Genomic DNA, 230,686 nt, shown 5'->3' with positions numbered 1-230,686 from the left:
TAGCTTAGAGCGAGTTGGGCAGCAGTGGCGCCAGTCAGGTCAAAATACAGTCCTCGCCATCAAGCCGGATGTTCAGTTTTCCCATTGGCAACGGGCAAGGCTTGAGCCGGCCACTGACGTACCCGAAGCGATTACCAACGTACAGCCTTACATCGTCGTAGTATGGCTCGCAGGCAATAATAACGGCAATGTTTACGCCATCTATCCGAATACATCACCTGTTGTGATCAAATTTGAAAATAATTGGTACACATTAACCAACACCGAACTTGATAATCTTTTACCTTGGATACTGTAAATGCCTGAACTACCAGAAGTTGAAGTAAGCCGTTTGGGCGTTTCTCCACACCTTATTGGCAATACCATTACGCAGGTGGTGGTGCGTGAGCGAAGAATGCGCTGGCCCATTCCACAAGAGGTAGCGAACGTTGAAGGGCAGAGCGTTATTGCTGTAAAACGCCGCGCTAAATATCTACTTATTGAAACAGCCAAAGGCACGTTAATTTTGCATTTAGGCATGTCGGGTAAATTACGCGTTATCGATGCGTCGACACCAATTATTAAGCATGACCACGTAGACATTGTTTTAAACACCGGTAAGTGCTTGCGTTTTAACGACCCAAGGCGCTTTGGTGCAGTGTTATTTCAGGCCCCTGATATGCAAATAGCCATGCTTGATAACTTGGGCCCAGAGCCGCTTACAGACGACTTTGACGATAAGCGCTTATTTAAACTATCGCGCAATAGAAAAGGCCCCGTTAAAAACTTCATTATGGATAACGCCATTGTGGTAGGTGTAGGAAACATCTACGCGAACGAAGCACTGTTTTTAGCTGGTATAGACCCGCGAAGAGCCGCAGGAAACATTAGCGCTGCTCGCTATCAGTCGCTAACTGCAACCATTAAGCAAGTATTGGCCAAAGCCATTGAACAAGGCGGCACAACATTAAAAGACTTTGCGCAAACCGACGGTAAGCCTGGGTATTTTGCACAGCACTTGAATGTGTATGGGAGAAAAGGCGAGCCTTGTGAAGTGTGTGGAAAAGCCATCGAAAGTAAGGTTATTGGGCAGCGAAATACCTTTTTCTGTACTCACTGCCAACGCTAATACACTTACTATTGGTGCTTAATCTTTCTTGCTCAGCCGGTCTTTTAAAGCTTTCTCAACTACTGGGTGGCAAAAGCCACTCACTGCACCCCGGTGAAGAGCGACTTCTTTTACTAGGGTGGACGAGATAAATGAATTCTCCTCAGCTGGAGTAAGAAAGACACTTTCTAGCTTGGGGTTTAAACGGCGATTCATATTTGCGAGTTGAAACTCGTATTCGAAATCAGAAACTGCGCGTAAACCACGAATGAGAATTGTGGCATTTTGTTCGTCAGCAAAATCAGCCAATAAACCAGTAAACCCCACTACTTCAACATTTGGTAAGTCAGCAGTGACTTTTTTTATCATTTCTACGCGCTCTTCTAACGTAAACAGTGGCTTTTTACTTGGGTTAGAAGCAATCGCTACAATCACATGAGAAAATAACTGAGATGCGCGTTCAATAAGGTCGGCATGACCGTTAGTGATCGGGTCGAAAGTACCAGGGTAAAGTGCTCTAGTGTGCATAAAGTCGAATCTTTTCGTTGTAGAGGGTTTATGTGTTCAACGTGGCTAATGTAACACATTATTAGCTTATACCAATCCGCTTACCACATGTGCTTTTATTACTTCACTGCCTCGCGGTAACCATTCATACACGCTGACCAGTCGCTCTCTTGCCAGTGAAAGACAGGGTTCTTCGCTTTCTCTTTATGTAAAGAACGCAGCAGACGGTCTAAATTACCTTGTTTCCAGCTGTTACCTTGACGCTGCTCGCAGCGATCGAAATCAATAAGCCATATTTGCTTATCGCTATCAATCATGATGTTTCGAACGTTGGCATCATGATGGTACACCTGACAATTGTGCATAGCTGCCAGCGCTCGGCCAACCTCATACCACTCACCTTTATCCAGTGGTTTATCGCACAGTGCGTGGTGTAAATCTTTGCTATTTGGAATACTTAAAGTAATTAAATCGCCGCGGTAAATCAGGCCTCGGCGGTGTATACGCGCCGCAACAGGAACAGGCACAAGAAGACCTTGTGCTCGCATATATTCGAGCAGCCTGAACTCTTCAAACGGGCGAGAACGCTCAACACCAATAAACAGATATTGGTCGCTCAGCACTTTGCCCACCAAGCCACCACGTTTGAAATGGCGTAAAACCCAGCGCTGACCCTCATGCTCAATGAAAATGGTTGTACCACGTCCCTTGGCTTGACCTGTTATTTTGTCTTGAAGCTGCCAAAAGTCGGGGGTAAACATCTCCGCATTGGGGTGACTGACTAAAGTGTCGTCGAAAATAAAGTGGTGCCCAGCACCTATGTCTCGTCGTATTGTCGCCATGTCGCCCACAACTTATGGTAAATTCTTTATTCTAATGATTTATTTTGGTTTTTCAGCAACGACTGCGCGTCTGAGATAAAAAAGATGGTTTTATTTACTCTTCATTCTAAGAGGTTTATATAAATTGTTGAATTTATGAGCCTAAATCAAGCACTGATCCTTGAAAGCCTAAGTTGTTACACTCATACGCGCGTATCGCTGACAATATCCAAAAGAAATATATATGCATGGTAGATTGCGGCGACCCGGGATGGTTCGATGTGAAAAAATGCGCGTATAAACAGCGCTAAAAGCCAATACCTGGGCGAATATACACAGCGTAATGCATGCTAAAACAGGCGAACTTCTGGAGAAATCACCGTTGATAGACAAAAACACTATCTCAAGCAATTTGTCGCTTAATTTACTTAATTGTAAGGTAAAACTATCAACTATTATCTACACTTAGCGTTGCGAAGTGTTCCTTTGAAATAACAGGGAGTCGTTACTGAATGAAAAAGCCCGCTTTGCGATGGCTGTCTACTGTTCTTGCTCATACTCGAATTAGAATTGTGCTACTGCTAAACGTTGCACTTCTTTCGGGTGTGCCTGCGGCACACGCAGCAGAACTAAACGTCATGGTAAATGAGAGTGTGACGGTTTCTAAATTAAACCGCTCTGAGCTTCGCCAAATTTTCACTGGCCATCGACAGTATTGGAGTGATGGCACCAAAATCACGGTCTTTGTATTGAACGATAACCACGAACTACATAAGCAATTCTGCCGTGAAGTACTCCATATGTTTCCTTATCAATTGTCTCGCTTATGGGACCAAATTACTTATTCAGGGCAGGGCGTTACGCCGGTCAGAGTGACCTCGTATCAAGCATTGATTGAAGCACTAGAAAGCACATCGGGTTCTATTGGTTATGTAGAACACACCGAAATTGTGAAGCTACGACGCGTGGAGGTAGGTATAGAATGAATAAGCACATCGTTCTTGCGTTAGGACTACTTAGCCTGCCGACATTCGCTTCACAAAGCGACTTTTCTTGGCACGGTTATGTCTCTCAGGGGCTTACTCAATCGAAGGGGAGTAGGGCGATTACCGATAATGACTCAATTACAGGAGAACTTACTGAAATTGGCTTGAACGGTTATTACCAAATCGCAGAAAACATCTCTATCGCTGGGCAAGTTAACTATTTAGACGGTGGAAATCGCTTTGAGCAGGGCGCACGTTTAGACTATTTATTTGTCGACTGGAAACTACCTGACCTACCTGGTGATTGGCAAGGGCAAATTCACGCCGGACGCTTTAAAAACCGACATTGGTTGTATTCTGTTGCCAGGGACGTACCCCACACACGATATACTTCAGTGCTTCCTCAGTCTGTGTACTTTGATGGCTTTCGTGATGCTGCATTGGGAAGTAACGGAATTCAGACTAGCTTTTCACATTTTAGTGCAAACAATATATGGGAATTAAACTGGAGCTACGGTCGTTCTAATATCAATGACTCCCAGCGAGACTTTCTGCTAGGCGATGAAGCTAACGGTATTATTAAACAAGACTTTGTTCATCAGGCGAGCGTATTCTGGCAACCGGCTACCATGACGTGGAAACTAGGTGCCAGTTGGTTAAACTCTGATTTCAGATACACCCCATCGCAGGATGATAATAGGGTTGCGGGTAAAGCAAATATTGAGCGATTTGTGGTTTCTGGCCAATATTTTGCGGAAAATTGGGAAGTGTCAGCAGAGATAATTCGCGAGTTTCAAGATAGCAAGGGTCTGTTTTTTCCAGATTTCGAAACCAAAAGAAGGGGCGAAGGTGGCTTTGTCCAATTCAGGTATTTGTTCAATAACGAGGTAAGCGGCCTGTTAGGTTACGATACCTATGTTAATAATGCGTCTGACAGAGATGGAAAAAAATTGGAAGCTATGTCAGATGGCGTTATTCCTGCCTACTTTGGTTACCAAGACACCTATACCGTAGGTTTGCGCTGGGACATTGCGCCAAAGTGGCGGCTTCAGGGAGAATATCACTGGGTTGAAGGCGCTACACGGGTAGTCAGTTTGCTGAACCTTGATGTGGCATCTCATGCAGATAAACATTGGGAAATGTGGTCAGTGCAATTGATGTATTGGTTTTAAGGGTATTAGATGAAGGTTCAGGTATCTTTCACCACTAAAACCATCATTATTTTACTGGCAATGGTTCTAACTGTTGCTGTTGTTATATCTACAGTGCTAATTCAGGAATCTGACGCACGTATTTTGCTGCAACAGCGAGAAAACCAGGTAAGTAATCAACGACGGGTCCAGCTTTTCGAAGATGTTCTTCACCGCAGAATGTTCACGCTCATCGATATCATTAGCCTTAAAAGTGGAGGTAATGCGGACAGTCTCGAGTCGCTCCAGCAAACTCTTAGTGGGTTGAGTGAGTATTTGAATCTTAATTTTCAAGTTGAATCGCTGTACTTGTTTGACGAAAACGGAGTTGTAGGTAAACCGTCACAACCGGTAAATAAAACGGTAGAAAGACTAGTAAATACAACTCGGGCCTCGTTGGAAAGCCGCTCTTTACTGTCGTGTGAAGATGTCTGTACGCATTACATCTCAATACCCATCATGGCAAATAGTGAAGAGCTACCGGTCATCGTTGTGTCTACATCAATGAGAGAGCTTTTATACTTATTCAGCCGCGCTACCGACGTGCACAAAGTGGCGGTGGTGCAGCATAAAGAAACTTCATCTGAGCGCTCAGAATTAAGAGTGGCAAGCCAATTGTCAGCGGCTAACAGACAGTATTTCCAATCGCTATTCGAAGCACTGCCGAAAAACTGGCGCATTGACGACTTAGTCATCAGAGGTACCAATGTTTCGCTAGAAAATAAGCAGTTGTTGGTTAGCTTATTGCCGTTTAACCACGCTTCGGGAGACCATCCTTACTTGATTATCGTACAAGACGTGTCAGCGATGGTGCGTCAAAACGAACAATATCAGTACATTGTTATATCTAGCGCCGTGGCTTTGTTCTTTCTTTTTTCTTCACTGCTATATCTGTTTCTAAACCAATACAGAATACGCTTATTAGACATAAGCGAACGTTTGCCTATGCTGGCCGAACACAAGTTTAGCGAGTTTTACACCATTGCAGCTAAACGAAGGAAGTCGCCTATTTTCAAATTCACAGATGAATTGGACGTAGTTGAAGACGCGGCAAATAATCTGGCGCGCCAGCTAGAAAGCTTTGACGGACAAATGGCTATTAACACAGCGAAGCTTGAAAAAATGGCGATGTTCGATGTGTTAACCGGACTTCCCAACCGTAATATGCTGACGTTTCAAATAGAAAAGCAGCTAGCTAGTTCAATTCGCGACGATAGGTTAGTGGCACTGATGTTCATGGACCTTGATGACTTTAAAAAGGTTAACGACAGTCACGGTCATGACGTCGGCGATAAACTTTTAAAAGCTGCTGCTATGCGTATCTCTAAGCCGATCAGAGAGTCGGATATTGCATCTCGATTTGGCGGTGATGAGTTTGTTATTTTACTTTCAAATATCGAAAGCAAAAAGCACGTAGATACGGTAGCCAAAAAGCTGATAGAAGAGTTTAAAGAGCCAATCATTGTAGATGGCGTAACCTTTTACGTTTCTATCAGTATCGGTATTGCTATTACCAACCACTCTCGCGCCACGCCAGTAGAACTGCTAAGGCATGCTGATATTGCGATGTACGAAGCCAAAGCCAAAAAAGGGGCGGAGTATCGCGTGTATGACGCCACCATGAACCTTAAAGTAATGCAGAAGGTTGAGCTGGAGTCAGAGGCGCGTGAAGCCCTTAGAGACAACCAGTTTAGCTTAGCGCTTCAGCCCCAAATTGAGATGCACACGGGAAGGCTGGTGGGCTTTGAAGCGCTATTGCGTTGGCATCACCCTAAAAAGGGTAATATTTCCCCGGCCGATTTTATACCGCTTCTTGAAAACACGTCATTCATGCTTGAGCTTGATTACTGGGTAATTACGCGCTCAACTTATTTAATCAGAGAGCTTAAAAATAGCGGCTACTCCGACGTGAAGATGGCGATTAATTTGTCAGCGGGTCAGTTCTTAGACCCGAGTTTGCCTGAATTCTTGCAGCAGCAAATTATCAAAAATGACATAGCGCCCGACCAAGTTTGCTTAGAGTTAACCGAAACGGTATTGGTATCAGATATCAAGCGTGCAACCACCATCATGCAAAATATTCGCGACATGGGGTGCATGCTGGCTATCGACGATTTCGGCACGGGCTATTCGTCGTTGAGTTATCTTAAATCGTTACCCGCCGACTACATCAAAATTGACCGCTCGTTTGTGGCAAATATCGCCAGCAGTGCTGATGATAGAAATATTGTTCACTCTACGATTTCTATGGTGCGCAACATGGGAATGCAAGTGGTGGCAGAAGGAATTGAAACCAGTGAACAGTACGAGTTGCTGTGTCATTTCGACTGCAACCTAGGTCAAGGCTACCTTATCAGCAGACCTATTCCTGAGGTTAACATTTGGGACGTGTTAAGCGACAAAGTAGAGTTTGGTTTTTGGAAAGAATCCGCCTAGGGCGACTTTACCGTTTCAAAAGGGGCACGCTTCATCAATGTAGTGTGCTGAATAATTTACAAACTTAGTCGACAAACCCATTAAATACAGCGCAAGGGTGTGTACCCTTTACCGCGCTTTCATTAAACTAACGGTTTTAATATACCTACACTCGGAGAATGGCATGTCTGCGGCATTTATTTCTCATTTGCAATCGCAAATTGAAGCCACGAAAGAAGATGGTTTGTACAAAAAAGAGCGTGTTATCACGTCGCAACAACAAGCGGATATTGGTGTTGCTAACGGCGAGCACGTTATTAACTTTTGTGCCAACAACTACCTTGGTCTTGCAAACAATGAAAGCTTGATTGAAGCAGCAAAGAAAGGCCTGGATAGCCATGGTTTTGGTGTAGCATCTGTACGATTCATTTGCGGTACACAAGATATTCACAAGCAGCTGGAAGCCTCTATCAGCGACTTCCTCGGTACAGAAGACACCATTTTGTACCCATCGTGCTTCGACGCGAACGGCGGTTTATTTGAAACGCTATTAGGCCCTGAAGATGCCATTATTTCTGATGCGTTAAACCACGCCAGTATCATTGACGGTGTGCGCCTGTGTAAAGCTAAGCGTTATCGCTACGCCAATAACGATATGGCTGCATTAGAAGAGCAGTTGAAGCAAGCTGATGCCGATGGCGCACGTTTCAAAATTATTGCCACCGACGGTGTGTTTTCAATGGACGGCGTGATTGCCGACTTAGCCTCTATTTGCGACCTGGCCGACAAGTATGACGCCATGGTAATGGTAGACGATTGTCACGCAACGGGCTTCCTAGGCGAAAACGGTAAAGGCAGCCATGAGTATTGTGGCGTTATGGGTCGTGTAGACATCATCACCGGTACTCTAGGTAAAGCACTAGGCGGCGCGTCTGGCGGTTACACCTCGGGCAAAAAAGAAGTCGTAGAGTGGTTGCGTCAACGCTCGCGTCCTTATCTTTTCTCAAACTCGGTTGCGCCACCTATCGTTTCAGCATCGCTCAAAGTGTTTGAAATGATGAAAGAAGGCGACGAGCTTCGCGCTAATCTATGGCGCAACGCCAATCACTTCCGTACGCGTATGGAAGAAGCGGGCTTCACATTAGCTGGTAAAGATCACGCTATTATTCCTGTTATGCTAGGCGATGCTCGTTTAGCTAGCGAAATGGCGGACAAGATGCTTGAGAAAGGCATCTATGTTATCGGTTTCTCTTACCCTGTTGTGCCGAAAGGTCAGGCCCGTATTCGTACGCAAATGTCAGCAGGTCATAGCCTTGAACACGTTGATAAAGCGGTAGATGCATTTATTGAAGTTGGCCGTGAATTGGGAGTAATTTCATGAAGTCGCTAGTTAAAGCGAAAGCAGAAAAAGGCATTTGGCTACAAGACACGCCAGAGCCTGAAGTAGGACACAATGACCTACTGATTAAAATTCGCAAAACCGCCATTTGCGGCACCGACATGCACATTTACAACTGGGACGAATGGTCACAGAAAACCATTCCGGTACCTATGGTTGTAGGCCACGAGTATGTGGGTGAAGTCGTTGGTATGGGCCAAGAAGTGAAAGGGTTTAAGGTTGGCGACCGTGTTTCGGGCGAAGGCCATATTACCTGTGGCCATTGCCGTAACTGTCGTGCAGGTCGTGTACATTTGTGTCGCAACACTGAAGGTGTAGGCGTAAACCGCCCGGGCGCTTTTGCTGAATACTTGGTAATTCCTGCATTTAACGCGTTTAAAATTCCAGACAACATTAGCGACGACCTTGCGTCTATCTTTGACCCGTTTGGCAACGCTGTTCACACTGCACTAAGTTTCGACTTAGTGGGTGAAGACGTGCTAATAACAGGTGCCGGCCCAATAGGTATTATGGCTGCTGCAGTTGCAAAGCATGTAGGTGCTCGTCATGTCGTGGTTACCGATATTAATCCTTACCGTCTTGAGCTTGCTAAAAAAATGGGTGCAACCCGCGCCGTTGACGTAAGCAAGGAAGACTTGAAAGACGTTATGAACGAACTTGGTATGACAGAGGGCTTCGATGTGGGTCTGGAAATGTCTGGCGTGCCGGTGGCTTTCAGAGACATGCTGAACAAAATGAACCATGGCGGCAAAATTGCCATGCTGGGAATACCTCCACAAGATGTTGCCATCGATTGGAACCAGGTTATTTTCAAAGGCTTGGTGATAAAAGGTATCTACGGCCGTGAAATGTTCGAAACATGGTACAAAATGGCGAGCTTGCTGCAGAGTGGCTTAGATCTATCGCCTATCATCACGCACACCTTTTCTATTGATGACTTTCAGAAAGGGTTTGATACCATGGGGTCTGGACACTCAGGTAAAGTTATTCTGGACTGGCAATAATGACAACATTCTCACACATTAGCGTAAACGACGTTGCAAACTTTCAAGGTGACGTAACCATTGTGGATATTCGCGATCCTCAATCGTTTGCTAATGGACACATGCCTAACGCAGCGCAGCTGAACAACGACAACTTTGCAGCGTTTATCGACCAAACGCCCAAAGATATCCCAGTGGTTGTAGTGTGCTACCACGGCGTAAGCAGCCAGCAGGCGGCCCAAGTGATTGCACAGCAAGGCTTTGAAACCGTTTATAGTATGGACGGTGGCTTCGAAGCATGGCGACTGGCAAATCCGGTAGTCACGGCATAGCGATTTAATAAAGGTGCACAATGTGCACCTTTACTTTTTGCAGCTACTGCAGTATTTCAGTATAAAGAGGTTATATACCGCGCCCTTGGTATATGTCATATCGCATTCATATTCTTCTGCTTCGGGGTAACAACTAGCTTATGGCTCATCCTTTAATTGCGTTCAATCAGCAAAGTCCTGCACATCTTCTCGCCAATTATTTAACCAGTCAGCACATTCAGGCCGCTGTAGTACAGCACGATAAAGAGTTCGTGGTGGTATTAGATAATCACGACCATCTCGACCGCGCAAAAATTATTGCGGATGGCTTTTTGGCAAACCCTACCGATCCGAAGTACCAGCAAGCCGCATGGGATAATGGCAAGAACGTACGGCTGGCGCCTTCGGGTAATGGCTTTTCCATGGGTAATATCATTGCCGATGCCGTGAAAGCGCCTTTTACCTCGGTGGTATTTATTCTGTGTGTTGCGGTTTATTTACTGTCGTTGTTTGGGCTGTTTGCCCCTATCGCACAGCATTTATTGATGCAGCCATTTTCCATTTTGTCGCAAAATCACGAATGGTGGCGATTACTAGGCCCTGCATTCATTCATTTTTCGGCGCTGCACATTATATTTAACCTACTGTGGTGGGGCATGCTGGGAGCTAAAATTGAACGCACCCTTGGCATGAGCATGCTGCTTATTGTGTTCTTAGTGTCGGCCACTATTTCGAACGCCGCACAAGCGCTATTTAGTGACCCTGTGCAAGGCAACCTGTTCTTGTTTGGCGGCTTGTCTGGTGTGGTGTATGCCGTAATGGGCTTTGTGTGGTGGCTAGGCTGGTTGCGACCAAGTTGGGGCTTGTCGCTGCCAAATTCAATTGTGGGCTTTATGTTGGTGTGGTTGGTACTAGGTTATGCCGATATTTTGTGGGTAAACATGGCGAATGCTGCACATACAGCGGGGCTTATTTCTGGATGTTTGCTCGCCGGGGCCTTAAGTCTTGGGTCGGGTAAACGCTAGTGGCGTTTTATGTAGCTAAAAGGCGTACGTTAGCCTTTTAGCCCGTTATCTACTTTTAACCGCCTTGGTATAAGTATTTGGTGAAGATAACGTTCTTCACCACTTCGCCGCCTGTCTCTTGCTTCATGTGCTCTTGCAACGCTTTAAGAATAGCGCGGCGAATATCTTCACGACCAGTTAGTGATTTAACTTTCTCTGCCGGTTGCTGGCCGAATATTTCAATGGCAGTAGAGCGAAGTAACGGCATATGGTGTTCAGCAATTTCAAGCTGATTAACATCGTGGATCATCAATTCAACTGACACGCGTACATAGCCAAGCTTTTGTGCGCTATCGCTAATGTAGTTGGTAACAATCTCTGGCTCTAAGCCCAAATAAGCATAGTTGGCCTTGTCTTGCGCCACTGCTGCGTTACAACCAAGAACGAAAAAACTAACCGCAAATACGCGTAAAACTAAAGACTTAAGCATAGTGAAGTCCGAAACACCAAAGTAATAAATTCACTTGGTAGTGTAGCAAAACTCTGATTAAACACACTACTGCAAAAGTTTAACCGAGTGAAAATAATTGAACATGACGTGTTATCATACTAACAGATTCATTATTCGGGCTTTTCGTGTGAGTTTTAATGCCACTTTTCCAGTGGGTTTGGCGGTTGACTGGCAAGCACCTTCTGGCATCACAATTCCTAATGCACAGCTAAAAAACTGGCTGTTAGACACTGGGTCATTAACCGAGCGAGTACAGTCTTTAAGCAACCACTTTTCTCTAGAGCTTATTGGCCAGCACGAGCAGATTCCTCACGACAATGAACTGTCATTGTTACTCGACAACGGTGAAACCCATTATCAAGCGAGAGAAATTCTCCTATGTGGCGATCATAAGCCGTGGGTGTTTGCACGTTCTATCATCCCTCAAGCCTTTGTTGACAGCGAGCTTTCAGATCTTGGCCGAGAGCCTTTAGGAAAACGCTTGTTTAACGATAAGCGCTTTACACGCTCAGCGTTTCAACTGTGTACAGTGCCAGCTTCGCAGTTTGGTATTAGCAGTAATCAAACCTTGTGGGGCAGGCGCTCGTTGTTTACGTTAGGCAACTACAGCATGATAGTAGCAGAGGTATTTCTTCCTTCCTCACCGGCCTATAGCCGCTCTGCTAAAAACGAAAAGGAAAGCGAAAAACAGTTATGAAGCACAATTGGAACGCCTATGCGCGACTTATGCGCCTTGATAAACCAGTCGGTATTTATTTGCTGCTGTGGCCTACGCTGTGGGCGCTTCTTATGGCTGCACAAGGTTTACCGCCTTTAGGCATTACGCTCATTTTTGTGGCTGGCGTCGTTGTCATGCGCTCAGCCGGGTGTGTGATTAACGACTATGCAGATAGGAAAGTAGACGGTAGCGTAAAGCGCACTGCCCAGCGTCCTCTTGCAACCGGAGAAGTGTCGGCTAAACAAGCGCTACAACTTTTTGGTGCGCTTATCGCTTTAGCATTTGTCTTAGTGTTATTCCTCAATTGGCAAACCATTGCGTTGTCGGTGGTAGCCTTACTTCTAGCAGCAAGCTACCCCTTCATGAAGCGTTACACCAATTTACCGCAGGTGGTATTGGGTGCCGCGTTTGGTTGGGCCATTCCTATGGCATTTATGGCTGTGATAGAAACAGTACCAGCGTACGGCTGGTGGTTGTTTATTGCTAACTTACTATGGACGGTAGCTTACGACACCATGTACGCCATGGTAGACCGCGATGACGACTTACAAATAGGCATCAAGTCTACGGCCATATTGTTCGGCAAAAACGACGTGCTCATAGTCATGCTGCTACAGGCCGCTGCCCTTGCCATTCTGTGGTGTATAGGCTGTGCTATTAACGCAACCTGGCCTTACTACTTAGCCGTGCTGTTTTCGGCTCTGCTATGCGTGCGCCAGTATCAGCTTATTAAACGCCGTCAGCGTGAAGGTTGCTTCACCGCGTTTATTGAAAATCACTATATTGGTTTAGCCATCACGCTAGGAACGGCACTGCATTTTTATTTGGTGTAACAGTAAAAGTAACTAGCCCAATACAAACCATTGTTAATGGTATTCAGCCACAAAAAAAGCGCCATAAAGGCGCTTTTTGAGTTTCTGTAAGCTTTGAGCGCCTACTTTTCCGCCAGCTTCGCTTCAAGCTCAGCAATGCGGCTTTCCATAGCGTCTAGCTTTTCACGAGTGCGAATAAGCACTTGGCTTTGAATATCGAACTCTTCGCGAGTCACTAAATCAAGCTTAGACAGCTGCGACTGCAATACCGCCTTTACTCGACCTTCGGCTTCTTCAGCCATGTTTTTAACGCCAGGTGGAACGGCATCAGCAATTTGTTTCGCTAAATCTTCGAGTTTCTTCGGATCCAACATGGAATTCCCTTATAATGCGCAGCTCAAATTATGAAAGCTATTCTATCGGTATCGACACGACATGCAATGAAAACTGTGTCGCGCCAAAAATGTACGTTGTTCTAGGTATTAAATGAAACTAAATGAAGCTCAAGAGTCTGCCGTAACCTTTGTGTCTGGCCCATGTTTGGTGCTGGCTGGTGCGGGTAGTGGTAAAACGCGCGTAATTACCAATAAGATTGCTCATTTAGTTAGAAACTGCGATATGCCAGCTCGGTATATTGCAGCGGTAACCTTTACCAACAAAGCAGCACGTGAAATGAAAGAACGTGTAGCGCAGACCTTGGGCAAGCCGGAGGCGCGCGGGCTAAAAGTGTCGACCTTCCACACCATGGGCTTAACCATTATTAAAGCGCATGTGAAAGATCTTGGCTTAAAGCCAGGTTTCTCGTTATTCGACGATAAAGACTCGTTCGCGTTGCTTAACGACCTAACGTCCGACACCCTCGATGGTGATAAAGATCAGCTTCAGCTTTTACAAAGCTGCATCTCGAACTGGAAAAACGACCTTATCTTGCCTGATGCTTTATTAAAATCAGCAACCAGCACGGGCGAGAGAGAGTTTGCAGAAGCCTACAAGCGTTACCAAGACAATCTTAAGGCATATAACGCGCTAGACTTCGACGACCTAATTTTATTACCTACATTGCTTTTAAAAAGTAGCGAAGCAATAAGAGCCAAATGGCAGAGCAAGATTCGCTACTTGCTGGTGGATGAGTACCAAGATACCAATACCAGTCAGTACGAGTTGGTAAAGCTATTAGTAGGTGAGCGTGCGCGCTTTACCGTGGTGGGCGACGATGACCAGTCTATCTATTCATGGCGTGGCGCTAAGCCACAGAATTTGCACCTATTACAGCAAGACTTTCCGCGCTTAAACGTCATTAAGCTACAACAAAATTACCGCTCGTCAGGTCGTATTCTGCATTGCGCGAATATTCTTATTCAGAACAATCCGCATTTGTTCGATAAAACCCTGTTCTCAGAGCTGCAGTACGGCGAGCCGCTAAAAGTAATAGAGGCGAAGAACGAAGAGCATGAGGGTGAGCGCGTGGTGGCCGAACTGCTGGCGCATAAGTTCATGAACCGCACCCAGTTTAAAGACTACGCCATTTTGTATCGCGGGAATCACCAAAGTCGTATTTTTGAAAAGCTGTTAATGAGTAACCGCATTCCGTACAAAATCAGCGGCGGTATGTCGTTCTTTGGTCGTGCTGAAGTGAAAGACATCATGGCGTATTTAAGGTTGTTGGTGAACCAGGACGACGATAACGCTTTGCTTCGCATTATTAACACGCCTGGGCGCGGTATAGGCCGCGCTACGCTGGAAAAACTGGGTAACTTTGCAAATAGCTTGGGCGTGTCTATGTTCGAAGCGGCGACGCACCCTAACTTAAATAGCGTGCTGCCCGATAAAGCCTTTCATTCGGTTTCTACCTTTGCCCGCTGGATAGTAGCGCTATCGGACAACGCGGAGCGTGGCAACACCGCTGACGCAGTGCGCACCATGATCCGCACCATGGGTTATGAAGAATGGCTATATGAAACCAGCGCCAGCCCCAAAGCCGCCGAAATGGCCATGGCCAACGTAAGTACTTTATTCGGCTGGGTTAACGATATGCTGGAAGGTAATGACCTAGACCAACCCATGACCTTAACAGAAGTGGTGAACCGCTTAATTCTGCGTGACATGATGGAGCGCGGCGAAGACGACGGGGAAGGGGACCAAGTACAGTTAATGACGCTGCATGCCTCAAAAGGTTTGGAATTTCCTATTGTATTCTTAGTGGGCATGGAAGAAGGCCTATTGCCACACCAAAGCAGCATTGATGAAGACAACGTAGAAGAAGAGCGCCGACTTGCTTATGTGGGAATTACTCGCGCCCAGCGCGAGCTTATATTCAGCCTTGCTAAAGAGCGTCGACAGTTTGGTGAAGTGATCAACCCAGAGCCAAGCCGCTTTCTGTTCGAACTGCCGCCTGACGATGTACAGTGGGAAAATCAGAAACCGAAGGCAACAAAAGAAGAACGCCAGCAAAAGGCACAGGTGGGAATTGCTAACCTAAGAGATATCTTAGGTAAAAAATAACCTACTTTTATAGTGGGGCGCCAATAGTAAGTGAGTATTTACTTCTAGCTTGCTAGCGATGTCATATCCAGCACTTTTGCGTGCTTCAATACTTTGCCTTGGCCATAAATGCATTCAATTTCGTTAAGCGCATCTAACTGTGCCTGAGAGTCTACGCCTTCAGCAATAACCTGAAACTTCAAATGTTCAGAAATAAGCATGACAGACTGGATAAGCTTTAAGTTTCGTTGAGAGCGAGGCAGTGACTTAACAAAGCGATGATCAATTTTGATGAAGTCGAAAGGGTAGGCAAACAAATAACTCAATGAAGCTAATCCGCTTCCAAAGTTATCCAGCACCAAAGTTACGCCCGCACGTTTTAACTTCTTAATAGCAGGAAGAATGAACTGAGAACGGCGATTTAAGTCGTTTTCATCAAACTCAAATACCAACTGACTGGGCGTTATGCCAGATGTTTCAATCACATTAATCATCTGGTTTACCATAGAAGCCTGTAGCAGATGATTAATCGAAACGTTAACCGCTATTTTATTTATCGGATCGTCGGTGCTTTTATAATGGTTTAACAGCTCGCAGGCTTTGGTTAGCTGGAACAGGTCTAAATCTAGCGTAAGGCCACTATGTTCTGCCACTTGTCTAAACTGCTCTCTGGCAATCTTGCCGTAGGCAGGGTGCGACCAGCGAATGTACATCTCTTTATACAGCGTGCTGTCGTCATTAAGCTTTATAACGGGCTGTAGGAAGTAATCGAACTCTTCTTCACGCAGTGCACGTCTGAATTCATTTTCAAGCTCAAGCTCTTCAATAAGCCTGTCGCGCATGCTCTTGTCGAACATAACAAAGCGTCCGCGGCCTAGCGTTTTCGCTTGATACATAGCGGCATCAGCATCACGAAGCACTTCATCTGCGGCGCGATAGTAGGTTTCTAAGTGCGCAATACCAATACTTGCACCAGAATACATCTCTCGACCATCAAGCAAGAACGGTTCGGAAATAGATGAAATTATACGGCTAGCCACTTCTTCTACGTCTGCTTCATCTTCAAAGTTATCAAGCAGTACAACAAACTCATCGCCGCCTAAGCGCGCTAACAGGTCGTGACCACGAATACATAGCGCAATACGTCTAGCTACTTCAATTAAGAACTCATCGCCGGCGTGATGACCTAGGGTATCGTTAATAACTTTGAAGCGGTCTAGGTCGATAAACAGCACCGCAAACATGTTTTCGCTGTAACGCTGCTTACTGGCTATAGCCAGCTCTAGGCGACTAGTGAACATTGCGCGGTTAGGTAAATCAGTTAACGAGTCGTGATGCGCGTCGTGAATAAGCTTAAGCTCAATCTCTTTACGCTCTTCAATTTGTTGCTTTAAGAACTTGTTAGCACGATTTAGCTCGGCTGTGCGTTCTTTGACGCGCTCTTCTAGCTCAACGTTATAGCGCTGCATCGACTCGGTATTGCGCTTACGCTCAATGGCTACCGCGATATGATGTGATACAAAGCGCAAAAGCTCTTGGTCGCGAGAATTGTATTTAGCGTGTTTACCGTAGGTTTGTACAGCAATAACACCTGCTATTTCTCCATCTACAACAAGCGGCGAACCTAACCACGAGTTCGCACTGTTTAGCATGGTTTGCGCAACCGACACATCCAAATCGCCAGACTCTGCAAGCTCCAATACTCTGGGTGGGTTAACCAGCTCAGCTTGCCCCGTTCGCAATACGAATTCAGTTAGACCAAGCCCCAAAGGCCTTGAACTTATGTTTTTTTCTTGTGCGTCACTAAAATACGGGAATGCGAGTAGCTCTTTTTCCTTATCAAGAATGGCAATGTAACAGTTAGGTGCGCTAATTAGCCTGGCTAAAATTTCGTGCAGACTGGAGTAAAACACATCCATATCGCCTTCAAGGTTAGCCGCCAGCTCAGATATCTCGAATAAAGCCTGCTGTAGCGACTCTACTTTTTGGCGCTCTAATATTTCTTCTTGAAGGTCGTCATTAATTTTTCGCAGTTGGCGGGTGCGTTCGCGGATGGTGCGTTCAGTGAGCTCACGGTTTTTTACTCTATCAACTGTGGTAACAATGTGTTGAGAAACGAACAGCAGTACTTCTAAATCTTCTTGCGTATAGTGCACACCTTCATCATAAGTTTGCACTACCATGGCACCTATGACTTGGCTTCCTCGTTTAAGGGGCACGCCCAGCAGCTCAAACGGCTGCGAGCCAACTAGCTTTATATCATGCTGAGAGGCAAAGTTTTCTTCGTCGTCACGTTTGTAAAATAGATGATCGCCGGTTTTTAGAATGTAACCGGTCATGCCGTCCATTAACGATTCAGCGGGGAGCTGGCGAACGGTTTGTTCGTCGAATTCGTCAATGAAGTAAGCGAAATCGACAACGTTACTATCGGGTTCGTAAAAGGCGACAAAGAAGTTATCGGCATTCATAAAATCGGCAATGATTTCATGAATAGCGGAATAAAGGCGATTAAGGTGACTTACAGAACTGGCAAGTTCAGAAATGTCGAAAAGCGCCTTCTGAACACGTTCAGCGCGCTTGTACTTGTCAGTGAGTTGCTGAAGCTGCGGTATAAGTTCGCGCAGTTCTTCTTCCGTCAACTCATGTTGCGTCGAATCTTGTGACATTCCGCTCGCCAGTAAAAAAGTAACGTTTCCCCAAAGAGTTAAATTACCCGATTAGAGGGTAAAACGCTACTTTTTCCATCAAGTTGTTACGATTTAGCGGGTATTAGATACCTTCAATCATATACTCGATTGCAGCTTTAATTTCGTCATCAGAACAGTTACCGCATGTACCACGAGGAGGCATAGCGTTAATACCGTTCAATGCGTTTTGCCATACGCCATCAAGACCGCGCTCATCTAGACGTGGTTGCCAGTCTGCTGCAACGTGAACTTTAGGAGCTCCTAAAACGCCTGCTGAGTGACATGCAACACATGCAGAGTTGTAAACGTCTTCACCAGACTTTGCACCGCCAGCTGCGCCAGCACTTCCTTCAGCTGCTGCGCCTGCAACGTGTACCTGACCTACCGGCTTAATGCGATCGGCAATTTCATCGTTACTCATTTCTTGTGCTTGTGCTGCAAAAACAGTTAGCGCAGTAGCAGCAACAGTTAACCAAGTCTTTAATTTCACATCTGTCTCCAGGCAATGATGAATTTGTTTAAAATATAACTGGCCAGATTATAACGGTTAATTGGGGTTGAACAACTATTTGAAGCCAATTACCCATAAAAAGTAAGGATTTTTAACACTTGTTCCAAGCCACCTAAAGAGATTTTAATAAATGAGTTGAAGCCAACCCACCGCGTAAGTATTATTACGCCCCGTTTGCAGCGTACATTTAACTGCGTATTTTTCCTTTGCGAACGTACATGGTTATTACAAACGTAGCACGATCCGCCCTTAGCTCAGCTGGATAGAGCGCGGCCCTCCGGAGGCCGAGGTCAGAGGTTCGAATCCTCTAGGGCGGGCCATTTCCTTTTTTAGTGATCTATGAAGGAATAATCCCCTTCAGCCTTTCTATATCAGAATCGGGCACGCCTACCTTAGACGTGGCTGCAACTCTAACGTCCAATCCAATGCAACATCAAAGTCATTCCAACGCATAGCAAAGTCGTTATACTGTTTTTCACTAGTTCATTTTAAAGCGTATCAACGTGCCTATAATGTCGCCGCAGTCTATTCAACGCCCAAGCTTTACTCAGTCACTACTTTGTTTTGGTGTTATTGTCGCACTGATAGCAGGCGGATTGTTTGGCCTGGGCATTAGCCTGCATGCATTACTATTTCTGTGTTTGCTATGGGCTGGTATCAATGCCTTTAGCTTGGGGTACAAGTACCTGCAAATCCGCGATTTAATGACCAGCGCATTAACCCGGGCCATGCCAGCAATCTATATTTTTATCCTCATTGGTATGGTTATCGCCAGCTTTATGCAAAGTGGCACTATCTCAACGCTAATTTATTACGGTTTAAGTTGGCTAAACCCCAGCATATTTCTTGCGGTGGGATTAATTTTGTGTGCGGTAATGTCGGTGGCTACAGGCACATCGTGGGGGACGGTGGGCACTATGGGTGTAGTGCTGATGGGTATTGGCGCTGCTATGAACATACCACTGCCCATTGTGGCAGGCATGGTGGTATGTGGTGCGACGTTTGGCGATAAAATGTCCCCGGTGTCTGATACCACCAATCTCGCATCCATGAGCGCGGGTACCAACCTGTATCGGCATATGTACGCCATGCTGCTAACTACACTGCCTAGCTTTCTTCTAACCTTTGTAATTTTCTTGGTAATAGGCTTTAGCTACGCAAACCAAAACTTAAATGTTGACGAAATAATTGAAATAAAAGCAGCACTCGCCAGTCACTATAACCTTGCACCCTATATAACACTGTTACCGCTGGTGTTGCTTACGGTAATGAGCATCAAGAAAGTGCCGGCTGAAGTAACCATGTCGTGCAGTGTTTTGCTGGCCGTCATCATCGCCATTTTCTATCAAGATACTAATACCATTAGCGTGCTTAACGCACTGTGGGAAAACACCCCTCAAAATACGGGTATCGCAAATTTAGATGCCTTACTAGGACGAGGCGGCATTAGTAGCATGAGCTGGACGTTGCTCCTCGCCTTAATGGCAATCGCATTGGGCGGCATACTGCATGGTGCAGGCTTTCTAGCTGCGTTACTGATAGGCATTATTGAACGGGTAAAACGCACGGCAACCCTAATAGCCGTAACCATTGCGTCTGGTTTTCTAGGCAATGTGGCCATGGGCGAGGCCTATATCTCTATCATTTTGAATTGCCAGTTGTTTAAACCGAAATATGAACAGCAGAACCTTGACCCCGCTGTGCTATCTCGGTCGGTAGAAGAAGGTGCCACTATGACCACAGGCCTTATTCCGTGGACAACGGCTGGTGCGTTTTACTCTGCCACCCTGGGCGTTAACGTGCTCGATTACGTGCCCTATGCGTTCTTCAACTATCTAAACGGCGTTGTTGCGGTAACCATGGCCGCATTGGGCATGGGCATGCTAACAACCAAAGCACGAATGAATAAACGCACATCGATTTGAAGCAGCCCAATAGCTAACACAATTCTGATAAACTGTTTTTTAAGATCGCCCGTTTAAAGCCAAACGTATAAGGCATCTATAAAAACAAAACAAAGGATCGTGTATGAGTAGTAATACCCGAGATGCGGCCTCCTCCAAGGCCATTATTAAACAGGAAGGCGCGTTTAGCGTAATCGACAAGCCCACTTTTTTTGGCTCCCTAATTCTTCTTCTCTCTGTCACCATTCCCCTAATTATTTGGCCGGACCAAGGCGCACAGTGGGTGGCAGCCGCAAAAGACTTCGTAACCAGTAAACTTGGTGTTTTATATCTCTTGCTTGGTGTTGGCGCTGGTGGGTTCATGGTTTACATCATGTTCAGCGACATTGGACAAATAAAACTAGGCGACCCGGAAGAGAAACCCGAGTTCTCGCCAGTATCATGGGCTGCCATGCTGTTTTGTGCAGGCATAGGCGCGTCTATTTTGTATTGGTCCATGATTGAATGGGTGTACTATTACCAAGCGCCACCGTTTCACATAGAAGGTGAAACCCCCGAAGCCGCAAAATGGGCTGCAGCCTACGGTATTTTCCACTGGGGCCCGCTTGCCTGGGCTATTTACCTCATTCCCGCCGTACCTATTGCGTACTTCTACTATGTGCGCAATCACAGCGTACTTAAAATCTCTGAAGCACTCATGCCGGTTATTGGCGAGAAAATGGCTCACGGCTGGCTGGGTAAAATTATCGACATCAGCTTTATCTTCGGAATGTTAGGCGGCGGGGCGACCACGTTAGGTTTGGCTGCGCCTATGATCAACGAAGGGGTGCACGAACTATTCGGCGTACCTAAATCGCTTACTACCCAAGTTCTGGTGCTTGTAACCTGTACAGCTATCTTTGGCTACAGCGCGTATGTAGGTTTAAAGAAGGGCATTAAGCTGCTGTCAGACATTAACTTTTGGCTGGCCATAGGGTTGCTACTATTTATATTTGTTGTGGGACCTACGTTGTTTATGGCCAATACCGGCCTAGATGCTTTGGGCCGAGTACTTAGCAACATCATTAAAATGGCTACCTGGCTAGAGCCTTTTGCTGAATTTAATGGCTTTCAAAACACGCATTTCCCTCAAGACTGGACCATATTCTACTGGGCATGGTGGTTGGTATTTGCACCAAGCGTAGGGCTATTCATTGCGCGTATTTCAAGGGGGCGAACTATTCGCACTATGGTCGCGGGCTCCATGTTCTTCGGCACCATGGGTTGCTTTTTATTCTTCATGGTAATGGGGAATTATGGCTTGTATTTGCAGCTTTCGGGTGAACTAGACGTGGTGAGTATTCTTAACCAAGAAAGCCCTACGGCCGCGATTTTCGCCATGTTACACACGCTGCCATTGGACTACATAGTCATTTTTGTATTCACCTTGTTAGCGCTAATATTTACCGCAACTACCTTCGACTCCATTTCTTACATTCTGGCAGCTGTAGTGCAAAAAGAAGTAGACGAAGAGCCATTGCGCTGGAACCGTTTGTTCTGGGCATTCGCGTTATCGTTTATGCCTATAGTGCTTATGTTTGTTGGTGGGTTAGAAACGCTTCAAACGGCGTCGATAATAGGGGGCGTTCCGCTATTAGCTGTGGCCTTAATGTTATGTATTGCCATAGTGCGGGCGGCCAATTACGACATGCGTTACCAGCCCGACTACTCGGTAAAAGAAATTAATATAGGGGAATTCCCCGACGACGACCCGTGGAGCGAAGAAGGTACATGGGATATTGATGAAGAGGGCGAAGAGAGTGATGGCGAAACGCCTATTGCCGCAAAGCCTAAACAAAGACCGCCAAAAGGCCACGTAGAGGGCGACCCGCACAGCAGGCCGTCGCGGTTGTAGCTTTTATCGTATCTGAATGAAACAAACGCCGCACACGGGCGGCGTTTGTATTAGCTGAGCACAATTAGCGTACCCTAAAAAAGCGACTGTGGTACCTTAATAATCGTTTGCACCCTTTCAACTTTACGTATGTAGCAGAATGTCAGTTAAGAATTATCAGAAATTCTATCAGCCACTAAACGCGGTACATTCGGCTGATTTTAATTGCTGCATTTACTGCGGCTGCGAAGCTGCACGGCAAGACTTTATTCCACCCATAAAATTCATTCACGACTGGCAAGACGGACATCTACAGGCCGACTTTATTTCCGTGCCTGCATGCAACGAATGCACTGATCTTTTAAAAAATGAAAACAACGCCACGCTAGAACCCAGAATAACCGTGTTAAAAAAGCGGTTGGCGGAAAAGTACAAAAAGGCCATTCGGGTGTTTAACCACTGGAGTATGGAAGAAATTGAAGAAATGGACGCGGCATTTCAAATAAGTCTAAAAGGCGGCTTGCGATTAGGCAAAGAAACCCTTTCCCGTCTTCAATTTGCAGGGTTCGATTATGAAGTGAATGGGAGTATTACGCGGGTGGCAAAACCTCAGCGCGAGGTGTTTAAAGTGTTCGACGAAGAGTTTAGCAGCTTTAGAGAAGCGCTAGCCTTTGCCAGCGCTACCTACAAAATCAAGAAAAGCCGACTAAGTCAGCTTTATTTCGATAATGACGAAAGCTTTGATAGGGCGATTGAGGCTTTTCATGGGCTAGTTGAGGGTAACCCATAAAGCGCTGATTGGTGGCTTTGCACTCCGAAGTCAGAGGTTCGAACCCTGTCGAGCCCTCCATTTTTAAGACTTGGCCGTTAATCCCCAAAAGCAAAGTAGTTCAAAGGCCTAGTATGTGTTGAAAGGGCGCAACCATCATTCTTGCCCGTTTTTTAAAAAATACAAATCAGAAAACCCCATTTTTGCAAATTCGGTATCTCTGAAGTTTCTTACGGTCTTTTTATCTTTACTGATAGCGGCAAGTTGCTGTTCAGTTTGCAGGAACTGGGAAAGGTCTATTCCCTCAGCTTCGGCCACGGCTTCATGCATATTTTGATGGCGGCTGTAAGAAAAATTTATCTCTTTTGCCACACCTTTAAACTTATAACGTACTTTATGGGCCATTTTCTACTCAAGTTGGTCGATGTGATTCAAAAACTGTTTAACCGGTATTATAAACTCAATTAGCGCCAATGATTAGCGTGTTAAAAAAGTGGGTGGCAAAATCGCAGTGTGAGGTGTTTGAAGAAATCGAAGGAGAGTTAAATAGCTTTAGAGAAACAATAGCCTTTGCCTGAGCTATCTATAAATAAAGAAAAGCTGACTAAGCCAGCTTTATTTCGGTAATGATGAAAGCTTTGATTAGCAGTCTGAGGGTAAGCCATAAAGCGCTGATTGGTGGCTTTGCACTCCGGAGGCAAAGGTCGCGCGTTCTGGCAGCTTTAGACAACTGTTTAGAGGTCACTATTAGATTTAGCAATATTACAGTCTTCACATAATACCTGTAAGTTACTTTTATCTAGTGCAAGTTCTGGGTATAGGCTACGTGGTTTAATATGATCGACATGTAAGATCGCACCTCTTTCCGAAGTAATGCCACAGATCTTACAACTACAATTCGACTTTAGCAAAATAGAGAGTCTCAGCTCTCGCCATGCTTTTGTTCTATAAAAATTCGTCTGTGTACTTTGCTTCAAAACAGGTAATTCATGCTTACTTCTATATACAACTGGTTGTTCCCCCGGTTGGTAAACCAGCGCCATTCCTTTATTGCCACTAAACCATCTTTCAATAGCACTGGTAGCGCGAGCGAGAGTTTTGTATTCACGCCTCGAGCTCTTGCCTTCTTTTTGTAAAGTAACTCTTATAGTCATTGTTTGAATTGATGTTCGCGGTGGTAAGCTAAATAGTCTTGATGTTGATCGGCCAACATAATCTTCATATTGGAATGTATGCCTAGTATTTGGCATTCTTCCAAATGATCAGAAATTAAAATCTGGCCATTTTCATTAAAGCTGATGAATCCCAAATCAAATGCTTTATCAATATTGGCTAGAAGTAACAAGCCGTTAAATGGGTCAAGGCGTTCGTCGTTCTCAGATTTTGACCATGGTTTAATATGAGACGCTATAAGGAATGAGTAATTTTGATACTTGGTAACAGCGCAACCTTTCCAATGACTGATCAGGTCATCTCTAAATCTGCCTTGGCCTATACGCGTATTAACCATGACGGCTTTTTGTGTCTCAGAGATAGAGCTATCTAGAATAATATTATCTATATCTTGTTTTGCACTTACTTGTGTAATGTCTGACAAAAATGCTCTGTAACTATTAATTGCAGAGCTGTACATTCCCTTACCTTGCTTATCTTTTGCTACAAATTCTCTTAGCTCGAAGGTTTTATTTACAATAGTTTCATACTCATAATAAGAGCTTATGCTTAATAGACTTTGCTTTGAAACTCCTGCATCATTTAACCAATTCGGTATAGAGTATTTCAACGCGCCAACATAATTTTTTATAGTTTTTTCAGACTTTCCTATAGATTTAGCCCAGCGACAGTATTGATCTTCTAAAGTGTCAAGGTTGGCTGTTAGTGCATTTCTAAGAATAGGGGCAGTACTTGGACTCTTGAGGTATACGAATAGTTGTTCATCAAGATATGCATAATCCACTAGACTAAGAATTTTCGTATCAGTAGCCGATCTCATTGAGTCAAATGCAGCTGTATTCTGTTTTGAAACTTTTAAGTGCCAGAGCCCAGAAGACTTCAAGTGGTAAAACGGTAGGAAAGGACTGTCAGTATCATTGCTTTGCTTTAATCGCATAAAATGCCAGCTAAAGCGTTTCTTTAAAGCATCATCATAATAAATTTTATTATCTTGGATATGTCCTTGTTCAATGAGTTCCATGACAGCAAACATCATGCAAACTTTATGAGGTTTGGCTCTACCTGAAGACCTATCAGGTCGCAGGCTTTGTAATCTGTTGACGTAATAAGTGAGTCTCATCCAGTCAGCCTCAAAATCAAAGTAAGAAAGAGAAACAGAGCTCTCTTTATCCATTTACAAGTCGGTGCAATGCCTAAACAAAAGGGCTTAATCTAGCTCTAAGCGAAAAGGCTTTCAAAGATGAGGTCTAATGATTACTTTATCGTCATGATAAAGTCGAAAGTATGTCCATCCCATTTAGACGCTTCACCGAAGCACTATCATCCCTGGTTTCAGTTTAATATATCAGAATTATTTCATTAAATTACATTTAAAATCATTTGGTTACTTTTGAATTTTAAATGTCACGCCATAAGTTACTTAGTAAAGCCTGCTATTGTTCTTACATTGAACTAAGCTCTCGAATCTTTCTCATGTTGTGTGAGTAAAACCGTTTGCCATTGAACGTCAGCGCGGCCTAGCTCATCGTTTGACTTTTCAGGAGTAAGCAGTCGATAGGAAAGCCCAAATTGGCTTGCAAACTTAGCCAGTTCATCTGCTGAAACAGGGTACATAGTGCGTTCGTCAGCGCAACTGCCATGGCGTAAAGATATAACTAGTTTACCGCTGGGTTTCAGTAAAGAGGATAGCTTTCTAAAAGAGCGCTCTCGCTCCGACGGCGTGATATGCATCCAAACTGCACTTAGCAGGATCAGGTCAAACTTTGTTTGTAAGCGAAAAACTTCGGTCAGTTCAGGTAATGAATCGGATAGCCAGTGAATAGGGTTTGCAACAGTATATTCTTGTGCAATTTCTCGAATACCTACAGCTGGTTCCACAGCAACTACACTAAGGCCTTTCGCAGCTAGACAGCGAGCATCCCGACCGGAGCCTGCACCCACATCAAGTACCATTCCTTCTTTAGGTATAGCCTTTAGCCAGTCTTTGTGAACAGTCTCAAAAGGAACACTGTCGTATTGTTTCACCAATGCTGATGCATTGGCCGAGTAGTACCTTATATTAGTCGTCAAACCTTTAACTTATTCGCAAGTCCATTAAGAACCTCTACTTCTAATTCATTTGTATAGCAAACACAAGCTAACCTTTTCAGCTCAAGTGTATTGGAAAGACGACCTTTACCATTTTGTAAAATCTTTTTTTAGAAACTCAAATAGCAATAATTATCATTTAAATTAGCTTTAATTTATCTTATACTCCCCCGCCGTAAAGTTCTTAACCCTTCATAACCAAATAACAGAGAAAACCATGAAACTAAGCAGTTTATTTGCACTAACGCCTATCGCGTTTGCTTTGTCGGTAAATGCGCAAACAACTCAAAGCGATACAGTAGAAGTTAAAGAAGCAGACGTAGAAAAAATTCGTATTGTAGGTGTTCGCCAAAACCGTGTTAGCCGCGGTGCAACTGGCTTAACCATGGAAATCAGTGAAACGCCTCAGTCTATCAGTATTCTTTCTGAAGACCTTATGCAGTCGTTCGGTGCGTTCAACATTAACGACGCACTAAAGCTAGCACCAGGTATTAACGTAGAAGAGTGGGAAACTAACCGTACTAACTACACCGCACGTGGTTTTGAAATTAAAAACACCCAAATTGATGGTGTAGGCCTGCCTAACGACTGGGGTATTGTTACCGGTTCGGTTGAAGCTTACGGCTACGAAGAAATTGAAGTTATTCGTGGTGCGAACGGCCTGCTTACTGGTGTAGGTAACGCGTCAGGCACCATCAACTATGTGCGCAAGCGTCCTACTAACGAAGAAGGCGGCGAAGTGGGTGCAAGCATTGGCTCTTACAACTTCAAGCGCGTTCAAGGCGATTACTCTATGCTGCTTACAGAAGACGGCAGCTGGGCGGCGCGTGTAGTAGGTAGCTTTGAAGATAAAGAGTCTCACCTAGATGGTTTAGAAAACGATCGCGGCTTTGTATACGGCGTTATTGACGGTCAGCTAACTGATAACGCAACGATAACCTTCGGTTTGTCATACCAAGACGCCAATACCGACGGCAACACGTGGGGCGGGCTAGTATTTAACTATACCGACGGTACGCAAGCTGAGTGGGATATTAATGACACCACTACGCAAGAATGGACTAAGTGGGATACTGAAACCACTAACGCCTTTGTTGAACTAGACTATGAGTTCGACAACGATTGGCAATTGCTACTTAGCTATAACTTCCGTGGCTACGAAGATGAAAGTAAGCTGTTTTATGCTTACGGTGACATTGATAAAGAGACTGGCCTTGGCTTAGTTGGCTGGCCAGGTCGTTACGATTCTGAAATTGACTCTCACCTGTTAGAAGGCCGTGTATTCGGTGATTTCGAGCTGTTTGGTCGCAGCCATGAAGTTAACTTTGGTGTAAGTCACGCTACTAGCGACGACGTGTCTTTTGTTCATGCGTTTGACTACGCTACTACTCCTGCATACGGCCCAACACCTGCATTCCCGTACGGTTTGGATGCGATTGCTGAGCCAGAGTGGTTAGGTGTGTCTGAGTACTCAAATATTGAGCAAACACTAACGCGCTACTTCGGCTCTGCTCGATTCAGCGTAACAGACGAAATGCACATCATTGCTGGTTTTAACGCGATCGACTTCGAGCGTACTGGCCAAAACGCAGGCGCGGTTATCGATAACTCAGAAAGTGAAGCCAGCCCTTATGTTGGTGCGACTTACGCGGTAACAGAAGATGTTAATGCTTACGTGAGCTACTCTGACGTGTACCAGCCACAAGAACAGTATGATGTAAACGGCCAATACCTTGACCCAACTAAGGGTAAGAACTTTGAAGCGGGCTTCAAGGCACAGTGGTTCGACGACAGACTACTAACAACTTTCGCTTACTTCACCGCTGAACAAGATAACTTGGCAGCATATGCAGGTACTAACCCTGAAACTCTTCAGTACTACTACAAAGGCGTATCGGTAGAGTCTGACGGTTTTGAGATTGAGCTAGCGGGTCAGTTAACTGATGATCTACGCATTAACGCGTCTTACACCAACATTGATGTAGAAGACGAGCAAGGTAACGACGCTAACCTATGGGCACCACGTGATGTAGTGACGTTCCAACTAGGTTACACCGTACCGCAAGCGCCAGAAATTGAAGTAGGTTTTGGCGGTAGATGGCAGTCTGAAATTAGCAACGTTGACTACAATGTTAAGCAGGGCGCTTACTTCTTAGGCAACGTTTATGCTTCACATGCGTTTACAGAAGATTTCACCGTTCGCATGAACATCAACAATATCTTCGACAAGAAGTACATTAACAGCCTACATACGGTTGGTTACTACGGTGCGGGAATCAACGCTCAGTTGAGTGCATCATATACGTTCTAATATGAACCAAAACATGAATAATAAAAATGCGGCTTAGGCCGCATTTTTTGTTTTTGCGATATATCTATTATGTGTGGCTAAGAGGTTAGTGAAGAGAAGCCGCCAACGTTTATCAATTGATTAAAATTAAACCACTTGCTACTGTTACTAAACACTAAGAAGACGGAGTTTCAAGTGACTAAGCATTTAAGCTGTGCGTTTAACCAAACCCTCCAGTTCGCGCTTTTCGCTGCGAGCCTTGGTTGGTGCTGCCAACTGTCGGCTCATACCAGTCAACCTAGTTATAACACTGCAGAATCGCTAAACCAGAAATCTATACCCCAGCTAAAGCATGCGTTTGATAAACAACGTTTTGCGTTTTTATCGCTTTTTAAAAGCATAAGCGAAACCGCAAAGTCCGACATGATCTGCAGATATCACAAGCCTGTTGGTAGTCAGGTTGCCAGTAAGAATTGCGAGCCCCGTTATGTGAGCGATTTTAGGTCTATGCTTGAGCAAAAGCCTTCTCAAAGTGGCATTGATACAAACCGGTTACCCAGCGATGAACATTTGCGTTTGTTGACTCAAGATACAAGAGAAGAGGCTTTTGAGCATGTTGCTGCATTAATTGCTACTCATCCGGAACTATATCAGAGTTTTACAAGACTAGATGACATTCATCAGCGCATGCAGCAGCAAGCAGTATCTGAAGAAAACTGATTTAGTCAGTGTTGTCGTTGCTAGGAAATGAGAAGTGGTGAAAGGGCTAAGCATCTCGACTTAAGTTAAAGCGATAAAAATCAGGCAATAAAAATGCGGCATTATGAATTGACCTCATAACGCCGCATTTTTCTTTTCAATTATGACTACTGATATTTCTTAAGCTCTAGTCGTGAAACCATGCCTTTATGCACTTCGTCAGGGCCATCAGCTAAGCGAAGGGCTCTTGCACCAGCGGCAAATCGCGCCAGTGGGAAGTCGCTACACATACCCGCACCGCCGTGAATTTGTAGTGCCATATCCACCACGTTTTGTAGCATATTCGGCACCACCACTTTAATGGCTGATATTTCGGTCATAGCGTGCTTTACGCCTAAGTTGTCAATTTTCCAAGCGGCGTGGAGCGTGAGTAAACGCGCTTGCTCAATAGCCATGCGAGCATCGGCTACGCGTTCTAAGTTGCCACCTAAGCGTATGATTGGTTTACCAAACGCAACTCGTTCGTGACCGCGTTTAAGTGCAAGCTCTAGCGCTTTTTCTGCCATGCCGATAGCGCGCATGCAATGGTGAATACGGCCCGGGCCCAAGCGCCCTTGTGCAATAGCAAAGCCTTTGCCTAACCCCATAATTAGGTTGTCTTTGCTCACACGCACATTATCGAAATGCATCTCCCCGTGGCCGTAAGGGGCATCAAAATCGCCGTAGGCATCTAGCATGCGCTTAATGGTAATTCCCGGTGTATCAAGCGGCACTACGACCATACTGTGGCGACTGTGCTTGTCGTTATCAGGGTTAGATAAACCCATGAATATAGTTATAGCAGCATTAGGATGGCCTAACCCTGTCGACCACCACTTTTTACCGTTAATCACTACGTCATCGCCATCTTCAATAATGGTTGCGGCCATATTGGTAGCGTCAGACGATGCAACATCAGGCTCTGTCATACCAAACACTGAGCGTATTTCACCTGCTAGCAATGGATTAAGCCATTTCTCTTTTTGAGCGTCGCTACCGAAGTGATACAGCACTTCCATATTGCCGGTATCAGGCGCATTGCAGTTAAAAATCTCTGGTGCAAAGAGATATTTGCCCATGCGCTCTGCCATAGGCGCATATTCAAGTGTGGTAAGGCCCTGGCCTAGCTCGGCATCGGGCAAAAACAGATTGGCTAACCCTGCTTCGCGCGCTTTAGCTTTAAGCGCTTCAGTACCAGGGTGCAGCTTCCAGGTTTTCCAGTCACCGTGATTATTTTCTTTATGGTGAAAGTCGTAAACTTCATCTTCAATTGGCGCTATATGCTCGGCTATAAAATTATCGAGCTTCTCTAGTAAGGCTTTGGTTTTGTCGTTATGTGAAAAATCCATAGGGCACCTTTTTACATTCGTTGAAATTGTACTAATTAGATATAGAGAGTATTTGCTTCGCATCTCGCACTTGGGTCGCCGCAAGTTAAAATGTAGGACTGTCTCTAAAGCGTGCGATAACTGTTCGTTAAACGCATAGTAGAGAAAGTTGTTAAGTGAATGAAATGAAATATAATCCTTAATTGGTGTGAATCCCATTCATGGTGATGGCAATGTTCGAAAATAGACAATTCGAGAAGTTGGATCTAAACCTGCTAAAGGTTTTTGAAGCGCTTTGGCAGCATAGGAATATGACCCGCGTAGCTGAAGCGCTCCACATTACGCCATCGGCCGTTAGCCATGCCATGCGCAGGTTTAGGGATATTTTGGGCGATCCACTTTTTGTTAAAGAAAAACAAAGCATGTTGCCTACTGCGGCCTGCGAACGGCTAGCGCCCGCTATTCTAAAAGCCTTAAGCGATATTCGAAAAGCATTAGGGGAGTTTGCCGACTTCGACCCGTTACACAGCCATCAGCGCTTTGTTATTGCCATGCAAGAGTCTCTTGAATTAGGCGTTTTACCTGTCCTGCTTTCAACCCTTGAAAAACAAGCACCTAATGTCGAAATAGTAAGCACTCGCTTACATCGAGATACAATGTTGGCAGACTTAACAAATCGAAACCTCCACCTTGTCATTGATATTGGTCGCGCTGTTGCCGCGCCCATCTCTCACTCACTATTGCGCCGCGACACCTACAAGGTGCTTATGAATAAGCAAAACCCGCTGGCACAAAATATAGATAAGAAAAAGTATGTGGCGGCACGCCATATAACGGTGTCGAACCGGGCAAAAGGGGCGTCGGTAGAAGAAATTGCGCTGCAGCAACTAGGTATAAGCCGTCCTTCATTATGGCGTTGCCAAAACTATCGCGCCGCGGCAGATGTGGTGGCTAGCACTAACGCTTTGTTAACTTTGCCAGGCTCTGTGGCTGATGCGGTAAGCGATGATAACTTGATTAGCACCAAACTGCCGTATCAGCTTCCCGCGTTGGAAACACACCTTTACTGGCATAGCCAGCAGGAAGGCGAGCCCGGGCTAATGTGGTTACGCAATTTAATGCTACACTTGTTCGCTGAATCTGGTCTTACCAGATAGGTTCTGATAGGATTCAGCGCTATAGGCATTATCACGCAGCCCACACTTTGCCAGCGATTAGCGGGGTTTAGTGCTAGCGTACATGAAGTATGTCAGAGACCGCGGTAGACGCGTGTTTTGGTGAAAAGGAAGCAGTAATGAATATTCACACACTTGCAGGCTACATACAGCATATTTATCTTGTTGAAGACAGCAAGGGGTTGCTATTGCTTGATGGCTGTAGCCGCGCCGATGTAGACAACGTGTGTCGATACATTACGCAAACCTTAGGTCGTCCGTTAAGTGACTTAAAGCTGATTGTGGTTACACATATGCATCCAGATCACGCCGGAGGCGCCATTAAACTGCGTGAACGTACTGGTGCGCAGGTGGCATCTCACCCCAAAGCCATTAATTGGTATGCTGGGTTTGCTGGGCGTACTGCTCACGGCATAGATTTGTTGCTAACCTGGTGGGTGGCCAATCGTATTGGCAAGCCAAGAATGCCCATTTGGTACAACCCAATACTAGCGCCAGACATGACGCTTGCCGACAATCAGTTACTGCCCGGTTTTCCTGACTGGCAGGTTATGTACACGCCGGGTCATACCGACCACGATTTAACGCTTAAGCACATTCCCACGCAGCAGGCTTACATTGCCGATGTATTGGTACAGGTGAAAGGTGAACTAGTACCGCCATATCCGTTATGTCACCCAAACCAATATCGCGAAAGCTTAAAGAAGCTGGCCCAGTCACATATTGATACATTCTTTTGTGCTCACGTTCCGCCCACCAAAAAGTCGGATATCGATTTTGAACACGTTATTGAAAACGCGCCGCGCAAACCTAAGAATCACTGGCACTCCAGTAAAAATCGCATAAAGAAAAAGCTATTCAACAAGACTCGCGAGCATTAGTTTATTAGCCGTCGTTAGCTTTACTTATTTTACGCAGCGGCGTGTTTAGCTGGCACTGCCCTTGCTTTTCCCCCTTAATAACCACATTAATCCTATAGGCATATCTATAATAACGAGAGGGCAATAATGTATAGGCCGCACTCTCTGGATATTATTTTTAAAGGTTTAGGTTTAAGGGAATAGGAACTGCAAAGGCAGAATACAAACAAGATAATGCAAAAAAATATCGCTACGCTTTTTGACAAGACTCGGGCAATGGCGTCGCTAACTGGCGACAAACTTAGCAGTGTGTTTAACAAAGAAACTCACAGATTCACCATTACTGGGCTAAGTCGAAGCGGTAAATCTATGCTGTTCACCAGCCTTATCACTATGCTGAAAAGCCGTAGTGAAGAGGGCTATGCGTGTTTGCCTTTGCTACGTTATTTGCCGCCATCCCAAGTGCTTGATATGCGCATAGAGCCCATTGAAGGCTACAAACCGTTCCCGCATATACAGAACATTGCTGATCTTGAAAACGGCCAATGGCCTAAAGCCACCGAAGAAGCATTCGGTTTTAAGCTGGTGGTGCGTTTAAAAGAAACCGCCTCATTGAAGCGTCATGTACTGCCTCATAGCGATGTGGTGTTTGAGTTTATCGATTACCCTGGAGAATGGGTGACCGACATTCCCATGCTAAGTAAAACCTATGCTCATTGGTCAGACTCTGCGTGGGCTCAGCTTAGCAGTGGGCCGCAGCAGTATTTTGCCAACCAGTGGAAAGCGTTTGTTAATCAGTTTGATTTTGAGCAAGAGCCAACCGAACAGCGTATTCAGCTGCTGGTTAATGCCTATCTCGATTATTTAGTAGAAGCGAAGGCCAACGGCATCTCGCTTCTTCAACCGGGTAGTTTTTTATTGGAATCGAGCGACTTCGATTGGCAGGCCTTTGGTTTTACGCCGCTTCCTTCTAGCATCACCAGCGATGTATCACACCCTTGGTTTAAAATATTCGACAAGCACTTTGCTAAATTCCAAAGTGGGTGGTTAACGCCGCTGAAGCAGTCCATTTTCAAAGAAACCGACAAGCAGATAATTCTTGTCGATTTGTTTGAAGGGCTTAACCACAGCAGACAGCATTTGTATCAGTTAAAAGAAACTCTGAGTCATTTGGCCGACACCTTTGTGTACGGGCAAAGCACGTGGTTTTCACGCAATGTGCTGAAAAAAGAACAAATAGGCAGAGTGGCGTTTGTGGCCACTAAGTCTGATTTAGTGCCTGTAAGTCAGCGCGCTAACTTACTTAATTTACTTACCCAAATTACCGAAGGGGCGAGAGCACGGTTTGACGGTAAACCCATACAATTTGAGCATTTTTTAGTGTCTAGCATGCAAGTAACCGACGAAGGTAGTAATGATGATGCTATTCGTTACAAAGACACTGATGGCCGCTATGTAGAGTCTACGTTCGAACCTATTCCCAGCACTTTGAAAGAGATGGAAGAGGGTAGCCACTTTCCAGTACCTGATGTGAGTGTACCTAGCGATTTTAAGGCGCGTATTTTAGCGGGTAAGGGCGTAGATAGATTGCTTCAGTTTTTACTGGGCAAAGGAGAGTAAGAATGAGCGATAAACCTTATACATTTGACGAAAGCCCAGAACAAACAAGCCAGTCTACGCTTAGAAGCGATGCAATTTACGGCGATGTCGGTGAGGAAGATCAGCATAATGCGGTGACTGGATATGGTAAACCTAATAATGACCATGAAAGGGATGCGGTAACAAAACCACAGTACAAAACCAAAGTTAAAACACAAACCTTAGACATAGCGCAGCCTGAAACCAAACTTCCGCAACAAGTTACCGAGGATGTATGGGAAGTGGATACTAAAAAAGGTGGCCTGTCGTTAGGTGCGGCAACATTAGGATTTGGCGTTGTTTCATTAATTGGCTTTTTTGTTTTTGAAGCTTATACCACCCTTGCGGCAAACGTTTCCGAGCACCCCATCGGTACGGGCGTACTGGGCGCATTATTGGTTGGTTTTGTAAGCTGCTTTAGCTTTTTGAGTTTTAAAGAGTGGCGAGGCTACAAGCAAGTAAATACGGCGATGGAAGATGCAAGCGTTATCCGAGATTTGCTGGCTAGTAATGGGACAGAGCCTTCAGCGCAGAAAGAGCCTTCAGCGAAACAAAATCCATCAGCGGGAACAGAAGCATCGCCACAGAAAATTGATCGCGTGCTAAGCCAGCACGGCAAACGCTTTTCGCGGGGGTCTTACGCAGCGCATTGTTTCGACCGTTATAAGCAGCAGCTTCAAGACGACATGACAGGCCCAGAACGATTAGGCCTGTACGAAGACACGGTACTAAAACCTGTTCAGGAAAAGGCGCACAAGGTGCTGAATAAAGAGTCGGTGACCGCCGGAAGCCTTGCTTTTATAAGCCCCAATAATCTTATTCAAACTTTTGCTGTGGTATGGATTAGCTTTCGTACCATTCGTCGAATGGCCCGCGTGTATGGACTAAGGCCAAGTACAGCAGGGAACTGGAAGTTGCTTAAGGTGTTGGCGCAAAACATTGCGGCACAAGGCGTGTTTGACTTAGCTACCGACGAAGTTGCCAATCAAATTGGCGGCAGCTTGTCGGCGAAGTTTATGGAAAATTCTGCTGAAGCGATTGCTGCGGGCGCGCTCAACGCCCGTTTAGGACGAGCGTTGATCAAGTTGCTTAAATAGCGCGTCTTACCTGCTTGTTAGGCTGCGCTAGTGATTTTGCGCAGCCTAGTTGCACCAGCCGCGCTCTAGCACGAAACTCTTAGGTTACTGTATCAACGTTATAGCGCCTTTTTAGTGGGCACCACCACGTTAGCAAAGATTAATCCCGCCACTAGTGACATAAAGATAAGAAATACTTCCTGCCCCAAATGGTCGGCCTTCACAAAGTCTTGGCCTGTCATAAACGAGTTCAAGCCAATATAGGTCTTAGACCCCGGCACCAGCACTATAAGTCCGTGCATAGCCACAATGGTCGCGGGTTGGTTAGCAATGCGGGTGAACGCATTCGCAAAAATGCCTAATGCAAACGCACCCACGAACGCGCCCAGCCCAGGGCTCATGTAGTCAGAGCTCCATGCGGTAGCACTGTAGGCAATAAATGCTGCTGCCAATGCCCATGGAATGTGTTTAATACGCGTTCTGAATATCGCAACTAGGGCAATACACAGCAAGAATACCGCTAGCCAAGTAGCCCAGTAAGGCAGCGATTCTGCAGGGGTATACACGTTTTCACCAAATGCACTAAAGCCCACTGACACACCCAAAAAAGCACCGAAATACAGCTTAAACAGCTGCATGATGGCGTCCATAGTACGAGCCGTGCCCGACACCATGTTTCGCGATGAAAGCTCGGCAAGGCCCATAGTCAGGGCTAGTCCGGGTACAAATACAATCACCGATGAAAGCACAACCAGCGGAATGTTAATGCCAGGGTCAACGTATTGACCAATAGCACAGGCAAGAATGCCGCCAACGAACGCGGTGACAGGCTCTAGCATCAAGTTTACGCGTTTAGACTGCTGTGCCCATAAGGTCCAAAGATAAGCCACAATACCCAAGGCACCCGACCAGCCAATTTCACTCCAGCTTGCACCCATTAGCATAGCAAACGCGCCGGTGGCCATAGCAAAGGCTACGCCTGTAACCCATTTACCATAAGGGCTGCCCATGGCATCTATTTCATTTAAGCGCTTGTCAGCTTCACTTAAGGTTAATTTGCCCGACAGCAGTTCGCTGGCCAGTTCATCGGTAAGCGACAACGCGTTCATGTCTAGCTCGCCTGGAAGCAAACGCGCAGCATGGTTATATTCGTCTTCGTGACGGTCACTCCAGATAACAAAAGTCAGTGAAGTTGGCGTTGAAATAAATGAAGCGTGTACGCCTAAATACTTAGCGACTTCACCTAGGTAAGCTTCAAGACGGAACGCAGGGGTACCGTACTTGTGCAGCATTTTGCCTAGCTTCACTATAAATCTACGAATTTGAATAAATTCAACGGTATCCAACGCACTGCCCTTTAGTTTTGATAAATCTAATATGAGATAAATGAGACAAAAAAGCCAGACGCATAGGTAAAGTGTCTGGCTAAAATTTGGGCGGATTGTACGGAGGGTTTTGCACGAAAGCAAAACAAATTTTCTCTTATTTTCCCTTACAAAAACTAATCGATTAATCCATTAAAAGTGCGCTCTTTAGCGCGAGTTTTCAAACGAAAAATACAGGTATTCTTGCGCTTAAACACGTTCTGTAAACGGCATCCAGTCTTTCCAAACGGGTTCCAGTCCTTTCATTGAAAGTGCGCTCACGACATCTGATACAGATCGGTTATCGTCAATATCGAATTGATTTAGTGCCTTCGATGGGGCGCTGTAACCGCCAGGCTGTGTTTGCGAGGCCGCACTCATAGACGTTATGCCAAGCGGCATTACACCATCCCGAAATATCGCCGACTCTCGGGTAGACAGCGAGAGTTCTGCTTGTGGGTTAAAAATGCGGTGGGCGCATATTAGCTGCAGCAGATCTCGCTCGTTAGGGAGTTTACTATTGGTGAGGGCGTTGCCGCCAGTGCTGTTACCTTCACAGCTACGAAGGCGCGGAAAAGCAATAGATACACGGCTTTGCCAGTAGTGTTGCTGTATTAATTTGCCGTGAAGGGCGGTCATGGCGCTATCAACCCGCCAGTCGCCTAAACCCAGTAGTGCGCCAATGCCAATTTTATCAATGCCGGCTTTCCCTATGCGATCGGAGGCTTCTAAGCGCCATAAGAAGTCCTGTTTTTTTCCTCGAGTGTGGTAATTAGCGTAATGCTGCGGTGAGTAGGTTTCTTGATACACTAACACCGCGTCTAAGCCCAGGTGCTTCAAGGTTTCATATTGCTCACGCTTTAAAGGTTGTACCTCCATCATAAGGTAGCTCACCTTTTCGCGAATGGCGGTTAGTGTTTGCTCAAAATATTCCATCCCCACTTTGGTTTCATGTTCGCCAGTAACCAGCAATACCTGTGAAAAGCCTAAATCTTTGATGGCTTCAATTTCGGTCAACACTTCGCTTATAGACAGGGTTTTGCGCTTTATTTTGTTGCTCATTGTAAAGCCGCAATAGGTACATTCGTTGGCACACAAGTTTGACAAATACAGAGGTACAAACAGCTGCATGGTATTGCCAAAGCGATGGCGAGTAATTGTTTTAGCGCGATAGGCCATGGCTTCTAAGTACATAGCGCCAGCGGGAGAGATCAGCGCCATGAAGTCGTCTAAAGAAAGTGTATCTTTACCTAACGCTCGTTCTACGTCGCCCGCTGTTTTGCTGTTTATCGACATAGCCACATGCGACAAGTCTTGCTGCATTAATGCCTGTGCTACCTTCATACCGCCGGCTCCAAAAAGGCGGTAAGCGGGCTAGAGGCTTTGGCAAAACTGCTGGTAGCACCAAGTCCAGCTTCAAAGGCTTTTCGCCCCGTTTCTACGGCGCTTGCGAAAGCTGCTGCCATAGCAACTGGGTCCATAGCCGTGGCGATGGCCGTATTCACCAATACTGCGTCTACTCCCAGCTCCATGGCCGCCATAGCTTCGCTTGGCTTACCAATGCCTGCATCTACAATGACGGGTATCGACGCTTGCTCAACAATAATTTGCAAAAAGGGTTTGGTTTGTAAGCCCTGATTACTGCCAATAGGCGCGCCCAATGGCATAACGGCAGTGCAGCCTACCTCTTCTAAGCGTTTACATAAAACGGGGTCTGCTCCGCAGTAAGGCAAAACGTGAAACCCTTTTTTAACCAGTGCCTCTGCGGCAAGCAGGGTTTCGATGGGGTCGGGCAATAAGTAGCGTTGGTCTGGATGAATTTCCAGCTTCACCCAAGGGCTACCTAATGCTTCGTAAGCAAGTTCGGCGGCGAATATGGCTTCTTTTGCGTTCTTAGCTCCCGACGTGTTCGGCAAAAGAGTAACGCCCAATGCTTTTAATGCCGAAAGCGTTTCATCTTGTGAGCTATGGCTGGCGACACGCTTCATTGCCAAGGTCACCATGCTGCTCTTGGCTGCCTGTACCGCGCTTTTCATGGTGTCCAGGTTACTAAATTTGCCAGTGCCAGTTAACAGGCGGGAAGGGATGGTGTGATTTGCGAGTGTTAGCATTTTAGCCTCCTGCCACTAGGGTGAAGATATCCACGGTATCGTTGTTACTTAAGTAGGTTGTTGGCCATTCATTCTTGCTGATAATGGCGGCATTTTTGGCAACGGCGGTGCCTTCGTCTTTCAATTGTTTTAGAGCAATTAATTCACTAAGTGATATAGGAGAAATCACGCTCATTGGTTGATTGTTCACGTTGATATTAATTTGGGTCATTGGCATACCTCACAAGAAGAAGAGGGGGGAAGCTTGAAACTTTGCAGCGTACCTTGGCCTGCATGGGCGTTTACGTAATGGCCCCATTTAATATCGGCATCGAAGCCCCTTGCCAGAAATAACAAGGCTTGGGTAGCTTGGTGGCATGCTGCCATGCCTACTACTGGGCCTAGTACACCTTTGCTAACGCAATCTTCGCGTACGGCAACATTATTCACTAAACACTCGTAGCAACCGCAGGTGGTTGAGTTTTGAGGCAAGTTCAGCGCTTGCCAGGTAAGTCCACTGGCTGCGGCAATAAAAAGCGGAATAGAGGCGCGAAACGAGGCCAGGTTTATCTGTCTTCGTACCGTCACGTTGTCGGTGCAATCCAGCACGCAGGTGGCTGATGCAATCAAGGTTGGTAAGTTGTTACTATCAGTAAATAAGCTTTTAAACTGGATGTTTAAATGCGAGTTCACTTTACGCAGTTCATTGTAAAGCGATTTAGCTTTAAGCTCGCCTAGGTGCATTTCATTGTAGCTTATTTGGCGCTGCAAATTACTAATGTCGACGGTGTCACCATCTATAAGTGTAATGTTGCCCACTCCTGCGCCTGCTAAATAGCGGGCGGTTAAGCTGCCTAATCCACCTAAGCCAACGATAACAGCGTGTGCACCCGCCAAATTAAGCTGTCCGTCGTGATCAATGCAATCGAGTAAGAGTTGTCTGCTGTAGCGACGTATATCCTGATGCGCTAACTGCTGGCCTACTGAGTGACTAAGTGAATGAGTAGCTGAATGACTAAGCAAACCCAGCCTCCTCAACCAATGCTTGGTAGGCTTTTAGCGGGTATTCTGCCTGAGTGATTGCACTTACCACAGCAATGCCGCTAACGCCGGTTTTAGCTACATCGCCTATACGCGATAAGTTAATACCACCAATAGCAACGGTGGGAATGCCATCGCAAAGCTGCACATACTTTTCTAAACGTGCTACACCTTGGGGCTTCGAAGGCATGTCTTTGGTATTGGTGGGGAAGATATGACCAAGGGCAATGTAAGACGGGTTTAAAGCGCGAACACGTTGAATTTCAGCGAAGCCGTGCGTTGATATTCCAAACCGTAAACCCGCACTACGGATGGCGTTTAGGTCTGCGGTGTCGATATCCTCTTGCCCCAAGTGCACACCGTAAGCCCCGAGTTCTATGGCCAGCTCCCAATAGTCATTAATGAATAATTGGCAGTCGGTGTGTTTCACCAATTCTATTGCCTCTTTTATTTGCTGACGAATGTCTTCTTGGGAGCCTTGTTTAACCCGTAGCTGCATGATTTTTACGCCCGTTGGCCAGAGGCGGGCTATCCATTGCACACTATCCACTACAGGGTAGATGCCTAAATGAGTATGAGTAAGTGCAGGAAAGTGGGCTTCTTTACAAGACGAGGCTTTAAGAAGGGAATCCTTATCCCGCTCTTTTTCATTAGCAGTGGCGCCACGTTGGTGAAAGGTCACCAGCGGAAAGCTCTCTGGTTTTGCGGGAAAGCCGTTGGTTTGTGCAAAGTAGGTGGTTAATTCGTTACTTATGGCGTTTGCGTTAGCCGCTGCGCATTGCTTTGGTAGTGTATGGCCACGAACTTCGCTGACGTAAGCATTAGCAAGCGTAAGTGCGTCTTCAATGCAGTAGTCGTGCACAATGAATGCCGCTAATGCGCTGGCTAACATACAGCCTGTGCCGCGAAGGTTGCCGTTAGCGTATTTCGGCTGGCTAAAACGAAGAGTGTGAGAGGCACAAACAAAAATATCGCTCACGTTTTTTTGCCAGTGGGCGTGACCGCCTTTCACGTACACGCTCTTTGCGCCTTTACCCCTTAGCCGATTGATTGCAGTTAGCAAGCTCGCTTCATCAACAACTGGCAAATGAGTGAGCCACGCAAGCTCATCGATATTAGGCGTAACGATATCTACCGTATTCAACAGTTCGTCAACTACGCTTTCGCTTAACTCACTCAGCACGCCACCTGACGAGGTAGACAGCACAGGGTCCCATACAACGAAGGGGCGAGGGTTAGATGTTTTTTGAATACGTGCACACAACAACAGCGCTTGCTCATCATTAGCAATAGCGCCAATTTTAATAGCGCGTGGTGGGGTATCTTCAAACAGCACCTGCCACTGCTGATTTAATGCCGACGCGCACATGCTTTCCTTACTAAGCATGATTGAGTTGGACTGCACGGTAAGTTGTGTAGTGAGCACACAAGCATGGATGTTCAGATCGGCCAATGTAATGGCGTCGCGGGTAACGCCCGCACCACCGCTACAGTCAACGCCTCCCACACACCACACTACAGGAAGTGCAGTGGTGAGGTTGTTGGATGCAGGGCTTATGGACGCTTTCGCCATCATGGTAGCTCTACCTTGCTATCTGCAGTGTGATAAAGCTCTGCGCCAGACTGATTGAATGCCTGGGCCATCTCTTTCATGCCTTTTTCTTTCTCAAACTCTTGCTGCTCTACTTGTTTAGCCACATCGCGCACTTCCTGAGAAATTTTCATGCTGCAAAATTTAGGGCCGCACATAGAGCAGAAATGCGCAACTTTGCCAGACGCCTGCGGCAAGGTTTCATCGTGATAAGCGCGCGCAGTATGTGGGTCGAGAGCTAAATTGAACTGGTCTTCCCATCTGAATTCAAAGCGAGCTTTCGACATGGCGTTGTCGCGAATTTGTGCACCTGGGTGTCCTTTTGCCAAGTCGGCAGCGTGGGCTGCAATTTTGTAGGTGATAAGCCCCTGTTTAACGTCTTCTTTGTTAGGTAGGCCCAAATGCTCTTTAGGTGTTACATAGCACAGCATTGCGCAGCCATACCAACCAATCATGGCGGCACCTATACCTGAAGTGAAGTGATCATAGCCAGGAGCGATATCGGTGGTGAGGGGGCCAAGGGTATAAAACGGTGCTTCGTGGCAGTGCTTAAGCTGCTCTTCCATGTTCGCTTTAATCATATGCATTGGCACATGCCCCGGGCCTTCAATCATTACCTGAACATCGTACTCCCATGCAATTTTCGTCAACTCTCCAAGGGTACGTAATTCAGAGAATTGCGCGTCGTCGTTAGCGTCAGCTACGCTACCAGGGCGCAGGCCATCACCTAGCGACAGCGCCACATCGTACTTAGCGCAAATTTCGCAAATATCGTGAAAGTGCTCATACAGAAAGCTTTGCTGGTGGTGGCTTAAGCACCACTTTGCCATTATCGAACCGCCGCGCGATACAATGCCGGTAACCCGCTTTGCGGTAAGGTGTACGTATTCAAGCAGCACGCCAGCGTGAATGGTGAAGTAGTCTACGCCTTGTTCGGCTTGCTCAATTAGGGTGTCTTTAAACATCTCCCACGTTAAATCTTCGGCTACACCGTTTACTTTTTCTAGCGCTTGATAAATGGGGACGGTGCCAAGAGGAACAGGACTGTTTCTAAGCAGCCACTCTCGGGTTTCGTGAATATTTCTGCCGGTAGATAAATCCATGATGGTATCGGCGCCCCAGCGTGTTGACCACACCAGCTTTTCTACCTCTTCTTCAATAGACGAGGTGACTGCTGAATTACCAATGTTTGCGTTAATCTTTACTAGAAAGTTACGCCCTATAACCATTGGCTCCAACTCGGGGTGATTGATGTTGCATGGAATAATGGCGCGGCCTGCGGCCACTTCCTGGCGTACAAATTCGGGCGTGATGGTATCGGGTAAATTCGCACCAAAGTGTTCGCCTTTGTGCTGCTGCGTCAGTTCGGCATCTTTAATGGCCTGGCGACCCATATTCTCGCGAATGGCAATGTATTCCATTTCAGGGGTAATAATGCCCTGTCTTGCGTAGTGAAGCTGGGTAACGTTTTTGCCTGCTTTTGCTTTTAGTGGTTTGCGGCTGCGAATAAAGCGGAAATCTTCGGTAAAAATGTCGTTTTCACGCTCTTTCGCAAAGCTTGATGAAACGCCCTCTAACTCAAAAGTATCGCTGCGCTCTTCAATCCACTTTTGGCGAAGCGGAGCTAGGCCTTTGTGTACATCTATGTTTTCTAGCGGGTCGCCATAAGGGCCAGAGGTGTCGTACACAGGAATGGGCGGGTTTGGCTCTAAGATAGGGTTTTCTTCGGTGCCACCCACTAAACTGTCGTGTTGGTGAATAAGGCGCATGGCCACACGAATATCGTCACGGCTGCCACACTCGTAGTGGCGTGTTGAATTTGGGTAAGCTTCGCCCGCAAGTTCATTAATGAATTGTTGTGCTTGTTGGCGCTGTTCGCGTCTGTTCGACATAGCATTTTACCTTGTAAATTTAGGTTCTAAAAATGCTTGTCAGGAGTGAAGGAGAATACAAAGTGTGAGTGTAGAAGGGGATAGTCCCGTTACTCTAGCGAGATTGTTGGTAAAGGTTTTGGTGATTACAGCCCTTTACTCCGTTGATGTTGACTTGGGGATAAACTTGAACAGTTTACCTTGAGTGACGAGCAGCACCGTCATGGGTGTGTCTGTATCATCAACAGCAAAACAACTTCGCTTCACAACGCTAAACCACGGTTTAACATTGTGCACATTGTATTTTCTTGTTCCCTTCGCAGGTATTAGCCTGATCAGGTTCTACGGATCCCACTTTCGCGGTCTCAGCTTACTGGGTTAACAGTGAAGCACTCCGACAAGTTGTTTAAGTCAATTCGGGTTGTTGTTGAAACAACCCGAATTGAGAATTCCTTTTTACTATATCTTCAATTTTACGGGTAATACAAGTACTACCAGAAAGCTAAATGAATATTCATCTAGCTGGCTAGCTGCTGACCTTCCTTGTAAAGCTGAAGTGCAGTGGCTGTGTCGTGCTTGCGTTCGCTAATTGCAGACAGCAGCAATAAGTCTTCTTTGCGCGACTTCATTTTAGTGGCTTTAAGCAGGGCTTTTTCCGCCAACACATCATCGCCTGAGTTAAATGCAACTTGGCCTAGCGTGGAGTATAGCGACACGTTTTCTTCGTCTTGCTTTATCCAGCTTTCAAGCAGTCGTAGTGATGGCGATGCATCAGGAATATTAAGCTGCGTGAACAGCGGAAACAGGGCGCTATTCGGGCCACGCTTTTGCCATTCAACTAGCAAATTCTGTGCGTCGGCATGCATACCTTGGTCAAGTAACTGTTGAATGTAGGCCGCGCGGTAAGCATCGTCGTGACGAAGCTTACGAGGTAGGGTTTCCCAATACGATTTAAGCTCGACAGCGCCTTGTTTGCTGGCAATTTCGGCAAACTTACCTTTGGCGATGCGCTGGCTCCATGCGGTGTAATCCGCTTTGGGCAATGCTTTACGCCAGCCTGACAAATTCTCCTGAAGTACTTGCCACTTACCTAACTTGGCAAGAATTTGCGCTTTCAACTGCACAACCTGCTTGTTCTCGCGCTCTTGCTCGTCAAGTTCGTTAAGTTTCTCTAGTGCCGCATCGTATTTTTCTTCAGCCATATCAATACGCGCGTGCATGACCGTTGCGGCTACTTTCGCTTTTGGAAAGTCAGTTGCCTGAACGAGGAAATAACGGGCTTTGGCTAAATCGTTATTGGCAAAAGCAATTTGCGCTGACGCCAAATAGTTAACGCCTTCGAAATCGCCGTTGGTGGTTTTGCTTAGCGCCTTTTGAGCTGTATCAAAATCACCTGCAGCCATTGCGTGTAAGCCGTCGTAAAACGCACGCTTTCGTTTGCGCTCCCCCAAAGTGCCGAACCATTTATGTGAACCTGTGATCAGGCTTAACGCCCACAATACAAGTCGAGATAGTACGTACCAGGCAATGACGGCACCTATCACTAAAATACAAAAGCTAATCACCGTCATTTCAACAGCGGTGTTACCCAGTGATATTAGTACGTAGCCCTTATCGCCTAACAACATCGGGCCAACAATGAGTGCAACAACGAATGCGGCTAATACCGCAAGGGCAATAGCTAACCATTTCATAGTGCACTTGCTCCTTGTCCGAACACCTGTTTAACGCGGCTATCCAATAGACGCTCTAGCGGTTTTTGTGACGCTAGCTCTGTAGGTATTGGGCGCGATACATCGGTAGCAATGAGGTTTTGTAGTGCATCTACAAAGCCCGTTACTTGGCTTTTTTCGGTGTCGAACTTTTCAATAATTAACGTTTGAGCGTATTGAAGCGACTGGCTGTAAAGCCCTGCATCGCCCTGAAGCGCGGCGGTTTGCGCGTGCATAAGCTGTAGACGAAGCTGCTCTTTTGCTAGGAACTGGGCTTCTAGTGAAAGCACTGGCTCAACCGGGCCTTCAATAGTTTTCACCGTAAGAAAATCGTTCACCAACGAACGCCACACCTTCGCAAGGTTCTCCTGCCAGTCGTCAGCTGACTCCGATAAGGTCGTGTCTTCTGCATTGGCGTCTTCTGGTTTTTCGAAGGTATCAAGTGGCAGTTTGTCAATTTGAGCAATCATACCCGTAAGCGCGAGGGCGACGGAACTTTGTGATACAGGGTTAAGCTGTTGTAAGGTTTGAATATCTTCTGCAAGGTTTGCGCGAACCGGAAGTACCGATGGATCGGCCAACGACTTTAAGCGTTTATCTGCGTTAACTAGCAGCAAAATTGCTGTGCGTACGTCGTTTTCTAACCAAAGCTTTCTGCCTGCCATGCGAACTAAGTAATCAGCTTCAGCAATGAGCCAGTCTGCCGGGCGGCGACCTTCCATATTATTTAGTTGCTCAAGGGTCGATTCAGCTTGCAGCGTCAGCTTTTCGTTTTGCGCTTTTAACTCGGCTACCGTGCTTTCTAACGTCTGGTTGGTGCGAGCTACTTTGTCGATAGAGGCAACAAGATCAGCGCGCTCACGCTCAATAGTGTTTAGCTGAGAGGTCGTCGTTTGAAGTGCAGATTCAGAGTCCTTGCTTGCCGACTGTTGCTGCATGTAATACCAGTAACCTGCGCCAGCCATACCAAGCACAATAAGGAAAAGGATGATTACAACAAACCACAGTAGACCATTTCCCGACGATTTCTTTTTAGCAGCACCCGACGATGTTGATTCACTGTGCGTGGCAGAAGATTCGATAACGTCTTTTTCAGCTTCCACTTTCACGAGTTCCTCTTTTTGTGGGCTACTTTCATTGTTGTTGGCCATTCAATACTCCCAGTTATCCTTTACCCAGGCGATGAGTGCCTGATCGGTGGCTCGCTGACAAACCGCTACCTCTTTAATGCCTTGGCTAGTGAGGGTTTTGGCAATTCGGTCGCTCACTGTTAACCATTTAATAGATTTAAGTGCTTGGCCAAATTGCGCAATTAGTTGCAGTGCCATTGCTTCGCTTGTAGCGATAATGCCGCTAACTTCGCCCATTTTCCACCGTTTTGTGTAAATTGGGCTTGTAAGTTGCTCTCTCTTATAAACGCAAAAGCTATTAACTAAAATACCTTTTTCGTCTAATCCTGTGGCTATGGCGTCGCGCCCACCTTCACCCTTAATGATAACGACATGCTGACAGTTTGCCTCATTAAGTTGGTGCATTGCCAGTATACCTTCGGATGTATGGGCTTCGGGAATAGCAACCTGCGCCGATGAAAACGCCTGAATTCCCGCTTGTAATTTTCGTGCAGTGGCATCGCCCACAGCTATGATCAATGGTAATTCGTTAGCCGTTTCGCGTAAGCCTTCAATAACGGTGTCTACAGCATATACGCTGGTAACAACAATTGCGTTTACTGCATTTGACGCTAAAAATTCTGCAGCAGCTTTTCTTTCAGACGAAATATCAATGATGTTAGACGTGGCAACGCCTACCGCGTCAATTCCGGCTTTTTCAAAGGCAGAAGCGCTTGCTTTTAACTTTGGCAGTGGGCGTGTAAACAGCAACATACTATCGAATTTTCATCCTTTTATTTTACTGCGTAAACCTGCACGCATTCGACAAACTATAACTTAGTTATAAAGCGCCTTTAAGATTTCACCGGCACCTTGCTCAAGAAGGGATTCCGCTACTTCAACACCAATATCTGCGGCTTTTTCTCGCGACGCTGTAGCAGAAGCAAAGAGCAGTTCTGAACCATCTGGCTTACCAACCATACCGGTTAGTGTCAGCACATCGCCATCAAGCGTGGCAAAGCTACCAATAGGTACTTGGCAGCCGCCTTCCAATCTCTCGTTCATGGCGCGTTCCGCAGTAACGCGTGTATTGGTGTCCGTATGGTTCAGCGCCTGTAGCAACTTAATTAGCTCTTCATCGTCGTTACGGCACTCAATACCTACGGCACCTTGTCCAACGGCGGGTAGTGAAATATCAGCGGGTAACGGCATGCGAATACGAGATTCCATTTCAAGGCGAATAAGGCCAGCAGAAGCTAAGATAATGGCGTCGTACTCACCTGCGTCTAGCTTGGCTAGACGAGTATTCACGTTTCCGCGCAGGTCCTTGATGATAAGGTCAGGGCGATACTTGCGAATTTGGCACTGTCTGCGAAGGCTAGACGTACCTACTACTGCGCCCTGGGGTAGGGCATCTAAACTGTCGTGGTTATTTGAAACAAAAGCGTCGAACGGGTTTTCTCGCTCACAAATAGCGTGAAGGCCAAAACCTTCAGGAAATTCAACCGGTACGTCTTTCATAGAGTGCACGGCAATATCGGCACGGCCTTCAAGCATGGCAATTTCAAGCTCTTTTATGAAAAGTCCTTTACCACCAATTTTCGCCAGAGGTGTATCTAAAATTTTGTCGCCCTGCGTGCTCATAGGCACAAGCTCAACGGTCATTGACGGATAATGCTCCAACAATTTTGCCTTCACATACTCTGCTTGCCAAAGCGCTAAAGCACTTTTTCTAGTAGCAATTCGAACGGTGCGGGTAGTGTTGAGGTGACTCATGGCTATTCCAAACTATATAAAAAGAAACTAAAACGATGTATCACAAAACGTCATACGATATACCCCGTAGTATACGCATTTTCTGTATTAATGTTTGAAATTAGGCGCAGTTTTCTCCTTGGTTATTATTAGACATTCAGTCTATGCTGAAAGGAATAATGGTCAATTAGTTTTAAATGCGGAGATAAGTCTTTTTATGGACAGTTCGTCGTTGCGTCAATTACTTAGAAGTGCTCAGCAAGATGAAGCGGAAGCAAAACGAAGGCGCTTAACGCTATATTTCATATCTTATGTTGGTGGCACCATTATGGCGTTTATGGCGTGGATCAACATGGGCACAAACAACCCATTGCTCGTTGGAACGCTGGCGGGGTCAGCTGCTTTTGTGTACGCCAATGTGGCGTTATCCCATATGTTCCCTCGCGTCGATGTCTTTTATTATTTAGCAGGCTTAGTGGTAGCATTTACCATAAACGGCTTGGTTTATACCGGCGGGCTCAATAACACTGGGCTTTATTTTATTTTTCCCCTGCTTTTTATTCAGATAGTTGTTGTGCGTTTCAAGCCCGCCATGGTTTACGTAGCAGTAACCATGGGTATCGCTATTTTTATGCTCTACAATCAAGAAAAAATAGTGGCTGAGTACCCAGCAGAGCATGTCTCCCGCTTCTTAATCGCTACGTTCTGTTTCATTTGCGTCGCCTTTATAGGTGAAAATTTCTGGCATCAAAGTAGAAAAGAAATGCTGCGTGAAAATTTAGAGCGCATGCGTCAGGCTAATACCGATCCACTTACAAAACTTCCCAACCGGCGGTTTCTTGAAGCTGTTTTTTTTGAACGCGCAATGCAAGATCCCGGTGCTCATTTCCCTTTAAGTGCGGTGGTGGTAGATATTGACCATTTCAAAACAATCAACGATACCTATGGCCACGATATTGGTGACGAAGTGCTTATACACATCACTCGCCTAATGAAAGAAGCAGTAAGAACTACTGACGTGGTGGCAAGAACCGGTGGTGAAGAATTTTTGGTTCTATTCCCTCATGCGACGTTGAGCCAAGCGGTAAAATTAGCGGAAAAAATGAGGAAGGTGATTGAAGCTAATCCGTTTGTAGAGGGTGATGTTAATCACTCGATAACCGCAAGCTTTGGTGTAGCCACTGCGCTTACTGATACAAACTTGCACGCTTGTTTGAAGCAGGCCGATGACAACCTTTACAAAGCTAAAAATGCGGGGCGCAACAGAGTCGTCGAATAGTTATTGGAATAAACGCGAAATAAAGAAAAGACGGAAGGCGCAACTTTGCAATCGATAGACGTGTACCCACTTACGCTAAGAAGAAAGCTGGCTTTTGTTGCTTCACCAGCTTTCTCTTTTGTTCAAATACTAGGGCCTGTTGAGCTTTATTATATGAACGTAATTTGCAGCAAGGGCCAACAGGCTCTTAAGACATTACCCTAGAACTTTTTGAAGCCACGCACTAATGTCGTTAAGCTCTTGCATACAAACATTGTGCTGCATGGTGTAAGTCTGCCACGTGGCATTAAAGCCACTTTCGCTCAGTGTTTTGAACGCAGCATTGCCCATAAATACCGGCACCACTTCGTCTTGCTCACCATGTGCCATCATAATTGGCGTTTCGCGGTTTGTGTCTTTTGCTTCGCTTCCAAGAAGTGATGGCTCGCACATATAAGTAGATAGAGCGATAACACCTGCAAATTTATTGGCATATCTAGGTGCTAAGTGCAGAGCAATAACACCGCCTTGAGAAAATCCTGCAAGTACAATACGTTCGCTAGGAATGCCACTTTCAATTTGTGCTTCGATAAGCGCTTCTACCTGAGCAGCCGACTCTTTTACACCCTCTAAGTCCGCACGGCTTTCAAAATCTAACGATTTGATATCGTACCAAGCGCGCATTCTCATGCCGCCATTGATAGTCACAGGGCGTTCTGGAGCGTGAGGAAAAATAAATTTAACCGCCATTGATTCGGGCAGTTTTAGCTCGGGTACAATAGGCGCAAAACCATGGCCTGAATCGCCAAGACCGTGAAGCCAGATAACGCAGGCATCAGGCGTAGTGGATGGGTTTATCTCTACGCACGGCAGAAGTTGCTGAGTCATGCTTTATTTCCTAGTTTTGGGGTCAGAGTACATTTAGGGCCAGAAAAAGTACTCTGACCCCATTAATTTTTGCTGTGGTAACCCATCGGCATAAGCTTGATAGAGTGAACCAAGTTTTCACTATGCAATGAAAGGTACGGCACAACCGCTTAATATGCTATCATTGCCACTTGAAATCACCACATTTTGAAAGAATTTTAATACCCTATGGCTTCACTACTCGGCAACTTATTCATTCTTGCAGCTCCTTCTGGAGCAGGAAAATCAAGCCTTATAAAGGCGCTAATGGAAAAGTATGAAAGCAATACAGCTACGCCAATGCAGGTGTCTGTATCTCATACAACACGTCAACCTCGTCCGGGTGAAGTCGACGGTGTGCACTACCATTTTGTGAGCCGAGAGCAGTTTGAAGCGCTGATTGAACAGGGTGTGTTTTTTGAATACGCAGAAGTATTTGGCAATTATTACGGCACGTCCCGCGTGACGATTGAACAAACTTTGCACCGTGGTATTGACGTATTTTTAGATATCGATTGGCAGGGCGCGCGCCAAGTCAAAAAGCTTATGCCAGACACATGCGGTATTTTCATTCTTCCGCCTTCACTCGACGTGCTAGAGCAGCGTTTAAATAATCGCGGTCAAGACAGTGAAGAAGTCATTGCAGGGCGTATGGCGCAAGCTGTAGCTGAAATGTCTCATTTTAATGAATTTGATAGCGTAATTATCAACGACGACTTTGCGACTGCGTTAAACGATTTGGAAGCCATCGTGACAGCACAGCGACTTCGCACGGGAAAACAACAAATGCGCCATCAAGTGCTATTGGACGAACTGCTCGGTAGCGCGTAAGCTTAACTTAACAATACGTGTTTTGTTTTAGCATCGAACGATCGCTGCATAAATTGCATGATCTGACTGCTTCAAATTCAAACAAAACGCTAGGATCGCGCTACGTATCTGTGTATACTACGCGGCCGTTTTTTGAATAACTTGCTCAACCTAATTTTCGGAGAAATACATGGCTCGCGTAACTGTAGAAGATGCCGTAGATAAAATTGGTAACCGCTTTGACCTAGTGCTTGTTGCTGCACGCCGTGCACGTCAAATTGCCACTGAAGGCAAAGATCCTATGGTTGACGTTCAAAACGATAAGCCAACTGTTACAGCACTTCGTGAAATTGAAGAAGGTTTGGTAACAGCTGCTACGCTTGAACAAGCAGAACTTCAAGCTCAAGAGCAGCAAGAACATGCTGAATTTGCATCAGTAGCAAACATCCTATCTGATCAATAAAACCTCTTTTTAACGGTTTTATCGGTATTTTAGCGCCAGTGCTTTGAAAAAAGCACTGGCGCTTTACTTTTGGCGTATTGGCTTCTTGCACAATTAAACGTATTCTTAGGGTTGTAACGTTAGATAAGGGTCACGCTTCACTGTGTATTTGTTTGAAGGTTTAAAGCAGAAAGTTTTAGAGTACTTACCAGCCGACCGCGTTCAGTTGGTACAAGAATCTTTTGTGCTTGCGCAAGAAGCGCATGACGGACAAATGCGTTCAAGCGGCGATCCGTACATTACTCACCCAGTTGCAGTCGCCGGTATTTTGGCTGACATGCACCTTGATCACGAAACGATCATGGCGGCACTCCTTCACGACGTTATTGAAGATACCCATTACAGCAAAGAAGACTTAGCCGAAGCTTTTGGTGATACCGTTGCTGAACTGGTAGAAGGGGTAAGTAAGCTAGATAAACTCGCGTTTAGCACTAAACAAGAAGCGCAGGCGGAGAACTTCCGTAAAATGATGATGGCCATGGTGCAAGACATCAGGGTTATTCTTATCAAGCTTGCTGATCGCACGCACAACATGCGTACGCTCGGGTCATTACGACCAGACAAGCGCCGCCGCATTGCGCTAGAAACGCTAGAAATCTACGCGCCAATTGCCCACCGCTTGGGTATTCACGACATTAAAAATGAGCTTGAAGATTTAGGTTTTCAGGCCATGTATCCTATGCGTCATCGCGCACTAAAGTCTGCTGTGCGCCAGGCCCGCGGTAATCGTAAAGAGATTATCGAAAACATTCGCGAAGAGCTGAACACTCGTTTAGACGCCTATCAAATTGAGTCGAATGTACTGGGTCGCGAAAAACACCTGTATTCCATTTACCGCAAAATGAAAAACAAAGAACTGATGTTCAATGAGGTAATGGATATTTATGCGTTTCGCATCGTTGTTCAATCGGTAGATAACTGTTATCGCGCCCTCGGTGCTATGCATGGGCTGTACAAGCCTATTGAAAACCGTTTTAAAGATTATATCGCTATCCCTCGAACCAACGGCTATCAGTCGTTGCATACGTCATTAATTGGTCCGCACGGCATTCCTGTGGAAATTCAAATTCGAACCCAGGAAATGGACCAAATGGCAGACAAAGGGGTGGCGGCGCACTGGCTTTACAAAGAGCCTGGTGATAATGGCACCACCGCACAGCTTCGAGCGCGCAAGTGGATGCAAAGCTTGCTTGAGCTTCAGCAGTCGGCCAGCTCATCCTTTGAATTCATCGAATCGGTAAAAACCGATTTGTTCCCTGATGAAATTTACGTATTTACACCAGACGGACGTATTATCGAGTTGCCAATGGGCGCAACCGCTGTTGACTTCGCTTATGCCGTGCATTCCGATGTGGGTAATACATGCGTAGGTGTGCGCGTAGAGCGCAGAAACTTTAGCTTAAGTAAGCCCCTTGAAAACGGTCAAACCGTGGAAATTATTACCTCGCCGAAAGCGAAGCCAAATGCAAATTGGCTAAACTTTGTGGTGAGCGCTCGCGCGCGAACGCGTATTCGTCAGTATCTGCGTAAACAGCATTCTCAAGAAGCGGTGAACATGGGTAACCGTCTACTTCGTCATGCGTTAGGCAGCGTTAAACTAGACGATATTCCAAACGAAGATATCGAACGTGTGGTGGCCGAAACTAAGCATGCTAATTTTGACGATTTGCTAGTAGATATCGGGCTTGGTAACGAGCTAAGCGCAATTGTAGCGCGCCGTTTATTGGGTGAAAGCACAACAGATTTATCAGATAAGAAAGGTAATGTGGCTATTCGCGGCACAGAAGGCCTGCTTGTTCACTATTCTCGTTGTTGCCATCCTATTCCAGACGATGAAATTGTTGCGGTTTTAAGCCCCGGCCGCGGCATGACCATTCACCAAATTGGGTGTAACAATATTCGCAAGCTAACACGCGAAGAGCCTCAACGCGTGCTGCCCATGCAGTGGGACGACAACCCGCAAGGCGAATTTAAAGCGTCATTGCGTATAGAGTTGTTTAACCATCAGGGCACACTGGCAACTTTAACGAACACCATTTCAGGGTGCGATTCCAATATCATTGGTCTGCAAACTGAAGAGAAAGAGAGTAATATCTACTTTATTGACCTTGAACTTACCACGCACAACCGTGTGCACCTGGCTCGCGTAATGAAGAAAATACGTACCATGCCGGAAGTTCAAAGAGTGTCTCGTCATAGTCAATCACGACACTAATTACTACACTATTTAGGAACTACTATGTCTAAGTCTATTATTCAGACCGATAAGGCACCTGCTGCTATTGGTACTTACAGCCAAGCGGTTAAAGCAGGTACTACCGTTTATCTTTCAGGCCAAATTCCTCTTGTTGCTGAAACTATGGAAATGGTTTCTGACGACTTTGAAGCGCAAGCTGTACAAGTTTTTGAGAACATTAAAGCTGTGTGCGACGCGGCAGGCGGCACCACAAACGATTTAGTGAAAGTGAACATCTTCCTTATCGACCTAGGTCACTTTGCAACGGTTAATGAAATTATGAGCCGTTACTTCACCAAGCCTTACCCAGCACGCGCAGCCGTTCAGGTGTCTGCATTGCCTAAAGGTGCACAAATTGAAATTGATGGTGTAATGGAACTGCCGGAGTAAGCCATGTCACCTGAGCGTTACCAGCGCATAAGACAAGTGCTGGAAAGAAGGCAAACTGATCTTACGGTTTGCCTTGAAAATGTACACAAGCCGCATAACGTATCTGCAGTAGTGAGAACCTGTGATGCAGTGGGTATTCATCGCGTTCACACCGTGTGGGAAAAGAAATATCAGTTTCGTCGCGGCACTGCTATGGGCAGCCAACAATGGGTGCGTCAAACCAATCACGATAATATCAACGACGCGATGGCTGAACTAAAAGGCCAAGGCATGCAGGTGCTGGTAACCCACTTATCTGATACCGCTGTCGATTTTCGTGATATTGATTACACCAAGCCAACGGCTATTTTGTTTGGTCAGGAGAAATACGGTGCCTCTGATGAGGCGAAAGCCGTTGCCGATCACGACATTGTTATTCCTATGATGGGCATGGTGCAGTCGTTGAACGTATCGGTGGCCGCAGCGCTAGTACTTTACGAAGCCCAGCGCCAACGTACTATTGCAGGTATGTATAACACCCAGCAGTTACCAGAAGAAGAGTGCCAAGCATTGGCCTTTCAAAATGGTTACCCGCGGCTGTATAAGCTTTGCCAACGCAAAGGTTTGCCTTTGCCTGCTATTAACGCCATTGGTGAAGTGGATGCCGACGATAGCTGGTGGAAAGAAATGCAGATCACAAAAGCAGAAGCAAACGCGCTAGAGGCCGACTAGGGCCTAACCTATTGGTTGCACTTTTAGTTTTGCTCTTACTTGTATAAGGGCCAGCGTAAAAAACTGGCCTAAAGCGTACTCGCCAACCCCTCAACAATCCTTTACACTTCTTTTCCTATAACACGTTGAATAACACCAGCTTGTGCCAATTCAAAGGTTAAATAGTTAATGTTCCAAAAGAAGGATATCGCTTGATGCAAGCACTGGCCACTACACCCATTACTGCGCTTAAAGGCGTAGGCGCAAAGGTGGCAGAAAAGCTTAACAAAATAGGTTTGTTTACCCTTCAAGATATTCTGTTTCATCTCCCTCACCGCTACGAAGACAGAACCCGTATTTATAGCGTGGCAGAGTGCCGCCCGTTTACCCATGTAAGCGTGCAGGGCGAGGTAATGAGCGCCGACATTCAGTACGGAAAGAAGCGCATGCTAGTGGTTAAGCTTAGCGACGGTACGGGTACCATAACCTTACGCTTTTTCCACTTTGGTGCAGTGCAGCGGTCTATTATGACGCCGGGAAACACGGTGCGGTGTTTCGGAGAAGTGCGTACTGGAAAGTGGGGCATTGAAATGATGCATCCCGAATTTAAATTAGTGGATGAAGACGCGCCACCATCAGAAGAATCACTAACGCCAGTTTACCCCACCACAGACGGTGTTAAGCAGTTAACCCTTCGCAATTTAACTGATCAGGCCTTAAAACTACTAGATAAAGGCGCGCTGGCCGACCTACTGCCCGACGGTATTTACGATGACCAAATTAGCCTTAATGAGGCGCTTCATTTGGTGCATCGCCCGCCACCCGATGTAGACGTACACGAAATGGAAGAGGGGCTGCACCCTGCTCAGTATCGGTTAATTCTGGAAGAGTTATTGTCACACCACCTAAGTGTGTTGAAAGTACGCAAGCTATCTGACGCCCAGCCCGGTATCCCTATTAAGGTGAATCAGCCGCTTATCGATAAAATGCTCGCTCAACTGCCATTCTCACCAACGGGGGCGCAGGCTCGGGTAGTGGAAGATATTCAAAAAGATATGCAGCACGCGCGGCCTATGATGCGCCTTGTACAAGGCGATGTAGGGTCGGGCAAAACCTTAGTTGCGGCACTGGCCGCGCTATCAGCCATTGGTGCAGGGCACCAGGTAGCGTTAATGGCACCTACTGAGCTGTTGGCAGAACAGCATGCCAATAACTTTCGTGGCTGGCTAGAACCTTTAGGTATTGAAGTAGGTTGGCTTGCCGGCAAGCTGAAAGGCAAAGCCCGCAATGAAGTATTAGCCCGCTTAGAAGCTGGCGATATTCAAATGTTGGTGGGTACTCACGCCATCTTTCAAGAGAGCGTGAACTACCAGCAGCTAGCGCTGGTTATTGTAGATGAACAACACCGCTTTGGTGTACATCAACGTTTGGCTCTGCGCGATAAAGGCGAGCAGCAAGGTCGCTACCCTCATCAGCTAATTATGACGGCGACGCCTATTCCAAGAACGTTGGCCATGACAGCTTATGCCGATTTAGACACCTCGGTTATTGATGAGTTGCCACCGGGCAGAACACCGGTGCAAACCGTGGTATTACCCGATACACGCCGCGCCGATGTGATAGAGCGCGTACGTCAGGCTTGTAAAGAAAACGGCCGCCAAGCCTACTGGGTGTGTACGCTAATTGATGAGTCGGAAGTGTTGGAGTGTCAGGCAGCAGAAGACGCTGCGGTTACCCTTCGTACTGCGCTGCCAGACTTACACGTTGGTTTGGTACACGGGCGTTTAAAGCCTGCTGAAAAAGCGCAGGTTATGGCCGACTTTAAAGACGGAAAGCTGGATTTATTGGTAGCGACTACCGTTATTGAAGTAGGCGTAGACGTACCTAATGCCAGCATCATGATCATTGAAAACCCTGAACGATTGGGTTTAGCGCAGCTTCACCAGCTTAGAGGCCGAGTGGGGCGTGGTGCAGTAGAAAGTCAGTGTGTACTTATGTACCAGAGCCCACTATCGAAAACCGCTACTCAGCGCCTTGGCGTATTGCGCGAATCTAACGACGGGTTTTATATTGCCCAGCGCGATTTGGAAATTCGTGGCCCGGGTGAATTTATGGGTACTAAGCAAACGGGAATGGCCGAGCTTAAAATAGCAGACCTAGTACGCGACGCCGCTCTTATCCCTAAGGTTCAGGAAATTGCCTATACCCTTTGGGACAAATACCCCTCTCACGCTCAAGCCATCATTAATAGATGGATAGGGCATAAGGAACAGTACGGTCATGCTTAATCATGTGCCTTTAATTATTTGTGATGACGCCAATAGGGATGACGCTGCATTAATTAGTGCAATCAGCGAAAAGTGGGGTTTTCCTGTTGTTAGCAGCAGTGAAAAGCCTAGCGAAGGCCTGTATTTGCAGGTACAAAACGGCGTGCTTGGACTTGCCGACGCAGGTGAGAAAAAAGTGAATCCGGTAGAAGTTGATTTTGCTTCGCCGGCAAGTTTGTATCGCAAGCAGCACGGCGGTGGGCGCAAAGAGCCCATTGTTAAGGCCATTGGTCTTAAAGGCAATGAAGCATGGCACGTAGTGGATGCAACGCCTGGGCTAGGTCGTGATGCCTTTGTATTGGTAAGCGTTGGCTGCAAGGTCACTATGATAGAGCGATCGCCCGTGGTTGCCGCCTTGCTTGAAGATGGTATTCGCAGATTAGCGCTTAGTTTTCCGGAACTTGCAGCTAAAATGTCGCTTCAACATGGAAATAGTGCTGAGGTAATGCAATACTTCACTGGTGAGAATGTGAACGCTATTTACTTAGACCCCATGTTCCCACACAAAAAGAAGTCAGCCTTGGTGAAAAAGGAAATGCGGCTGTTTCAGCAACTGCTTGGTCATGACCCAGACGCAGATGCGCTGTTACCGCCAGCACTAGAGCTAGCCACGCACCGGGTAGTGGTGAAACGCCCAAACAGTGCAGACGTGCTGGCAGGAATAAAAGCATCAATGGCTATTGAAAGCAAAAAACACAGATTTGATGTGTATTTGTGTCAAAAAAATCTAGGAGAGTAGCATGATACAAGTTGGGGGCACTTTGCCTGAAGTAGATTTTAGCCTTTTAGAAAACGGCGAAATAACCAACCCAGGAACGAACGAACTGTTTTCGGATAAACGCGTTGTATTGTTTGCGGTACCCGGTGCATTTACACCGACCTGTTCTCAAGCCCACTTACCGGGCTATGTAGCGCTTGCTGATAAGCTTAAAGCCAAAGGTATTGATAGTATTATTTGCTTAAGCGTGAACGATGCATTTGTTATGGATGCATGGGGCAAAGCGAGCAACGCTGAAGAGATCATAATGCTGGCAGACGGCAATGGTTTCTTTACCAAGCAAATTGGCTTAGACATGAGCACGGGCAATTTCGGCGGCTTGCGTTCGTTACGTTATTCCATGCTTGTGGAAGATGGCGAAGTGAAAAAGCTAAACGTTGAAGACCCAGGTCGTTTCGACGTTAGCGATGCGCAAACCATGCTAGATAGCCTGTAAGACCGAAACTACGGCGTTAATAATATCAAGAGCCCGCAACTAAGGTTGCGGGCTCTTTTCGTTTAGATGTTTGTGAAGGTTCGTTCATACCAGTCCGCATAGTTAATTACTCGCCCTTCGAGAAGGTCTGACAAGCTCCTGAGTGGGCAACTATCTATGCAGCTTGGTATTCTTTAGTTAAGCGTATACTTGGTTGCCATTTTCATTAAAATGTAACCTATGTATGATCTGGCGCTCTGTAAATAGCGTTGAATATCAGTACGTTCAGTGAAGGTTAATGAACTAATATGCAGTACTCTGTGTCGAAAGTGCAGAAAAAATAAGGGCTAACACACTACGTTACTTAGCATGTGGGCTCGTTCAGTTACCTTTACTTGCTTAATGATAATAAGTATCATTTGCGTGAAAAGACAAACGTTTTAGGAATAATTATGACAACAACACTGAAAAAAATGAGTGCTTTGGTACTGGCTTCTGCGGTCACTTTCTCGATGCTATCTTCTCAGGCGCTTGCTAACGGTGCCATTGGCGATCACGTGAACAATCTTCACGCGCACATCGGCGAATATACGGAAGAGGTACATTGGTTAGAAAGCAAGTTTGGCAGTGTTGTTGATGCGTATGAAGCAAAAGATAAATCGCTTAAGACCGATGCACTGATTGAGTATTGGGAAGAGGTGGATTTTCACTCTGCTATTGAAACCCAGTATGTGCCTATTTACGCCTCTATTTGGCAAGGTATTTATGGTGTGAAAGTCGCCATTGATGAAGGCAAGCCTGTTGCAGACGTGCGCGTAGAGCAAGAGAAGCTAAATCATGCCTTGTGGCAGGCGTTAGGCGCAGTTAAACTTGCGTCCCAGTATCAAAAGAAAGGCTTAGTGAACAAGGTTCAAACCACCGAAAAAGAACCTACCACAGGCCCTGAAGTTATCGACGATATTAAAACACGTCTTGATCGTGTTGTTGCTAAGTACGCGGAACAGCTTCACGAAGTAGCAACTACACTCGTTCACGATACTTACCTTCAACGATTTGAAGGTGTGGAAGGTGACTTGATTGCGAAAAACGCAGCTTTGGTTGAAGACTTGGAGAAAGACTTTAACGTAACGCTTCCACAAGCTATCTCAAAAGACACTGGCGTTGATTCAGTTCGTAAGGTCGTAGAGTCTATGCAGGCCAAACTTGACCGCGCTCGCGCACTTTTGGTTGAAGTAGAACAAAGTCGTAAAGACGTATTTTAAGGAAGGTGTATGCAACGTAGAACATTCTTACAAGGCTTAGCTGCGGCCGGTGCATTATCTGGTTTGCCGTTTAGTTTTGCTCACGCTATGACACAAACAGGCAGTGTGTCAGTTGAGTCACTGCCTAAATTAGAAGGTGATCTCACACTTTACTTAGGTCGTGGTGAAGGTGGCTTGTACGAGAATGTTCTTAAGGCCATCGAAAAGCGCAACCCAAAGCTTAATCTTAAAATAAGACGCGGCGGCTCTGCGGCATTAGCCAACACCATCGTCGCTGAGACTAAGGCAGGCGTTAAACGCGCCGACCTTTTCTGGGCCGTAGACACGGGCTCTATTGGCATGGTTACTGATGCTGGCGCGGCTAAGCCGTTGCCAGACGACCTTACTGCGCAGCTGCGTGAAGATTTTCAGTACCCGAGCTGGTCACCGGTAACAGGTCGTGTGCGTACACTGCCTTATAACACTGAGCGTGTTAAACCGGAGCAAATCCCTGAAAGCGTGATGGCGTTAGCCGACAGCGATTTAAAAATTGGCTGGGCGCCAGCCTACTCATCGTTTCAGTCTTTTGTCACGGCAATGCGCATTTTAGAGGGCGATAAAGCCACTAAATCATGGCTTAAAGGCATTAATAAGCACTCGAAAAAGTACGCAGGTGAACTTGGTGTAGTGATGGGCGTTGAACGTGGTGAAGTCGATATTGGCTTTGCGAATCACTACTACACCCTTCGCCTTAAATCAGGTAAGCCGAATGCAAACGTAGCGCTTGCGTACAGTAAAAGCGACGCAGGTTGCCTAGTAAATGCGTCTGGTATTGTGGCATTGAGCGACGGTGACTTGCCGGTTAACTTTATTCGTTACCTGCTTTCGCACGAAGTTCAGTCTTATCTTGCTCGCGAAGCCTACGAAATACCTCTGGTTCAAGGGGTTGAACAGCCGCAAGGCTTAGCTGACCTAAGCACGCTGTCACCGCCTGAAATGGACCTTCGTAAACTGGCTGACTTACGCCCTACACTTAATCTTATGAGGGAAGTTGGCGTACTGTGACAAATTGGCCAAAGTCGTATCCACTGGCACTTCTTATCGCGCTGATGGCTTTATTGCCCGTCGGCGTTTTGTTTTCTCTAGCTCAAGATAGTGCGCAACTTTTTGATACCCATAACTTAAGGGTACTAGCGAACACGGTGTCATTGGTGGTGCTTACCATTATTGGCTCTGTACTTATCGGAGTACCGCTTGCCTTTTTAACCGCTTATGTGCAGATGCCATTTAAGCGGTTTTGGCTCATTTTACTTGCCGCGCCATTAGCACTACCAAGCTACATTGGCGCATTTGCGATGTACTTTTCATTTGGCACAGGTGGCGAAATTGAAAACGTACTGGGAATTAGCACGCCACCTATCAGCGGCCTTTGGGGCTCTGCGCTGGTCATGAGCCTTTATACTTATCCATTTGTCATGATGACAACCCGTTCAAGCTTACTGAGTTTAGATGCAAGCTTAGTTAACGCGGCGCGTACGTTAGGGTTAACCTTAGGCGCAAGCTTATGGCGAGTGGTTTTACCGCGTGTTGTGAATAGCGTTGCCGCAGGGGCACTCCTTGCTGCACTTTATGCGTTATCCGATTTTGGTACGCCTGCAATAATGGGCTTTGACACTTTCACCCGTGTTATTTTTGTTGAGTATAACGCCTTCGGTCTTAGTCAAGCCGCCATGCTGAGCCTTCAGCTAATGGTTATTGTTGGGCTTATTCTATTTATAGAAAGTCGTATTAGTGGCGCTCAAGAGCGCCCAGGTAAGCATTTATCGCTGTTTCCTGCTCGTTGGCAGCGAAACCTTATGTTGCTGGCTACTATGCCGGTGGTATTTATGGCTATTGTGCTTCCCCTTGCTATTTTTACGCTGTGGTTAGTGCGAGAAGGCGCCGGCGGTTTTGAATTTAGCTATGCGTGGAACTCAGCTCATGCGTCATTTATTGCAGCGATTGTTGCTGTATTACTCGCCATTCCGGTGGCTCACGCCGCTATTGCCGGAAAAGCTGGACGTTTTATGGAGCGCATTACTTATTTTGGCTTTGGGGTTCCAGGTATCGTAATGGGGACAGCCCTTGTTTATGTTGGCCTGCAGTTGCCCGCGCTCTATCAAACGTTAAGTCTGCTTGTGATGGCTTATGTACTGCGCTTTATCCCACTTGCTGTGGGAAGTGTAAGAAGTACGGCTGAGAATATTGATTCAGGTCTGGTAAAAGCTGCTCGCGTGCTGGGCGCTAGCCCGCGTGAGGCATTTATGCGAATTACGCTGCCGTTAACCCTTCGTGGTATGATAGCGGGCGCAGCGCTTGTGTTCTTAGAAGCCATGCGCGAACTACCTGCAACGCTAATGTTAGGACCTACAGGATTTGAAACCTTAGCTACCTATATGTGGCGAGTTTACGAAGCGGGTTACTTTGGCCGCGCAGCCGTGCCAGGGCTTTTACTTGTTTTATTATCAGGTGTGGGGTTAATCCTCATGCTGTCGGGCGAAAGAAAAGCCCAGTTTACCGTTACCGAGGATGATCGTTCGTAATGCTTAGTGTAAATAATTTGTCTGTGAATTATGGGTCTACCCGCGTTGTCGACAAGTTAAATCTTGAGCTTGGACAAGACGAAATCCTGATGCTGGTGGGGCCAACCGGCTGCGGTAAAACCACCATTTTGCAAGCGTTGGCTGGGCTTATTCCTATTTCAGAAGGTGCTATGAGCCTAGGTGAATGGGAAAGTACAGCAAACAAACATGTTCCGCCTGAAAAGCGTAACGTAGGTATGGTGTTTCAAGACTTTGCGTTGTTTCCTCATCTTACCGTTCAGCAGAACGTTTGCTTTCGTTTAAAAGACACTAAGCTGGCCGATCATTGGCTTCAATTATTAGGCCTAGATAACTTCCGCGATGCAAAACCTGCACGTCTTTCTGGCGGTCAAAAGCAGCGCGTTGCGCTAGCAAGAACGCTAGCTCACGAACCTTCCTTTGTATTGCTAGACGAACCCCTTTCAAACCTTGATGCTGCGCTAAAAGACAGCTTGCGCTGGGAAATTCGCGATGCCTTAAAAAAAGCAGGCGTACCTGCTATTTGGGTAACGCACGATCAAGAAGAGGCGCTAAGCGTTGGCGATAGAGTGGGTATACTTAATAAAGGTGTGCTTGAGCAATTAGACACACCTGAAGCCTGTTACTCTTCTCCTGCCAGCCGTTTTGTGGCGCGTTTTATGGGCGAGGCGAGCTTCTTAAGTGCGACGTTCGATAGCAGCGCAGCAAATACAGACAAAACAGTGGTTACCGATATTGGTAATGTGCCGGGCACACCGCTTCAAGGTGCAAGCGGCAACGTAGACTTGTTGGTACGCCCTGACGATTTAAGCTTAGATGCTACACTAAGTGAAACTAACTGTACGGTTGAATGGGTACGCTACGAAGGCGAAAGTCGGCTTTACGCGGTTGTCTTAGATTGCGGCGACGAGCTTAAAGTACGAGTAAGCCACGAAAATGCTATAAAGCCCGGTACTCGCGCCTTCGTACAGCTAATAACCACACATCCATTGGCCGTTTTTCCTAGAGGTTAATTGTGATCAAGCGCGATGTAATTGTTATTGGTGCAGGAGCTGCAGGGCTTTTTTGTGCGGCGCAGGCCGGCGCGCGCGGACGCAGCGTAGAAGTGCTCGATCACGCTAAAAAAGTGGGCCGAAAAATCCTGATGTCAGGCGGTGGTCGCTGTAACTTCACTAACATGTATGCAGGCCCTGAAAACTTTCTTTCGCAAAACCCTCACTTTTGTAAGTCGGCACTAAGTCGCTATACCCAATGGGACTTTATTGGCTTGGTTGCCGAGTATGGCATTGCCTACCATGAAAAAACCTTGGGCCAACTGTTTTGTGATGATAGCGCCAAAGAGATCGTCGATTTACTGCTAAATGAGTGCAACAAAGCGGATGTGACGATTACCACTCGTTGCGACATTCTAAGTGTAGAAAAGAATGAAAGTGGGTACTCACTTACAACCTCGAATGGTGAGTATGAATGTGAATCCCTTGTAATTGCTACCGGCGGTTTAAGCATGCCCAAGCTAGGTGCCACGCCATTCGGCTACAAAATAGCGCAGCAATTTGGTCTTAACGTATTACCTACTCGTGCAGCACTTGTTCCCTTTACCTTGCACGATAAAGATAAAGACACACTGGCAGAGCTTAGCGGTATCGCAGTTGATGTATATGCCAGCTGCAACGACACTACGTTTAAAGAAGCGATGTTGTTTACCCACCGAGGGTTGAGCGGCCCTGCCATGCTCCAAATTTCCAGCTATTGGGAAGCGGGTGACAGCTTAAGTATCAACATGCTACCTAACGACGATGCTACGGCGCTTCTACAAACTGCACGCACAGAGACGCCAGACGCATTGCTTGCTACCTGTTTAAATAAAGTATTTCCAAAGCGTATGGTACAGAGCCTTATTGAGTATCATAGTTGGCGCAACGTGCCGGTGAAACAGCTGACTCACGGCGAGTGCGACGCCATTGCTGACACCCTAGAGAATTGGCAAATAAAGCCAAACGGCACAGAAGGATATCGCACCGCCGAAGTTACTATAGGCGGTGTTGATACCAATGACCTATCATCAAAAACCATGATGGCGAAAAATGTCGAAGGCCTGTACTTCATTGGCGAAGTGGTTGACGTAACTGGTTGGCTAGGTGGCTTTAACTTCCAATGGGCATGGAGCAGTGGTTGGGCAGCAGGGCAGGTGGTTTAGAACCTCACCACGCTCCAAATTGTCGTACACTTTGAGGAACTCAAAGAATTAAACGGTTACCTAAAACCGGTAACCTAGCGAAATAGCATAGACAAAGGGATCTATTTCAATAGAGCGCACTGACCCCCGGGTATCACTTAGGTTAAAGCTTGCTTCTGTGTCTATGTCTATCCAACGAACTGCGGCATTCAAAAACCATCTTTCGCTTAACTGATAGTCTATTCCCGCTTGTGCGGCTAAGCCAAACGAGTTATCAAGAGATAAGTCACTAAGCCCTGCCTCTTCATTAGCTCCCGTAAATTGCTCGTCATAAATAAACGTATAGTTTAGACCCGCACCCACATAGGGCTGAAAAGCACTTGATGGATCGTTAAAGTAATAGTTAACCGTCACTGTGGGCGGAAGGTGGGTTACTTCGCCTAGCAGGTTACCTGTTCCTAATGGATTATCGATAGAGAAATTAACGTCATGTGTGAACGGCGTTGCGGCTAATACTTCTACGTTAACCCTATCCGTGATGAAATAGGCCGCGGTGAGGCCCAACTGCGTGTTGTTATCAATGGTCAGGCCAAAACCCAAGTCATCACCCACGTTAATGTTTGAAGACGATTCATCAGGTGCAACCGTGGCAAAGCCCCCTCGGACAAGAACGTCGCCTTTTTCAAATGCAACTGCACTGGATGCTGAAGCAATAAAGAGAAGGGCGGTTAGTGCTAAAGCTAAGTTTTTCATCGTAGTCTCTCAGTCTGATAATTGAACACAGATAAGACTAAACAGACTTACTTAAAAAGAACTTTCTAGAAGATTAACGTTAGATTAAAAGCCTTCGTTATATAAAAAGCTAAAGACGGCGCAGTATTGCGCTGTAATCAAAACGACATACCAATTGCTAGACCAGCAACCACTGCACTTTTATGATTTCGATGATAGTCGTAATGAAGCTGCGGCGATATGGTAACCCCCGATACTTCAAACTCATACAGAAAGCCTAACCGGGCCACCTCCATTTTATGGCTGCCGTGGAACTCAACGCCGGGGCCTATTTGTGCAATAAAATTATTGGTAATGTGCAGGTCAGCAACAAGCAGGTAGGTGTAAGCGTCTAAGTCTTCAAACGCGTATTCAGCCACAAAGCCTACGCCTAAAAAATCGCTCACACGGTATTCGTAATCGATACCTAGTGTAAAAGCGTTTCCGCACTCTTTTGTGTAAGTGGTACCTACCAATGCAGATAAATGATGGGGTGACGTTTCCCAATGATGAGCATTTCCCTTTGCAACAACAACGGGGGCAAATACCAAGGCAGCAACCAAGCCTAACGCTATTTGAACTCGCATAGTGATGCTCACATAAATTTAACGGTGACTACCTAGAAAGTTTCTTTCTAGCACTAATGAGAGCGTAGGCATCAAATGGCTATTTCACCAATGAACTTTAGTTGAAGTAATCGATAGGCCTAACTTAGTCGGCGTTAGGCGCATAGTTAAGCTTACATCTACCCATAACATCAAAATCTCGCTAAGGTGTCTGAATACAAGCCACCGAAGGAAAGAATAAAATAATGATTGATGAGAAACAGAAGGTACGTTTTTTAGATGCTTGTACCGAACAGCTTATCGCGCTTTATACAGCCAGCAAAAACGGTAAAAAGGTCGATGCTGAGAAATATCGGGTACAAGGGTTTATGCACGCTGGCGAGCTTCTAGGGATAATTACCAATGAACAGGGCAAGGCGCTGATTGCCGACTTACATGTACAGGTTTTTGGTGAAACTATTGATGAGCGAGCGACAAGAAAACGTAAACTTGATGCGCTAAAAGAATCTGATCCCGATGCATATATTGAGATTCCCGCCATTGAAAGACGTTAATTTAAGTTAAGCAAAGTTACCTAAACCGACTTTGCGAGATTCTCGTTTCTAAGACTATACTTTGCCCCACACTATGATAAAAAAGCTGTAAAAAGAGGTTGCAGTTAGTTCGAAGCAGGGATGAAAACAAAGTTTAACAAGAGGCAACCCGTGCTTAAGCAGTTAGTTTACAGAAGTCAGTCGACGGTAAAAATTGATGAAAATGAACTTCTTAAAATAACAAACGATTCACTGCCATTTAATGCGAAAAACCACATTACAGGTATTCTTTTGTTTGATGGGGAATACTTCTTTCAAGTGCTTGAAGGAGATTGTGAGAAGGTAAATGCGCTTTTCGAACATATAAAAACAGACAGTCGTCACAGCAACATTATGAAAGTGACCGAAATGGTCATTCACAAACGCGATTTTGGAGATTGGCATTTAAGAACGCTTTCTGTCGCAGAAGGAAGCCGCTGCTATTGGTTACCTTCGGACATTAATATTAGCCGGGAAAGCCGGATATTTGCGCTTCTCAACAGCTTTGCTTCTGGGAAATGGCGAACTTGTTTAAGTGATAACGCGCGCAAAGACGTAAGAGCTAACGTTACGACGTCAGAGAAAGCAGTTAAACCCTTCGAAAACTCTGACATTCAGTTTGCCTTTCAGCCTATTGTGGATACCTACAGAGCTCGTGTTTCTTCAATTGAAGCCTTAATCAGAAGTAACGATGGGAGATATCCTGAGACTATTTTGGAGGAGCTGGTTGGGCCGGAAAAGTACGATTTTGACCTAAAAAGCAAAGCTATAGCAATTAAGCAAGGCGCTGCGTTGCTATCTTCAGACCAGTCTTTATCCATCAATTTATGCCCCGGAGCGATTACCTCCACCGTCAACGTCGCAGACTACCTTCACGAATTGGTTAAACGCAATAAATTGAAACCACAGCAGCTTGTTATCGAAGTTACCGAAACAGAAATAATCAGCGAAAGTGACACATTTTACCAAGCAATAGAGCAGATCCGTTCACGAGGCATGAGAGTCGCTATAGATGACTTCGGCGCAGGGTACGCAGGGTTATCGTTACTCGCAGACTTCACACCAGACAAAATTAAATTAGATAGAAAAATAACGACAGGCATTCACGAAAGCGGGCATCGACAAGCAATAACCGAGGCTGTACTCGAGTTTGCCAACTCTATGGGAATTCCCTTGGTGGTAGAAGGCGTCGAAACGATTGATGAGTGGCTGTGGTTGCAGCATGCGGGTGTACAAAGATTTCAGGGGTTCTTGTTCGCAAAGCCCAAATTAAATGGTGTTAGTGGTATTGATTTTTCCTTCGACGGCGCTAGCAGCTAACTCCGCATAGGAAAAATATACATTTCTTGTCATTCCGCAGGATATTTTTCAGCGTTCTCACATTTTTAAACTAAGCTTAATGGGTGTGAGTTTTTATACCAGAATATAAATACTCATAACTCATCTTTGTGTAATAGCCGTACAGGGATATTTTTGCTACACGGATTTAGCTGCGGTACCAGTAGGAAGCAAATCTATGGCATGTGGAGTGTCGCGTAATTTTGTTCGCTTGTTGTTTGGGTTGATTTTGCTGACGTTCGGCACGTTTGCCAATGCAGCGTGCGTCATTAATGCTGAAAATGGTACTTCTGATACTGATAGTGCTCTGTCTATCGTACTTAAAGAAGGTGCACAGCGACTTTCGTTAAGCTGCGATGTCAACGCGACTCACGTTCTCTATTTCCCAAGAAACTACCTTTCTTATAATCAGCTGTATGACAGCGAGATGCAAAAAGTCCCCAAGTTAACCGGCGCATTTGAGTCTTATGCAATAGATAATACCCATAAGCGTCTATTTTTGGATATTAACTCTCAGGTACAGCGACCTGTCAGGCTAAATATCGCTACGTTAAATGATTTTCAGACGTTGGCGTCAATACATACCTTCACATTAAGCTTGTTCATCGGCTTTTGCTTAGCGTTAACCCTGTACGTAGGAATGCTGGGAACGAGTATGCGCAACTACGGCTTTTACTCCTACAGTTTCTATGTGCTCAGTGCGGCAATTTTCTTTTTGCTTCAAGAAGGGTTACTGAACATTGCGTTTCCCCATGTCGCCTTTTTCTCGAACTTTAAACTGCATCTGTTATTCGCAGGGATCACGGTATTTGCTGCGGTAAAGTTTCTTGATCAACTACTCGATTTCAAAGCACTGCTAAAAGTATGGCAGCGCCAGTTTATTCTGGGAATGGCGTGTTCGGCACTGGCACTTTCATTTGTGCAGATCATTCTGTCCACTTCTGATGCGATGAGAGTAAATAGTACGCTAAGTCTTATCACGCTGATAACAATGACCTGTACGCTATCAAGCTGTGTTTACGCCGCCTACCGCAAAGTACATTGCTCAAACTTAGTATTAATGGGTATTGCTGTCATGGTGTTTTCCATGATGTTTCGATTGGTTTTTTCAGACGTGTCAGCGTTTATGTACCGCTACGGACTTATTGTGGGAATAACTATTGAAGCGTTTATTTTTGCTATTGCCACGTCGAGAAAAGTAAAAAAGCTCGATGACGACAGGCTTAGTGCATTCAAACGTGCGTCTACAGATTCCTTGTGTAAAGTGCTAAACCGCAGTGGATGGGAAGGAATAGCACAAAGCCTGCTTACTAACTTCAACAAGGAAGGAGGATATTTGACCTTGCTATTTATCGACGTTGATAACTTCAAGGAGATTAATGATCATTACGGGCACCATTGCGGCGATAAAGTGCTGCAGGTTATTGCTAAAATTCTGCTGAGCCGATGCCGAGACCAAGATGCAGTAGGGCGCCTTGGCGGCGATGAATTTGTGGTGCTAAGCCACTGTTACAGTGAAGGACAATCTGAGCGCTTGGCTGCGCGCATAGAAGCCAGTCTTCTGGAAAGGGATATTAGAACCGATAACGTTGTTATTTCTGTTACGGCAAGCGTAGGCACATACATCACAAATGAACGCTGCAAAGATCTCACCACTCTGTTAAATAAAGCAGATAAACTGATGTACAGCGTTAAGGAGAAGCATAAAACGGCTCAATTGGCGTCTTCTTAATTAACCTTGCAGCAACGTATCACACACGCAGCGTATTAGGATCATTTAAGCTGCGCTTTCGCTATATTCTTTACGGCTTTGGTCAAGTCGGCAAGCGCTGCCGATTCAAGGGTTGTCCAATGCCAAAATAACGGTACACCAAGCTCTTTTTGAGGAAATAACGGAACGAGATCGCCTTCGTTAACCTCTTGTTCAACTTGAAGCGTGGGTAGCAAAGCCCACACCACGCCATCTAGCGCCATTTTGACAAAGCCATGAGACGATGGATACCAATGACAAGTTGTAAAAGAGGGGGCTATGTTTAAACACTCTCGTTGATAATCAGTCAGCAAAGTCACATCGTATTCGTCGTACAGCAAACCCGGTGTACTCATCACGCTCTGGGGGGATATTTCTTTATGCAGGTATCGCTCAATGAAGCGAGGCGATGCATAAAGTTGATAGCGCATGGTTCCCAGTCTTATAGATTGCCCACCGGTAACGGGTGTACCTGTTTGGCTAATGCAAGCCATTACACGGCCTTGCTGTAATATGTCTCGGGTTTGAGTTTGATCCGCATTAACAATATGAATTGGGTTGGCACGCTTATCACTAAACGCGGCCATTACTTGCGAAAACCAGGTAGCCAGCACATCGTTATTCACGGCAACGCTTATAGGTGCAGCCGACGCTTCTAATCCACTTTGTATATTCAGCGCTTCTTCTAATACGCTTACTTTTTGAATATGCGCCAGCAGCTCTTTTCCCAGTGGCGTAGCGCGAAGCGGCTTGGTGCGAACCATCACTGGGCCGCCGACACTCTGCTCTAGCCGTTTTATTTTTTGCGATACCGCCGACTGGGTGAGGTTTAGGGCCTGTGCACCTTTTTCAAATCCGCCGTAGCGTAACACTTCATGAAAGCATCGAAGCGCGTCGTAATCCAACATTAATGACTACCTGTGAAAAGAAGGTTATAAGTATTAATTTTGCTTATTCAAAACAAATATCATTAATTTAATTTAGTCTTTCAAGGTGTATAAAATCAAGCCAATTATTCAGCATGTAACCTTAAACCGCGTTACAGCTACGGCGTTTGAACTTATTTACACTAAGAGGCATTTATCATGTTGGCGGCAGCAACAAGTGGTTTCGTGATGGGCGGTACCCTAATTATTGCAGTAGGCGCACAAAACAGTTTTTTGATTGAGCAATCGATGAAGCGACAGTGGACAACCTTATTTGTCCTGCTGTTTATCCTAAGCGATGCTATCTCAATAAGCTTAGGAGCGATGGGCTTTGGCTTGCTATTGCAGGAATACCCAATGCTGGTGTCTATCACCAAGTGGGCTGGTGTTGCGTTCTTACTGTGGATTGCTTTTAACAAAATAAAATCATCTATGGCCAACGACGCGCTTGTTTTAGAAATGGCGAAAAAGCAACTGTCGTTCAAAAAAGCACTGCTCATTGCGTTGGCAGTAACTTGGTTAAACCCCCACTTTTACCTAGACACTTTATTATTGATGGGAAACTTAGCGAGTCAGTGGCAAGAAGATAAATGGTGGTTTGTGGGTGGAGCTATTGGTGCATCGGTGGTTTGGTTCGTAGGTTTGAGTACCTTAACCGCACGTTTTTCACACCATATGCAGCGCCCTAATTTCTGGCGTTGGTTTAACCGTCTTAATGCTGCGGTATTAGGTATGGTAAGTATTCAGTTGGCGAGTTTGTAAGGCAAAAGCGCTAAATAGCAAAATATTACGACGCGTCGAGTACGCTTTATGATTTAAGACGGTACGCTACGCATCTGTGATAGTTGACGATGAGCGCGAAGAGAGGGATAGACTGGTGAGCTGGATTTATTTGATTGTGGCGGGCCTTCTGGAAATTGGTTGGCCTGTTGGACTAAAAATGTCACAAGAGGCGGAAACCCGCGTAATGGGTATTTTACTTGCGGTTGGGTTTATGGCTGCCAGTGGTTTTTGTTTATGGATGGCGCAAAAACAAATTCCAATTGGAACGGCGTACGCTGTGTGGACAGGAATAGGCGCCGCGGGCACATTTTTAGTGGGTGTTATGTTTTATGGCGATCCCTCGTCATTGGCACGATATTTCGGCGTAGCGCTTATTGTTGCAGGAGTTGTTGTCTTAAAGTTGGCCCACTAAAGTTAGGTCCAATTACAAAAAAGCCCGTTAGCTTAGTGCGAACGGGCTTTGTTTTTTAAGCGGGTGGTCAGATTTTAGTGATATCCAAGTTGGTTTCTAAGCTCTGCCATAAAGGTTTCGATACGTTCAGCATTCTTGCCTAAATCACTTTTCCCTACTCGTGATTTGCTGCGGATATCAACCAGTGTGTCATCGCTTTTAGCGGTTAGACGAATAACTACGTCGTCTTTAAAACCAAACCACGCTGTGGTGTCGGTGGCTTCCAAGGTGTTCGGCAATGCGCCGTCGTTAACGCGTTCCCATCCAAGCGCCTCTATGGCTTTTTCTGCAGCGATGTAGACCTCATTTGCGGGTTGCGGCAGCAATTGAGTTTTAATTTCAGGGTAAGCTTCTAGTTGCTGCTTAGTGACTTCACCGCCTTCGTAAGCGATGGAGTTAGGCGCACCTTCGCGTAGCGGAGCAATTGCAACGAACTCCGGCGGATTAGTGACATCGGTAGTAATGTCATGGATCGGAGGAACTGCGCTGGCTTTGCTCATCATGCTCACCGGCATTCCTACAGCAACCAGGGCAAGAATGGCACAGATAAAGGTGCTTCCCCAGCTAACGTTTTTACGGTTAATCAAAACCTGCAAAATAATGAGTATCAACGCTGCGCCGCCCACATACACGCCAAATCGCAGTGAAGTAAATGCGGTGCCTAAACTCACACCGGCATACTGATAAAGGGGGCCGGGTAATACCACCATAAGAAAACCGACAATACTGGTAAGGGCAATGAGTGCTTTCAAGTGAACTCCAAAGTTATTATTTTATTTTTACTAAGCTACTTTAACAGTGAACGTTGCGTTTTGGATTACTTTCTAGCAATAAAATCGGTACTAGGCCAATATTTAACATGTTTGTACACTAGGGCTGTTGGTCTTTAACGTACATCAAAGACCAGCAGGCCCTGGATGAACCCTATTTAAAGCAAGGTAATTAGTTTTGCAAAATCAGCCTGATGCCAGCGAAGCTTACGTGCTTCAAGCCGAACTACTTGTTGATACGTTATCGACACAAAAGCCGCTTTTTCAACGTGGTGTGAGCGAGTATGAGCTCATTGAGATTTTGAAAAAAGCGCCATATCACTTTTTTGATGACGCTTCGTTACGAGAGCCTTTAATGCTCTTTAAAACCCATTTCATTGTGTTTCACGCCCTTTATCAACTTAAACGTCGTTGGATAGAGCAGGGCGAAGGCGTGCTAGACATTCATACTCTTAATATTAAGCTAAACCAAGAAAGTGCCCACAGCGACAAAAATAGTGCCCACAGCGACAATGATAAAGAAAGCCAGGATAAGGTTGGAGCAATAACCGAAGCTGATACCTTAGCTGAATACTACTTGGACTGGGGCAATTTTGAGAAGGCAGACAGAGAAAGTGTAGATGCACTGCTTAATGCGTTTTGGCATCGTATGGCCTCAGGAAACGCGCACACCGTTGAGCAGGAAGATATTGCCGATGCCCACGCGCTTCTGAGCCTACCCCAAGATGAACATGTTTCTTTGTCGGTACTAAAACGAGTATATAAAAAAGCCCTGCAGTTGGTTCACCCTGATAAGGGAGGAACGCAACAGGAAGCCCAAGACGTCATTCACGCCTACCAGTTATTGCTGGGGTATTATTCGTTAAAATAGAACGTTAAGTGCGCTGTGATTTCGCTTTATTCGTATAACGTATACACGCTCAGGTATTTGACCGACAACTTCAGTAATTTCAACTTCATTGACTTTTATTATCATCTATAAATGCGCACAATATGACCTATAAGAGCGTAGATCCGTATCAATGATCGCTTAACTATGCCACTTCAAAACCAATTATCGCAGTTTCAGGCTTTGAAATGCGCTAGATAATTCGGTGCACCGGAAGCAATAAGCTTTAATTTTAAAATTGGATATGCAGAGCAAAGGCCGTGTTCTGTACAAAAAGTTATTGGGAAATAGAAAATTTATGAGTCGCATTTTTTATGTTACTGCAGCATTAATAACCCTTGTCGGCGTTATTGGGTGTTCGAATGAAGGCGAGCAAGCACAGCAAGGTGCTCAGCAAGGTATGCCTGCACCCTCAGTATCGGTAGTTACACTGAAACAAGAACCTGTAGTACATGAAATGGTGTTACCGGGCCGAGTAAGCCCGTCTCGTCAATCTCAGGTGCGTCCTCAGGTAGATGGTGTTATTACGGAACGCTTGTTTGAAGAAGGCGCACATGTAGAAAAAGGACAACAGCTTTATCAAATTGACGAAGCCCGTTATCTAGCACAGTTAAATAGCGCAAAAGCCGATTTGAAAAGTGTTCAAGCGAACCTTAAAACGTTGGAAGCAAAGGCGCGACGCTATGACGACCTTGTTGCGCAAAACGCGGTAAGCAAACAAGAATATGACGACGTAATTGCTCAGAAAGATCAAGCGCAAGCGGCAATTAGCGTAGCTGAGGCAGCTGTTGACGTAGCGAAGGTTAACATGGGTTACACCAAAGTGTACGCCCCAATCAGCGGACGTATTAGCCGCTCTTTTGTTACTGAAGGTACCCTTGTTACTACGAACCAATCTCAGCAACTTGCAACCATTACACAGCTTGACCCAGTTTTCATTGATATGCAGGAGTCAGGTGCGTCAATTATTACGCTTCGTCAGTCAATGAGAAACCAAGGTTCAATGGATGTTGAATTAACGGTAGATGAAGTAACAGGCAAGCGTTACGACCAAACAGGCAGCGTTAAATTTTCTGAGGTAACGGTTGATGAGACCACTGGGTCGGTAACACTTCGTGCTGAAATGCCAAATCCAGATGGTGTATTGCTGCCTGGCTTGTTTGTGAAAGGCCACGTCATTACTGGACGCGAAAATGCGCTGCTTGTTCCTCAACGCGCAACGACACGCCAACCAGACGGTTCGCTTTCAGTTTATGTTGTTAACCAAAACAACGAAGTAGAAGGTCGTACTTTGGAAATAGGCAAAATCTATCGAGACCAATATGTTGCCCTAAGCGGTGTGAGCGAAGGCGAAAAGGTAATTGTAACTGGATATCAGAAGGTGAAGCCTGGCGCGAAAGTTAATCCGTCAGAGTGGCAACCATCATCACGTGGCTCACGATAGCAAACAAGGGATTTAAGTAATATGGCTCGTTTCTTTATAGACAGGCCCGTGTTTGCATGGGTGCTGGCAATTATCACAATGATGGCGGGTGTGTTGGCAATTACCTCACTCCCCATTGAACAATATCCCAAGGTGGCACCGCCCTCGGTGACTATCTCAGCAACGTATCCTGGAGCATCTGCAGAAACCGTAGAGAACTCGGTTACTCAGGTAATAGAACAAAGCCTGACGGGAATTGATAACCTACGTTATTTCTCGGCAAGCAGTTCGAACAGCAGCATGTCTATTACGCTCACTTTTGAGCCAGGTGCTGACCCTGATATTGCGCAAGTACAAACTCAGAATAAGGTACAGGGTGCACTGCCGCTGTTGCCTACTCAGGTACAGCAACAAGGGGTAACCGTAACTAAAGCAAATAGCGCATTTGCATTGGCAGTTGGCTTCTATTCTGAAGACGACTCAATGACGCAATATGACCTGAGCGACCTGTTAGTTTCTCAATTTCGCGACCCGATTTCCCGTGTTAATGGTGTGGGAAATGTACGGGTATTCGGTGCGCAGCGTTCAATGCGTATATGGTTAGATCCAGATAAACTGTACAGCTACAATCTTACACCTACTGACGTTCAAGGCGCCGTTCAGGTACAAAATACAGATGTGTCTGCTGGTCAACTAGGTGGTATGCCTGCAATAGAAAATCAGCAAATTAACGCGACAATTCAAGCGCAGAGTCGCCTTCAAACCGTTGAAGATTTTGAAAACATCGTACTTCGCGTAAATACCGATGGTTCTCAGGTTCGCGTGCGTGACGTTGCGCGTGTTGAACTGGGTGCGCAAAGCTACGACGTTATTGTTCGATACGATCGCAAGCCTGCATCAGGTATGGCGATAAGCCTTGCCTCTGGCGCAAACGCACTAGATACTATTAAGGCAGTAAAAGCCCGAGTTGAAGAACTGCGCTCGAATTTGCCAGATACAGTTAAAGTGGTTTACCCGGTTGATAGTTCTCCTTTTATCGAGCTTTCTATCGAGTCGGTAGTTCATACGCTTATTGAAGCGGTAGTACTGGTATTCTTGGTGATGCTACTGTTCCTTCAAAACTGGCGTGCAACGTTAATCCCTACCATTGCGGTGCCAGTGGTATTGCTCGGCACCTTTGCTGTGCTACTGGCATTTGGCTTTAGTATTAACGTGCTAACCATGTTCGCTATGGTACTTGCTATCGGCCTGCTCGTAGATGATGCCATCGTGGTGGTGGAAAACGTTGAACGTATTATGGAAGAGGAAGGCCTTTCACCTGCCGAAGCCACCAAAAAGTCGATGACTCAAATCACAGGTGCACTTGTTGGTATTGCGGCCGTGCTTTCAACGGTATTTATCCCAATGGCGTTCTTCAGCGGCTCAGCAGGCGCTATTTATCGTCAGTTCTCGGTTACTATCGTGTCAGCTATGGCATTTTCGGTATTGGTCGCTATCGTCCTTTCACCGTCTTTGTGCGCCACGTTATTGAAAAAGCATCCGGAAAACCATGACAAGAACAAAGGCTTCTTTGGCTGGTTTAACCGCACGTTTAACAAAGGCCGCGATCGCTATCAAAAGACAACAACTCACATGGCGCAACGCTTTAAGCGCTATTTCGTTGTTTATGGTTTGCTGGTAGGTGGTATGGCATTTATTTTCAGCCAGCTTCCTGGCGCGTTTCTTCCAGATGAAGACCAAGGGCGTATGATGGTGTTGGTAAGCACACCGCCTGGTGCAACAGCTGGCCGTACGCTCGAGTCTATCAAGCAAGTGGAAGACTATATTCTTGAGCAAGAACAAGACGCGGTTAACGGCATGTTCGCGGTTGTGGGCTTTAGCTTTGCGGGTCAGGCGCAAAACGCAGGTATGGCTTTCTTAAACTTCAACGACTGGAGCGTAAGAGACGAAAATAATTCTGCGTTTGCAGTGATGAACCGAGCTTTTGGCGCGTTTAGCCAAATTCAAGATGCCTCAGCCTTTCCTATAGTGCCTCCGCCTATCATGGAACTAGGTAATGCAACGGGCTTTGATATGCAGCTTGTCGACCGTGGTGGAAATGGTCACGAAGCGCTGATGAATGCGCGTAATCAGCTGTTGGGCATGGCAGCGCAGAATCCAAAGCTGGCGGGTGTTCGCCCCAATGGTTTAAGCGATGTACCTCAATTTAAAATCAATATTGATAGCGAGAAAGCGTCGGCACTTGGATTGAATTTAAGTGAGATCAATAACGCGCTTCAAATAGCGTGGGGGTCCAGCTACGTAAATGACTTCATTGATAAAGGTCGAATTAAGCGTGTTTACATGCAGGCAGATTTGCCTCATCGCATGACCCCTGAAGACTTGGATAAGTGGTTTGTTCGCAACAGCGACGGCGAGATGGTGGCGTTTAACACGTTCTCGACCACTGAATGGGTTTATGGCTCACCTAAGTTAGAGCGTTTTAACGGCGTGTCGTCTGTCAATATTCAAGGTAGTGCTGCTGAAGGTATCTCTTCGGGTGAAGCAATGGCTGAAATGCAGAAATTGGTTGAGCAGTTACCGCCAGGCTTCGCAATTGAATGGTCAGGCCTATCTTATGAAGAGCAGGAAGCAGGCTCGCAAGCGCCTATGCTTTACGCACTATCAATCTTGATTGTTTTCTTGTGCTTAGCAGCCCTGTACGAAAGCTGGTCTGTGCCATTCGCCGTTATGTTAGTGGTACCTTTGGGGATTCTCGGCTCGGTAACCGCTGCGTTTATTTTCAACTTGCCGAACGATGTGTACCTGCAAGTAGCGTTTTTGACTACCGTAGGTTTGGCGGCGAAAAACGCTATTCTTATTGTCGAATTTGCAAAAGAGCAGTATGAAAACGGCGAAGATTTAATGACTGCGGTTTCAAATGCAGCCTCTCAGCGTTTCCGCCCAATTCTAATGACGTCAATGGCGTTTATTTTGGGAGTAACGCCGTTAGCACTAGCTAGCGGAGCAGGCGCAGCCAGCCAAAATGCAATAGGTATTGCGGTTATGGGTGGTATGTTCGCCGCTACCTTCTTGGCGATTTTCTTCGTGCCCATGTTCTATGTGCTGGTAGAAAAACTCTTTCACAGGGAAGACAAGTAACAAGCAAGTGCGCTAGAGTGGGAAAAACTTTTCATTTTTGAATAGGGATATCGGTAATGACCACCGTTGTTTTTTCTCACGGCAAAGAAAGCGGTCCATGGGGCAGTAAAATAACAACGCTTTCAAATGTAGCGAGCGATATGGGTTTTGGCGTCGAGAGTATTGATTATCAAGATCTCGACTGCCCGGAAGCTCGCCTAGCGCGACTTAAAGAGTTTATTGCTGAAAAGTGCAATGATGTTGTTCTGGTTGGCTCAAGCATGGGCGGCTATGTATCACTTGCCGCAGCAAGCCAAATCTCGGCACGAGGCGTATTCCTTATGGCTCCTGCACTGTATTTGCCAAACTACGAAATTCAACGGTTCCCCTACGACGGCTACGTGAGCCTAGTGCACGGCTGGAATGACGATATCGTGCCTATCGAAAATAGCTTAAAGTACGCGCGCCATCAAAAAGCTCAGCTCTTGTTACTTAATGACGGCCATCGCCTAGCGAATAGCAAATCTGTTATTTCTCCGTTTTTCAGAAATTGGTTGGAAAAATTTCGATACTAATGATGAATCGGTAAGCCTACGACCAATCGCTTATAGTTCACGCTTACGCAAATGCGGGAAAGCGCCTGTTTTTATGGCATGATGAGTTATTGCTTAAAACAGGGCAGATGGAAATGACATTTAGTTTACCTCAAGCGCCACAATGGTCGTCGCTGATAAAGTCTGGTTGCCGTGTCTTTGTTGGCGGAAATGCCTCGGTGCCGCATGCACTAGTGCAGCATCTCATTGATAACAGCGAAGGGTTTAGCGACATCGAGCTGGTTCATATGCTGGCTTTAGGCGACACCCGATGGGTGAAAGAAGAGTATAAAAACCTCTTTAAAGCGAATACATTCTTCATTGGTGGCGAAGCCATGCGTAAGGCGGTCGATGAGGGCCGTGCTGACTATACCCCCGTTTTCCTGTCTGAAATATCAAGCTTATTCAGCGACGGTACGCTGGCACTGGATGCTGCGCTGGTTAACGTAAGCCCACCCGATGAATTCGGCTATTGCTCACTAGGTCCTGCTGTGGATATTGCTATGTCGGCAATTAGACAAAGCAAAAAGGTCATTGCTCAAATTAATCCTCAGGTGCCAAGAACCGCCGGCCACTCTTATATTCACATCAGCGAAATAACGGCCTGCATTGAAGCCGAAGAGCCGCTTGTTGAAGTAACGCCGCCGCCTATCGATTCGGTGGCAGAGCGAATTGGTCAGTATGTATCTATGCTGGTGGACGACGGTGCTACGTTGCAATTTGGTATTGGGAAAATACCGAGTGCCACCCTTAAATATCTGTGTAACCATAAAGACCTAGGCATTCACAGCGAAATGCTCACCGACAGTATTATTGAACTGTTGGAGTCGGGCGCTATCACCAACAAGAAGAAGACTTTCCACCCCGGTAAAATTGTTACTAGCTTTGCTATTGGTACTCGCCAGCTTTACGATTTAATCGACAGCAACCCTCACATCGAGTTTTATCCAAGTAGCTACGTAAACAAACCCACCAATATTGCCAAGAACGATAATATGGTTGCCATTAACAGTGCGCTTGAAGTGGATTTAACCGGTCAGGTCGTCGCCGATTCATTGGGCTACGACTTTTACAGTGGCATAGGCGGGCAAGTTGATTTCGTAACGGGCGCGTCTATCAGCAAAGGTGGGAAAGCGATTATAGCGCTGCCTTCTACTGCCAAGAATGAAACCATTTCCCGTATCACACCCCGTATAAGTGAAGGGGCGGGTGTTGTTACTTCGCGGGGCAATGTTCAGTACGTGGTGACCGAATACGGCATAGCATCGCTTAAAGGCAAAAGCATTCGAGAGCGTGCATTGGAACTTATTCGTGTGGCACACCCCAAATTCCGTGCAGCGCTCTTAGAAGAAGTAAGACAGCATTATTGGGTACCTCATTATCAGGAAAAGTACCCAACCGATATTCCAGAACTGGGTGCTATTCAGCTTAAAAAACTGAATATTCAGGGGGAAACCTATTACATGCGCCCGCTGAACCCCGCCGATGAAAGGCGTTTGCAGGAATTCTTTTACTCCCATACGAAAGAAACACTAAGGCTGCGTTACAACTACGACCCGAAGCAAATGTCGCGCGAAAAGTCGTGTAATTTGGTGTCGGTGGATCAAAGCTCAGATGCGGCGTTATGTATTGTAAGGCAAGAAGGCTCCCGTATTACCATTCACGCAGTAGGGCGGTTTTACTTCAATCCCAATGACAATACCTGTGAAGCAGCGTTTGTTACCCGTGAAACCCAGCAAGGGAAGGGGATGGCAAGCAGGCTGTTAAATGAATTGATCAACGTTGCGAAAAAACGAGGCATTGCAAAGATGATGGCCTACGTGCGTGGCGATAACAGCCCGATGATTGCCATTTTCGAGCAAGCGCAATTTAAACGGAAGTTCACTGGCGACCCCAGTGACATAGAGTTAGTACTAGATGTGGCATCACTCGCATGACAATTAAAATTTTTCGCGGCAAACACGGCACTAAACACGACTTAGGGAAAGATCATCCCGAGTCACCGGACCGCCTGTTCGCCATAGACGACCAATTACTGTCTTCTGGACTCGATATGGTGTGTGAGCACGCTGATGCTACGCCAATTGCTGAAGCTTATCTTAAGCTAGCCCATGACCCTTACTATGTGAAAAGTGTGTTTGAGCATGCGGCTCAGTCCATATTTAGCGACCACGAAAAAACGCTCTATTCCGAACGCAAGGATAATGTCGCATGGTTAGACGAAGATACCGGCTTGATGCGACACAGCTTAAATGCAGCACTTGAGTCGGCTGGTGCGGGATGTAACGCGGTGGATTGGGTTATGGAAGGTAGTGACAGGCAGGCGTTCTGCGCGACAAGGCCGCCAGGTCACCACGCTACATACGACAGCGCTATGGGCTTCTGTATTTTTAATAACATTGTTATAGCCGCGCGCTATGCCCTTCAAAACTATGAACTAAAGCGCGTTGCCATAATCGATTTTGATGTTCACCACGGAAACGGTACCGAGCAAATTGTCGCTGGCGATCAACGCATCATGCTTTGCAGCAGTTTCCAGCATCCTTTTTATCCACATAGTGGTTCACCGGTGTCGGCAAGTAATATTCTTTCTGTACCACTAGAAGCAGGCTCTACAGGTGAGGTATTTAGAGAAAAAGTGCAGCACTGGTTTAACGCATTGCGCAACTTTCAACCTGAGCTGATTTTTATCTCAGCGGGTTTTGATGCTCACGCAGAAGATCCTATGGCGCATTTGCGACTGGTGGAAGACGATTATTTCTGGATAAGCCAACAACTTCGCGCAGTGGCTGACGAGTGTTGTCATGGTCGCATAGTCAGCATGTTAGAAGGCGGCTACGATTTAAGTGCATTAGGCCGCAGTGTGGTGTCGCACCTTAAAGGTATGAGCCGCCCTATTGAAGAAACTCAATAGGGTCTCATAGCAAGTGAATTATCGTGTTGTTAATTCCACGGGTAAACATGGTTATAGATACCTGCTCAACACGGGTGCATCGGCCTTCATTTAAATTAGGCTACCCATCGTGTAAGCATGTAAAGGCCAGCACCTAACATGGCAAGGTTTTCGGTAAGCGAGATAAACCCAAGAGGAAGGTCGGAATTACCGCCCACACAGGCGCACTTAAGTTCACGTTTATCGATATATACCGCTTTAATAACTGAAACTGCACCTATTGCACCGATAAAAATAGAAACAGGTGAAACTAAAAGTGCGGGAAGCCCCGCTAGCATACCAAGCCCAGCAAACGCTTCTGCGAAAGGGTACACATACGCGTACCTTACGTGCTTCATTGCAAGTAAGTCATAAGTAATGAATTGATTTGAGAACGCTACAATGTCCTGTAGTTTTTGTAATGCGAGGATCACCATGGTGATGCCAATGAAATTCATTATGAAAGGTTCAATACCTGTCGGGAGTCCACCTTTTAGCATGAGCGCAAATACCACAAGGGCGGCTAAAGAAAAAATCACAATGATAGGTGTGTAGCGCGAACCGAACTCACTTTCTTGCTTCAAATTGAAATAATCTCGTAAGTCATCATAGCCACCAATTCGCTTATCATCGATAAACGTTTGCGGCGTGGTTTTCACATTATGCTTCTCTTTAAAAGCGTCAGTTTCACTTCGGTTGGACAAGTGATGGTCTTCAACATCGTAGCCCTTTCTTTCTAGCAAATCTTTCGACTTAAGTCCGAAGGGACAAATGTGATCAGGGGTAACCATGCGATAAAGAACGGCGCGCTTTGACATTGTGGACTCCTTGTAAACCTTTCACGAAACGGCACCTAGTGCGCAAAATATGCGCGCCTTCTGCCATATTCATAGTGATATCACGATATACAAAGATAAGTTACATAATCCATGCCAAGGGTTTAACAGAAGCATCCAGTTGCATCAGTGTTAATTACCGCACCGTTGTAGGGGAGTTGTGTGGTATAGCTTACAACCTGTTCGACAAGGTTCTTTCCGGTAAAGCATCCGTAGCCCGTTGCGTATGGACCTAAATAGCGAAGCTGATTTTGCATGTCTAAAACTATAAGCGCGGGCACTGCATCAAGCATAGCGGCGAGTTCTGGTACGTCTTCTATATTCACTCTGACTTGATGAAAGTCATTTCCTAGCTTTGTTAATAGCTGAGTTTGGTGAGGTGTAGTTAACGTTTCACAGTAGCAACGAGACTGCGTTCCCACATGAATAACAGAACCAGGGGCAATGTTTTGTTCGTTTAGTAGTTCGACAAGTGAAGCGTCAAAATTAGGCGCTGTTGTGCGGTGAAGTAAATCACCATTTGGGTCGAAGGAAGAAAGCTGGCGCTGACCGTAAACCAACAAGGCGGTGAGTAAACTCACCGCCCATAACAACAAAAGTATCCAGCTTGTTTTTTTATGCATAACCCAAATGCCAACAGCGTGCTTCTAGCGCTTTGGTTAAAGCTTAAATCGCTCGATAGCACTGCGCATGCGTTGAGAGATTTGTGACAACACCTCAACTTCGCCTGCTAGCGATTCAGCGGTAGCCAGTTCCTCAGAAGTGAATTCGCTTAATCGCGCCGTACTTTGCGCTATAGAAGACGATGCGGTTTCTTGCTCCACCGCTGATGTCGCTATTTCGGTCATGCTTTCGCTCGCTTCGCGAATTTGCTGCATGATCTGGGTCATGGCTGAAGTGGCGTTATCGCTCGATACAACGGCTTCATCAACCAGCTGAATGCAGGTTTGCATTTGTTCGACTGAACTGGCGGTTTGGGCAACTAGCTGCTCAGTAATACTTGTGATTTGGTCTGCACTTTCTTTTGAGCGAATAGCCAAAGTGCGTACTTCATCGGCAACAACGGCAAAACCTCTGCCGTGTTCCCCTGCACGGGCTGACTCGATTGCTGCGTTCAACGCAAGCAAGTTGGTTTGCTCGGCAACGGCGGTGATAGAGCGCATTGCGTCAGAAATATGCGCGCACTGCTCGTTAAGCGCCGAGTTTGTCTGCGCTGCCGCATTTAATGTGTTGCGCAGCGAATCTATGGTGCGGCTTGTGTTGGAAATAGAGTCGCGCGTAGTCTGCGAAGAACTTTGTGCCGCAGAGGCTTTGTCGCTGGCAAGGGTTGTTTGTTCGGTAGACAGCTGCATCGTTTGTGCGATTTCTTCTGACGATGCCGATACCATGGCAATCTCTTGGTCAGTGTTTCTGCTGATTTCAAACATGTTGTTTGCCGCCAGCTCCATCTTGTCACAGCCTCTAACAACTTCGTCTGTTAAATTTGAAGCAAGCTCAATTAATGCTTTTACTTGGTCGATGAGCTCTGCGAAAGGTCTCACAATCTTGTGGCCTCGGTTAAGTTCAATAGATAAATCGAGTCTACCGTCACCCTTTTGCATGGTCTCAATAGCTAAGCGCAGTTCAGCCGCACCGGCACCTTCTTGATGACTTTGTTTAGCCATGTACATCAAAACACCGCCCTCAGAAAGCGCGAATACGGCGTGCATCAGCAAAATAGGAAAGGTTACGTGACCTTCTTCAAAAATAAATAACGGCGCGCCGCCCGCTTGTAAAAAGAAGAACGAAATATGATGTACAGCAACGACTGCGGTGCCGGTTGCAACCACTTTCCAGTCTCTAAAGTAGGAAAGGAATGCCAGAAGAACAAAGATTTCAAAGTGGACTTCAATTAACCCGAATGACTGGTGGATATGGAGGGCTGTTAGCAGTTGAACACCGATAGCCATCGCATGGCGACTTATCGCTGAATAGGGATTTTGCAAACTAAGGATAAGTGGTACGGCAGCAATTGGAATACCAAGAACAAATGCAGGAAGAATCTCGCCAGTATAAAAACCGATGCCAATCGCAATTAGCAGTTGGATAACAATTACAACGCGAAAAATCTTGTGACCTTCTAGGAGCCAAGGATACTGCATGCCAATCTCCGACAAGTATTTGGGATTAAGTGTAGGTTAAAAATAAGGGGTGTGCTAACTTCGCCACAGTTTACGTAAGTCACGGTTTTTACGCCATTTAACTTTTGTATAGAAGTTACTGTTATTAAAAAAGTTTAATCTTCGAATGCCTAAATAAGCTAAAGGACACAATCATGCCTGCCATCGCCTTTCTTTCTACTGACCACCTTGAAGACTTTTTTGTGTACGACGAGCTTTTGATCCCGTTTTTTAATGATAACGGTTGGTCTGTAGAAACCATATCTTGGCATAGTCAGTCAGAAAACTGGGATAGGTTTGACTACGTGATTGTGCGCAGTACATGGGATTATCAGCAGCATCCAGAGGCCTTTCTGGCTTGTTTGACTCAAATTGATGCGTCGAGCGCAACCTTGCTCAATCCATTGCCTCTTATGCAGTGGAATATTGAAAAGCACTACTTAAAAGACCTACAGGACAAGGGCGTGCCTATTGTAAGTACACGGTGGAGTAATGCATTTAATAACAGTGTTATTGATGAGGCCTTTTCCCATTTCAATTGCGACACTGTGGTGGTTAAACCTACGCTTAGCGCTAATGCTGATGATACGTTTAAGCTCTCGGTCTCAAATTGGCATGAACAGCAACAGGCGCTTTCTAATACGTTTAATCAACGTGATTTCATGATTCAACCTTTCTTAAATAGCGTGGTTGAAGAAGGGGAGTACTCGCTTTTCTATTTTGGCGGGAAGTACAGCCATGCCATCAAAAAGGTGCCGCAGAAAGGCGATTTTCGCGTACAAGAAGAGCACGGGGGGAGCTTACATCCCGTTGCCGTAGATGAAGGACAACTTGATATTGCCCAGAAAGCATTGTCAGCAATGCCTTGCGAAGCACTTTATGCACGGGTTGATTTAGTCAGGCAGGGCAGTGGCTGGGCGATAATGGAACTTGAACTTATTGAGCCCTCTCTTTACTTCAATTTAGATGAACAGTCTCCCCTGCGCTTTGTCGACGCATTGATAAGCTTTCATTTGAATAGGGCCTAAGCGTTGAATAAATGAAAAGTGAAGCCAGCAAATTATAGGTTTGCTGGCTTACTGATAGGAAACTAACGCTCTAATTTAGTGCTAACGCAGCGTCTTCTCAGTTCGTCCCTGCTTTATCGTCCTGTTTCTGCTTGATTCAGAAGTCTTAACTTGAGCACGGCTAACTGAAGAAGTACTCGCCCGCTCAATTCGTCTTGGCTTACTGCTCTCTCGAGCCACCGGCTTGTTTTGCGGACTCGTTCTTTCAAATCGCTCTCGATTTATGTTTTGTTTAGCTGGGCGTTTTAGCGTGTTTTCTCTATTAGCATATCGCTTCGACTCTGACGGCGTTGATATCCGAGCGGGTTTGTCCCGCTTTAACTGGCTTAGCGTCCGGTCTCTAGTCGGCTTCTCGCTTCTGCTCGCCGCTTGATTGCGTTTTAGCGCGTGCTCAATTGATTGTTTGCGGCTTACCGAGTCTTGTTTGTTCTGAAAACGACTTTCTCTAAGTGGCGTTACCCGTTTTGGCTCAATAGCGCGTCTTACGATCTTGGTATTTTCCGTGCGCGCAATGGGTCTTACGGTATTTTTGTCGTTGTGGCGTTTCGATGTGTTTATCGTGCTAACGTGTTTATTAGACAAGTGCTTTGCCCGCGACACACCCGCATGTTCATATCGCGAAGGCGCATTGTGAACTACTCGAGTAGAGTAACGCGCACGACGATGCACCGTGTTGTGTTCCCAACGACGATAGTCTCGGCTTATCACGCGTTTTCTAGGGCTACCGTGATAATACCGGCGTACAGGCTCGCGGTGAATAACCACATGGCGGTTATGCCAGTGCACGCTACCAAAGAAAAAGAACGTAGAAAGATGGATGCTTGGAGACCAATAGACATTGCTATGATGATGATAGCTTACGTGATGACGCCAGCGAACTGGTGAAGTTGTGTGCCACCAGTGACCGTACACAACATGAGGGTCGTAATAAGGCACATACACCACTTCCCGCTGACGGGGCTCAATGTAAATTATTTCGCGAGTAGGCTCACGTTCCCGTTCAACTTCAATGTAGTCATTGGTCACCAGATTGCCAGTGTTGAGGGCGTGTTGTCGAAGCACCTGCACGCGGTCTAGCACACGGCTTTGATCAATTAATACGTTATCACCAAGTTGCTGTAACCACTGAAGATCATTCGCCATGGTGCTGAGTAAGTCGGTGAACGGAGCAAGTGCTTTTACGCTAGGATCCCAGTTAACACTCGTCAGCACATTTTCGACCTGTTCCGGGGTTAAATGCTTGTTGCTTTGGCGCCAGCGGTCGGCTGCAACTACATCAAGCGGATAGGTAGCCGCAATCAGTATGTGAGTAAGCAGGGTATCAGGATAAAGCGCAATGGGCGCAAGTACACTGTCTAATTCAGCGTCAGAATATTGCTGCGTTGACGCAGAAACATGTGCAAGGTTGGCGTTCGACTGAGCGATGGCAGGTAGCGCTGAAACACTAGACAGTGCGACAATCACAGATAAGGTTATGTTTTTCATACATTCTCCTTAGCGCATGAGCAACGGCTTTTCGCGCGCTAAATGGTAAGTCTGTATACGTTATAACCAGTCTATGATTAACCCAAGCTGAATAGAAAACGTCCACATTGGTGTGGGCGTTTTTAAGGAACTCGTCTATTTGAAAACGTGGGGGTCGAAAGCGTGCCCAAGCTTTTCTGTTTTCGTCTTTAAGTAATGCTTGTTGTCTTTGGTGATACCGTGGTCAATAGGCTTACGTGCAACCACGTCTATACCAAGCGCTTTTAGTGCAGCCAACTTTTTCGGGTTGTTTGTCATAAGCTCAACATGCTTCACATTCAGCGTATCTAGCATCAGCTTGCAGATATCGTAACTTCTTAAATCGGCGTCAAATCCAAGATGTTCGTTAGCTTCTACCGTGTCCATGCCACTATCTTGAAGGTTGTAGGCGCGAATTTTATTTAAAAGACCAATACCGCGACCTTCTTGGCGAAGGTATAACAGCACACCGTGACCATTATCGACGATATTTTGCATGGCTTTTTCTAATTGAAAGCCACAGTCACAGCGAGTGCTAAATAAAGAATCGCCTGTTAAGCATTCTGAATGGATACGAATTGGCACTACGTCGTCTTCTTTCCACTCTCCATAAGAAAGGGCAACGTGTTCTTGGCCGCTGGCTTCAACAAAGCCGTGTATTTTAAAATCACCCATGCGAGTGGGTAATTTTGCGGTACTGACATATTCGTATTTAGGCTGTTTGCTACTCATGTTACTTCTACACTTTGGACAGTAGGCAATAAGTGGGGATGACTTCTTTTTTTGCAAGTCTACCATTTTATTATACGCGAGTTGACGCTAGTGCTATCACTTTTTTCGTAAGATGTATATTAAGTGCAGTTATTAAAGTGGGGTAAACTCTCGCAGCGGGGCAGGCTTTGCAACGCTATAGCCTTGGGCAAAATCAACGCCCATTTTGCCAAGTTGTGCCATGGTGCCTTCATTTTCAACGAATTCCCCAACGGTTTGCATACCCATGGCTTTCGCTACATCATTGATTGACGCAACCATAGCCGTATCTACACTGTCGTTCAGCATATCCTTGATAAACATACCGTCAATCTTTACCTGATTAACCGGCAAGCTTTTGAGGTAACTGTACGAAGAGAAGCCGCTACCGAAGTCGTCTAGGGCAAACGAACACCCAAGGCGATTAAAAGTACGCATAAAGGCAAGGGTGTCCTCCATTTTTATAATCGCTACCGACTCGATCACCTCGAAACAAATCTTGTTGTAAGGAATATTAAAGGTTTCGAAAGCGTTTAAAATGAATAACGTAAAATCTCTGTCTGCTAATGAATGGCAGTTAAGGTTTATACTGCATCGCCTTAGTTCAGCGAGATGTTCAGGGTTTTCAGACAGCCATTTGAACGTATTTGTGACTACCCATTTGTCGACATTTACATTCATTTCAAAGCGCTCGGCCGTGGGTAAAAAATTAGCGGGCTCAACAATTTTTCCGTCTTTTTCCCTTAGGCGCAATAGCACTTCATAATAGTGACCATCGCTGGCTTTGCTCAAAGGTCTTAAAGACTGGTAATAAAGTTCAAAGCGCCCTTCTTCCAAGGCGTTGTTTATAGAAGAGACCCAGTCCAACTCACGCTGATAGCGCTGCATGCTCTCGTCATCTTTATTATATCTATGCACCTGATTTCTGCCTTGCTCTTTGGCAAAATAACAGGCGGCGTCAGCCATACTTAAATACTGCCCTGAGCTAACGTTACTATCGTCGCACACAACCATGCCAATACTTACGCCTAAGTTGAATATTCGGTTATCCCACATGAACCGATAGGCCTGTACTGCATTGAGAATTTTCACTGCATTGAGATAAACCGCATCAGCATCTAAATCTGAATAGATAACGCCAAACTCATCACCCCCGAGTCTTGCTAGCTGCGCGTTGGGTAGCAGCGTATTTTCAATCAGGCGGGCGACGTCTCTTATGAGTACATCTCCCGCTTTGTGACCGCAGGTGTCGTTAACGACTTTAAATCGGTCTAAATCTAAAAAGAGTAGGCACACAGGTAACGCGCTGTGGTTATGTACTTTTTCCTTGAAGACAGATTCAAATTGCCGTCTGTTGTATACGCCGGTTAGTGAGTCGTGAGTGGCCAAATACTGAAGGCTTAAATCGGATTGCTTTTTTTCCGTGATATCAATAATTGAGCCGTACAGGTAAGTTCCTTCATCGTTCTCGCGGATCTGGCAAGACAATGAAAACCAGAACTCTGTGCCGTCCCGACGTTTTCCCCGTATCTCTTTTCTGGTGACGTGGCCTTGCTGTGATATCTCACCTAACAATACATGTCTATCTTCTGGTGATGCGTAAAAGACTTTTGTGCTTGCCCCCTCGCTAAGCATTTCTTCCTCATTCTCATACCCAAACACCGTGCACATCGCAGGGTTAACTGAAATAAGCTTACCGTCCCAGGTTGATGTGTAGTGTCCTTCAGCGGAGTTTCGGAACAAGTCATAAAAGTGATTTAAGCTAGAAATTGTTTCAGCTTGAGAGGAGAGTTTATGTTGATTGAGTACCTGCTCTTTTGTGATGACCGCAAATCCAAAACACAGGAAACCCAAGGTTAAGAAAAACAGCATTCCCATCGCGACATCGACAGTATAAATAAGGTCGCTGAAAAGGTTTTGGGTCACCAAAGCGTAAAACGCAAAGAAAGATAGCCAGGCCAGAATATAAGTGGTGCCGACAACACTACTGCCTTTGTCTTTAAAGATAAGAGCAAGGGTAACGTGATACAAACCCATCGCCGCAGTGAGTATAAGCAGCGTGATTGTGACCATATAAGCATTTACGGTAAAACAGTAAATGGTAGCAGCAATAGGTAGGGCATAATTTAGCAGTCTTAAAACAAAAGGCACACGAGAGAACAGGTGATGAGTCACTTTTCCAATACACAGTAGTAATACGCCGAAGCATACGGCGTAAAAATGCTCGCTGGCGTTAGTCAGGCTAGGCCAAAACGCGAGGCCACCCTCTGTAATGAACAATAATGCAATAAGCACCAATGACGACATGGTTAGCCAGAAGCGGGTAGGGATACGCTGATATAAGTAGGAAAAAAGAAAATAGAAAGCAATGAGTGCCATCACACCCGACACAGCACCAAGCAAAGTCAGCATATTAGTGTCGTGTTGAGCAAGCAGGTCTCGCTCCCATAGTGACATTGGAAAGTACTTTAGCCCCTCGTCTTTCACTGCGATTAGTAACCGAGCGTCTTGGTATGGTTGAAGGGTGAAAGCAAGCCTGATATTTGGAAGCGGTTGTCTTAACGAATAGTCACCTTTACCGGCTTGATAACGGTACGATTTTATAATTCGCTGGCTGCTGTCTAGAAGATAAATCTGCAAATCATCAACGTTTAGACGGTCGATATTAAGCACTAAGGGAATGGCACTATAGCCAGAGTGGACAAGCTCTGTTGAATACCACACACGTTCTGTTGAAGAAGCCGTTGCTGTTGGTGTTTTTGTGGAGCTTCCCGTCAATACATCAAAATAGGTTGCGCTATTAGGTGCAATTGATACCCGTGCATAATGGTTGATGATTTCCCTTTCGAAAGACTCATCGATAACAAGCCGCGGGCTGGCAAAGGCGTTTATGCTTAGAACCACCCAACTAATGAGCAAAGCTGCAACGTACTTTGTTAGCTGGGAGATTGGCACTAGCATGATCCTTGAAGCGCTAATTATGTGTTTTCTATAGAATAATACTAGTCTGTCCTAAAAGCCAAACAGAAAGAAAAAGGCACGGTAATACTTACGTGTTTTGAAGATACTGGTAGATCACATTCGGTGATTGTTGAGTGCCTACCGGTTCCAGCCATATCGCCTCGCAAAGCCACTCAATGCATAGTATGCATTGAAAATTTGTATTGCTGGATTGGGTGGTAACAAGCGCCTGAAAGCGATCGGCTCCCCAATCTGCGTCGGATAGTGAAAAGTGAAAAATTTCACAAAACTGCTCTGCCCACTGCTGAGTTTTAAGAGGCGTTAAAGGTAATGCAACGCGGATTTCTACGCTTTGTTCGTTAACCACGGCGTGCTGTTGAATGTCTTCTTTGGTGAGATTTTGCATAGAACTTATCAATTCGCTGGTTATTGTAAACCTGCTTGCTTTATAAAGTGTATATAGTACAACACAAAAACAATAGCGTTAATCTAAGCGTATTAAGGACGGGGTATGCTAACACTTCACCATTTAAATAACTCTCGCTCGCAGCGAATTTTATGGCTTCTTGAAGAGCTAGGCGTAGAGTACAAAATAGAATTCTATCAACGAGACAGTAAAACAAACCTAGCGCCGGATTCATTGCGCGCTGTTCATCCGCTGGGACGCTCTCCGGTGCTTACTACGCCGCACGGTGCTATTGCCGAGTCTGGTGCTATTGTGGAATACCTTGTTCGCCACCACGCCACAGACGCATTTTCTGTACCTCAAGACCCAGAGGCACTTCAACAGTATTGGTTTTGGCTGCATTTCGCTGAAGGTTCGCTAATGCCGCCACTAGTGGCAAACTTAGTGCTGGAGAAAGCGCGTCAAAAAGGTTCGAAGCCTTTCTTTATTAAGCCAATTACTAACAAGCTGATAGACGGTATTTTAAATGCCTATTATGGCCCTAATTTAGCGCAGAGCTTACGCTATGTGGAATCTTACTTAGCGAAAAATACTTGGTTTGCGGGTGACGCACCCAGTGGCGCTGATGTTCAAATGATATTTCCGTTAGAGTCGTTGGTAGCCAGCGGGCGTGCGAAGGACTTTACTGCCATTCAAGGTTACGTAAAACGAGTTCATGCCAGAGAAGCCTACAAAGCTGCGCTTGAGAAAGGGGGAGAATACGCTTACGCCTAGTGTGTTTATCTCTACTGCGTGCACTTTTACTTTGTGCAAACTGCGGTCAGCTGGAAAACAGAATCTAGTTGGCCTGCAAGCCCTCAGTGCTCTCGATTTATGTAATCATCAATAAGCTGGATAAAAGCCTCACCATAGCGTTCGAGTTTGGTTTGGCCTACGCCGCTTACATCAAGCAAGGTGTTGCGCGTAGTGGGGAGTTTACACGCCATATCCACTAAGGTGGCGTCACTAAATACCACATACGGCGGCACTTCATTTTCTTCGGCCAACACTTTGCGTAAGTGCTTAAGACGGGTGAACAACGTTCGGTCGTAGTTAGCAGGCGCTTGTTTTGCTTTTTTCTTGTCGGGCTTAAATTCAAGTCGCGGAACGGCAAGCTGAACCGCTACTTCACCTTTTAGCACAGGCCGAGCGGCCTCGGTTAAGCGCAATGCGGCATGGGCGGTAATATCAACGCGTATAAGGCCTTTATGAACAAGCTGGTTGATAATGTTGTGCCAGTAGCTATCCGATTTATCTTTACCTATGCCGTACGTGGAAAGCTGGTGGTGACCTGCTTCCTGAAGGCGCCTAAGCTGCTTGCCTCGCAAGACATCAATGACATACTGGCTAGAGGCTTGCTGTGAGAGCCGAAGTACACACGACAGTACTTTTTGTGCAATCACCAAACCGTCGATCATCTCAGGTGGGTCTAGGCAAATGTCGCAGTTGCCACAGGCGCTGTCACTGAACTGCGAAAAGTAGTTCAGGAGTACTTGTCTACGACAGGTTTGTGCTTCTGAAAAAGCTTCCATCGCTGCGAATTTTTGTAACTCTATTTGGTTGCGCTCGGCTATGTCCCCTTGCTCTATCCACTGTTTTACGCGGGCTGCGTCTTTTTCATCAAACAACAATAAAGCTTCTGACTCCAAGCCGTCTCGCCCCGCTCGGCCGGTCTCCTGATAATAGCTTTCAACACTGCGCGGAACATCGTGGTGAACCACATAACGCACGTTCGATTTGTTGATACCCATGCCAAAGGCAACGGTGGCCACCACAATATCAATTTTATCGTTAAGGAACTGGCGTTGTACCAGCTCTCGCTCGTCGTTGTCCATACCCGCGTGATAGGCCGCGCAGCGAAAACCTTGTCTGAATAATTTAGCGTGCAGGTCGTCGACTTTCGCGCGACTGTTACAGTAAATAATGCCGCTACCTTCTTGCTGTTTTACGTAAGCAACAACTTGATCAAAGGCTTTGTACTTGCTCATTACGCGGTAGCGAATATTGGGTCTGTCGAAGCTGCCTTTATAAACCAGCGGGTCGTTAAGGTTTAGCTGCGTCAGTATGTCTGCTTGGGTGGCCGAATCTGCAGTCGCTGTGAGTCCAATAACAGGAATAGAGGGGAAGCGGGATTTTATTTGCCCCAGAGCGCGATAATCCTGCCTGAAATCGTGCCCCCAATGGGAAACGCAGTGCGCTTCATCAATGGCAAATAAGGCAATGTCGGCGTGCGCAAGCGACTGCTGAAAATAGTACTGCATTAAACGCTCAGGCGACACGTAGAGCAAGTCGAGCTTTCCTGCTTGAAGTGCGTCATTTATGCGTGCTTGTTCGTCTGTTTCTAGCGTTGAATTGAGATAGGCAGCTTTTACGCCCAGCGCTTTAAGCTGTTCTACTTGGTCCTGCATAAGCGATATAAGCGGTGACACAACAATAGCGGTGCCTTGGCGCACTAACGCAGGAATTTGATAGCACAGCGACTTGCCACCACCCGTTGGAAGCAAAACAAGTGCGTCTTTACCTTCACATACTTGGTGAATGACTTCGCCTTGACCGTCGCGAAAAGCATCGTAACCAAATACATCTTTTAAGACGGTTTCTGGTGTTTTTACACGTTGCGTTTCTGGCGCTAATTCTGATGGAGCTATTGCAGTTGTCATGGCGCAGGATTTTACGCGTTTTTGGCGACGTCTTCACGGGGCAATTTAAAAAACTAGACTAAAATTCAGCGATAGTCCTGATCAGAGGGGCAGCAGCTCTTATAATTTATTTTGATTCAACATCATTGGTTGGATGAATTTCCGTCAAACTTACGTTCGGTAGTAATGTTGCTTATAAGCACATTACAAATATCAATTCATCAAGGAAAGCGAGTGGATAACAAAACGACTAATAAAGACGAAGCTAAGGGCAGCGAAACACTAAACCATGAACTAATGATTAAACATGTAATTGCGCTTTTTCGTGATACTATGCCGTTTAACCAGTTGCTGGGCTTGGAATTTGTTACTGAAGGAGAGGGGCTGGATACACAGGTCTCCCTGCACCTTGATTGGCAACCAGCGCTGACCGGCAATCCAATGCAAAAAATCCTACACGGCGGTGTAACAGCGACTATGCTAGACACCATCGGTGGTTTAGTTTCAATTGTAGAAACCATCAAACAAACCGCACGTGAACACCTTGCGGACCTTCAAGTTAGATTGCCCACCATGGGCACGGTCGATATGCGCGTTGACTACTTAAGGCCGGGAAGAGGCGAGCGCTTTGTTGCGACAGCCACGATTATACGCAAGGGCAGTAAATTAGTGGTTTGTAGAATGGAATTGCACAATGAAAAAGGCGATCATATAGCCTTTGGCACGGGTACATATATGCTGGGATAGCAGTGTCTTAATAGGTTTGCATCATCCCACAATGCCTGTTGTTACGTTGTGTAAAGGAAGTGAGCGGTATTAACGGGAGGTGTAGCATGGCAGAGCCATTACCAGATTTAATTGAAGAGATTGTTACCGAAAGTATGGGTGACGATCCGGCGACCTTGTTAGCCACCCTTGCGGGGCAGGACGAGGTATACATCGCATCACTGTTAGAATCGTTGCCCGTAGAAAAACGTTTGGCGGTATGGGAAGGCATTCCTCGCGACCGTAAGCTCGACGTATTGGTTGAGATGCGTAGCGACCCCCGTGAAATTCTTATCGACAATACGCCGCACGACGAATGGGCGTCTATTTTTGCTGATATTGACGCAGAAGATTTACTGGAACTACTCGATTCATTGCCAAAACGGCTTGTCGATATGGCCTATGAATCACTTGATTCTAAAGAGCGTAAGTACTTCAGAGAAGCGACACAATTCCCCGATAACCAAATAGGGCACTGGGTTAACCACGAGCAGTTAGTGTTACCTTCGAACGCGAAAGTGCGCGAAGGGCTACGCTTATTAAGACGTGACATACCTCAGCATTGTGACAGCATTTTTTTGGTGAACCGCTCAGGTCAATTTTCCGCGCTGGTTAAAATTAGCCACCTCTTCAATGCGCAAGATCACGTGTCGCTATTCGACTTGTCAGAAGAAAGTGTGACGACCATTCAAGGGGCTGACGACACTATGAATGCGTCGCTACTTGTTCAACGTTCTGGGCTTGCGTCGCTGCCGGTAGTTGACGAAAACAACAAGCTTCTCGGCCGATTAGATGTAACCTCTGCAAGTGAGTTGGTCAACGAGTTTTACGAACGCCAAGTGATGGCTTCGGCCGGTATGGATGAGGACGAAGATTTATTCTCGCCTGTGGCCAAAAGTGCGAAAAATCGTGCCCTTTGGCTTGGCATTAACTTGCTTACCGCATTTTTAGCCTCGTGGTTTATTGGATTGTTCGAAGGCACCCTTCAACAAGTGGTTGCCCTTGCGGTACTGATGCCGGTAGTGGCAAGTATGGGAGGTATTGCAGGTAGTCAAACGCTAACCCTGATTGTACGCGGCTTGGCGTTGGGGCAGGTCACGCCTGCCAACTTACGGGCGCTGATGGTGAAAGAGCTTAAAGTAGGCGGCGTTAATGGCGTGATTTGGGCCTTGGTAATTGGCGTTGTTGCTTATTTCTGGTTTACCGATGCCATGTTAGGGTTGGTTATCTGTTTGGCCATACTGTTCAACATTGTAGCCGCCGCACTTGCAGGCGTGTTTGTACCTGTAATATTGGACAAGCTGAAAATAGACCCAGCACTGTCGGGGTCGGTCATTTTGACTACCGTAACCGACATTGTAGGCTTTGTAGCATTCTTAGGTTTGGGCACACTGTTTCTGCTGTAGCACCATTCCCGCGATAAACCTTGTCCTGTTTTTTCATGACGAACGCATCTTAGGCCCCATTGAATGAGCACATTTAGTGGGGCTTTTTCATTTTTTGTTAATTGCGTTTCATTAATTATGCCGCTTGTTACACGTCCTTTGCCGCATTGGAAACCGTTAAGGGTTGTGAATTCACCTAACCTGATAAACAATACGCGCCTTCTTCCCCCGAATTTCGTTGGAGTCAGTCTTGTCTAAGCAAGCCAGTGCCGCTCAAGTCGGCGTTATTTGTGCAATTGCCGCATATAGCATGTGGGGTGTCGCACCTGTTTATTTCAAACAGTTGATGGTATTGCCGGCTGCTGAAATCCTGATGCACAGGGTAATTTGGTCTGTGGTGCTTTTGGTTGGGCTTATAGCCGCGCTAAAGCAGTGGCCCAAAGTGGGCGCCGCCTTTCGCAATAAGCGCGTTATGCAAATTTTATTCGTTGCAGGGTTGTTACTCGGGGCGAATTGGCTCTTGTTTATTTGGGCAATTAATAACGACCATATTCTTGATGCAAGCCTTGGCTATTACATCAACCCTCTTATCAACGTATTTTTAGGGCGACTTTTCTTAGGTGAGAGGTTGCGTAACTTACAGCGTGTAGCCGTTGGGCTTGCCGTTATTGGCGTGGCTATTCTTATTTTCTCTTATGGCCACGTGCCGTGGATTGCCCTGGTGCTTGCGGGAAGTTTTAGTGTGTATGGCTTATTGCGAAAGCAAGTGGCTGTAGACTCGCTACCCGGCCTATTCATTGAAACTTTAATGCTCTCGCCATTCGCTATTATTTACTGGGTCTTCTTTGGCTCTGAGTACAGTAACTTATTTAATAACGACGCCACGCTAAATACCCTTATTTTAGCGGCTGGCATTGTAACTACCGCGCCACTACTTTGTTTTACCGCTGCAGCAAGGCGCATTATGTATTCAACGCTGGGCTTTTTTCAGTACATTGGCCCAACGCTTATGTTCATTCTGGCGGTTTACCTGTACGGCGAACCGCTTGAAGAGTCGCGCTTGGTGACCTTCGGCTTTGTGTGGTTTGCGCTTATCTTGTTTAGTGCCGACTCGCTAGTTAATTACCGCAGTCAGCGTAAAGCGCGAAAGCTAGCGGTGGAGTAGGGGCTTTTGCGCACAAGTCTTTATTTAAACGTCGGACAGCTAAGCGGCGGTTGATTGAGTGAAAAGCTAAAGCAGTGAAGCTTGCTCTTGCTGAGGAACATCTGGTGGTTCGCACTTCACTTGGTTACGCCCACTATTTTTGGCGGCATAAAGCTGCTTGTCGGCAAGGCTTAGTAGCTTATCTACGCGCTGAGTGTGGGCGCCACTTACCCCAATACTGCAGGTCACTTTGATGTCGCTTTTAGGCAGTTGAATAATTTCCGCTTCCACCACTTTTCTGAAATCCTCTAAGCGTTCACACGCCTTTTTTAAAGGTGTAGATGGCATATAAATACAAAACTCTTCACCGCCAAACCGGGAGATGATTTCATCTGGGAAATAAAACTCGATAAGCGCCGCCAGGGCTTTTAGCACAATGTCACCGGCGTCATGGCCATGGGTATCGTTTATCGATTTGAAAAAATCGAGGTCAATAAGGGCTAAGGCGTGATCTTCAGATAAGTTTTGGTGTTGTACGGTAACCATGTAGAAGAAATGGCGCCTGTTAGGCAAACCTGTTAAATAGTCGGTGTTGGCCACACGGCGAATTTCTTCAACGCTCTCAATATATTCCACGTTCTGCATTACCCGACACAAAAACTCTTCATGACAGTAGGGCACGCGTAAGAAGTCATTTGCACCACTTTTAATGAAGTGCGCAGACATCAACATGCCTTTGCCTCCGGCTACCCCCATAATGGCAAGTTGTTCTTTAGAGAAAGCTTTCCTTAAACTGGCAACAAAATGCGTGCCTGTCATATCAGGCAAGGTGTTGTCGGTGATAACAAGACGTACGTTTTTATGTTCAGACAAGCATTGCATTGCGTCTGTAGCCGTTAAGCATTCAAATGCAATAAAGTTATGACGCTGAAGTAATGAAACCGTTTTTGAGCGCAAAACCCGGTTAGTACTTACCACCACGACCCCTGTGGACTTGTTCTTCTCCAACCGGCTAATAAGGCGATTTAAGTAGTCGTAATTTTGTGAATTTTCTTTGGGGATGTAATCGACAACATCCCGTTCAAGGACTTTATCGCGAATAGCGCTGTCTAAACTTTCCGTAGTTGCGATGGTGGGTATGAAAGACTCAACAGTAAAATCAATAGCTTCGCCCTTTGGCGCATCGGGCAACGAATAGGCTACGATGGCACATAAAAAGGTTTCCGGCATGTTTTGCGAAAACCGTGCTTTGCCTTCTGTCAGCGACGTTGCGCCAACGGGGGTAAGACCTGCCCGGCGTACTAATTTCGCTATAAGTTCAAGGTTGCCTTCACCATTTTCGATGATCAGCACGTGTTGCTGCATACATTTCAACTTAGGTTTAGGCTACCTTGCCTATTAATAATGTTACGCTTTCTCCAGCTTTGCGTAAGCAAGTACCAGCCATTTGCTGCCAAATTCGTCGAAGTTTACTTGAACTCGACCGTGCTCACCACTCCCTTCGTAGTTAAGTACGATCCCTTCGCCAAATTTACGGTGTACAACTCTCTCACCTAAACTAAAGCCCGTTTCTTCAAAACTGGCGTGCGACGTCGCTTGGCTAAAGCGGTTGTGCACGGGCCGCGAAATAGTCGATTTCAGCCTAACCTCTTCAACGCAGTCTGCTGGCATTTCGCGAATAAATCGAGAAGCAGTATGATACTTATCTTGGCCATAGAGTCGACGACTTTCTGCATAAGTAATATACAACTTTTGCATTGCTCTGGTCATACCAACATAGCAAAGTCTGCGTTCCTCTTCCATTCGACCTGGCTCGTCGTTAGTCATTTGGCTAGGGAACATGCCTTCTTCTACACCTGCTAAGAATACCAGTGGAAATTCAAGGCCTTTGGCGGTGTGAATGGTCATCATCTGCACGGCATCCTGGTCTTTATCCGCCTGGGTTTCACCCGCTTCCAGCGACGCATGGGCTAGAAAGGCTGCCAGAGGCGACATTTCTTCGGCTTCTTCAGGCACGATAAAGGTTTTACATGCAGTAACCAATTCTTCCAAGTTTTCTAGTCGTGCTTGAGCCTTTTCTCCGCGCTCTGCTTGGTACATGGCGTACAGACCAGACTGGCGAATAGCTTTATCGGCTTGTTGGTCAAGGGGCTCATCTAACGTGGATTGCTCTAGCTCAGTAATTAGCAACACAAAGCTTTGCATAGCGTTTAGCGCGCGGCCTTTAAAGCCACCTTCATTAATGAGCAATTGACACGCCTGCCACATTGAACAGTCGTGCATTCGCGCGGTGTCGCGCACTTGCGATAAGGTTTTCTCACCAATACCGCGACTTGGGGTGTTTACTACACGCTCGAAAGCCGCATCGTCGTGCGGGTGGCTCACCATGCGCATATAGCCAAGGGCGTCTTTAATTTCTTGGCGTTCGAAGAAGCGCAGACCGCCATATATGCGATACGCCAGTCCTTCGTGCAGCAAGGCTTCTTCCAGTACTCGAGACTGGGCGTTGTTTCGGTAAAGAATAGCGGTATCAGTGAGGGCGTTGCCTTGATTAAGCCAATCTTTGATTTTCGAAACAATAAAGCGCGCTTCATCTAGCTCGTTGAAACCCGCATATACAGAAATCAGCTCGCCTTGCGCGTCTTCCGTCCAAAGCTCTTTCCCTAAACGGCCCGTATTGTTGTCGATAACCGTGTTCGCCGCTTTAAGAATGTTTCCTGTAGAGCGGTAATTCTGCTCAAGGCGAATAGTAGTAGGCTCGTTGAAGTCTTTCAGAAAGTGCTGAATATTATCTACGTTCGCGCCGCGCCAGCCGTAAATAGACTGATCGTCGTCGCCAACAATCATAATGTTATTATTACCACCACTACACAGCATACGAAGCCATGCATATTGGATATTGTTGGTATCTTGGAATTCGTCAACCAACACTGCACGGAAACGACGTTGATAGTGGGCTAATACTTCTGGGTTTTTAGCCCATAATTCATGTGCGCGTAGCAACAGTTCAGCAAAATCTACCAAGCCTGAACGGTCGCAAGCGTCTTGATATGCCGCATAGACTTCGCGCATGGTCTTTTGAATATGATCGCCGTGGGTTTCAATGTGCTGAGGGCGCAAGCCTTCGTCTTTGTTGCCATTTATGTACCACTGAATTTGACGAGGTGCCCAATGCTTTTCGTCCAAGTTCATGGCCTTCAGAATGCGGCGAATAAGTCGATACTGATCATCCGAATCAATTATCTGAAAATTCTCAGGCAAGTTGGCTTCTGCATGATGCGCGCGTAACAGGCGGTGTGCAAGCCCGTGGAAGGTACCGATCCACATATTGTGCAGGCTGCGACCCATCAACGACTCTATTCGGCCGCGCATTTCTTTGGCTGCTTTATTGGTAAAGGTCACTGCCAAAATAGAAAAAGGGGCGATGTTTTCGACTTCCATTAACCACGCAATGCGATGCACTAATACGCGGGTTTTACCACTGCCCGCGCCAGCCAAAACTAGGGCGTTAGATAGTGGGGCTGCTACTGCTTCACGCTGTTTGTCGTTTAGCTCGTCTAGCAGTCGAGATACATCCATAGTGTGGTACCTGTTAGTTGATAGTGTTATACATTCAGCAGCGCGCTATTATGCCACCTGCCTGTTAATTTATACAGTCCAGTTTTTCCCTGTGAAGATAAACTTCAACGGCATTATACGTTCGTGTGCAATCATGATTTTAAGTATTAGTTAATGAAAGATACGAGCGCTCTGAACGTTCTATTAAATTAATGGAAGCACTCAGTTAGACGCAGCGAGAGAGCAGAGTGCTTTAACGATGTATACATGTACGATACGGTTATTAGCTATAACGAATTAATTCGATAAATTGATCGAATTATGCGCTTGGTCGGTATCACATCGGTATTGCATCACATCAAACTCAGGTAAACTTTTACGCGTTCCCTTTTGTCAGCATAGATATGCACAGCAAGGAACAAGTTTAGATTGCTTACCCAATTTTCTGATAGAACACAGCATTTTTATATAACGGGACATGCTCATGACCGCACTTACAACGCCCATCGATTTTTGGTTTACGCTAAAACAAGAAGCGCAAGTTGTTGCTGAAAAAGAGCCTTTGCTGTCTAGCTATGTGCATGCCAGTGTTCTTGCACATCACAACTTTGAATCGTCGCTTAGTTTTATTCTGTCGAACAAAATGGCAGACGACGTCATGCCTGCGCTCGCCATTCGTGAAGTTTTCGATGAAGCTTACTTACTTGAACCTGGCATCAGCGAAGCGGCTATTGCTGACATTCTAGCGATTAAGGCGCGGGATGCGGCGGTCAACGATTACCTTACTCCCTTACTTCACTTTAAAGGTTTTCATGCTGTGCAAGTACACCGCATGGCGCATTACCTTTGGGTTCATGGGCGTCATCAGCTTGCTTTATTCTTACAAAGCCGCAACTCGGCAAGCTTTGGTGTAGATATCCACCCTGCTGCGCGTATAGGTAAAGGCGTCATGTTTGACCACGCAACCGGCATTGTAGTGGGCGAAACTGCAGTAGTTGAAGACAACGTATCTATTTTGCAGAGCGTTACATTAGGTGGTACCGGTAATGAGTCGGGCGACCGTCACCCTAAAATTCGCCAAGGCGTGTTAATTGGCGCTGGCGCCAAGATCCTTGGAAATATTGAAATAGGTGAAGGCTCAAAAGTGGGCGCTGGTAGCGTTGTACTTAATAGTGTTCCAGCTCACGTTACTGTGGTGGGTGTTCCAGCTAAAGTGGTTGGGAGACCGGTTTGTCAAAGCCCATGTGAATCCATGCGCCAAAACGTACTAGAAGATAACTCCCACGTATAAAATTGGGGTCAGAGTACATTTCTGCTTTCGTAATAATGGGGTCAGAGTACATTTTTGTCTTCAGCGTATTTGAGCGATTAAATGTACTCTGACCCCATTATTTGAGGGTTATTGTGTTGCCGCCTTTTTCTTTTGATGCGTAGAGTGCGCGGTCGGCGCGCTGAATAAGTGTCTCGAGTGTATCGCTTTGCTGCATAAGAGTGACGCCGAAGCTCGATGATAATGACACGTCTGAAATAACGATTGCGTTTATTCCTTCACGTACTTTTTCCACCAAATTAAGGGCGTTTTGCTCGCTGATATTAGGCAGAAGCAGTACAAATTCGTCGCCGCCGAAACGGGCAAAAACATCCGCTTTACGCACAATATCCTTCGTCACCTGACTTAAACGGCGCAATGCGTTGTCGCCGTCTACATGGCCTAATTCGTCATTAATACGTTTAAACTTATCTAAATCAAACATAACGAAATAAAGCGAGCTTCCAGATTCACGGCTCTGAGCCATTTCAAGTGCGCTGCGCTGGGCCAAATACTCCCGCGTATAAGCTTGGGTTAAGGTATCCACAAAAACACGGTCTTTGAGCAGAGCATTGTCTGCTTGTAACTGAGGAATGGCTATACCAAACAACGCGTTGGCTGCAATAACGTTGAGTGCAAACTGATACACTTTGACGTAATCCATTAAGGCGAATATATGCACCAGCAAAACAATGCATAAGCTGCTTATTGCAAGGCTTATAACATTGCGCTTCGTACTTTCAGTACACGCTATCCACATGTGGGTAATGGCGAGAAAAAAGATAGCAAATGCACTATCACGGGACTGGGTAAGTTTTGCCAGTAACATGACGAATAGTATGAGGGCCAAATTGATTACCACTTTCTTAAAGTAGCTGTGTAAATCGGATGAAGCGCAGTTAGAAAATGCCAAGAGGTCTATTTTAGAAGCCGCACTTATTTTTACTAACAAGCCAGCAAAAAGAGGTGCAAGCACAACAACACCAGCCATATCCCCTATCCAAAAGGGCAGCATCGCATCTTTAATATCCGCCGCTGACATCTGATTAGTGAGAACAAGTGAACCAATGACAAGTTGCGTGGCAACTAACGACGAAATACAGCCGATAATTAAGAACGAGACAATTAATTGGGGTGTGGTGACGTCGGGTTTTCTCAATAGATGGCCGAGAACACTGGCTCCTGCATAGTAAGGAAGCATATGTGCAACGCCGAATAACACACCGCCCCACATCATTTCTACGTTACTTAACGGCAGCGAGTAGTTATGACCATTCCAGACGGTAATCGCAATGGCGGCCACCATAATAGGCACTACCGCGCGCCAACCTAAAACTAAGAAGCATGCAAGGGTGTAGCCTGCCGCAGGAAACCAAACACTGGCGTGTTCAGTGTATTCAACAATGCGTCCAATTTGCCATATGGCAATCCAAGACAAGATAATAAATACATCTTGATACAAGCCAGACAGTGGCTTAAACGGCCAAAAAGAGCGACCTGTCTCGGCATGTTCATGAACATTCGAGGTTGGCTTATCTACCTTGGACGCTTGTTGCGACCTTGACTTCGAGATAGCAGGTTTTTCCATGAGGACACAAAAACTACGACTTCAGTTTTCAGTGTATAACGAGTGAGCGTTAAAATCTATACGCCCTAAGTGCGGCTCTCTAGACCTTTAAGAATGCGGCTTACTTAAAGGTTAACATCCCGCAAAAGAATGAGTAGTAATGGTCTGTATTTTCGAGATAAATAGCGCCTAGACAAATTGAATAAGCTCTTCTAATGAATCAAGCTGAACGTGTGGAAGTACTGAAACGGGTTCAAATTTCAACTGCATTGGACGATTACATGCAAACCAAGCCGACTGATAGCCGGCATTAATGGCACCGAACACGTCTTTAATAATATTATCGCCCACATGTAAAATGTGCGACGGCGTTACCTTTACCAGTGAGGCCGCTTCATCAAACATGTTTTGAGCAGGCTTCATGGGCCGTTCCACACTGGCGTGTAAGATCGCCGTGAAATAACGGTCTAACCCTACTTTTTGCGCGTTTACATTGCCGTTAGTAATACCAACGAGCGGTAAATGCTGGCTAAGTTTATCGAGGGTGTGGTGAACATTACTGGCTAATGCAAAATCGCTTCTTGCGTCATAAAAACAATTAAAGCAGCTGTCTACAGCAGCACGTAATGCAGTGTCTTCTGTGGGGACTATTGATAACTGACTTGCTGGTGTGCCAGATAGTGCAGCGCTTAAAACAACGCGACGAAGCTGCCCCATATCAGAAGCCAACCGCGCGTCTTTGGCGATAGCCGCACGTTTAAGCTTTAGCCAATTAAGTGATGTTAGCTTGGCCGCATGTTTGTGATGTTCAGCAATATGCGCTTGAAGGGCTTGCTCTGCGCGTCGAATAATAGGTTCATTATTGTAAAGGGTGTCATCAAGGTCGAAGGTCATAGCCTCGACGTTATTGATAGACCTGAAAAACTGCATGGGGAAACCTTCTAGTAGCGTTATTTCTTATGTGCGCGAGGGTGAGCCGCGTCATAAACCTTAGCGAGATGCTGAAAATCCAGATGGGTATAAACTTGTGTCGTTGACAAGTTAGCATGACCTAATAGCTCTTGCACCGCACGCAAATCTCCGCTGGATTCTAATACGTGGGTAGCAAAGGAGTGGCGCAGTTTGTGAGGGCTTACTTTTTGTGACAGCGACTGTTCGCTTGCCATTTTATCGAGGCGATTAGCGACTTGTCGATTGGATATGCGGGTTTTGCGCTTACTCACAAAGACCGCACTTTCGTAAGGTGATGCGTAGGCAGGGCGTACCTTTAACCATGCGTTAAGTGCTTTTTGTGCGTGTCGGCCTAACGGAAGTATTCGCTGTTTACTTCCTTTACCCATGACCTTCACGGTACCGTCCTTTAGACAGTCGGCCAAATTAAGCCCAGTCAGTTCGCTCAAGCGCAGTCCACAGCCATAAAGTAGCTCAAACATAGCCACATCACGTAATTGCATACCCTCATCGTCGTCACTGCTTCGGGGGGAGGCATTAAGAAGCTGCTGCATTTCATCTACGCTTAGTTGCTTAGGCAATGGCTTCCCTTGTTTCGGAGCTTGAATACCCTCTACAGGGTTGCTGAATAGTTGCTGATGATCGATAAGATATTGGCAGAAGGTTCTAAGTGCCGATAGGCGCAATGCTATACTGCGCGGGCTGTGCCCTGACATCTTTGCATCAGCCATTACCCGCTTTATGTCGCTTGGCGTTAGTCCCGACCACTCGTAAAGCCCAAGTAACTTTGCAACTTCGGTAAGCTGGCGCTGGTAGTTTTTGATGGTGTGAAGAGATAACCCACGTTCTACCTGTAGATGTAGCAGAAACTTATCTAGCCATTGCTGGCAAGGCTCGCTTATCAATGCGTCCGTAGACACTACACCTAATATCCCATCATTTCAGGCAAGATGATATTAAGTACTTGCTGAAGCTGTTGAAGTAACAAGGTGTCCATATCTGGGGTGAAGTGGCTGGCGTCACTGCTGCTTATGCCTAAAATACCGAGTTCACGGTTGTCACCAAGCAGCATTAGCGCTACAGACTCCGCAGGGCTTTCTCCGAAAAGAAGCTGGCGTTCGTGCTGAGATAATCGACCGAAGAAAAAGTTGGTATTTTTAAAACGTTTTTCAGTAAATAAACGTTGCTGTAGTTCGGGGATCGCGTGCGGACCTTTAAAGCTTTTAATGACCGCCGACGACAATTGTAAACGCTCTTGAAGCACATCTTCCAAAGTAAACTGAACTTCGGCAACACTTTCACAGCGCAGAAGCTGCACGTTTAAATCGGTGTAAACGCGATATATTTTTTCGTTTTGTTTAGCGATGCTCACCAGCTGATTGAGTTTAAAATTAAGCTGCCTAACTTTCTTTCGAAGCTGATCGCTTTGAATTTCTACTAGTGAAACACTGCCTTTCTGCTCGTGGGGAAGCTTAATTTTTTCAAGAAGGTCGGGGTGCTCGGCAAAGAACTCAGGGTTTTGTAACAAGAACGCGCGCACATCGGCACTCGACAATTCCGTTGTGTCGTTAAATGGCTCAATCAATTGCGTAGCGTTAGACTGCCCTGATAATTCGCTCATAGATTTATATGTCCGTCGTACACGTGCTCAGCAGGCCCTGTCATTTTTAACACGTTATCTGGGCCAGGCCAGCGTATACGTAAACTGCCTCCGGGTAAGTCTACCCGCACATCTTTTCCTAATTTACCCTGAATCTGACCAATTGCAACCGCTGCACAAGCGCCGCTACCACAGGCCAAGGTCTCACCTGAACCTCGTTCAAATACGCGAAGTTTAATATGTGACTCATTGATTATTTGCATAAAGCCAACGTTTACGCCTTCAGGGAAGCGTTCGTGCTTTTCAACAAGCGGACCAATCTCGGCCACATTAGCAGTATCAACGTCGTCGACTTCCATCACGCAATGTGGGTTACCCATCGATGCCGCACCAATGAATAGCGTGCTCTCGCCGACTCGCAATATGTAGGTGTTTTCTTGCTTATTGGCTTTAAGTGGAATATTCGCAGGTTCGAATTCAGGTTTACCCATGTTCACAGTAACCTGACCATCTTTCTCAAGATACAGCACCATTTTTCCAGCTTTGGTGCTTACGACAATTTTGTTGCGATTAATGAGACCTTTTTGCTTAACAAAACGTGCGAAGCAGCGTGCGCCATTGCCACACTGTTCTACTTCCGAACCGTCCGCGTTGAAGATACGATAGTGGAAGTCTTGTTCAGGATCGTAAGGCGGTTCCACCATCAACAGCTGGTCGAAGCCAATGCCGAAGTTTCGGTTAGCCAGTTGCTGAATTTTTTCTTTAGAGAAAAAGACGTTCTGAGTAACGTTATCAATAACCATGAAATCGTTACCCAAACCGTGCATTTTAGAAAATTGAACCTGCATTAAACGCGCATCTATCTTTTTAGTTTGTCTCTAGTTTACGGAAGTTTGTACTCACCTTGCCAGAGATCTTTTTGTTTTTCTCTTTCGCGAACCACAATTGCTTTGTCACCGTCTACCATAATCTCGGCTGGACGACAGCGGCTGTTGTAGTTTGACGCCATAACAAAACCATAGGCACCGGCGCTGCGAACTGCAAGTAAGTCTGTTGGTTCAATGGCTAATTCACGATCTTTTCCTATAAAGTCACCAGTTTCACACACTGGGCCTACCACGTCGTAGATACGTGGTGTTGCCGTAGTTTCTTCTTTTACAGGAATAATTTTTTGCCATGCTGAGTAAAGTGCAGGGCGTAATAAATCGTTCATTGCAGCGTCGACAATGGCGAAGCTTTTTTCTTCACCTTCTTTAATGAATTCAACTTCGGTAACTAAAATACCAGCGTTTGCTGCAATAGCGCGGCCTGGCTCAAGAATAAGCTTTAGGTTTTCACGGCCTACCATTTTTTCAGCCATGGCTTGTGCATAGGCTTTAGGATGAGGTGGTTGCTCGTTGTTATAAGTAACGCCAAGACCACCGCCCACATCTAAATGTTCAATGATAATGTTACGTTCAGCTAATTCATCAATAAGCAAAAGTAGGCGCTCCAAGGCGTCTACGAATGGGCCGATTTCTGTGAGCTGTGAGCCGATATGGCAGTCCATACCAACAACATTTAAATGAGGTAGCGATGCGGCCAATTCATAGGTAGCAAGCGCTCGCTCACGGGCAATACCGAATTTATTTGCCTTCAAGCCTGTAGAAATATAAGGGTGAGTTTTGGCATCCACATCCGGGTTTATGCGCAGTGAAATAGGGGCTTTCGTGCCCATTTCGCCTGCAACCTGGTTAATTCGATGAAGCTCTGGCTCTGATTCTACGTTGAAACACATGATGCCTTGTTCTAGCGCATAGCGAATTTCATCATGCTTTTTACCAACGCCTGAAAATACTACTTTACTTGCATCGCCACCGGCCTCGATTACGCGAGCGAGTTCACCTGCTGAAACGATATCAAAGCCTGAACCTAATTTGGCTAGAACGCTTAATACACCGATGTTCGAATTCGCTTTTACCGCATAACACACAAGGTGAGGATGCTCACCAATGGCATCATTAAATGCGTGCCAGTGACGCTCTAACGTTGCACGTGAATAGATGTAAACCGGCGTTCCATGCTGGGCTGCAATATCAGAAACAGCCACTTGTTCAGCATGAAGCTGACCTTGGCTGTAGGCGAAATAATCCACTAGTTCAGCTCTCCAGAAGTAGTTGCGGGTGAAGTGTTATTGGTGTCAGAGTCGGCGCCGGTTTCTGCATTTTCAGAAGACGCTGGTTCAGCAGAGGTGTTTTGTGCAGGCGCCTCAGGAATGTAGAGCGCCCCTTTGTAACCACAGCCACATAATGCTGTGAGTGTTAGCAAGAAAACAACTGACTTTTTAAGCACGAAAAATCCCGCGAAGAATACGACAAATGCCGCTATCATCGCATTGCGGCGTTAAATTGCAAGAGCCAATAATCGTTCTTGTGTTTTATCGCCATATCGAACGTTTTTCCAAAGCGCATCGCACAGGCTTTGCGTATCAGAAAAGTCTTTGTTTTTAAGCCAATCGATAAGAATGTTGGGGTTGTCTGGAAAGGCAATTGCTTCGTTGTCGGGAGCTTCTAGCCACTCTTCAACAATGTCGGTATCAAGTTGAAAGAGGGTGTGGCATAAATCCAATTTATTTAATGTAAGCACATTCGATAGTTGCTCAAACTGGCCGTGTAAAGGTTTTATAAGCAGCTTCTTGCCCAGTTGAAGTGCCTCACTCGATAGCTCAAACCCCCCATTGGCGATTACGCCACTGGCGTGCTGTAGGGCTTTTTGAAAGTGCTTCTTAGATGTAGGGTGCCAATGAATATGTCCCACTTCTTTCGCTTCATCGATGTTCGGGTGAAAGCATTCGAAAACCTGATCGCTTAGCGGTTCCAACATTTGTTGAACATCTTCAATATCTTCAAAAGGTAAGTAAACCAGAACGTGGCCATTTCCCGAAGACACAATCGGCTTTTCTGCAACGAATGGCGGAATAATCGGTTGATTGAAGTGATACCAGTGCACACCTAGTTGAATCTCTGTTGGTGCAAACACTTTCATTAGCAAGGAATCGAAAATCGTGTTGCCCCTTTTAGGGACGTCGTAGGCAAATGCAGCCTGATGGCTAATCGAAATAGAAGGTAGACCTTGCTGTTTAGCTGCCCACGCCGTAACGGGCTCAAAGTCATTGACCAGCAAATCGTAGTTGCTGGTATCAAAGGCTTTCACGTCTTTAATAAACTGGCTTACATTTGCATCTTTAACGGTCGCCCATTTATCAACCCGGCCTCCTTTGGTGATAAAGCTCAGGCCAGTAAAGGTTCGGTATTCTCCGAATATTTCCATGTCGAAATACTTCTCAGGGGGACGACCGGTAAACACAAAGTCAACGTTAATGTCATCGCGCTGTGCCAGAGCTGCAGCCATTATTCGCGCACGGGCGATGTGTCCGTTACCGGTGCCTTGCACACCATACAGTAATCTCATGCTACCCCAGAATAGAAATGCTCAACGTTGCTATTGTAACGCCTAGAAGCGTCCCTGCGATCACGTCTGACGGGTAATGAACACCCAGTAACACACGTGAAAGACCAATTAACGCGGCCCAGCTGTAAGCTAATACCGCAAACGACGGATAATAATGAGCCACTATGCTCGCCATCAATGTGGCTGCTGCCGTGTGGCCTGAAGGAAGAGAGAATTTATCAGAAGGCGTGACATGTGCTGTTAAATTCATTAGAAAATCGCAAGGGCGAGGGCGCTTGAACATTTTCTTAAGCAGCACATAAATGGGTAATTCCAGCGCATAAGCCATCAGCGCTGTGTAGAGGAAAAGCTCACCGTGTTCAGGCTCAAATGCCCAAAGCAGCGCACCGATAACAAGGTACAGGTAACCATCGCCGGTTTTCGACAGCCAGATAATACTTCTGCAGTCTCTTTTTTGCGTCAGTTTGTACAGGCGATAAAACAAGTCAGTATCGTATTTGGTCAAGGATTTAATCAACATCGCCTTGTCCCCTATCGGTTAATTACTGCACAGGCTAAAGTTCATCTGTGACCAGTGGGTGACGAAAAAAAGAAACTTTTTTGACAGCGAGCTTCGCTTTTACTTTTTCTTTTGTCCTGGCGAACAGATATTGGGAATGGCTGTAAAAGACAAAAAGCTAAGCAAAATATGTGCTCATTTGGGGGAGGGGAGAGCAAGTTTTGATGAGTTTTGAAAAAAGTAGAAAATTCGACGAAAGGCGTTAAATCAAACGTTTGCATTGCCACATTTAATGCTATGCTAGTTTTAGAAGCGTAAGCAGCGCTTTGTTTTCACTTAATTTTAGTCTTCTCAATTTTAGTAAGGCAGAACGATGGAATACAACACATCTGAATTATGCGATTTGTTTGCTGATAGCGTAGACGTGGTAGATCCAATTTTCGCGAGCTTTGGTGGCCGGTATTCTTTCGGTGGTGAAATTACCACAATTAAATGCTTTGAAGACAGAGGCCTTATCGACCGAGTACTTGCTCAGCCCGGCGCTGGAAAAGTACTGCTTATTGATGGCGGTGGTTCTAGCCGTCGTGCACTGTTCGATGCATCCTCTGCTCAAGTTGCAATCGACAACGATTGGGAAGGGGTTGTGATATACGGCAGCGTGCGAGAAGTTGATAGCCTTGCCGAATTAGATATCGGTGTTTTGGCGGTAGCCGCCATTCCAGTAAATGCTGAGTGTGAAAGTATTGGTGAGGTAGACGTGCCCGTTAACTTTGGTGGCGTTACGTTTTTACCAGAAGATCATTTGTATGCTGATAGCACGGGCGTTATTCTCTCTCCTGAACCTCTCGATCTGGACTGAGTGCCATAAATAGCGCGTAATTTTAGGGGCGCACCTAGCGTTTATTAACCGATAAGTTCTGCAAACTCAGTTTAAGCAGGGGCTTTTGGTGCGAGCAATTTACGGGTTATATCCTTTTTATCTTACCGTTTTTTTGGCTATGTTGGCCTTGCCCTCAAAGGCAGAGACGCTTACTGTCGGATGGCTGAATGATAACGTTAACGAACGTTATTTAATCTCTGACATTGAGCAAGAATTTGCCAAAATAGCGCCTGATATTACGCTCAATGCGGTGGGCGTACATACCGATAAGTATAAGCAGCAAGTTCTCAAATGGCTTAAAACGGGTGAAGGGCCAGACGTACTTTATTGGTATGGCGACGAGCGGCTGCTCGACCTTGTTCGCAGTGGATGGGTGAGCGACATAAGTGACGTTTGGCAAGCACAGCGACTAACAGATGCGTTTAGAGTGTCGGTGTCCTCTCAAGTTAGCCTTAATGGCCGCTTCTACGCTATTCCGGTATCCCATTATCCGTGGTCATTTTTTTATAATGCTGAGCTTTTTGATTCTATGGGACTCGCAGAGCCAAGTACGTGGGACGAATTTCTTCACCTCTGTCAGGCTTTAAAAGAGAAAGGTATTACGCCCATAGCCATTGGGTATGATGCGCCGTGGGTATTAACAAGCTGGTTTGAATTCATTAGTTTACGGCTTTATGGAGAGTCCTTTCACCACGAACTGTTATCAGGCCGTGTCTCATATAAAGATGAGCGAGTCGTGCAGGTTTTTCTTCTGTGGAAAGTACTCATTGATAAGGGCTATTTCATGGATACGGGAGAGAACATGGACTGGTATGATCCCATGCCTTATCTGTACCGAGGCTTGGCAGGCGTTACGTTAATTGGACATTTTCTAAGCTCTCGTATTCCTGAAAGTGCAGAGTCAAAAATTAGGATATTTTCTTTCCCAGAGCTCAGTCCTGGTCAAGAAACCATTGAGCTAGCTCCTTTGGATGTGTTTTTTGTTCGGGCTAGTTCTTCGAAGCAAAAAGCGGCGCGACAATTTTTGTCGTTCATGGCGACACACAAGGCCCAGTCGCGATTTAATCTTCACGCAGGGGGATTTTCTCCTTTGGCGGGAAGTGAGCATTTTCCGAATTACTTTAATGATATGGGCGCTAAGCAGTTAAATACGGCAGAAAGCACAAGTCCATATTTCGATAGGGTCGTGCCTCACGAATTCGCAGAACCTGCCATGACACTGTTGAGAGACTTTATGAAATCAGCAGATGTAGGTAGTACGACAGAGGCTCTTGAAGCGCTAAGGTTGGAAGTGTATCAGCTCGATTAACTGCGAGATGCTAATCGAGCTTAACTTTTGACTAGTGCTCTGCTTCGTCAAACACGCTGTTCAAATACATGGCAATTCGAATTCCGGCCATCTGCAAACGCTTTTTTGCAGTAGGCAGGTGGTTGTATAAATAGTCATAGCTCATATTGTTTGCGTCATCAGGATAAATGGTATCGCGAATAGCGGTGCTTTCTTCAATCCACACCATAGGGTCGGTGGTGGCCCAACTGCGAATATCCTTAGCCGTAATAGCTTTTGTTAACCAAGACGTCCACTCTGAGTACGACAGGTCGCGCTGATCTAGCATTTGCGAGTCCCACACGCGGTGTAGGTTAGAGTCTTGCCAGAAGAAGCGAACTTTTACGTCGTTACCACCACGATCAGTACCATTGCCGGCATGAAGTGGTTGATGGAGATCGCCAATAATATGCACAATGAACTGAAGGGCCAGACGCTTTTCTTCAATGGTGGCGGTGTCGCTTTTTAACGTTTCAGTAAACTGCTTTAACGCGGTAACCGCATCACCTTGCTTTGGTGCGCCAACTTCTTCGTAGGTCTTTCCTTCAGGTACAGATACATAGTGCCAAGGGCTAGCGGTTTTCTGCCAAAATTCGCTGGGGTCAGAACGCATTTCGTCAGCGTGAGTTGAGGCTTCAGCCAACGAACCGTGTGGTAATAACTCCATTAGTGCAGCTTGTGAAAGAGGGCTAAGATATTGCTCGGCAATAGCGCCAGTCACTCGGTGACCGGTTTGCCCCCATCCGAAAGCGGGTGATGAAATACACAATGTAAATAGCGTGCTCAGCGCAACTGCGCAAATCCTGTTTGCAAACGCGAACATGGTTAATCCTCAGAATGTTTGGAAGACTGGTAGCCCCATCTTGCGACAAGAGACTGCTCAATACCTAGGTGGTCTAGTATGCGCGCCACCACAAAATCTACCAAGTCATCGATAGTTTTAGGATTGTGATAAAAGCCAGGCGCTGCAGGCATAATAGTAGCACCCATTTGCGAAAGCTTGAGCATATTTTCTAGATGAATAGAAGAAAGTGGCATTTCACGAGGCACCAAAATAAGTTGTCCACGCTCTTTTAGAACGACATCAGCTGCGCGCTCAATCAGGTTGTCGCTAGCGCCAATGCTAATGGCCGAGAGGGTGCCTGTTGAACACGGGCAAACCACCATTTTTGCGGGGGCCGCTGAGCCTGAAGCTACTGGTGAAAACCACTCTTCTTTGCCGAAAACCTTGATTTGGTCTGGCTTTGCATTGCAATGCTCGGTAAAAAACGCGGCAGCGTCTTCTGGACGCCCGGGTATCTTGACGTTCTCTTCGGTGGCAAACACCACTTTGGCAGCGGAAGAGATTAATACATACACTTGGTAATCGGCGTTAACTAGCGATTTCAATAGTGTAAGCGCATAAGGCGCGCCAGATGCGCCTGTGATAGCAAGCGTGACTTGCTTGTCATGTTTCATTGTATAGCCTCTGTAGATGACAAGCTTAATGCGCTTGTCTATCGGGTAACACTTCGTTTTATTCTGTCTATTTACAATTTGGACTTCATTTTCAGAGCGTCGAGTATTCGGCCATGAATGCCTTCAAAACCGCCGTTACTCATTACAAGAATATGATCGCCCGGTTGTGCTACGTTGCAAACGCCTTGAACGATCTTCTCTACATCTCTGAAGCAGTGCGTAGGCGCGTTGCTGTGCGCTACCGAATCGACTAACGACCAGTCCATGCCTTCAGGTTCATAAAGGTAAACCTCATCGGCTTTCTGCCATGAGTTTGCCAGCGTATCTTTGTGCACGCCCATTTTCATCGTGTTAGAGCGCGGCTCTAGCACAGCCAGAATACGGGCATTACCCACTTTCTTGCGCAGTCCATCAAGTGTAGTCGCAATTGCAGTAGGGTGGTGTGCAAAGTCGTCATAAAGGGTGATGTTGTTTACTTCACCCTTTACTTCCATGCGACGCTTAACATTCTTAAAAAATGATAAGGCGTCTATGGCATCAGGTAAGGTAACACCTGCATGGTGGGCGGCAGCTATGGCCATTAAAGCATTGTCCACATTGTGTTGACCAACCAGAGCCCAGGTTACCGTACCAGCTATAACGCCGTTATGTAATACATTGAATTCACTGCCGTCTTTCTTTAACAGTTCTGCATGCCACTCTTTGCCCAACGATTGGCGAGAAGACCAGCAACCTTTCTTGAGCATATCCTCAATTGCGGGCGTATTGTTAGGTGTAAGAATAAGCCCGTTTTCTGGCACCATGCGAACCAAATGGTGGAACTGGGTTTGAATAGCCCCAAGGTCAGCAAAAATATCTGCATGGTCAAACTCAAGGTTGTTAATTACCAAGGTTTTTGGGCGATAGTGTACGAACTTAGAACGCTTATCGAAAAATGCGCTGTCGTATTCGTCAGCTTCAATGACAAAAAAGGGGCTTTCACCCACGCGAGCCGATACGCCAAAATTCTCTGGTACGCCGCCAATCAAATAACCAGGGTTAAGACCAGCGTGTTCTAAAATCCACGCGACCATACTGCTAGTTGTTGTTTTACCGTGGGTACCTGATAACCCGATTACCCAACGATCTTTTAGTAAGTTATCAAGCAGCCATTGTGGGCCGCTAGTGTAAGGCAGGTTTCGGTTTAACACGTATTCAACGGCGGGGTTACCGCGCGACATCGCGTTACCAATTACTACCATATCTGGCGCTGGATCAAACTGGCTTTCGCAATAACCTTCGGTCAACTCGATGCCTAATGCTTCAAGCTGGGTGCTCATGGGTGGATAAACGTTTTTATCAGACCCTGTTACTTTGTGGCCGAGTGATTTAGCAATAGCGGCGATGCCGCCCATAAAACTTCCACAAATGCCTAAAATATGTACATGCATAGCGCATTCTCAATGAATTATCATGTTATTGGGGTACTGTATCAGAACCCCGTGGCCTATAGATAATTCAATTTTAATCATTCAATAAATGCCTTAAGCCGTTGTAATACGCTAAACACCTAAGAATCTATGATGTGCAAACTGGTATGGTGTGTGTATGACATTTTACAGGCGTGTTCCACTTACCCAAGAACACGGTTACAATCTAACCACAGGTTTAAAACCTGTGTGCTTCAGACAAACGCCGGTAAGGAAAGCTGAGCGACTGGTAGCACAACACCCTACACACGAAAAAAAGGCTTACATTCAATGAAACGTTTAAATTCCCAATTGCAACAAGACGGTGCACCGCTTGAGTTAATTTTACTCATTCGTACACTGCTAGCGGGCTGTAAAGAAATTTCTTTCCGCGTGAGTCAAGGCGCACTTGCTGGCGTGCTCGGTTCAACCCTTTCAGAAAACGTACAGGGCGAAACACAGAAAAAGCTCGACGTTATCTCTAACCACATTTTAAAAGACACGCTAAGGGAATCTGGCTACGTAAAAGCCATTTCTTCTGAAGAAGAAGATGACGTTGTGCCGTGTAATCCAGACGGTAATTACTTAGTAAGCTTCGACCCGCTAGATGGGTCGTCAAACACTGAAATTAACAGCCTAATCGGTACTATTTTCTCTATTACCCATGCGCCTCAGTGGATGAAACCAGATGATCCGTCTGCTTTCTTACAGCCTGGAACGCAGATGGTAGCTGCAGGCTATGTGCTGTATGGCCCGTCTACTATGCTGGCGTTGACGACGGGTCGCGGCACGCACATTTATACGCTTGATAAAACCCACGGTGGTTTCCTGCTTACTCACCCTAATATTCAAGTACCTGAGCAAACGTCAGAGTTTTCGATTAATGCGTCGAACCAGCGTCATTGGGAACCTGCAATGCAGGCATACATTGCCGACCTTCTAGCAGGTAAAGATGGCCCTAGAGGCAAAAACTTTAATATGCGCTGGGTAGCGGCAATGGTGGGTGATATTCATCGTTTGCTTTGTCGCGGTGGCATCTTTATGTATCCATTCGATAACAGGGACCCGTCTAAGCCAGGTAAATTACGCTTGCTTTACGAAGCTAACCCGATGGCATTCTTAATGGAGCAAGCAGGTGGAAAAGCAGAAACAGGCACTGGCCGAATTCTGGAAGTTATGCCTGAAGAAATTCATCAACGTGTACCGTGCATTATCGGCTCTAAAGAAGAAGTTGAGATGTGCTTGAGCTACAACGACAACGCGAAATAGCGAAAAAGCAGCAAAATTTAACGAAAAATAAAGAGATTAGTACGACATGGGTCGTAAAGCGTTTTTATTTTGCTGCTGTCACCGTATACTTAACCCAAAATTTCTTATACATCATTGAAAGGACCAAAGAATGAGCTTGAGTGCTATTTCTGCTGGTAAAAACGTACCAGACGAAGTAAATGTGATCATCGAAATTCCAGCACACGCTGACCCGGTGAAGTACGAAGTAGACAAAGACACAGGTGCACTATTTGTTGACCGTTTCATGGCAACTTGCATGCACTACCCAACTAACTACGGTTACGTGAACAACACGTTGTCTGAAGATGGCGACCCAGTTGACGTTCTAGTAATGACTCCGTTCCCACTACTTGCAGGTTCTGTCATTAAGTGTCGTCCAGTTGGCGTACTAAACATGACTGACGAGTCTGGTAAAGACGCAAAAGTACTAGCGGTACCAGTAGACAAGCTTTCTACTATCTATCGTGACGTTAAAGAAATTGCAGACGTACCTCCGCTTCTTCTTAAGCAAATTGAGCACTTCTTCGAGCACTATAAAGATCTTGAAGAAGGCAAATGGGTGAAGATTGACGGTTGGGCAGACGCTGCCGCTGCAAAAGAAGAAATTACCGCAAGCATCGCGCGTTTCGAAGCAGAATAATTCACGCTGCTTTAAATTGATGATACAAAGGGCTGGTGTAATACCAGCCCTTTTTGTATGTGGCTAAAAAGTGAAGATTGAAAACGACAAGCAAAAGCCGATACAAAAAAGCGAACAAAATACTCAACGATAGAGAGCAGTATGATCCACCATAAATTATCCATGACTTCATTGTTTGCTGTAATAATGATGGTTGTAACTTTCAACTCTTTGGCAGATGAAACTCCTACTGAAGTATACTGGGAAGACCTAGTGCCCGAGGGCTTTAATGAGCTCGCGCCACCTTCAGTTCAACACAATGGCGAGATGAGTCAGCTTCAGCCTGACGCACCCGTTGTCGATACCTTTGATGGTAAACGGGTGAAAATTCCGGGTTTTGTTGTGCCGCTAGAAGGTACGGCAGAGCTAACCACTGAGTTCTTACTTGTTCCATATTTCGGAGCCTGTATTCACGTACCACCGCCGCCGTCTAATCAAATTGTTTACGTAAAATTTGAAGAAGGTGTGCGCATAGATAATATTTACGATGCAATTTGGGTAACCGGCGAACTGTCGACTGACGGTTGGAAAGGCGATATTGCGTCTGTAGGTTACCGCTTGAAAGGCGAAGCCGTAGAAGGGTTTTAAGCATAAAACGTTTAAAAAGGATATCAGGTGTTTACAGGTTTATCAGCGTTTCCCATTACCCCCTTTAAACAAGAAGCTATTGATTACAAAGCGTTTAAAGGGCTTGTTGATAATTTGGCTTCGGCGAATGTAGATTCAATTTGCGCGATAGGCTCTACTGGGCTGTATCCTTATCTAACGCGAGAGGAAAAGTACGACGTAGCAAAGCTCGCCGTTGACCACGCAAATGGCATTCCTGTTATGGCAGGCGTTGGGGCGCTTCGTACCTATGACGTGCTAAAAAATGTTGAAGCTGTGCAGCAAGCAGGTGTTAATGCTGTGCTGTTAGCACCCGTTTCCTATCAAGTGCTTAACGAAGAAGAAGTGTACGGCCTCTATGAGGCAGTGAGTCACGAGGTATCTGTGCCTATCTGTGTTTACGAAAATCCTCGCGTGACTAATTTTACCTTCAGCGATGATTTATACCGCCGCATAGGAAAATTACCGAATATCGGAGCGATTAAAATACCCGGAACTCCATTTGCCAAAAGCGCAATGGATAATAGTTCTAGCAAGGATATCTCCCCCTCTGGAGCAAGCAATAGCGAAGGCGCTCGTCGATTAGCATCATTGCGAGAGATAGTGCCTGCACACATTGCTATAGGCGTGAGTGGTGATAGTTTTGGCGCGGCAGGAATGAGTGAAGGTTGTGACCTTTGGCTCTCTGTTATAGGGGGAATATTCCCGCGAACCGTAACGCGTATTATCGACGCCGCTCAGTCTGGTAATGCTGTTGATGCACAGGCTCAGTCACAAGCGTTAAGCGGAATATGGAGCATGTTTGCGCGCAATGGCGGCGGCTTGCGTGTGGTTGCAGCCGCGGCAGAAATTTTGGGCTATTGTGAAACTCCTAGCTTACCTGCACCCTTCTTACCTATCGACAAAAATGAGTACAGCGAGCTAGAGCACATCATCACGAAGTTATCGTTAAGCTAGCCCTGCGTATAAATCTGTTCAGCGCGGTTAAACAGAAGCCAAGACGTTAAAATGTACTTGTCGTTACTTTTTGGAATTTGGCCGCGATGCGTGTGAGTAAAGTAGGCTGGCGCAATCACCATTCGGCCTGCTTTAGGCTTAACCGCACGGTTTTGATAATAAAATTCCGTCTCGCCGCCTTCTTCCACATCGTTTAAGTAGTACATAAACAGCAACACGCGGTGCAGCGCATCGTTATGTTGAAGCTGTGGATAGACTTCTGAATGCCAGTATGGGTAGCCACCATTGCCCGCGGTGTAGCGCTGTGCATTTACATCGCCAACCCGAAACAGGTAATTCACCAAATTAGCCAAATTGGGTTTACCCACTTCATCAAAATTTTCACCTGTTACTTTCACCGGTTCGCCAGTTTTGGGATGGCGTACGGTTAAGCCAATGGGCCCAACAAGCGCAAAATAGTACTTTTCAATGTAGGAGACCAGCTGCTGCCCAGTGTGCTGCATCACTTGTTGAAATAAGTCTTTAAATTCCGGGTTGCGACTTATCGATACATCCATGCTGCGCTTTTTATCTAAGTCGACGCCACCACCGGTGCGGCCTTGAGATAAATTAGGGCTGCTTTCAAAGCGTTCCATGAGTTGTTTGCACAGCTCTGGTGGTAACACATCATCAATAACTTCAATTAAATCGCTCATGGAGACCTCGTACTGCGCTTTATTACTGAGTTGGTACTTCTTTAAAGTGAGACTGTAGTTCTGATTTCACTTCATCCGGTATAGGCGCAGAGCGCTGTGTTTTATAGTCAAAATGCACCATGGTGGTAATGCCTGTTGAGCACAGCTTATCGTCTTGCCATAACTCTTGAAACACGTCGAACGCACTGTTGCCTAGCCGGCTAATGTAGGTTTTAACCGTCACAGGTTTGCCATAAAAAATTTGAGCTAAAAAATCGACTTTGTAGCTGGCTAAAATTAGCGGCCAATTTTGTAAGTCTAGTTCAGGGGTAAACATTCTGAAAATAGGCTCTCTGGCTGCTTCAAACCAAGCGACTAATGCAGTGTTACTTACATGCTGTAAGGCATCTGTTTCACAAAAACGTACGTCGAATGACGTAACTAATGGTACTGAATGGCTCATATTTTTTAGTAGGGTTCGTTGTTTATTTAGCTTTCACTCTAGCATTATGCCGCAGCTATTTCAGTCATTTATCAAACAGTAATTGATCCGGTTGGAAAACATTTTTAACACCTAACCAAAACATACACATTCAAAAATAAGTTGATTTGTGCAAAATTTTGCGCAAATATTTGCATAAATGAGTTTGAAGAAAAATCACAAGGTGCCTATTTATGATCAGAAGTCCTCAGTTTGGCGCGATACTGTTGCGTGCTAGCGAGCTTATTGCAACTCAAGGCCAAGAGGTATTTGAAGCGCTTAATATTAGTCTGCCTGCAAATCGTATTTCTCTGGTACTGGCGATTCATACTCAAGGGCCTCTTTCGTCAACTGAGCTAGCAAGTCACATTGGTCTTTCACGTCAACTTATTGAAAGTCGGTTGAAGCAAAGTGTTTCAGACGGCTTTTTTGTTTCTGTGCCCGATGAACGAGACTCGCGAAAGCGCGTGTACGATATTGCGCCTAAAGCAAAGGCCGAGGCGGCGCAGATAGTGACGATAATGCAGGAATTTGAAGACGTATATGATGCCCTTTGGGAAGAGATAGAGGTCAATCTTGAAGCCTCTCTCAAAAGCATGGAGCAGGCGCTAAAAAAACAATCGCTTCTTACGCGCTTAAATGAACAATTTCCTTATCACTCCAATTCATAATAGGGAACATTATGATTTATCGAATTATTATATTGCTGTCATTACTCCTTCCGCTAGGCAGCTGCGCACAAAGCCAGGGTTTCAATACGAAAGAAAGCTGGCAAGCCTTTGTTCAAACTGTTGAAGATAACTACGCCTACTTAGATACGGCACCTACCGACTGGGAAGCTTTAAAAGCGTACTACCAACCCCTTGCAATAAACGCGACAACGCAAGAGGAATTTGTCGACGTATTGCAGGTGGTGAAGCAGTTTTTTATCGACCCGCATTTTAACGTATCACCGCTAAACGAAGCGGACTACAGCGTCACGCCAACGGGGTCTGATATTTGGGTGGAAAAGCAAGGCGATGACTTTGTTATAACACGTATTAAAGCGGGCAGTGCTGCTGCCAAAAGCCAGTTAGCCTTAGGTGACATGATTGTAGGTATTGACGGCGAGTCTACAGACGCCGCAATACAACGCGTTTTTGGAAACACATCGCTACCGCTTACTGACGCACATAAAACGTGGGCGGTTAATGTGGCTTTAGGTGGGCGTCGCAATCAAGAAAGACACATTGAAGTGGCGTCTGATTTTGATGATGCCAAACGCGTGCAATTAGCAGCTAGTTACGATGCTATTAATCTACTTCGAACAAAAGCTCCTCTGGTAGTTAAGCAGAAAGAGGGAATCGGGTACATCCGCTTTAATAATAATCTAGGTAATTCTGAAACCGTTCGTGCGTTCAAAGAAGCCCTTGAGTCACTTGAATCAACCCAAGGGTTGGTGATTGACCTGCGCAATACGCCGAGCGGGGGAAACACTGGCGTGGCTGAGCCTATTTTGGGGCACTTTGTAAATGCCAATACCGCATATCAAGGTTACAAAATTCAAAATGCGGGTAAACCCTACCAAGAAGCAGAGCTACACATGGCCCATGTTACCCCTTCATTACCTTATTACAGTAAGCCAGTAGTGGTACTCGTTGGCCATTGGACCGGCAGTATGGGAGAAGGTATGGCTATTGGCTTTGATGCCATTGGTGCAAAGGCGGTAATCGGCACACCCATGGCTGATTTACTGGGCGGGATAAATCAATTTCAACTACCAGATTCGACCATAACTTTAGAGCTGGGTTTTGAACGTCTTTACCATGTGAACGGCTCATATCGAGAGGACTTTGTGCCCCAGGCGGTATCTTGGGACGGGCATACAGCCAGTGACTCAGAATTAAATGCTGCAATAGCTCTGTTAAAAGCAATATAGCTCAATTACATACAAAGCTAGAAAGCACTTTCGTATTTACTTACAATCCGCTTCTAACTTTTTGAGCGAACATACTATGACTGCGATTGGGATTGACTACGGTACATCAAATTCTGAGGTTGTGTATTTTGATGGTACGGCCCATCAGCACATCAAACTCGACCCGTTAGATAAGAAGGGCAATAAAATCCGTTCTTCGGTGTTCATCTATTTTGAAGATGAACTGCCGCCGCCTCCTGATGCCATGGTTGAAGCGAAAGTGGCGCAGTTACAGCGCGTTATCAGTGAGCAAATAGATAAGGCGAAGGACGGCTATTATTCGGCAAAAGATCCAAAAGAACAGGCGATGTATAGCGACCGTATCGACTCGCTGCGCGGTGATTTGCACAACAAGCCTGCATTACAGCGCAAAGCTATTGCACAATTGATGCATGCCATGTCGCTAGACGAAATCCCTTTGCTGCGCTTAGTAGAGCACGGCAAGTTTGCGTTTGGTGAAGAGGGGTTTAGGCGCTTTCTTAAAATGCCGGACAAAGGCCGTCTTATTTATTCACCTAAGAACTTTCTAGGCGCCTCGCTAGACGGTGACCAAAAACAAGCATTCATCGGTATTATTGCTAAGCAGCTGGCCTATTTTAAACAGTGTGCAGAGCAACAGCTAGGCAAGGCTGTTAATAATGCAGTTATTGGCCGTCCTGTTAAGTTTCACGGCACCCGCGGTGAAGAGGGGAACGCGCAAGCCATTCAAATTATGACTGAAGCGGCGACGAAAGCTGGGTTTTCAGGGGTTAATTTCCTAGATGAACCTATCGCAGCGGCGTATAAAATTGAGCAAACCCTACCAAGGGATACCACTACGCTGATTGTCGATATTGGTGGGGGGACCACGGATATTTGCTGTATTAAGCTTTCCCCAGAGCGTTCCAATCAGCTTGATCGCAAAGATGATGTTCTGTCGGTAACAGGCAGACGATTAGGCGGTATGGATTGCGACAAAAGCTTGGTGCTTAAGGCTATTGCCCCAGAAATGGGAATGGGCCTTAAGATGATTAACGGGCTTCCTGTTCCTCCCACGTACTTCTCTGACATGTGTGCGGTTGATAACATTCCTGCTCTTACTCGCTTTTTCTCTGACGATTACGGGTTAGATATTTCTCAAACCATGTCTGTGATTAAAGAGCCAGCCCAACTAGAACGCTTGCTTATTGTTCAGGAGAACAAGTTGTCTGCCCGTGTGGTGAACTCGGCTCGATTAGCCAAGGAACTACTGTCGAGTAAGCAGAACATTACCTTGCCGCTGCACTATATCGAAGATGATTTTGACGTGGAGATTTCGCAAGACTCGCTCAAAAAGGCATTAAAACCTTGGCTTGATAAAGTGAAAGCGCTAGTGGTGGAATGCTTGGAAAATAGCAGTGAAAAGCCAGAAGTGGTGATGATCACAGGTGGTATGAGTTTATCGCCAATCGTGGTTGATGCGCTATATGAAAACCTACTTACCGGTTTACCTCGATTAGAGAATGACGCTTTCAACTCGGTGTGCGAAGGATTAGCTATTCAAGCGGCGAAGCACGCTTAACCTTTTCTATTCTTTTTTCGATATGAAAAACACTAAGCCTTAGCGTAGTAGCGTTTACTGCGCTAAGGCTTTTTTGATCAGTGCTTAAGGATATTGTGTTCTTTTAGATAAATCGCGATGGCCTCAGGCGACTCGAAGGCTTTTAACAGCATTTCTTGTGCGCGTGCTTTCACATCATTGTCTTCTGATGATGACAGTAGGTGATACCATGTTTTCACTAAGGCTAATGGCGGCGTTTGGTTCATTAGTTGTCGCTCCAGCAATTCTTACTGCAAAAATACACAAAAATCATCGTAACGTATGATTTGCCAATACAAGCTCTGACCAGCATGGAAAAACGTGTAAATAAACGTCATCGCGCACTTCTTACAAGCTGCTGTGTAAATTACACAGCAACAAAATAGAAAACGAGTGCGCTTTACGCTAACGGATTTACCTCGTTACCGGCTCAAGCTTGTGTGAGCATGGGTTTCAGGAATCGACCTGTATGTGAAACTTCTTGTTGTGCCACATGCTCAGGTGTTCCCTCTGCAATAATCTGGCCACCTCCGGATCCACCTTCGGGTCCAAGGTCAACAATCCAGTCTGCGGTTTTAATCACATCTAGGTTATGCTCAATAACCACAACGGTATTACCGTGATCGCGTAGTCTGTGAAGGACGGCTAATAACTGTTTAATATCGTGGAAATGCAACCCGGTGGTTGGCTCATCCAAGATATAGAGTGTTTGCCCAGTGTCTCTTTTTGACAACTCTTTCGCCAATTTCACGCGCTGCGCTTCACCACCTGATAACGTAGTAGCTGCTTGGCCTAGTCGAATATATGACAAGCCCACGTCCATGAGCGTCTGCAATTTACGCGAAATAGCCGGAATAGCATCGAAGAACTGACGGGCATCTTCCACCGTCATTTCCAACACTTCGTGAATGTTCTTATCTTTGTACTTTATCTCTAGGGTTTCACGGTTATAGCGTTTGCCCTGACACACATCACAAGGCACGTACACGTCTGGTAAAAAGTGCATTTCCACTTTAATTACACCGTCACCCTGACACGCCTCACAGCGACCGCCTTTCACGTTAAAGCTAAAGCGGCCAGGTTTGTAACCCCGTGAACGCGACTCTTGTGTGCCAGCGAACATTTCACGAATTGGAGTGAAAATGCCAGCGTAAGTCGCTGGGTTAGAGCGCGGTGTTCTGCCGATAGGGCTTTGGTCAATATCGACCACTTTGTCTAGCTGGTCTAATCCTGTCATCGACTTATGCGGCGCTGGTTCAGAAGTAGTCGCCTTGTTCAGCTCGCGCTGCGCTATTTTGTAGAAAGTGTCATTTATCAGCGTTGATTTACCCGAGCCCGATACACCCGTCACACAGGTCATTACACCGGTAGGTATACGTAAATCAACAGACTTCAAGTTGTTACCGGTTGCGCCAAAAAGCTCTAGCCACTTGTCGTCTTTCACCGGTGTACGTGTTGCAGGGATATCTATTTTCTCTCTGCCAGATAAGTACTTTCCAGTAAGTGAGTGTTCACTGTTTTTGATGTCTTCCAGTGAGCCTTCGGCGATAATCTCACCGCCATGCACACCTGCACCTGGGCCAATATCTACAATGTAATCGGCTTCGCGAATGGCATCCTCGTCGTGCTCTACAACTAGAACAGTGTTACCCAGGTCACGCAAATGCGTAAGCGTACCAAGTAAGCGCTCATTATCCCGTTGGTGAAGTCCGATAGAGGGCTCATCCAGCACGTACATAACGCCCACTAAGCCTGCGCCAATTTGACTTGCCAGTCGAATACGCTGAGCTTCACCGCCCGATAGGGTATCGGCGCTGCGCGACATAGAAAGATAGTTAAGACCTACGTTTACCAAGAAGCGCAAGCGGTCCATGATTTCTTTCAAAATCTTTTCAGCTATCTGAGCACGTTGGCCTTCAAGGTTGAGTGTCTCGAAAAAGCCGTACGCATCGGCAATCGACATGTCAGCAATGGCTGGCAGGTTGGTGTCTTGTATAAATACATTACGTGCTTCAACACGCAGACGGGTGCCGTTACAGCTACTGCAGTGCTGCTGGCTTAAATATTTTGCTAGCTCTTCACGCACCGAGTTCGACTCGGTCTCGCGATAGCGACGCTCCATATTAGGGATAATGCCCTCAAATGGATGCTTACGCTCCATCACGTCGCCACGCTCGTTTATGTACTTAAACGACAGAGACTTGCCTTTAGACCCGTAAAGCACAATGTCTTGGTGCTTTTTATCGAGCTCTTCAAATGGCGCGGTAAGGCTAAATTTATAATGGTCTGCTACTGCCTGTAGCATTTGAAAATAGTAATAGCTGCGCTTGTCCCATCCGCGAATAGCGCCGCCAGACAGACTCAATTCGGTATTGCCGACTACGCGTGCGGGGTCAAAGAACTGTCTTGTGCCTAAGCCGTCACAGGTAGGGCAGGCGCCCGCTGGGTTGTTAAATGAAAACAGGCGCGGCTCTAATTCACTGATGCTGTAACCACAGTGTGGGCAGGCGAAATTAGCAGAAAACACAATTTCTTCTGCGTCTTTATCGTCCATATCAGCCACAACCGCGTTGCCGCCAGCAAGGCTGAGCGCCGTCTCGAATGATTCAGCCAAACGCAGTGCCATATCGTCGCGCACTTTAAAGCGGTCAACCACAACTTCAATGGTGTGCTTCTTGTGCAAATCGAGAGGCGGCGGATCAGATAGGTCACACACTTCACCGTCGATTCGCGCGCGAATAAAGCCCTGAGCAGACAGGTTTTGCAGCGTCTTAACGTGCTCGCCTTTTCGCTCTTTAACAATAGGCGCTAGCAGCATTAACTTACTGCCCTCGGGCATCGCTAACACTTTATCGACCATTTGGCTGACCGTTTGTGCATCTAGCGGCACATCGTGGTCTGGACAGCGTGGCGTGCCCACTCGCGCGAACATCAAACGCAGATAGTCGTATATTTCAGTGATGGTACCCACCGTTGAGCGGGGGTTATGCGATGTTGATTTCTGCTCAATGGATATTGCTGGTGATAAACCCTCAATATGATCAACATCTGGTTTTTCCATCATAGATAGAAACTGACGAGCATAGGCAGACAAAGACTCAACGTAACGACGCTGACCTTCTGCATATAGCGTGTCAAAAGCAAGAGACGATTTACCCGAGCCAGAAAGGCCGGTTATCACCACCAGTTTGTCTCGTGGCAGTGTTAAATCGATGTTTTTCAAGTTGTGGGTGCGAGCACCGCGAATTTCGATTTTATCCATTGAAGCCTAAATGAGAGAAAAAGAATCAGTATGCCATAGGTGTCAAGTAAAGTGATATGACATTCAAGTTATACTGTAAGCGGAGTAAGCAGATCACCTCACGGACATAAGCTTACGATTAGATCTCGCTTATCGACATTGCAAAGTGGTGATTTTATCCCCACTTTTAAACCCCTAGTAAGAAAAAGGGTAGTGCGAGAGGGCTAAATCTACCTCGCGAGCAGAAGAAAATACCAATTGTATTATGCTACACTTCGCGACCTTATTCTTAATGCAGCAGAAACAGGTGTTCTCTGCGCGCTTTTATGTTTTTTTGATTTTATTTATTGAGGGAAACAGACGCTTTGAACGCTTTGGAATTACGCGCTGCGCTTGCACTCGCCTCCGTTTACGTATTACGCATGATGGGGCTGTTCATGGTTATGCCCGTGTTGGCTGTAGCCGCAATGGACTACCCGGATTACTCGCCGCTGTTGGTAGGACTTGCCGTGGGTGGATATGGCCTAACCCAAGCTGCGCTGCAAATTCCTATGGGTATGATGTCTGACAAATGGGGGCGTAAACCCGTTATTTTGCTAGGGCTTGCTGTATTTGCATTAGGAAGCTTTGTAGCAGCAAACGCCGACAGTATGGCCATGATGATTGTTGGGCGTATTCTTCAAGGCGCTGGGGCTATTGCAGGAGCGATAATGGCGCTAGCTACCGATGTAAGCCGGGAAAGTCAGCGAGCCAAAGTGTTAGCTATTATAGGCATAGCCATTGGCTTTTCATTCTATTTAGCCGTTATTTTAGGGCCTCTTATTGCGAACAGCTACGGGCTTGCAGGTGTGTTTGGTATTACTGGTATTCTGGCCATTCTTTGCATGCCGCTGGTTAAATGGGTAGTGCCAAACGGTGTGCAGCTGAGCAGTGGCGATACACTCCCACAAAAAGACCAGCTAAAGCGCTTAGTCTTCTCTTCTCAGTTATGGCGTTTAAATATCAGCGTGATGATTCTACACATGATGATAACGCTGTTGTTTGTTCAACTGCCCGTTACGCTACTGAATTTTGATATGACGCTAGACAGTCATTGGACGGTTTACTTACCCGTTTTAGGCGCGTCAATTGTAGGTCTAATTATCATGATGGGAGCAGCAAGAGGCCGTACGCCTAAATCGCTCCTTGTAACCGGCGTTGTATTAATGGGCGGCGCGTTTTTGGCGCTGAGTTTAGAGGACCATAGCTGGTGGTGGGTTACCGCGGCCGTAGTGCTTTTCTTTACCGGCTTTAATTATTTGGAAGCGAATTTCCCTGCATTGGTGTCGAGCATTGCGCCTGCGGGACAAAAAGGAACGGCCATGGGCCTCTACGCCAGTTTTCAATTTTTCGGTGCGTTTTTGGGCGGTGTAATTTCAGGTTTCGTCACCGATATTTGGTCGCAAGAGTTAGCTTATGGCATTGGTGCTGCTAGCACTCTGCTTTGGCTTTTTATTATTCTTGGTGTTAAAGAAGTGAGCCGGGTTAAGCGTGTGATGATGAATGGAGATTTTGATAGTTCAAATGTTTCCAGCATTGAAGCCGAGCTGCTGTTAGTGCCTGGTGTGTTGGAAGTGACATTAAACAGTCAAAATAACGCGGTATACCTGAAAGTTGATCGCGATTTTGATGCGGTAAAAGCGCGAGACGTGTTGTCTGCATAGTTGCTTATTTCATTGCAACCATGAAAGGTTAGCATCACACTGTTTTTGAAAAGGAAGCGAAGACCATGATTGACCTAAGCAGCTACAAAGCCATTATTTTTGATATGGATGGCACCTTGGTCGATTCAATGGGCGCGCATATTGATGCGTGGCAGCTTACGTGCGATGCGTTTGGTTATCCCTTCGACCGAGACTACCAATACAGTTTAGGTGGTGTTCCTACCTTTGAAACTGTACATCTTATGAATGCAAAGTATGGCAAAAGCCATGATCCAGCAGAGGTTGCTTTATATAAAAAACAGGCGTTTGAAGGGCTAGACCATGTGCCAAGGCTTATCCAAGATACCCTGGACGTGTTTAACCATTATAAGGGAAGCATGCCCATTGCAGTGGGGACAGGTTCAGATAGGCAGCACGCGCAAATGGTGTTAAATGAACACGGCCTGCTAGCCCAATTATCTGCGCTGGTTACAGCCGATGACGTCACTCAAGGTAAACCTCACCCTGAAACCTTTGTGCGTGCGGCAGAATTAATGGGTGTAGCACCACAGCATTGTGTGGTGTTTGAAGATACCGACATGGGACGAAAAGCGGCGGTTGACGGTGGCATGGCGTGCTTTATGGTCGACAATACGCGGCTTATCTACTGAATCTTACCCAGATTGAAAGTTCGAGCTTAGGGCTTACGCTCACTCAATCGCGTTCACTTTATAGTTTCTTAGGCTTATACCGCCTCTAGTTCGCTTAGCGCATTTCCGCAGTTGTGTAACAGTGAAGACTTTATACGTTTGGTGGCATCATCAATGGCGGTTTTCATTGCATCGATAGCAATCTGATTGCTCTCTTTTTCACTGACACTGGCGTTCACATTCATGCTTTGCCCTCTGAAGGTGGTGGCGGGTGAATACTCATCGGCATAGTCAGGTTTGTACTTAACATTAAGCACCACGGTGGCAACCATATTACTTCCTAAGGTTTTTATAAACGCGCGGTTTAGTACTACTTTCACGCTGTTGGCTGCTTCAATATCTGGGCTGACATTCATCGCTTCTAAGCTTTGCTGTAACAGTGAATAGAGCGTGTCTTCTGTTACATTACTGCTTCCAACGAGCAAGTCTTTACTCGACCGTATGTCGATTAGTTCTGCCAAGTTAATTGGACAAGCTTTCGCTTTAGACATGGTTAGCTGATAGTCTTTTCTCTGCGACGCAGGAATTAATGATGAGTCAAGCTCGGGTGGCGTAGACTCGCAGGCAATAAGTAAGGGTAGGGCACAACAGGCAACAATAAGTCGAGCTGGTGATGTAGCGTAAGACATGGAAAATGTTCTACTTTTCATTAAATTATTTTTGTTTTATGCAGATAAATTATGCAAGTAATATTGTCTTTAGTATAAGAAAGTTTGTATCGCTAAGAAACAGAACAACTGTTGCAAACTGTTACAGCTTGTTTAGCATAGGTGTGGGACTGTTGATTTTGCTGAGCGAGTTTTTGATCAGCGACACAACCATTACACCTATGTAACCTGAATAAAAATTTCGCCATAACCATTCAACACGGACAGTTCTTTAATGATGAGCTTAAAAAACGCGGTAATTAGTGTAGTTGCAAGTGTGTCACTTATTGGGTGCGCAATTAACGTGTCCCCTTCGGCCTTCTTTTATCAAGACACTCAGCAAAAGCCCCTTGATACTACGAAGCTACACGCGGCAATTCAAAAAGACAAAACCTCAGCGGGCATAACCCGTGTTGAAGTTAAAAATGAAGCTGGGTTAACTTTGAGAGGCGTTGCTGTTTCTTACCCTGACCCTATTGTTAACATTGTTTTCTTTGCAGACAATCGTATGCCTGTAAGCGAAAACAACAGCGTTATTCATAGACTGGGTAAGTTGCCCGCTAATATATTGTGGCTCGATTATCAGGGAGTAGGAGCCAGTGATAAAGCGAAGGACTTAAGTATTAACGCTATCAAACAAGATGCGTTAACCCAGTTTGACTATGTAGCAAGTGCGTTTGACGCCTCAATTCCCACTATCGTTCACGGCCGAGGTATAGGCAGCTATTTCGCAAGCTATGTTGCTGCAAATAGAAAGATAGACGCTTTAGTATTAGACGGCGCTTTCAATAATATCTCTGATTTAATTGCCAACATGGTGCCAGGCTTCTCTAATTCATTCACAAACATGAAGCTTCACGATGAAGTTCATAGTATGCAAATAGCCCCAATCTTGCGTCACTATGAAGGACCGCTATGGCTAGTGGTGGGTGAGGAAGACAAAATAACGCCTTACCCGATAAGTCAGCAGCTATTAGAAGATGCATCAAGTAGCGAAAAGTATATTTCGGTCATTCCTGGTGCGACGCACAACGCAACGCTAAAAAGTGACTATGCCATACAAGAGTACAAACAGTTTTTAGCAAGATTCACTCAGTAATAGAAACCTTACTCGTTGTGGATAAGTAGTGGAAAACCTTGTTGGTAAGTCTGTTAATAGCCATATAGAACAACAGATCACGATCTTTTCATGACTTTCTGGTCGGATCACGAAATGTCAGTTAAATCAAGCGCTGTAGAGCAACTGTGCTCGATCTTAATCTTTTTTGATCGTAAAGCTGTGCAGGATCAGGCAATTTTACTCTTTGGGGATAAAAGTTCGAGGCAAAACGATCAAGCGGGTATTTTTGTCAATAGTTTCGTCTCATGAAATTTTTAGAACACAGTTGCTCAACTATACATCGAATTACGATTAATCATCCATCAAACTGGCTTGTAAGTGATTAAATAAAATACCCGCCATAGGCGGGGATTTTTTTTGTCTATTAATTTTGAAAGGAAAACGAACAGCTAAACCCTAACCATTGAATCTCGTTTTACTACTGTAGGAGTATATTTAAAGGTAAGCCCATCTTCTGGTTTGCTTCCCGATGCATACTTCAATGCAAGTTCCGCCGCTTTTGCTGCCATCATTTCTACTGGATAACGCAGAGTCGTTAATTTAGGACGACAGTACTTTGCTAACAGCACATCATCGTATCCCATCACAGAAACTTGTTCTGGAACTGAAATACCATGATCCTGCAGCATGGTCATAGCACCAGATGCCATAGCATCGTTATAAGCCAAAACAGCAGTGAATTTTGCACCAGTAGCAAGCAAGTTTTGCATTGCCAGTTCACCACCTTCCTGATCGGGCGTAGCATACTCAATCATGCTTTCAGGCAAGCTTAAATTCGCATTGTTAACTGCGTTTCTAATCCCTTCGAGGCGATGATTAGGATCGTCTATGCGATACTGACTGCTTATCACCGCGACATGTTCATGGCCTTGGTTGATGGCATATTCCGCCATAAGGCGACCACCGGTAACGTTATCAAGCCACACACAACGATTTGCTATTTCTGGTATATAGCGGTTAATTAATACAAAGCCTGGAACTTGGTTTGCAAAACCGATCAGGGTCTCGTCATCAAGTGCTTTGCTGTGCACTACCATGGCTTCTACTCGATGCTCTAGCAGTGTTTCAATAGCGCGAAGTTCAGTCTCTTTTTCAATAGAGCCGGCACTTAATAAAATTTGAACGTTATTTTTGCGGGTAATGGACTCCACACCGTGGGCTAACATAGCGAAAAATGGGTCGTGGAGCTCAGCAATGACAACGCCTAAAGATGCGCTACGTTTGGTTACAAGTGCCCGCGCATTAGCGTTGGGACGATAACCCATTTCTTCCATGATTTTTTTGACACGCTTGCGAGTATCATTGCCCACTTTAGGACCATTATTAATAACTCTTGATACGGTCGCTAATGAAACGCCAGCGGCTTGGGCGATATCTTTTATTGTTGCCATTTTCTTTCAAACTTCGTTTTATTGCGTGGAGTGTCGATTGACCTGATTGCCATAGCGTACATTATATTTACAAAAAAAGATAAAATTCTAACGCTTAGCTTGTGGTGTCTTTTACGGGGCTGAGATGCATTAGAGAGATGAAGAGCGTTAGATTACCTAAGTGGTTTTACCTTCTATGATTGTTAATCAAACCGCTGTAAAAAAGAATGGAAAACGTATAACCTCCTAGGCATTCTGAAAGATTGCATTATTCATTAATGTATAAAAAATGTGTGGTAGGTTGGAACGCGTCAGTTTACTAAGCACGTCTTAAGGTAAAAATTTTGTTATGAAAATAAATGTATCTGCATTTGGTGAAGTTGAAGGCGAAGTCATAAACGCCTTTACGTTAACTAACGACAACGGCATGTCAGTTACCTTGCTTAACTACGGTGGAATTATTAAAGAAATTCATTTCCCGAATGCAGAAGGTGAATCGGTAAGTTGTGTCCAAACTTTCGAGACTCTACAAGACTATATAGATGACCCGAGCTATCGCGGTGCGATCGTAGGACGCTACGCAAACCGAATTGGACATGGCTCGTTTGCGTTAAATGGAACAGATTACACCTTAGATAAAAATGGCGGTGAACATAATCTACACGGCGGCCTAGCTGGATTTCATAAGAAGGTTTGGGCGGCAAGCGTCCAAGAGACGACAGACAGTGTGGCTGTAACATTTACCTTAACTAGTCCTGATGGGGAAGGTGGCTTTCCCGGAACTGTTAATGTAAAGGCATGCTATTCCCTTGATCAAAACAACGAGTTATCTCTTGTGATCACCGCAAACACAGACAAAGAAACCCCGCTTAGTTTCACGCAGCATGCTTACTTCACGTTGAGCAACGACCCGCAAGTGGGTAATACATTGCTACATATAGATGCTGACAAAGTAACGGACGCAGATAGCACCTTGCTGCCAACTGGAAAACTGGTCGAAGTTGCCAATACTCCCTTCGATTTCACGAAACCTACAGCAATAAAAGAAAGGGCAGAGCAATCTAATTCCCATCCATTATTTGATAGGGTGGGAGGCTACGACCACAACTATGTACTCCGTGATACGCCTGAGCATACCCCACAAGCAACCGTAAAAGCACTTGATACAGGTATTGCTATGTCGTTATTTACTAACTTGCCGGGTTTGCAGTTTTATACTGGCGGGTTGAAAACCGACGATCAGCTTGGTGCCTTGTGCTTAGAACCACAGCATTTCCCGGATGCACCCAATAAGCCCGAGTTTCCAAACTGTTTCGTAAAACCCGGGGAAACCTTCAAAGCAAGTATGCGATACAAGTTCAGCGCATAGAAATCGTTATGTAGTGACAAAAGAAAATTATTTGTTATCAATTTAACAATTAATTTTCTTTGTTACGCAATTGATAAACGTAGAAGCTTGCTATATCATTATCAGGGTAAACGTTTAACCCTATTTGATGTTGCGCATTAGAGCGTAGCAGGCTAATTCAGAGAGAGTGATTATGGGAACCCCTTTCGACCCTACCAACGATCCACATCGCCGTTACAACCCTTTGTTGGGTGAGTGGGTGTTAGTGTCGCCTCACAGAGCGAAGCGCCCTTGGCAGGGAGCCTCAGAAGAGCCAAACAACGAACAAAAGCCATCTTACGACTCTACGTGTTATTTATGTCCAACAAACACCCGCGTGAATGGTGAAGTTAACCCTGACTACAAAGGTACGTTTGTTTTTCAAAACGATTTTGCCGCCCTTAAGCAAGATACAGAACAAGCCAGTGAGAAAAAGGGACTGTTTCAGTTCGAAACTGAGCAAGGCTGCAGTCGTGTTATTTGTTTTTCCCCTGATCACAGCAAAACGTTACCTGAGCTTTCCGATGAAGAACGCGTAGACGTAGTCAACACGTGGAAAGCACAAACCGCTGAACTTGGTGAAACCTATCGCTGGGTACAAGTTTTTGAAAACAAAGGCTCGATGATGGGGTGTTCAAATCCTCACCCTCATGGTCAAGTATGGGCGCAGCAGCATGTGCCTACCGACCCAGCGAAAAAAGTCGTGCAGCTACAGCAATACTTTGGTGAAAACGGCACGCCTATGCTGTTGGACTATGCCGAACAAGAGGTAACGAAGCAAGAGCGAGTCGTGTGTCAAAATGATGATTGGGTTGTAGTTGTACCGTACTGGGCCGCTTGGCCTTTTGAGACGCTACTGTTACCTAGATTTGACGTGCAATCTATGCACATGCTCTCGGATTCTCAGTCACTATCTCTTGCTAAGATCATTGGCGAAATTACAGCGAAGTACGACAACTTATTTGAAACGTCTTTCCCATACTCTATGGGATGGCACAGTGCCCCATTTGATAGTGAAGCGCACCCTGAATGGACGCTACATGCGCATTTCTTCCCACCACTTCTGCGCTCAGCAAGTGTACGCAAGTTTATGGTTGGGTACGAAATGATGGCAGAGGCACAGCGAGATTTGACCCCTGAACAAGCGGCAGACAGATTAAAAGCACTATCCACAGTGCACTATAAGAAACGTGAGAATGCGAATGGATAATCAAGTACTTTCTTCTAATTTTGAAACGCATTACGGCGAGGTGCCAGCGTTAATCGCACATGCGCCGGGTCGAGTGAACATTATTGGTGAGCATACCGATTATAACGAAGGGTTCGTATTTCCGGCTGCAATCAACTTTGGAACGTGGGTTGCGGCAACAAAGCGCGCAGATAACGACATCGTGGTTACCGCGATGGACTACGAAAATCAACAAAACCAGTTTTCGTTGTCAGACATTAACTATGACGAAGAACAAGGGTGGGCAAACTATGTTCGCGGCGTAGTGAGAGTACTTAAAGAGGCCATTCCAGATTTTGGCGGCGCTAACTTATTGGTTACGGGCAATGTGCCACAAGGCGCTGGGTTAAGCTCTTCGGCATCTTTTGAAGTGGCTATATTAAAAGCGTTAAGCGCGCTGTATGAGTTGCCCCTCGATGGCGTACAGGCTGCACTGTTAGGCCAGAAAGCCGAGAATACGTTCGTAGGCTGCTCATGCGGAATTATGGATCAGTTAATCTCTGCTATGGGTAATGAAGGCATGGCAATGCTGCTTGATTGCCAGTCGCTAGCCATTGAGCATTCACCACTACCAGACTCGCATCAAATCGTTATCATCAATTCGAATGTTAAACGTGGTTTGGTTGACAGTGAATACAACTTGCGTCGTCAGCAGTGTGAACAAGGCGCGTCGTTATTGGGTGTGTCATCGTTACGCGAAGCAACTATGGAAATGTTAGAAGGCGCTAAAGCACATATGCCAGAGGTGGTTTATCGCCGCGCGAAGCATATTGTTACCGAAAACGCTAGAACACTGGCAGCAAGCCAAGCATTAAAAGCTGGCGACATCGAAACGGTTAGTGAAGCCATGGCGCAATCTCACATCTCCATGCGTGATGACTTTGAAATTACCGTTCGCCCAATCGATTACTTGGTTGAGATCATTGGTGAAGTGCTGGGTAAATCGGGTGGTGTTCGCATGACTGGCGGTGGATTCGGCGGCTGCGTAGTGGCCCTTGTACCTACCGACAAAGTTGAAGCGGTGAAGCAAGTCGTGGCCGACAAGTACTCTGATGAAACAGGGTACAGTGCTGATATTTATGTGTGTACGGCTACACAGGGCGCGTTCGCCTAATTATCGATTTAAATACAGCCTTTATGCACAAACCTCTCCCCTTTCTAAACAATCCTATTCTTTAGAATTGTTTGTGTCCCTTAAGCCGCATCCATTGGTTGCGGCTTTTTTTTTACAAAAAGTGCACATTTCTAGTTAAAAAAAGTAAACAAAGTGTGATACTAATACTACCCGCAATAACGCGATAAGTTTAACGGTGAGTTTTTCACCCATTTATGATTTATTGTGCTTTGCGAAACGCGTTTTAATAACGTGACACTGGTGTGGCAACAACCAATATAATAATAAAAACAATTTTTCACCTGTGTACCCTGCATAACAATCGCCGCACCCAAAATAAGAACTTTGGGAAAAACTATGAAATTAGCATCAATAGATATCACGTTGTTCGTGGTATACGTCGTCGCGCTTGTCGGAATTGCGTGGTGGGTTTCTCGCGAAAAGCAGGGTCATCAAAAAGATACAAATGATTACTTTCTAGCGGGCTCAAGCTTGCCATGGTGGGCAATTGGCGCATCACTCATCGCTGCCAATATCTCTGCCGAACAAATCATCGGCATGTCGGGGTCAGGTTACCAGTTAGGGCTTGCCATTGCGTCTTATGAGTGGATGGCCGCCATTACGCTGCTTATTGTCGGCAAGTTCTTCTTACCTATCTTTCTTAAGCATAAAATTTACACCATGCCTCAATTTCTTGAGCAGCGATATGATCATCGCGTGCGCAAGGTAATGGCAATATTCTGGCTAGGTGTTTATGTTTTTGTAAACTTAACTGCTGTGCTGTGGTTAGGTGCATTGGCCATCAATACCATCGCGGGTGTTGATATGGTTTACGGCATGATGTTCTTAGGCCTTTTCTCGTTAACCTATTCACTTTACGGCGGCTTGAAAGCGGTAGCACTCACCGACATTATTCAAGTCGTGTTGTTGGTTATTGGTGGCTTGTTCCTGTCGTATACGGCGTTAAACCTAATCAGCGACGGCAACGGTGCCATCCAAGGTTTTGTTGACCTTACTAACAAGCTCCCTGAGAAATTCGACATGATATTGTCAGAAGACAACCCGCACTATATGGACTTGCCGGGCATTTCTGTATTGATTGGCGGTATGTGGATCATGAACCTGTCGTATTGGGGCTTTAACCAGTACATCATTCAGCGCACGTTGGCGGCAAAGAGCGTTCAAGAAGCGCAAAAAGGTATTGCGTTTGCGGCTTTCCTAAAACTGCTAATGCCGCTAATTGTGGTATTGCCAGGGATTGCAGCAGTGCTAATTGTGCCAGACTTAGCTAAACCGGACCAAGCATACCCAAGCCTAATGACGCTGATGCCTGTTGGCCTTAAAGGTATTATCTTCGCAGCCTTGGTGGCGGCGATTGTGTCCTCGCTAGCGTCGATGACAAATAGCGTTTCTACTATTTTTACCATGGACCTTTATAAAGATAAGCGTCCAAACGAGTCGCAGCAGCATTATGTGAAAGTGGGTCGTATCGTTAGCTTGGTCGCGCTTATCATTGCTATGGTGGTGGCCAAGCCGCTGTTGGGTAATTTTGATCAAGCATTCCAGTATATCCAGGAATTCACGGGCTTCTTTACACCAGGTATCTGCGCATTGTTCGTTTTAGGTATGTTCTGGAAGAAAACCACAGCAAACGGTGGTCTATTGGCCGCATTAGGCTCATTTGTTTTAAGCATTGTATTTAGACAATTCTGGCCTGAACTGCCGTTTATTGACCGTGTTGGTCTTGTGTTCCTGCTTTGTGTCGCTTTAGCTGTGGTTGTCTCTCTGCTAGAGAAAAAAGGTGTCAGTGAAAACGCTGTCGACCTAAACGAAGTGCAGTTCAAAACCACAAGCGGATTTAATGTAGCATCTATCGCTGTAGTTATCCTTACAGCAGCGTTTTACATTACGTGGTGGTAGCAGACAAGGAAGGGCGTTTTTAATCGCAACGCCCTTGCTAAAATTAGCTAAAAACAACGCGAAAGTTCAGAAGACGCTGACAATAAATTTTGTTAAGTTCTAGAACGTGTTGCAGTTAGTAACGTAAACCTGTGGTGAAAAACTTCAATTTTCCCTCATAAAATACGGTATACTAACCGGCTAATATTCGATGAACTTTCGCGCTTGCTGATGTCTTACTAAGAAGAGTTATACAGCAAGCCACTAAAAACGTTACAGGAGACATCAATGGCAACGAAAGGCGTTAATAAGGTTATTCTTGTTGGAAACCTTGGCAATGATCCTGAAGTTAGATACATGCCTAACGGAAACGCCGTTGCGAACTTAAGCCTAGCAACTAGCGAAAGCTGGAAAGACCAACAGGGTCAGGTTCAAGAGCGCACTGAGTGGCACCGCCTTACAATGTACCGTCGCTTAGCAGAAATTGCCGGAGAGTACCTGAAAAAGGGCTCGCAAATTTATGTTGAAGGTAAATTGCAGACGCGTAAGTGGCAAGATCAACAAGGCCAAGATAGATACACCACTGAAATTATCGTAGACCAAATGCAAATGCTTGGTGGTCGCGGTGGTGAAGGTGGCGGCGGTAACGGTGGTTACCAACGTCCTCAGAACAACCAAGGTGGTTACAACCAGGCGCCTGCACAAGGCGGTTATAACCAAGCGCCACAGCAAGGTGGTGGTCAGCAGGGCGGCTACAACTCAAACCAAGGTGGCGGCTACAATCAAGCGCCTCAAGGTGGCAATCAAGGTCAGCCAAAGAACCCACCAATGGCTGAGCCAGATTTTGACTTCGACGATGACATTCCGTTCTAAGCAAAAACAGTTCACGTGTTGAAAATATTCTAAGAGCCGCTTTAATAGCGGCTCTTTTTTTAAGCTAAGTTCGCCCAATTATGAGATTGGTGCCCGCCATTCTTCCCCCGATTACCTTAAAATAATTTCATCATATTCCCATTGTTGTTTTCCCATAAACGCGATGAGTGAGCTTTAAGAATTACGTGTAAAAGGTTGGGTTTTTGCAGTGTCAGTAGTAGTAACCTTGGTGGCTTTTGTTTTGTTGTGTCTTAAAAGCAGCGTGCTGTTTGCGCAAACAGACGGCGAATGTGAAGGGGAAAGCTGCGCCTCCAAAAAGCCTACAGTAGTATGGTTGCGACCACCCGAGCTTGGAATTGAAGGCAGTGGTGTCAGTATCACTTCAGGGCCCATCTATGACGTCATGGCGTACCTCTCTACACACCTGCATAACTATGAACACCAATTTGAAGCTTATCCGGTTAAACGCGCATGGTCGTTGGTACAGCATCAACAATCCGCACAAAAAGTGTATTGTTTTTATGGCGCCGCTTACCAAGAAGAACGCGCTGAGTGGGGATATTACTCCCAGCCAACCTCTATAAACTTACCGCTACTCATTGTTGCAAGAAAAGCGCTTCAGCCTTCATTGAAAAATGAATTAGATACCGCGCAGTCTCAGCCAACGCAGGGATATTTTGAGTCCATTTCTTTACGCGCTCTGCTTCAGCAAAATTTGAGAACGGTACTCTACAACGATGTGAATAACGTATACGCCGATACTGTTGAGCAATGGGCTACAAAAAACAATGTGGTTCGTTTAAATGGGTTAAGCAAAGACTTAGGCATGCATACCATTGCCCTACTGGAAAGTGGAAGAATAGACTTTGGCTATGTAGGGCACCGCGAGCTTTCAGCATTACCAGAAGAAGAACTCGATGCGCTTAATGTTTATCAAATCAGTGAACTGTCACAGCAGCTAAGAGGAACAAAGCGCTTACTGTGTTCTAAGAGTGAGCTAGGACAAGCGGTAACGAGTGATCTAGACAGCGCGCTGACTCACATTACATCTACGCCTATGAAAAGCCAAACCTTAAGAGACATTAACTTTGTGGCAGATGGATACCCTTTATTTCTTAAACCGCTTTTTAATGAAAGGTGGAAGCAATACCTTTCAAACTAAAGGCTTTCAAGGTTTCACGTTTTACCTTTTCTTTCATGACAACTCGTGCTTAAACCGCCCTGTTTTATTACCAGCCCTTATTCTTCCTAATCACCAATAATAATAGTGTTTGGCTTGTGCGATACCCGTGACGAGGTATTATAAATTTGCCTGTTAATAACGAGAAAATTCACCAAATTATGAAAACGTTATCCCTACTTTTTGGCGGTGCTGTTCTGGCTTCAGCGACCGCAGCCATATCTCCTTCGGTATCAGCTGCTCAAACGCTTTATAAGCCGTTTCCAGCCGACGTAATGCCATCGTTAAGTGAGAAAGGTAACTATGATGTTGGCGTAAAGACAATCGAAGCGGCTTATCCTGTTAAAGTAAAAGACATTGCTGGTAATGAAGTCGAGCGATCACTCACTTTGGAGGTTTGGTATCCTGCAGCAAGCTCGGCTCAAAAGGCCACGTACATTAACGAAACAAGAAGTGGTCAGGTGTTTGAGGTACAAGCTGATGCAAGCCGTGATGCGCCTATTGCCGATGCTGACACTGATTTTCCGGTAATTATTATCTCTCATGGTTATACCGGTTACCGCACCCTTATGTTTTATTTAGGCGAACACCTCGCGTCTCACGGCTATGTAGTAGCGGCAATCGACCACACAGATTCCACAAACAAAGATGTTAATTTTGCAGAAAATCCGTATTCAGGTTTTCCAAGTACGTTATTAAATCGTTCACGAGACCAAGTGCTTACTTTGAACAGCATCAGCGAAAATACCTTTTTTAAAGAGAGTGTGGATGCGAGCAAAGCGGGAGTGATTGGCTATTCAATGGGGGGCTACGGCGCAGTTAGCACGGTAGGAGGATGCTATGCTTTTAACGACCAAACCGCTGCAACCTTCACTGGTACACAAGATCCTAAAGCGGCGGCGTTAATAAAAGAAGCGCTTAACACCTGCGCAGGTGGCAAGGCCAGTAGCGAAGAAGCATTACCAGCCTGGAAAGCGGCGCTAGCACTTGCGCCATGGGGCGGGCAACATCAGCTATTTGATGTGCAATCGCTAAACAATGTTAAAGTTCCTGTTCTTTATGTCGCTGGGGATAACGACGATATTTCTGGCTACGACGGTATAAAGTGGTTATTCGATAATACCGGCAGTAAAGAATCTAAGTTACTAACCATTAAGAATGCACGCCACAATGTTGCACCTCACCCTGCACCTAAAGAAGCTTATGGCAGTGAATTTGATTTGGGAAGTTACATTGAGCCGGCATGGGAAGTGCAAAAGCTTAATGCCATTAACGAGCATTTTGCGCTGGCGCTTATGAACTGCCATGTGAAAGCCTTACCTGAGTATTGCAGCTACCTAAATGTAAATGGCAGCAGTGCACAAGTCCCTGTAAACGGCAAAAAGCCAGAGCCTTGGAAAGGGTTTGATGATCGCTGGGCGTTAGGCTTGGAGATGCAAAGTAAGTAATGCGTTACAAAAGGGTGCTTAAGCACCCTTTTTAATTCTTGTTACATATTTACGCTGTATCTAATTCAATTGTGGCGTAATGTATATGCTTAAACATTTATGTTTTCGTCAGTACCTTCATTTACTATAACGATCAATCGAACTCATCATTAACATCATAAGGAAGTGAAATGAAAATGCGTAAGTTAGTTACTTCAGTGCTTTGTGCCTGTTCTTTTGTTGCTGTCCAACCCTCTGCTTATGCGGAAGCGAATACCGTAAAACAAGGCATAGTTGCTGAAAACAGCAACGACGTAGAGCTATTAAAAGCATCCTTTAAGCAAGGAGATTTCGCCCATGTGGTAGATGTTCTTGATGATGTGAAAAACAAATCACCTGAACAGCACAATATGTTGATTTCTGCGTTGATGAATATCGATTTGGACGATGCCGAAGAGGCGGCTGAGCAATTTATTCTAAAATATAGCGATGACTACAGGGCATACCATACACACGCAAGTGTAATGGGCGCACAGGCTTCAAGTAGCATTTTTTCTGCTCTGGGTTACGCAAAGAAAGCGAAAAAAAGCTTAGAGAGGGCCGTCGAGATTGCTCCCGAAAATGTTGAGGTTTATCAAGCTTTAATGCAATTTCACTTAATGGCGCCATCTATTGCTGGAGGGGATATGGGTGAAGCCATGAACCTAACCCAAAAAATTGCAGCTCTAGACAAAACCGAAGGTCAATTTGCTCTTGCCCGAGTCTATCTGGAAGAGGAACAAGAGACAGAAGCAAAGGCAATATTTGCGTCTCTGATAGACGACGAGCAAACCCAAATTCGCGCTCGTGTTGAACTTGGAAGCTTCTATTTGTCTGATGAGCAATACGACTCTTCGTTCGAGATATTGTCGCCACTCACAGATCTTGAATTAACAGAAGTAACAAAAGCCGAGAATGATGCTTGGGACACTTATCAGAAGCGAAAAAGTAGCCTTATGTATGGAAAGTATCGTTTGGGGCAAGTGGCTGTTGAAAGTGGTGAGTACACAGAAATAGGTATAAAAGCTTTAAAAGACTATCTACAAAACTATGAAACTACGGCTATTGATACAGAGAGCCTACCTACACCTAGTTGGGCACAATTGCGGTTGGCTGAATTGCTGCTCAATGCTGGTCAGATTGATGAAGCGCAGCGCGTTGTAAACACAATGACAGAAGAAAAAGACGAGCGTTTTGCGAAGGTTCTAAAAAAAATCAAAAAGGCTTTGAAAAAGCGAGCAGCGGCGTAACACCGCTTAGCTCGCTTTAGCTTCGAGCCTTCAGCTCTATACCGCTTTAACGGTATAAATCAATGCAGTTTGTGGGAAGAGCACCGGCAGCTGCATACCGTATTTCATCAATACTTCGCCAGAGAATACTTGCCCTTCAGTTTGTTGCAAAATAGACGGGGTGTATTCTTTTAGCTTTTCAGGCCAAACACGCTCAATGGTGTATTGTTTGTTAGCATCAAGACCTGCAAAGTAGAAGCGGTTTGGCGTAGTGCGAACAGTTTCCATAACGCTGTTATATGCAAAAATACCTTCTTGCTTGTCTTTAGACACATAACCAAATTTTACGTTCATGCCGTCATCGTCCATGCGGAATAGGTCGCCGCCGTGGGTGATATGACGATACTTCTTGTAAAGTGAAATAGCATCAGTAAGCACGCTTTGCTCGTGGTCGGTAAGTTCACGTGGGTCCATCTCTATACCCATATGGCCAAACAAGGCTACTGCCGAACGAATCTCAATAGGTAAGTGTCTACCCGTTATATGGCAGTCGCGCGGGCCAACGTGTGCGCCCATTACTTCAGACGGGAAGAAATAAGAACAACCACGCTGAATATACAAACGGTCTAGTGCGTCGTTAGAATCCGACGTCCAGAATCGATCTGTGTGTGGCAAAATACCTAAATCTACACGGCCGCCGCCTGAACAACAGCTTTCTATCTCAATGCCTGGCTTCGCTGCCTTAACGCGGTCTATTAAGCTGTAAAGCGCAGCCATTTGACCATGCATCGCAGGTTTACCGTGAAGGTTGCCAGGGTGGTTTACGTCGCGGTTCATGTCCCATTTGATGTAGCTGATTTTGGGGTACGTCTTCAGTACATCAGTAATCACTTTATAAAGGTACTCAACCACTTCAGGGTTGGTTAAATCCAATACGTACTGATTTCTGAAAGGAACGTGAGGGTTATTCTCGGTTTGCAGCGCCCACTCTGGATGTGCGCGGTAAAGGTCGCTGTCAGGGTTTACCATCTCTGGCTCAAACCAAATACCGAATTCCATGCCAAGGCCAGTAACATGGTCAATTAGCCCGTCTAGTCCTTCAGGATAGATAGCTTCATCAACAAACCAGTCGCCAAGCCCTGCCTTGTCGTTTCTGCGCCCTTTAAACCAACCATCATCTAACACAAAGCGCTCAATGCCCAGTGGTGCAACTTTATCGGCTAAGGCTTTAAGTTCGTCTTCGTTATGATCGAAATAAATTCCTTCCCATGTGTTGTAGTGCACTGGGCGAGGCTTCGATTCAGCACTGTGGTTTAGCACGTTGCTGCGAATGAAGTTATGGAACTGTTGTGATAGCGAAGAGAAACCTTCACAGCCATAGCCTGTGTAAAGCACGGGGGATGTATAGCTTTCGCCAGCGTTAAGTACCACTTCACCTGGAAATAATAACTCACCAAACTGCACATAGCTTCTGCCATCAGCCATAAGCTCGGCGCGAAGCTTGTGGTTTGCAGAAGCGCCAAGGTGATAGCCATAGCACTCACCGTTAAGTTCACCCGTGCCTTGAGGGAATGCAATCAGACCAGGGAAGGTGTCGTGAGATGTTTTGCCTCGGCGATTTTCACGTACATAACTTCCAAAGAAGAGATCGTGATCTTTGGTTTGAAACTCTGCTGACCAGCGGCCTTCAAATGTTTTAATTTTGCTTACGGAAGTAGGCAAGGGCAGGCTAGCGGCATTCAAATAGCCTAAATTGAGCGGTGTTTCGCCACTGTTTTCGAGACGAGAAACGTATTTTACTACACTCGTTTTGTTATCGAGCTCAACAGTTGTGATAAGACGCATACCGCGGCGAGCGTCTTCGCTTACGAAAGCAACAGACTGTGCATCTTCATTTATTTCGGTCAGGCTAAAGCCTGCTGACCACTGGTCGGCATCGCCCGACACTTCAAGACCTGGCTGACCCGTCCAGCCGTCACCGTGAGTCGGTACCAACGTAATCGGCGGTTCAATTACGGGTGCGCATTTGGCTTCTTGACGGGTGTTTAAAACGCTCAGCATTTCTGGTGTTGTACTGTCACTTAATGGCGCACCATAGTAAATGACTTTGGGCATACGACCCTGGCAGTCGAATATTAATGTGGCTTTCTCGTTCGACAAACGAACGAATGATGTGAGTGACGACATAAAAACCTCATTTTACATGCCTAGATGTTTATAGCGCATGTTGTTAAAAGAAAAGATGACTGAAAAGTACAGAAGGAACATCCGTACGGTTTTATGGTTTTACAACGGTTTATCGAGCTTAATACCTGCTTTCTTGCACGGTCGTCGAGTGATTAAATCTGTTTCAATCACGCTTACAGAGTCTTCTCTCTGCTTTCACCTACTTCACAGCGTGTGGCGGAACAAAAATACGCAACAAACCGTACTTTTGCTCCGCCACAACCGTAGTAATCCTAGTTATCTGAACCAGCCAATATATGGCTGACCTTATTAGCCGTGTGCTTCTTCGCTCTCTATCAAACGACCACGCCATTCTGCCTTTTGCTTAAATACAACCCGATTTAAGACAAGGGCGAGGGCAATACAGCAAACCAATGTGACCAACATCAGGTGAATGTAGTGCAGGCCGAAAGGAGCGTGTACAAAGCTAAAGAAAGCGTATAGACCCACACCAAAGACAACTGCCGCTATTCCCGCGTTGGCGTTTACGTTATTAAATAGTAATCCAACAATAAAGATGGAAAGAATAGGCATACTTAACAACCCGAAAAGTTGTTGAAGCAAGTTGATGATGCTTTCTGCTTGCGCGTACACAGGAACCATAACTAGCGATACAATAGTAAGCGCCGCGGTCACAAAGCCGCTTAAGCGTGCAACGTTTGGCTTCTTCTGAAAATACGCCTCGTGTATATCGCAGACATAAAGTGCAGTCGCAGAGTTGAGGTTACTGTTGTAAGTAGTGAGTACTGCGGCAGCGAGGGCCGCTGCAAATACACCTGATAGCCAGCTAGGTAAAACATCACCTACCAACGTACCGTAAGCGGCATCGTTGATATCGCCGTAGAGCTTATACGAAATGATACCTGGAACTACGATAATGGTAGGAACAACGATAAAGCGGATGATCGCTGCAGCGTATACGCCTTTCTGTGCTTCTTTTAAATTAGGTGCAGCCATGGCGCGCTGAGTGATTACCTGATTCGTACTCCAGTAGAAAGTCTGGATAAACACCATACCGGTTAATAACGTGTGCCATGGTAGAGGTGAATCATTATCGCCAATTAGGGTTAAGCGCTCGGCAGGTATGCCCGAGAAATCAAAATCGATTGCGAATAGTGCAAGAACGACAACAACAATCGCCATAGTCAAAAGCAATACGCCAGAATAGGTATCTGAAACTGCAACCGCGCGAAGCCCACCAAAGATAGCGTAGAAGGCACCAATTAATGCAAAAGCGGTGGCAACATACATAAGTGGAATGTCTACATTGAACATGTTAATCATGAAAAGCGAGCCGGTGTAGATTACGGCAGGCATGAAAATAAGACTGCTACCTAGGAAGAAAAGAAGGCCTATTAGTGCTCTTATATGCTTGTTGTTATAGCGCATTTCCAGTAATTCGGTGGTTGTGGTGCACTGATAATGATAATAGACGGGAAGAAAAACTCGCGCGAGAATGATTAGGCCCGCCACTGCGGCAAATTCCCACCACGCAAGCAGTGCCATTTGGTTACCGTTCATCCCTACAAGTTGATCGGTACTTAAATTAGTTAACGTTATTGAGCCCGCGACGTATATCCATGTTAGTCCGCCGCCAGCTAAGAAATATTCTTTGTTTTCGTTGGCTTTACTATGCCCATGACCGCGACACTTTATATAGGTAAGAAGCCCGATAAGTGCGGTGATGAAAATAAAAACGACAAGTTGGGTTAAGCTGCCTGACACGAAAAACTCCTCAGCAGAATAAAGACAAAAGGGGGCAACACCGCCCCCTTGATAGACTAGTTGTTATTAGAAGCTAGCACGAACACCAACAGCGTAACGAGCACCGTCAGCAACTTGTTGAACGAAATGTTCTGATAAGCGACCGCGACGCGTTAGCTCTTCGTCAGTAATGTTAATGCCTTCGAAGAATACCGTAAGAGACTCAGTTACATCGTAACTTACACTCATATCAACTTGGGTGTAAGTCTCAGTGAAACGAGGCTCAGTACCACCAAGAGTGCTTATGGCTTCTTGCATAAAGGTTTCACGATTGTTCAGTGCAACACGCGCTTGGAACGCATCTTTTTCGTAGAACAATGTAATGTTTTGTGAGTTTCCTAAGCCTGGTAGACTAAACTCTGCATCTGAATTAACGATAGTAGCGTTAGCTTGAATACCGAAGCCGCTTTCAAGTGTATGCAACCAAGCAAGCTCTAAGCCTTCAACTTCAAGCGTATCGCCATTGCTAGGACGAAGTACAGTAAATACATACTCGCCGCTTTCTAAGAATTGGCTTTCTTCGAAAAGCTGGCCAGAAATAAAGTCTTCAACTTCTTTATTAAAAACAGCTGCAGACAAATAGCTCGTGTCATCATAATACCACTCTAGTGACACATCCCAGCCGGTAGATTTATATGGCTGGAGCTCTGTATTGCCTTCAGTAGCCTGTAGGTTTCCAGGGCGTGAAACCGTTACGTTAAATACCGGTACTAAGTCGTCCATCATTGGGCGAGTCAACGTTTCCGAGTATGCATATCTCAAGTACAAATCGTCGGTCAACTGCAATTTAACGTTAAGATTAGGCAGAAGACTTGAATAACTATTGGTCGCATTAATCGGTTTGCCTTCGCCATCGTCTTCAAATACTGCATTGAAGTCTGAGTCATCGCCAGGAATAGGCTGAAGGTCCTGTAAAACCTGAACTGTACCATCTACTGATGTATCTGTTTCGCTGTAACGGAAACCAAAGTTAACATCAAGTGGCATGTCTGAAATTTCAGTTGCAAAGTAGAACTGTGCGTACGCACTTAATACTTCTTCGCTCACTACGAATGAATCATTACTTGGCTGAGGGTTGCCGATATTTGTTGCGTCAATCGCTGCGCGAACATCATCGAATGATTGACCTGTAGCGTCAGCAATTTGCTGCACCGCTGCATCAGACGTTGCGAAGTCAAAGAACGCTTCAGGATCGTAGGTAAGCCACTGATTAGGCACACCGCCGAAGTAGTTTTGTGCAGTAAATACACTTAAAAGTTCATCAGGGAAGTCAAAATTGTAGCCGCAATAAACGTTACAACCTGAAGCGAACAAGCGAGTATTAGATTTTTCACGATCTTGGTAGTAGATACCAAAATCTGCTTTGTGGAATGCATTGTCTGAATCAGGTACCCAAGTGAAGTCTGCACGGTACTCACTGATGGTATCTTCCGTGTCAAAACCGTTGCGTTCGTTATAGTGCATGCGGCCTAGCGACGGTGTTTGCAAAGCGGCATCACCACCCGCAACAGTCAATGATGGGGTAGCACCTGTGAAGTCTACACTGTATTCATTGTTGTAACCCACAACAGTGAAGAAGTTGTCGCCACCACTGCTGTCTTCGGCAGTTGAAGTTGAGATATCAATGTTTGCAGTTAAGTTGTCGTTTACTAACCATTCAAAGTTTGCACCGAATGCTTGGATTTCAACGTCTCGACCATAGCGGCGGCGAATAAAGTCAGTCGCACCACCAGCACCTTCTACAATAGTACTTGTTACACCAGTTAGGCTGCCATTATCGTTGAAAGACATGTTGTCGAGGTTACTGTCTGTGAACCAATGACCAACACTGTGCGCGTCTGAGTCAACTTCAAACTTAGAGTAAAGGCCATCTAAGGTAAGCGTCATGTCATCGTTAGGAGCGTACTGAACAACAAGGTTACCAGATGTTCTTTCGCGATCGACTAAATCAACGATTTGGTCAAAGTTCTGTGGGACGTATACATTTCTGTATTGTGCATTGTCTGCGTATTCAGGGTTGTCCAGTTCTGAACGATCAGTAATGTCTACCCCTGGACGCCAGTAGCGCGTTTCTAGCATGTTTGTTTGTAGCTTACGCTGTTGAAATGATGCAGCAGCTAACACACCTAATTTACCATCCATAAAGGTATTGGTAATTAAGCCAGACACTTGCGGCGTTGTTTCTTCAGAAAGGTCTTCGTACATGCCTTTTACACTCGCAACGGCCTTGAAGCCGTCAAATGCGAATGGGCGAGCAGTTGTGATTTCTACGGTTGAACCGATACCACCTTCTTGCATAGAAGCGAGAGGGCTCTTGTAAACTTTTGCACCGCTAATAAGTTCAGCTGGAAGCGTATCGAAACTAAAAGCACGACCTTGGTTTTCTGTAGCAATTTGGCGGCCGTTAACAAGTACGGTGTTAAAATCTGGGCCGAAACCACGCACAGTAATAAATTGACCTTCACCACCTGAACGATCAATGGCAACACCAGTAATTCTTTGTAGTGATTCAGCTACGTTTTGGTCTGGAAATTTACCTAGGTCTTCAGCCGTAATACCGTCGTAAACAACATCAGATGCTTTCTTATCTAGCATTGATGCTTTCAGAGAGCTGGTAAAACCTTTAACTTCGATAACTTCCACTTCTTTATCGGTAGCAGTAGTTGCTTCCTGAGCCAGTGAAATAGGGGCATGTAGGGCAGAGGCGATAGCAACACCTAAAAGTGAGCGTTTCGCGATAGGGCCTAACTGTGATGTGTTAATTTTATGTGTCACTGTGTTTTCTCCGTGAGTAGGCTACGTTTTAACGTACTTTGCACTTAAATTACGTTTTTAGTATGTGCGGATCAAGCTTATTAACAATACTTTTACACATTTAACGTTATATTTTCGTGATTATTATTTGTAACTTTATGAAAAATATAGCGTTTCTTATTTAAGGTAAAAGGTGAAACGTTTACCTTGAATCCAATACTAGCACAAAATGACAATGTAATTACAATGTTATAAAAAATTTTTTTGTATAAAAAAAGTGCGGTCTATAGCCGCACTTTATTAACAATCAGAAAAATAAAGGAAAATTAGCTGCAGCGGATACGGTCGACGGCGGCTTTCCAACCATCATAGGCTTGATCACGTTCTTGCTTGGTCAATCTTGGAGTGAAAACGCTATCACTCTTCCAACAATGGGTTAAATCGTCGATTGAATTGAAGACACCAGCCTGTAATCCTGCTAAGAAGGCAGCACCAAGAGCGGTGGTTTCCGTAATCTCAGGGCGCTCTACTTCAGCGCCCAATATGTCTGAAAGAAAGCCCATAACCCAATCATTACGCGACATACCGCCATCTACACGAATAGTTGTGGGGCGAGCGCCATCGCTTTCCATTGCTTTTTGCAGGTCCTTCGTCTGGTAGCAAACAGACTGAAGTCCCGCAGCAACGATTTCGCTAATGCCTGTGTCGCGGGTTAAACCTAAAATTGCGCCACGGGCATCTGGATCCCAATAAGGTGCGCCTAAACCAGTAAATGCCGGGACAAGGAAGACGCCGTTATCTTGTCTTGCTCGCTGTGCAAGTGCCTCAGATTCGGCGGCATCGTCGATAAGCTTCAGACCATCTCTGAGCCATTGAACGGTTGCGCCGGCCATAAAAATACTGCCTTCAAGCGCATAAGTCGTTTTTCCGTTTAAACGATACCCAACGGTGGTGAGTAATCGGTTTTTCGATTGCAAAGGGGCGTCACCAGTGTTCAATATCATAAAACAGCCGGTACCGTAGGTGCTCTTGGCCATGCCTTTTTCAAAGCACGCTTGGCCTACTAATGCTGCTTGCTGGTCGCCTGCTACGCCTTGGATAGGAATAGCTCTGCCTATGATGTCTTCTTTCGTTACACCAAAGTCAGCCGCACAGTCCATCACCTCGGGTAGCATTGAGCGTGGGATATTGAATTTATCTAGTAACTTCTCATCCCAGCATTGGTTATTGATGTCGAACAGCATTGTACGCGAGGCATTGGTGGCATCAGTTTTGTGTGACTCACCACCCGTTAAGCGCCATATAAGGAACGTGTCTACGGTTCCAAACAGCAGCTCTCCGTCCTCGGCTTGCTGTCTTGCACCTTCTACATTGTCTAATATCCAAGCTACTTTTGTGGCTGAGAAATAAGGGTCTAATAGAAGCCCTGTCGATTCAGTAATGTGTGAGACGAGCTCTTCGTCTTCGCTTAAATCACGACAAAGCTGGGCTGTGCGTCTGTCTTGCCAAACGATAGCCGGGTAGACAGGCTCGCCAGTGTTTTTATTCCACACTAAGGTTGTTTCGCGCTGGTTAGTGATACCAACGGCTGCGATATCTGAGGGTGTTAATGAACATTTATTGAAAACTTCTTTGAGGGTAGAGACAACGCTTTCCCAAATTTCCTCTGGATCATGCTCAACCCAGCCATCTTTCGGATATTTTTGAGAGAATTCCTGCTGTGCAATAGCGTCTATACTGCCCTTTGGAGAAAAAATGATGCTGCGAGAGCTTGTTGTACCTTGGTCAATGGCAAGGATATGTTGTCCCATAAGGTCACTCCTGAAGATAGTTTTCATAGAGTTTGCATCATTTACACAGGATTAACAATGCTATATTTTCGAAAACGAACATTGGCGTTTCGTTTTGTTATGGGAACATTGAAGTTAAGCACGTATAATTGATGTAATTTTCTAATTTTGAGGACTCGCGATGAATCAAACGCAAAGACACGAAAAAATTGTTGGGCTTATAAAGCTACATGGTTTTATGTCTATTGATGATTTGGTCAGTGCTTGCGAAGTTACGCCGCAAACAATCCGTCGAGACCTTAACCAGCTTGCTGAAAATGGTGTGGTTAGTCGCTATCACGGTGGTGCTGGCCTAAACAGAAGTTGGGAAAACACGCCATATCAGGAAAGGAAAACCCAAAACAGCGAAGTCAAAGAGAAAATTGCTGAAGCAGTGGCTGCAATGATCCCCGACGGCGCATCGTTGTTCATTAATATCGGTACGACGACGGAAATGATTGCAACTAAGTTGCTCAACCACAAAAATCTTCACGTGGTAACCAACAATATTCACGTTGCTACCATTCTTTCGGCTAAAGAGGATTTCTCCGTCATAATTGCTGCCGGTGAAGTTCGCTATCGCGATGGCGGAATCATTGGCGAGGCAACCTGCGATTTTATAAGCCAGTTCCGCATGGATTACGGCATAATCGGTATCAGTGGTATTAGTTCGGACGGTGCACTACTTGACTTTGATTTCAGAGAAGTGAAAGTGTCCCAAGCCATTTTGGAACATACTCAACACGTTATATTAGCTGCGGACTACAGTAAGTTTGAACGCCGCGCAATGGTGGAGCAGGGGCACATTTCACAGGTTGATTGCTTGGTTTGTGATAAAACGCCGCCGCCCAGCATAAGCAAGATAATCGAAGAAAATAACATCACCTTTGTCAAAGCGTGACTATCTATTTGCTATAGTTTTCCACTACTTTTAAACCTGTTCTCGGTTTTGCTCGCATTCTACTTTTTGGCAGCCTTCTTTAAACATTACGCACTGTTGCCGCAAGCGCTCTTACACACCACGTATTTTTCAATGTAAATCAGTCAAATATTGTTGCGATTGGATTTGTTCATTCCTTTTAACTACGAATTTTAACTTTCTTTAATGTTCGTAAATGTTCGTTTTGTGTTGACATGTTTTCTTTTTGCTTGTCAAATAGACAACCATATGAGGATATCCATATAAATACTACTAGAGGCAATGTATGAGTCAAAGCAATCAAACTGAACAGACAGTCGACGTTTTAGTCGTTGGCGGCGGTGTTAATGGCGTAGGCGTCGCGCTTGACGCTGCGGGACGCGGGCTTTCGGTTGCTTTGTGCGAGAAAGGCGACCTCGCAGGCGCAACGTCTTCTTCTAGCAGCAAATTGATTCATGGTGGGCTTAGGTATTTAGAACATTATGAATTTCGCTTAGTGAAGGAAGCGCTGGCAGAACGTGAAGTGTTGTTGAAGAAAGCGCCTCACATCATGTGGCCGCTACGTTTTCGTTTGCCTCACCAAAAGCATTTACGCCCTGCGTGGATGATACGAATTGGTTTATTCCTCTATGACTCGCTGGCTAAGCGCAATATGTTGCCGCGCTCACGTAAGCTAACGACCACCAGTGAAAGCCCGCTGGTTAGCGATATTTCAACGTGTTTTGAATACTCAGATGGTTGGGTAGATGACGCACGCTTAGTGGTACTAAATGCACTAGCTGCCCAAGATCAGGGGGCGAAGATATATACGCGTACTGAATGCGTTGAAGCTGAAAAGTTAGATAATTTGTGGAATGTGGAGCTTAAAACGTCTCAAGGGAAAACGTTTACAGTTAAGGCCAGGTCAATTGTCAATGCGGCTGGACCGTGGGCAGTATCGTTTCTAGATCGCTTGGTAAATATTCACAACCCCAATGCGATGCGCATGGTAAAGGGAAGTCACTTTGTCGTTCCCAAGCTATATAACTCTGATGAAGCGTACATTCTGCAAAATAAAGACGGGCGTATTGTATTCGTGATCCCTTACGAAGGTGATTTCTCACTTGTGGGCACAACAGACGAAGACTTTAAAGGTAATCCGTCTGACGCTGCAATTTCAAACGAAGAGACTGATTACCTAATTGAAGTCGTAAACAACTACTTCAAGTCCAAGATAACACGCGAAGATATAGTCCATACTTACAGTGGCGTGCGACCACTCTTAGAAGAGAAAAACGCGTCAGCACAAGAACTTACTCGGGACTATAAAGTAGAGCTTAAGGGTGAGGCTGGAAAGCCCGTATTACTTAATATCTTCGGCGGCAAGATTACAACCTATCGAAAGCTTTCAGAGCACGCGGTAGATAAACTTGTCTCATGTTTCCCGAAAGCGAAAAAAGCGTGGACCAAAGAAGTACCGCTACCAGGTGGTGCATTTGAGAGTCAAGAATCGCTAGTTGCTCAACTAACTTCCGAGTTTTCTTGGCTGGACAGCGCTATCGCTGAACGCTACGCAAGACAGTATGGCTTACTATGTTATAAGTTTCTTAAAGGTAAAGTGTCAGTAGATGCTATGGGGACTCATTTCGGGGCTGGTATGTATCAGGCAGAAGTTGATTACCTTATAGAGTGCGAGTGGGCTTGTTGTCTAGAAGACGTGATTTGGCGCAGAACAAAACATGGATTACGCTTGGACAAAGCACAACAGGAAGCGCTGTCTTCTTATATCTCAATGAAAGTTTCTGGCGCAGTTCAATCGGATGAGCCTGTGGATGCTGTATTGGCAAGCGCGTAACCCGTGAAAGTTACGCATTAGAAGGAGCCATCTTTGCTTGAAAAGCAATAAGGTGGCTCAATCGCCATTGATTAGCTAGCCCAACAGGATAAAGTAGACGACTTAAAATGAACATGGACGTGATAAACAATACTTCCGTCAAGGAAGTCGTACTTATTAGACACGGTAAGCCTCTCTCGGCGCATAATGACAAAGTAAACTCAGCTCAATATGCTCAGTGGGTGCGTAACTATGATAAATCGATACTCGATCCAACAAGTCACCCAAAGCAGAAGACCCATATCGACGACAGCTACATTGTGGTTAGCCCGTTACTAAGGGCTAAATTGTCTGCGGCTTATTACGGCGCGACTCAAATTGATGAAGAGTTGCCCCATCTTAAAGAAATGGATATTCCTTACTACAAACTTCCGTTCACCTTGCGCAGTTGGCACTGGGTCGTCTTAAGCCGTGCATTATGGTTTATAGGATTTAAAGGTCGATTTGAAAGTTTCAAAGCTGCCAAGCAAAGGGTTAATCTTGTTTCCGAGCGTATTGAAAAACTGTGTGAGAAACACGAGCGGATAGTGCTATTCGGGCATGGTATGACTAACTATTACACCCGAAAATCACTCATAAAAAATGGCTGGCAATTAAAGCAAAAAGACGGTGATTTTTGGGGAATTACGATATTGCACAAGCCGTTGCCATAATGCTGAGTCTTCGTTTTTAACCAGAAATTCTTAAGGTTTATTTATACCTACTTCATTTTTTCTTCAAAATGTCGATAAAATAGAACAATGCCTAACAAGCGCTAACGACTTGAACAAAGGCATGGGGAATCGACAATGAATAAAACCAACAAAAAGAAACCTTCCACGTCTAATGTTTTTAAAGCGGCTATTGCAGCTATTTTTGCAATTACCCTTGGCGTTACTATCAACTTTCTTCATACCGACGAGCAAGACACCACAACAATCGCCTTTGCACTAAATCTAGATACGTTTAAGCGTCACGTCGTCTCGTCTCACTGGCAATGGCGAGTACGCCAACCCACTACTATGATAATGCTGATTCACTACAATGAGTCGGGCAAAGAAACGAACCGTACTCCGGTGCGAATGAATCACAACGGATGGCCGACCGCTGAGCTTTCTAGTGAAGGGTGTGAAAAAATATGGACGTCGCTAGTGGCGACACCACTGCGCGTGGATGGCTTTAAGATCCATGCCGACTATTACGCTGAACTTGAAGAGAACGAAGACAACTATTGGTGTCGCTTCAGCTTGAGCAGCGGCGCGTATTTCGACTATTTTCCTGCAAACGGAACAGTAACAAATTTAAGCGATTAAACTGGCCACATAAACGAACACGCACAATATAAGCCTATACTTATGTAGGTATTTGTTCTATTTAGATAATTAGTCTACTTTTGAGTTAATGCCATGTTACTCATTGGCGCCATAAGGTATTGTCGATTATAAGATAATACTCGGCATTAACGAATTAAGTAGATATATGCTTTCACGCTTATTTTCTTCGAAAAGTAATAAAACTAGCGTCACTGTAGGCGTATCGGTCTGTGCTTCTGAGCTACATATTGTGGCTATAGAGCGCAGTGGCGACGCTGTTTCACTTAATTCTGTTTCTTCAATTCCCTATGATCAGCATCAGCCTCTCAAGCAACAGCTATCGGCGGCGTTAAGCCCGTTTGCTAAGTCGACCTGTAATGTTTCTATAGTGCTTTCACAGGATATGTACCACATGGTACAGGTTGATAAGCCAGAAATGGCAGAAGAGGACATTACAACGGCGTTACCGTGGACTCTTGGAGAGCTGGTTCCCTATGACTCCAGTAACATGGTTTTAGACTATGTCGATTACCCGGTTAAAAGTCGAACTGGCGGCCAAAAGATAGATGTATTCGCTGCCGAAAAGTCCCCACTTGCTGCCGTCGCAGCGAGCATGGCAAAAAAGAAAGACAAGCAGCTTACACATATCCACACCAAAGAAGTGTTAGCAACTGAAATGGTGCCAAATGATGACTATGCGCGACTACTCATCATCCAAGAGCCCAACAGTGAACCGTTTTTAATGATAGTGCGCTCTCAGGCTATCTGGTTGGCACGTCGCTTACGTGGATTTGTAAGCAAAGTTAATGAGCAAACAGACCTGTCACAGCTAAGTGATACATTGGGATTAGAAATTCAGCGCTCAATGGATTTCTATGAGTCGCAACTTAAGCAGCCGCCTTTAAAAGAAATTCTGTTTAAAACTCAATTTGACTGCGTGCCAGTGATCGAACGGCTGAAGCCGTTCCAGCCCGCTGCCATGAATGTCTTTACTCCACAGCTTAATTTAGCCGATGTAGTTGAACCTGCCTGCCACTTTGCGTTAGCAAGTGCACTTGTTGCAGCGAGAGAGGTGGCATGAAAAGAACGATAAACCTCTATCAGGACTCCCTAAAACCAAAGAAAGAGCGGTTACCATTCTCGAAGGTACTTTGGCTTAATGGCGCGGCAATAGGTGTCATGTTGGTAGTGGTAATCGCGCTCAATATTACGTTGGGGGCGAAGCAGAAAAAGTTAAATGAAAAAACAAACGCAATTAGCCAATTGAATAGCGAAATTAAAACCTTAAGCGCTGCACTCGAGAAGAAACGAGACACCCAGTCGCTTCAGCAACAGCTTGAAAAGGTGAACGCCAAAATCGAAAACCGAAAACGTCTGTTGGCGTATCTCGATAGCGGAGAGTTGTCATTTGACGCAACAAAGTACGGCGAGGTGATGGACGACTTGGCTAATTTCCACAATCAGAACCTATGGCTGACGAGTATTGATATCGATACACAAACCATTCGCCTGTCAGGCCAAACCTTGGCGCCTTCATCTATACCTGTGTGGCTTAAAAAGTTGCAGCAGTCTCCGTTTTTCCAAGGTAAGTCATTTTCTTCAGTGCAGTTTGATGAAGTAGACGGCAAAGAAAACGTGAAACAATTCTTGATATCCACAGATTTTGAAGGAGACGCTGATGAATCAGTACCAGCAGCTCTCTGAGAAATTCTCCGCTCTTGAAAGCAGAGAAAAACAGCTAATTACATGGGTGAGTTTTGTTCTCATTATCTATCTATTCTTCTGGTTCGGTGTTTCGCCTGCACTTGATGACTTGTCTGCAACCGATAAAGCAGTCATCAGAAAGGAGAGCGAGCACAAAGCACTTGTCATTCAAAGAGATGCCATTCAAGAAGCGCTAACCATCGACTATACAAAGCGCACGCAGCTAGAACTCGATAAGGCCAGAAAAGACCTACTATCAATTGATGAGGCACTACTTTCACTTAATGAAGGGTTTGTCGCAGCCGATCGAATGCCCGAGCTGCTTATGACGCTTCTAAACGAAGAAGACAACGTACGCTTAGTGAATTTTAAGGTCGAGCCTACCGAAACAGTACGCTTCGGTGACGGTGAGTCTCAAAGCACTCCGTTTTACCGTCATAACATGCGCTTAATTATTGAGGGAAGTTACTTTGACCTGCGTAGCTACCTAGCGCGCCTTCAAGCCGCCCCTGAAAAAGTCGTAGTAACAGATTTTGCTTACAACGTTGAAGCTTACCCAAGTGCCACGTTAGCGCTGGGGTTAGCAACGGTAAGCAATAATGAAACCTTTATCTCGCTGTAAGGAGAGAGTGTGAAACGGTTAAGAATTGTGGTCACAGCTTTAGCGATAGCAACATGCTTACCTGCAGTTGCGTCTGTCGACCCGACTAGGCCTGCAATCGCCAGTGCATCAGTGTCTAGCAATGATGAAGCTGTAGCAGGAGAGCTAGCACTTCAATCTATCTTTAAACGCAGTACAGGTTATAGCGCCATCATATCGGGTAAATCTTACCGCGTGGGCGACACACTGAACGAATACACCGTATCAAAAATTAACCCCAAGAACGTGGTTATCACTGACGGACGTCAGCAGAAAATACTAAGAATGTATGCATATGAAATTAAAAAATAGCCTCATTGTTAACACATTGGTTTTGTCTGCAGTGTTAGTTGTGGCAGGTTGCCAATCTTATGGTGTTGGCGAGGAAGTAAAACCTCATATTCGCGATGAACTAGCACGTTCTCAGAATACGACATCAAGTAAACCAACACCGCCCCCGCAGCTTAATCAAGAACTGCTGGCAGAGGTTGCCCGTTATCAAGCGTTACCTGCGCCAACATCACAGAAAATGTTCGCAGTTTCTGCTAACAATGTAGACGTGCGTCCGTTTTTCGACGCGTTAGTTGAAGACACACCTTACAGTGTCGCCGTTCATCCAGCCGTGTCAGGGCAAATTAGCTTAACGCTCAAAGAAGTGGCGTTAGAAGATGTGTTAACCATTATTTCGAGAATGTATCCGTTAGACGTGTTTTTAGAAGGGAAGGTAATTCAGGTTATGCCTTCTCAACTAAAGACGGAATCTATCCCGGTTAACTTTCTTATGATCAAGCGCTTCGGTGTATCTAACGTAAGCGTTATTGCCGGTGGGGTAAGTGAGCAAGACCAAAACAATGGTGGCAACAACGGTGGAATTAACGGCAATAATAACATTAGCGGGAACGCGCTAGGTGGTCAGGGTGGTTTTGGAGGCCAAGGCGGACTTGGCGGCAATAACATCCAACAGCTCAATGGCTCAAACATTCAGACTACCAGTGAAAACGACTTTTGGAGCGATTTAAAAGAGGCACTAAAAGTACTGGTCTCTCCAACAGAAGGCCGCCAGGTTGTGGTTTCACCTCAAGCGGGCTTAGTGACCGTTCGAGCATTGCCCAGTGAAATCGCAGTGGTGAAAGACTTTTTAAACCAAAGCCAAGAGAGCTTGCAGCGACAGGTGGTATTAGAAGCGCGCATTATTGAAGTCACGCTAAACGATGGCTATCAGCAAGGCGTGCGCTGGGATCGTATTGCAAGCGGCTTGACGGGCAGTGTGAACTTTGGCTTCAGTGGTGGAGCTATAGCGTCAAACTTTGCTGCAAATACCGCTGCAGGTATAGATCCAGCCATTAATGCAGTTAACGGCATAGGGAACTCAATCTCTACAGATATTGGCGGCGTTTCTACTTTGAGAATTTCCCGAGGTGACTTTGACGGCGTTATTAATATGCTGCAAACCCAAGGTGATGTTCAGATGTTGAGTAACCCCAGAGTGACCGTCACTAACAACCAGAAAGCAGTGATTAAAGTCGGTCAGGACGAATACTTTGTCACCGATGTGTCGACCAGTGAAGATCAAAGCGCGACACAAACCGAAAACGAAAATGACATCGAACTTACCCCGTTTTTTTCAGGTATTGCCTTAGATGTTACCCCTCAAATTGACAGAAGCGGCTCGGTTATATTGCACGTTCACCCATCAGTAACGGAAACGGCAGAGCAGACTAAAGTCATTCAGGTGGGCGATCAGCAAATCTTGCTGCCACTGGCACAAAGTAATATCCGAGAGTCAGATACGGTAATTCGCGCCCGCGATGGAGAAATTGTCGTGATTGGCGGTTTGATGGAAACCGTTACCAGTGAGCAAGAATCAAAAACGCCTTTGTTGGGCGACATTCCATTCATTGGTAACGCGTTTAAAAACAAAGCCAAAACGCAGAGTAAGCGCGAGCTGGTGATCTTGATACGCCCATCAGTTGTGCAACCGGACACGTGGGAAAAACAACGTCTTCGCACTCAGTCATTACTTGATCAGTGGTATAGAAACTAATTATGTATCAGGGCTTTTTTCACTTCACAGATATGCCGTTTTCGCTTACCCCGAATACGGATTTCTTTTGTGCGCTTGCGCCACACAATGAAGCGTTAAAAGTCATTTTATCAGCATTGAGTATGTCTGAAGGCTTTATAAAAGTAACCGGTGAAGTCGGTACAGGTAAGACATTGTTATGCCGTAAATTAATTAATCATCTGTCTGATAAATTTGTAGCCTGCTATTTACCCAATCCATACCTTTCGCCTGATGAATTACGCCAAGCATTTGCGAAAGAGTTAGGTATTGTTACGGAAGGAAATAGTGATAATCAAGGCTTGCATAATGCAATAGAGACAAAGCTATTAGCCCTTAAAAAAGAGGGGCGACAAGCGGTATTAATCATTGACGAAGCGCAGTCGCTGAGTTGGGATGCTCTTGAGATGCTGCGTCTTTTTAGCAATTTGGAAACGGAAAAAAGTAAGCTGCTTCAAATTGTCTTGTTTGGACAGCCTGAACTTGATGACAACCTGGCAAACCCTAAAGTAAGACAAATCCGCCAGCGAATAAGTTTTTCCTACACTTTACGCACAATGACGTCAGCCGAAGTCGATTACTACATTGGTCACCGGTTGACGACAGCAGGTGGTGACGAGCAGTTGATATCTAGAGGACTGCGCGCATTTATAGCGTTGGTTACCAAGGGTACGCCTCGCTTGGTTAACATAGTTTGTCATAAGATTCTTTTGCGCGCATATGGTCAGGGCAAGGCGTCGGCGACCTGGTCACATACCCTAAGCGCCGTTTTCGATACACATGACTGTAAACGCAGACTTGTCCCAAGGCAGAGTCTTGTTATTTTGTCGCTTGCTGTGGTGGCAGTTGCAAGTGTACTACATGTATACGGCGTAGGTGGCATATGAGTATTTTGAATGACACCTTAAAGTCACTGGATGAACGCAATAAAAGTGAAGACTTTGGTTTGCCGCCAACCGTTGAAGTCAGTCAACGTCCAGCGTGGCCAAAAGCGCTCATGATCATCGCCGTTTTGGTGTTTGTAGTATGGTTAGGAATTACACTTTTATCTGGTACTTCTCATCACGAAAAAAGTGAAGATGGATTAAGCACAACGGCCGTTTCAAGTGCCCCGAGCGTTAACAACCCGCCTGCTGAAAGTACAATATCAGAGCGCGTTGCCGATAGCACAGCAGATATAAATGCGCCGTCACAAGGAATGCAATCAACCCCGTTATCTGAAAGTGATATGGCGCTACAAAACCGTGCGTCAGATGTGGCTGAGCTTGTTTTCAATACCGTTGATGAGTCATTAGAAGATGATGAAGCTCAATACAGAAAAAGGGTTACAACTACGGCATCAGCAACCAGCACAGCTGATGATGTGAATGCGTCAAGCGTCAATAACAGCGCAAACGCCAGTAGCCCTCAATCAGAGCTGTCTGCGGTTAGCAAAACACAACCCTCAAGCTCGAAGGCCGCAGAGCCTAAACCGACAAATATCATAACCAGAGAGCCTGTAGTTGAGGTAGCACCTAAGTCATCTGAACAACAAAGTGCTGTGCATTTAGAAGCAGGACTTAAAGCGTATAACTTTGGCATTTTTGATGAAGCTCAAAAAAGCTTCACGCTAGCACTGGCAACCTTTCCGCAAAATGACGAGGCGCGCAAGCAGCTGGCTGCACTTTATTTTGGACAAAATAATAATTTACAGGCACTGCAGGTACTTTCAGAGGGCATTGTGATTTCGCCTAGCGAATTAATTTGGCGAGAGCTAATGGCCAAAATTCTGGTGCAGGAAAGCCGCTTCGAAGAAGTATTGAATTTGATGCCTGATAGCTTGGATGCTAAAGCGTTAGCCGAAGGCCGTGCCGACTATCTAATTTTAAAGGGCACCTCTGCTCAAACCATCAATAAGTCAGATCAAGCGATATCAGCATTCAGCGCTATGACATCGCTACAGCCTAATAATGCGAAATGGTGGTTGGCACTAGGGGTGAATTATGACGCATTGGCAGATGAGCGCCTGGCGATATCATCTTATTCCAGGGCACTCGCCATTGGCGGGCTTTCCTCTGCATCTGCACAATATGCGAACTCGCGTCTAACTGATTTACAGGAGCAGCCTTAATGCGACCTCGATTAAAGATGCGCCTTGGCGACTTACTCGTTCACGAAAACATTATCTCCAGTGAGCAGCTTGACAATGCGCTTGCGGCGCAGCGAACGTCAGGGCGCAAACTGGGGGATACACTTATCGATTTGGGCTTTATCGGCGAACCCCAGCTTCTTCGCTTCTTGGCACAGCAGCTAAATATTCCTTTCTTGGATATAACACAGCGCCGTATAGACCCGGAGCAAGCTCAGCTTATCCCAGAGACTTACGCACGTCGCTATCGTGCCTTGGTGTTAGAAGCGGACGACGATGAAGTGCTGCTGGGTATGAGCGACCCAACGGACTTGGGAGGCTTAGACCAGCTGGGCCCGTTAGTCGCTCCTCGAACCATCGAGCTGGCTATCGTGCAAGAGAACCAAATGCTAGAGGCATTCGATTCTGTTTACCGCCGTACCCAGGACATTGCGTCGTTTGCTGAAAAACTAGGTGAAGAGTATGCAGACGAGGCTGATTTTGAGTTGTCAGCCCTTGATGACACCACCTCGGATGCCACGGTCGTTAAGCTACTTCACTCCATATTTGAAGATGCCGTTCAAGTTAGGGCATCAGATATTCACATCGAGCCCGATGAAAAAATCCTGCGCATTCGTCAACGTGTCGACGGCGTTTTGCAAGAAAACACGCTCAACCAAGTGAAAATAGCGTCGGCGCTGGTACTACGACTCAAACTCATGTCTGGCTTGGATATATCTGAAAAACGTATTCCACAAGACGGGCGATTTAATATTAAAGTAAAAGGACACACCTTAGATGTGCGTGTGTCGACCATGCCAGTGGCCAACGGAGAAGCGGTAGTTATGCGTTTATTAGACCAGTCTGCTGGCCTTCTAACGCTAGACCAAACCGGTATGCCCGATGCTATGGCAGAGAAATTTAGAGCTGCCATTAATCGTCCCCACGGTATGATCCTGGTAACGGGGCCTACGGGTTCCGGTAAAACTACGACTCTGTATGGGGCTCTTAGCGAACTCAATAAGCCTGACCTTAAAATCATAACGGCTGAAGACCCCATTGAATACCGTCTACCGCGAATCAACCAAGTTCAGGTTAATGCCAAAATTGGGCTGGACTTTGCCGCCATTCTTCGCACTACGTTACGTCAAGACCCTGACATTATCATGGTGGGGGAAATGCGTGACCAAGAAACCGTAGAGATTGGTCTTCGAGGTGCATTAACCGGCCACTTGGTATTAAGTACGCTTCACACCAACGACTCAGTAACCAGCGCTATTCGCCTTATCGATATGGGCGCGGCGCCGTATTTGGTTGCTACTTCATTACGAGGAGTGCTTGCACAGCGTCTGGTTCGTAGGGTGTGTGAAAACTGTAAAGAAGAAAAGCCTGCAACCGCCCAAGAACAAGCGTGGGTTGGCTTCTTGAAACCTGAATTAGCCGCTGCCACCTTCTACAAAGGGCGCGGGTGCAACAGCTGTAATCACACAGGATACAAAGGCCGGATAGGCGTTTTTGAATTTCTGGAAATGAACGAGGACATGATGGAGGCCTTGCGTGAAGACGACACGCAGGGCTTCGTAGATGCGACTAAGGCGAATAAAGACTTTGTTCCTTTATCTCACATGGCGCTGGACTACGCAGCTCAGGGCAAAACTTCTTTAGATGAAGTGTTCAAAGTCGCTGAATTCGTACCTGAAGTGGTGAATCACTAATGCCACAGTTCAAGTACGCAGGTAAGTCAACGCAAGGCGGGCCGCAAAAAGGGGTTATTGAAGCCGCGTCAGCGCAAGCCGCAGCACAAGCCTTGCTGTCACAAAACATTGTGCCTCTTACCATTGTTGAATCAAAAAAACGCAGTGCAGAAAATGAAGGAGACGGCTTCGATATCACGCGTTTATTTCAACAAAAGGTGGGACTGGATGAAATGATCATTTTCTCCCGCCAAATGTACTCATTGCTAAAGGCCGGTATTCCCATTATTCGCGCCATTAAAGGCCTAAGCGAAAATGCATCGCATAAACGCTTTCAAGAGATTTTGAAAGATATTGCAGACCAGTTAGAGCAGGGACGAAGTCTGTCTTCTTCCATGGCTAAATATGAAAAGGTGTTTACTAGACTTACCATATCCGTGGTGGTGGTAGGTGAAAATACCGGTAAATTAGACGACGTATTCCTACAGCTTGCCCTCTATTTCGAGCGCGAGCAAGAAACCCGCAAGCGCATCAAATCGGCGCTTCGCTATCCCACTTTTGTGTTAATTGCGCTAGCAATTGCCATGTTTATTTTGAATCTATTTGTTGTGCCAGTGTTCACCCAAATGTTTGAGCGCTTTGACACTGAACTTCCAATTATGACCCGCGTGTTAATTGGTACTTCCAATTTCTTTGTGAACTATTGGTGGCTGCTAATTATTGTGATTGTGGGAGGGATTTTCGCTGTTAAACAATACGTTAATTCGACTAATGGACGACTCAAATGGGACAAATTTAAACTAAAGTTGCCTGTCGTGGGCAGCATTATTGAGCGATCATTACTTTCAAGATATAGCCGAAGTTTTTCAATGATCTTACGTGCAGGCGTGCCGTTAACCGCAGGGCTTTCACTTACTGCCGACGCCGTTGACAACGCGCACATGCAAAAGCGCATTAAAGAAATGCGGCAAGGGATCGAAAAAGGCGAAAGTTTGCTTAGAGTTTCGAAAAATAGCGAACTGTTTTCTACACTTGTACTACAGATGATTGCAGTAGGTGAGGAGACGGGACGACTAGAACCATTGTTAGAAGAAAGTGCAGACTATTACGAACGTGAAGTCGACTTCGACTTGAAAAGTTTAACGGCCAAAATCGAACCTGTTTTGATTGGTTTTGTTGCGGTAATGGTATTGATCCTGGCGCTTGGCATATTTACGCCAATGTGGAACATGATGTCGGCGGTGAAAGGCGGCTGATAAAGCGCTTTATAACTGGGGAAAAGCGTGGCAAGCACCAAAACGGGGTTACTTAATTTTGTTGTTATAGGCGTATTGCTTGCTGTTATTGGAACAACATACGTGTTTTACGCGACACCAATTATTGATGAAGCGGAAAAGGTTAACAAAGAGAACGCGGTTGCACAGTTTCAGCGAGTGGTGATGTTAGCCAGGGCACAATGGATAAAGACTAAGCAAGATACTGTGCTTATTTACGAAACTGAGTTTGACGCTGGTGGCAAAGTTAAACAGCACAAAGATGTGGCGGCAGAGCTATACATTAATGAAAAAGGCTGGCCCGAAGGACTTGAAAAAGAACAGGGGAATGCGTGCGAATACATGCTGACACTTGCAACCTTAAGAGAAGGTGAAGCGCTGTCAACAGTGACTGTAAGCGACCAGTATGCAAACGGTTACTTACAATGTGCATTCTTTTGGGAAAAAGAGATTTGGTTTGAATATAACGCTGGTAGCGGCGTTGTCAGGCAAAGAAACAGTTGATTAAACGGCGGCACGATTCGCCTTATCGTCATCAAGGAGATGTTATGAACACCAAGCAACAAGGCTTTACGCTAATCGAGCTGATAATTGTTGTAATCATTCTAGGGTTGCTTGCGGCCACAGCATTACCACGCTTTATTGATGTTACTGATGAAGCTCGTGAAGCAAGTGTTGAAGGCGTTGCTGGCGGTTTTGCCGCAGCGGTAGGTCTTGTAAGAGCGCAGTGGGAAGTTGAAGGCCGTCCGAGCGGAAACAATGGAAATGGGAACGGCACTGTAATCACTTACGATCAAACGCAAGTAGGGGTAGACGGCACCATTGGTTACCCAACGGGAAGCTCTACAGGCAACACACTTATTTCTACCGTTAACGACACTGAATGCAAAAACGTATTTGACCTAATTCTTCAGTCAGCACCAACAAACACAACGTCGACGAACGACACCGTTGTTGCTGATTTCAGATATGCCGTTCGTGAGGACGACTCAGGTGCAAATACACTTTGTGTTTACTACTTAGTTGAATCTATGGGTTTACCTAATAGCTCAGCACCGGCAGACGGAACGCCAGACGGTACAACGTACGATGGTTTCACTTACAACCCAGCCACTGGCCAGGTTACTGTTTTTTAATTAATACCTAGGAAGTTTAATTATGCAAAAAGTATCAACACAACAGGGTTTTACCCTAATCGAGTTAATCATTGTTATTGTACTGCTGGGTATTCTAGCGGTAACCGCAGCACCTAAGTTTTTGAACCTTCAAGATGATGCGCGTGACGCAACGCTTGAAGGAATTAAAGCCTCTCTTCAAACCTCGGCGTCGGTTGTTAATGGTAAAGCTTTGATCAACGACGTTTTGGGTACCACGGACACACCAGTAACGTTAGATGTTGGATCTGATAACGTGACTATTGTAAACGGATATCCAGAAGCGACTAATGCTAATATGGCTGCACTGCTTGATATTGAGTCTGCAGATTTTGGTACTGCTGAAATAACAGCATCAAACTCGGTTCTCGTATATGCAAAAGGGTTTAGCACCTACTCTACGACAGCTCCTACTACTACCACTGCTCCTTGTTCAGTTGAGTACTTTAACTCCACAGGTGAAGGGGTTCGACCTTCAATAGTAGTCAACACTTGCGTTCAGTAATGTGAAGAAAGCCGGTTTTACATTAGTAGAACTTATCATAACCATATTGGTTATTGGGGTGCTGGCGGTAACCGCCGCACCTCGCTTTCTTGGTAACGATACGGAAGAAGCTATCGCCCTTCGCGATCGCACACTTCAAGTTGTTCGTAACATGCAGTTTCGTGCTATGCAAAATGTGCAAGACACTAGCTGTGTAAAAATAACCGCCACAATCATTGCCCCTCCCGCTGGCCACGATTGTACAAACGCTCTTTCTACCGCTTTTGATGCCGATCAGGTAGTCGATGCATCAAGCACCGACTTTACTTTTCAAACGGCCGATGAAAATGGCGATAGCTTTTCTCAAATTCAGTTTGATGGGTTTGGCAGACCGCGGAATATCGCGTGTTCAACGAATTGTAGAATTCAAATAAGTACCTTTGCCATGTGTTTACAAAGCGAAGGGGCAGTTTATGCGTGCTAGGGTTGTGTTGCCTGTACATAAAAAATGCGTGAACGGCTTTACCCTGTTAGAGCTGGTGATTGGCATTGTTGTATTTACGATTAGCCTAACCGTAGTACTGTCGCTTATTGTCCCGCAAGCTGAACAAACCGCAGAGCCATTTCGTCAGGTGAAAGCGGCGAAATTAGGGCAGTCTTTAATGAATGACATACTTAGTCGCTCTTATGATGAAAATAGTGACAGAAGCCCGCCATTTGAAACCTGTAATGCCAAAGGAAATTGCTCAACAACACTTGGCCCAGAAGAAGCGAGCGAAGACGACTACGACGACGTGGACGATTACAACGGGTACACAGTTAACGACGTGGGCGGAAACTATAGCAGTTTCGGTTTTACCGTAACGGTAGATTACGACAGTGACCTAAACGACAGTACGCCAACAGACGGACTAACGTTTAAGCGTATCGATATCGCAGTTACGGCACCAGACGGCCAAGTTTACAATTTTAGCGCTTATCGAGGGAGCTATTAATGTCTCCACGACAAGCACAGCGACAACACGGTTTTACATTAATAGAACTTATTTTAGTGATCACTATTTTAGGTGTGATTAGCGTATCTGTAGCTCAAGTGATTTCCTTAAGTGCACAAATCTATATAACCGGCGCAGAGCGTACCCGCCTTGTTTCAGATGCGCGCTTTATTATTTTGCGGCTCGAAAAAGAACTGCGTAATGTGGTGCCAAATTCTGTGTCATTCGATTCGAGTTTAGGGTGTCTTTCTTACTACCCTATTAAGGAAAGTGGCACCTATGTGGGCGACGCGTTTAATAACCCTATGCACGTAGTCGTGTTCAATAGTCAGTTGAGTGAGGACGATACTCTTGTCATATACCCAACAAACCCGCAGAGCGTGAATGATAACGGGCGAATAATAGATGTTATTGCCGACGCCGCTTCCGATCCCACTAGCGATAATCAATATGACCTCACACTGAGTGCCCCCAATACACAATCTTCACCGGGAAAACGCTTCTTCATTCCTGAAGCGCAAGTAACCGTTTGTAGAACATCTACCGTTCAAGGTGAACGCTTAATTAGGACGCAAGGTGCTACATCGGGCGTCCTTGGTACTAATGTGGTTTCGTGGAGTGCGAATGTGGTCACTGCAGGGTTACGGCAAAATGGCTTAATCGAACTGCAAATGACATTACAAAGCAGTGACGATGAACAGATATCGGTTGTACACGAGGTGCATTTCCCTAATGTGCCATAGTAAAACACGCCAACAAAAAAAGTATCGTATAGGCCAACGTCCTGTTGGGTTGTCTGGTTCTCCTGCGCGCCAACAAGGCTCAACCACCATAGTAGCAATTATCATTAGTATTATACTTTTAGGTCTTGGTATTGCGCTGTCTAATCAAATCTCATCGAATATTCGCCAGCAATCCATTGAATATTATGGCGCTCGTGCTTACTTAGCGGCGCAAAGTGGGATGGAAGTCGCTATTTCTAGGCTAATTAACGGCGATAATCCGGCGTGCACAGTCATAACGCAGCCGGTAGTTATTAGTGTGGCCAACATGCAGAATTGTACGATTACGCTATCTTGTGAGGTAGAAACTGAAGTCGAAGAGCCTGAAGTTGCCGCTGGTGAAATAAGGGTTTATGCGTTAGGGGCCGAAGCGCAGTGCAGTACCGGCCAGCTCGAAACCTCAAAACGCGTTCTTGTTGAAGTAAGGCAGGAAGAATAATGACATACTGTAATTCTGTTGCTCGACTCTTTTTGATTTGTGCCTTGTTTATACAAGCGTTAGCTGTGCAAGCCGTTCCTCAAATCGAAGGCAGGTTCATCGAGCTTCAAAACACCTACAATAAAGCAGAGTGGACAACCATTAGCTTTTCACAGGTATACGACGAGCCGCCAGCGGTGTTTATGCTGTCTACTAATCAAGGTAGCAACCCTGCCATTGTCAAAATTCGCAACGTTACCCGCACAGGTTTTGAAGCTTTGCCCCTTGAGCCTTCTGGAGAAGATGGTCCGCATATCACGATGGGAGCACATTACTTAGCGATTGCGTATGGCGTTCATGAATTTCCTGACGGTGATATTGTTGAAGTCGGTAAGATGGAGCTCGGAGGGGGGACTATTCAGGCATCGACAAGCTCTCCTTGGTATGAACCTAACGGACCCTTGAAGGTGGGCGAAGAAAATGCGAGATATGCTCGCGTTTCACTTGAAACTGATTTTGGTGAACAGCCTGTTTTCTTTCACTCTATTCAAACGTTAAATAACCAAGTTGACGTTAATGGAAAGAAGCCACCCAACGAACATTTGTTGCCGTTTCTAACTATTGCAGCAAAGTATGAAGCACCGTCTTATTTTATGGCGTTGGAAGCGTCTGAAACAGATTATGCGCCAGTTACACGCAATGAAACGGTAGCTTACATGGCGACAACAGAGGGGTTCAATCGTAGATTTTTCGATGACAATGGTATTGAAGTGGTTTGGGAAGCCGATTTTGCCGACGTACGCATACAGGGGTGGGACGATGGTTGCTTTCGAAATGACTTTAAAAATAACTATGCGCAAACTCCTTTGGTTGCAGCCAGTAAAATAAGTAGAAACGGCGGCGACGGCGGTTGGCTTCGCAGCTGCGGCGTAAACAAAAATAGGCTTGGACTGCGTGTAGATGAGGATAGAAGCTTAGACTCTGAGCGCAACCACACTGAAGAAGACGCTAGCATTCTGGCTATGACTTCAGAGTTTGTGTTTAGTGGTGAAGTTCCTAGTTGTGATGACGCCTTTCCTGGCGCGGTTGCCGCTTTTAGTGGTTCCGCAATTTCACTCGCAGCTGGTAGCCGAATGATTGATGAAAATGCAGGTGTGTTGTCAGCACAGCAGTTTATCACCGACGCTACAAGTGGATCTGCAGACTACCCAAAATGCGGACAGAACCCTGTCGACTGTACCGTGAACAACACAGATGCGCTTACCGACTCACAAGCGAGAGCGATACCAACAATTACCATTGACGATAGCGGCCCAGAGATAGCAGAAGGGGATTTAGCGGGGGATTATTATTTTAACCGTCAACTGGTAACCATGGCGGCGGGTAACTACAACGTAATTGCACCCACGCGAATTTATGTTTCTGACCCGGGGGACAATATAGGTGGCGTGGCTACAAAGTTCACCATGGTGAACGCAAATATCACTGTCGCTGAAGGGGCTTATCTCGCTATTTATGTCGATGGAGATGTAGTCATCGATGGCTCAAACCCCAACGCATTGGTTTTAGCAAAAGGTGAAATAACCTTTGCCAATGTGTCTGAAGGCACATTGAGAGGCCGCTTTACCGCAGGAGGTGGCGTCGGCTCACCTGCTACTCTGAGGGTGACGGCTAATGAAGTGCCAAACAATATTCCTGGCATCTGCGGTCGGGAAGTCATTGAAGTACTGAATCACTATCGTTTTGAACTAGCTGATAACAAGGGTAGTAGCTGCGCCGCGAAAGAAGTTACCCTAAAAGCCTGTGCAGACGTCAACTGTGATTTACTCTACTCTCAGCCATCTACAGTCAACTTAGTGCCCGTTAATAGCGGTAACTATCGATGGTCGCCTGACGACAGCGTAACGTTTATCGGGCAGACCTCGCTAACACTCGATAGCCTTAGAGGCGCAGATCCTGAACTTGCTACTTCGGGAGAAAATCCATCTTCTCAATTGCGTTGCTTTATCGGTGGTAAAGAAGTGAATTTAGGTAGCTGTAAAATAAAGTATGAATCCGACGGGCTGGTGTTTAAGAATATCACTGATGATTCAGAAACCATCGTTACTCAGCTTTCTGGTAAGCCTTCAGACACTGGCTTTAACAGCAAGACCTATGCTATCGAAGCATGTGGGAATTCTGACACGCTAAAAAATCAAATTGTCGATGTTGAATTAAATTATAACTGTTCTAGTTCGAGTAATTGTTCTAACACCCTACTGCTTATCAATAACGGTAATGAACATCAACTGGGGCTAACCCCACGCACCTTTCCTATTCAATTTGATGCTGACTCGCGAGCTGCCTTTACAATTCAATACCCAGATGCGGGAGAGTTGTCGTTGTCAGCAGACATAACAAATCGAAGCGGTATTGCAGGTTCTTCTAATACTTTTAAAGTGCGTCCGTTCGGCTTTGCTATGAATATCTTAAATGATAGCGGCACGAGCTCCAATCTTAACGGTTACGCGAATAGTGCGAATGGTTCGCTGCTCAAACTGACAGGGGAAGACTTTGTCTTAGGCTTGCGAACAGTACAGTGGGTCGATGGTGAAGACAGTAACGACGATGGAATACCAGATAACTTTGCAGCACTGGAAAATAATAATACCGCGGAGCATTTTTCAGGTAGCGCGTTGTTAACACCCTTAAATATACTTCCTAGTGGCGGCGCAACGGGTACATTGAGCGTGCCCAGTGTTTTATTTAGCGATGAAGGTAAAGTTAACGTTGGTATTAATTACGATGAGGTAGGTACAATTTCCATTGCGGCACAGAGTACTTATTTGTCAGATACCACCGTGCAAGGGCTGGTGCAAAACGTTGGGCGTTTCGCACCTTCTAATTTTGCCTTGAGCGGAAATGTTGAAGCGGCGTGTAACGTCAATGGCGCATTTAATTACTTTGATCAACCCATTAGCGAAGTAAGCTTCTCGCTAACCGCACTTAACCAAAATGGCAGCCGCACCACAAACTACTACGATGGTTTTGATAAACTGGTCAATATCAGCTTACAAGTCGAGCACGGCACAAGCTTGCTAAATAGGCTTGAAAACATTAATTCAATAAGTTGGCCGCAAAATACCAGTGCTGGTCTTATTTCATTTTCTGACAACGATATCGTATTTAGTCGCCTTGCTGATAACAGCGTAGATGGGCCTTACCTCGAAGCACACATTGCGCTGGTGGCAGACCAAGCACAAACTGAGGGCGCAAACTTCAATGGACTTTCTTGTTCCGGTCAGTGCGTTGACGATTTTGGTGATTCAATCAGCTTTGCCTACGGTCGTGCAACGTTGATAAATAACTACGGTGCAGCCGACGAAGCGCTTTTGTTACCGCTTCGCACCCAATATTGGGACGGAAATAATTGGCGAATTAATAAGTATGACAGTTGTACGGCTTATGACCACGATAACGTGAATGACGAATCTGGTGAATTGGTTTCTTCGGGGGAAGAGTCGTTAAGTGAAGGAGCCTATAGAAATAGTGACGGAATTCGCCTGTCATCACCAAACGGTGCTGGCAATTATCCTGTAAGTTATACGCCTGATGCTTGGCTATTTTGGGATTGGGATGGAGATGGCGAAGCTGATAATCCCCCAAACGCAACGCTCACGTATGGTGTGTATCGAGGAAACGACAATATCATTTACAAGCGCGAGCAAATTAATAATTAGCAAAGAAGGTTATCCCGCTTGGTCGTAATGCTGGTTGCGTAGCACACTGTAGTGGCGTCAACATAAAGAGATGTAAATTATTAGCAAATTGTTTTTGAACCTTCTAATTTTCACAGGGTCACTATGTGGGTCTAATTTTAAAATTATTTGGAAATGCGTGTGTGGTATCCCTTCATGGGTAAAGCGCTAAAACTACTAAGCAAAAATGCAGTTATTTCGTCACTTAATTACAGCATTACTTGCCCAAAATAGCCCCCATTGTTAAAGTGTGCGAATAAATATCGACTTCACGTTAAAGCGTCGCCATCTCACCTTTGCAAATACGCGTTAACACAGAAACAGGAATACACTCTTCATGTTTAAAAAGCTTCGAGGCATGTTCTCTAACGATCTGTCCATCGACCTCGGAACAGCTAATACGCTGATTTATGTAAAAGACCAAGGTATTGTTCTGAACGAGCCTTCAGTAGTAGCTATTCGTCAAGAGCGCGCAGCAGGACCAAAAAGTGTTGCAGCAGTAGGTGCAGAAGCTAAGCGAATGCTTGGTCGTACGCCGGGTAATATACGTGCAATTCGTCCGATGAAAGACGGTGTTATTGCCGACTTTTACGTCACTGAAAAAATGCTTCAGCACTTTATTAAACAAGTGCATGACAATAATTTCTTGCGCCCAAGTCCTCGTGTATTAGTGTGTGTTCCTTGTGGTTCAACACAAGTAGAGCGCCGCGCAATTAAAGAATCTGCATTGGGTGCAGGTGCCCGCGAAGTTTATCTTATCGACGAGCCAATGGCGGCTGCTATAGGTGCGGGTTTACCTGTATCAGAAGCTACAGGTTCAATGGTGGTCGATATTGGTGGTGGTACAACAGAAGTTGCCATTATCTCACTTAACGGCGTAGTTTATTCATCATCTGTTCGCATTGGTGGTGACAAGTTTGATGAAGCTATTATCAACTACATTCGTCGTAACTTCGGTTCACTAATTGGTGAAGCAACCGCTGAACGCATCAAGCATGAAATAGGTGCTGCCTACCCAGGTGAAGAAGTGCGCGAAATTGAAGTGCGCGGTCGCAACCTAGCAGAAGGCGTACCTCGCGGGTTCACGCTAAACTCAAACGAAATTCTTGAAGCGCTTCAAGAGCCACTAACCGGCATTGTTTCAGCCGTTATGGTGGCGCTAGAACAGTCTCCGCCAGAGCTTGCTTCAGACATTTCTGAGCGCGGTATGGTACTTACCGGTGGTGGCGCGTTACTTAAAGACTTAGATAGATTGCTAATGGAAGAAACGGGCATTCCAGTTGTTATTGCTGATGATCCGCTTACTTGTGTAGCACGCGGCGGTGGTAAGGCATTCGATATGATTGACCTTCACGGTGGCGACCTGTTTAGCTACGAATAAACAGGAAAGGCAACCGTAAGGTTGCCTTATTTGTATCATGGATACTATTTTTACCCGCGGCCCTTCGTTAAATAACAGGCTTACACTGGCGCTTGTGCTGTCGGTGATTCTGATATTTGTCGACCATAAGCTAGACGGTTTCAAATCAACGCGGGTTTATCTCAACTCATTAATGAGCCCACTTCAGTATTTAGCAAACCTTCCCGGTTTAATGCTAAATGAAAGTGCCCAGCGTCTTACCTCTCAAGAGCAATTGCTGGCCGAAAACCAGAAACTTAATAATCAGCTGTTGCTAATGAGCGAAAAGCTCCAGCAGTTCGATGTGATTGCAAAAGAAAATGCACAATTACGAGAGTTACTGCAGGCACCTATTCGGGTTTCTTCTCGAAAAATGGTTGCTGAGTTAATGGCGGTGGATAAAAACCCGTACAGCCAGCAGGTGGTTATCAACAAGGGGGCGATAGATGGCGTATATCTGTCTCAGCCAGTTATTGATGATAAGGGCGTAGTGGGTCAGGTAATGGAAGTTGGGTCTACAAACAGCCGTGTATTGCTGATTGCCGACGTTACCCACGCTATTCCTGTGCGATCTCTTCGAAATGATATTCGCTTTATCGCAACCGGAAGCGGCGCACTAAACGAGCTGTATCTAGAGCATGTTCCTCATAGTGTCGATATTCAAGAAGGTGACACATTAATTTCGTCTGGCTTAGGAAAGGTCTTTCCAGAAGGTTACCCTGTGGCAAGAGTGTCACAAGTCGTCCGAGATGAAAGCCGACCTTTTGCTCGTGTTATTGTCACACCTTTAGCAAACCTAGACAGGCTTCGACACCTATTGCTGTTATGGCACACGCCTGAGTCAGAAAATGAGTCTGATGCTAACTCAACTGACGACACTGATAAGCCAGCTGTAAACGAGGAAGAATCTTCAGATGCGTAAACGTAACCTCGTTATATGGATTAGTCTGTTAGTTGCTCTGGTACTGCAAATTGTTCCACTGCCCACTCAAGTAGATGTGTACCGCCCTGACTGGGTGCTGGTTGTATTAGCATATTGGAGCATGGCGTTGCCCCACAGAGTAAATGTGGGTGTAGCCTTCTTAACGGGCGTAGCCATGGATGTATTGGTAGGCACGACCTTAGGTATTCATAGCCTTGGGTTGAGTATTTGCGTATACGTATTAGCGGCTAACTACCAACGGTTGCGTAATTATTCTGTATGGCAGCAAGCCATTATTATTGGCCTACTATCGGCGCTATATCACTTACTTACATTTTGGGTGCAGCATCTACTGACTGATATTTATTTCCAAGTCGATTACCTGTGGCCAGTGATAACGTCAATGGTGTTGTGGCCGTGGGTATTTTGGCTGCTTCGACGCACGCGCAGACAGTTTTCAATTTCGTAACCCGAACACGTTCTCGATTAAACCAAAGGTAAGCCAATGACAAAATCGGTAGTGTTAGCGTCAGCCTCTCCACGACGCACCGCTTTGCTCAAGCAAATGAACATAGCCCATACAATACAGCCTGCCGATATTGACGAGTCGCCCCGTGACAACGAGCCACCGATGGAGCTTGTCGCAAGGCTAGCCAGTGAAAAAGCCCAAGCGGTGAAAGCATACCTTGAGGATCAGCAGGCAATGACCGACGACAAGGTTATTCTGGCCAGCGACACGCTAATATCGTTTAACGGACAAAGTGTTGGCAAGCCAGAAGATAAAGCAGATTCTAGGCGCATCCTCACTATGCTTTCTGGTAAAACTCATGACGTCCTTACCGCTATTTGTGTGCTTGATAACGCTCAGCAGCAGACTCAAGTAATTACCACATCTGTGACTTTTGCAGCATTGACGGATGAGCAAATTGACGCATACTGGGAAACAGGAGAACCTGCCGACAAAGCAGGGAGTTACGCTATTCAAGGTATTGGTGGTGAGTTTGTAGTTTCCATTAACGGCAGTGCAAGTGCCGTAATAGGCCTACCACTGTACGAAACCCGCCAATTACTTAATGCATTTGGAGTTGTGTCGTGAGTGCTGAACTGCTTATTAACGTTACCCCGTCAGAGTCACGGGTGGCGCTTATTGAAAACGGAATACTGCAAGAAATTCACGTAGAGCGTCATACCAAACGCGGTTTGGTTGGCAATATCTATCGCGGTAAAGTTAGCCGTGTATTACCGGGAATGCAGGCAGCATTTGTTGATATCGGTTTAGAAAAGGCCGCCTTCTTACATGCATCTGACATTGTCATTCACAATGAAATTGCTGAAGAAGTCTCGGCAAGCCATATTCAAAAGCAAGACATTCGCGAGTTGGTGCGAGACGGTCAAGATATTGTGGTTCAGGTGGTGAAAGATCCTATCGGTACCAAAGGCGCACGCCTTACCACAGACATTACTATCCCCAGCCGTTATCTTGTATTTATGCCTTCGGTAACTCACGTAGGCGTATCTCAACGCATTGAAGAAGAAGCAGAAAGAGAGCGCTTAAAGTCGCTGGTGCAAGAGTTTTGTGATGAAAACGGTGGCTTCATTCTGCGTACTGCGGCTGAAGGTGTGGGCAAAAACGAACTGCAGTCCGATGCAGCATTTTTGCGAAGGCTGTGGGATAAAATTCAGTCGCGTATGAAAAAGCGTAAGTCGAACGTGCTTTACGAAGACTTACCGCTAGCACGACGAGTGCTACGCGACTTTGTTGGTACAGAGCTCGACAGAATTCGTATCGATTCGAAACTATCATTCAATGAACTTCACCAGTTCACCAAAGAGTATGTGCCTGAAATGAACGGCAAGCTCGAATACTACCCGGGTGATAGACCTATTTTTGATTTATACGATGTGGAAAATGAGGCGCAGCGAGCCTTGGAACGCCGTGTCGATTTAAAATCTGGCGGCTACTTGATCATTGATCAGACCGAAGCGATGACCACAATCGATATTAATACGGGCGCTTTTGTTGGCCATCGGAACTTAGAAGAAACGATTTTTAACACCAATATTGAGGCGACGCAGGCAATTGCCCGTCAGTTAAGATTGCGCAACTTGGGTGGGATGATCCTTATCGACTTCATCGATATGATTGAACCAGACCACAAACGACGTGTCTTACACTCACTAGAGGTGGCGACGAACAAGGACAGAGCCAAGATAAATATTCACGGTTTTACTGCGCTAGGGCTAATTGAAATGACCCGTAAACGCACCCGTGAAAGCATTGAGCATATATTGTGCGGAGAATGCCCGGTGTGTAAAGGGCGAGGCACGGTAAAAACCATTGAAACCATTTGCTTTGAAATTATGCGTGAAATTGTACGGGTGAATCGCGCCTACGACGCAGACAAGTTTGTGGTTTACGCTTCACCAAAAGTGGCGGAAGCCTTAATGGGTGAAGAGTCTCATATGCTGGCAGAACTGGAAGTATTTGTGTCTAAACAAATCAAGGTTCAAACAGAAACATTGTACAATCAGGATAAGTACGACGTCGTCATGATGTAATGCATTAACGTATACAAAGGCAAAATGTGACAAATTTTTCGTCGGTAGCCGCTTATCTACTTAAGAAGTTTTGGCTGCTACTCGCCGTATTGCTTGTACTTTTCGCGCTTGTTTTAAGCGCTGCACGCTATGCTCTGCCGCATATTGAGCACAACAAACACCTGTTGGAAAATTATATTAATGAGCAGTATGGCGTAAACCTATCCATCCAAAGTGTGCATGCTGTTTGGCAGCGCAATGGTCCAAGTATTGTGCTCAATTCGGTGTCGTTGGCTAAAAACGATGCTTCCCCTGTTGCATTGGATATCAGGCAAATCTACGTCGAGCTAGATTTTTGGGAATCGCTACGCCACCAACTTATCTCATCTACCCGTTTCGAGCTGCGTGGTCTTAAGCTTGATATTGACGCCGATCGCCTTTCTGGAGGCGATAAGAATAACTTCCCTGTAGTAAATGCACTAGAGCGTCTGTTTTTAGAGCAGCTTCAAAGCTTCTCGTTAGAAGACGGGGTGGTATCTGTCACTCATCTTAATGAAACCAATTCATTTGATATTGAAAGTTTATCGTGGAACAACCATGAAGAGCGACACCAAGGTTTAGGTCAGCTCAAGGTTGCAGATTTAGCGGCTAACTCGGCGTCGTTTATCATTGATATCACGGGCACGCGGGAAGACTTTGACGGCGTGTTTTACGCCAAAGCAGAAGAGCTCGATATTTCTCCGTGGGTTAGCGATCTCATCAAAACCAAGCGTCCACTAGCGCAAAGCCGCGCAAACTTTGAAGTATGGACTAACTTTTCTCAAAGTGAAGTCACTAGCGTACAAGCTGAGCTTAGTGAAAGCCTTTTAGAGTGGGGCAGTGGCCGCGCGAAAACGGTAACAGGTATCAGCGGAGGTAGTCTTCAGGCGTTGCCTAACGATGAGAACAGACAGGGAGGCTGGAATGTCCGAGTGGATCAATTGGTGCTTAATTCGAGCAACGAGACCCTTACAACAGACCTAATTGGCAGTATAAGTGCAAATGGTGATGCACTGATAAACACCGTAAAGCCGGTGCAAATTAACCCCTTTCTGCTGCTGTTACCGCTCTTCATGGACGATACCAGTGAAGAAGAAATACGCGGGCTTAATCCAAAAGGCGAGTTGGCCACGTTGCAGATTCAATGGCACAACGGTCAGCCTTCTTTAGCTGCTAAAGTGCTAGATTTGCAGTGGGACAAAACAGATAAGGTACCAGGTCTTTCGTCGCTAGATGCAGACTTTTTCTGGTATAAAAATAATGGCGCTATCTACTTAGAGAGTGCGGATAGCTTACTAAGTGCCAACGGCGTAATTAAGAAAGACGTCAATATAAACCTGTTTAAATCTCAGTTTTATATTTACCCAGAGCAGATAGATAGCGAAGACAAGCAGTGGGTAGTAAAAGGCAGCGATATGCTGTTCGATAGTGATGCCGTTACTCTTCACCCGCAGTTTAAACTGAATACGTCGACAGGGTTTATGTCACTTTATGTGGATGTAAGCCCATTGGCGCTAAATGAGGTGAGCAGTTTATTTCCCCCTTCTTTAATGGGGGCTAATACCGATAAATACCTTACTCGTGCGTTTACAGGAGAAGGTGAAATCGCAAATGCGCGCGTGCTGTGGCACGGTCGCACGAGTGACTTCCCGTTTGACGACAACACGGGCATTTTTCAGGCGTATGTCGATATTGAGCAGGGAGATTTTCTTTTTGCTCCAGACTGGCCGGCACTTAACAACTTAGACCTATCTTTGTATTTTGTGAATAATGCATTAGTGATGGAGAGTCCTAGTGCGACGCTTGCTGGTATGAAAATCAGTGATATGTCGGCTGCCATTCCAAGCTTCAGTCCAGATGCTCGCCTGATTATTTATGCCAATGGTACTGGCACTGGTAATGCGCTAACCGCGTTAATGATGGATTCGTCCCTCAAAAAATCTTTAGGCAAAGTACTTAACGAAGACGTGCAAATTGGCGGGCCTCTATCTGCCGATATAAAGCTTGATATCCCGTTTAAAGGCAAAGATGTGGTGGCATCGGGAACGGCGCACTTGTCGAATAACCCCGTTTTTGTTGCGACCACAAATATGCTATTTGATAAGGCATCGGGAGAGGTGTCATTTGTTAATGGCGATATAGACGCAAGTGGGCTTCAGGCGCAGTTTCTTAAACAGCCGGTGAACTTGTCGCTATCCGGTAGGCAGGGCGACACGTACGACCTAAATGTAGAGTTAGGTGGACGATGGCATGTACATCCGCTCGCTAACTATGTGAACACGGATCTCACCGAATACATCGACGGCGAAAGTGATTGGAACACTACAGTTCAACTGTCGCTTTCAAACAGTGGGTTTAACTATACTGCCAATTTAACTGCAGATTTAACGGCGACACAAAGTGTATTGCCTGCTCCCTTCGATACGCCAGCGGGCAGCAGTTTACCGCTGCTTATTACCAGTAAAGGCGATAGCAAAGCATCAAATGTGGAGGCGTCACTTGGTGATAACATTCGTTTTGATGGTGTACTACCGCACAAAGAAATGCAGTTTTCACGTGCGCACTTGGCACTTGGCGAAAGCGATATAGCCAACATTGGTACAGGTTTTAGTATCAGTGCGAATCTAGCTCAAGCTGATGTGCAAGAATGGTTTACCACTATAAATATGTTACTTTCCGGTAAAGGGAAAGACACCAGCACCGCCGTTGCAAAAACAAATGCTCAATCGAGTATCCAATCAAACGAAAGCAAAAAAGCGAATTTGTTTGGTACTCCCTCGCGGATATTCGCCAAAGCCGACAAGCTAAATTTTGCTGGCCACAGTATTAAAGATGCGCAGCTTAGTGCAACAGAACGCAATAAAGATTGGATCCTAGACTTAGCGTCGCCTCAGGCAAGAGCCACTATTCGTATTAATAGTGATTTAGACGAGCAGGGCATTGAGATAAATGCCGACTATTTATCACTAGAGAAGCCTGCTCAAGCCGGGGGGGCGACAAAAACCGGTTCAGAGAGCGGCGTTGAGTTAGCTACGAATAGTGCTATGCCAAGTGAGGAAGGCGAGTCGCCCTACAATATTGACCCTAATACGCTACCGCCCATCTATTTTTATTGTCAGTCCTGTGGCGTGCACGGCATCGATTTAGGTGAAATTACCTTAGACATCGCGAAGGAAGAGAATGGTTTAGCCATTCGCCAGCTTCTAGTGAAATCTGATGAAACTAACGTTACCGCAACGGGTTATTGGAAGCACATGGGAGGCGAGATTCAAAGCGCGTTAAACGGAACATTAACGTCTCCCGACGTTGGGCAGATGCTAAAGGAGTACGGTGTTGAATCAGGTATAAAAGATTCTAGCGCAAACGTCGCGTTTGATGTCAACTGGCCAAATGCGCCGATGGATTTCGGGTTTGAACAGCTAAACGGTGATGTTCAGTGGTCGCTGTCAGATGGGTATCTAACTGAGTTGAGTGATAAGGGGTCACGTATCTTTACCCTGTTTAGTTTGAACTCGTTAGTGCGGAAGCTCAGCCTCGATTTTCGAGACGTTTTTGCTAAGGGGTTTTTCTACGACGATATGGGCGGCACGTTAAGTATTGTTGATGGCAAAGCGTATACCGACGATACTGAAATTGACGGCGGCGCTGGTGAAATAGAGATCACGGGCTTCACAGACCTCAATACCGGTGGATTAAATTACAACGTATCGTTCGCACCGAACGTAACTGGGAACTTACCGTTTTTAGTGTATTTCTTGGCTACGCCGCCTACTGCACTCGCTGCTCTTGCCATAGATCAGGTGCTAACCTCTGCGAAAGTCATTTCAAATGTGAACTATCGCGTTACAGGTACCATAAAAGATCCTAAGTTCGACGAAGTTGAGCGCAACAGCAAAGACATCAGCTTACCTGCGCAAAATGCGCCTGTACCGGCCAACCCGCAAGACAGGCCATTAACGGAAGATGACGTACGCAGGCTTAAAATGGAGGTGATCGATGGTTAATTTAGTTGCATTACAAATGACATCTGCGCCAAGCGTGGAAGAAAATCTCGACACCATTGCAAACGAAATGGCATCGGCAAAGATTGAGAAAAACAGTTTAGTTGTGCTTCCAGAGTGTTTTGCTTATTTCGGCGGTAAAGACAAAGGCCAACTTGCTGTGGCAGAAACAAAGGGCGAAGGTGAGATTCAGCGACGTTTGTCAGCGCTTGCTGCACAATACCAGTGCTATCTGGTTTCGGGTACGTTTCCAGTGAAAACCAATAGCCCAGAGAAGTTTTCCGCAGCCTGCATGCTGTTTGGGCCCAATGGCGATGTGTTAGCAGACTACCGCAAAATTCACATGTTCGATGTATCAGTTAACGACAACACGGGCAGTTATCGTGAATCGGCGACAACCGAAGCGGGCAGCAAGGTGGTTACTGTTGAAACGCCAATAGGCAACATTGGTCTTGCGGTGTGCTATGATGTACGCTTTCCAGGGTTGTTTACTGCAATGGGCGATATCGATATTTTGGTGTTGCCAGCGGCCTTTACCCAACGCACCGGAGAAGCGCATTGGCATGCGTTGTTGCAAGCCAGAGCCATTGAAAAGCAGTGCTTTGTGGTAGCTGCGAATCAAAGTGGTGTGCATGCAAATGGCCGTGAAACATACGGTCACAGTCTTGTACTGTCGCCTTGGGGGGAGACCCTTGCCGAACGCAAAACCGACGTAGGGTTAGTTTCGGCAAAAGTAGATATTGCAGAAAGAGAAACCATCAAACAGAATATGCCGGTTGCCGAACATAACCGATTCAGGAGTCACTTTGTCTAAATCTGTTGAGCGTCATTTATTATCTGACTCAGGGCTAGATATCACCAAGCTAGAGCGTGCTTTAGCGACTATTCATCGTCACGATACCGACTATGCCGATTTATATTTTCAGTCAAGCCAGCACGAAAGCTGGGTGTTGGAAGACGGCATTATTAAAGAAGGCAGCTATAACATAGAGCGCGGCGTAGGCGTGCGTGCAATTAGCGGCGAGAAAACAGGGTTCGCTTATTCAGATGAAATAAGCGAAGAAGCGTTGACCAAAGCGTGTAAAGCGGCTCGCGGCATTGCGCCAAGCGGCGGTTCACAACAAATAGCTTCGCTTGGACAAAAGCCAGTGCAAGCGCGATACAGCGAAAATAACCCTATTCTTGCGATGCAAGACGCTGAGAAAATTTCGCTTTTAAAAGCAGTAGATGCCTATATCCGCAAACAAGAGCCGTCTGCCAATCAGGTAGTGGTGAGCTTAAGCGGTGTGTATGAAGAAATTTTAGTTGCTGGCAGTGACGGTACTTTAGCTACTGATATTCGCCCGCTGGTGCGCTTGAACTGCTCGGTATTGCTAGAACAAGGCGATAGACGTGAACGTGGTTCAGCGGGGGCTGGTGGTCGCTATGCCTACTCGTTCTTTAAGCAAGACGAAAACGGAAAACCGTATTACGAAACCTTGGCAGAAGATGCCCTTCACATGGCACGCGTAAACATGCAGGCAGTGGCGTCACCGGCAGGCGCTATGCCTGTAGTATTAGGTAACGGTTGGCCTGGTGTATTACTTCACGAAGCGGTTGGGCACGGTCTTGAAGGCGACTTTAACCGTAAGGGTGCATCAACATTTAGTGGCCGTATTGGTCAGCGCGTTGCTGCCAAAGGCGTGACGGTTGTTGACGATGGCACATTATACGACCGTCGTGGCTCGTTGTCGGTAGACGATGAAGGCACACCAACAGCGCACAACGTGCTTATTGAAGATGGTATCTTGAAAGGTTATATGCAGGATAAACATAACGCCAAGCTTATGGGCGTTGCGCCTACCGGTAACGGTCGTCGTGAATCCTATGCACACTTGCCTATGCCCCGCATGACGAATACTTATATGTTGGAAGGCCAACACGATCCGCAGGAAATTATCGCGTCTATCGACAAAGGTATTTACGCGCCGAACTTTGCTGGCGGACAAGTAGACATTACGTCAGGAAAATTTGTATTTTCTAGCGCGGAAGCTTACTTAATTGAAAACGGTAAAATTACTGCGCCAGTAAAAGGGGCTACCTTAATTGGTAACGGTCCAGAGGTTATGCAAAAAATCTCAATGATTGGAAATGACACTGCCCTAGATAAAGGCGTTGGTGTATGTGGTAAAGACGGTCAAAGCGTACCGGTGGGTGTAGGTCAGCCTACGCTTAAAATTGACGAGTTGACGGTGGGTGGTACGGCTTAATTCAGCTCAAACCTGTATACTGGAAAATTAAAAAAAGGTTGGGCCTAGGCACCAACCTTTTTTGTGTGCGAACTGGGATAAGTCGTGGCTAACTTTCAAATCCTTTTTCATTCAACCACTCGATAGCATCTTCCTCGTTGGTAAAAATACCTAGCTCAAGGCCTGCATTGTCGTAAATTCTCTGAAATTGCGCTCTTACAATGGGCGGCACCGTGGTATCGCCGATAACTAGCGCGCCAAGCGCCATTCCGTGCTTCGCACGCCACTCTATTGAACGCTGCAGTTCTGTCTCACCTGCTTTAGTGAGAAGGGCAGAACCATGCAAAAAACCTAAAAATGCCCAGTGATTCCCACCAAAACTGTTAATCACATCCATCATATCTCGCGCATAGCGTTCAATGGCTGAACCATCGGCAATACCTTCAGCCGACACGCCAACAATGCTACCAAGCACAGCAATTTGATACTGACCGTACTTGCTTTTCAGTGTTGCGTTAGGGTTGGAAAATATTTTCACACTATCCCCCTTTGGCTGGTGAACGAAACTGTGATGTTGAGATTACTTTAATTGCAGACTGTTAATCCTCATGAATAACGTCTTTCAAATACTGAAACAGCTCTCTGAATGCTTTAGGCGGCGCATTTTTTTCACGCTCTTTTTTAATTTGGCGATGAAATTGGCGCAGCTTTTGGCGGTCCAGTTCAGGATGCGCTTCAATCAGCTTTTGAATAGCGGGGTCGCCCTGTTCAATCACGGCTTCACGGGCTTTTTCTAGTGCATGAAAAGCAGCATTGCTCGCCTGATGCTGATGTGTAATTTTAGCCAACGCCTCTTCAATAGGGGCGGTATCTCTATGACGTAAAGCTTTGCCGATAAACTGAAGTTGACGGCGGTAACCGTCTTTTTTCTTATTCACTTTGCGGGCAATAGCTACGGCGTCAGCAAGCTCTTCATCCATAGGGATCGTCGCTATGTGAGCATCGGTTAGGTTAACCAAGGTTTCACCTAGCTTGTGAAGTTCTTTAGCTTGACGCTTCAGCTCAGTTTTACTGATTAATTCTTCCTCTTCGAACTCATCTGCTTGCGCATCTTCGAAGTAAGGATCTTCAGGAGAATTGTATTTCTGATCACTCATTTCAAACTCATTAGTGTTACACTTTAGCTAAATTGTAACTATCACAGTCGAATTAAGACAGCGAAACTTACTATGCAAATTGAGCAGCAGTTAGCCGACATTCAAAATGTCGTAGATGATGTACTGAAATTAGCCCTTTCTAAAGGCGCAACACAAGCCGAAGCCAGCATGTCTAAAGTGCAGGGCATCGCCGTTTCTTCACGTATGCAAGAAGTTGAAAACGTTGAATTTACCAACGACGGCGGCTTAGGTATAAGCGTATACGTAGGCAAGCGAAAGGGGAGTGCGTCTACCGCAGATCTGAGCAAAGCGGCGCTAACACTCGCGGTGGAAAAAGCCGTCGATATTGCTCGCTATACCAGTGAAGATCCTTGTACAGGTTTGGCCGATGCCGACCTTATTGCTACCGAGTTCCCTGATTTAGACCTGTATCACCCTGAAGAATTAGATACTGAAAAGGCCATTAAAACTGCTATTGAAGCCGAAACGGCGGCAATGAATTACGACTCGCGCATTACAAATTCAGATGGCGCGTCGTATAACGCAAATCTAGGTATGCGCGTTTACGGCAACACGCACGGTATCAATGCAGGTTATCCTAGCAGCCGTTATTCACTAAGCTGTATGGTTATTGGCGCACAAGATAACGATATGCAGCGCGATTACGCTTACACAGTAAGTCGTAAAGCGTCTTTGCTGCAATCAGCAAGTGCAGTGGGTATTGATGCCGCTAAAGCTACTGTAGACCGTTTGGGGGCTCGTAAAATCAACACGGCAAACGTGCCTGTGCTTTTACACCGTGACATTGCATCTAGTTTGTTTGGTCATTACGTAGGAGCTATCAGCGGCGGCAGCCTTTACCGTCGCTCTAGCTTCTTGCTAGATAGCTTGGGTAAACAAGTTTTCCCAGAATGGCTTAATATTGAAGAGCGTCCGTTTATTAAAGGCGGTCTGGCAAGCTCAAGCTTCGATAACGAAGGTGTGGCATGTTCTGACATGACCATTGTCGATGCGGGTAAATTAGCTACATACCTTTATACTACCTACTCGTCGCGTAAGCTAAACACCCGCTCGAATGGCCACGCCGGTGGTATTCATAACTTGCTAGTAGGTGATACGGGTCACAGCGACGCCGACCTGCTTAAAGAAATGGGCACAGGTTTGTTCGTAACCGAACTGATGGGGCAGGGCGTTAACGGTGTGACGGGCGATTACTCGCGCGGCGCAGCGGGATACTGGGTTGAAAATGGCATCATCCAATACCCAGTTCACGAGGTAACTATTGCTGGCAATCTGAAAGATATGTTTAAAGGCATTGTGGCAATTGGCGCTGAAAAAGATGTGCGAGGTAGTGTACAGACCGGTTCGGTGCTTATTGACCAAATGAAGATAGCAGGCAGCTAGTTTACGCTTTCTCGAAACGCTGAAGGAGACAGCCCGGTGGACTTCTTAAAGCGTTTCGAGAACGTAAATACATTTGCGTAGCCTACATAACTGGCGATATAAGATACGGGCCACTGCGTGCTTAGTAATAAGCTTTTGGCTCGTGTCATACGCAAATGGATAACGTGCTGTTTGGGACTGCGTCCAAACACTTGTAAGCACAGCCTATGAAGGTGAGGGGCAGAATAATGCGCTTTCTCACTTAAGCTTTCCATATCCCAATCAAACTGAAGCTGTTTTTCAACCGCAGAAAAGAGGCTGTGTAGTCTGCTTACTTGGCGTCGTTCTTTCTCATCGTGAGTATGTACGTCACTCAAAGGCGCATCAATAATACGGTACAGGTAGCGAGACACAACTTGCATCGCCGAATTTCGATTCTCGACGTCACGCTCTAAATACAAAAGCTCCATTGCATGATGCAGTCCTTCCAGCATGGCATTATCCACTATTACAGCACCTAGCTTATTAAATGGTGTCCAGCGTTCGGAGTCTGCCAAGTTTACCCAAATTATATCCCATTGCTCACTGACTATTGTGACTTCAAAACTTTGCCCAGCGGGTAAAATAATTAGCTGTCCTTCATCCAATTGCATCTCGCCTGACGGGACACGAAATTTTCCTTGTCCATGAATGCTGTAAAACAAGGTGTGATTAGGAGGCGAAACGCGACCTACCGTATAATCACCTGATAAGTTAGAGCATCCTGCTAGTTCAATCTCCAGGTCGCTGATTTCAGGCGCATTACTACTATCAATAAAGCGTTCAAAGCACTTGGGGCCTATGTCTACAATGTCTCTAAAGCTAAGTTGCATAAATGTGAAATGATAGTTTTGGATAAATATATGAAAGATTAGAGCATAAAGGATTTAATGAAAGTTAGCTATATTGCGCTTAACGAAAAAGTAAAGGATATGACATGCTTAATGTTGCGCAAGTAGTGGCTCAAAACGATTGGCAAAACCCGGTTGTATTTCAGAGGAATCGCATCAATGCCCACAGTCCACATCACGGATATAAAACGCTAAAAGACGCATTGCACAATACCAATGCGCAAAAACGTAGTTTAAACGGTCAGTGGGATTTCCGTTTATTTGAAGCTCCAGCAAACGTACCTGAAAGCCTGCTTTCTAAAACATTAAGTGATGACGAGTCTGCTAATTGGCAGCCTATTACCGTACCTTCTAACTGGCAGCTGCAGGGTCACGACAAACCGATTTACTGTAACGTTAAATATCCTTTCGCGGTGAACCCTCCAGTGGTACCCAGCGAGAATCCAACGGGTTGCTACCGAACAACGTTCAACGTTACCAAGGATGAGTTAAAACAGCGCAATCATATTGTTTTTGAAGGGGTAAATAGCGCGTTTCACTTGTGGTGCAACGGCGAGTATGTGGGCTATTCCCAAGACAGTCGACTACCGGCTGAATTCGATTTGTCTGGCTACTTGGTCGACGGTGAAAACCGACTAGCGGTAATGGTGATCCGATGGTCAGACGGCAGCTACTTAGAAGATCAGGACATGTGGTGGCTTAGCGGTATCTTCCGCGACGTAAATCTTGTCACCAAACCTCAGCATCACATTCAGGATGTGTTTGTTACGCCAAGCCTTGACGCATGCTATCGCGACGCAGTAGTAACCGTACGTACCGCCATCAATGCGCCTTCTACTTACAAAGTGGGTATCCAGCTTTTTGATGGCGATAACGCTGTTACCGAGCAAGTCATTACCGGCACTAACAATAAACGTATTGATGAAAAGGGCGGTTGGGATGACGTGGTTTTTCAAACGCTTCATGTGAATGAACCTAATCACTGGACTGCTGAAACACCGAATCTGTATCGCATCGTTGTCTCGCTCATTGATGAAAATGGCAACGTCATTGATGTTGAGGCCTACAACGTTGGCTTTAGAAACATTGAAATGAAAAACGGCCAGTTATTGGTAAATGGTAAAGCGGTGCTAATTCGTGGGGTTAACCGTCACGAACACCATCAAACAAAAGGGCATGCAATCAATGAAGATGACATGCTTGAAGACATTAAGTTGTTAAAGCAAAACAACTTCAATGCCGTGCGTACCGCTCATTATCCAAATCACCCTCGTTGGTATGAGCTTTGTGATGAATACGGGCTTTATGTGGTGGATGAAGCTAACATCGAAACCCACGGTATGTTCCCGATGGGAAGGCTTTCTCGCGACCCGCTCTGGGCCGGCGCTTACATGGCGCGCTTTACGCAAATGGTCGAGCGAGACAAAAACCACCCAAGCATCATTATTTGGTCGTTAGGGAATGAATCTGGTCACGGCCCTACCCATGATGCAATGTATGGCTGGGCAAAGTCATTTGACCCATCGCGCCCTGTACAGTACGAAGGCGGCGGCGCTGATACTTCGGCTACCGACATTATTGCGCCAATGTACGCACGGGTTGATACCGACATTAAAGACGATGCAGTGCCTAAGTGGGCCATTAAAAAATGGTTGTCGATGCCGGGGGAAAACCGCCCCGTTATTCTATGCGAATATGCGCATGCTATGGGTAATAGCTTGGGTAGCTTTGATGAATACTGGAAAGCGTTTAAGGCTTATCCTCGCCTTCAAGGTGGCTTTATTTGGGACTGGGTTGATCAAGGGTTAGTAAAGCACACTAATAGCGGCGAAGCATACTGGGCTTACGGCGGAGACTTCGGCGATACTGAAAACGACAGACAATTCTGTATAAACGGTCTGTTATTTCCAGACAGAACGCCACATCCGCACTTATTAGAAGCTAAATATTGTCAGCAGCACTTAAGCTTTTCGTTGGTTGAGAAAGACAACAAGTTTGAGCTTACAGCAAGCAGCGATTACTTATTTAGACGCACAGACAACGAGTTATTACGTTGGCAAGTGTTAGAAAATGGACAACCGATTGCTGAGGCGAAGGGCGAATGCGAAATCGACATAGCGCCACAACAAGCACAGACGCTCAGTCTTAGCCCAGATATTACGTTTAAAGCAGGCGCTGACTACCACTTAAATATTGATGTGGTACTAGCGAATGACTGTTCGTGGGCTAAAGCAGAGCATGTCATGGACACCGCCCAGTTAGCGCTAGTCAACAAGCGTGGAATAGTATCGTTTTCTCTTAATGATAACGAAACAACAAGCGGCACTAGTGAGCTATCAATTGAAGCTCAGGATGGGATGTTGCTGGTACATGCGCAAAATAACGTATTTAGCTTTAATAGTGAGAGCGGGCTATTAACCTCGTGGCTTCAAGGCGCGGAGGAAACACTTAGCGCGCCGCTAGAAGATAACTTTTTCAGAGCGCCGCTAGATAACGACATTGGGGTAAGCGAAGTTGATAATCCAGACCCAAATGCGTGGGAGTCACGCTGGCGTCGTGCTGGAATTGGCAAGTGGACACGCACTTGCACGGGCGTAAACGTTGAGCAGGGCGCGCAAGACGTGCGTATAACATCGTTATTTGATTATCACCATTCAGAAAAGCTGGTAGCGGCAACAAAGTGGGTTTACACCATAAATGTACAGGCCAAGCTATCGGTAGACGTTGAAGTGCTTTTGGATGATGGTTTACCGCCTATGCCGCGTATTGGTATGCAAACGGCGGTACCTGTAGCCGATAAGCCAACGTCGATTACCTGGCAGGGACTAGGGCCATTTGAGAACTACCCTGACAGAAAAGCGGCAGCGCGATATGGTCACTACACCTTACCTATAGAAGAGATGCAAACGTGCTACATATTTCCAACGGACAATGGCTTGCGCTGTGGCTGTAATCAACTTGAAGTTAGCAGCTTAAAAGCAATTGGACAGTTCTATTTTAACGTGAGCGAATATGGGCAAGCACAGCTAGACGAGGCAAAACACACCTGTGATTTAACACCTCAAGATTGTGTGTTTGTGTACATAGATCATGCCCACATGGGCGTAGGCGGCGATGATTCATGGAGCCCAAGTACACATAAAGCATTCTTGTTGGAAGAGAAGCAATACCGCTACTCAGTTTGCTTTAGCGCCGCTGACAGCTAATTCTCAGTGTGAAGTCGATCATTTAGCACTCGATATCTCAAGTGACAATTCGCGGCATAGCTTAGTTATGCCGTTATTGGGATAAAGTGTTTACATATAAAAAAGCCGCTACACAGTAGCGGCTTTTCATTAATTCAAAACTCGTTCAGGCAACGTCTTAGCCGTCAACCTGACCGCAGAAACGGTAACCTTCACCGTGAATGGTTACAATCAATTCTTCATCTGAAGGATCTGATTCGAAGTGCTTACGAATACGACGAATCGTTACGTCAACCGTACGGTCATTCGGACGAAGTTCACGCCCCGTCATTTCCATGATTAGCTGCTCACGGGTAAGGATCTTACCTGGATTGCTTAGGAAAAGGTGAAGAGCGCGGAATTCACTGCGTGGTAGACGGAATTCTTTCCCGCTAGGCGAAATCAATGAACGGCTATCACCGTCAAGCGTCCAACCATTGAAGCTTACACGGCTTGGTAAATCGTCGTCTTCTGAAGAGTTTGTAGTACGAGACAGTAAGTTGCGCGCGCGAATAGTCAATTCACGAGGGTTGAAAGGCTTAGTCAGATAATCGTCTGCGCCAATTTCAAGACCTAGAATACGGTCAACGTCGTTATCACGACCCGTTAGGAAGATAAGCCCAACGTTTTTACGGTCACGTACTTCACGTGCCAAGATAAGGCCATTTTTACCCGGCAGGTTAATGTCCATGATAACCAAATTGATAGCGTGATTCTCGAAGAAATCATGCATTTGATCACCGTTCTCGGCCTCAAACACATTATACCCTTCCGCTTCAAATAAACTCTTAAGCGTGGTACGGGTTACCACCTCATCTTCAACAATTAACACATTTGGCGTCTGCATGGTGTTCTACACTCTTTCTAAAATACGATTTAAGCAACTAACTGGTTAAATTTTAATATTCATGTACTTGATTGCAAGCAACTTGTGAATATTCTTACTGTTAAGGTATTGGGGTTAGCCAATAAAAATCAAGAAAAGTTCATACTTTATACAACTATTCTGACGTTTTCGCATTAACAACGGGGAAGATAATTACAAATTCTACGCCGTTGCCTTCCTCACTGGTGATCGATATTGAACCATTAAGGGCTTGCGTTACTAAGTTGTATACCAAGTGCATTCCCAATCCGGAACCACCTTGCCCACGCTTCGTGGTGACAAAGGGGTCAAATATCCGTTTGCGAATCTCTGGGGAAATGCCTTTTCCGTTATCGGTATAAACAAGCTTGAGCTTATTGCTACTCACCATTTCGGCACGAATATCAATTGTGCCTTCATCCATGGTTTCAAACCCATGAATAACCGAATTCATGATTAAATTAATCAAGATTTGATTTATTGGGCCAGCCTTCGTTTCAACGCTAAGGGTAGGGTCGCAATCTACGTTGATGTTGTGTTTTAATTTTTTGAGTCGAGGCTGCAATGACAATAGTATCTCATTAACTAGCTGTACAACGCAAAAACTTCGACTAGATTCTGAGGTTTGATCTACAGCAACCTGCTTAAAACTGCTAATAAGTTCGGCAGCTCTGTTCAAATTGCGGTAAATAATGTTGAGGTTTTCGTTACTTTCATCCAAAAAGCGTTTCATTGCACTGGCTTTCAGCGTTTTATTTTCAAAGTCTTTTTGAATAACCGCCAACCTGTCTAACATCATTGTCGACGCAGTAACGCCTAAACCTATCGGAGTATTCACCTCGTGCGCAACGCCCGCAACCATATCACCGAGCGAGGCCATCTTTTCATTCTGTACAATCTGACGCTGAAACTGATGTAGCTTTTCTAACGTTTGAATAAGTTCCTGGTTTGCATCTTTAAGGGCAGTGGTTCGGTGACTTACCATATCTTCTAGGCTGGCATTGAGCTTTCTATGTTGCTCCTCCGCCTGTCGTTGCTTTTGCATGTACTCTTGCATGCGAAACAGCATCACATTCACGGCGTCAGCCAAGATATCGAGTTCTCTAATGGTGGAACCGCTGGCACGGGCTGAATAATCACGTTGTCGTGAAGTACGCTGCAAGAAGTTGGCAATGTCCTCAACGGGACCAGTTACAATACGCTGCATACGCACTGCAAAGTAAAAGCTAATAGCCAATAGCGCCAAGGCTACTGCCAAATTAAGCCAAATCGACTTTCCAACAAGCTGGTTAAAATTCTCTGAGGAAATTCGTAAATATATCCAGCCCAACTGAATGTTCGTCTCAGTGTCGAAGACTTTTGCACTTAATTCAAGGTATTGACCATTGTCGGCCAATTGAGGTGTCATAAACATGGACGCCAGTTGATTTTCCTTGCCTCCTAACAATAACTGGCCTTCCTTGTTATAAGAGGCGAAAATCTGGGGCTCTAGGTTACCGCTTTGCGCTTTGTAAACGTGGGCATTTAAAACATGGTCGGCGGCAGCAAGGTTACTTAGGGCAAGTTCAATGCGCTCTGGCGTTTCGTCATAAAGATACATAGCTGAGCTGCTTGCGACCAACTTGGCCAACATGAGTGCGTTAGACTCAAGTTCATGACGGTAGGTTTTAATTTGCGTGTAGACGGCAAGACTGGATAACACTGCAAGCGAAAACGTAGTAATTGACATTACCACCCAAATGAAAAGGCTTTTAATCGTAAGCTTGACTACTTTATCCGTCATATCCGTTTTGCGTATTGTCCATTCGCGTCTTCCATATATTCATAGTGGCGCAAAAATGCACAAAAAGGAAGACGCCCATAAACAATAATTAATGTACGCAAAGCCCTTTAGTTGAGGGTTGAAACGTATAGTTGCTGGTAATTCTTCGCCGCTGCTTCCCATGTGAATCGCGTTCGCATTCCACGTTGCTGCATCGCCCTGAATTTTCCGGCATCTTCGTAGAACGCCAGCAGAGCTCGACGAATGCAAGATAGCAGTGCATGTGGCGTAGGATCATCAAACACAAAACCCGTACCTTCACTATCGTTGCTGTAATCGATAACCGTGTCTTTGAGTCCGCCTACAGAACGTACGATGGGGATGGTTCCATAAGCTAAGCTGTACATCTGGTTCAATCCGCACGGCTCAAACTGAGAAGGCATTAGGAAGAAATCAGCGCCGGCTTCTACCAAATGGGCATGTTCGGAACTAAACCCGTTTATAAACGCGAATTGGTCAGGGTGTTGTTGAGCGAATTCGCCAAGGTCCATACACACTTTAGGGTCGCCCGTGCCCACAATTACCATTTGAACATTGTGCTTAATTAAATCGTCCAAAATGGGCAGTATGTAGCCAAAGCCTTTTTGTTCAGTCAGCCGGCACACCATTCCAATAAGCGGTACGTTGCCATTCTCAGGTAATCCCGACTTCTCCTGTAATGCTCGTTTACATGCGGTCTTTGGATGAAGATTCTCTACACTGTAATTCTCAGGTAGGAATGTATCTGTCTCGGGGTTCCACTGCGTGTAGTCACATCCGTTAAGAATACCGCTTAAGTCGGCTTGACGATTTACAAGCCGCTCGTGCAGGCCATGACTACCTAGGTCAGTAAGTAACTCGCTCGCATAGTTAGGGCTTACGGTTGTCACTTTCGTGGCAAACTCAATTCCGCTTTGCAGCATATTGATGTAACCGCCGTGCACTTGCGCCAGAATGTTTGGATGATGGCGAAGAAAGGGAATGCTCTCAAGCTTATGCACGCCTTGAAAAGCCGCGTTATGAATAGTGAATATGGTTTTAGTACCGTCAAAATATCCAGATTTGTCGTGGGTAAGTAAAAACGGCAGCATGGCCGCATGCCAGTCGTGACAGTGAATAATGTCAGGCTTTTTATCAATAGCTTTTAGCGTTTGGAGTACGGCGCCACTGAAAAAGCTAAAGCGCTCACCATTGTCTTCATAGGCCTCAAATGCGTTGGCGTATAGCCCTTCACGCATAAAGTATTCGGGCGAGTCTACAAAGTAAATAGGAATACCGTGCCATTGCATGTAGCGAATATCAAAATGGTACACCTGACCTTCAGTAAACAGGGTTTGTTGCTCGGTTACAGTTGGTAGGTTCAACTGTTCAGCCAGTACTTGGTAATAAGGCATAACAATGGTGATGCTTTCGCCCAAGGTATCAAGCGCGAGTGGGAGTGCTTTTCCAACGTCTGCAAGGCCGCCGGTTTTTACCAATTCTTCAACTTCTGAAATAGCAAATACAATATTCACAGGTGATCCCCCAGAGCGTAACGTGCAGTGCACTTGTAATGCTTAAATATAGTGTACGGAAAAAGCGCCGTATGCCATTGCGTGGAGTACGCAATGGCATGAGCAACAGGTAGAAAAGCTAAATTAGCACAAGCTAATGGTTTTTTTAATTACAAAGCCGCTTGATAAACAGAAAATTGCGACGTTTGTGCTGTGGTATAGACCGTTTGGAAGTGCTCAGCGAGTAAACCTGGGTAGGGTAAGAATCGGTTTGCCACCATCTGCATAGTGCCGCCACGACTTAAGCTTGCTTTAGCGTCAGAAATAAAGCGCTTAGTGATGGTGTAGTCAGTTTTAATGCCAGTATGAAATGGCGGGTTGGTGACAATATGCTGTACTTTTTGGGTAAAACCGTGCAATCCATCTGCAGCATAGAGTGTTGCTGATAATCCATTGTCTGCTAGGGTGAGTGCACTACAGTAAACTGCAAGTGCGCTAACATCAGTAAGATGAAGCTTCAAATGCGGATACTTAAGCATTATATAACTGGCAATCACGCCAGCGCCGCATGCGAAATCCAGAATTTCACCACTCAATGATGTTGAGAGTTTTTCTAGTAAAAGCTCAGTTCCCGCATCCAGTTCCTTGTAGCTGAATACGCCAGGCATAGAGGCCACTTGCCAAGCCGTGCCCTCAACATGATACGTGTTCATATCAAGCCATGCATCCGGTTCAAAGGCAAGATGTGGCTCTTCAACTAAAACGGTAATAAGACTGCAGTGGCGAGCAGAATCAACCTTTTGGGTTGGGCCGTATTGGTCCATCAACTTAGCAGCACTTTTTATACCGCCCTTATTTTCACCCACCACGTGAATACGACCATTTTGGCCCACCATGCTGGCTGCCATTCGCAATAGCATCTGAAAATGGGTTTTTGCTTTGGGTAAGAAAATCATCACGTCAGTGTGAGATTTCTCTAGTGCAACGAAAGGCGTAAATATATGAGTATGATTTCCAACTTTCTGCGTCACCTCAAAACCTGTGCGCGTAATATCTCGGCTATCAAACGATACCGAGGGTACGACTCTTACGCACTCTGAAAAAATATCGAAATATTGGTGAATTACCGTGACTTCTTGCGATTTAAGACCGTCCAGAAAATACGCATCAGAAGGGTTGATAAATGCCCACTGACCTTCGTCGAAAAGCGCGATATTACGTTCTAACAGTTGGCTTTGAGGAGATAAAATCATTACTTAGTACGCTCGAAAATTAGATCCCAAACGCCATGACCTAATTTTTGGCCACGGGTTTCAAACTTGGTAATTGGGCGGTAGTCTGGACGAGGTACATAGTCGCCGTCAGTTGCAGTATTGGTGTAACCGTCGGCATTGATCATAACGTCTAACATGTGCTCAGCATATTGCTCCCAATCCGTCGCCATATGAAAACAACCGCCAATAGCTAATTTGGTGCGAACCAGCTCAACAAATTCAGGCTGAACAATACGGCGTTTGTGGTGACGCTTCTTGTGCCAAGGGTCTGGGAAAAATAGCTGTAGGCGAGACAACGAACCGTCTGGGATCATATTTTTAAGCACTTCTACCGCATCATGGTCCATTACACGCAAGTTCTCGACGCCTTGTTCACTCGCTTCAGCTAAGCATGCGCCAACGCCTGGACGGTGAACTTCAATGCCGATAAAGTCTTTCTCAGGTGCATTTGCGGCCATTTCAACCAATGACTTGCCCATACCAAAGCCAATTTCTACAACAACAGGCGCACTTCGGCCAAAAATTTCTGACAGCGATAACGGTGCTTCAGCGTAGTCAATGCCCTTGGTTGGCCAGTGATCTTCTAGCGCTTTTTCTTGTGCTTTAGTAAGTCTACCTTCGCGTTTCACGAAGCTTTTTACCTTGCTTACGTATACTCCAGCGGCTTCTGCTTCCGCCTGACTTTTGAATTGCCTCATTTGCAATGCCTTTCTTACCCAATTTTATGGTGGCGCATTATCCACTTACCCACGGCTTATGCAACGCTATCGTGGCAAAAATGCTGTAATTTTATACGCCAATTTGTTTTGCAATAATAGACGCTACGGCGTCAGTTTTCTCAAGTACTATCATATGCCCGGCGTCACTAATGGTGTGGAACGTCGCTTTGGGTAGTACATTTTTTAGCTGCTTAATTGTTTCTGCTGGTGCAATGGCGTCTTGCTGGGCAGTAATAAACGTTACTGACGCGTTGATCTTTGCGAGCGCTTTAACGGTACTTTCTCGTGGTGTGGTTGCTAGCGTGTGGTTGAGTAACGTTGTTTTACCTAAATCCTGCGCCATCGATTTTACAACGCCAGCCACGTTTTCATCCGCTAAGCGGGAAGGGTGGATAAATCGCGAAAGATAAGCGTCGTTGTCGGGCTTAAAGTTACCTTGCTTAAGCATAGTAGTAAGCTGCTTGCGCTTTGCAATTTCTTCTTTTGATAACCCTTCTGGGTTGTAACCGATTAAGGTTATCGAAGCAATATTGGAAGGATTGCGCTGTGCTACTAATGCAGCTATAAACCCGCCCATCGAATAACCCACAAGGTGCACTTTTTCGTTTTCGAGAATACGATCTTCGCTTAATGCCAGCATTTCTTCTAGCGATGCTGCCCATTGAAGCGGTACATAACGACGTTGTGCAATATTTAGTTCGCGCCAAAGCGGTAGAAATACGCGCTCGTCACAGAGCGTACCGGGAAAAAATAAAACAGGGTGCTGCACAGACACGTGTGCTCCTTAACAATAAACTGGCTAGTTACATGCTACCATAGCGCGCTTTTTAATGAATGGTCGCTAAGTAGAAAACGACCTAGCGGTAGTAACTGCCCATACAGACGATTATGACAGAACAACAATATACAGGTAGCTTTGCAGAGCGAGCACTCGCATGGTTTGATAAACACGGGCGAAAGCATTTGCCTTGGCAACAAGACGTTACGCCTTATAAGGTGTGGGTGTCGGAAATAATGCTGCAGCAAACTCAAGTCACCACGGTAATTCCCTACTTTAAACGCTTTATGGCGTCTTTTCCCACCGTGCACGACTTGGCTAAGGCTTCTCAAGACGACGTGCTTCATCATTGGACTGGGCTTGGCTACTACGCAAGAGCAAGAAATCTTCACAAAGCTGCGAATACGCTGGTAGAAAAGTACAACGGCGAGTTTCCCTATAGTCTAGAAGAAGTCATGGATTTGCCCGGCATAGGGCGATCTACCGCTGGGGCGATACTTTCGCTATCTCGCAATATGCGCTTTCCTATATTAGATGGCAATGTGAAGCGTGTGTTGGCCCGATACTATGCAATAGGCGGGTGGCCGGGACAGAAAAAAGTAGAGAATCAGCTTTGGGAAGTGGCCGAGAAAAACACGCCCACTAATTCAGAAGGCGGACGTTGTGCCAACTATACGCAGGTGATGATGGACTTGGGCGCGATGATCTGTACGCGAAGCAAGCCAAAGTGTGATGAGTGCCCGCTTCAAGCCGACTGTATTGCCTACGCCCAAGGCGCGCAAGCCGACTACCCGGGTAAGAAGCCGAAAAAGGCGCTACCGGAGAAATCCACCTATATGATGGTGGCACAGTTTAACAGCCAAGTGTATTTAGAGCAGCGTCCCTCAACAGGGCTGTGGGGTGGCCTATATGGTTTTATTGAGGTGTCTTCAATAGAAGAGGGGATTGAGCAGTTGGCCAAGCGAGGTATCAGTGTCGACGAAACCCGAACGCTTGAAGGGTTCCGTCATACCTTTAGCCATTTTCATTTAGATATCACCCCGGTGGTGGCCGTGGTAAACTCTGCTCCATCAAAGCGCGTAGCCGAAACGGCATTTCGTTGGTTTTCGTTGAACGAGCCTATTGAAGTTGGTTTGGCGGCACCTACAACCAAGATTATTCAGCAGTTAATGCGTTAGGCGTTCTAAGCCCAACGCAATATTTTTTGCTAAGCAGATAGCGAACGAAAGGAAATAACATGGCAAGAACGGTATTTTGTCGCAAGCTTCAAAAAGAAGCTGATGGCTTAGATTTCCAACTTTACCCGGGGGAGCTGGGTAAGCGTATTTTCGACAACATTTCTAAAGAGGCATGGGCTGAATGGCAAAAAAAGCAAACCATGCTAATTAACGAACACAAGTTGAATATGATGGAGCCGAATGCCCGTAAGTTTTTAGAAGAAAAAATGTCGGCATACTTGTTTGACGACGTAGAGCCTACGATTGAAGGCTACGTTCCGCCTGAAAAATAAGCAAAAAAGCGTTTTTTGAGCAAACAATGCGCAAACAGTAATAAAAGCGCAAAAAAAGCGAGAAAAACGGTTGACTTGTGAAGGCGAAAACCGTTTAATACGCACCCACAGCAGGACAGGCAGTAAACGCCTAGAACGCTAACAAGTTTCAGCCTCGATAGCTCAGTTGGTAGAGCAGCGGATTGAAAAGTGCAAGCACTTCCAATCAGATTTACCAGAAAAGCTTTTGGAGCAATAGTTTTAAAGTTAGTAAGCACTTCGATAAAGCTTGCAAAGTTTTGCAAAGTTTTTTATAAAGCTTACATAGCACAGTTTAAGTGCCTCGATAGCTCAGTTGGTAGAGCAGCGGATTGAAAATCCGCGTGTCCCTGGTTCGATCCCGGGTCGAGGCACCATCATTCAAGCCCTTGCAGAAATGCGAGGGCTTTTTTGTTCTTACTGTTTGATCGGTAGTAAATACATCAGATTCAAAATCGATTGCTAGCGATAGCGTGGCGGTTCAAGTCTGCCCACTGGCAACATCTCTTCATTATAAAGCTCTTGTTCAGCAGTTAATTCATAAATCAACTAATGCACTTCCCTCACGGTTGAAATGCCTGACGAAGCTCCAAGCCAATTTCTATACAAACCAGCCCCTCTTAAACTATAGTAGGTTTTTTACTAACAGGCTCCAAATTTTCAGAACGCTGGGTTCACTGATATACACTTATATGGCTTGGCAACTACGAGCCGGAACCAGCATAGACGTAATTACGCGCCAGTATGTTACTATTTCCGCCATGATTGAACAGTATTATAGCAACGTAAAACCTGAAATGTTTGCCGATGCTTTACCTGGAATTACGTTTGAGCCAAAAAAGGCCTCAGCCCAATTCTAAGAAAAAACAAGCTGTAGATGCCAAAGATATGAAGCGTGATGAAAAACAGTTCAAGGAGTGAGCTTCAGAGTATAAGAAATGTGGGGCATCTATTGTTAAGCATAGTACGTAGTAGGGACATGCTTTAGGCATGAGTAAAGTAATATGTTTATGCTAGCTTTACATTTCTAGATGCTTGTAACCAACGGAAGACGCGTTAAATCTCAGATGGAATTGATTATGAAGTTAATGGGCTTCAATCGAAAAAACTGATACCGCCTCCTCATTGCCAACATCCGTTACAAGAATTAGATTTTCCTATACACTATGCTTATATTCGTGTTTCACATCTAAATAAACTATTAAACATGGAGTTCATTTATGGCTCGGAAGCCAATTAAAGCAGTTATTTTTGACTTAGATGACACCTTAATACTTAGCAAAAACCTAGAGCCCTATCGCAGAAATGTAATGCATGATGAGTTAGTTGATAATCTCCATAACGCAAGGCTATTTCCGCAAATAAAAGCAATCTTGTCCGGCCTGAGAGAAAAAGATATAAAAATAGGACTCGTGACAAACTCACCTAGACTGTACACCGATACCTTACTAAAGCACTTTGGTATCTTTAACTATTTTGACTCGACTCTATGTTTTGACGACGTGACACCTGATATAAAGCCCTCTCCAAAAGGTATTCTCAGACTGGTAAAAGACTTTGGGTTCGAGCCAAGTCAATGCATCTATGTGGGCGATCTCGATAGCGATTTCGAGGCCGCCTATCATGCCCGTGTAATTCCAGTTGCTCCTAGTTGGGCAACGAAAAACCCAATATCTGTCGCACCGTCGGTAGTAATTAACTCTGATCAATTACTGAAAGACTTAGCAAATATAAATAGAATTCAATACATTGCAGAATTAGCGTCGAATTATACTCATTTCAAACCTAAATCAGGTTCTATGTACTACTTTATCCCTCTCAATGAGGATGCTCAAATTGTTCCTCTCAAAAAGGAAGAAGTTTCGAACATTGCTCTAGGAAGATACTTTAGTTTAAGAAGCCCATTAAGCGCCACTTTGCATTCAGAGCATAATTTATCTAAACACATTTTTTCAAAGGAGGAGCAACCACTTTTTGAAGCTCCCGATTATTGGATAGAACTCTTTTCATTTGTAATAGACAAATTGCCTGAATGGTTTTTTGGTAACGGCGTCGCGTTTGACGTGGTTGCAGTGATTCCATCCAAGCCTGAGAAAAATCAAAGATTAGAACAGCTTCTTGAAAGAGTTGCCGCCAATTACCAAGAGGGTCCGACTTTCATTGAAGACCTATTTTTCTTTAATGAAGGCAGCAAAAGCCTTAAGACGTTGGGCAGTAAAGAGAATAGAATACAAGAGTTGAGCGTCAACCTTCATTTCAATTTAAAATACTCCGAACTTGTTCGCGAGAAGAAAGTGCTTTTAATAGATGACGTAATAACTACAGGCGCTACTTTGGCGAGGGCTAATGAATTGCTCCAACAATACTGTAACACGCGTGCGGTTGGTTGTTGTTTAGCCAAAACAGTCAGAACAAGTAGTGATTACGTTCCGTGTACCGAATGCGGCAGGCCTATGCAAGTGCGTAGAAATGGCAAAACAGGAATTTCATTCTACGGATGCTCAGGTTACCGAGAACCTATTCCGTGTAAGAAAACTCAACCAATTTTCGAAAAGGAGTGCCCTCACTGCGATAATTTACTGTGTAAGCACTTTTACAACGGTAAGTATTTCTACGGACATGACTTTAAGAGCCAAGGCAGAGAATGCACATATAGCGAAGATATTAATAATGATTGAAGAGCATACCCATAAGCTCATTGCTTTATCTAGGCTTAAAGGTATTGGTAAAACAAAGCTAAATTCTTTAATACATAACGGTGAGCTAGATAAATCAATAGAAGACATATGTAAATTTAGTTTAAAGATGGATTTTGCTATCTCTGACTTCGAAATAGCAAAGGCATATGCAGATTCTCAGCTAAGAGAAGCCAGCAGATATGGGCATGTTGTTCTTACACCGTTAAACCCAGATTATCCTAAGCAATTAAATCTATACAAAGAACGTCCTCCTATTCTCTATTGTGCTGGGAATCCGAAAGTACTAAATCAACAAACTGTAGCTGTGATCGGCACAAGAGAGCCTACTGAGTCGGGTGTTGAAATCGCCAAGCGGTTGACATCTTGGCTTGTCAATGAAGGGTTTTGTATTGTTAGTGGATTAGCTAAAGGAATAGATACTGTCGCTCATGAGACTGCAATTGAGTCTCAAGGAAATACGGTAGCGGTTTTAGCTCATGGGTTGGATAAAGTGTACCCGGCACAAAATAGAGCTCTTCTTGAGGACATCACTAATAGATTTGGGTGTGCAATTAGCGAGTATGGATACGGAACAACGGTTAGAGGACAGTTCCTAGTTCAAAGAGATTATATTCAAGCTGGCGTTTCCCAAGGTGTAGTTCTAGTTCAAAGTGACTTAACTGGAGGGAGCTTACATGCATCAAGAAAAATTTTGAGTTATAATCGCGCACTTTTTGTTGCTGGGCAGTCTAAATCAGATATTGCGTCTGGAAAACGGAAAATAATGGCAAATATGCTTTTGCTCAGTTCTGATGAGGTCGAAATAAAAAAAATACTAAAGGTAAATAGTTATCCAAATGAATTGCTGTTTAAGTTGCAGAGTAAGGATGACTACGGTGCAGCAATTAAGCTGCTTCGTGAGAAGTCAGCCTGCAGCATCGCGAATGAAACTAGGGGATTGTTTTGACATCACAAAATGATAAGAATATTGAAAATCTTATCAAATATGTGCTTCTTACAGCTGGTGAAGAAGACTCGTTTTTTGAACGGAGTCTTGGACCTATTCATATTCTAAAATATCTTTATTTGGCGGACTACTACTACGCTATGCGGTCTCAAGGCTTGACGTATACTGGAATCGAATGGAAATTCCATAACTTTGGTCCATGGTCATTACCAACGTTTCAGATGATTGAGCTAACTTTACTTGGGGCAGGAGCTACTCACAGTCTTTACAGTAGTAAATTTGGTGAGGAGGATGCGGTTAGGTGGTCCTTAATCAATAGTGATTTACTTGCTCAAATTAAACAGCAAATTCCTCCTTCTATCACTCGAAAGTTGAATAGCTGTATTCGCAAATTTAAGAAAGATACAGAAGAACTTCTAAATTTTGTGTATAACACCGAACCAATGAGAAATGCAGCGCCACGCGAGAGGCTAGACTTTACCGTTTTAACTTTTGATGAAGAAATTTCTGTCGATGATTCACTAAAAATACACTCTTTATCAAAAAAGAAACTAAGTAAGTTCAAAGAGCGAATCTCATCACTTAAAGACAAGCAAAAAGCTGGTCTGTTTAAGAAAAGTGACATACCTCAATTGGTGACAACACCAAGATATGACGAAATTTATGAAGCAGGTTTAGCAGCGTTACAGGAATCTGAACTAGACGAAGATATCTCTAAACGTTTCCAAGGACGTTTTATGAATGATATTTGGAAGTCACCAACAAGAACAGAGATAGATGACTGATATACCATTTGATTGTATTAGAAGCATAGTTGAGCCGTGGTGGGTCGAATCACACGAGGTAGGAGTAGGCTCACTAATTTTTGCAAATATTTCTCAATATGAGCAAATCCCCCTAACTCTGAACCCTGTCGGTAGAGTTGAAGCAACTCGTCATGACTCAGCAGAATTTGAAATAGCGCCACTTATGGCTACGCAAAAAGTAGCCAAATCTCAACTCCCTGTTGCGGCTCTATCGCTAAACCCTGATGAATATTGGAGAGCTTACAAAAGCAAGATGCGTCCATGTTTAGTCATTGCTGAACCTGGCACCGTCGTTGACCCTAATTTAACAAAAGGTTCTCCAAAAAGAAACTACCACCCATTTTACCTTGCGGCTCCGTTTTACGGTGTGAAAACTGGAAAGCGTGCTGGATATCCTGCCGCTTTTTTAGAGCGAGTAAGGCATTGTGAGTATCCACAATTTATGTGGGATTATCTTCCTCACCAGAAAGGTGAGCAGTCGCTATTACGCCTAGATCAAATACAACCTGTTGGCGCACATTATCAGGCATATCGTGACTCAGGATACAAGCTAAGCGACGAGGCTTTCGATGTTTTTAATACGCATTTGAATTGGCGGCTTTCGGGAGTTTGTGAGGATGACACTCTTTTGGCAGAATTTAAGAAAGAGATAGAAGACGCATTCACTTCTTAGCCGATATTAACTTCAAGGTAAGTTAGATAAATAGTATGAATCTCTATTCACCTTACTAGGGAAGAATCGAATAAGTCCCTTAGAAGCTCAGATGAACCTGTCACTTCGATCCATGTCCTACCAGTAATCTCTACTTATCGAAAAATCTATTAAAGCAGGTATCGTTCGCAGACGTAGAATATAAAAACATCTTAGATTTTGGAAACCAAGTCACTCGGCAATTCTGAGCATAAAATGATTAAGGTTGTTAATCTCAATATCATACACCTCGAACTCCTTACCATTATGTTGAACTGTCTTTAAATGGGGGTATGCACTGAGAAAAAAGCAGTCAATATCTTCATCCAAATCAATAAATTCTCGTATTTTTTCCTCAAAATAGGTTCTTTTGTAATAGTCTGCGATACTAGCTTTAGGGATGTAGGCACTTATTGAATGGCCTGAAACTCTGTCTTCAAAAATGACACTAAATGAAAATTTGTAATCCTTTATTTGTTTAACGCGACCCCAGTAGATAAGCCCTTCGCGATCTTCAAAATAACGAATTTGCTTAAAGAAGAAATTATAGTTGGCTCTTAAATCGCCAATAGTAAGTGGCATGGCTTTAAGAGCACTTCGGTCATGCTTGTTTGCCACGAAGCTCTCGACTATATGCTCAAATATGCTGGTTTTGTTTGGACTCGATTTAGTGTCGCTATCGCCTGTTTTTTTCCTAGGCTTAATCTTTTGCACGCTGTCAGCAGGATCGCCTGTACCCTCATCATCACGCTTTTTCTTACGGACATATTTCTTCCTTTCTAAAAGGAATTCAGATGGATGGTTTGTGTACTTTATGCCTTCATCATGAGAGGTTTCAGGATCTCGGTCGATAATGTCTTTTTCTGGAGAATCATAAGGACAAAATTCCCAATGTTTTGTACTTTTTTTATCTTTAAAGTGCGGGGTCTTTTTGTACTTCTTACTTCGCGCATTAAACGTCGTCAGAGCGCACAAGTTATCCACTTCAAGACGACACTTATGATTTGGGCATAAAAAAAGGTCTGATGAAAGCTCGTAATCACCGTCTTCGGAAAAGATTAGATCTCTAAGCTCGTATATAGTCACGCAATCATCCAACGTTTTGCTGTAAGCCTTATCAAACTTCATGATAGTGTCCACTAAACATTTTTATTCCGAAATAAATATAGCATCTTAGAATCAATTTTTTGACAGAATTAAAAGCTAAATCCATGTTTTAATTGATATTAATTGCATTTTTTCTTTATGCGTAAAATTATTATTTTAAAGAGCCGCATTCAGTTTAGCTAGGTGACTTCCAAAATTTGCAGTATGTCTTTCTCAAGAAGAAGCATTTCATCAATCAGTTCTTCATCTGTAAAAGCAGAAAACCTAGGATCTCTTTTTACATCAAAAAGTGGCGTTACCTTCGAAACAAAACGCCTAAACGCCTCTGTACCGTCGATGTCGGATGTATAAGCAAGGTAGGTATCTGCGACAATAGCCTTTACTTCGTCAGCATATGAACGTTTCATATAAAAAAACCTATTTACGATAGCGATACGAATAAATCTAACTGGTTATCATCGAAGAAGTAACTGAACTAGCGCACTGTTATTCTGTTTATTGTAATGAAATTTCTGTAACGTTTCGTGGGCTAATTATCAGTGCAAGCACTACGCATTTTGCTGATGACTCTTTTTTCGCTAGGAATGAGCTGAAGAGCATACTTATCGACGACTTCCATAAACTTCGCTATGTATTTGCATCGATAAGCATGATTCGGTGGTAACCACTCATCTAAGCCCTTAGCACCTTTCTGTCTATTAAGAGATGCTTTTACAAGTAAAAGGTTTTGCGGGTCATTTGCAAACGCTTGTCGTTTATCTCGGGACCATTTATCCCCACCATGACCATGTGCAAATTTGAGCGGAACAATGTGGTCAAGGTCAAGCGTGGTAGAGTCGGTAAATGTGTCACCTGAATACGGGTCATACCATTCACCGACAACAACTTGGCATCCCCTATCAGTTTTAAACTCAACAGGAATGCTAGAAGCTGATATTAACATTTCATGACGTGTATTCTGACAATCACTATCATCATCAATCCAATGCGGCCAATCAGCTCTATCGTACTCACCAGTAAAAATTCTTCCTTCGTTCAGCGCTTCCTTCTCAGCCTGCTGGTATGCCGATTTTGCTTTGGGTAATCGACCACCACTTTCAAGACAGGCTGTAATAGTACTAAAGACTTCGAAATTTTTGGTTCGATTGTAAGATGCGCTCGACGTGTCATGACATATACCAGAGTTACTCTTTTTTACTTGGGTATTAGCATCACTGGGAAATGTGCACGCAAATATAAAAAAACTCAGTAGGATGAGTATCGGTGTGTTGCGATTCATGGTTGCCTTGTTCTTATCTTTTTTACATATATGTTGTATTGCCTAGGTTATGAATTATTATCACCTTTAAATGAGTTCCCAATTTTTCCAATGTTAGTAATACGCGAGCCAGATCGGCTAACATGAATCAGCTTTGCTTTATGGCTTGCTAACGGCCGTGCTGAAAAAATTTGAAAAGTTGCTTTTAAGTCGTATTAACAGTTGCTGTTTTAGTTTGTTTTCTGTGTTGATTTATTGAATATCGCCAATAAATCAACACGCCCTTCAAAACAAAGTGATATGAATAGCAACGCATTAAGACTCTAAAAACTGTCTCCCATATGTGCCATCAGCGGCTTGTTTGCCGGCAATAATTTCATATTGCATCCCGGAAGCGACGCCTAATAACTCTGCGGCATCTTTCTTATCTTTAACATTTTGGGAGTCAATCATGTGCTCGCCTTTTACCTCCACCATGACGTAAGAACCGTCCTGCTTCTTAATCAAGAAGTCTGGGTAATAGCTGCGCACTCGCTGAGTTTCGCTATCAACATAATGAATAACGAAATCGCTCTGGCCATGCGTTAGCATACCTGTAAACCAAATGTTGTCTACTTTCTGATCTTTCAGCATATCCCAGAAAAACTGTCTTTCTGGGTTAGAATCAAAGCAATAAGTATCTAAGTGGAAGGTCTTGTGTTTGTTCTCGGTAGCAGCAGAGTCGGCTTTCCGTACTACTTTGTCCTTAGAAGCGGTTACTTGATAGTAACCTGGGTCTATCGGTGGTTCTTTGACGAGCTCCACTTCAAACTCTTCGGTTATATTTTCAGACTCAATTTCATACATTTCTCGGAAAAGACGAGGAATTACTTCATCGTATAGGACTTCGTTAAATTTATTAACGATTTTAACAATGCCATCTGTCGTTTCTTTTGTTGCCTCCAGTATCTTCTCGATAGTTAAACAAGGCTTGTTAAGATATCGAGCGATTTCTGAAACTAACATTAATTTAGAAAATGTACGTTGCTGTCTTCTGTCAGAAAGGTCGGTGTTCGTACGTACATTTGCTCCCATATCTTCAGGTGTTATTAGACCGTTTTGTTCTTGCACAATGAGTCTGTACTTGGCTAAATCAACCTCATCTAGTCCTAGTTTGAAACCATCTTTAAGATCCTTGTTCTCGACAAGTTTGAATTTTCGGCGAACACGTTTTATCGGAATCTTAATCGGTGGTTGTTCGACTCGAATTTTGTAAGTCTCATTTTTGGAACCAATATCTCCCATCTCTTCGGCACTTATACGGAAGTTTGCTTGTAGTTCTTTGTCCAATAGAGCCATGTTCTCATTGGTTAAGAAAACATGACCAGTATGTTGAACTCCGCCAATAGCTCTCAAGCAACGCATAGTGGCCTGTAAGACAAATACTTTTGATTTAGGCTCTCTGTATAAAGCAACAGAAAATAGCGAACGACAATTCCACCCCTCACGTCCTTTGTTTACCAACAATATAAATTGCTTTTCAGATTGCGGTGTATCTAATCGATTAAATTCACGAATATCACCATCCGTAGTAACCTTGCTATCCCCGACATTGACTAATATTCTTTCTGCAGAAATACCGTGTTTGGCCAGTATTTTCTCAACGGCAGGACGCACTTCAGATGTGATCTCTTCAACAGTCGTTCCAAATATGGCCATCTTGGGTAGCATGTTTTCAGGTCGAAAATCTTTTGTGCTTTCTAAAAACTCTTCAATTGATATTTCGAGGAATTCTTCATGACGTGTATTGCTATAACCTTTGAGCTTAACTTGTTTTAGGTAGTTATTATCAATAGCTTTTTTAAGGCTGTATGCATAAACAACCTCAGGCAATACATCCTTTCCAACATAAGGCGTACCAGTATAGTTGTAACAACCAACAACACTTGTACCTGCATGCCTTAGATTGATAGCTAACTCATCGATAGTGGTACGCAGTGAGTTTTTGGCTTTTTTTACACCCATATCTTTAGCTAGTTTGTCACCAAAAGCATGGTGAGCTTCATCCACAAATATGCCGAGTTGAGGTAATCTTTTTAATTTTTCAAAACGTTGATTTGTTACCAAATCAGCTTCGCCTTCTGGTGCTGCATTCATTGTCTCAGGATCTAGACCTAGCATCGCAGCCATGTTGCTACCAACACCATCTAACCCTTGGTATAGCTCTTTTCCAGAGCTGAATAATTTATCTGTAGAAGATTTGCCTTTATTGTCACGTTTTAAGATGATTTTTTGACTGTTAGACACAATGATATTGAATTTAGAACCATCCATTGTATTAAGTGAGACGCCTGCATCTTCTAAGTAATGAAATTTAAACTCAGAAACTATGGGCATATATTCGGCTGGCACTACTTTAGAGTGATCAAATGATTCTATTTCTCTAAGCGATTGTAATACTGTCTTATCCGGAGCAAAAACCAATGCGTTTTGGATAAACCGCTCGTCATTACCCTTTTTGTTGCCTGCCAAAAAGTCATAAAATATGCAGGTTGCCATAAGGATGGTTTTTCCTGTTCCCATGGTTAAAGCAAAAATATAGTTCGGGTATAATCTGCCACCATTGCTGGCTTTCATACGCTTGAAGATGCCTTTGTAGTCCTTTTCTGACATTTCCCAAAACATATCGCCTTGGACTAATTGGCCATCAACAGCTTCAATGCCGCCAGTTACTTTGTTCTCAAACTTTCCAGCATTGTTGTACCAATCTTCGAATAGCTGATATACAGGTTTGTTATCGAGAAACTCTTTTAGGAATACGTAAATTTCTAAAGCTTCGAACTGTGGTTTGCGCAAGAAACTTCCGGGCCTAGATGGCTCATTGAAGTCCAAAAATGCACGACTCAATCGAGTATAGTTCTTTCGAATTAATCCTCTTTTTTGTTTATAAAATTCATGTAGATGTATATAAAACGAATGGTTTAATTCGAAGTTTTCTTGAGCGGTATTAGGCATATGAGATCACCTCTTCATATGACTCTGATAATAAATCGGTGACTTTGATTTTTATATTGGTCGCCCCTTCAGGGATTTCGTACTCCCCTTTAACAAATTCATTTTTCTCTGGAATATCAATAATAGTTGGTTCCATTACTGCACCATCATAATTCCAGTCGACCATGACTGATTCAACCATTTCTCGCCACTCTCTTACATCTTCTTTTTGTAGGCTGAGCTTTTGTAAAAGATTTCTTGGATAAAAGGCCTCAATTATTAGCTTACCATCATCAGAATTTATAGAGGCTTCAGAGTCATACTTAAAAGTTAAGTCAGCTTTATCTCTTAGGATATCGACCACTTGTACGTTAAGTTTGTAACCTGATTCGTTTTCTAGCGTAGCGCCTAAGCCTGGTTCATGCCCCATACAAACAAGCATAATATCTTCTACTGGTTTATTTGGTGCTTCGGCTTTTCGCTTTTCAAATGTTTTGTAGGGAAAATTTGAAATTAGATCGTTAAGATCTTCTTTTGTTGCTATGCGATTAACAGGCATAACCTTAACTTTGAAGCCATCTTTCTCTCCATCATAAGCGGATGTTGACTCAAGCGGCTGTACTTCTAATGCCTCTAAAAGTAATTCTCTTGCTTCAATCGGGTTTTTAAATAGCTCATAATTATTGACAGAATATACTTCAAAATTAGCGCCTTCATTTAAAAGTCTTTTTGATGTAGTTTGAACAGCAGTTAAATTAATATCCGCACCGATAAATTTTCTTCCCAGCTTGCAAGCCGCTAATTGAAAGCTTCCAGACCCCATAAAGAAATCAAATACAATAGACTCTTTAGCACTAGATGCCGCTATTATTCTTTTCAATAATTTTTCTGGCTTTTGCGTAGGGTAATCAACTCGTTCTTTATCTTCTCGGTTCAGTTGTTCTATATCAGTCCAATAATCTTCCGGTATTTTTCCTTCGTCCATGTAGTATACGTATTCTTTACCAGTTTTTTTATCCACTTTGGACTGATACGCTCTTCCGTCAGAGTCGTATTGAAGTTTCATATGAGAATTAGGCTTTCTATCAGTTCTTACATTTTTATCCTTATCATTAAAGTAATGGTTTCTCTTGGCACAGGGAGATTTAGAGTAAAAATAAATAGTGTCATGTTTTCTTGCGAAAAAGTTATTACCTTTTCCTCCAATTGAATAACACCAAACAATCTCATTCACGAATGACGAAGGACCAAAAATTTCATCTAACATACAACGTAAATGATGGTTTTTATGCCAGTCACAGTGGAGGTATATAGCTCCTTTTTCGGATAACAACTCTTTGGCCATGATGAGTCGCTCATACATAAACTGTAAGTATTCGTCGTTATTCCATAAGTCAGTATATTGCTTTTCTTCAAAGGAATTTGAGTCTGTTTCAGTTTCCAAATCTTTAAGTTTAATTTTCTTCTTGTAGTCCGCTTTTGAATCGAAAGGAGGATCAATATAGATTAAGTCAACTTTACCTCTAAATTTTTTTAGTAAATGACTCATCACTTGAAGGTTGTCGCCCCAAAAAACTTTGTTTATCCAACCATTTTCATCTTCTTGCCCGTAGACTTCTTTCAGTTGCGCAGGGTAGTACTGTGTAGAACGGAAAGGTCTCTTACCCTTCCAATTAAGCATCGGGTAGCTTTTAATTGGTTCAAATTCATACTTTTCTACATTTGTGTCTATCATGAGTAATCCTTAAGCAAATTCCCAATTTTTTCGGTCACAATACGCTCGTGCACTGCAATCAACGCAAGTTTTGTCTGGACGAGATGGGATTTTAAAATCTTTGTTTTCAATTTTATCGACAATTGAGTCAAACGTACTAATAGTCGACTCTATTGCTGAGGTATTCTTGTTGAAACTAATATTTGGTAAGCCATTTGTTTCACCAGTAAAATAAAGGTGCATTTTGCTAACCTTGTAACCAGTTCTTTGTTCAACTAAATGAGCGTAAATTTCCAACTGGCGTTGATGGTGTTTAATACGATCTCTGTCTTTTTCCATATCTGGCTTGCGCTCAGATTTAAAGTCAACGATCTCAACGGTATCGCCTTCTCCTTTAATCAAATCCACGCTTCCTTTGAGCACATACTGATCTTTCACAAGCGAAATATCGACTTCGGTTTCTTTGATATCTTGCCAATTACCATCCTTGTGCTCAACATAACGCATAACGTGTTTTAACGCAGCCCCAAGAGTCGAGTCACCAAGGTACATGCGTTCACGATTGGATAAGTTGCGATAATTATCCATTAACAACTCTTCGATATGTGAACGATTTATCAGGTGTTCTTCGCCTCGAATAGCTGCTTTATGAACATCTTCTAAAGTTTCATGAACAAGCGTACCGAATAACATCGGGCTTATTTTTACCGGCTGAAAGTCTAATTCTTTAAACAGCCTGTATTGTTCTGCGCAAGTTTCAAATAGCGTAATATGTGAAGTGAAAGCATATTCATTTTTTATATTCACGTCTTTTACGTGTTCAAACTCTATATTTGTAATCTTGCCTTTAACGTCTTTCCAGTAGGGTAACTTACTAACGTATTCCTCAAAGTATCGAGATGGTGTTTTACCGTAACCTGAACGTTCTTGGCCAGTTAGGATTAATAAATTCTGTGGCCTTGAAAATGCAGTATAAAATAAGCGCCAAAAGTCGAAATGTTTTGTTTCCTCCAAAGGCTCAAAAGGCGTTTTTTCGGTATACTCATTTTCGATGATTTCATCAAGAACAGTATACTGTTTACGAGGCGTAGCTTCTAAAGAACCTACAAAAACAATCGGAAACTCGAGCCCTTTTGATTGGTGTATAGTAAGAAATGAAACGCATCCAGAAGGCGCATATTCAGACATGTCTTCATATTCATCGATGCCGCCATCGTATAAAAATCTCAAAAAATTATCGAACAAGTCTTTCAAGTTACTATTAAGGAATTTTGGATTCAAAACGCTTACATGATGTAAATATTCGAACTTGCCAAGCATACGACTCAGCTGGGACAAGTTTCGTTGTGCTCGCTCATTACCATTCTTTTGCTCTAGATATTGACTAAAAAGCGGAAATTGAAGAATTTCATAAAACAGAGATAAAAATGAATAGTCAGCGTTGGCAGTAAGACCTAAATGATAGCGTGCTTTTCGTTGACACCATTCTAGTAAATCTTTGTTGGCTCGTTCTCTAAGTCGTTCGATCAATGGGCTAATACAGTAACGCTCGTAATATTCCCATATGTGTGGAGTTCTGCCTTCCTTTTGCTTTTCAGCGCGCTCTTTCATCACCTGTGGGAATACCATATGTAATACCCCAAGCAAATAACGAACTTCCTGTCTTTCGAAAAACAAATTAGCTCTTGGTGAATAAACCGGTATTCCTCGATCTTCTAACGCTTGAGCTAAAGCTCGTACTTTGTCAGATTTTACCGAACGGAACAAAAACGCAGCCTGATTCCAATCTGCTAACTTTCCATTTTCTTTTAAGTGGATAAGTAGGTTATAGACATCTTCATGCCATTCATTACCCTCTGGTGTAACCGCACTAATGACAGATGGCGTATCTATGAACTCGCCTTCACGAGGTTGAATTGTTTTACTATAACGATAATTAACTCCTCCACGTAACCAAGGCTTATCTCCCATGTATGTGTCGTAGAATCCAACGATTTCTGGGTGAGAACGGTAGTTAGTAGAAAGTTTAATTTGTTTACACTTCCCAGTAGGGAAGTGTTTGGGAAACTCAAGAATATTTCTTACACTTGCTCCCCGAAATCGATACAAAGCTTGGTCATCATCACCCACAACACACAAGTTTTGGTTATCACCCATCAACAACCTCAAAAGCTTCTCTTGAATTGTATTTGTATCTTGATACTCATCGACCATGAGATAGGTGATTTTATCATTTAGCATCTGCAATATTTCATGGTGTTCTTGCAGAAGATACAATGTCTCTAGTTGGATGTATGAAAAGTCTAAAGCGTTACGCTTATTCAGCAATCGACAATATGTTTCACAGCATTCCCCCAATGCGTTGATCGCCAAGTCTCCAGAGTTCAATAAAGTATTAATATCTATTGCTTCTTCTGCTACCTTATTGAGCCAAGACATCAAGTTTTCTGATTTAGCCCAAGCTGGTATTTTATGTTCTCCCTGAATGTGCTCTACACCTTCGATATCCTTAAATTCTCGAAGGTTTTGATACAAGAAATATTGTTGGTCGAACTGATCCATCAAAACAAACGAGCGTTTTAAGCGAGTGTACTCTCGGTACTCTTCGAGAAGCCTTAAACAAATTGAATGAAAGGTCCCCAAATACATTTCATTAACATTAAATGTGGAGCCTTCTTCTAAAAGTCTGTTGGAGATCCTTGTCTTTAACTCCAGTGCGGCTTTTTCCGTAAATGTTACAACGAGCAATTGCTCAGGTTTTGCATCATGAACCTTTATAAGGTTTAGAATACGCTCGACGAGCGTGAAAGTTTTACCTGAACCAGGACCTGCAATAATTAGTAATGGCCCTTCATGATGTTTAATCGCTCTTATTTGGTCTGCGTTAGGTGATGACATAAAAATCCTTTTACTGAGTCATTATTACAAGTGATAGCCTGGTACAATCGCTAAGTTTTGCACATTGTTCAGCTTAAATCGGTTTTGTAGCCAAAGTCGGTATTCCGCACCTTTTAGTGTGCCGCGCTCGGTACAGTCAACATTCCGTCGTCTTAACAGATAACTCTCCATCGCTGCTCGCACTTTGATAAGAAGTTGCTTATTCTCCATACCATAATCCATTTCTATCGCGGTGAGATGCTTAACATTCTTTGGATGTGGCACGAGTTGAAGCGGAATAAGGCGCTGCCATTCGGTATCTGCTTGGGCGCTCTCTTCCTCAATAGGCGTTTCTTTAATTGTTACTTTGCTAATGCGCGTTAACACGAAGTCACGGAAGCTTTGACTCTTGCTATCAAATGCACGAACGTGCCAGCGAAGGCCATTGTCGGCTATGGAGTGCGGTATAAGTTCTCTGGCACCTGAGCCGCTAGAAAGTGACGTGTAGATAACACTAACCGCTTTGTTATTAAGAATGGCCTGTACCAGACGCGCAACAATAAAGATGTCTGGCACATTCAGACTGGACGGAGCTTCTACTGGAAAATGAATATCGCCTATTGCATCAAACCCATCGGAGATATCGTTGATGAGTTTGGTTAATGTTTGCCTTGCGTCATGTTCGAAGACAGGCTTGAACTGAGGCGTCTGTAAGTATCGCTTTTCTCGTGAGTCGTAAGACAAGTTATCCGGCGCAAGCTCTTTGTAAATGCTGAAATCGCGTGAGCCTGCCGACAAGCCGACTTGAAAACGGTTAATTAAGTCCTGACGATAAATCGAGCCTTTGAATAACAGGCAAAAGTCGATGTAGGCAAGGCGTTGTTTTTGAAAAAAGCTGATAGAGTAGAGCATCATCCCTGTGTACTTTTCTATACTTTAGTTAAGTGTGGTTTATTTTGATACGGTTGTAAAGCGCACACACTTCTAACTGCTCATAAATCGGCGCTTAAACTCCTTCTTCCTTGCTTCAGGTTCGTTTTCTAATAATCCTGTGCATTTGTGAGCAGCATGCGCATCCCACCCAAACGGCCAGCGTTTAAATAGGTGTTGATTACAGGCAGGACAAGCACGTTGATGTGCAGTATTAGAAACAGTCTGCTTTGTCTTTTTTAGGGAGGTAGGCTTTGTCGGTGGCCCTGCCGTTGCACTGCTTAACGGCTTAACTTTTGGTATCCAGATAGCATCGCCTTTCTCTGGGTCACCAAAACAGGTGCGCTCCATTTCGGGTAAGCTGGCTACCCATGCGGCACTATAGGCGTCCACTCTATCGTGCATCGGACCAAGACACATGTTGGCTGCTTGTTCCCAGTCTTCGTTAGTTATCGGCCAACCCGTATATTGCGACATGGCAGATAATTGTAACTCGGCCTGATTCCCTTTGCTTTTATGGATATCAGCAACGCCTAATTGTTTCACTGTCGCGTGTGGATAGACTTCTATGCACTCAGCTATTTTGCTTAGCCGCTCGTTCAGTGCAAAACCTAATAGCATAAATATTTGATGAGCATGTGGCAGGTTTTGTGTTGGCTTATCTGCTTGCAGATGATCAATACCCTTTGCCTTAATGGCTTCGAAATCGTCTCTCGATGGCGTTGTGTAACAATTGATGCCTGCCTTATCGAGTGCCTGTTCCGCGAGCCTGCGTTTAAGCCGGTTATCTCTTGGTCTAAGTGGTGAGTCAATGCCAATACGAACAGGATTCAACTGATAGGTGACGCATACCGTTTCAATGTAGCGCGCGACATCGTTTGCAAATGTTTGACTTACTTTTTCGTGCAGTGTTAGAGCGTTTCCCAACCCTCTAGGTGGTTTTATTTGGTAATTAGCTAATGGAAACGGCAATAATTGTCCATTTTGTCTGGTGCAAATCACCAGCGGTAAATACTTATCTTTCGCACAAGCGACATCAATGCCGATAAATACATCCATGTTTACCTCTCCATTTCTCAAAAAGATTTACGGCTTCAGGTTAAACAATACTACATAAGTAGAATTAATACCCAATCAAGACATTGATTAGGTTAATATTTAATTCTATTCAACAAGGATGTTCGATTATGCCTAGAAAAAACACATCTTTTGCTGACCTTCTTTTCCAAGCGCCATGGTGGGTTTCAGTTATAACATCGGCAATTACCTATTTATTGATGGGCCATTTACTACCTTCTATCGAAACGGATAATCAGCTTATCAATATGGTATTTAAGGCGCTCGCTGTTCCTGCGCCTTACTTTGCAATTTTCATATTACTCATTGCTCCATTTTCATTTTTTAATGCTCGACGCAAGGCCAAGCAATTAGATGCTCAAAAGAGTATTGAAACTATACGTCAGCTGCACTGGCGCAACTTCGAAGAGCTAGTGGCAGAAGCCTATCGTAGACAAGGGTATCGAGTAACCGAAGGTGGGTTTGGTGCTGACGGTGGAATTGACCTAGAGCTTAGGAAAGGCGATGAACGAGTCATCGTTCAGTGCAAACAATGGAAAGCACAAAAAGTTGGTGTCAGTGTGGTACGCGAGATGTTTGGCGTGCTCACTGCCAGCAACGCAGCCAAGGTTGTCGTAATTTGTTCGGGTAAATTCACCCAGCAAGCTATAGATTTTGCCTCTGATAAGCCCATTGTACTCATCGATGGAGGCGAGCTGCTTTCACTTATCCATGATGTGCAAGCGGAGCCAAAGGTAGAGGAGATAAAAAAGACCGCTTGCCCTAGGTGCGGAAGTGATCTTGTTGAACGGCAAGCAAAGCGTGGAGCCCATGCAGGCAATACCTTTCTAGGTTGTTCTGCCTTTCCTAAATGTCGTTACACAGAATAAGTATTTTTAAGGATAAAATTGATGAAAGACTTGGATGTTCACAAAAAAGTAGCGGTACTAATTGATGCTGATAACGCTCAGCTGTCGAAACTTTCTGCCATTTTGGATGAGATATCAGCACACGGCCATGTACTCATCAAGCGTGCCTACGGAGACTGGTCTATTGAAGCGTTGAAGAACTGGAAGACGCCTCTTAATGAATTAGCCATACAGCCGATTCAGCAATTTGCTTATACAACGGGTAAAAACGCAACAGATGCGTCCATGATTATTGATGCGATGGATTTACTCTATTCTGAAAAAATAGACGCATTTGCTTTAGTATCCAGTGATAGCGACTTTACTAAGCTAGCGTCACGTTTGAGAGAGTCAGAGAAATTTGTATTTGGCGTAGGTGAGAAGAAAACGCCAGTGTCATTTCGCAACGCCTGTGATGACTTTATATTCACCGAAAACCTAGAGGCTGGTCAGGTTTCTAAATCAGGTAAACCTAAACAGGAGCAAAGTAGCGCTGGTAATGGTGCAGAAGAGCTAATACCAGCAATGCTTAAAGCTTGGGAGTTATATCAGAATGATGATGGTTGGGTGAATGTTAGTCCAGTTGGTAATTTTCTAAAGCGTGCTAAACCTGATTTTGACCCGAGAACTTATGGTGCAGCAAAAGTGACCGATATTGTTTCTAGTCTTCCTACCGTCTTTGAAATGACGAGACAGAAAGGAAAAGGGACGACACAAATTATTTTGTACCGTCCTATCTTCGCGACCACTTAGCCTAATCTAATTCCCAAGGAGGAAGATCAACGTTTTCCATATTCGGCTTTAGAGGTTTCTTTTGCTTGGTTTTGCGTTTTGCCTTGAGCACTATTTTGCCGTCGTCTAAAAAGCGTCTGTAGGCGCGTTTTGCTTCTTCGATAGACGCGAAACCTTGGTAACGGCTTCCTGAGTAGCCATTCACTAAGGCTTTAGTTTCTTTCCATGATTTGTAAACTCCCGGCGTTCGACCTTTAAAGACTACATAAGCGGCATACCTGCTAGTGATGTTGTAGTTGGAAAAGCATCTCGACATGATTACCTCCTTTGGTTTGTCAGCTTTCCCAATGTGTTTACACTTTTATGTTTTGTAGCTACTCGGATACCGATATCGAGAAAACATCTAATTCCAGCCAGTAATGCAAGAAGTTACCTTCCCATATTTGATACATATCGGTTGCTTGCTCAATAGGAAACACACCGAACAGGTTTTGAAAAACACCTGCATCGAAATCAAAGTCGAGGTCTTTTGCTAGCTCTGCATAGGGGACATTTCCTATATAGGCAAAATCCGTGACGTAGCAAAAGTGCCATGCGTTATTGCGTTTCTCCAAACGAATCTCTACAGGGTGAAAACCACCGTTTTCAGCTGAGTAATTAAGGTCTCTGAAGTTAATTGTCACGCTTGTTTGTGACATGCTATGCTGCACAAGTAAATCGACGAGTGCTTGTGCAAATCGCTTTGAGACAGGCAAAGCGAGTCCCTCATAATGAATATGCATAATAAAAACTCTTCTAATTGAAATCTATGAATGTGAGTGCTGCCTAGCGCGTCTGTACGAAGCTTTCAAGCAACTAAGTAAAGAGCAGCTGACTAGCAATTTGCAATGTCTTCTACGTCGCTTTCAGTAGCGTTATTCGTTATGCTTCTGAAACGCTAGTGCTGCGAGAGTGCGACTTACTTTTGTAAAATAGACAGCACTCGATTCTTGGATCGCTATCGTTGTTCGCGCAATCAAGCGCTAAGGACGATAACTGATGAGTAGAGCAGGGGGCTAACTACGATTTTGCTAACTTTGCGTTAGCCGGACTCTTCCCCTTTGCGACAGTCTTTGGCGGCGATATTAAGAACTCATCAAGCTCTCCTTTTTCTACCGCGCTTATCAAAATGTCGATGACCTCAGGAAGCTTTTCTTTCTCGCCAACATCTATGGCTGGTTTCCCCTTTTGTAACTCGATTGCTCTTATGCCCACCTTAACCTCAAGGAAATAGTGGTTATCGGTATCGTAGTACCAAGGACGAACAGTAGCCTGCCAACGTTTTTTAATTCGCTCTCCTGTTTCTGGATCTTTGACTGTTTTTTCTTTGTATGCCACGAATGGTGTGCCTTCAAGCATACAAGTGGCGAGCTTTTTTTGCTGTTCAAGTCGGTTGATTAGCTTCATACGCTTGTTCAATACCGGTGGCTTCTGCTTGATTTCAGGACGAGCGATAACCTTGAGCGAACTCAATACAGATGTAGTCATAATGTTTACCTTTAAATGTTAAGGGCGAATAAAGCCCATTGGTGTGTGTTTCTGCTTACGCAGGTTTTCGTCTGCCAACAGGGTGATGGCAAAGTCACGAATTTGAATTTTGGGTTGAAACTTCTTTCGACGAGCCAATAGAGCGAAATCACCGGGTGTTAGGTTGTGCAGTGAAGATAGCTTTTGTGTCTCAGCTTCCTTGAGCGTTCTAACTTTAGTGAGTTTTTTGTACAACTCTACTACTTGAGTAGACGTAAGGTATTGGCAGTCTAGTTTGAAATCGAACCGACGTAACACGGCTTTATCAAGCTTGTCGGAAAAGTTAGTAGCAGCGAATAAAGGCTGTGTGAAACACTCTATTTGCGTTAAGAACTCATTAACCAGCTGATGTTCGTGATGAGCAGTGAGCGCTTCACGTGAGCTTAGTAAGCTATCCACTTCATCAAGCAATATGACTTGCTCCTCATCATGAGCGCGCTGAAATAGCTCAGCCACCTTTTGCTCACTTTCACCCACCCATTTACTTAAAATATCAGAGCATTTAACACGCAGCAGTTTCCTACCATGTAGCTCTGTCAGATAGTGCGCGAAAGCGGTTTTTCCTGTTCCTGGAGGACCTGAAATCAATGTTCTCGCTGGCTGGTTGTGTTTAAGTGCGAACGCTATCTCGTTGAGATACTCCTTTGACTGCTTAATATTTAAGTAGCTCGTATCGAAAGGTAGCTCACTTTTGTACTCAAGTTTATTTTGCCATTGCTCCGTTGCTCTAAGTGACGCTTCGACAACTTGACCGATTACAGCTTCTGCGCGACCACGTTTAGCATTAATAGCGTGAGCGACATGCGTTGCGTTAGCAACAATTGCTGGCGTAATGTTCTCTGTTTGACTAATAACTTTTCGTGCTGACGAAGAAACGCTTAAGCCGTGATAGTAAGGCCGCGTTATCTGTTCGATTTCTTCTGGTCTTAACGTAGGAACGTCTAATACGAGCTTGAATCGCCTTATAAAGCTTGGCTCAAGATATTGGATATGGTTTGTAATCCAAATGCAGGGAATTTCGTTTTGCTCAATGAATCGCTGTAGATGTTCTTTACTGTATTGGCTGTCAGCACAATCGAATAAACTCTCGCATTCATCTACCAGCAACATAGCGTCCGCCTTATACGTCAGCAATGATTGAAGTAACGCTAAATAACGAAGCCTTTCTTTGTTTGGAAAGCGGCTATTGAACTCATCTTCAGAGAAATTGCTAGCAAGTGCAGTAGAACGAATTTCGTAAAGTGTTCTATCGCAGTATTTGGCAAGTGTCCTCGATAACTCTGTTTTACCTGTTCCTGAAGCTCCATAGAGCAAAATGCTTGCTCCAGACTGTCTAGACTTACTAGCAGCAGTGAGATATTGCGACAAAAGCGCAGTATTCACGTGAGGAAAATCATCTAATGTGAAGCTTGCATCGGGCGAAGGATGCAGCAACGGTGCTATAAGTGTTTCCCTTGAGGTAATTGTTTCACTTAACAGCGTTCGAACAAGTGCTTTTGGCATTGCACCATACTCGAAGGACAAAAAGTCTGTATCAGGCAGAAAACCATAATGATTGAGCTGCGCAGTTGCGTGAGAAAATAGTTCGTCACTGATGCCTGAAATGTCTTTGAGGATTTCGTTTAACGAAAGGTGGCTTGTTTGCATGTGCACCTCAGAAGAAAGCGCTCTAATCCACTTGTTAACCTGTGAGAGCAAGGCGAACTGAATCAGTAACTCGGTTTGCTTAGGCAAGTCCATCACGGTTCTGATATAGCGACAATTAGCTAAAAAGGTTTTCGTTACCTGAGGCTGAGTATCAGTAATAGTGAGGCAAGCTTTGTAATTGACGTTTTTGCTTCTACCTATGAAAAACGATTGGGTAGATACCTTGCTACCACGCAAATTACTGGCAAGACTTTTACTGAGTATATCGGTATCGATTGAAGGCAGATAGTTGAGTAATCGCTTGCCCCATTCACATGCAAGGTAATTAAGCTCACTCGACTTATTGAGTACTTTATAAGACATGCTAGCGCCCCATTATTGATAGGAAAGTAGAGATGCAGCTTCTTGCATCACTTTTTCATTTCGCTTGTCGTACATGATGGTTGTACTGATATCCTCATGTCCTGCCATTTGGCGCACAGTGTTTATATCTACATTTTGTTCAAGTAATCGTGTGATAAACGTTCGTCGAAGGTCATGCGGCGAGACTCCTTCTATGCCAATTGATGCTAGCGACTTTTTAGTGAGTGAATAGATAGAGCACGATGACAACGCGGTGTTGTGTTTAATATTTCCACCTTTTGCGACACGAACAAACAAGTGGCCGTTGCTCTTACTTCGAAGTGCTAGCCATTGATTCAGCGCAAGTTGCGTCCATGCTGGCAGATGAACAGTTCGGCTCTTGTTACCTTTTCCTTTTCTGACGATCAGAGCAGTACCTTCGATAAAGTCTTCTACCAAGAGGGCTACTAGTTCACTTCGTCGTAACCCTGTGCCTAAAAGAGTTGAAATTAATGCGTAGTTTCGAATGCCGAGAATAGATGTATCGCGTTGTAACTTTATCAACAGCTTATTGACCTGCGCAGTTGAGAGAGGCTTTCCATCATGTTTTCCGTGATTCACTTTGCTGATAGCCCGAAGTTGAATTGACTGCATTTCTGGAACGAGCCCGGACAGTACAGCTATTTTTACGATACTTCTGATCGCTATCATTGCTCTGTTGATAGATCTAGCTGACCAACCCTGAGTAATAAGCTTCGTTTTAATATAGGTAGCTTGTTGAAAATCGATTAGATGATATTTATCTTCTCGCTCTTCATCAGTCCAACCCATCATGTCCGCAATGCTATTTAGTTGTGAAGCAATTGAGCGCTGACTATTAGGCGCAAGTCGACCTAAATACAGCGCATAGGGGCAAGCTGCATTCATAAAATGCTCCGAAGTTGTAGTTAAAAGTATTGAATTTGAATGGAAGTGCTTAGAAAGCGAAGAAGATAATATCAGGCGATATTAGTTATTTGTATGGCTGTTTTGTCCCAGCGAAATAATAATTATTATTTCGCTATATCGGGTATATTCGGCATGAAAGTAGTGGTTTTTTAGTTTAAGTACCTTTGACGAAGCAATACGAGAAGTCTTAAAATCCTTCGAGGTAAAGGCTCAACTAGGTAAATTATGGAACCCTTTTGTAGAACTTTTTTAAAAGGCTTTGTTGTGTATTTGACGGTAGGCTCGAGTTTGTGGGTAAAAGAGCCGAACTGATAAACATTTCCGTGTTTCGGTAAATCACCTCTAGCATACATTGTTATTGCCACTAAGTTAATTTTCTTACCTCTATTTATACCGAGCATTAAATTTTTGCAAATCGATTTGAACAATATTCTCTCAGAATGTGTTAAGCTTTCCAAACTATCTAAATATTGTTTTTCTCGCTTTTCGATTAGATAGTATTTTTTGTTTATATTGTTTAGTAAATCTTTTGTTGAGATTGAATGTTTTTCTGCGATTTCATTTATTTCTTCGAAAGTTTCATTGTTAATTCTTTGCTGTTTGTTTCTATTTCTATATTTTCTGTCTCTAATGTGACTTTTCCACTTTTTCCAAACGTTTTTATCTATTCCGTTAATTACGCTATTGATATGTTTTTTAATTTCTTCTGCAACAATTGATTGTCCTGATTCAAAACTCTTCTTTAAAGATATAAGTTTTTCTTTAATGATTTTTATTGATTCATAGTGAGCTGGGTTGTCATAACCTTTTACTTCACCTTTTTCAATAAGGTTATCTCCAAATTCGAGCCAATCTTCTATTCCATCTACTACTCTTATCATAAGTAAAAACTCAGCCTTCTCTATCTATAATAAAAACCGTAGTTCGGAGTTACTTTATTGTCAAATCGATTTAAATGTAAATAAATTCTAGGGCTAGCTCGTGGGGTTGAGTAACCGCTTCATCATAGGGCTTTATTTGTAAAAGGCGTTGTGCGACGTTTTTGTTGAACGCTCAAAACCCGTTGTTCAACGGTCCTCCTCTTTAGAGATAACGCGTTGTGCGACGATCTTTTTATGAACATTGTTAGTAACTACTAACGCTTTTTATCAGATCACAAAGGCGTTGAGCAACGATAGTCAGTTGCGAAGTAAAAAGTTGTGATAACGCAGCAAAAGTGTGGTTTAGGCTGGGTTTTAGTGCGCTTTTGAAGGGTAAGGCTTATTTTTTTAAACAATAGGAAAATTTTTTGAGTTTACTAATTTAAATACATGTCACACACGCACACAACTATCAGTATGCACACTAATATAACTAATACTACCAACCATACCAATAATACAGTACGTAATAATAACCTCATTGATAACCATTGTAGTAAAGAGAGGTTTGTTGAGCTACGTTCCCGATGCAAACTTCGCGACGCTGCTTTCAGTAGCGCAAAACTTCAAAAGAAAGATGCGAAGTTAATTCAAGACTTTTATTCGGCACTACGAATTGAGGACAGAGATAGCGCACTTCGTGCCATAGTAAGTAATGACGGATTTTTAAAAAGAAACTCAGATAATTTTTATCGCTATTTGGATAACCCTCGGTGGCTTAAGCCAGACTTTGATAGGTTAACAATTGGTTATGCTGTACCTAAAGGAAAAGCCTTCGAAATAATAAGACGTTTGAAAGATGGCGACGCTCCAGAATACGCTACTGCAAAGCGCACTTTAAAAAAAGATTACTATAAATATTCTCGTCTTATTAAATTCAAAAGTGGTAATACGATAAGGCTTTATTTAATTAGTAAGAATGATGGTGTTAATTTTAGACATGTTAAAGTTGACTTTACGCCATCTTATTTTAGTGACGATGAGTTGGTAAAGTTTTTTAATTGGTTTAACGAGCTACTAGGGAGCGAGCGTAAACGCGCGACAAAAGACTCTATGATAACGTCAATGGAAAATGGCCTTCAATTACATAATGTATTTGCACCTCAAATCCTTCATAACAGTTTGTTCGGGAAGGAAGAGAAGTTTAATTGGAAAATAAAAGGTAAAGAGCAACCGTTTACTCAGGCCACTTATGATGCTTTTAAAGCTGAGTGCGGTGGGACCATAAAGAACAAAATTTACTGTCCGGTATCGAAGCTATTTAACCTCATATTTAAAGAAAGACCTTATACCGAAGATGATGCCCTTACGGTTATGGAAAATATATCGCATGCAACTAGGATCGAGAGTGCCTATTCATATAAACACTCGGCGAAAAAGTATTCTCTACTAGAGATGGAGCGTGTGCCTTGTTATTTGAATCAGTTTGATATCGTTGCTCCCGATTCGCTAGTCGAAATACCCATTGAAGAACGAGTCAAACTAATGGGACAGCGAACGTTATCTGGCATAGAGAGGAGCAACACACGCAATCTTGATCTGACTCCTAATTCACTAGAGGCCAAACGTCTTAAAATGCTAAAGCACTACAAAGATATTTTCTTGAACAGTTGACAGTCATCGCAAGCACACTTTGCCGTTGACGTGTTCAGTAATGTGTATCAGCAATTTTGTAATACTGTGAAGATAGCGTTTTGCGCAGACTCTCTAAATTCACGACCAATTCTTGGTGTGTATGAAGGGTGGGGGGCTGATATTACAGTTGTTTTAAAATCGCCTTTTTGCAGTCTACCTACTGAAAACTTGAACGTTACTTTACCTCTCACTTCGTGATGTTGTATGTCCGTTAAGTTTGAAAAGTGTAGCAGCCAATTCTTTGATGATGGGCTATTAAAGCTCTTGGGAACAAGAACAACCTTTGGCTTGAAGTACTCTATTATCTGATTGTTCAGCTCGTAAGAAAACTGAATAGCTCTCTCTAAAAGCGCTTTATCGTATTTAGCCAACTGAGAAGTGAAGCTTTTAAAATCCTTACTTCCCCACAGCACTATGTTAGCCATGAGCGTTTTGTGTTCGCCAAACCGCCTATTGAATATTTCTGAGTAGAATTGCCACTTGTTGTTTGGCTTGTTAATAGGATCCCACAATGGGACATTCGCACCTTCGCTATTTTTGTACGCTTCGCTGAAATTGTCGTTCATGGCTTGTTGCACAAAACCCTCGTAGTGGGAAGGGGAGGAAGGAGACAAAATAGCGTCGAGAGATTCAGGAACATTAGGATTTGAGCCTAACCAAATTACATCAACTGATTCGTCATTGAGCTTACTTAATACTTTTGCTGTCTCGATTTCCCCGAAGATAGAGCCTCTAAACGGTATCGAATAAGAGCCTGTACCTCTCTTGAGCGCTTTATTTTCTTGGTTTTCTACAAAGTCAGAAATACTATTGTTTATTTCTTCAAATATATTCAACGTCATGTCCCTATGGTTTGCTTGCGTATTCTTTACTGAGCGACTTTTTAACTTTTTCGTAAGCTTTTTATGAACTGAAGATACGGTAATGCTTGTCTCGCTTCCAAGTACATTGACTCGGTATTAGATTAAATTTATCACATACCAAGGTTTGAAGCTCAACGCTCTGTACCACTTTTCTGTCTGCATATATTTTAAAGAACTTTGAGTTTCCAGAGTAGATTACTCTACCCCTGCTGACTTCTTGATATTCAACAGCAATGAGCTCAGGAAAACACGGAAGGTATATTCTATGCTCTTCCCACTCTACTAAATGGCTAAAGTCACTGTCATAGAGTGAAAGGCTATCAGGCTCTGCACTATTCAAAGGCATTACTTTAGCAAGTACAGTCGACTTGTAGACCCAAAAAATACCAATATGAGGCAGCTTAGCTTTCATCTTGTATATCTCCAACATGTTGACGTCACCCAACTGTCTTGGCAGAGATTTACAACCCTTTAATTATTCAACATTTGCTTCTGAAGTGAGCGCTATTCGCTTGCATGACATATCGTGTTCAAAAGCGGAAAGCTAACTTCTTATCTTTACTCGAATAGGTAACGTTAATATAGATTAACGTTACTATTATCTAATAATAGATTTTTCAATATCTTTTATTTGAAGGCGTGTACGTATTTCCATTAGCGTATAAGAAGCAAAAAGTTCAAACGAAAATTTGTCTAATATAATCTAGTCGATTGATATCAAGCGTTACGTTACTCTAACAGCTTGCGTATCAGTCTGATTTAACTTTTTAAAGTAATGCTTACCAACTATTCAAATAGTTTAATTTTACTCGTAAATCTACACCTTCTTTAATACCTATCCTTAGATACAAAAAAAGCGAACAAGAGATTGCTTTTTACTTCTTTGTCCAAGAAGATTGAGGGTATGGCTAAGCAAGCGTTTCAGAACCAAAAGCACGGTTGGGGCTGACTTTATGATTCTGAAAATCTCTTGTTCGAAACTTAAATTCTCATTAATCGAAGTTAATGAGAATGGCCATGACCTTTGTCAAATGAGGTTGCCTTTTCAACATTGAGGACTTTCCCTTTTTTGCTAATGCTAAAGAAAAGAGTTTCACCGTTCTCAGAGTTTGTCGCTTTAACTATATATTCTCTCTCTGTCGCTTCAACTAATTCGAAATCTCCCTGTGCGACCTTATTCCATGAAGTGTCCAGCTTCCCTACAGACATTCCATTGTTTTTAAAAGTAAGTGTTTTAGCCGTTGTCTGGGCAGCTTGGATGACCTCCATAACACTTACCTCGCCATGCGCTCCTCCATGTGCGAAAGCATTAGAAGAAGCTAAAAGCGCAGATGCAATTGTTAATACTTTTATGTGTTTCATTCTGTGATTCCTCATTTTTACTTTAAACCTTCAACGATGTATTCACCGCTGAAAATTAGTTGAACATCAATATCTTTGTCTGTGTTGTTTTTCCAATACCAGCCATGTGACCCGTTAAAAGGAACAACAAAACTCCCTTTCATACTTTCAACAGTAGCGACAGTGTATGACTTAAAATAGCCAGTATTATCACCATCTGGTTCACCATGAAGATCGACATATAGCTCGCCATTACTTGTTTGCCATTCATAAGTGACCTGCTGGCTCTCCATCATGCTGAGCTTATACTCGATACCTTTACCTGCTGGAACAGTAACGACCACTGTATCTTGGTCACCGTCTGTACTTGTCTTAGCAGATGGAGATTCTCCGTCCTGATTAAATACTGTTAGACCGAGCTTCTTTCCGACACCAGTAGGGTCAATGTCATACTCAGCAGGTAAAATAAATAACACTAGAGTCACTACTGCTACTGACAATGCAATTACAGTCGCTTTTATCAGTGCTCGATTTGTTTGATTAGATTCCATAAATATATTTCTCATAAGATTTAGCTAACAAAATACCCTGTTAGTTGCATGCCAACTAACATAAAACCACCACTCATCAAGACTGTGTTCGTTGCCGCAGAAAAACGGTCGAAACTCTCGAATTGACGCCAAAAATTAATTAACAGAAGAATAAAAATAAGAGCCATAAACTGACCAATTTCTACTCCAATATTAAAGGAGAGCAGATTTAGCGCTAGCCCATCTTCAGGTAAGTGAAACTCTTGGATCTTTGTTGCTAATCCGAAGCCATGAAACAAGCCAAAAATAAGTACAGCTTTCTTAGGGTCGGGTTGTTTACCAAAGAAGTGGGTGAATCCTCCGAGGTTATCAAACCCTTTATAAACCACTGATAAACCGATAATTGCATCAATCAGGTATGCATTAACCTGGATATTAGCTAGGACTCCAGTCATTAGAGTTAAACTGTGACCTATCGTGAACATACTTACGTAGAGCAAGACGTCTTTACTATTTCTCAGAAAAAACAGCACTCCCACTAGAAACAGCAAATGGTCATAACCCGTAACCATATGTTTAGCTCCGATATACAGAAAAGGAATTATCTGGATACCAGTGTTGTTTTCTAAGAAGTTACGTGTACTGTCGTCTACACCGTGTGCAAAGGCTTCAAACGAAGCCATTGCACACAGAGATAGAAGAAGGTACACCAAATGCGTTAGCTTTAATTTACCTAACATTTATTTACCCTTCGCTTTTCATTAATGAATTCCCAGAAATGTGCTCTTCAGACTTGTCGTTCGAATGTAAAATTCGAAATAGTGCGGGTAAGACGAAAAGCGTTAAGATTGTTGAAGAAATTACACCTCCTATTACAACGGTTGCCAATGGTCTTTGAACTTCAGAGCCGATTCCTGTGTTTAATGCCATTGGAATAAAACCTAGCGAAGCTACGAGAGCTGTAGTGATAACAGGTCTTAACCTCGTTACTGCTCCTTCGATAATTGCACTTTCGAGCAATTGGTTCCTCGAAATTAAATCTCGAATAAACGAAACAAGCACTAATCCGTTCAGAATTGCTATACCAGATAACGCTATAAAGCCGACTGCCGCAGATATTGAAAAAGGGATGCCTCGAAGGTACAGAGCAAAGATCCCCCCTGTAAGTGCTAATGGAACCCCTGAAAAAATAATGAGCGAGTCTTTTATCGAACCTAGTGCTAAGAATAAAAGTAAAACAATAAGAACAAGTGTGACTGGCACCACAATGCTTAAACGCTCAGACGCAGACTGTAGCTTTTGATAAGTACCACCATATTCAATCCAGTAACTGGCAGGTAATTTAACTTTAGATTTAATCGCTGCCTGTATATCTTGAACAAAGCTACCTAAATCTCGACCACGCACGTTGGCAGTAACAACGACTCTGCGCTTTCCGTTTTCGCGGTTGACTTGATTAGCTCCTAAAATAACTTCCATATCAGCAAGCTCTTTTAGAGGTATATGCTCACCATTTGGTAAGGAGATAGGCAAATTAGACAGCGAATTTACATCTTGGCGCTTTTCCTCAGGAAGACGCGCTACAATATCGAAACGTTTATCGCCTTCGTAAAATTTTCCTGCGACTTGCCCCCCCATAGACACAGCTACTTGTGTTTGAAAGTCTTCAAGGCTAAGCCCGTATAATGCGAGCTTTTCTCTGTGCGGTAGAAAAGTGAGTACTGGAAGACCTTTAGTTTGCTCTACCTGCACATCACGTATACCTTCAACATCCTGAATTGCCGTTTCGATTTCTTTCCCGAGTTCAGCCAAAGTATCAAAATCATCACCAAATACTTTTATTGCAAGCTCTGCTCTAACTCCAGCAAGCAACTCATTAAATCGCATCTGTATTGGTTGGAGAAATTCATACCTATTGCCTGGCACAGGTGTAACTAGTTCTTCTAATTCAGCAACTAGCTGTTCTTTAGTCTTATTAGGGTTAGGCCATTCGCTTCTAGGCTTAATAATTATAAAATTATCAGCAACGCTAGGAGGAACTGCATCTGTAGCTACATTCGCGGTACCTATTTTTGCAAATACGCGCTCTACTTCGGGTAACGCTTTTATTCTCTCTTCAAGTACTTTCTGCATCGCAATAGATTGCGATAGTGAAGTACCAGGAATTCTCAGCGCATGCATCGCGATGTCGCCCTCATCAAGGTTTGGCACAAACTCACTGCCGAGCCGCATCCCCATAAATGAAGCCAGCACAACTAATGAGAATGCAACTATAATGACCAGCCATCTCGCCTTTAAAATAACCTTCAGAGCAGGCCTATAAAGTGATACTGAGGTATTGATAATGATGTTTTCTTTCTCAGTTACCTTGCCTTTGAAAGTTAGCGCAATAGCAGCAGGGATAAATGTAATTGAAAGTACCATCGCGCTAACAAGAGCTATTACTACCGTTATTGCCATTGGGTGAAACATCTTTCCCTCAACACCTGATAGCGCAAATATAGGTAAGTAGACTGCGGTTATTATGAAAACCCCGAATAAAGCAGGTCGAATGACCTCTCGTGTCGCATCGTAAACTAAGGATAAACGTTGTTTGGCGTTAAGCTCGCCTTTTTGAGTGGCATGAGAAAGTCTCCTCAAACAATTCTCAACGATAATGATAGCCCCGTCGACTAACAATCCAAAATCGAGTGCACCTAAGCTCATCAGATTCGCTGTTGTTCGTGTTTGAATCATTCCCGTTACAGTCATAAGCATGGCGAAAGGAATAACTAAAGCTGTCAAAAATGCGGCTCTTATGTTGCCTAATAGTAAGAACAGAACAACAATGACCAAAATAGCCCCTTCAGTAAGGTTCATTTCGACCGTATCTAATGTTGTATTGACTAGTTTTGTTCGATCGTAGACAGCGTTTACGACTATTCCTTCGGGAAGTGACGCGCTAATTTCTTTTATTCGTTCACCAACACCTCTCGCGACCTTTTGGCTGTTCTCGCCTATCAACATAAAGACTGTACTCAGCACGACCTCTCGACCATTCTGTGTTGCAGCCCCAGATCTTAGCTCCTTACCTTCTTTTACTTCCGCGACGTCTTTTACTCGAACAATCTTGCCAAGGTCTGTAGGCAAAGGAATCTCAGAAATTTGTTTAAGCGTTTCCACTTGTCCAGGCAGTCGAATTAACCATTGAGCACCATTTTTCTCAATAAAACCTGCACCTTTATTTGAATTATGCTTTCCTACTGCATTTATGACATCTTGCTGAGTTAAACCGAATAACAATAATTTATCGGGGTTCAGTGCAATAAGGATCTCGCGCTCAAATCCTCCAATTGGGTTGACTTCAACAACGCCTTCTACTTGCATCAATTGTGGACGAATTACCCAATCATGAACTGTTCTTAAGTCTGTCGGGGAAATTGGACGACCATCTTCATTGGTTGTCCCTTCCTTAGCGTCAACCGTGAACATGAATATTTCACCAAGTCCCGTAGAAATTGGCCCCAACTCAGGCTCCAGTCCTGAGGGAAGTTCAGATTTTGCAGCGTTAATACGTTCATTGACTAATTGCCTAGCAAAATAGATATCAGTGTCATCATTAAAGATCGCAACTACTTGTGATAATCCATAGCGAGATACAGAACGCGTATAAGACAGGTTTGGAACTCCTGACAATGCGGTTTCAAGAGGAAACGTGATACGTTGCTCTACCTCCAGTGGGGTATACCCAAGTGCCTCTGTATTTATTACAACCTGCACATTGGTAATGTCTGGTACAGCATCAATTGGCAGCTTTTGGAAGTTCCAAAGGCCAAGCATCGCTACCGCGAAAACAAAAACGAGAATTAGCTTACTTCTCTCGATTGAAAATTTTAAAATAGCATCTAACATTCAAGGAGTTCCTTAGTGGTCGTGAGACGCGCCCGACTTCTCAATATCAGCCTTTATTATGTAGCTGTTGAGAGTGACATATTCTGTTCCAGAGGGAATGCCGTTTAGTACTTCAACCCATCCCTCTGCTTTTCGGCCGAGCTCAAGCATCCGAACTTCGTATTGATCACCAAACTTTCCATAGACCACCGTGAAATCTCTAAAAGCCTGAAGGGATTCCTCTTTCACA

201 protein-coding genes, 2 tRNA genes and 1 riboswitch (2 of these 204 only partly in view) are annotated in these 230,686 nt (G+C 44.9%); of the genes, 114 read left to right on the top strand and 89 right to left on the bottom strand.

Annotated features, from left to right (window positions below; genetic code table 11):
• On the top strand, window positions 1–298 hold the 3' portion of the coding sequence (locus tag BZA03_RS13680) for a hypothetical protein (RefSeq protein WP_039226967.1). 167 nt of this gene lie to the left of the window's left edge; 298 of the gene's 465 nt are visible here — the last part of the coding sequence; the start codon falls outside the window, past its left edge; it ends in the stop codon at window positions 296–298.
• On the top strand, window positions 299–1,108 hold the full coding sequence (gene mutM / locus BZA03_RS13675; RefSeq protein ID WP_014947759.1) for a bifunctional DNA-formamidopyrimidine glycosylase/DNA-(apurinic or apyrimidinic site) lyase: 810 nt from the start codon (window positions 299–301) through the stop codon (window positions 1,106–1,108). It begins immediately after the preceding gene.
• Between the two features lie 18 nt (window positions 1,109–1,126).
• Here the strand turns inward: mutM and coaD are convergent, their stop codons facing one another.
• On the bottom strand, window positions 1,127–1,615 hold the full coding sequence (gene coaD, locus BZA03_RS13670) for a pantetheine-phosphate adenylyltransferase (protein WP_014947760.1): 489 nt from the start codon (window positions 1,613–1,615) through the stop codon (window positions 1,127–1,129).
• Between the two features lie 98 nt (window positions 1,616–1,713).
• Window positions 1,714–2,445 carry a 3-deoxy-D-manno-octulosonic acid kinase gene (locus BZA03_RS13665; RefSeq protein WP_110289058.1) on the bottom strand — a complete coding sequence of 244 codons (732 nt, stop codon included), beginning with the start codon at window positions 2,443–2,445 and terminating at the stop codon, window positions 1,714–1,716.
• A gap of 482 nt (window positions 2,446–2,927) precedes the next feature.
• On the opposite strand from BZA03_RS13665, the gene BZA03_RS13660 reads away from it, so the two are divergent.
• The 7 genes from BZA03_RS13660 to glpG all read left to right on the top strand — a co-directional run bounded on the left by BZA03_RS13660 (window position 2,928) and on the right by glpG (window position 10,724).
• Window positions 2,928–3,401 carry a hypothetical protein gene (locus BZA03_RS13660; protein WP_110289057.1) on the top strand — a complete coding sequence of 158 codons (474 nt, stop codon included), beginning with the start codon at window positions 2,928–2,930 and terminating at the stop codon, window positions 3,399–3,401.
• Window positions 3,398–4,573: a hypothetical protein gene (locus tag BZA03_RS13655; RefSeq protein WP_110289056.1), complete on the top strand. Its 1,176-nt coding sequence runs from the start codon at window positions 3,398–3,400 to the stop codon at window positions 4,571–4,573. The genes BZA03_RS13660 and BZA03_RS13655 overlap by 4 nt, the downstream gene beginning before the upstream one ends.
• A gap of 9 nt (window positions 4,574–4,582) precedes the next feature.
• Window positions 4,583–7,027, top strand: coding sequence for an EAL domain-containing protein (locus tag BZA03_RS13650; RefSeq protein WP_110289055.1), 2,445 nt, complete (start codon window positions 4,583–4,585; stop codon window positions 7,025–7,027).
• A 163-nt stretch (window positions 7,028–7,190) separates the two neighbouring features.
• Window positions 7,191–8,387 (top strand): glycine C-acetyltransferase, encoded by a 1,197-nt coding sequence (locus tag BZA03_RS13645; protein WP_014977894.1) that lies wholly within the window; start codon window positions 7,191–7,193, stop codon window positions 8,385–8,387.
• Window positions 8,384–9,409, top strand: a complete 1,026-nt coding sequence (gene tdh / locus BZA03_RS13640; RefSeq protein WP_014947766.1) for an L-threonine 3-dehydrogenase — start codon at window positions 8,384–8,386, stop codon at window positions 9,407–9,409. The genes BZA03_RS13645 and tdh overlap by 4 nt, the downstream gene beginning before the upstream one ends.
• Complete coding sequence (gene glpE, locus BZA03_RS13635; protein ID WP_014947767.1) at window positions 9,409–9,720, top strand: thiosulfate sulfurtransferase GlpE; 312 nt, start codon at window positions 9,409–9,411, stop codon at window positions 9,718–9,720. Before tdh ends, glpE begins: the two co-directional genes overlap by 1 nt.
• A gap of 140 nt (window positions 9,721–9,860) precedes the next feature.
• Window positions 9,861–10,724, top strand: coding sequence for a rhomboid family intramembrane serine protease GlpG (gene glpG, locus BZA03_RS13630; protein ID WP_075177668.1), 864 nt, complete (start codon window positions 9,861–9,863; stop codon window positions 10,722–10,724).
• A 55-nt stretch (window positions 10,725–10,779) separates the two neighbouring features.
• Here the strand turns inward: glpG and BZA03_RS13625 are convergent, their stop codons facing one another.
• Window positions 10,780–11,193, bottom strand: coding sequence for a flagellar basal body-associated protein FliL (locus tag BZA03_RS13625; protein WP_014977897.1), 414 nt, complete (start codon window positions 11,191–11,193; stop codon window positions 10,780–10,782).
• Between the two features lie 148 nt (window positions 11,194–11,341).
• On the opposite strand from BZA03_RS13625, the gene BZA03_RS13620 reads away from it, so the two are divergent.
• Both BZA03_RS13620 and ubiA read left to right on the top strand, forming a co-directional pair.
• Entirely contained in the window at window positions 11,342–11,911 is a 570-nt protein-coding gene (locus BZA03_RS13620; protein ID WP_110289054.1) for a chorismate lyase, read from the top strand.
• On the top strand, window positions 11,908–12,765 hold the full coding sequence (gene ubiA / locus BZA03_RS13615; RefSeq protein ID WP_014975277.1) for a 4-hydroxybenzoate octaprenyltransferase: 858 nt from the start codon (window positions 11,908–11,910) through the stop codon (window positions 12,763–12,765). Before BZA03_RS13620 ends, ubiA begins: the two co-directional genes overlap by 4 nt.
• A gap of 101 nt (window positions 12,766–12,866) precedes the next feature.
• Here ubiA and BZA03_RS13610 read toward each other — a convergent pair whose 3' ends face one another.
• Window positions 12,867–13,118, bottom strand: a complete 252-nt coding sequence (locus BZA03_RS13610) for an accessory factor UbiK family protein (protein WP_014975278.1) — start codon at window positions 13,116–13,118, stop codon at window positions 12,867–12,869.
• Window positions 13,119–13,230: 112 nt separating this feature from the next.
• Between BZA03_RS13610 and rep the strand changes: the two genes are divergently transcribed.
• Complete coding sequence (rep, locus tag BZA03_RS13605) at window positions 13,231–15,246, top strand: DNA helicase Rep (RefSeq protein WP_110289053.1); 2,016 nt, start codon at window positions 13,231–13,233, stop codon at window positions 15,244–15,246.
• A gap of 44 nt (window positions 15,247–15,290) precedes the next feature.
• Here rep and BZA03_RS13600 read toward each other — a convergent pair whose 3' ends face one another.
• On the bottom strand, window positions 15,291–17,891 hold the full coding sequence (locus BZA03_RS13600) for an EAL domain-containing protein (RefSeq protein WP_110289052.1): 2,601 nt from the start codon (window positions 17,889–17,891) through the stop codon (window positions 15,291–15,293).
• 103 nt (window positions 17,892–17,994) lie between these two features.
• Window positions 17,995–18,402: a cytochrome c5 family protein gene (locus tag BZA03_RS13595; protein WP_014947775.1), complete on the bottom strand. Its 408-nt coding sequence runs from the start codon at window positions 18,400–18,402 to the stop codon at window positions 17,995–17,997.
• 264 nt (window positions 18,403–18,666) lie between these two features.
• Here BZA03_RS13595 and BZA03_RS13590 point away from each other — a divergent pair.
• From BZA03_RS13590 to BZA03_RS13575, 4 genes are all read left to right on the top strand, one after another.
• Window positions 18,667–18,743 (top strand) — tRNA-Arg (locus BZA03_RS13590).
• Window positions 18,744–18,935: 192 nt separating this feature from the next.
• The gene (gene nhaC / locus BZA03_RS13585) at window positions 18,936–20,348 is read left to right on the top strand and encodes a Na+/H+ antiporter NhaC (RefSeq protein WP_110289051.1); all 1,413 of its coding nucleotides are present in this window, start codon (window positions 18,936–18,938) and stop codon (window positions 20,346–20,348) included.
• Window positions 20,349–20,451: 103 nt separating this feature from the next.
• Entirely contained in the window at window positions 20,452–22,221 is a 1,770-nt protein-coding gene (locus BZA03_RS13580) for a BCCT family transporter (RefSeq protein ID WP_014947777.1), read from the top strand.
• A 139-nt stretch (window positions 22,222–22,360) separates the two neighbouring features.
• Entirely contained in the window at window positions 22,361–22,990 is a 630-nt protein-coding gene (locus BZA03_RS13575; RefSeq protein WP_110289050.1) for a hypothetical protein, read from the top strand.
• Window positions 22,991–23,125: 135 nt separating this feature from the next.
• Here BZA03_RS13575 and BZA03_RS13570 read toward each other — a convergent pair whose 3' ends face one another.
• From BZA03_RS13570 to BZA03_RS13555, 4 genes are all read right to left on the bottom strand, one after another.
• Window positions 23,126–23,374 carry a DUF2960 family protein gene (locus tag BZA03_RS13570; RefSeq protein ID WP_014947779.1) on the bottom strand — a complete coding sequence of 83 codons (249 nt, stop codon included), beginning with the start codon at window positions 23,372–23,374 and terminating at the stop codon, window positions 23,126–23,128.
• Between the two features lie 329 nt (window positions 23,375–23,703).
• Window positions 23,704–24,012, bottom strand: coding sequence for an HNH endonuclease (locus BZA03_RS20705; protein ID WP_375342587.1), 309 nt, complete (start codon window positions 24,010–24,012; stop codon window positions 23,704–23,706).
• 107 nt (window positions 24,013–24,119) lie between these two features.
• Window positions 24,120–25,316, bottom strand: coding sequence for an HNH endonuclease (locus BZA03_RS13560; RefSeq protein ID WP_110289048.1), 1,197 nt, complete (start codon window positions 25,314–25,316; stop codon window positions 24,120–24,122).
• A gap of 278 nt (window positions 25,317–25,594) precedes the next feature.
• On the bottom strand, window positions 25,595–26,212 hold the full coding sequence (locus BZA03_RS13555) for a bifunctional 2-polyprenyl-6-hydroxyphenol methylase/3-demethylubiquinol 3-O-methyltransferase UbiG (protein ID WP_110289047.1): 618 nt from the start codon (window positions 26,210–26,212) through the stop codon (window positions 25,595–25,597).
• Between the two features lie 235 nt (window positions 26,213–26,447).
• Here BZA03_RS13555 and BZA03_RS13550 point away from each other — a divergent pair, with 235 nt between their 5' ends.
• Window positions 26,448–28,541 (top strand): TonB-dependent siderophore receptor, encoded by a 2,094-nt coding sequence (locus tag BZA03_RS13550; RefSeq protein ID WP_110289046.1) that lies wholly within the window; start codon window positions 26,448–26,450, stop codon window positions 28,539–28,541.
• Between the two features lie 174 nt (window positions 28,542–28,715).
• Window positions 28,716–29,240, top strand: coding sequence for a hypothetical protein (locus tag BZA03_RS13545; protein WP_110289045.1), 525 nt, complete (start codon window positions 28,716–28,718; stop codon window positions 29,238–29,240).
• Window positions 29,241–29,386: 146 nt separating this feature from the next.
• Here the strand turns inward: BZA03_RS13545 and BZA03_RS13540 are convergent, their stop codons facing one another.
• Window positions 29,387–30,607: an acyl-CoA dehydrogenase family protein gene (locus BZA03_RS13540; RefSeq protein ID WP_110289044.1), complete on the bottom strand. Its 1,221-nt coding sequence runs from the start codon at window positions 30,605–30,607 to the stop codon at window positions 29,387–29,389.
• A gap of 212 nt (window positions 30,608–30,819) precedes the next feature.
• Here BZA03_RS13540 and BZA03_RS13535 point away from each other — a divergent pair, with 212 nt between their 5' ends.
• The 4 genes from BZA03_RS13535 to BZA03_RS13520 all read left to right on the top strand — a co-directional run bounded on the left by BZA03_RS13535 (window position 30,820) and on the right by BZA03_RS13520 (window position 35,356).
• Window positions 30,820–31,743 (top strand): LysR family transcriptional regulator, encoded by a 924-nt coding sequence (locus tag BZA03_RS13535; protein ID WP_075177690.1) that lies wholly within the window; start codon window positions 30,820–30,822, stop codon window positions 31,741–31,743.
• Between the two features lie 137 nt (window positions 31,744–31,880).
• Window positions 31,881–32,642, top strand: coding sequence for an MBL fold metallo-hydrolase (locus BZA03_RS13530; RefSeq protein ID WP_014947788.1), 762 nt, complete (start codon window positions 31,881–31,883; stop codon window positions 32,640–32,642).
• Window positions 32,643–32,855: 213 nt separating this feature from the next.
• Complete coding sequence (locus BZA03_RS13525; RefSeq protein WP_110289043.1) at window positions 32,856–34,241, top strand: YcjX family protein; 1,386 nt, start codon at window positions 32,856–32,858, stop codon at window positions 34,239–34,241.
• 2 nt (window positions 34,242–34,243) lie between these two features.
• Window positions 34,244–35,356, top strand: a complete 1,113-nt coding sequence (locus BZA03_RS13520; protein WP_049587562.1) for a YcjF family protein — start codon at window positions 34,244–34,246, stop codon at window positions 35,354–35,356.
• Window positions 35,357–35,454: 98 nt separating this feature from the next.
• On the opposite strand, the gene BZA03_RS13515 is transcribed toward BZA03_RS13520, so the two are convergent.
• From BZA03_RS13515 to hemC, 11 genes are all read right to left on the bottom strand, one after another.
• Window positions 35,455–36,681: a threonine/serine exporter ThrE family protein gene (locus tag BZA03_RS13515; protein ID WP_014947791.1), complete on the bottom strand. Its 1,227-nt coding sequence runs from the start codon at window positions 36,679–36,681 to the stop codon at window positions 35,455–35,457.
• Between the two features lie 228 nt (window positions 36,682–36,909).
• The gene (gene thiH, locus BZA03_RS13510) at window positions 36,910–38,043 is read right to left on the bottom strand and encodes a 2-iminoacetate synthase ThiH (protein WP_061093907.1); all 1,134 of its coding nucleotides are present in this window, start codon (window positions 38,041–38,043) and stop codon (window positions 36,910–36,912) included.
• Window positions 38,040–38,810 carry a thiazole synthase gene (locus BZA03_RS13505; protein ID WP_110289042.1) on the bottom strand — a complete coding sequence of 257 codons (771 nt, stop codon included), beginning with the start codon at window positions 38,808–38,810 and terminating at the stop codon, window positions 38,040–38,042. Before BZA03_RS13505 ends, thiH begins: the two co-directional genes overlap by 4 nt.
• A 1-nt stretch (window position 38,811) precedes the next feature.
• Entirely contained in the window at window positions 38,812–39,021 is a 210-nt protein-coding gene (gene thiS, locus BZA03_RS13500) for a sulfur carrier protein ThiS (protein WP_014947794.1), read from the bottom strand.
• On the bottom strand, window positions 39,018–39,812 hold the full coding sequence (locus BZA03_RS13495) for a HesA/MoeB/ThiF family protein (RefSeq protein WP_110289041.1): 795 nt from the start codon (window positions 39,810–39,812) through the stop codon (window positions 39,018–39,020). The genes thiS and BZA03_RS13495 overlap by 4 nt, the downstream gene beginning before the upstream one ends.
• Entirely contained in the window at window positions 39,805–41,406 is a 1,602-nt protein-coding gene (gene thiE, locus BZA03_RS13490) for a thiamine phosphate synthase (RefSeq protein ID WP_110289040.1), read from the bottom strand. The genes BZA03_RS13495 and thiE overlap by 8 nt, the downstream gene beginning before the upstream one ends.
• Window positions 41,403–43,313, bottom strand: coding sequence for a phosphomethylpyrimidine synthase ThiC (gene thiC / locus BZA03_RS13485; protein WP_110289039.1), 1,911 nt, complete (start codon window positions 43,311–43,313; stop codon window positions 41,403–41,405). The genes thiE and thiC overlap by 4 nt, the downstream gene beginning before the upstream one ends.
• Window positions 43,314–43,587: 274 nt before the next feature.
• Window positions 43,588–43,699: riboswitch (TPP riboswitch) on the bottom strand.
• Window positions 43,700–43,810: 111 nt separating this feature from the next.
• Window positions 43,811–44,986 carry a heme biosynthesis HemY N-terminal domain-containing protein gene (locus tag BZA03_RS13480; RefSeq protein ID WP_110289038.1) on the bottom strand — a complete coding sequence of 392 codons (1,176 nt, stop codon included), beginning with the start codon at window positions 44,984–44,986 and terminating at the stop codon, window positions 43,811–43,813.
• Complete coding sequence (locus tag BZA03_RS13475) at window positions 44,983–46,155, bottom strand: uroporphyrinogen-III C-methyltransferase (RefSeq protein ID WP_110289037.1); 1,173 nt, start codon at window positions 46,153–46,155, stop codon at window positions 44,983–44,985. The genes BZA03_RS13480 and BZA03_RS13475 overlap by 4 nt, the downstream gene beginning before the upstream one ends.
• Window positions 46,156–46,887: a uroporphyrinogen-III synthase gene (locus BZA03_RS13470; protein WP_110289036.1), complete on the bottom strand. Its 732-nt coding sequence runs from the start codon at window positions 46,885–46,887 to the stop codon at window positions 46,156–46,158.
• A gap of 63 nt (window positions 46,888–46,950) precedes the next feature.
• Complete coding sequence (hemC, locus tag BZA03_RS13465; RefSeq protein WP_014947801.1) at window positions 46,951–47,889, bottom strand: hydroxymethylbilane synthase; 939 nt, start codon at window positions 47,887–47,889, stop codon at window positions 46,951–46,953.
• A gap of 196 nt (window positions 47,890–48,085) precedes the next feature.
• Between hemC and BZA03_RS13460 the strand changes: the two genes are divergently transcribed.
• Window positions 48,086–49,147: a GGDEF domain-containing protein gene (locus BZA03_RS13460; RefSeq protein ID WP_014947802.1), complete on the top strand. Its 1,062-nt coding sequence runs from the start codon at window positions 48,086–48,088 to the stop codon at window positions 49,145–49,147.
• A gap of 195 nt (window positions 49,148–49,342) precedes the next feature.
• Here the strand turns inward: BZA03_RS13460 and BZA03_RS13455 are convergent, their stop codons facing one another.
• Entirely contained in the window at window positions 49,343–50,014 is a 672-nt protein-coding gene (locus tag BZA03_RS13455) for an alpha/beta hydrolase (RefSeq protein WP_039236744.1), read from the bottom strand.
• Between the two features lie 207 nt (window positions 50,015–50,221).
• Here BZA03_RS13455 and gmk point away from each other — a divergent pair, with 207 nt between their 5' ends.
• From gmk to BZA03_RS13390, 13 genes are all read left to right on the top strand, one after another.
• Window positions 50,222–50,863, top strand: coding sequence for a guanylate kinase (gmk, locus tag BZA03_RS13450; protein ID WP_014947804.1), 642 nt, complete (start codon window positions 50,222–50,224; stop codon window positions 50,861–50,863).
• Between the two features lie 169 nt (window positions 50,864–51,032).
• Window positions 51,033–51,305, top strand: a complete 273-nt coding sequence (rpoZ, locus tag BZA03_RS13445; RefSeq protein WP_014947805.1) for a DNA-directed RNA polymerase subunit omega — start codon at window positions 51,033–51,035, stop codon at window positions 51,303–51,305.
• Between the two features lie 142 nt (window positions 51,306–51,447).
• On the top strand, window positions 51,448–53,559 hold the full coding sequence (gene spoT, locus BZA03_RS13440; RefSeq protein WP_039226917.1) for a bifunctional GTP diphosphokinase/guanosine-3',5'-bis pyrophosphate 3'-pyrophosphohydrolase: 2,112 nt from the start codon (window positions 51,448–51,450) through the stop codon (window positions 53,557–53,559).
• A 24-nt stretch (window positions 53,560–53,583) separates the two neighbouring features.
• The gene (locus BZA03_RS13435; RefSeq protein ID WP_014975316.1) at window positions 53,584–53,970 is read left to right on the top strand and encodes a RidA family protein; all 387 of its coding nucleotides are present in this window, start codon (window positions 53,584–53,586) and stop codon (window positions 53,968–53,970) included.
• A gap of 3 nt (window positions 53,971–53,973) precedes the next feature.
• Entirely contained in the window at window positions 53,974–54,681 is a 708-nt protein-coding gene (gene trmH / locus BZA03_RS13430) for a tRNA (guanosine(18)-2'-O)-methyltransferase TrmH (protein ID WP_014975317.1), read from the top strand.
• A gap of 194 nt (window positions 54,682–54,875) precedes the next feature.
• On the top strand, window positions 54,876–56,948 hold the full coding sequence (gene recG / locus BZA03_RS13425) for an ATP-dependent DNA helicase RecG (protein WP_014975318.1): 2,073 nt from the start codon (window positions 54,876–54,878) through the stop codon (window positions 56,946–56,948).
• Entirely contained in the window at window positions 56,941–57,726 is a 786-nt protein-coding gene (locus tag BZA03_RS13420) for a class I SAM-dependent methyltransferase (RefSeq protein WP_075177646.1), read from the top strand. Before recG ends, BZA03_RS13420 begins: the two co-directional genes overlap by 8 nt.
• A 1-nt stretch (window position 57,727) precedes the next feature.
• Entirely contained in the window at window positions 57,728–58,201 is a 474-nt protein-coding gene (locus BZA03_RS13415; RefSeq protein WP_014947810.1) for a peroxiredoxin, read from the top strand.
• A gap of 431 nt (window positions 58,202–58,632) precedes the next feature.
• The gene (locus BZA03_RS13410; RefSeq protein ID WP_014947811.1) at window positions 58,633–59,442 is read left to right on the top strand and encodes a hypothetical protein; all 810 of its coding nucleotides are present in this window, start codon (window positions 58,633–58,635) and stop codon (window positions 59,440–59,442) included.
• A 9-nt stretch (window positions 59,443–59,451) separates the two neighbouring features.
• Window positions 59,452–60,486, top strand: a complete 1,035-nt coding sequence (locus BZA03_RS13405) for an extracellular solute-binding protein (protein WP_014975320.1) — start codon at window positions 59,452–59,454, stop codon at window positions 60,484–60,486.
• Window positions 60,483–62,003 (top strand): iron ABC transporter permease, encoded by a 1,521-nt coding sequence (locus BZA03_RS13400; RefSeq protein WP_014975321.1) that lies wholly within the window; start codon window positions 60,483–60,485, stop codon window positions 62,001–62,003. Before BZA03_RS13405 ends, BZA03_RS13400 begins: the two co-directional genes overlap by 4 nt.
• The gene (locus BZA03_RS13395) at window positions 62,003–63,034 is read left to right on the top strand and encodes an ABC transporter ATP-binding protein (protein WP_039226913.1); all 1,032 of its coding nucleotides are present in this window, start codon (window positions 62,003–62,005) and stop codon (window positions 63,032–63,034) included. Before BZA03_RS13400 ends, BZA03_RS13395 begins: the two co-directional genes overlap by 1 nt.
• Window positions 63,035–63,036: 2 nt before the next feature.
• On the top strand, window positions 63,037–64,218 hold the full coding sequence (locus BZA03_RS13390; protein ID WP_110289035.1) for an NAD(P)/FAD-dependent oxidoreductase: 1,182 nt from the start codon (window positions 63,037–63,039) through the stop codon (window positions 64,216–64,218).
• A 60-nt stretch (window positions 64,219–64,278) separates the two neighbouring features.
• Here BZA03_RS13390 and BZA03_RS13385 read toward each other — a convergent pair whose 3' ends face one another.
• Both BZA03_RS13385 and BZA03_RS13380 read right to left on the bottom strand, forming a co-directional pair.
• Window positions 64,279–64,950 (bottom strand): OmpW family protein, encoded by a 672-nt coding sequence (locus tag BZA03_RS13385; protein WP_110289034.1) that lies wholly within the window; start codon window positions 64,948–64,950, stop codon window positions 64,279–64,281.
• Between the two features lie 137 nt (window positions 64,951–65,087).
• Window positions 65,088–65,555: a hypothetical protein gene (locus tag BZA03_RS13380; protein ID WP_014947817.1), complete on the bottom strand. Its 468-nt coding sequence runs from the start codon at window positions 65,553–65,555 to the stop codon at window positions 65,088–65,090.
• Between the two features lie 224 nt (window positions 65,556–65,779).
• Here BZA03_RS13380 and BZA03_RS13375 point away from each other — a divergent pair, with 224 nt between their 5' ends.
• The 3 genes from BZA03_RS13375 to BZA03_RS13365 all read left to right on the top strand — a co-directional run bounded on the left by BZA03_RS13375 (window position 65,780) and on the right by BZA03_RS13365 (window position 69,176).
• On the top strand, window positions 65,780–66,088 hold the full coding sequence (locus BZA03_RS13375) for a hypothetical protein (RefSeq protein WP_014947818.1): 309 nt from the start codon (window positions 65,780–65,782) through the stop codon (window positions 66,086–66,088).
• Window positions 66,089–66,238: 150 nt separating this feature from the next.
• Complete coding sequence (locus tag BZA03_RS13370) at window positions 66,239–67,426, top strand: diguanylate phosphodiesterase (RefSeq protein WP_041693652.1); 1,188 nt, start codon at window positions 66,239–66,241, stop codon at window positions 67,424–67,426.
• A 208-nt stretch (window positions 67,427–67,634) separates the two neighbouring features.
• Window positions 67,635–69,176, top strand: a complete 1,542-nt coding sequence (locus tag BZA03_RS13365) for a diguanylate cyclase (protein ID WP_258364643.1) — start codon at window positions 67,635–67,637, stop codon at window positions 69,174–69,176.
• 41 nt (window positions 69,177–69,217) lie between these two features.
• On the opposite strand, the gene BZA03_RS13360 is transcribed toward BZA03_RS13365, so the two are convergent.
• Window positions 69,218–70,102, bottom strand: coding sequence for an ArgP/LysG family DNA-binding transcriptional regulator (locus BZA03_RS13360; RefSeq protein WP_039226907.1), 885 nt, complete (start codon window positions 70,100–70,102; stop codon window positions 69,218–69,220).
• A 177-nt stretch (window positions 70,103–70,279) separates the two neighbouring features.
• On the opposite strand from BZA03_RS13360, the gene BZA03_RS13355 reads away from it, so the two are divergent.
• Together BZA03_RS13355 and BZA03_RS13350 are read left to right on the top strand one after the other, a co-directional pair.
• A complete protein-coding gene (locus tag BZA03_RS13355) occupies window positions 70,280–70,882 on the top strand; it encodes a LysE/ArgO family amino acid transporter (RefSeq protein ID WP_110289032.1) in 603 nt (200 codons plus the stop codon).
• Window positions 70,883–70,997: 115 nt separating this feature from the next.
• Window positions 70,998–71,315, top strand: coding sequence for a multidrug efflux SMR transporter (locus tag BZA03_RS13350; RefSeq protein WP_014947823.1), 318 nt, complete (start codon window positions 70,998–71,000; stop codon window positions 71,313–71,315).
• Between the two features lie 74 nt (window positions 71,316–71,389).
• Here the strand turns inward: BZA03_RS13350 and BZA03_RS13345 are convergent, their stop codons facing one another.
• Window positions 71,390–72,106, bottom strand: coding sequence for a DUF1499 domain-containing protein (locus BZA03_RS13345; protein ID WP_014947824.1), 717 nt, complete (start codon window positions 72,104–72,106; stop codon window positions 71,390–71,392).
• A gap of 196 nt (window positions 72,107–72,302) precedes the next feature.
• Between BZA03_RS13345 and BZA03_RS13340 the strand changes: the two genes are divergently transcribed.
• From BZA03_RS13340 to BZA03_RS13315, 6 genes are all read left to right on the top strand, one after another.
• Window positions 72,303–72,995 carry a DNA-J related domain-containing protein gene (locus BZA03_RS13340; RefSeq protein ID WP_110289031.1) on the top strand — a complete coding sequence of 231 codons (693 nt, stop codon included), beginning with the start codon at window positions 72,303–72,305 and terminating at the stop codon, window positions 72,993–72,995.
• A gap of 316 nt (window positions 72,996–73,311) precedes the next feature.
• Window positions 73,312–74,457: an efflux RND transporter periplasmic adaptor subunit gene (locus BZA03_RS13335; protein WP_014947826.1), complete on the top strand. Its 1,146-nt coding sequence runs from the start codon at window positions 73,312–73,314 to the stop codon at window positions 74,455–74,457.
• 21 nt (window positions 74,458–74,478) lie between these two features.
• Entirely contained in the window at window positions 74,479–77,577 is a 3,099-nt protein-coding gene (locus tag BZA03_RS13330) for an efflux RND transporter permease subunit (RefSeq protein ID WP_014947827.1), read from the top strand.
• Between the two features lie 56 nt (window positions 77,578–77,633).
• The gene (locus tag BZA03_RS13325) at window positions 77,634–78,131 is read left to right on the top strand and encodes an alpha/beta hydrolase (RefSeq protein WP_014947828.1); all 498 of its coding nucleotides are present in this window, start codon (window positions 77,634–77,636) and stop codon (window positions 78,129–78,131) included.
• Between the two features lie 113 nt (window positions 78,132–78,244).
• Entirely contained in the window at window positions 78,245–80,086 is a 1,842-nt protein-coding gene (locus BZA03_RS13320) for a bifunctional acetyl-CoA hydrolase/transferase family protein/GNAT family N-acetyltransferase (RefSeq protein WP_014947829.1), read from the top strand.
• A complete protein-coding gene (locus BZA03_RS13315) occupies window positions 80,083–81,063 on the top strand; it encodes a histone deacetylase family protein (protein WP_014947830.1) in 981 nt (326 codons plus the stop codon). The genes BZA03_RS13320 and BZA03_RS13315 overlap by 4 nt, the downstream gene beginning before the upstream one ends.
• A gap of 95 nt (window positions 81,064–81,158) precedes the next feature.
• Here BZA03_RS13315 and BZA03_RS13310 read toward each other — a convergent pair whose 3' ends face one another.
• The 3 genes from BZA03_RS13310 to BZA03_RS13300 all read right to left on the bottom strand — a co-directional run bounded on the left by BZA03_RS13310 (window position 81,159) and on the right by BZA03_RS13300 (window position 84,058).
• Window positions 81,159–81,899: a MauE/DoxX family redox-associated membrane protein gene (locus BZA03_RS13310; protein ID WP_061439000.1), complete on the bottom strand. Its 741-nt coding sequence runs from the start codon at window positions 81,897–81,899 to the stop codon at window positions 81,159–81,161.
• Window positions 81,900–82,021: 122 nt separating this feature from the next.
• Window positions 82,022–82,540 carry a DUF6436 domain-containing protein gene (locus tag BZA03_RS13305; RefSeq protein ID WP_014947832.1) on the bottom strand — a complete coding sequence of 173 codons (519 nt, stop codon included), beginning with the start codon at window positions 82,538–82,540 and terminating at the stop codon, window positions 82,022–82,024.
• Between the two features lie 36 nt (window positions 82,541–82,576).
• The gene (locus BZA03_RS13300; protein WP_061439003.1) at window positions 82,577–84,058 is read right to left on the bottom strand and encodes a methyl-accepting chemotaxis protein; all 1,482 of its coding nucleotides are present in this window, start codon (window positions 84,056–84,058) and stop codon (window positions 82,577–82,579) included.
• A 173-nt stretch (window positions 84,059–84,231) separates the two neighbouring features.
• On the opposite strand from BZA03_RS13300, the gene BZA03_RS13295 reads away from it, so the two are divergent.
• Window positions 84,232–85,104, top strand: coding sequence for a RimK family alpha-L-glutamate ligase (locus tag BZA03_RS13295; protein WP_110289030.1), 873 nt, complete (start codon window positions 84,232–84,234; stop codon window positions 85,102–85,104).
• Between the two features lie 81 nt (window positions 85,105–85,185).
• On the opposite strand, the gene BZA03_RS13290 is transcribed toward BZA03_RS13295, so the two are convergent.
• The 4 genes from BZA03_RS13290 to BZA03_RS13275 all read right to left on the bottom strand — a co-directional run bounded on the left by BZA03_RS13290 (window position 85,186) and on the right by BZA03_RS13275 (window position 90,763).
• The gene (locus BZA03_RS13290) at window positions 85,186–86,628 is read right to left on the bottom strand and encodes a DUF3300 domain-containing protein (RefSeq protein WP_110289029.1); all 1,443 of its coding nucleotides are present in this window, start codon (window positions 86,626–86,628) and stop codon (window positions 85,186–85,188) included.
• 135 nt (window positions 86,629–86,763) lie between these two features.
• A complete protein-coding gene (ribA, locus tag BZA03_RS13285; RefSeq protein WP_014947836.1) occupies window positions 86,764–87,378 on the bottom strand; it encodes a GTP cyclohydrolase II in 615 nt (204 codons plus the stop codon).
• A gap of 132 nt (window positions 87,379–87,510) precedes the next feature.
• Window positions 87,511–90,357, bottom strand: coding sequence for an EAL domain-containing protein (locus tag BZA03_RS13280; RefSeq protein WP_258364642.1), 2,847 nt, complete (start codon window positions 90,355–90,357; stop codon window positions 87,511–87,513).
• A gap of 88 nt (window positions 90,358–90,445) precedes the next feature.
• Entirely contained in the window at window positions 90,446–90,763 is a 318-nt protein-coding gene (locus BZA03_RS13275; RefSeq protein WP_110289028.1) for a hypothetical protein, read from the bottom strand.
• Window positions 90,764–90,868: 105 nt separating this feature from the next.
• On the opposite strand from BZA03_RS13275, the gene BZA03_RS13270 reads away from it, so the two are divergent.
• Window positions 90,869–91,537 (top strand): glutathione S-transferase, encoded by a 669-nt coding sequence (locus tag BZA03_RS13270; RefSeq protein WP_039226895.1) that lies wholly within the window; start codon window positions 90,869–90,871, stop codon window positions 91,535–91,537.
• An 83-nt stretch (window positions 91,538–91,620) separates the two neighbouring features.
• Here the strand turns inward: BZA03_RS13270 and recQ are convergent, their stop codons facing one another.
• A complete protein-coding gene (gene recQ, locus BZA03_RS13265) occupies window positions 91,621–93,462 on the bottom strand; it encodes a DNA helicase RecQ (protein WP_110289027.1) in 1,842 nt (613 codons plus the stop codon).
• Window positions 93,463–93,675: 213 nt separating this feature from the next.
• Here recQ and BZA03_RS13260 point away from each other — a divergent pair, with 213 nt between their 5' ends.
• The 3 genes from BZA03_RS13260 to rarD all read left to right on the top strand — a co-directional run bounded on the left by BZA03_RS13260 (window position 93,676) and on the right by rarD (window position 96,756).
• Window positions 93,676–94,188, top strand: coding sequence for a thioesterase family protein (locus BZA03_RS13260; RefSeq protein WP_014975344.1), 513 nt, complete (start codon window positions 93,676–93,678; stop codon window positions 94,186–94,188).
• Between the two features lie 86 nt (window positions 94,189–94,274).
• Window positions 94,275–95,612, top strand: a complete 1,338-nt coding sequence (locus BZA03_RS13255) for a magnesium transporter (RefSeq protein ID WP_014977961.1) — start codon at window positions 94,275–94,277, stop codon at window positions 95,610–95,612.
• Between the two features lie 229 nt (window positions 95,613–95,841).
• The gene (rarD, locus tag BZA03_RS13250; RefSeq protein WP_014947843.1) at window positions 95,842–96,756 is read left to right on the top strand and encodes an EamA family transporter RarD; all 915 of its coding nucleotides are present in this window, start codon (window positions 95,842–95,844) and stop codon (window positions 96,754–96,756) included.
• A gap of 66 nt (window positions 96,757–96,822) precedes the next feature.
• On the opposite strand, the gene BZA03_RS13245 is transcribed toward rarD, so the two are convergent.
• On the bottom strand, window positions 96,823–98,100 hold the full coding sequence (locus tag BZA03_RS13245; protein ID WP_110289026.1) for a diguanylate cyclase: 1,278 nt from the start codon (window positions 98,098–98,100) through the stop codon (window positions 96,823–96,825).
• 42 nt (window positions 98,101–98,142) lie between these two features.
• On the bottom strand, window positions 98,143–100,314 hold the full coding sequence (gene uvrD / locus BZA03_RS13240) for a DNA helicase II (RefSeq protein ID WP_110289025.1): 2,172 nt from the start codon (window positions 100,312–100,314) through the stop codon (window positions 98,143–98,145).
• A 463-nt stretch (window positions 100,315–100,777) separates the two neighbouring features.
• Here uvrD and cysE point away from each other — a divergent pair, with 463 nt between their 5' ends.
• Window positions 100,778–101,584: a serine O-acetyltransferase gene (gene cysE, locus BZA03_RS13235; protein WP_110289024.1), complete on the top strand. Its 807-nt coding sequence runs from the start codon at window positions 100,778–100,780 to the stop codon at window positions 101,582–101,584.
• A 97-nt stretch (window positions 101,585–101,681) separates the two neighbouring features.
• Here cysE and BZA03_RS13230 read toward each other — a convergent pair whose 3' ends face one another.
• The 9 genes from BZA03_RS13230 to BZA03_RS13190 form a co-directional block, all read right to left on the bottom strand.
• The gene (locus BZA03_RS13230; RefSeq protein ID WP_110289023.1) at window positions 101,682–103,190 is read right to left on the bottom strand and encodes a diguanylate cyclase; all 1,509 of its coding nucleotides are present in this window, start codon (window positions 103,188–103,190) and stop codon (window positions 101,682–101,684) included.
• A 168-nt stretch (window positions 103,191–103,358) separates the two neighbouring features.
• A complete protein-coding gene (locus BZA03_RS13225) occupies window positions 103,359–104,099 on the bottom strand; it encodes an HAD-IA family hydrolase (RefSeq protein ID WP_110289022.1) in 741 nt (246 codons plus the stop codon).
• Window positions 104,100–104,119: 20 nt separating this feature from the next.
• Window positions 104,120–105,040 (bottom strand): tyrosine recombinase XerC, encoded by a 921-nt coding sequence (xerC, locus tag BZA03_RS13220; RefSeq protein ID WP_014947848.1) that lies wholly within the window; start codon window positions 105,038–105,040, stop codon window positions 104,120–104,122.
• A gap of 5 nt (window positions 105,041–105,045) precedes the next feature.
• Window positions 105,046–105,741, bottom strand: a complete 696-nt coding sequence (locus tag BZA03_RS13215; protein ID WP_014947849.1) for a DUF484 family protein — start codon at window positions 105,739–105,741, stop codon at window positions 105,046–105,048.
• Window positions 105,738–106,568: a diaminopimelate epimerase gene (gene dapF / locus BZA03_RS13210; protein ID WP_110289021.1), complete on the bottom strand. Its 831-nt coding sequence runs from the start codon at window positions 106,566–106,568 to the stop codon at window positions 105,738–105,740. Before dapF ends, BZA03_RS13215 begins: the two co-directional genes overlap by 4 nt.
• Before the next feature lie 35 nt (window positions 106,569–106,603).
• Entirely contained in the window at window positions 106,604–107,854 is a 1,251-nt protein-coding gene (gene lysA, locus BZA03_RS13205; RefSeq protein WP_039226879.1) for a diaminopimelate decarboxylase, read from the bottom strand.
• Window positions 107,854–108,090: a lipoprotein gene (locus BZA03_RS13200; RefSeq protein WP_014975353.1), complete on the bottom strand. Its 237-nt coding sequence runs from the start codon at window positions 108,088–108,090 to the stop codon at window positions 107,854–107,856. The genes lysA and BZA03_RS13200 overlap by 1 nt, the downstream gene beginning before the upstream one ends.
• 12 nt (window positions 108,091–108,102) lie before the next feature.
• Window positions 108,103–109,170 carry an MJ1255/VC2487 family glycosyltransferase gene (locus BZA03_RS13195; RefSeq protein ID WP_110289020.1) on the bottom strand — a complete coding sequence of 356 codons (1,068 nt, stop codon included), beginning with the start codon at window positions 109,168–109,170 and terminating at the stop codon, window positions 108,103–108,105.
• Between the two features lies 1 nt (window position 109,171).
• Complete coding sequence (locus BZA03_RS13190; RefSeq protein ID WP_014947854.1) at window positions 109,172–109,690, bottom strand: phosphatase PAP2 family protein; 519 nt, start codon at window positions 109,688–109,690, stop codon at window positions 109,172–109,174.
• Between the two features lie 352 nt (window positions 109,691–110,042).
• On the opposite strand from BZA03_RS13190, the gene rraA reads away from it, so the two are divergent.
• Window positions 110,043–110,528, top strand: coding sequence for a ribonuclease E activity regulator RraA (gene rraA, locus BZA03_RS13185; protein ID WP_014947855.1), 486 nt, complete (start codon window positions 110,043–110,045; stop codon window positions 110,526–110,528).
• 88 nt (window positions 110,529–110,616) lie between these two features.
• Entirely contained in the window at window positions 110,617–111,858 is a 1,242-nt protein-coding gene (locus BZA03_RS13180; RefSeq protein ID WP_110289019.1) for an ABC transporter substrate-binding protein, read from the top strand.
• 31 nt (window positions 111,859–111,889) lie between these two features.
• On the opposite strand, the gene BZA03_RS13175 is transcribed toward BZA03_RS13180, so the two are convergent.
• The 3 genes from BZA03_RS13175 to mpl form a co-directional block, all read right to left on the bottom strand.
• Complete coding sequence (locus tag BZA03_RS13175; RefSeq protein ID WP_014947857.1) at window positions 111,890–112,699, bottom strand: S1/P1 nuclease; 810 nt, start codon at window positions 112,697–112,699, stop codon at window positions 111,890–111,892.
• A 2-nt stretch (window positions 112,700–112,701) separates the two neighbouring features.
• Window positions 112,702–113,334 (bottom strand): flavin prenyltransferase UbiX, encoded by a 633-nt coding sequence (locus tag BZA03_RS13170; RefSeq protein ID WP_014975357.1) that lies wholly within the window; start codon window positions 113,332–113,334, stop codon window positions 112,702–112,704.
• A gap of 71 nt (window positions 113,335–113,405) precedes the next feature.
• Window positions 113,406–114,764: a UDP-N-acetylmuramate:L-alanyl-gamma-D-glutamyl-meso-diaminopimelate ligase gene (mpl, locus tag BZA03_RS13165; RefSeq protein WP_014947859.1), complete on the bottom strand. Its 1,359-nt coding sequence runs from the start codon at window positions 114,762–114,764 to the stop codon at window positions 113,406–113,408.
• 309 nt (window positions 114,765–115,073) lie between these two features.
• Between mpl and BZA03_RS13160 the strand changes: the two genes are divergently transcribed.
• The 4 genes from BZA03_RS13160 (at window position 115,074) to BZA03_RS13145 (ending at window position 118,314) form a co-directional block, all read left to right on the top strand.
• Window positions 115,074–116,051: a class 1 fructose-bisphosphatase gene (locus BZA03_RS13160; RefSeq protein ID WP_014947860.1), complete on the top strand. Its 978-nt coding sequence runs from the start codon at window positions 115,074–115,076 to the stop codon at window positions 116,049–116,051.
• Window positions 116,052–116,181: 130 nt separating this feature from the next.
• Window positions 116,182–116,712 (top strand): inorganic diphosphatase, encoded by a 531-nt coding sequence (gene ppa / locus BZA03_RS13155; protein WP_014947861.1) that lies wholly within the window; start codon window positions 116,182–116,184, stop codon window positions 116,710–116,712.
• A gap of 141 nt (window positions 116,713–116,853) precedes the next feature.
• Window positions 116,854–117,339 (top strand): DUF3299 domain-containing protein, encoded by a 486-nt coding sequence (locus tag BZA03_RS13150; protein ID WP_014947862.1) that lies wholly within the window; start codon window positions 116,854–116,856, stop codon window positions 117,337–117,339.
• A gap of 27 nt (window positions 117,340–117,366) precedes the next feature.
• The gene (locus BZA03_RS13145) at window positions 117,367–118,314 is read left to right on the top strand and encodes a dihydrodipicolinate synthase family protein (protein ID WP_110289018.1); all 948 of its coding nucleotides are present in this window, start codon (window positions 117,367–117,369) and stop codon (window positions 118,312–118,314) included.
• On the opposite strand, the gene BZA03_RS13140 is transcribed toward BZA03_RS13145, so the two are convergent.
• Together BZA03_RS13140 and BZA03_RS13135 are read right to left on the bottom strand one after the other, a co-directional pair.
• A complete protein-coding gene (locus BZA03_RS13140) occupies window positions 118,311–119,009 on the bottom strand; it encodes a 2OG-Fe(II) oxygenase (RefSeq protein ID WP_014975360.1) in 699 nt (232 codons plus the stop codon). The two genes, BZA03_RS13145 and BZA03_RS13140, sit on opposite strands and share 4 nt — an antisense overlap.
• Before the next feature lie 22 nt (window positions 119,010–119,031).
• Window positions 119,032–119,451 (bottom strand): thioesterase family protein, encoded by a 420-nt coding sequence (locus BZA03_RS13135; protein ID WP_014975361.1) that lies wholly within the window; start codon window positions 119,449–119,451, stop codon window positions 119,032–119,034.
• 212 nt (window positions 119,452–119,663) lie between these two features.
• Here BZA03_RS13135 and BZA03_RS13130 point away from each other — a divergent pair, with 212 nt between their 5' ends.
• From BZA03_RS13130 to BZA03_RS13120, 3 genes are all read left to right on the top strand, one after another.
• The gene (locus tag BZA03_RS13130; RefSeq protein ID WP_110289017.1) at window positions 119,664–120,140 is read left to right on the top strand and encodes a MarR family winged helix-turn-helix transcriptional regulator; all 477 of its coding nucleotides are present in this window, start codon (window positions 119,664–119,666) and stop codon (window positions 120,138–120,140) included.
• Between the two features lie 11 nt (window positions 120,141–120,151).
• Entirely contained in the window at window positions 120,152–121,387 is a 1,236-nt protein-coding gene (locus BZA03_RS13125) for a S41 family peptidase (RefSeq protein WP_110289016.1), read from the top strand.
• Window positions 121,388–121,463: 76 nt separating this feature from the next.
• Window positions 121,464–122,966, top strand: a complete 1,503-nt coding sequence (locus BZA03_RS13120; protein ID WP_075177620.1) for an Hsp70 family protein — start codon at window positions 121,464–121,466, stop codon at window positions 122,964–122,966.
• 77 nt (window positions 122,967–123,043) lie between these two features.
• On the opposite strand, the gene BZA03_RS20425 is transcribed toward BZA03_RS13120, so the two are convergent.
• Together BZA03_RS20425 and uvrA are read right to left on the bottom strand one after the other, a co-directional pair.
• Window positions 123,044–123,211 carry a hypothetical protein gene (locus tag BZA03_RS20425; RefSeq protein WP_012516741.1) on the bottom strand — a complete coding sequence of 56 codons (168 nt, stop codon included), beginning with the start codon at window positions 123,209–123,211 and terminating at the stop codon, window positions 123,044–123,046.
• Window positions 123,212–123,414: 203 nt separating this feature from the next.
• Window positions 123,415–126,246: an excinuclease ABC subunit UvrA gene (uvrA, locus tag BZA03_RS13115; protein WP_110289015.1), complete on the bottom strand. Its 2,832-nt coding sequence runs from the start codon at window positions 126,244–126,246 to the stop codon at window positions 123,415–123,417.
• A 344-nt stretch (window positions 126,247–126,590) separates the two neighbouring features.
• On the opposite strand from uvrA, the gene BZA03_RS13110 reads away from it, so the two are divergent.
• The gene (locus BZA03_RS13110; protein WP_014977980.1) at window positions 126,591–127,928 is read left to right on the top strand and encodes an MFS transporter; all 1,338 of its coding nucleotides are present in this window, start codon (window positions 126,591–126,593) and stop codon (window positions 127,926–127,928) included.
• Between the two features lie 65 nt (window positions 127,929–127,993).
• The gene (locus BZA03_RS13105) at window positions 127,994–128,578 is read left to right on the top strand and encodes an HAD family phosphatase (protein WP_014977981.1); all 585 of its coding nucleotides are present in this window, start codon (window positions 127,994–127,996) and stop codon (window positions 128,576–128,578) included.
• Between the two features lie 74 nt (window positions 128,579–128,652).
• Here the strand turns inward: BZA03_RS13105 and BZA03_RS13100 are convergent, their stop codons facing one another.
• Window positions 128,653–129,267 carry a hypothetical protein gene (locus BZA03_RS13100; RefSeq protein ID WP_230633747.1) on the bottom strand — a complete coding sequence of 205 codons (615 nt, stop codon included), beginning with the start codon at window positions 129,265–129,267 and terminating at the stop codon, window positions 128,653–128,655.
• 232 nt (window positions 129,268–129,499) lie between these two features.
• Here BZA03_RS13100 and BZA03_RS13095 point away from each other — a divergent pair, with 232 nt between their 5' ends.
• On the top strand, window positions 129,500–130,363 hold the full coding sequence (locus BZA03_RS13095; protein ID WP_039226852.1) for an alpha/beta hydrolase: 864 nt from the start codon (window positions 129,500–129,502) through the stop codon (window positions 130,361–130,363).
• Window positions 130,364–130,773: 410 nt separating this feature from the next.
• Here BZA03_RS13095 and BZA03_RS13085 read toward each other — a convergent pair whose 3' ends face one another.
• Complete coding sequence (locus tag BZA03_RS13085; RefSeq protein ID WP_014947876.1) at window positions 130,774–131,775, bottom strand: LacI family DNA-binding transcriptional regulator; 1,002 nt, start codon at window positions 131,773–131,775, stop codon at window positions 130,774–130,776.
• Between the two features lie 328 nt (window positions 131,776–132,103).
• Between BZA03_RS13085 and BZA03_RS13080 the strand changes: the two genes are divergently transcribed.
• The 8 genes from BZA03_RS13080 to BZA03_RS13045 all read left to right on the top strand — a co-directional run bounded on the left by BZA03_RS13080 (window position 132,104) and on the right by BZA03_RS13045 (window position 142,151).
• Complete coding sequence (locus BZA03_RS13080; protein ID WP_110289014.1) at window positions 132,104–133,123, top strand: aldose epimerase family protein; 1,020 nt, start codon at window positions 132,104–132,106, stop codon at window positions 133,121–133,123.
• Window positions 133,124–133,295: 172 nt separating this feature from the next.
• Complete coding sequence (locus BZA03_RS13075; protein ID WP_039225896.1) at window positions 133,296–134,351, top strand: UDP-glucose--hexose-1-phosphate uridylyltransferase; 1,056 nt, start codon at window positions 133,296–133,298, stop codon at window positions 134,349–134,351.
• The gene (gene galK / locus BZA03_RS13070) at window positions 134,344–135,483 is read left to right on the top strand and encodes a galactokinase (protein WP_110289069.1); all 1,140 of its coding nucleotides are present in this window, start codon (window positions 134,344–134,346) and stop codon (window positions 135,481–135,483) included. The genes BZA03_RS13075 and galK overlap by 8 nt, the downstream gene beginning before the upstream one ends.
• 357 nt (window positions 135,484–135,840) lie before the next feature.
• Complete coding sequence (locus tag BZA03_RS13065; protein ID WP_014975374.1) at window positions 135,841–137,403, top strand: sodium/sugar symporter; 1,563 nt, start codon at window positions 135,841–135,843, stop codon at window positions 137,401–137,403.
• A 267-nt stretch (window positions 137,404–137,670) separates the two neighbouring features.
• The gene (locus tag BZA03_RS13060) at window positions 137,671–138,255 is read left to right on the top strand and encodes a single-stranded DNA-binding protein (RefSeq protein WP_039217393.1); all 585 of its coding nucleotides are present in this window, start codon (window positions 137,671–137,673) and stop codon (window positions 138,253–138,255) included.
• A 208-nt stretch (window positions 138,256–138,463) separates the two neighbouring features.
• Window positions 138,464–139,417: a hypothetical protein gene (locus BZA03_RS13055; protein ID WP_110289013.1), complete on the top strand. Its 954-nt coding sequence runs from the start codon at window positions 138,464–138,466 to the stop codon at window positions 139,415–139,417.
• A 179-nt stretch (window positions 139,418–139,596) separates the two neighbouring features.
• Complete coding sequence (locus BZA03_RS13050) at window positions 139,597–140,883, top strand: dienelactone hydrolase family protein (RefSeq protein WP_181417298.1); 1,287 nt, start codon at window positions 139,597–139,599, stop codon at window positions 140,881–140,883.
• A 170-nt stretch (window positions 140,884–141,053) separates the two neighbouring features.
• Window positions 141,054–142,151, top strand: a complete 1,098-nt coding sequence (locus BZA03_RS13045; RefSeq protein ID WP_110289011.1) for a lipopolysaccharide assembly protein LapB — start codon at window positions 141,054–141,056, stop codon at window positions 142,149–142,151.
• 36 nt (window positions 142,152–142,187) lie between these two features.
• Here BZA03_RS13045 and BZA03_RS13040 read toward each other — a convergent pair whose 3' ends face one another.
• The 4 genes from BZA03_RS13040 to glpK all read right to left on the bottom strand — a co-directional run bounded on the left by BZA03_RS13040 (window position 142,188) and on the right by glpK (window position 150,685).
• Window positions 142,188–144,317: an alpha-galactosidase gene (locus tag BZA03_RS13040; protein ID WP_075177611.1), complete on the bottom strand. Its 2,130-nt coding sequence runs from the start codon at window positions 144,315–144,317 to the stop codon at window positions 142,188–142,190.
• A 309-nt stretch (window positions 144,318–144,626) separates the two neighbouring features.
• Entirely contained in the window at window positions 144,627–146,081 is a 1,455-nt protein-coding gene (locus BZA03_RS13035; RefSeq protein ID WP_075177610.1) for an SLC5 family protein, read from the bottom strand.
• Window positions 146,082–146,147: 66 nt separating this feature from the next.
• The gene (locus BZA03_RS13030; protein ID WP_075177609.1) at window positions 146,148–148,895 is read right to left on the bottom strand and encodes a TonB-dependent receptor; all 2,748 of its coding nucleotides are present in this window, start codon (window positions 148,893–148,895) and stop codon (window positions 146,148–146,150) included.
• Window positions 148,896–149,200: 305 nt separating this feature from the next.
• Complete coding sequence (gene glpK, locus BZA03_RS13025; RefSeq protein ID WP_014977992.1) at window positions 149,201–150,685, bottom strand: glycerol kinase GlpK; 1,485 nt, start codon at window positions 150,683–150,685, stop codon at window positions 149,201–149,203.
• A 160-nt stretch (window positions 150,686–150,845) separates the two neighbouring features.
• On the opposite strand from glpK, the gene BZA03_RS13020 reads away from it, so the two are divergent.
• The 29 genes from BZA03_RS13020 (at window position 150,846) to tldD (ending at window position 182,986) form a co-directional block, all read left to right on the top strand.
• Window positions 150,846–151,604 (top strand): DeoR/GlpR family transcriptional regulator, encoded by a 759-nt coding sequence (locus tag BZA03_RS13020; protein WP_014947888.1) that lies wholly within the window; start codon window positions 150,846–150,848, stop codon window positions 151,602–151,604.
• Between the two features lie 304 nt (window positions 151,605–151,908).
• Window positions 151,909–153,456 (top strand): glycerol-3-phosphate dehydrogenase, encoded by a 1,548-nt coding sequence (gene glpD / locus BZA03_RS13015; RefSeq protein ID WP_110289010.1) that lies wholly within the window; start codon window positions 151,909–151,911, stop codon window positions 153,454–153,456.
• A gap of 113 nt (window positions 153,457–153,569) precedes the next feature.
• Window positions 153,570–154,148 (top strand): phosphoglycerate mutase family protein, encoded by a 579-nt coding sequence (locus BZA03_RS13010; RefSeq protein WP_239259449.1) that lies wholly within the window; start codon window positions 153,570–153,572, stop codon window positions 154,146–154,148.
• A 135-nt stretch (window positions 154,149–154,283) separates the two neighbouring features.
• Window positions 154,284–154,787, top strand: coding sequence for a hypothetical protein (locus BZA03_RS13005; protein ID WP_014947891.1), 504 nt, complete (start codon window positions 154,284–154,286; stop codon window positions 154,785–154,787).
• Between the two features lie 166 nt (window positions 154,788–154,953).
• On the top strand, window positions 154,954–155,868 hold the full coding sequence (locus BZA03_RS13000; RefSeq protein WP_039225880.1) for a hypothetical protein: 915 nt from the start codon (window positions 154,954–154,956) through the stop codon (window positions 155,866–155,868).
• Entirely contained in the window at window positions 155,865–156,491 is a 627-nt protein-coding gene (locus BZA03_RS12995; protein ID WP_014977997.1) for a PilN domain-containing protein, read from the top strand. Before BZA03_RS13000 ends, BZA03_RS12995 begins: the two co-directional genes overlap by 4 nt.
• Window positions 156,466–157,113, top strand: a complete 648-nt coding sequence (locus tag BZA03_RS12990; protein WP_110289009.1) for a type II secretion system protein M — start codon at window positions 156,466–156,468, stop codon at window positions 157,111–157,113. Before BZA03_RS12995 ends, BZA03_RS12990 begins: the two co-directional genes overlap by 26 nt.
• A 9-nt stretch (window positions 157,114–157,122) precedes the next feature.
• A complete protein-coding gene (locus tag BZA03_RS12985; protein ID WP_014947895.1) occupies window positions 157,123–157,443 on the top strand; it encodes an agglutinin biogenesis protein MshK in 321 nt (106 codons plus the stop codon).
• Window positions 157,427–159,175 (top strand): pilus (MSHA type) biogenesis protein MshL, encoded by a 1,749-nt coding sequence (gene mshL / locus BZA03_RS12980; RefSeq protein ID WP_110289008.1) that lies wholly within the window; start codon window positions 157,427–157,429, stop codon window positions 159,173–159,175. Before BZA03_RS12985 ends, mshL begins: the two co-directional genes overlap by 17 nt.
• A 2-nt stretch (window positions 159,176–159,177) precedes the next feature.
• A complete protein-coding gene (locus tag BZA03_RS12975) occupies window positions 159,178–160,080 on the top strand; it encodes an ExeA family protein (protein ID WP_110289007.1) in 903 nt (300 codons plus the stop codon).
• Window positions 160,077–161,303 (top strand): lipopolysaccharide assembly protein LapB, encoded by a 1,227-nt coding sequence (locus tag BZA03_RS12970; protein WP_110289006.1) that lies wholly within the window; start codon window positions 160,077–160,079, stop codon window positions 161,301–161,303. The genes BZA03_RS12975 and BZA03_RS12970 overlap by 4 nt, the downstream gene beginning before the upstream one ends.
• Window positions 161,303–163,015 carry a GspE/PulE family protein gene (locus BZA03_RS12965; protein ID WP_101563275.1) on the top strand — a complete coding sequence of 571 codons (1,713 nt, stop codon included), beginning with the start codon at window positions 161,303–161,305 and terminating at the stop codon, window positions 163,013–163,015. The genes BZA03_RS12970 and BZA03_RS12965 overlap by 1 nt, the downstream gene beginning before the upstream one ends.
• Window positions 163,015–164,250, top strand: coding sequence for a type II secretion system F family protein (locus BZA03_RS12960; RefSeq protein ID WP_110289005.1), 1,236 nt, complete (start codon window positions 163,015–163,017; stop codon window positions 164,248–164,250). The genes BZA03_RS12965 and BZA03_RS12960 overlap by 1 nt, the downstream gene beginning before the upstream one ends.
• A 27-nt stretch (window positions 164,251–164,277) precedes the next feature.
• A complete protein-coding gene (locus BZA03_RS12955; protein ID WP_039225871.1) occupies window positions 164,278–164,772 on the top strand; it encodes a hypothetical protein in 495 nt (164 codons plus the stop codon).
• A 44-nt stretch (window positions 164,773–164,816) separates the two neighbouring features.
• On the top strand, window positions 164,817–165,404 hold the full coding sequence (locus tag BZA03_RS12950) for a prepilin-type N-terminal cleavage/methylation domain-containing protein (protein WP_014978004.1): 588 nt from the start codon (window positions 164,817–164,819) through the stop codon (window positions 165,402–165,404).
• A 22-nt stretch (window positions 165,405–165,426) separates the two neighbouring features.
• A complete protein-coding gene (locus tag BZA03_RS12945; protein ID WP_039236896.1) occupies window positions 165,427–165,927 on the top strand; it encodes a type II secretion system protein in 501 nt (166 codons plus the stop codon).
• Window position 165,928: 1 nt separating this feature from the next.
• Complete coding sequence (locus BZA03_RS12940; RefSeq protein WP_110289004.1) at window positions 165,929–166,390, top strand: type II secretion system protein; 462 nt, start codon at window positions 165,929–165,931, stop codon at window positions 166,388–166,390.
• Window positions 166,380–166,901: a prepilin-type N-terminal cleavage/methylation domain-containing protein gene (locus BZA03_RS12935; protein WP_110289003.1), complete on the top strand. Its 522-nt coding sequence runs from the start codon at window positions 166,380–166,382 to the stop codon at window positions 166,899–166,901. Before BZA03_RS12940 ends, BZA03_RS12935 begins: the two co-directional genes overlap by 11 nt.
• On the top strand, window positions 166,901–167,644 hold the full coding sequence (locus BZA03_RS12930) for a type II secretion system protein J (protein WP_110289002.1): 744 nt from the start codon (window positions 166,901–166,903) through the stop codon (window positions 167,642–167,644). Before BZA03_RS12935 ends, BZA03_RS12930 begins: the two co-directional genes overlap by 1 nt.
• A complete protein-coding gene (locus BZA03_RS12925) occupies window positions 167,634–168,122 on the top strand; it encodes an agglutinin biogenesis protein MshP (RefSeq protein WP_110289001.1) in 489 nt (162 codons plus the stop codon). The genes BZA03_RS12930 and BZA03_RS12925 overlap by 11 nt, the downstream gene beginning before the upstream one ends.
• Window positions 168,122–171,820 (top strand): H-type lectin domain-containing protein, encoded by a 3,699-nt coding sequence (locus BZA03_RS12920; RefSeq protein ID WP_110289000.1) that lies wholly within the window; start codon window positions 168,122–168,124, stop codon window positions 171,818–171,820. The genes BZA03_RS12925 and BZA03_RS12920 overlap by 1 nt, the downstream gene beginning before the upstream one ends.
• Before the next feature lie 355 nt (window positions 171,821–172,175).
• Window positions 172,176–173,219 (top strand): rod shape-determining protein, encoded by a 1,044-nt coding sequence (locus BZA03_RS12915; RefSeq protein ID WP_014947909.1) that lies wholly within the window; start codon window positions 172,176–172,178, stop codon window positions 173,217–173,219.
• 37 nt (window positions 173,220–173,256) lie between these two features.
• On the top strand, window positions 173,257–174,159 hold the full coding sequence (mreC, locus tag BZA03_RS12910; protein ID WP_110288999.1) for a rod shape-determining protein MreC: 903 nt from the start codon (window positions 173,257–173,259) through the stop codon (window positions 174,157–174,159).
• Window positions 174,152–174,628 (top strand): rod shape-determining protein MreD, encoded by a 477-nt coding sequence (mreD, locus tag BZA03_RS12905; protein WP_014978011.1) that lies wholly within the window; start codon window positions 174,152–174,154, stop codon window positions 174,626–174,628. The genes mreC and mreD overlap by 8 nt, the downstream gene beginning before the upstream one ends.
• Before the next feature lie 36 nt (window positions 174,629–174,664).
• Entirely contained in the window at window positions 174,665–175,255 is a 591-nt protein-coding gene (locus BZA03_RS12900) for a nucleoside triphosphate pyrophosphatase (RefSeq protein ID WP_061439084.1), read from the top strand.
• Entirely contained in the window at window positions 175,252–176,718 is a 1,467-nt protein-coding gene (gene rng / locus BZA03_RS12895; RefSeq protein WP_014947913.1) for a ribonuclease G, read from the top strand. Before BZA03_RS12900 ends, rng begins: the two co-directional genes overlap by 4 nt.
• Before the next feature lie 26 nt (window positions 176,719–176,744).
• A complete protein-coding gene (locus BZA03_RS12890) occupies window positions 176,745–180,740 on the top strand; it encodes a YhdP family protein (RefSeq protein ID WP_110288998.1) in 3,996 nt (1,331 codons plus the stop codon).
• Entirely contained in the window at window positions 180,733–181,551 is an 819-nt protein-coding gene (locus tag BZA03_RS12885) for a carbon-nitrogen hydrolase family protein (RefSeq protein ID WP_110288997.1), read from the top strand. Before BZA03_RS12890 ends, BZA03_RS12885 begins: the two co-directional genes overlap by 8 nt.
• Window positions 181,544–182,986: a metalloprotease TldD gene (tldD, locus tag BZA03_RS12880; protein WP_110288996.1), complete on the top strand. Its 1,443-nt coding sequence runs from the start codon at window positions 181,544–181,546 to the stop codon at window positions 182,984–182,986. The genes BZA03_RS12885 and tldD overlap by 8 nt, the downstream gene beginning before the upstream one ends.
• An 88-nt stretch (window positions 182,987–183,074) precedes the next feature.
• On the opposite strand, the gene BZA03_RS12875 is transcribed toward tldD, so the two are convergent.
• Together BZA03_RS12875 and yjgA are read right to left on the bottom strand one after the other, a co-directional pair.
• On the bottom strand, window positions 183,075–183,503 hold the full coding sequence (locus tag BZA03_RS12875; RefSeq protein ID WP_110288995.1) for a hypothetical protein: 429 nt from the start codon (window positions 183,501–183,503) through the stop codon (window positions 183,075–183,077).
• Between the two features lie 61 nt (window positions 183,504–183,564).
• Window positions 183,565–184,122 (bottom strand): ribosome biogenesis factor YjgA, encoded by a 558-nt coding sequence (gene yjgA / locus BZA03_RS12870; RefSeq protein ID WP_039236930.1) that lies wholly within the window; start codon window positions 184,120–184,122, stop codon window positions 183,565–183,567.
• Between the two features lie 72 nt (window positions 184,123–184,194).
• Here yjgA and pmbA point away from each other — a divergent pair, with 72 nt between their 5' ends.
• A complete protein-coding gene (gene pmbA / locus BZA03_RS12865) occupies window positions 184,195–185,526 on the top strand; it encodes a metalloprotease PmbA (protein WP_110288994.1) in 1,332 nt (443 codons plus the stop codon).
• On the opposite strand, the gene BZA03_RS12860 is transcribed toward pmbA, so the two are convergent.
• The gene (locus BZA03_RS12860) at window positions 185,523–186,377 is read right to left on the bottom strand and encodes an AraC family transcriptional regulator (protein WP_061439100.1); all 855 of its coding nucleotides are present in this window, start codon (window positions 186,375–186,377) and stop codon (window positions 185,523–185,525) included. The two genes, pmbA and BZA03_RS12860, sit on opposite strands and share 4 nt — an antisense overlap.
• 104 nt (window positions 186,378–186,481) lie before the next feature.
• Here BZA03_RS12860 and BZA03_RS12855 point away from each other — a divergent pair, with 104 nt between their 5' ends.
• Window positions 186,482–189,601 (top strand): beta-galactosidase, encoded by a 3,120-nt coding sequence (locus BZA03_RS12855; protein WP_110288993.1) that lies wholly within the window; start codon window positions 186,482–186,484, stop codon window positions 189,599–189,601.
• Between the two features lie 157 nt (window positions 189,602–189,758).
• Here the strand turns inward: BZA03_RS12855 and arcA are convergent, their stop codons facing one another.
• The 6 genes from arcA to BZA03_RS12825 all read right to left on the bottom strand — a co-directional run bounded on the left by arcA (window position 189,759) and on the right by BZA03_RS12825 (window position 196,546).
• Window positions 189,759–190,466, bottom strand: coding sequence for a two-component system response regulator ArcA (arcA, locus tag BZA03_RS12850; protein WP_014947922.1), 708 nt, complete (start codon window positions 190,464–190,466; stop codon window positions 189,759–189,761).
• A gap of 154 nt (window positions 190,467–190,620) precedes the next feature.
• Complete coding sequence (locus BZA03_RS12845) at window positions 190,621–192,267, bottom strand: sensor histidine kinase (protein ID WP_039236941.1); 1,647 nt, start codon at window positions 192,265–192,267, stop codon at window positions 190,621–190,623.
• A 107-nt stretch (window positions 192,268–192,374) separates the two neighbouring features.
• Complete coding sequence (gene glgA, locus BZA03_RS12840; protein WP_069943557.1) at window positions 192,375–193,799, bottom strand: glycogen synthase GlgA; 1,425 nt, start codon at window positions 193,797–193,799, stop codon at window positions 192,375–192,377.
• 149 nt (window positions 193,800–193,948) lie between these two features.
• Window positions 193,949–195,031: a methyltransferase gene (locus BZA03_RS12835; protein WP_014947925.1), complete on the bottom strand. Its 1,083-nt coding sequence runs from the start codon at window positions 195,029–195,031 to the stop codon at window positions 193,949–193,951.
• Complete coding sequence (trmB, locus tag BZA03_RS12830; protein WP_014978023.1) at window positions 195,031–195,750, bottom strand: tRNA (guanosine(46)-N7)-methyltransferase TrmB; 720 nt, start codon at window positions 195,748–195,750, stop codon at window positions 195,031–195,033. The genes BZA03_RS12835 and trmB overlap by 1 nt, the downstream gene beginning before the upstream one ends.
• Window positions 195,751–195,841: 91 nt before the next feature.
• Window positions 195,842–196,546, bottom strand: a complete 705-nt coding sequence (locus BZA03_RS12825) for an alpha/beta fold hydrolase (RefSeq protein WP_110288992.1) — start codon at window positions 196,544–196,546, stop codon at window positions 195,842–195,844.
• 113 nt (window positions 196,547–196,659) lie between these two features.
• On the opposite strand from BZA03_RS12825, the gene mutY reads away from it, so the two are divergent.
• From mutY to BZA03_RS12790, 7 genes are all read left to right on the top strand, one after another.
• Window positions 196,660–197,727, top strand: coding sequence for an A/G-specific adenine glycosylase (gene mutY / locus BZA03_RS12820; RefSeq protein ID WP_110288991.1), 1,068 nt, complete (start codon window positions 196,660–196,662; stop codon window positions 197,725–197,727).
• 59 nt (window positions 197,728–197,786) lie between these two features.
• Entirely contained in the window at window positions 197,787–198,059 is a 273-nt protein-coding gene (locus tag BZA03_RS12815) for an oxidative damage protection protein (protein WP_014947929.1), read from the top strand.
• Window positions 198,060–198,378: 319 nt separating this feature from the next.
• Window positions 198,379–198,454: transfer RNA gene (locus BZA03_RS12810), tRNA-Phe, on the top strand.
• An 843-nt stretch (window positions 198,455–199,297) separates the two neighbouring features.
• On the top strand, window positions 199,298–200,755 hold the full coding sequence (locus BZA03_RS12805) for an HAD hydrolase-like protein (RefSeq protein WP_110288990.1): 1,458 nt from the start codon (window positions 199,298–199,300) through the stop codon (window positions 200,753–200,755).
• Entirely contained in the window at window positions 200,748–201,722 is a 975-nt protein-coding gene (locus BZA03_RS12800; protein WP_181417297.1) for a DNA-processing protein DprA, read from the top strand. The genes BZA03_RS12805 and BZA03_RS12800 overlap by 8 nt, the downstream gene beginning before the upstream one ends.
• On the top strand, window positions 201,719–202,507 hold the full coding sequence (locus BZA03_RS12795; protein WP_110288988.1) for a hypothetical protein: 789 nt from the start codon (window positions 201,719–201,721) through the stop codon (window positions 202,505–202,507). Before BZA03_RS12800 ends, BZA03_RS12795 begins: the two co-directional genes overlap by 4 nt.
• The gene (locus BZA03_RS12790; RefSeq protein ID WP_110288987.1) at window positions 202,500–203,201 is read left to right on the top strand and encodes a hypothetical protein; all 702 of its coding nucleotides are present in this window, start codon (window positions 202,500–202,502) and stop codon (window positions 203,199–203,201) included. The genes BZA03_RS12795 and BZA03_RS12790 overlap by 8 nt, the downstream gene beginning before the upstream one ends.
• A 210-nt stretch (window positions 203,202–203,411) precedes the next feature.
• On the opposite strand, the gene BZA03_RS12785 is transcribed toward BZA03_RS12790, so the two are convergent.
• The 8 genes from BZA03_RS12785 to BZA03_RS12750 form a co-directional block, all read right to left on the bottom strand.
• Window positions 203,412–204,347 carry a hypothetical protein gene (locus BZA03_RS12785; RefSeq protein WP_110288986.1) on the bottom strand — a complete coding sequence of 312 codons (936 nt, stop codon included), beginning with the start codon at window positions 204,345–204,347 and terminating at the stop codon, window positions 203,412–203,414.
• A gap of 158 nt (window positions 204,348–204,505) precedes the next feature.
• On the bottom strand, window positions 204,506–204,733 hold the full coding sequence (locus tag BZA03_RS12780) for a hypothetical protein (protein WP_110288985.1): 228 nt from the start codon (window positions 204,731–204,733) through the stop codon (window positions 204,506–204,508).
• Window positions 204,734–204,855: 122 nt separating this feature from the next.
• A complete protein-coding gene (locus BZA03_RS12775; RefSeq protein WP_110288984.1) occupies window positions 204,856–205,605 on the bottom strand; it encodes an HNH endonuclease family protein in 750 nt (249 codons plus the stop codon).
• A 294-nt stretch (window positions 205,606–205,899) separates the two neighbouring features.
• Window positions 205,900–208,578 (bottom strand): DEAD/DEAH box helicase family protein, encoded by a 2,679-nt coding sequence (locus tag BZA03_RS12770; RefSeq protein WP_110288983.1) that lies wholly within the window; start codon window positions 208,576–208,578, stop codon window positions 205,900–205,902.
• Window positions 208,571–210,292 (bottom strand): site-specific DNA-methyltransferase, encoded by a 1,722-nt coding sequence (locus BZA03_RS12765; RefSeq protein ID WP_110288982.1) that lies wholly within the window; start codon window positions 210,290–210,292, stop codon window positions 208,571–208,573. Before BZA03_RS12765 ends, BZA03_RS12770 begins: the two co-directional genes overlap by 8 nt.
• Before the next feature lie 9 nt (window positions 210,293–210,301).
• Window positions 210,302–213,169, bottom strand: a complete 2,868-nt coding sequence (locus BZA03_RS12760) for an ATP-dependent DNA helicase (RefSeq protein ID WP_110288981.1) — start codon at window positions 213,167–213,169, stop codon at window positions 210,302–210,304.
• 24 nt (window positions 213,170–213,193) lie between these two features.
• The gene (locus tag BZA03_RS12755; RefSeq protein ID WP_110289068.1) at window positions 213,194–214,060 is read right to left on the bottom strand and encodes a WYL domain-containing protein; all 867 of its coding nucleotides are present in this window, start codon (window positions 214,058–214,060) and stop codon (window positions 213,194–213,196) included.
• A gap of 72 nt (window positions 214,061–214,132) precedes the next feature.
• Entirely contained in the window at window positions 214,133–215,137 is a 1,005-nt protein-coding gene (locus tag BZA03_RS12750; RefSeq protein WP_110288980.1) for a DUF429 domain-containing protein, read from the bottom strand.
• A gap of 128 nt (window positions 215,138–215,265) precedes the next feature.
• Here BZA03_RS12750 and BZA03_RS12745 point away from each other — a divergent pair, with 128 nt between their 5' ends.
• Window positions 215,266–216,024, top strand: a complete 759-nt coding sequence (locus BZA03_RS12745) for a DUF2034 domain-containing protein (protein WP_110288979.1) — start codon at window positions 215,266–215,268, stop codon at window positions 216,022–216,024.
• Between the two features lie 21 nt (window positions 216,025–216,045).
• The gene (locus BZA03_RS12740) at window positions 216,046–216,795 is read left to right on the top strand and encodes an NYN domain-containing protein (RefSeq protein ID WP_044445989.1); all 750 of its coding nucleotides are present in this window, start codon (window positions 216,046–216,048) and stop codon (window positions 216,793–216,795) included.
• Window position 216,796: 1 nt separating this feature from the next.
• Here BZA03_RS12740 and BZA03_RS12735 read toward each other — a convergent pair whose 3' ends face one another.
• The 6 genes from BZA03_RS12735 to BZA03_RS12710 form a co-directional block, all read right to left on the bottom strand.
• Window positions 216,797–217,090: an RNase H1/viroplasmin domain-containing protein gene (locus tag BZA03_RS12735; protein WP_101563297.1), complete on the bottom strand. Its 294-nt coding sequence runs from the start codon at window positions 217,088–217,090 to the stop codon at window positions 216,797–216,799.
• A 58-nt stretch (window positions 217,091–217,148) separates the two neighbouring features.
• Window positions 217,149–217,556: a DUF2787 family protein gene (locus BZA03_RS12730; protein WP_044445991.1), complete on the bottom strand. Its 408-nt coding sequence runs from the start codon at window positions 217,554–217,556 to the stop codon at window positions 217,149–217,151.
• A 277-nt stretch (window positions 217,557–217,833) separates the two neighbouring features.
• On the bottom strand, window positions 217,834–218,301 hold the full coding sequence (locus tag BZA03_RS12725; RefSeq protein WP_101563298.1) for a hypothetical protein: 468 nt from the start codon (window positions 218,299–218,301) through the stop codon (window positions 217,834–217,836).
• 18 nt (window positions 218,302–218,319) lie between these two features.
• Entirely contained in the window at window positions 218,320–220,350 is a 2,031-nt protein-coding gene (locus BZA03_RS12720) for an ATP-binding protein (protein WP_110288978.1), read from the bottom strand.
• A gap of 12 nt (window positions 220,351–220,362) precedes the next feature.
• Window positions 220,363–221,256 carry a tyrosine-type recombinase/integrase gene (locus BZA03_RS12715; protein ID WP_039236987.1) on the bottom strand — a complete coding sequence of 298 codons (894 nt, stop codon included), beginning with the start codon at window positions 221,254–221,256 and terminating at the stop codon, window positions 220,363–220,365.
• Window positions 221,257–221,426: 170 nt separating this feature from the next.
• Complete coding sequence (locus BZA03_RS12710) at window positions 221,427–222,158, bottom strand: hypothetical protein (protein WP_110288977.1); 732 nt, start codon at window positions 222,156–222,158, stop codon at window positions 221,427–221,429.
• Window positions 222,159–222,614: 456 nt separating this feature from the next.
• Between BZA03_RS12710 and BZA03_RS12705 the strand changes: the two genes are divergently transcribed.
• The gene (locus BZA03_RS12705; protein ID WP_146212367.1) at window positions 222,615–223,811 is read left to right on the top strand and encodes a hypothetical protein; all 1,197 of its coding nucleotides are present in this window, start codon (window positions 222,615–222,617) and stop codon (window positions 223,809–223,811) included.
• A 47-nt stretch (window positions 223,812–223,858) separates the two neighbouring features.
• Here the strand turns inward: BZA03_RS12705 and BZA03_RS12700 are convergent, their stop codons facing one another.
• The 7 genes from BZA03_RS12700 to BZA03_RS12670 form a co-directional block, all read right to left on the bottom strand.
• The gene (locus BZA03_RS12700; protein WP_110288975.1) at window positions 223,859–224,674 is read right to left on the bottom strand and encodes a hypothetical protein; all 816 of its coding nucleotides are present in this window, start codon (window positions 224,672–224,674) and stop codon (window positions 223,859–223,861) included.
• A 61-nt stretch (window positions 224,675–224,735) separates the two neighbouring features.
• On the bottom strand, window positions 224,736–225,107 hold the full coding sequence (locus tag BZA03_RS12695) for a hypothetical protein (RefSeq protein WP_258364641.1): 372 nt from the start codon (window positions 225,105–225,107) through the stop codon (window positions 224,736–224,738).
• A 590-nt stretch (window positions 225,108–225,697) separates the two neighbouring features.
• Window positions 225,698–226,057: a DUF6488 family protein gene (locus BZA03_RS12690; RefSeq protein WP_020742705.1), complete on the bottom strand. Its 360-nt coding sequence runs from the start codon at window positions 226,055–226,057 to the stop codon at window positions 225,698–225,700.
• A 17-nt stretch (window positions 226,058–226,074) separates the two neighbouring features.
• Window positions 226,075–226,587: a hypothetical protein gene (locus tag BZA03_RS12685; protein WP_012516819.1), complete on the bottom strand. Its 513-nt coding sequence runs from the start codon at window positions 226,585–226,587 to the stop codon at window positions 226,075–226,077.
• A 20-nt stretch (window positions 226,588–226,607) separates the two neighbouring features.
• Window positions 226,608–227,306, bottom strand: a complete 699-nt coding sequence (locus BZA03_RS12680; protein WP_020742706.1) for a HupE/UreJ family protein — start codon at window positions 227,304–227,306, stop codon at window positions 226,608–226,610.
• Between the two features lie 4 nt (window positions 227,307–227,310).
• Entirely contained in the window at window positions 227,311–230,457 is a 3,147-nt protein-coding gene (locus BZA03_RS12675) for an efflux RND transporter permease subunit (RefSeq protein ID WP_020742707.1), read from the bottom strand.
• A 12-nt stretch (window positions 230,458–230,469) separates the two neighbouring features.
• On the bottom strand, window positions 230,470–230,686 hold the 3' end of the coding sequence (locus tag BZA03_RS12670; RefSeq protein ID WP_012516822.1) for an efflux RND transporter periplasmic adaptor subunit. The gene runs 1,022 nt beyond the window's last position; only the last 217 of its 1,239 coding nucleotides appear in the window; its start codon lies beyond the right edge, outside the window — the gene reads right to left on this strand; its stop codon occupies window positions 230,470–230,472.

The organism is Alteromonas sp. I10 (assembly GCF_003201515.1).
Taxonomy (GTDB): domain Bacteria; phylum Pseudomonadota; class Gammaproteobacteria; order Enterobacterales; family Alteromonadaceae; genus Alteromonas; species Alteromonas macleodii.
Note: the sequence above shows the minus strand (reverse complement) of the source record. Positions and strands in the feature narration are given on the sequence as shown.

Excerpts from the sequence above, each read along its gene's own strand:
- glpE (WP_014947767.1), top strand. The coding sequence starts at position 9,409 with ATGACAACATTCTCACACATTAGCGTAAACGACGTTGCAAACTTTCAA.
- cysE (WP_110289024.1), top strand. The coding sequence starts at position 100,778 with ATGACCGCACTTACAACGCCCATCGATTTTTGGTTTACGCTAAAACAA.
- ubiA (WP_014975277.1), top strand. The coding sequence starts at position 11,908 with ATGAAGCACAATTGGAACGCCTATGCGCGACTTATGCGCCTTGATAAA.
- yjgA (WP_039236930.1), bottom strand. The coding sequence starts at position 184,122 with ATGAGTGATCAGAAATACAATTCTCCTGAAGATCCTTACTTCGAAGAT.
- BZA03_RS13160 (WP_014947860.1), top strand. The coding sequence starts at position 115,074 with ATGAAACGTTTAAATTCCCAATTGCAACAAGACGGTGCACCGCTTGAG.
- BZA03_RS13095 (WP_039226852.1), top strand. The coding sequence starts at position 129,500 with ATGATGAGCTTAAAAAACGCGGTAATTAGTGTAGTTGCAAGTGTGTCA.
- BZA03_RS13170 (WP_014975357.1), bottom strand. The coding sequence starts at position 113,334 with ATGAAACATGACAAGCAAGTCACGCTTGCTATCACAGGCGCATCTGGC.
- hemC (WP_014947801.1), bottom strand. The coding sequence starts at position 47,889 with ATGAGTCACCTCAACACTACCCGCACCGTTCGAATTGCTACTAGAAAA.
- BZA03_RS12760 (WP_110288981.1), bottom strand. The coding sequence starts at position 213,169 with ATGTCATCACCTAACGCAGACCAAATAAGAGCGATTAAACATCATGAA.
- BZA03_RS12835 (WP_014947925.1), bottom strand. The coding sequence starts at position 195,031 with ATGATTTTATCTCCTCAAAGCCAACTGTTAGAACGTAATATCGCGCTT.
- BZA03_RS13270 (WP_039226895.1), top strand. The coding sequence starts at position 90,869 with ATGCTAACACTTCACCATTTAAATAACTCTCGCTCGCAGCGAATTTTA.
- BZA03_RS12675 (WP_020742707.1), bottom strand. The coding sequence starts at position 230,457 with ATGTTAGATGCTATTTTAAAATTTTCAATCGAGAGAAGTAAGCTAATT.
- BZA03_RS13195 (WP_110289020.1), bottom strand. The coding sequence starts at position 109,170 with ATGAGATTACTGTATGGTGTGCAAGGCACCGGTAACGGACACATCGCC.
- gmk (WP_014947804.1), top strand. The coding sequence starts at position 50,222 with ATGGCTTCACTACTCGGCAACTTATTCATTCTTGCAGCTCCTTCTGGA.
- BZA03_RS12770 (WP_110288983.1), bottom strand. The coding sequence starts at position 208,578 with ATGCCTAATACCGCTCAAGAAAACTTCGAATTAAACCATTCGTTTTAT.
- BZA03_RS13190 (WP_014947854.1), bottom strand. The coding sequence starts at position 109,690 with ATGTTGATTAAATCCTTGACCAAATACGATACTGACTTGTTTTATCGC.
- BZA03_RS13415 (WP_014947810.1), top strand. The coding sequence starts at position 57,728 with ATGATACAAGTTGGGGGCACTTTGCCTGAAGTAGATTTTAGCCTTTTA.
- mutM (WP_014947759.1), top strand. The coding sequence starts at position 299 with ATGCCTGAACTACCAGAAGTTGAAGTAAGCCGTTTGGGCGTTTCTCCA.
- glpK (WP_014977992.1), bottom strand. The coding sequence starts at position 150,685 with ATGGGACAACATATCCTTGCCATTGACCAAGGTACAACAAGCTCTCGC.
- BZA03_RS12975 (WP_110289007.1), top strand. The coding sequence starts at position 159,178 with ATGTATCAGGGCTTTTTTCACTTCACAGATATGCCGTTTTCGCTTACC.
- BZA03_RS13010 (WP_239259449.1), top strand. The coding sequence starts at position 153,570 with ATGGACGTGATAAACAATACTTCCGTCAAGGAAGTCGTACTTATTAGA.
- BZA03_RS13300 (WP_061439003.1), bottom strand. The coding sequence starts at position 84,058 with ATGCAGTATCCTTGGCTCCTAGAAGGTCACAAGATTTTTCGCGTTGTA.
- BZA03_RS13525 (WP_110289043.1), top strand. The coding sequence starts at position 32,856 with ATGCAAAAAAATATCGCTACGCTTTTTGACAAGACTCGGGCAATGGCG.
- BZA03_RS13050 (WP_181417298.1), top strand. The coding sequence starts at position 139,597 with ATGAAAACGTTATCCCTACTTTTTGGCGGTGCTGTTCTGGCTTCAGCG.
- BZA03_RS20705 (WP_375342587.1), bottom strand. The coding sequence starts at position 24,012 with ATGGCGCTGGTTTACCAACCGGGGGAACAACCAGTTGTATATAGAAGT.
- BZA03_RS13405 (WP_014975320.1), top strand. The coding sequence starts at position 59,452 with ATGCAACGTAGAACATTCTTACAAGGCTTAGCTGCGGCCGGTGCATTA.
- BZA03_RS13075 (WP_039225896.1), top strand. The coding sequence starts at position 133,296 with ATGGGAACCCCTTTCGACCCTACCAACGATCCACATCGCCGTTACAAC.
- BZA03_RS13380 (WP_014947817.1), bottom strand. The coding sequence starts at position 65,555 with ATGCGAGTTCAAATAGCGTTAGGCTTGGTTGCTGCCTTGGTATTTGCC.
- BZA03_RS13005 (WP_014947891.1), top strand. The coding sequence starts at position 154,284 with ATGAATAAAACCAACAAAAAGAAACCTTCCACGTCTAATGTTTTTAAA.
- BZA03_RS13295 (WP_110289030.1), top strand. The coding sequence starts at position 84,232 with ATGCCTGCCATCGCCTTTCTTTCTACTGACCACCTTGAAGACTTTTTT.
- BZA03_RS13255 (WP_014977961.1), top strand. The coding sequence starts at position 94,275 with ATGGCAGAGCCATTACCAGATTTAATTGAAGAGATTGTTACCGAAAGT.
- trmH (WP_014975317.1), top strand. The coding sequence starts at position 53,974 with ATGTCACCTGAGCGTTACCAGCGCATAAGACAAGTGCTGGAAAGAAGG.
- BZA03_RS13175 (WP_014947857.1), bottom strand. The coding sequence starts at position 112,699 with ATGTTCGCGTTTGCAAACAGGATTTGCGCAGTTGCGCTGAGCACGCTA.
- uvrD (WP_110289025.1), bottom strand. The coding sequence starts at position 100,314 with ATGGATGTATCTCGACTGCTAGACGAGCTAAACGACAAACAGCGTGAA.
- BZA03_RS12885 (WP_110288997.1), top strand. The coding sequence starts at position 180,733 with ATGGTTAATTTAGTTGCATTACAAATGACATCTGCGCCAAGCGTGGAA.
- BZA03_RS12695 (WP_258364641.1), bottom strand. The coding sequence starts at position 225,107 with ATGAAAGCTAAGCTGCCTCATATTGGTATTTTTTGGGTCTACAAGTCG.
- BZA03_RS13060 (WP_039217393.1), top strand. The coding sequence starts at position 137,671 with ATGGCAACGAAAGGCGTTAATAAGGTTATTCTTGTTGGAAACCTTGGC.
- mreD (WP_014978011.1), top strand. The coding sequence starts at position 174,152 with ATGCGTAAACGTAACCTCGTTATATGGATTAGTCTGTTAGTTGCTCTG.
- BZA03_RS13280 (WP_258364642.1), bottom strand. The coding sequence starts at position 90,357 with ATGCTAGTGCCAATCTCCCAGCTAACAAAGTACGTTGCAGCTTTGCTC.
- BZA03_RS12730 (WP_044445991.1), bottom strand. The coding sequence starts at position 217,556 with ATGCATATTCATTATGAGGGACTCGCTTTGCCTGTCTCAAAGCGATTT.
- BZA03_RS13655 (WP_110289056.1), top strand. The coding sequence starts at position 3,398 with ATGAATAAGCACATCGTTCTTGCGTTAGGACTACTTAGCCTGCCGACA.
- BZA03_RS12930 (WP_110289002.1), top strand. The coding sequence starts at position 166,901 with ATGTCTCCACGACAAGCACAGCGACAACACGGTTTTACATTAATAGAA.
- BZA03_RS13505 (WP_110289042.1), bottom strand. The coding sequence starts at position 38,810 with ATGCTAACACTCGCAAATCACACCATCCCTTCCCGCCTGTTAACTGGC.
- BZA03_RS12950 (WP_014978004.1), top strand. The coding sequence starts at position 164,817 with ATGAACACCAAGCAACAAGGCTTTACGCTAATCGAGCTGATAATTGTT.
- BZA03_RS12900 (WP_061439084.1), top strand. The coding sequence starts at position 174,665 with ATGACAAAATCGGTAGTGTTAGCGTCAGCCTCTCCACGACGCACCGCT.
- BZA03_RS13305 (WP_014947832.1), bottom strand. The coding sequence starts at position 82,540 with ATGCATAAAAAAACAAGCTGGATACTTTTGTTGTTATGGGCGGTGAGT.
- BZA03_RS12775 (WP_110288984.1), bottom strand. The coding sequence starts at position 205,605 with ATGAATCGCAACACACCGATACTCATCCTACTGAGTTTTTTTATATTT.
- mpl (WP_014947859.1), bottom strand. The coding sequence starts at position 114,764 with ATGCATGTACATATTTTAGGCATTTGTGGAAGTTTTATGGGCGGCATC.
- BZA03_RS13045 (WP_110289011.1), top strand. The coding sequence starts at position 141,054 with ATGAAAATGCGTAAGTTAGTTACTTCAGTGCTTTGTGCCTGTTCTTTT.
- BZA03_RS13355 (WP_110289032.1), top strand. The coding sequence starts at position 70,280 with ATGTTGGCGGCAGCAACAAGTGGTTTCGTGATGGGCGGTACCCTAATT.
- BZA03_RS13580 (WP_014947777.1), top strand. The coding sequence starts at position 20,452 with ATGAGTAGTAATACCCGAGATGCGGCCTCCTCCAAGGCCATTATTAAA.
- BZA03_RS13530 (WP_014947788.1), top strand. The coding sequence starts at position 31,881 with ATGAATATTCACACACTTGCAGGCTACATACAGCATATTTATCTTGTT.
- BZA03_RS12680 (WP_020742706.1), bottom strand. The coding sequence starts at position 227,306 with ATGTTAGGTAAATTAAAGCTAACGCATTTGGTGTACCTTCTTCTATCT.
- rep (WP_110289053.1), top strand. The coding sequence starts at position 13,231 with ATGAAACTAAATGAAGCTCAAGAGTCTGCCGTAACCTTTGTGTCTGGC.
- BZA03_RS13080 (WP_110289014.1), top strand. The coding sequence starts at position 132,104 with ATGAAAATAAATGTATCTGCATTTGGTGAAGTTGAAGGCGAAGTCATA.
- tdh (WP_014947766.1), top strand. The coding sequence starts at position 8,384 with ATGAAGTCGCTAGTTAAAGCGAAAGCAGAAAAAGGCATTTGGCTACAA.
- thiE (WP_110289040.1), bottom strand. The coding sequence starts at position 41,406 with ATGATGGCGAAAGCGTCCATAAGCCCTGCATCCAACAACCTCACCACT.
- BZA03_RS12990 (WP_110289009.1), top strand. The coding sequence starts at position 156,466 with ATGAATCAGTACCAGCAGCTCTCTGAGAAATTCTCCGCTCTTGAAAGC.
- BZA03_RS12785 (WP_110288986.1), bottom strand. The coding sequence starts at position 204,347 with ATGAAGTTTGATAAGGCTTACAGCAAAACGTTGGATGATTGCGTGACT.
- BZA03_RS12960 (WP_110289005.1), top strand. The coding sequence starts at position 163,015 with ATGCCACAGTTCAAGTACGCAGGTAAGTCAACGCAAGGCGGGCCGCAA.
- BZA03_RS13230 (WP_110289023.1), bottom strand. The coding sequence starts at position 103,190 with ATGGAAAAACCTGCTATCTCGAAGTCAAGGTCGCAACAAGCGTCCAAG.
- thiC (WP_110289039.1), bottom strand. The coding sequence starts at position 43,313 with ATGTCGAACAGACGCGAACAGCGCCAACAAGCACAACAATTCATTAAT.
- uvrA (WP_110289015.1), bottom strand. The coding sequence starts at position 126,246 with ATGGATAAAATCGAAATTCGCGGTGCTCGCACCCACAACTTGAAAAAC.
- BZA03_RS13140 (WP_014975360.1), bottom strand. The coding sequence starts at position 119,009 with ATGAGCGATTTAATTGAAGTTATTGATGATGTGTTACCACCAGAGCTG.
- dapF (WP_110289021.1), bottom strand. The coding sequence starts at position 106,568 with ATGCAGGTTCAATTTTCTAAAATGCACGGTTTGGGTAACGATTTCATG.
- BZA03_RS12740 (WP_044445989.1), top strand. The coding sequence starts at position 216,046 with ATGAAAGACTTGGATGTTCACAAAAAAGTAGCGGTACTAATTGATGCT.
- BZA03_RS12685 (WP_012516819.1), bottom strand. The coding sequence starts at position 226,587 with ATGGAATCTAATCAAACAAATCGAGCACTGATAAAAGCGACTGTAATT.
- BZA03_RS13105 (WP_014977981.1), top strand. The coding sequence starts at position 127,994 with ATGATTGACCTAAGCAGCTACAAAGCCATTATTTTTGATATGGATGGC.
- BZA03_RS13560 (WP_110289048.1), bottom strand. The coding sequence starts at position 25,316 with ATGGATAAAGAGAGCTCTGTTTCTCTTTCTTACTTTGATTTTGAGGCT.
- nhaC (WP_110289051.1), top strand. The coding sequence starts at position 18,936 with ATGTCGCCGCAGTCTATTCAACGCCCAAGCTTTACTCAGTCACTACTT.
- BZA03_RS12925 (WP_110289001.1), top strand. The coding sequence starts at position 167,634 with ATGTGCCATAGTAAAACACGCCAACAAAAAAAGTATCGTATAGGCCAA.
- BZA03_RS12700 (WP_110288975.1), bottom strand. The coding sequence starts at position 224,674 with ATGACGTTGAATATATTTGAAGAAATAAACAATAGTATTTCTGACTTT.
- BZA03_RS13315 (WP_014947830.1), top strand. The coding sequence starts at position 80,083 with ATGACAATTAAAATTTTTCGCGGCAAACACGGCACTAAACACGACTTA.
- BZA03_RS13330 (WP_014947827.1), top strand. The coding sequence starts at position 74,479 with ATGGCTCGTTTCTTTATAGACAGGCCCGTGTTTGCATGGGTGCTGGCA.
- BZA03_RS13410 (WP_014947811.1), top strand. The coding sequence starts at position 58,633 with ATGACAACAACACTGAAAAAAATGAGTGCTTTGGTACTGGCTTCTGCG.
- BZA03_RS12750 (WP_110288980.1), bottom strand. The coding sequence starts at position 215,137 with ATGGATGTATTTATCGGCATTGATGTCGCTTGTGCGAAAGATAAGTAT.
- mutY (WP_110288991.1), top strand. The coding sequence starts at position 196,660 with ATGACAGAACAACAATATACAGGTAGCTTTGCAGAGCGAGCACTCGCA.
- BZA03_RS13650 (WP_110289055.1), top strand. The coding sequence starts at position 4,583 with ATGAAGGTTCAGGTATCTTTCACCACTAAAACCATCATTATTTTACTG.
- BZA03_RS12970 (WP_110289006.1), top strand. The coding sequence starts at position 160,077 with ATGAGTATTTTGAATGACACCTTAAAGTCACTGGATGAACGCAATAAA.
- BZA03_RS13520 (WP_049587562.1), top strand. The coding sequence starts at position 34,244 with ATGAGCGATAAACCTTATACATTTGACGAAAGCCCAGAACAAACAAGC.
- BZA03_RS13480 (WP_110289038.1), bottom strand. The coding sequence starts at position 44,986 with ATGAAATGGTTAGCTATTGCCCTTGCGGTATTAGCCGCATTCGTTGTT.
- BZA03_RS13460 (WP_014947802.1), top strand. The coding sequence starts at position 48,086 with ATGGACAGTTCGTCGTTGCGTCAATTACTTAGAAGTGCTCAGCAAGAT.
- BZA03_RS13000 (WP_039225880.1), top strand. The coding sequence starts at position 154,954 with ATGCTTTCACGCTTATTTTCTTCGAAAAGTAATAAAACTAGCGTCACT.
- pmbA (WP_110288994.1), top strand. The coding sequence starts at position 184,195 with ATGCAAATTGAGCAGCAGTTAGCCGACATTCAAAATGTCGTAGATGAT.
- BZA03_RS13245 (WP_110289026.1), bottom strand. The coding sequence starts at position 98,100 with ATGCAGCAACACGTGCTGATCATCGAAAATGGTGAAGGCAACCTTGAA.
- BZA03_RS13225 (WP_110289022.1), bottom strand. The coding sequence starts at position 104,099 with ATGCAGTTTTTCAGGTCTATCAATAACGTCGAGGCTATGACCTTCGAC.
- BZA03_RS12755 (WP_110289068.1), bottom strand. The coding sequence starts at position 214,060 with ATGCTCTACTCTATCAGCTTTTTTCAAAAACAACGCCTTGCCTACATC.
- BZA03_RS12945 (WP_039236896.1), top strand. The coding sequence starts at position 165,427 with ATGCAAAAAGTATCAACACAACAGGGTTTTACCCTAATCGAGTTAATC.
- BZA03_RS13310 (WP_061439000.1), bottom strand. The coding sequence starts at position 81,899 with ATGTCAAAGCGCGCCGTTCTTTATCGCATGGTTACCCCTGATCACATT.
- BZA03_RS13535 (WP_075177690.1), top strand. The coding sequence starts at position 30,820 with ATGTTCGAAAATAGACAATTCGAGAAGTTGGATCTAAACCTGCTAAAG.
- BZA03_RS13335 (WP_014947826.1), top strand. The coding sequence starts at position 73,312 with ATGAGTCGCATTTTTTATGTTACTGCAGCATTAATAACCCTTGTCGGC.
- BZA03_RS12735 (WP_101563297.1), bottom strand. The coding sequence starts at position 217,090 with ATGTCGAGATGCTTTTCCAACTACAACATCACTAGCAGGTATGCCGCT.
- BZA03_RS12720 (WP_110288978.1), bottom strand. The coding sequence starts at position 220,350 with ATGTCTTATAAAGTACTCAATAAGTCGAGTGAGCTTAATTACCTTGCA.
- BZA03_RS12715 (WP_039236987.1), bottom strand. The coding sequence starts at position 221,256 with ATGAATGCAGCTTGCCCCTATGCGCTGTATTTAGGTCGACTTGCGCCT.
- BZA03_RS12690 (WP_020742705.1), bottom strand. The coding sequence starts at position 226,057 with ATGAAACACATAAAAGTATTAACAATTGCATCTGCGCTTTTAGCTTCT.
- BZA03_RS13275 (WP_110289028.1), bottom strand. The coding sequence starts at position 90,763 with ATGCAAAATCTCACCAAAGAAGACATTCAACAGCACGCCGTGGTTAAC.
- BZA03_RS13040 (WP_075177611.1), bottom strand. The coding sequence starts at position 144,317 with ATGTCGTCACTCACATCATTCGTTCGTTTGTCGAACGAGAAAGCCACA.
- BZA03_RS12765 (WP_110288982.1), bottom strand. The coding sequence starts at position 210,292 with ATGATAGACACAAATGTAGAAAAGTATGAATTTGAACCAATTAAAAGC.
- BZA03_RS13575 (WP_110289050.1), top strand. The coding sequence starts at position 22,361 with ATGTCAGTTAAGAATTATCAGAAATTCTATCAGCCACTAAACGCGGTA.
- BZA03_RS13320 (WP_014947829.1), top strand. The coding sequence starts at position 78,245 with ATGACATTTAGTTTACCTCAAGCGCCACAATGGTCGTCGCTGATAAAG.
- mreC (WP_110288999.1), top strand. The coding sequence starts at position 173,257 with ATGGATACTATTTTTACCCGCGGCCCTTCGTTAAATAACAGGCTTACA.
- BZA03_RS13475 (WP_110289037.1), bottom strand. The coding sequence starts at position 46,155 with ATGGCCAACAACAATGAAAGTAGCCCACAAAAAGAGGAACTCGTGAAA.
- BZA03_RS12780 (WP_110288985.1), bottom strand. The coding sequence starts at position 204,733 with ATGAAACGTTCATATGCTGACGAAGTAAAGGCTATTGTCGCAGATACC.
- recG (WP_014975318.1), top strand. The coding sequence starts at position 54,876 with ATGCAAGCACTGGCCACTACACCCATTACTGCGCTTAAAGGCGTAGGC.
- BZA03_RS13150 (WP_014947862.1), top strand. The coding sequence starts at position 116,854 with ATGATCCACCATAAATTATCCATGACTTCATTGTTTGCTGTAATAATG.
- BZA03_RS13325 (WP_014947828.1), top strand. The coding sequence starts at position 77,634 with ATGACCACCGTTGTTTTTTCTCACGGCAAAGAAAGCGGTCCATGGGGC.
- ribA (WP_014947836.1), bottom strand. The coding sequence starts at position 87,378 with ATGAGTAGCAAACAGCCTAAATACGAATATGTCAGTACCGCAAAATTA.
- BZA03_RS12815 (WP_014947929.1), top strand. The coding sequence starts at position 197,787 with ATGGCAAGAACGGTATTTTGTCGCAAGCTTCAAAAAGAAGCTGATGGC.
- BZA03_RS12800 (WP_181417297.1), top strand. The coding sequence starts at position 200,748 with ATGATTGAAGAGCATACCCATAAGCTCATTGCTTTATCTAGGCTTAAA.
- BZA03_RS13420 (WP_075177646.1), top strand. The coding sequence starts at position 56,941 with ATGCTTAATCATGTGCCTTTAATTATTTGTGATGACGCCAATAGGGAT.
- BZA03_RS12845 (WP_039236941.1), bottom strand. The coding sequence starts at position 192,267 with ATGACGGATAAAGTAGTCAAGCTTACGATTAAAAGCCTTTTCATTTGG.
- BZA03_RS12860 (WP_061439100.1), bottom strand. The coding sequence starts at position 186,377 with ATGCAACTTAGCTTTAGAGACATTGTAGACATAGGCCCCAAGTGCTTT.
- BZA03_RS12965 (WP_101563275.1), top strand. The coding sequence starts at position 161,303 with ATGCGACCTCGATTAAAGATGCGCCTTGGCGACTTACTCGTTCACGAA.
- BZA03_RS13660 (WP_110289057.1), top strand. The coding sequence starts at position 2,928 with ATGAAAAAGCCCGCTTTGCGATGGCTGTCTACTGTTCTTGCTCATACT.
- thiS (WP_014947794.1), bottom strand. The coding sequence starts at position 39,021 with ATGACCCAAATTAATATCAACGTGAACAATCAACCAATGAGCGTGATT.
- BZA03_RS12935 (WP_110289003.1), top strand. The coding sequence starts at position 166,380 with ATGCGTGCTAGGGTTGTGTTGCCTGTACATAAAAAATGCGTGAACGGC.
- BZA03_RS13020 (WP_014947888.1), top strand. The coding sequence starts at position 150,846 with ATGAATCAAACGCAAAGACACGAAAAAATTGTTGGGCTTATAAAGCTA.
- rraA (WP_014947855.1), top strand. The coding sequence starts at position 110,043 with ATGGAATACAACACATCTGAATTATGCGATTTGTTTGCTGATAGCGTA.
- BZA03_RS12805 (WP_110288990.1), top strand. The coding sequence starts at position 199,298 with ATGGCTCGGAAGCCAATTAAAGCAGTTATTTTTGACTTAGATGACACC.
- BZA03_RS13455 (WP_039236744.1), bottom strand. The coding sequence starts at position 50,014 with ATGACTCAGCAACTTCTGCCGTGCGTAGAGATAAACCCATCCACTACG.
- BZA03_RS12705 (WP_146212367.1), top strand. The coding sequence starts at position 222,615 with ATGCACACTAATATAACTAATACTACCAACCATACCAATAATACAGTA.
- recQ (WP_110289027.1), bottom strand. The coding sequence starts at position 93,462 with ATGACAACTGCAATAGCTCCATCAGAATTAGCGCCAGAAACGCAACGT.
- mshL (WP_110289008.1), top strand. The coding sequence starts at position 157,427 with ATGAAATTAAAAAATAGCCTCATTGTTAACACATTGGTTTTGTCTGCA.
- BZA03_RS13645 (WP_014977894.1), top strand. The coding sequence starts at position 7,191 with ATGTCTGCGGCATTTATTTCTCATTTGCAATCGCAAATTGAAGCCACG.
- BZA03_RS12790 (WP_110288987.1), top strand. The coding sequence starts at position 202,500 with ATGACTGATATACCATTTGATTGTATTAGAAGCATAGTTGAGCCGTGG.
- BZA03_RS12725 (WP_101563298.1), bottom strand. The coding sequence starts at position 218,301 with ATGACTACATCTGTATTGAGTTCGCTCAAGGTTATCGCTCGTCCTGAA.
- galK (WP_110289069.1), top strand. The coding sequence starts at position 134,344 with ATGGATAATCAAGTACTTTCTTCTAATTTTGAAACGCATTACGGCGAG.
- BZA03_RS13395 (WP_039226913.1), top strand. The coding sequence starts at position 62,003 with ATGCTTAGTGTAAATAATTTGTCTGTGAATTATGGGTCTACCCGCGTT.
- BZA03_RS12855 (WP_110288993.1), top strand. The coding sequence starts at position 186,482 with ATGCTTAATGTTGCGCAAGTAGTGGCTCAAAACGATTGGCAAAACCCG.
- BZA03_RS13360 (WP_039226907.1), bottom strand. The coding sequence starts at position 70,102 with ATGTTGGATTACGACGCGCTTCGATGCTTTCATGAAGTGTTACGCTAC.
- BZA03_RS12920 (WP_110289000.1), top strand. The coding sequence starts at position 168,122 with ATGACATACTGTAATTCTGTTGCTCGACTCTTTTTGATTTGTGCCTTG.
- BZA03_RS13130 (WP_110289017.1), top strand. The coding sequence starts at position 119,664 with ATGATCAGAAGTCCTCAGTTTGGCGCGATACTGTTGCGTGCTAGCGAG.
- BZA03_RS12995 (WP_014977997.1), top strand. The coding sequence starts at position 155,865 with ATGAAAAGAACGATAAACCTCTATCAGGACTCCCTAAAACCAAAGAAA.
- BZA03_RS13625 (WP_014977897.1), bottom strand. The coding sequence starts at position 11,193 with ATGCTTAAGTCTTTAGTTTTACGCGTATTTGCGGTTAGTTTTTTCGTT.
- BZA03_RS13540 (WP_110289044.1), bottom strand. The coding sequence starts at position 30,607 with ATGGATTTTTCACATAACGACAAAACCAAAGCCTTACTAGAGAAGCTC.
- BZA03_RS13120 (WP_075177620.1), top strand. The coding sequence starts at position 121,464 with ATGACTGCGATTGGGATTGACTACGGTACATCAAATTCTGAGGTTGTG.
- BZA03_RS13435 (WP_014975316.1), top strand. The coding sequence starts at position 53,584 with ATGTCTAAGTCTATTATTCAGACCGATAAGGCACCTGCTGCTATTGGT.
- BZA03_RS13065 (WP_014975374.1), top strand. The coding sequence starts at position 135,841 with ATGAAATTAGCATCAATAGATATCACGTTGTTCGTGGTATACGTCGTC.
- BZA03_RS13135 (WP_014975361.1), bottom strand. The coding sequence starts at position 119,451 with ATGAGCCATTCAGTACCATTAGTTACGTCATTCGACGTACGTTTTTGT.
- BZA03_RS20425 (WP_012516741.1), bottom strand. The coding sequence starts at position 123,211 with ATGAACCAAACGCCGCCATTAGCCTTAGTGAAAACATGGTATCACCTA.
- BZA03_RS13385 (WP_110289034.1), bottom strand. The coding sequence starts at position 64,950 with ATGAAAAACTTAGCTTTAGCACTAACCGCCCTTCTCTTTATTGCTTCA.
- BZA03_RS13100 (WP_230633747.1), bottom strand. The coding sequence starts at position 129,267 with ATGAAAAGTAGAACATTTTCCATGTCTTACGCTACATCACCAGCTCGA.
- BZA03_RS13470 (WP_110289036.1), bottom strand. The coding sequence starts at position 46,887 with ATGTTGCTGTTTACACGCCCACTGCCAAAGTTAAAAGCAAGCGCTTCT.
- BZA03_RS13290 (WP_110289029.1), bottom strand. The coding sequence starts at position 86,628 with ATGAAAAACATAACCTTATCTGTGATTGTCGCACTGTCTAGTGTTTCA.
- BZA03_RS12745 (WP_110288979.1), top strand. The coding sequence starts at position 215,266 with ATGCCTAGAAAAAACACATCTTTTGCTGACCTTCTTTTCCAAGCGCCA.
- BZA03_RS13600 (WP_110289052.1), bottom strand. The coding sequence starts at position 17,891 with ATGTCACAAGATTCGACGCAACATGAGTTGACGGAAGAAGAACTGCGC.
- glpD (WP_110289010.1), top strand. The coding sequence starts at position 151,909 with ATGAGTCAAAGCAATCAAACTGAACAGACAGTCGACGTTTTAGTCGTT.
- coaD (WP_014947760.1), bottom strand. The coding sequence starts at position 1,615 with ATGCACACTAGAGCACTTTACCCTGGTACTTTCGACCCGATCACTAAC.
- BZA03_RS13200 (WP_014975353.1), bottom strand. The coding sequence starts at position 108,090 with ATGATAGCGGCATTTGTCGTATTCTTCGCGGGATTTTTCGTGCTTAAA.
- trmB (WP_014978023.1), bottom strand. The coding sequence starts at position 195,750 with ATGAGGCAATTCAAAAGTCAGGCGGAAGCAGAAGCCGCTGGAGTATAC.
- arcA (WP_014947922.1), bottom strand. The coding sequence starts at position 190,466 with ATGCAGACGCCAAATGTGTTAATTGTTGAAGATGAGGTGGTAACCCGT.
- BZA03_RS13375 (WP_014947818.1), top strand. The coding sequence starts at position 65,780 with ATGATTGATGAGAAACAGAAGGTACGTTTTTTAGATGCTTGTACCGAA.
- BZA03_RS12915 (WP_014947909.1), top strand. The coding sequence starts at position 172,176 with ATGTTTAAAAAGCTTCGAGGCATGTTCTCTAACGATCTGTCCATCGAC.
- BZA03_RS13125 (WP_110289016.1), top strand. The coding sequence starts at position 120,152 with ATGATTTATCGAATTATTATATTGCTGTCATTACTCCTTCCGCTAGGC.
- BZA03_RS13215 (WP_014947849.1), bottom strand. The coding sequence starts at position 105,741 with ATGAGCGAATTATCAGGGCAGTCTAACGCTACGCAATTGATTGAGCCA.
- BZA03_RS13085 (WP_014947876.1), bottom strand. The coding sequence starts at position 131,775 with ATGGCAACAATAAAAGATATCGCCCAAGCCGCTGGCGTTTCATTAGCG.
- thiH (WP_061093907.1), bottom strand. The coding sequence starts at position 38,043 with ATGAAGGTAGCACAGGCATTAATGCAGCAAGACTTGTCGCATGTGGCT.
- ppa (WP_014947861.1), top strand. The coding sequence starts at position 116,182 with ATGAGCTTGAGTGCTATTTCTGCTGGTAAAAACGTACCAGACGAAGTA.
- BZA03_RS12710 (WP_110288977.1), bottom strand. The coding sequence starts at position 222,158 with ATGATAAGAGTAGTAGATGGAATAGAAGATTGGCTCGAATTTGGAGAT.
- rpoZ (WP_014947805.1), top strand. The coding sequence starts at position 51,033 with ATGGCTCGCGTAACTGTAGAAGATGCCGTAGATAAAATTGGTAACCGC.
- glpG (WP_075177668.1), top strand. The coding sequence starts at position 9,861 with ATGGCTCATCCTTTAATTGCGTTCAATCAGCAAAGTCCTGCACATCTT.
- BZA03_RS13610 (WP_014975278.1), bottom strand. The coding sequence starts at position 13,118 with ATGTTGGATCCGAAGAAACTCGAAGATTTAGCGAAACAAATTGCTGAT.
- BZA03_RS13570 (WP_014947779.1), bottom strand. The coding sequence starts at position 23,374 with ATGGCCCATAAAGTACGTTATAAGTTTAAAGGTGTGGCAAAAGAGATA.
- BZA03_RS13550 (WP_110289046.1), top strand. The coding sequence starts at position 26,448 with ATGAAACTAAGCAGTTTATTTGCACTAACGCCTATCGCGTTTGCTTTG.